Annotated in this window: 242 protein-coding genes and 3 tRNA genes (2 of these 245 running past the window's edge); 173 read left to right on the top strand and 72 right to left on the bottom strand. The window is 48.0% G+C overall.

The features are described from left to right. The 3 genes in view from smc to ligA are tightly spaced (at most 9 nt apart) and all read left to right on the top strand, a layout consistent with a single transcriptional unit that may run on beyond the window. Positions 1 to 1003, top strand: the 3' end of a protein-coding gene (smc, locus tag QUE60_RS02720) for a chromosome segregation protein SMC (RefSeq protein ID WP_286227158.1). Its footprint begins 2513 nt before the window's first position; 1003 of the gene's 3516 nt are visible here — the last part of the coding sequence; the start codon falls outside the window, past its left edge; the stop codon is at positions 1001 to 1003. Further along, a complete protein-coding gene (locus QUE60_RS02725) occupies positions 1003 to 2025 on the top strand; it encodes a cell division protein ZipA C-terminal FtsZ-binding domain-containing protein (protein WP_286227159.1) in 1023 nt (340 codons plus the stop codon). Before smc ends, QUE60_RS02725 begins: the two co-directional genes overlap by 1 nt. Positions 2026 to 2034: 9 nt before the next feature. Further along, the gene (gene ligA, locus QUE60_RS02730) at positions 2035 to 4050 is read left to right on the top strand and encodes an NAD-dependent DNA ligase LigA (RefSeq protein ID WP_286227160.1); all 2016 of its coding nucleotides are present in this window, start codon (positions 2035 to 2037) and stop codon (positions 4048 to 4050) included. Here the strand turns inward: ligA and QUE60_RS02735 are convergent. Beyond that, the gene (locus QUE60_RS02735; protein ID WP_286227161.1) at positions 4039 to 6612 is read right to left on the bottom strand and encodes a [protein-PII] uridylyltransferase; all 2574 of its coding nucleotides are present in this window, start codon (positions 6610 to 6612) and stop codon (positions 4039 to 4041) included. The two genes, ligA and QUE60_RS02735, sit on opposite strands and share 12 nt — an antisense overlap. A 26-nt stretch (positions 6613 to 6638) precedes the next feature. Further along, positions 6639 to 7475 carry a type I methionyl aminopeptidase gene (map, locus tag QUE60_RS02740; protein ID WP_286227162.1) on the bottom strand — a complete coding sequence of 279 codons (837 nt, stop codon included), beginning with the start codon at positions 7473 to 7475 and terminating at the stop codon, positions 6639 to 6641. A gap of 185 nt (positions 7476 to 7660) precedes the next feature. On the opposite strand from map, the gene rpsB reads away from it, so the two are divergent. Genes rpsB through QUE60_RS02820 form a run of 16 tightly spaced genes read left to right on the top strand, consistent with a single transcriptional unit; the run spans position 7661 to position 22378 of the window. Continuing rightward, complete coding sequence (rpsB, locus tag QUE60_RS02745; protein ID WP_286224327.1) at positions 7661 to 8410, top strand: 30S ribosomal protein S2; 750 nt, start codon at positions 7661 to 7663, stop codon at positions 8408 to 8410. Then, positions 8410 to 9291 carry a translation elongation factor Ts gene (gene tsf / locus QUE60_RS02750; protein ID WP_286224328.1) on the top strand — a complete coding sequence of 294 codons (882 nt, stop codon included), beginning with the start codon at positions 8410 to 8412 and terminating at the stop codon, positions 9289 to 9291. Before rpsB ends, tsf begins: the two co-directional genes overlap by 1 nt. A 5-nt stretch (positions 9292 to 9296) precedes the next feature. Further along, the gene (gene pyrH / locus QUE60_RS02755; RefSeq protein ID WP_286224330.1) at positions 9297 to 10007 is read left to right on the top strand and encodes a UMP kinase; all 711 of its coding nucleotides are present in this window, start codon (positions 9297 to 9299) and stop codon (positions 10005 to 10007) included. 12 nt (positions 10008 to 10019) lie between these two features. After that, complete coding sequence (frr, locus tag QUE60_RS02760) at positions 10020 to 10580, top strand: ribosome recycling factor (RefSeq protein WP_108508077.1); 561 nt, start codon at positions 10020 to 10022, stop codon at positions 10578 to 10580. 18 nt (positions 10581 to 10598) lie between these two features. Continuing rightward, positions 10599 to 11387: a polyprenyl diphosphate synthase gene (gene uppS / locus QUE60_RS02765; RefSeq protein WP_286227163.1), complete on the top strand. Its 789-nt coding sequence runs from the start codon at positions 10599 to 10601 to the stop codon at positions 11385 to 11387. 5 nt (positions 11388 to 11392) lie between these two features. Next, the gene (locus tag QUE60_RS02770) at positions 11393 to 12226 is read left to right on the top strand and encodes a phosphatidate cytidylyltransferase (RefSeq protein ID WP_286224332.1); all 834 of its coding nucleotides are present in this window, start codon (positions 11393 to 11395) and stop codon (positions 12224 to 12226) included. A gap of 15 nt (positions 12227 to 12241) precedes the next feature. Then, entirely contained in the window at positions 12242 to 13450 is a 1209-nt protein-coding gene (gene ispC, locus QUE60_RS02775; protein WP_286224333.1) for a 1-deoxy-D-xylulose-5-phosphate reductoisomerase, read from the top strand. Positions 13451 to 13452: 2 nt separating this feature from the next. Beyond that, positions 13453 to 14577 (top strand): M50 family metallopeptidase, encoded by a 1125-nt coding sequence (locus QUE60_RS02780; RefSeq protein WP_286224334.1) that lies wholly within the window; start codon positions 13453 to 13455, stop codon positions 14575 to 14577. A gap of 29 nt (positions 14578 to 14606) precedes the next feature. Further along, on the top strand, positions 14607 to 16919 hold the full coding sequence (gene bamA, locus QUE60_RS02785; protein ID WP_286227164.1) for an outer membrane protein assembly factor BamA: 2313 nt from the start codon (positions 14607 to 14609) through the stop codon (positions 16917 to 16919). 11 nt (positions 16920 to 16930) lie between these two features. After that, complete coding sequence (locus tag QUE60_RS02790) at positions 16931 to 17464, top strand: OmpH/Skp family outer membrane protein (protein WP_286224336.1); 534 nt, start codon at positions 16931 to 16933, stop codon at positions 17462 to 17464. Positions 17465 to 17469: 5 nt separating this feature from the next. Then, on the top strand, positions 17470 to 18543 hold the full coding sequence (gene lpxD, locus QUE60_RS02795; RefSeq protein WP_286224338.1) for a UDP-3-O-(3-hydroxymyristoyl)glucosamine N-acyltransferase: 1074 nt from the start codon (positions 17470 to 17472) through the stop codon (positions 18541 to 18543). Positions 18544 to 18562: 19 nt separating this feature from the next. Further along, entirely contained in the window at positions 18563 to 19009 is a 447-nt protein-coding gene (gene fabZ, locus QUE60_RS02800; RefSeq protein WP_286224339.1) for a 3-hydroxyacyl-ACP dehydratase FabZ, read from the top strand. Further along, a complete protein-coding gene (gene lpxA, locus QUE60_RS02805) occupies positions 19009 to 19803 on the top strand; it encodes an acyl-ACP--UDP-N-acetylglucosamine O-acyltransferase (protein WP_286225855.1) in 795 nt (264 codons plus the stop codon). The genes fabZ and lpxA overlap by 1 nt, the downstream gene beginning before the upstream one ends. 6 nt (positions 19804 to 19809) lie before the next feature. Beyond that, positions 19810 to 20970 carry a lipid-A-disaccharide synthase gene (lpxB, locus tag QUE60_RS02810; RefSeq protein ID WP_286227165.1) on the top strand — a complete coding sequence of 387 codons (1161 nt, stop codon included), beginning with the start codon at positions 19810 to 19812 and terminating at the stop codon, positions 20968 to 20970. Between the two features lie 6 nt (positions 20971 to 20976). Then, complete coding sequence (gene rnhB / locus QUE60_RS02815; RefSeq protein WP_286224342.1) at positions 20977 to 21558, top strand: ribonuclease HII; 582 nt, start codon at positions 20977 to 20979, stop codon at positions 21556 to 21558. Further along, a complete protein-coding gene (locus QUE60_RS02820; protein WP_286227166.1) occupies positions 21551 to 22378 on the top strand; it encodes a TrmH family RNA methyltransferase in 828 nt (275 codons plus the stop codon). Before rnhB ends, QUE60_RS02820 begins: the two co-directional genes overlap by 8 nt. A gap of 6 nt (positions 22379 to 22384) precedes the next feature. Here QUE60_RS02820 and ppsR read toward each other — a convergent pair whose 3' ends face one another. Next, positions 22385 to 23221, bottom strand: a complete 837-nt coding sequence (gene ppsR, locus QUE60_RS02825; RefSeq protein WP_286227167.1) for a posphoenolpyruvate synthetase regulatory kinase/phosphorylase PpsR — start codon at positions 23219 to 23221, stop codon at positions 22385 to 22387. A 131-nt stretch (positions 23222 to 23352) separates the two neighbouring features. Between ppsR and ppsA the strand changes: the two genes are divergently transcribed. Next, positions 23353 to 25740, top strand: coding sequence for a phosphoenolpyruvate synthase (gene ppsA / locus QUE60_RS02830; protein ID WP_286227168.1), 2388 nt, complete (start codon positions 23353 to 23355; stop codon positions 25738 to 25740). 40 nt (positions 25741 to 25780) lie between these two features. Here the strand turns inward: ppsA and QUE60_RS02835 are convergent, their stop codons facing one another. The 5 genes from QUE60_RS02835 to smpB form a co-directional block, all read right to left on the bottom strand. Further along, positions 25781 to 26632 carry a peptidase gene (locus QUE60_RS02835; RefSeq protein WP_286227169.1) on the bottom strand — a complete coding sequence of 284 codons (852 nt, stop codon included), beginning with the start codon at positions 26630 to 26632 and terminating at the stop codon, positions 25781 to 25783. Between the two features lie 2 nt (positions 26633 to 26634). After that, the gene (locus QUE60_RS02840; RefSeq protein ID WP_286227171.1) at positions 26635 to 27480 is read right to left on the bottom strand and encodes a transglutaminase family protein; all 846 of its coding nucleotides are present in this window, start codon (positions 27478 to 27480) and stop codon (positions 26635 to 26637) included. Further along, positions 27449 to 28426: an alpha-E domain-containing protein gene (locus QUE60_RS02845; RefSeq protein ID WP_286227172.1), complete on the bottom strand. Its 978-nt coding sequence runs from the start codon at positions 28424 to 28426 to the stop codon at positions 27449 to 27451. Before QUE60_RS02845 ends, QUE60_RS02840 begins: the two co-directional genes overlap by 32 nt. Positions 28427 to 28429: 3 nt before the next feature. Then, positions 28430 to 29842 (bottom strand): circularly permuted type 2 ATP-grasp protein, encoded by a 1413-nt coding sequence (locus QUE60_RS02850; protein WP_286227173.1) that lies wholly within the window; start codon positions 29840 to 29842, stop codon positions 28430 to 28432. Between the two features lie 91 nt (positions 29843 to 29933). Next, complete coding sequence (smpB, locus tag QUE60_RS02855) at positions 29934 to 30383, bottom strand: SsrA-binding protein SmpB (protein ID WP_286224350.1); 450 nt, start codon at positions 30381 to 30383, stop codon at positions 29934 to 29936. 34 nt (positions 30384 to 30417) lie between these two features. On the opposite strand from smpB, the gene QUE60_RS02860 reads away from it, so the two are divergent. From QUE60_RS02860 to QUE60_RS02910, 11 genes are read left to right on the top strand one after another with little or no spacing between them, the layout of a single operon-like run. Further along, positions 30418 to 30852: a type II toxin-antitoxin system RatA family toxin gene (locus QUE60_RS02860; protein WP_286224351.1), complete on the top strand. Its 435-nt coding sequence runs from the start codon at positions 30418 to 30420 to the stop codon at positions 30850 to 30852. Next, positions 30842 to 31204 carry an RnfH family protein gene (locus QUE60_RS02865; RefSeq protein ID WP_286227174.1) on the top strand — a complete coding sequence of 121 codons (363 nt, stop codon included), beginning with the start codon at positions 30842 to 30844 and terminating at the stop codon, positions 31202 to 31204. Before QUE60_RS02860 ends, QUE60_RS02865 begins: the two co-directional genes overlap by 11 nt. 54 nt (positions 31205 to 31258) lie before the next feature. Continuing rightward, a complete protein-coding gene (guaB, locus tag QUE60_RS02870; protein WP_286227175.1) occupies positions 31259 to 32725 on the top strand; it encodes an IMP dehydrogenase in 1467 nt (488 codons plus the stop codon). Between the two features lie 19 nt (positions 32726 to 32744). After that, a complete protein-coding gene (gene guaA / locus QUE60_RS02875) occupies positions 32745 to 34352 on the top strand; it encodes a glutamine-hydrolyzing GMP synthase (protein ID WP_286227476.1) in 1608 nt (535 codons plus the stop codon). Positions 34353 to 34374: 22 nt separating this feature from the next. Further along, on the top strand, positions 34375 to 35073 hold the full coding sequence (locus QUE60_RS02880; RefSeq protein ID WP_286225868.1) for a hypothetical protein: 699 nt from the start codon (positions 34375 to 34377) through the stop codon (positions 35071 to 35073). 46 nt (positions 35074 to 35119) lie between these two features. Continuing rightward, positions 35120 to 35800 (top strand): hypothetical protein, encoded by a 681-nt coding sequence (locus tag QUE60_RS02885; RefSeq protein WP_286224355.1) that lies wholly within the window; start codon positions 35120 to 35122, stop codon positions 35798 to 35800. 9 nt (positions 35801 to 35809) lie between these two features. Next, on the top strand, positions 35810 to 36463 hold the full coding sequence (gene queE / locus QUE60_RS02890; protein WP_286224356.1) for a 7-carboxy-7-deazaguanine synthase: 654 nt from the start codon (positions 35810 to 35812) through the stop codon (positions 36461 to 36463). Beyond that, positions 36463 to 36921, top strand: a complete 459-nt coding sequence (locus QUE60_RS02895) for a 6-pyruvoyl trahydropterin synthase family protein (RefSeq protein ID WP_286227176.1) — start codon at positions 36463 to 36465, stop codon at positions 36919 to 36921. Before queE ends, QUE60_RS02895 begins: the two co-directional genes overlap by 1 nt. Before the next feature lie 6 nt (positions 36922 to 36927). Further along, the gene (tadA, locus tag QUE60_RS02900) at positions 36928 to 37386 is read left to right on the top strand and encodes a tRNA adenosine(34) deaminase TadA (RefSeq protein WP_286227177.1); all 459 of its coding nucleotides are present in this window, start codon (positions 36928 to 36930) and stop codon (positions 37384 to 37386) included. Further along, positions 37383 to 38327, top strand: coding sequence for an LD-carboxypeptidase (locus QUE60_RS02905; RefSeq protein ID WP_286227178.1), 945 nt, complete (start codon positions 37383 to 37385; stop codon positions 38325 to 38327). The genes tadA and QUE60_RS02905 overlap by 4 nt, the downstream gene beginning before the upstream one ends. Further along, positions 38321 to 38971 carry an SOUL family heme-binding protein gene (locus QUE60_RS02910; protein WP_286227179.1) on the top strand — a complete coding sequence of 217 codons (651 nt, stop codon included), beginning with the start codon at positions 38321 to 38323 and terminating at the stop codon, positions 38969 to 38971. Before QUE60_RS02905 ends, QUE60_RS02910 begins: the two co-directional genes overlap by 7 nt. On the opposite strand, the gene QUE60_RS02915 is transcribed toward QUE60_RS02910, so the two are convergent. Genes QUE60_RS02915 through QUE60_RS02945 form a run of 7 tightly spaced genes read right to left on the bottom strand, consistent with a single transcriptional unit; the run spans position 38955 to position 46508 of the window. Continuing rightward, entirely contained in the window at positions 38955 to 39818 is an 864-nt protein-coding gene (locus QUE60_RS02915) for a 23S rRNA (adenine(2030)-N(6))-methyltransferase RlmJ (RefSeq protein ID WP_286227180.1), read from the bottom strand. The genes QUE60_RS02910 and QUE60_RS02915 overlap by 17 nt on opposite strands. Continuing rightward, positions 39811 to 40590 (bottom strand): phosphatase PAP2 family protein, encoded by a 780-nt coding sequence (locus QUE60_RS02920; RefSeq protein ID WP_286227181.1) that lies wholly within the window; start codon positions 40588 to 40590, stop codon positions 39811 to 39813. The genes QUE60_RS02915 and QUE60_RS02920 overlap by 8 nt, the downstream gene beginning before the upstream one ends. 2 nt (positions 40591 to 40592) lie before the next feature. Further along, the gene (locus QUE60_RS02925) at positions 40593 to 41849 is read right to left on the bottom strand and encodes a glycosyltransferase family 9 protein (RefSeq protein WP_286227182.1); all 1257 of its coding nucleotides are present in this window, start codon (positions 41847 to 41849) and stop codon (positions 40593 to 40595) included. 46 nt (positions 41850 to 41895) lie between these two features. Next, on the bottom strand, positions 41896 to 42909 hold the full coding sequence (locus QUE60_RS02930) for a lysylphosphatidylglycerol synthase transmembrane domain-containing protein (protein WP_286227184.1): 1014 nt from the start codon (positions 42907 to 42909) through the stop codon (positions 41896 to 41898). Further along, positions 42906 to 44423: an ArnT family glycosyltransferase gene (locus tag QUE60_RS02935; protein WP_286227185.1), complete on the bottom strand. Its 1518-nt coding sequence runs from the start codon at positions 44421 to 44423 to the stop codon at positions 42906 to 42908. Before QUE60_RS02935 ends, QUE60_RS02930 begins: the two co-directional genes overlap by 4 nt. Positions 44424 to 44429: 6 nt before the next feature. Next, positions 44430 to 45323, bottom strand: a complete 894-nt coding sequence (locus tag QUE60_RS02940; protein WP_286227186.1) for an NAD(P)-dependent oxidoreductase — start codon at positions 45321 to 45323, stop codon at positions 44430 to 44432. Between the two features lie 9 nt (positions 45324 to 45332). Next, positions 45333 to 46508 (bottom strand): MFS transporter, encoded by a 1176-nt coding sequence (locus QUE60_RS02945; protein WP_286227187.1) that lies wholly within the window; start codon positions 46506 to 46508, stop codon positions 45333 to 45335. Positions 46509 to 46617: 109 nt separating this feature from the next. On the opposite strand from QUE60_RS02945, the gene QUE60_RS02950 reads away from it, so the two are divergent. Next, complete coding sequence (locus QUE60_RS02950; RefSeq protein ID WP_286227188.1) at positions 46618 to 47355, top strand: DUF3047 domain-containing protein; 738 nt, start codon at positions 46618 to 46620, stop codon at positions 47353 to 47355. Here the strand turns inward: QUE60_RS02950 and QUE60_RS02955 are convergent. Further along, positions 47352 to 48326, bottom strand: a complete 975-nt coding sequence (locus QUE60_RS02955) for a Bug family tripartite tricarboxylate transporter substrate binding protein (RefSeq protein WP_286227189.1) — start codon at positions 48324 to 48326, stop codon at positions 47352 to 47354. The genes QUE60_RS02950 and QUE60_RS02955 overlap by 4 nt on opposite strands. 215 nt (positions 48327 to 48541) lie before the next feature. On the opposite strand from QUE60_RS02955, the gene apbC reads away from it, so the two are divergent. The 11 genes from apbC to QUE60_RS03010 all read left to right on the top strand — a co-directional run bounded on the left by apbC (position 48542) and on the right by QUE60_RS03010 (position 59319). After that, positions 48542 to 49630: an iron-sulfur cluster carrier protein ApbC gene (gene apbC, locus QUE60_RS02960; RefSeq protein ID WP_286227191.1), complete on the top strand. Its 1089-nt coding sequence runs from the start codon at positions 48542 to 48544 to the stop codon at positions 49628 to 49630. 12 nt (positions 49631 to 49642) lie between these two features. Next, positions 49643 to 50203, top strand: a complete 561-nt coding sequence (locus QUE60_RS02965) for a DUF3305 domain-containing protein (protein ID WP_286227192.1) — start codon at positions 49643 to 49645, stop codon at positions 50201 to 50203. Next, positions 50203 to 50883, top strand: a complete 681-nt coding sequence (locus QUE60_RS02970) for a DUF3306 domain-containing protein (RefSeq protein ID WP_286227193.1) — start codon at positions 50203 to 50205, stop codon at positions 50881 to 50883. Before QUE60_RS02965 ends, QUE60_RS02970 begins: the two co-directional genes overlap by 1 nt. A gap of 19 nt (positions 50884 to 50902) precedes the next feature. Continuing rightward, positions 50903 to 52996 (top strand): 4Fe-4S binding protein, encoded by a 2094-nt coding sequence (locus QUE60_RS02975; RefSeq protein WP_286227194.1) that lies wholly within the window; start codon positions 50903 to 50905, stop codon positions 52994 to 52996. A gap of 5 nt (positions 52997 to 53001) precedes the next feature. After that, a complete protein-coding gene (locus QUE60_RS02980; protein ID WP_286227195.1) occupies positions 53002 to 53637 on the top strand; it encodes a TorD/DmsD family molecular chaperone in 636 nt (211 codons plus the stop codon). A 142-nt stretch (positions 53638 to 53779) separates the two neighbouring features. Next, complete coding sequence (locus QUE60_RS02985; protein ID WP_108508114.1) at positions 53780 to 54001, top strand: formate dehydrogenase; 222 nt, start codon at positions 53780 to 53782, stop codon at positions 53999 to 54001. Positions 54002 to 54055: 54 nt separating this feature from the next. Then, positions 54056 to 57034: a formate dehydrogenase subunit alpha gene (locus QUE60_RS02990; protein WP_286227196.1), complete on the top strand. Its 2979-nt coding sequence runs from the start codon at positions 54056 to 54058 to the stop codon at positions 57032 to 57034. 28 nt (positions 57035 to 57062) lie between these two features. After that, positions 57063 to 57713: a formate dehydrogenase FDH3 subunit beta gene (gene fdh3B / locus QUE60_RS02995; protein ID WP_286227197.1), complete on the top strand. Its 651-nt coding sequence runs from the start codon at positions 57063 to 57065 to the stop codon at positions 57711 to 57713. Continuing rightward, the gene (locus QUE60_RS03000) at positions 57710 to 57934 is read left to right on the top strand and encodes a hypothetical protein (protein WP_286227198.1); all 225 of its coding nucleotides are present in this window, start codon (positions 57710 to 57712) and stop codon (positions 57932 to 57934) included. The genes fdh3B and QUE60_RS03000 overlap by 4 nt, the downstream gene beginning before the upstream one ends. A 48-nt stretch (positions 57935 to 57982) precedes the next feature. Continuing rightward, positions 57983 to 59020, top strand: a complete 1038-nt coding sequence (locus tag QUE60_RS03005; protein WP_286227199.1) for a formate dehydrogenase subunit gamma — start codon at positions 57983 to 57985, stop codon at positions 59018 to 59020. Positions 59021 to 59025: 5 nt separating this feature from the next. Continuing rightward, a complete protein-coding gene (locus tag QUE60_RS03010) occupies positions 59026 to 59319 on the top strand; it encodes a hypothetical protein (protein ID WP_286227200.1) in 294 nt (97 codons plus the stop codon). Between the two features lie 45 nt (positions 59320 to 59364). Here QUE60_RS03010 and QUE60_RS03015 read toward each other — a convergent pair whose 3' ends face one another. The 3 genes from QUE60_RS03015 to QUE60_RS03025 are packed head-to-tail and all read right to left on the bottom strand — an operon-like array spanning position 59365 to position 61396. Next, on the bottom strand, positions 59365 to 59991 hold the full coding sequence (locus QUE60_RS03015) for a YbhB/YbcL family Raf kinase inhibitor-like protein (RefSeq protein WP_286227201.1): 627 nt from the start codon (positions 59989 to 59991) through the stop codon (positions 59365 to 59367). Between the two features lie 27 nt (positions 59992 to 60018). Further along, a complete protein-coding gene (locus QUE60_RS03020; protein WP_286227202.1) occupies positions 60019 to 60708 on the bottom strand; it encodes an ATP-binding cassette domain-containing protein in 690 nt (229 codons plus the stop codon). Continuing rightward, on the bottom strand, positions 60701 to 61396 hold the full coding sequence (locus QUE60_RS03025) for an ABC transporter permease (protein WP_286227203.1): 696 nt from the start codon (positions 61394 to 61396) through the stop codon (positions 60701 to 60703). Before QUE60_RS03025 ends, QUE60_RS03020 begins: the two co-directional genes overlap by 8 nt. A 77-nt stretch (positions 61397 to 61473) precedes the next feature. Here QUE60_RS03025 and QUE60_RS03030 point away from each other — a divergent pair, with 77 nt between their 5' ends. From QUE60_RS03030 to cls, 4 genes are read left to right on the top strand one after another with little or no spacing between them, the layout of a single operon-like run. Beyond that, positions 61474 to 62022 carry an LOG family protein gene (locus tag QUE60_RS03030; RefSeq protein ID WP_286227204.1) on the top strand — a complete coding sequence of 183 codons (549 nt, stop codon included), beginning with the start codon at positions 61474 to 61476 and terminating at the stop codon, positions 62020 to 62022. 18 nt (positions 62023 to 62040) lie between these two features. Beyond that, positions 62041 to 62235, top strand: a complete 195-nt coding sequence (locus QUE60_RS03035) for a (2Fe-2S)-binding protein (protein WP_286227205.1) — start codon at positions 62041 to 62043, stop codon at positions 62233 to 62235. Next, entirely contained in the window at positions 62201 to 62980 is a 780-nt protein-coding gene (locus tag QUE60_RS03040) for an endonuclease/exonuclease/phosphatase family protein (protein ID WP_286227206.1), read from the top strand. Before QUE60_RS03035 ends, QUE60_RS03040 begins: the two co-directional genes overlap by 35 nt. A gap of 1 nt (position 62981) precedes the next feature. After that, positions 62982 to 64451, top strand: coding sequence for a cardiolipin synthase (gene cls, locus QUE60_RS03045; protein ID WP_286227207.1), 1470 nt, complete (start codon positions 62982 to 62984; stop codon positions 64449 to 64451). Here cls and QUE60_RS03050 read toward each other — a convergent pair. From QUE60_RS03050 to QUE60_RS03060, 3 genes are read right to left on the bottom strand one after another with little or no spacing between them, the layout of a single operon-like run. Next, positions 64448 to 65626 (bottom strand): CaiB/BaiF CoA transferase family protein, encoded by a 1179-nt coding sequence (locus tag QUE60_RS03050; protein WP_286227477.1) that lies wholly within the window; start codon positions 65624 to 65626, stop codon positions 64448 to 64450. The genes cls and QUE60_RS03050 overlap by 4 nt on opposite strands. A gap of 2 nt (positions 65627 to 65628) precedes the next feature. Continuing rightward, positions 65629 to 66798, bottom strand: a complete 1170-nt coding sequence (locus tag QUE60_RS03055) for an acyl-CoA dehydrogenase family protein (RefSeq protein ID WP_286227208.1) — start codon at positions 66796 to 66798, stop codon at positions 65629 to 65631. Positions 66799 to 66800: 2 nt separating this feature from the next. Then, positions 66801 to 67895: a choloylglycine hydrolase family protein gene (locus QUE60_RS03060; protein WP_286227209.1), complete on the bottom strand. Its 1095-nt coding sequence runs from the start codon at positions 67893 to 67895 to the stop codon at positions 66801 to 66803. A gap of 75 nt (positions 67896 to 67970) precedes the next feature. Between QUE60_RS03060 and QUE60_RS03065 the strand changes: the two genes are divergently transcribed. From QUE60_RS03065 to QUE60_RS03080, 4 genes are read left to right on the top strand one after another with little or no spacing between them, the layout of a single operon-like run. Then, positions 67971 to 69164, top strand: a complete 1194-nt coding sequence (locus QUE60_RS03065; RefSeq protein WP_286227210.1) for a CaiB/BaiF CoA transferase family protein — start codon at positions 67971 to 67973, stop codon at positions 69162 to 69164. Continuing rightward, complete coding sequence (locus QUE60_RS03070) at positions 69164 to 69664, top strand: YqaA family protein (RefSeq protein ID WP_286227211.1); 501 nt, start codon at positions 69164 to 69166, stop codon at positions 69662 to 69664. Before QUE60_RS03065 ends, QUE60_RS03070 begins: the two co-directional genes overlap by 1 nt. A gap of 39 nt (positions 69665 to 69703) precedes the next feature. Further along, entirely contained in the window at positions 69704 to 70477 is a 774-nt protein-coding gene (locus QUE60_RS03075) for a 3-hydroxybutyrate dehydrogenase (RefSeq protein WP_286227212.1), read from the top strand. Between the two features lie 35 nt (positions 70478 to 70512). Next, entirely contained in the window at positions 70513 to 71841 is a 1329-nt protein-coding gene (locus tag QUE60_RS03080; protein WP_286227213.1) for an NAD(P)/FAD-dependent oxidoreductase, read from the top strand. On the opposite strand, the gene QUE60_RS03085 is transcribed toward QUE60_RS03080, so the two are convergent. Beyond that, positions 71838 to 72464: a cysteine dioxygenase family protein gene (locus QUE60_RS03085; RefSeq protein WP_286227214.1), complete on the bottom strand. Its 627-nt coding sequence runs from the start codon at positions 72462 to 72464 to the stop codon at positions 71838 to 71840. The genes QUE60_RS03080 and QUE60_RS03085 overlap by 4 nt on opposite strands. Before the next feature lie 101 nt (positions 72465 to 72565). Here QUE60_RS03085 and QUE60_RS03090 point away from each other — a divergent pair, with 101 nt between their 5' ends. Genes QUE60_RS03090 through QUE60_RS03105 form a run of 4 tightly spaced genes read left to right on the top strand, consistent with a single transcriptional unit; the run spans position 72566 to position 76884 of the window. Continuing rightward, positions 72566 to 73921, top strand: a complete 1356-nt coding sequence (locus tag QUE60_RS03090; RefSeq protein ID WP_286227215.1) for a cytochrome ubiquinol oxidase subunit I — start codon at positions 72566 to 72568, stop codon at positions 73919 to 73921. Next, positions 73922 to 74938: a cytochrome d ubiquinol oxidase subunit II gene (locus QUE60_RS03095; protein WP_286227216.1), complete on the top strand. Its 1017-nt coding sequence runs from the start codon at positions 73922 to 73924 to the stop codon at positions 74936 to 74938. Positions 74939 to 74980: 42 nt separating this feature from the next. Next, positions 74981 to 76144: a CaiB/BaiF CoA transferase family protein gene (locus QUE60_RS03100; RefSeq protein WP_286227217.1), complete on the top strand. Its 1164-nt coding sequence runs from the start codon at positions 74981 to 74983 to the stop codon at positions 76142 to 76144. A gap of 2 nt (positions 76145 to 76146) precedes the next feature. Beyond that, positions 76147 to 76884, top strand: a complete 738-nt coding sequence (locus tag QUE60_RS03105; RefSeq protein ID WP_286227218.1) for an enoyl-CoA hydratase/isomerase family protein — start codon at positions 76147 to 76149, stop codon at positions 76882 to 76884. 11 nt (positions 76885 to 76895) lie between these two features. Here the strand turns inward: QUE60_RS03105 and QUE60_RS03110 are convergent, their stop codons facing one another. After that, complete coding sequence (locus tag QUE60_RS03110; protein WP_286227219.1) at positions 76896 to 77840, bottom strand: hydroxymethylglutaryl-CoA lyase; 945 nt, start codon at positions 77838 to 77840, stop codon at positions 76896 to 76898. A gap of 156 nt (positions 77841 to 77996) precedes the next feature. Between QUE60_RS03110 and sodB the strand changes: the two genes are divergently transcribed. Together sodB and QUE60_RS03120 are read left to right on the top strand one after the other, a co-directional pair. Further along, positions 77997 to 78578: a superoxide dismutase [Fe] gene (gene sodB / locus QUE60_RS03115; protein ID WP_286227220.1), complete on the top strand. Its 582-nt coding sequence runs from the start codon at positions 77997 to 77999 to the stop codon at positions 78576 to 78578. Between the two features lie 18 nt (positions 78579 to 78596). Next, positions 78597 to 79178, top strand: coding sequence for a urate hydroxylase PuuD (locus tag QUE60_RS03120; protein ID WP_286227221.1), 582 nt, complete (start codon positions 78597 to 78599; stop codon positions 79176 to 79178). Positions 79179 to 79186: 8 nt separating this feature from the next. On the opposite strand, the gene QUE60_RS03125 is transcribed toward QUE60_RS03120, so the two are convergent. From QUE60_RS03125 to QUE60_RS03140, 4 genes are read right to left on the bottom strand one after another with little or no spacing between them, the layout of a single operon-like run. After that, positions 79187 to 80080, bottom strand: a complete 894-nt coding sequence (locus QUE60_RS03125) for an amidohydrolase family protein (RefSeq protein WP_286227222.1) — start codon at positions 80078 to 80080, stop codon at positions 79187 to 79189. Next, the gene (locus QUE60_RS03130; protein ID WP_286227223.1) at positions 80067 to 81056 is read right to left on the bottom strand and encodes a Bug family tripartite tricarboxylate transporter substrate binding protein; all 990 of its coding nucleotides are present in this window, start codon (positions 81054 to 81056) and stop codon (positions 80067 to 80069) included. Before QUE60_RS03130 ends, QUE60_RS03125 begins: the two co-directional genes overlap by 14 nt. 32 nt (positions 81057 to 81088) lie before the next feature. Further along, positions 81089 to 81880: a 3-oxoadipate enol-lactonase gene (gene pcaD / locus QUE60_RS03135; protein ID WP_286227224.1), complete on the bottom strand. Its 792-nt coding sequence runs from the start codon at positions 81878 to 81880 to the stop codon at positions 81089 to 81091. 31 nt (positions 81881 to 81911) lie between these two features. After that, on the bottom strand, positions 81912 to 82796 hold the full coding sequence (locus QUE60_RS03140; RefSeq protein WP_286227225.1) for an LpxL/LpxP family acyltransferase: 885 nt from the start codon (positions 82794 to 82796) through the stop codon (positions 81912 to 81914). Between the two features lie 69 nt (positions 82797 to 82865). On the opposite strand from QUE60_RS03140, the gene QUE60_RS03145 reads away from it, so the two are divergent. After that, positions 82866 to 83378, top strand: a complete 513-nt coding sequence (locus QUE60_RS03145; protein ID WP_286227226.1) for an HPP family protein — start codon at positions 82866 to 82868, stop codon at positions 83376 to 83378. Here the strand turns inward: QUE60_RS03145 and QUE60_RS03150 are convergent. Together QUE60_RS03150 and QUE60_RS03155 are read right to left on the bottom strand one after the other, a co-directional pair. Next, positions 83375 to 84235, bottom strand: a complete 861-nt coding sequence (locus QUE60_RS03150) for an NAD(P)H-hydrate dehydratase (protein ID WP_286227227.1) — start codon at positions 84233 to 84235, stop codon at positions 83375 to 83377. The two genes, QUE60_RS03145 and QUE60_RS03150, sit on opposite strands and share 4 nt — an antisense overlap. Before the next feature lie 2 nt (positions 84236 to 84237). Beyond that, positions 84238 to 85653: an MBL fold metallo-hydrolase RNA specificity domain-containing protein gene (locus tag QUE60_RS03155; RefSeq protein WP_286227228.1), complete on the bottom strand. Its 1416-nt coding sequence runs from the start codon at positions 85651 to 85653 to the stop codon at positions 84238 to 84240. Positions 85654 to 85756: 103 nt separating this feature from the next. On the opposite strand from QUE60_RS03155, the gene QUE60_RS03160 reads away from it, so the two are divergent. The 9 genes from QUE60_RS03160 (at position 85757) to QUE60_RS03200 (ending at position 93810) form a co-directional block, all read left to right on the top strand. After that, positions 85757 to 86182 carry a universal stress protein gene (locus QUE60_RS03160; RefSeq protein WP_286227229.1) on the top strand — a complete coding sequence of 142 codons (426 nt, stop codon included), beginning with the start codon at positions 85757 to 85759 and terminating at the stop codon, positions 86180 to 86182. 58 nt (positions 86183 to 86240) lie between these two features. Beyond that, on the top strand, positions 86241 to 88676 hold the full coding sequence (locus QUE60_RS03165; protein WP_286227230.1) for a heavy metal translocating P-type ATPase: 2436 nt from the start codon (positions 86241 to 86243) through the stop codon (positions 88674 to 88676). Between the two features lie 14 nt (positions 88677 to 88690). Then, positions 88691 to 88861, top strand: a complete 171-nt coding sequence (ccoS, locus tag QUE60_RS03170; protein WP_108508150.1) for a cbb3-type cytochrome oxidase assembly protein CcoS — start codon at positions 88691 to 88693, stop codon at positions 88859 to 88861. Positions 88862 to 88942: 81 nt separating this feature from the next. Beyond that, a complete protein-coding gene (ccoN, locus tag QUE60_RS03175; RefSeq protein WP_286227231.1) occupies positions 88943 to 90388 on the top strand; it encodes a cytochrome-c oxidase, cbb3-type subunit I in 1446 nt (481 codons plus the stop codon). Between the two features lie 12 nt (positions 90389 to 90400). Next, positions 90401 to 91045 carry a cytochrome-c oxidase, cbb3-type subunit II gene (gene ccoO / locus QUE60_RS03180; RefSeq protein WP_286227232.1) on the top strand — a complete coding sequence of 215 codons (645 nt, stop codon included), beginning with the start codon at positions 90401 to 90403 and terminating at the stop codon, positions 91043 to 91045. Positions 91046 to 91056: 11 nt separating this feature from the next. Then, positions 91057 to 91224, top strand: coding sequence for a cbb3-type cytochrome oxidase subunit 3 (locus QUE60_RS03185; protein WP_108508153.1), 168 nt, complete (start codon positions 91057 to 91059; stop codon positions 91222 to 91224). Beyond that, positions 91221 to 92144, top strand: coding sequence for a cytochrome-c oxidase, cbb3-type subunit III (gene ccoP, locus QUE60_RS03190; protein WP_286227233.1), 924 nt, complete (start codon positions 91221 to 91223; stop codon positions 92142 to 92144). The genes QUE60_RS03185 and ccoP overlap by 4 nt, the downstream gene beginning before the upstream one ends. Positions 92145 to 92148: 4 nt before the next feature. After that, positions 92149 to 93606 carry a cytochrome c oxidase accessory protein CcoG gene (gene ccoG, locus QUE60_RS03195; RefSeq protein WP_286227234.1) on the top strand — a complete coding sequence of 486 codons (1458 nt, stop codon included), beginning with the start codon at positions 92149 to 92151 and terminating at the stop codon, positions 93604 to 93606. Between the two features lie 15 nt (positions 93607 to 93621). Beyond that, positions 93622 to 93810: a FixH family protein gene (locus QUE60_RS03200; protein ID WP_286227235.1), complete on the top strand. Its 189-nt coding sequence runs from the start codon at positions 93622 to 93624 to the stop codon at positions 93808 to 93810. A gap of 249 nt (positions 93811 to 94059) precedes the next feature. Here the strand turns inward: QUE60_RS03200 and QUE60_RS03205 are convergent, their stop codons facing one another. After that, positions 94060 to 94824, bottom strand: coding sequence for a cyclic nucleotide-binding domain-containing protein (locus tag QUE60_RS03205; RefSeq protein WP_286227236.1), 765 nt, complete (start codon positions 94822 to 94824; stop codon positions 94060 to 94062). Positions 94825 to 94874: 50 nt separating this feature from the next. On the opposite strand from QUE60_RS03205, the gene QUE60_RS03210 reads away from it, so the two are divergent. Next, entirely contained in the window at positions 94875 to 95597 is a 723-nt protein-coding gene (locus tag QUE60_RS03210; RefSeq protein WP_286227237.1) for a sulfite exporter TauE/SafE family protein, read from the top strand. On the opposite strand, the gene QUE60_RS03215 is transcribed toward QUE60_RS03210, so the two are convergent. Next, positions 95594 to 96418 (bottom strand): sulfite exporter TauE/SafE family protein, encoded by an 825-nt coding sequence (locus tag QUE60_RS03215; RefSeq protein WP_286227238.1) that lies wholly within the window; start codon positions 96416 to 96418, stop codon positions 95594 to 95596. The two genes, QUE60_RS03210 and QUE60_RS03215, sit on opposite strands and share 4 nt — an antisense overlap. Before the next feature lie 88 nt (positions 96419 to 96506). On the opposite strand from QUE60_RS03215, the gene QUE60_RS03220 reads away from it, so the two are divergent. The 9 genes from QUE60_RS03220 to QUE60_RS03260 all read left to right on the top strand — a co-directional run bounded on the left by QUE60_RS03220 (position 96507) and on the right by QUE60_RS03260 (position 103109). Continuing rightward, the gene (locus tag QUE60_RS03220) at positions 96507 to 97370 is read left to right on the top strand and encodes an MBL fold metallo-hydrolase (RefSeq protein WP_286227239.1); all 864 of its coding nucleotides are present in this window, start codon (positions 96507 to 96509) and stop codon (positions 97368 to 97370) included. A gap of 17 nt (positions 97371 to 97387) precedes the next feature. Continuing rightward, on the top strand, positions 97388 to 97687 hold the full coding sequence (locus QUE60_RS03225; RefSeq protein ID WP_286227240.1) for an ArsR/SmtB family transcription factor: 300 nt from the start codon (positions 97388 to 97390) through the stop codon (positions 97685 to 97687). 26 nt (positions 97688 to 97713) lie between these two features. After that, entirely contained in the window at positions 97714 to 97902 is a 189-nt protein-coding gene (locus tag QUE60_RS03230; protein ID WP_108509323.1) for a YgaP family membrane protein, read from the top strand. A gap of 10 nt (positions 97903 to 97912) precedes the next feature. Beyond that, a complete protein-coding gene (locus QUE60_RS03235; RefSeq protein WP_286227241.1) occupies positions 97913 to 99298 on the top strand; it encodes a TAXI family TRAP transporter solute-binding subunit in 1386 nt (461 codons plus the stop codon). Then, entirely contained in the window at positions 99295 to 100488 is a 1194-nt protein-coding gene (locus tag QUE60_RS03240; protein ID WP_286227242.1) for a BaiN/RdsA family NAD(P)/FAD-dependent oxidoreductase, read from the top strand. Before QUE60_RS03235 ends, QUE60_RS03240 begins: the two co-directional genes overlap by 4 nt. Positions 100489 to 100522: 34 nt before the next feature. Then, positions 100523 to 100921 carry a VOC family protein gene (locus QUE60_RS03245; RefSeq protein ID WP_286227243.1) on the top strand — a complete coding sequence of 133 codons (399 nt, stop codon included), beginning with the start codon at positions 100523 to 100525 and terminating at the stop codon, positions 100919 to 100921. A 268-nt stretch (positions 100922 to 101189) separates the two neighbouring features. Further along, positions 101190 to 101342: a light-harvesting antenna LH1, beta subunit gene (pufB, locus tag QUE60_RS03250; protein ID WP_108508170.1), complete on the top strand. Its 153-nt coding sequence runs from the start codon at positions 101190 to 101192 to the stop codon at positions 101340 to 101342. A gap of 10 nt (positions 101343 to 101352) precedes the next feature. Then, positions 101353 to 101565: a light-harvesting protein gene (locus tag QUE60_RS03255; RefSeq protein WP_286227244.1), complete on the top strand. Its 213-nt coding sequence runs from the start codon at positions 101353 to 101355 to the stop codon at positions 101563 to 101565. A 104-nt stretch (positions 101566 to 101669) separates the two neighbouring features. Next, on the top strand, positions 101670 to 103109 hold the full coding sequence (locus tag QUE60_RS03260) for a PucC family protein (protein WP_286227245.1): 1440 nt from the start codon (positions 101670 to 101672) through the stop codon (positions 103107 to 103109). Positions 103110 to 103214: 105 nt separating this feature from the next. On the opposite strand, the gene QUE60_RS03265 is transcribed toward QUE60_RS03260, so the two are convergent. Next, on the bottom strand, positions 103215 to 103409 hold the full coding sequence (locus QUE60_RS03265) for a hypothetical protein (protein WP_286227246.1): 195 nt from the start codon (positions 103407 to 103409) through the stop codon (positions 103215 to 103217). A gap of 83 nt (positions 103410 to 103492) precedes the next feature. Between QUE60_RS03265 and QUE60_RS03270 the strand changes: the two genes are divergently transcribed. From QUE60_RS03270 to ppc, 6 genes are all read left to right on the top strand, one after another. Next, the gene (locus tag QUE60_RS03270) at positions 103493 to 103960 is read left to right on the top strand and encodes a tetratricopeptide repeat protein (RefSeq protein WP_286227247.1); all 468 of its coding nucleotides are present in this window, start codon (positions 103493 to 103495) and stop codon (positions 103958 to 103960) included. Positions 103961 to 104040: 80 nt separating this feature from the next. Further along, positions 104041 to 105048 carry a class 1 fructose-bisphosphatase gene (locus QUE60_RS03275; protein WP_286227248.1) on the top strand — a complete coding sequence of 336 codons (1008 nt, stop codon included), beginning with the start codon at positions 104041 to 104043 and terminating at the stop codon, positions 105046 to 105048. A gap of 20 nt (positions 105049 to 105068) precedes the next feature. After that, positions 105069 to 107063, top strand: coding sequence for a transketolase (tkt, locus tag QUE60_RS03280; RefSeq protein WP_286227249.1), 1995 nt, complete (start codon positions 105069 to 105071; stop codon positions 107061 to 107063). Positions 107064 to 107071: 8 nt separating this feature from the next. Next, on the top strand, positions 107072 to 108136 hold the full coding sequence (gene fba / locus QUE60_RS03285; RefSeq protein ID WP_286227250.1) for a class II fructose-bisphosphate aldolase: 1065 nt from the start codon (positions 107072 to 107074) through the stop codon (positions 108134 to 108136). Positions 108137 to 108166: 30 nt separating this feature from the next. Next, positions 108167 to 109192, top strand: a complete 1026-nt coding sequence (gap, locus tag QUE60_RS03290) for a type I glyceraldehyde-3-phosphate dehydrogenase (RefSeq protein WP_286227251.1) — start codon at positions 108167 to 108169, stop codon at positions 109190 to 109192. Between the two features lie 4 nt (positions 109193 to 109196). Further along, positions 109197 to 112010, top strand: a complete 2814-nt coding sequence (gene ppc, locus QUE60_RS03295) for a phosphoenolpyruvate carboxylase (RefSeq protein ID WP_286227252.1) — start codon at positions 109197 to 109199, stop codon at positions 112008 to 112010. A gap of 9 nt (positions 112011 to 112019) precedes the next feature. On the opposite strand, the gene QUE60_RS03300 is transcribed toward ppc, so the two are convergent. Continuing rightward, positions 112020 to 112868, bottom strand: a complete 849-nt coding sequence (locus tag QUE60_RS03300) for an ion transporter (protein WP_286227253.1) — start codon at positions 112866 to 112868, stop codon at positions 112020 to 112022. 81 nt (positions 112869 to 112949) lie between these two features. Between QUE60_RS03300 and QUE60_RS03305 the strand changes: the two genes are divergently transcribed. Beyond that, positions 112950 to 114083, top strand: a complete 1134-nt coding sequence (locus QUE60_RS03305) for an alanine--glyoxylate aminotransferase family protein (protein WP_286227254.1) — start codon at positions 112950 to 112952, stop codon at positions 114081 to 114083. Here the strand turns inward: QUE60_RS03305 and QUE60_RS03310 are convergent, their stop codons facing one another. Beyond that, positions 114084 to 114992, bottom strand: coding sequence for a 3-hydroxyacyl-CoA dehydrogenase family protein (locus QUE60_RS03310; protein WP_286227255.1), 909 nt, complete (start codon positions 114990 to 114992; stop codon positions 114084 to 114086). Positions 114993 to 115197: 205 nt separating this feature from the next. Between QUE60_RS03310 and QUE60_RS03315 the strand changes: the two genes are divergently transcribed. After that, on the top strand, positions 115198 to 116382 hold the full coding sequence (locus QUE60_RS03315) for a pyridoxal-phosphate-dependent aminotransferase family protein (RefSeq protein WP_286227256.1): 1185 nt from the start codon (positions 115198 to 115200) through the stop codon (positions 116380 to 116382). On the opposite strand, the gene QUE60_RS03320 is transcribed toward QUE60_RS03315, so the two are convergent. Both QUE60_RS03320 and QUE60_RS03325 read right to left on the bottom strand, forming a co-directional pair. Further along, positions 116383 to 116691, bottom strand: a complete 309-nt coding sequence (locus tag QUE60_RS03320; RefSeq protein ID WP_286227257.1) for a chaperone modulator CbpM — start codon at positions 116689 to 116691, stop codon at positions 116383 to 116385. Positions 116692 to 116702: 11 nt separating this feature from the next. Then, positions 116703 to 117644 carry a DnaJ C-terminal domain-containing protein gene (locus tag QUE60_RS03325; protein WP_286227478.1) on the bottom strand — a complete coding sequence of 314 codons (942 nt, stop codon included), beginning with the start codon at positions 117642 to 117644 and terminating at the stop codon, positions 116703 to 116705. A 70-nt stretch (positions 117645 to 117714) separates the two neighbouring features. Between QUE60_RS03325 and yjgA the strand changes: the two genes are divergently transcribed. The 3 genes from yjgA to QUE60_RS03340 are packed head-to-tail and all read left to right on the top strand — an operon-like array spanning position 117715 to position 119563. Then, complete coding sequence (gene yjgA, locus QUE60_RS03330; protein ID WP_286227259.1) at positions 117715 to 118230, top strand: ribosome biogenesis factor YjgA; 516 nt, start codon at positions 117715 to 117717, stop codon at positions 118228 to 118230. Further along, the gene (locus QUE60_RS03335; protein ID WP_286227260.1) at positions 118231 to 118701 is read left to right on the top strand and encodes a methyltransferase family protein; all 471 of its coding nucleotides are present in this window, start codon (positions 118231 to 118233) and stop codon (positions 118699 to 118701) included. A 46-nt stretch (positions 118702 to 118747) separates the two neighbouring features. Further along, positions 118748 to 119563, top strand: coding sequence for an ABC transporter substrate-binding protein (locus tag QUE60_RS03340; protein ID WP_286227261.1), 816 nt, complete (start codon positions 118748 to 118750; stop codon positions 119561 to 119563). A 1-nt stretch (position 119564) separates the two neighbouring features. Here the strand turns inward: QUE60_RS03340 and QUE60_RS03345 are convergent, their stop codons facing one another. After that, entirely contained in the window at positions 119565 to 120710 is a 1146-nt protein-coding gene (locus QUE60_RS03345; RefSeq protein ID WP_286227262.1) for an alpha-hydroxy acid oxidase, read from the bottom strand. A gap of 100 nt (positions 120711 to 120810) precedes the next feature. Here QUE60_RS03345 and QUE60_RS03350 point away from each other — a divergent pair, with 100 nt between their 5' ends. The 6 genes from QUE60_RS03350 (at position 120811) to QUE60_RS03375 (ending at position 124912) form a co-directional block, all read left to right on the top strand. Next, entirely contained in the window at positions 120811 to 121512 is a 702-nt protein-coding gene (locus QUE60_RS03350) for a haloacid dehalogenase type II (protein ID WP_286227263.1), read from the top strand. Between the two features lie 80 nt (positions 121513 to 121592). Next, entirely contained in the window at positions 121593 to 121856 is a 264-nt protein-coding gene (locus QUE60_RS03355) for a heavy-metal-associated domain-containing protein (protein WP_286227264.1), read from the top strand. A 29-nt stretch (positions 121857 to 121885) separates the two neighbouring features. Next, positions 121886 to 122146, top strand: a complete 261-nt coding sequence (locus QUE60_RS03360; RefSeq protein WP_286227265.1) for a SemiSWEET transporter — start codon at positions 121886 to 121888, stop codon at positions 122144 to 122146. A 50-nt stretch (positions 122147 to 122196) separates the two neighbouring features. Beyond that, a complete protein-coding gene (locus QUE60_RS03365) occupies positions 122197 to 122970 on the top strand; it encodes a DUF748 domain-containing protein (protein ID WP_286227266.1) in 774 nt (257 codons plus the stop codon). Between the two features lie 13 nt (positions 122971 to 122983). Next, complete coding sequence (gene selD / locus QUE60_RS03370) at positions 122984 to 124033, top strand: selenide, water dikinase SelD (RefSeq protein WP_286227267.1); 1050 nt, start codon at positions 122984 to 122986, stop codon at positions 124031 to 124033. Between the two features lie 276 nt (positions 124034 to 124309). Beyond that, positions 124310 to 124912 carry a hypothetical protein gene (locus QUE60_RS03375; protein ID WP_286227268.1) on the top strand — a complete coding sequence of 201 codons (603 nt, stop codon included), beginning with the start codon at positions 124310 to 124312 and terminating at the stop codon, positions 124910 to 124912. A 3-nt stretch (positions 124913 to 124915) separates the two neighbouring features. Here QUE60_RS03375 and QUE60_RS03380 read toward each other — a convergent pair whose 3' ends face one another. Beyond that, positions 124916 to 125215 carry a hypothetical protein gene (locus tag QUE60_RS03380; protein ID WP_286227269.1) on the bottom strand — a complete coding sequence of 100 codons (300 nt, stop codon included), beginning with the start codon at positions 125213 to 125215 and terminating at the stop codon, positions 124916 to 124918. 35 nt (positions 125216 to 125250) lie between these two features. On the opposite strand from QUE60_RS03380, the gene QUE60_RS03385 reads away from it, so the two are divergent. Then, positions 125251 to 125658, top strand: a complete 408-nt coding sequence (locus QUE60_RS03385) for a thiol-disulfide oxidoreductase DCC family protein (RefSeq protein WP_286227270.1) — start codon at positions 125251 to 125253, stop codon at positions 125656 to 125658. On the opposite strand, the gene QUE60_RS03390 is transcribed toward QUE60_RS03385, so the two are convergent. Together QUE60_RS03390 and QUE60_RS03395 are read right to left on the bottom strand one after the other, a co-directional pair. After that, positions 125646 to 126245, bottom strand: a complete 600-nt coding sequence (locus tag QUE60_RS03390) for an MOSC domain-containing protein (protein ID WP_286227271.1) — start codon at positions 126243 to 126245, stop codon at positions 125646 to 125648. The two genes, QUE60_RS03385 and QUE60_RS03390, sit on opposite strands and share 13 nt — an antisense overlap. 55 nt (positions 126246 to 126300) lie before the next feature. Then, on the bottom strand, positions 126301 to 126438 hold the full coding sequence (locus tag QUE60_RS03395) for a hypothetical protein (RefSeq protein ID WP_286227272.1): 138 nt from the start codon (positions 126436 to 126438) through the stop codon (positions 126301 to 126303). Between the two features lie 102 nt (positions 126439 to 126540). Between QUE60_RS03395 and QUE60_RS03400 the strand changes: the two genes are divergently transcribed. Continuing rightward, a complete protein-coding gene (locus QUE60_RS03400) occupies positions 126541 to 126852 on the top strand; it encodes a hypothetical protein (RefSeq protein ID WP_286227273.1) in 312 nt (103 codons plus the stop codon). Here the strand turns inward: QUE60_RS03400 and QUE60_RS03405 are convergent. Together QUE60_RS03405 and QUE60_RS03410 are read right to left on the bottom strand one after the other, a co-directional pair. Continuing rightward, positions 126822 to 127685 carry a ChaN family lipoprotein gene (locus QUE60_RS03405; RefSeq protein WP_286227274.1) on the bottom strand — a complete coding sequence of 288 codons (864 nt, stop codon included), beginning with the start codon at positions 127683 to 127685 and terminating at the stop codon, positions 126822 to 126824. The two genes, QUE60_RS03400 and QUE60_RS03405, sit on opposite strands and share 31 nt — an antisense overlap. Next, positions 127685 to 127954 (bottom strand): GNAT family N-acetyltransferase, encoded by a 270-nt coding sequence (locus QUE60_RS03410; protein ID WP_286227275.1) that lies wholly within the window; start codon positions 127952 to 127954, stop codon positions 127685 to 127687. The genes QUE60_RS03405 and QUE60_RS03410 overlap by 1 nt, the downstream gene beginning before the upstream one ends. 92 nt (positions 127955 to 128046) lie before the next feature. Here QUE60_RS03410 and QUE60_RS03415 point away from each other — a divergent pair, with 92 nt between their 5' ends. After that, complete coding sequence (locus QUE60_RS03415; protein ID WP_286227276.1) at positions 128047 to 128229, top strand: hypothetical protein; 183 nt, start codon at positions 128047 to 128049, stop codon at positions 128227 to 128229. An 8-nt stretch (positions 128230 to 128237) separates the two neighbouring features. Continuing rightward, positions 128238 to 128720, top strand: a complete 483-nt coding sequence (locus QUE60_RS03420) for an MEKHLA domain-containing protein (protein WP_286227277.1) — start codon at positions 128238 to 128240, stop codon at positions 128718 to 128720. Here QUE60_RS03420 and QUE60_RS03425 read toward each other — a convergent pair. Next, complete coding sequence (locus tag QUE60_RS03425; protein ID WP_286227278.1) at positions 128717 to 130252, bottom strand: cryptochrome/photolyase family protein; 1536 nt, start codon at positions 130250 to 130252, stop codon at positions 128717 to 128719. The two genes, QUE60_RS03420 and QUE60_RS03425, sit on opposite strands and share 4 nt — an antisense overlap. An 82-nt stretch (positions 130253 to 130334) precedes the next feature. On the opposite strand from QUE60_RS03425, the gene QUE60_RS03430 reads away from it, so the two are divergent. Beyond that, complete coding sequence (locus QUE60_RS03430; protein ID WP_286227279.1) at positions 130335 to 130967, top strand: class I SAM-dependent methyltransferase; 633 nt, start codon at positions 130335 to 130337, stop codon at positions 130965 to 130967. A 4-nt stretch (positions 130968 to 130971) separates the two neighbouring features. Here the strand turns inward: QUE60_RS03430 and trxC are convergent, their stop codons facing one another. Further along, entirely contained in the window at positions 130972 to 131397 is a 426-nt protein-coding gene (gene trxC, locus QUE60_RS03435; protein WP_286227280.1) for a thioredoxin TrxC, read from the bottom strand. A 62-nt stretch (positions 131398 to 131459) separates the two neighbouring features. Between trxC and QUE60_RS03440 the strand changes: the two genes are divergently transcribed. The 5 genes from QUE60_RS03440 to QUE60_RS03460 are packed head-to-tail and all read left to right on the top strand — an operon-like array spanning position 131460 to position 133510. After that, positions 131460 to 131810, top strand: a complete 351-nt coding sequence (locus tag QUE60_RS03440) for a hypothetical protein (RefSeq protein ID WP_286227281.1) — start codon at positions 131460 to 131462, stop codon at positions 131808 to 131810. Between the two features lie 54 nt (positions 131811 to 131864). Beyond that, the gene (locus tag QUE60_RS03445) at positions 131865 to 132146 is read left to right on the top strand and encodes a copper-binding protein (protein ID WP_286227282.1); all 282 of its coding nucleotides are present in this window, start codon (positions 131865 to 131867) and stop codon (positions 132144 to 132146) included. Further along, complete coding sequence (locus tag QUE60_RS03450) at positions 132143 to 132787, top strand: hypothetical protein (protein ID WP_286227283.1); 645 nt, start codon at positions 132143 to 132145, stop codon at positions 132785 to 132787. Before QUE60_RS03445 ends, QUE60_RS03450 begins: the two co-directional genes overlap by 4 nt. Before the next feature lie 7 nt (positions 132788 to 132794). Next, the gene (locus QUE60_RS03455) at positions 132795 to 133124 is read left to right on the top strand and encodes a heavy-metal-associated domain-containing protein (RefSeq protein ID WP_286227284.1); all 330 of its coding nucleotides are present in this window, start codon (positions 132795 to 132797) and stop codon (positions 133122 to 133124) included. Continuing rightward, the gene (locus QUE60_RS03460; protein ID WP_286227285.1) at positions 133121 to 133510 is read left to right on the top strand and encodes a hypothetical protein; all 390 of its coding nucleotides are present in this window, start codon (positions 133121 to 133123) and stop codon (positions 133508 to 133510) included. Before QUE60_RS03455 ends, QUE60_RS03460 begins: the two co-directional genes overlap by 4 nt. Positions 133511 to 133642: 132 nt before the next feature. Here the strand turns inward: QUE60_RS03460 and senB are convergent, their stop codons facing one another. The 3 genes from senB to QUE60_RS03475 all read right to left on the bottom strand — a co-directional run bounded on the left by senB (position 133643) and on the right by QUE60_RS03475 (position 136210). Further along, positions 133643 to 134593, bottom strand: a complete 951-nt coding sequence (gene senB / locus QUE60_RS03465) for a selenoneine biosynthesis selenosugar synthase SenB (RefSeq protein ID WP_286227286.1) — start codon at positions 134591 to 134593, stop codon at positions 133643 to 133645. Positions 134594 to 134595: 2 nt separating this feature from the next. Next, positions 134596 to 135789 carry an MFS transporter gene (locus QUE60_RS03470; protein WP_286227287.1) on the bottom strand — a complete coding sequence of 398 codons (1194 nt, stop codon included), beginning with the start codon at positions 135787 to 135789 and terminating at the stop codon, positions 134596 to 134598. A gap of 85 nt (positions 135790 to 135874) precedes the next feature. Next, the gene (locus QUE60_RS03475; RefSeq protein ID WP_286227288.1) at positions 135875 to 136210 is read right to left on the bottom strand and encodes a hypothetical protein; all 336 of its coding nucleotides are present in this window, start codon (positions 136208 to 136210) and stop codon (positions 135875 to 135877) included. A gap of 120 nt (positions 136211 to 136330) precedes the next feature. On the opposite strand from QUE60_RS03475, the gene hemP reads away from it, so the two are divergent. From hemP to QUE60_RS03515, 8 genes are all read left to right on the top strand, one after another. Further along, entirely contained in the window at positions 136331 to 136537 is a 207-nt protein-coding gene (gene hemP, locus QUE60_RS03480; RefSeq protein ID WP_286227289.1) for a hemin uptake protein HemP, read from the top strand. A gap of 1 nt (position 136538) precedes the next feature. Beyond that, positions 136539 to 137126 (top strand): energy transducer TonB, encoded by a 588-nt coding sequence (locus tag QUE60_RS03485; RefSeq protein WP_286227290.1) that lies wholly within the window; start codon positions 136539 to 136541, stop codon positions 137124 to 137126. 141 nt (positions 137127 to 137267) lie between these two features. Continuing rightward, entirely contained in the window at positions 137268 to 139571 is a 2304-nt protein-coding gene (locus tag QUE60_RS03490; RefSeq protein WP_286227291.1) for a TonB-dependent hemoglobin/transferrin/lactoferrin family receptor, read from the top strand. 9 nt (positions 139572 to 139580) lie between these two features. Beyond that, positions 139581 to 140663 carry a hemin-degrading factor gene (locus QUE60_RS03495; protein WP_286227292.1) on the top strand — a complete coding sequence of 361 codons (1083 nt, stop codon included), beginning with the start codon at positions 139581 to 139583 and terminating at the stop codon, positions 140661 to 140663. Continuing rightward, entirely contained in the window at positions 140660 to 141562 is a 903-nt protein-coding gene (locus tag QUE60_RS03500; RefSeq protein WP_286227293.1) for a heme/hemin ABC transporter substrate-binding protein, read from the top strand. Before QUE60_RS03495 ends, QUE60_RS03500 begins: the two co-directional genes overlap by 4 nt. Continuing rightward, entirely contained in the window at positions 141559 to 142602 is a 1044-nt protein-coding gene (locus QUE60_RS03505) for a FecCD family ABC transporter permease (protein WP_286227294.1), read from the top strand. The genes QUE60_RS03500 and QUE60_RS03505 overlap by 4 nt, the downstream gene beginning before the upstream one ends. 1 nt (position 142603) lies before the next feature. Continuing rightward, positions 142604 to 143380 (top strand): ATP-binding cassette domain-containing protein, encoded by a 777-nt coding sequence (locus QUE60_RS03510; RefSeq protein WP_286227295.1) that lies wholly within the window; start codon positions 142604 to 142606, stop codon positions 143378 to 143380. Between the two features lie 67 nt (positions 143381 to 143447). Next, a complete protein-coding gene (locus QUE60_RS03515) occupies positions 143448 to 143840 on the top strand; it encodes a VOC family protein (protein ID WP_286227296.1) in 393 nt (130 codons plus the stop codon). 10 nt (positions 143841 to 143850) lie between these two features. Here the strand turns inward: QUE60_RS03515 and QUE60_RS03520 are convergent, their stop codons facing one another. Further along, positions 143851 to 144399: a GNAT family N-acetyltransferase gene (locus QUE60_RS03520; RefSeq protein WP_286227297.1), complete on the bottom strand. Its 549-nt coding sequence runs from the start codon at positions 144397 to 144399 to the stop codon at positions 143851 to 143853. 396 nt (positions 144400 to 144795) lie between these two features. Between QUE60_RS03520 and QUE60_RS03525 the strand changes: the two genes are divergently transcribed. The 12 genes from QUE60_RS03525 (at position 144796) to QUE60_RS03580 (ending at position 157610) form a co-directional block, all read left to right on the top strand. Continuing rightward, the gene (locus QUE60_RS03525; RefSeq protein ID WP_286227298.1) at positions 144796 to 146493 is read left to right on the top strand and encodes a cation:proton antiporter domain-containing protein; all 1698 of its coding nucleotides are present in this window, start codon (positions 144796 to 144798) and stop codon (positions 146491 to 146493) included. A 42-nt stretch (positions 146494 to 146535) separates the two neighbouring features. After that, positions 146536 to 147636: a DUF3300 domain-containing protein gene (locus QUE60_RS03530; RefSeq protein WP_286227299.1), complete on the top strand. Its 1101-nt coding sequence runs from the start codon at positions 146536 to 146538 to the stop codon at positions 147634 to 147636. A gap of 35 nt (positions 147637 to 147671) precedes the next feature. Then, positions 147672 to 148028, top strand: coding sequence for a Rap1a/Tai family immunity protein (locus QUE60_RS03535; protein WP_286227300.1), 357 nt, complete (start codon positions 147672 to 147674; stop codon positions 148026 to 148028). 97 nt (positions 148029 to 148125) lie between these two features. Next, positions 148126 to 148317 (top strand): hypothetical protein, encoded by a 192-nt coding sequence (locus QUE60_RS03540; protein WP_286224502.1) that lies wholly within the window; start codon positions 148126 to 148128, stop codon positions 148315 to 148317. Between the two features lie 61 nt (positions 148318 to 148378). Continuing rightward, positions 148379 to 149260, top strand: a complete 882-nt coding sequence (locus QUE60_RS03545) for a DMT family transporter (RefSeq protein WP_286227301.1) — start codon at positions 148379 to 148381, stop codon at positions 149258 to 149260. A gap of 270 nt (positions 149261 to 149530) precedes the next feature. After that, positions 149531 to 149812, top strand: coding sequence for an HU family DNA-binding protein (locus tag QUE60_RS03550; protein ID WP_108508243.1), 282 nt, complete (start codon positions 149531 to 149533; stop codon positions 149810 to 149812). A 114-nt stretch (positions 149813 to 149926) separates the two neighbouring features. Further along, positions 149927 to 150307, top strand: coding sequence for a hypothetical protein (locus tag QUE60_RS03555; RefSeq protein WP_286227302.1), 381 nt, complete (start codon positions 149927 to 149929; stop codon positions 150305 to 150307). A gap of 60 nt (positions 150308 to 150367) precedes the next feature. After that, on the top strand, positions 150368 to 151660 hold the full coding sequence (locus QUE60_RS03560) for a TolC family protein (RefSeq protein ID WP_286227303.1): 1293 nt from the start codon (positions 150368 to 150370) through the stop codon (positions 151658 to 151660). Between the two features lie 8 nt (positions 151661 to 151668). Beyond that, positions 151669 to 152904: an efflux RND transporter periplasmic adaptor subunit gene (locus tag QUE60_RS03565; RefSeq protein ID WP_286227304.1), complete on the top strand. Its 1236-nt coding sequence runs from the start codon at positions 151669 to 151671 to the stop codon at positions 152902 to 152904. 9 nt (positions 152905 to 152913) lie between these two features. Beyond that, the gene (locus QUE60_RS03570; RefSeq protein ID WP_286227479.1) at positions 152914 to 155985 is read left to right on the top strand and encodes an efflux RND transporter permease subunit; all 3072 of its coding nucleotides are present in this window, start codon (positions 152914 to 152916) and stop codon (positions 155983 to 155985) included. A gap of 22 nt (positions 155986 to 156007) precedes the next feature. Continuing rightward, a complete protein-coding gene (locus tag QUE60_RS03575; RefSeq protein WP_286227305.1) occupies positions 156008 to 157333 on the top strand; it encodes an FAD/NAD(P)-binding protein in 1326 nt (441 codons plus the stop codon). Positions 157334 to 157364: 31 nt separating this feature from the next. Continuing rightward, positions 157365 to 157610 (top strand): hypothetical protein, encoded by a 246-nt coding sequence (locus QUE60_RS03580; RefSeq protein WP_286227306.1) that lies wholly within the window; start codon positions 157365 to 157367, stop codon positions 157608 to 157610. 2 nt (positions 157611 to 157612) lie between these two features. Here QUE60_RS03580 and QUE60_RS03585 read toward each other — a convergent pair whose 3' ends face one another. From QUE60_RS03585 to QUE60_RS03610, 6 genes are all read right to left on the bottom strand, one after another. Further along, positions 157613 to 158866, bottom strand: a complete 1254-nt coding sequence (locus QUE60_RS03585; protein WP_286227307.1) for a patatin-like phospholipase family protein — start codon at positions 158864 to 158866, stop codon at positions 157613 to 157615. A gap of 57 nt (positions 158867 to 158923) precedes the next feature. Beyond that, complete coding sequence (locus QUE60_RS03590; protein ID WP_286227308.1) at positions 158924 to 160306, bottom strand: efflux transporter outer membrane subunit; 1383 nt, start codon at positions 160304 to 160306, stop codon at positions 158924 to 158926. A 15-nt stretch (positions 160307 to 160321) separates the two neighbouring features. Then, complete coding sequence (locus tag QUE60_RS03595; RefSeq protein WP_286227309.1) at positions 160322 to 161278, bottom strand: HlyD family secretion protein; 957 nt, start codon at positions 161276 to 161278, stop codon at positions 160322 to 160324. Next, positions 161278 to 161670 (bottom strand): DUF3302 domain-containing protein, encoded by a 393-nt coding sequence (locus QUE60_RS03600; protein ID WP_286227310.1) that lies wholly within the window; start codon positions 161668 to 161670, stop codon positions 161278 to 161280. Before QUE60_RS03600 ends, QUE60_RS03595 begins: the two co-directional genes overlap by 1 nt. A gap of 105 nt (positions 161671 to 161775) precedes the next feature. Beyond that, positions 161776 to 162783, bottom strand: a complete 1008-nt coding sequence (locus QUE60_RS03605) for an MBL fold metallo-hydrolase (RefSeq protein WP_286227311.1) — start codon at positions 162781 to 162783, stop codon at positions 161776 to 161778. 93 nt (positions 162784 to 162876) lie between these two features. After that, positions 162877 to 163836, bottom strand: coding sequence for a sodium-dependent bicarbonate transport family permease (locus QUE60_RS03610; protein WP_286227312.1), 960 nt, complete (start codon positions 163834 to 163836; stop codon positions 162877 to 162879). 279 nt (positions 163837 to 164115) lie between these two features. Here QUE60_RS03610 and QUE60_RS03615 point away from each other — a divergent pair, with 279 nt between their 5' ends. Genes QUE60_RS03615 through QUE60_RS03630 form a run of 4 tightly spaced genes read left to right on the top strand, consistent with a single transcriptional unit; the run spans position 164116 to position 170169 of the window. After that, the gene (locus QUE60_RS03615; RefSeq protein ID WP_286227313.1) at positions 164116 to 165384 is read left to right on the top strand and encodes a TolC family protein; all 1269 of its coding nucleotides are present in this window, start codon (positions 164116 to 164118) and stop codon (positions 165382 to 165384) included. After that, a complete protein-coding gene (locus tag QUE60_RS03620) occupies positions 165384 to 166730 on the top strand; it encodes an efflux RND transporter periplasmic adaptor subunit (RefSeq protein WP_286227314.1) in 1347 nt (448 codons plus the stop codon). The genes QUE60_RS03615 and QUE60_RS03620 overlap by 1 nt, the downstream gene beginning before the upstream one ends. An 11-nt stretch (positions 166731 to 166741) precedes the next feature. Next, positions 166742 to 169837: an efflux RND transporter permease subunit gene (locus QUE60_RS03625; protein ID WP_286227315.1), complete on the top strand. Its 3096-nt coding sequence runs from the start codon at positions 166742 to 166744 to the stop codon at positions 169835 to 169837. Continuing rightward, a complete protein-coding gene (locus QUE60_RS03630; RefSeq protein WP_286227316.1) occupies positions 169834 to 170169 on the top strand; it encodes a P-II family nitrogen regulator in 336 nt (111 codons plus the stop codon). Before QUE60_RS03625 ends, QUE60_RS03630 begins: the two co-directional genes overlap by 4 nt. On the opposite strand, the gene QUE60_RS03635 is transcribed toward QUE60_RS03630, so the two are convergent. From QUE60_RS03635 to wrbA, 4 genes are read right to left on the bottom strand one after another with little or no spacing between them, the layout of a single operon-like run. Then, a complete protein-coding gene (locus QUE60_RS03635; protein ID WP_286227317.1) occupies positions 170162 to 170716 on the bottom strand; it encodes a histidine phosphatase family protein in 555 nt (184 codons plus the stop codon). The genes QUE60_RS03630 and QUE60_RS03635 overlap by 8 nt on opposite strands. Continuing rightward, a complete protein-coding gene (locus QUE60_RS03640; RefSeq protein ID WP_286227318.1) occupies positions 170713 to 172131 on the bottom strand; it encodes an FAD-binding oxidoreductase in 1419 nt (472 codons plus the stop codon). The genes QUE60_RS03635 and QUE60_RS03640 overlap by 4 nt, the downstream gene beginning before the upstream one ends. Before the next feature lie 9 nt (positions 172132 to 172140). Continuing rightward, positions 172141 to 172527, bottom strand: a complete 387-nt coding sequence (locus QUE60_RS03645) for a DUF2069 domain-containing protein (RefSeq protein ID WP_286227319.1) — start codon at positions 172525 to 172527, stop codon at positions 172141 to 172143. A gap of 3 nt (positions 172528 to 172530) precedes the next feature. Beyond that, positions 172531 to 173136: an NAD(P)H:quinone oxidoreductase gene (gene wrbA / locus QUE60_RS03650; RefSeq protein ID WP_286227320.1), complete on the bottom strand. Its 606-nt coding sequence runs from the start codon at positions 173134 to 173136 to the stop codon at positions 172531 to 172533. Between the two features lie 47 nt (positions 173137 to 173183). On the opposite strand from wrbA, the gene QUE60_RS03655 reads away from it, so the two are divergent. The 3 genes from QUE60_RS03655 to QUE60_RS03665 are packed head-to-tail and all read left to right on the top strand — an operon-like array spanning position 173184 to position 176321. Continuing rightward, positions 173184 to 174035 (top strand): YihY family inner membrane protein, encoded by an 852-nt coding sequence (locus tag QUE60_RS03655; protein WP_286227321.1) that lies wholly within the window; start codon positions 173184 to 173186, stop codon positions 174033 to 174035. A 15-nt stretch (positions 174036 to 174050) separates the two neighbouring features. Then, positions 174051 to 175154 (top strand): chorismate synthase, encoded by a 1104-nt coding sequence (gene aroC / locus QUE60_RS03660; RefSeq protein ID WP_286227322.1) that lies wholly within the window; start codon positions 174051 to 174053, stop codon positions 175152 to 175154. Positions 175155 to 175160: 6 nt separating this feature from the next. Beyond that, positions 175161 to 176321 (top strand): MFS transporter, encoded by a 1161-nt coding sequence (locus tag QUE60_RS03665; RefSeq protein WP_286227323.1) that lies wholly within the window; start codon positions 175161 to 175163, stop codon positions 176319 to 176321. On the opposite strand, the gene QUE60_RS03670 is transcribed toward QUE60_RS03665, so the two are convergent. After that, complete coding sequence (locus QUE60_RS03670; protein WP_286227324.1) at positions 176310 to 177980, bottom strand: electron transfer flavoprotein-ubiquinone oxidoreductase; 1671 nt, start codon at positions 177978 to 177980, stop codon at positions 176310 to 176312. The genes QUE60_RS03665 and QUE60_RS03670 overlap by 12 nt on opposite strands. 103 nt (positions 177981 to 178083) lie before the next feature. On the opposite strand from QUE60_RS03670, the gene QUE60_RS03675 reads away from it, so the two are divergent. The 17 genes from QUE60_RS03675 (at position 178084) to QUE60_RS03755 (ending at position 192432) form a co-directional block, all read left to right on the top strand. Next, positions 178084 to 178779, top strand: coding sequence for a CoA transferase subunit A (locus QUE60_RS03675; RefSeq protein ID WP_286224528.1), 696 nt, complete (start codon positions 178084 to 178086; stop codon positions 178777 to 178779). 36 nt (positions 178780 to 178815) lie between these two features. Continuing rightward, positions 178816 to 179469 (top strand): CoA transferase subunit B, encoded by a 654-nt coding sequence (locus tag QUE60_RS03680; RefSeq protein ID WP_108508268.1) that lies wholly within the window; start codon positions 178816 to 178818, stop codon positions 179467 to 179469. Next, the gene (locus QUE60_RS03685; RefSeq protein ID WP_286227325.1) at positions 179466 to 181286 is read left to right on the top strand and encodes an alpha/beta fold hydrolase; all 1821 of its coding nucleotides are present in this window, start codon (positions 179466 to 179468) and stop codon (positions 181284 to 181286) included. The genes QUE60_RS03680 and QUE60_RS03685 overlap by 4 nt, the downstream gene beginning before the upstream one ends. 51 nt (positions 181287 to 181337) lie before the next feature. Further along, complete coding sequence (locus QUE60_RS03690; RefSeq protein WP_458574802.1) at positions 181338 to 183317, top strand: RelA/SpoT family protein; 1980 nt, start codon at positions 181338 to 181340, stop codon at positions 183315 to 183317. 18 nt (positions 183318 to 183335) lie between these two features. Beyond that, a tRNA-Val gene (locus QUE60_RS03695) sits at positions 183336 to 183412 on the top strand. Between the two features lie 77 nt (positions 183413 to 183489). Continuing rightward, positions 183490 to 185412 (top strand): threonine--tRNA ligase, encoded by a 1923-nt coding sequence (thrS, locus tag QUE60_RS03700; protein ID WP_286227327.1) that lies wholly within the window; start codon positions 183490 to 183492, stop codon positions 185410 to 185412. A 44-nt stretch (positions 185413 to 185456) separates the two neighbouring features. Then, complete coding sequence (gene infC, locus QUE60_RS03705; protein WP_286227480.1) at positions 185457 to 185978, top strand: translation initiation factor IF-3; 522 nt, start codon at positions 185457 to 185459, stop codon at positions 185976 to 185978. 104 nt (positions 185979 to 186082) lie between these two features. Beyond that, positions 186083 to 186280: a 50S ribosomal protein L35 gene (gene rpmI, locus QUE60_RS03710; RefSeq protein WP_108508271.1), complete on the top strand. Its 198-nt coding sequence runs from the start codon at positions 186083 to 186085 to the stop codon at positions 186278 to 186280. Positions 186281 to 186296: 16 nt separating this feature from the next. Further along, on the top strand, positions 186297 to 186659 hold the full coding sequence (rplT, locus tag QUE60_RS03715; protein WP_108508272.1) for a 50S ribosomal protein L20: 363 nt from the start codon (positions 186297 to 186299) through the stop codon (positions 186657 to 186659). 12 nt (positions 186660 to 186671) lie between these two features. After that, positions 186672 to 187715 carry a phenylalanine--tRNA ligase subunit alpha gene (gene pheS / locus QUE60_RS03720; RefSeq protein ID WP_286227328.1) on the top strand — a complete coding sequence of 348 codons (1044 nt, stop codon included), beginning with the start codon at positions 186672 to 186674 and terminating at the stop codon, positions 187713 to 187715. A gap of 8 nt (positions 187716 to 187723) precedes the next feature. Continuing rightward, entirely contained in the window at positions 187724 to 190165 is a 2442-nt protein-coding gene (gene pheT, locus QUE60_RS03725) for a phenylalanine--tRNA ligase subunit beta (RefSeq protein WP_286227329.1), read from the top strand. A gap of 67 nt (positions 190166 to 190232) precedes the next feature. Then, positions 190233 to 190553 carry an integration host factor subunit alpha gene (locus QUE60_RS03730; protein ID WP_108508274.1) on the top strand — a complete coding sequence of 107 codons (321 nt, stop codon included), beginning with the start codon at positions 190233 to 190235 and terminating at the stop codon, positions 190551 to 190553. Next, positions 190528 to 190878, top strand: coding sequence for a MerR family transcriptional regulator (locus tag QUE60_RS03735; RefSeq protein WP_108508275.1), 351 nt, complete (start codon positions 190528 to 190530; stop codon positions 190876 to 190878). Before QUE60_RS03730 ends, QUE60_RS03735 begins: the two co-directional genes overlap by 26 nt. A 19-nt stretch (positions 190879 to 190897) precedes the next feature. Next, positions 190898 to 190974: transfer RNA gene (locus QUE60_RS03740), tRNA-Pro, on the top strand. Positions 190975 to 190994: 20 nt separating this feature from the next. Then, positions 190995 to 191408, top strand: coding sequence for a VOC family protein (locus tag QUE60_RS03745; protein ID WP_286224534.1), 414 nt, complete (start codon positions 190995 to 190997; stop codon positions 191406 to 191408). Continuing rightward, on the top strand, positions 191408 to 191812 hold the full coding sequence (locus QUE60_RS03750) for a PaaI family thioesterase (RefSeq protein WP_286227330.1): 405 nt from the start codon (positions 191408 to 191410) through the stop codon (positions 191810 to 191812). The genes QUE60_RS03745 and QUE60_RS03750 overlap by 1 nt, the downstream gene beginning before the upstream one ends. Before the next feature lie 281 nt (positions 191813 to 192093). After that, positions 192094 to 192432 carry an H-NS histone family protein gene (locus tag QUE60_RS03755; RefSeq protein WP_286227331.1) on the top strand — a complete coding sequence of 113 codons (339 nt, stop codon included), beginning with the start codon at positions 192094 to 192096 and terminating at the stop codon, positions 192430 to 192432. 48 nt (positions 192433 to 192480) lie between these two features. Here the strand turns inward: QUE60_RS03755 and QUE60_RS03760 are convergent, their stop codons facing one another. Beyond that, a complete protein-coding gene (locus QUE60_RS03760; protein ID WP_286227332.1) occupies positions 192481 to 193161 on the bottom strand; it encodes a helix-turn-helix domain-containing protein in 681 nt (226 codons plus the stop codon). A 303-nt stretch (positions 193162 to 193464) separates the two neighbouring features. Here QUE60_RS03760 and QUE60_RS03765 point away from each other — a divergent pair, with 303 nt between their 5' ends. The 9 genes from QUE60_RS03765 to bamC are packed head-to-tail and all read left to right on the top strand — an operon-like array spanning position 193465 to position 204854. Beyond that, positions 193465 to 196320: a 2-oxoglutarate dehydrogenase E1 component gene (locus tag QUE60_RS03765; protein WP_286224538.1), complete on the top strand. Its 2856-nt coding sequence runs from the start codon at positions 193465 to 193467 to the stop codon at positions 196318 to 196320. Between the two features lie 50 nt (positions 196321 to 196370). Further along, on the top strand, positions 196371 to 197576 hold the full coding sequence (gene odhB, locus QUE60_RS03770) for a 2-oxoglutarate dehydrogenase complex dihydrolipoyllysine-residue succinyltransferase (protein WP_286227333.1): 1206 nt from the start codon (positions 196371 to 196373) through the stop codon (positions 197574 to 197576). Positions 197577 to 197586: 10 nt separating this feature from the next. Next, positions 197587 to 199023, top strand: a complete 1437-nt coding sequence (gene lpdA / locus QUE60_RS03775) for a dihydrolipoyl dehydrogenase (protein ID WP_286227334.1) — start codon at positions 197587 to 197589, stop codon at positions 199021 to 199023. 1 nt (position 199024) lies between these two features. After that, positions 199025 to 200128, top strand: a complete 1104-nt coding sequence (gene zapE / locus QUE60_RS03780) for a cell division protein ZapE (protein ID WP_286226015.1) — start codon at positions 199025 to 199027, stop codon at positions 200126 to 200128. A gap of 15 nt (positions 200129 to 200143) precedes the next feature. Next, positions 200144 to 200986 (top strand): 3',5'-nucleoside bisphosphate phosphatase, encoded by an 843-nt coding sequence (locus tag QUE60_RS03785; protein WP_286227481.1) that lies wholly within the window; start codon positions 200144 to 200146, stop codon positions 200984 to 200986. A 19-nt stretch (positions 200987 to 201005) separates the two neighbouring features. Continuing rightward, complete coding sequence (locus QUE60_RS03790) at positions 201006 to 202208, top strand: tryptophan--tRNA ligase (protein ID WP_108508285.1); 1203 nt, start codon at positions 201006 to 201008, stop codon at positions 202206 to 202208. Further along, entirely contained in the window at positions 202205 to 202792 is a 588-nt protein-coding gene (locus tag QUE60_RS03795; protein WP_286227335.1) for a class I SAM-dependent methyltransferase, read from the top strand. The genes QUE60_RS03790 and QUE60_RS03795 overlap by 4 nt, the downstream gene beginning before the upstream one ends. A 25-nt stretch (positions 202793 to 202817) precedes the next feature. Next, positions 202818 to 203705, top strand: a complete 888-nt coding sequence (dapA, locus tag QUE60_RS03800) for a 4-hydroxy-tetrahydrodipicolinate synthase (RefSeq protein WP_286227336.1) — start codon at positions 202818 to 202820, stop codon at positions 203703 to 203705. A gap of 15 nt (positions 203706 to 203720) precedes the next feature. Then, positions 203721 to 204854: an outer membrane protein assembly factor BamC gene (gene bamC, locus QUE60_RS03805; protein ID WP_286227337.1), complete on the top strand. Its 1134-nt coding sequence runs from the start codon at positions 203721 to 203723 to the stop codon at positions 204852 to 204854. A 63-nt stretch (positions 204855 to 204917) separates the two neighbouring features. Here the strand turns inward: bamC and QUE60_RS03810 are convergent, their stop codons facing one another. Together QUE60_RS03810 and QUE60_RS03815 are read right to left on the bottom strand one after the other, a co-directional pair. Then, positions 204918 to 205151, bottom strand: a complete 234-nt coding sequence (locus tag QUE60_RS03810; RefSeq protein WP_108508288.1) for a hypothetical protein — start codon at positions 205149 to 205151, stop codon at positions 204918 to 204920. A gap of 157 nt (positions 205152 to 205308) precedes the next feature. Then, positions 205309 to 206604 carry a cupin domain-containing protein gene (locus QUE60_RS03815; RefSeq protein WP_286227338.1) on the bottom strand — a complete coding sequence of 432 codons (1296 nt, stop codon included), beginning with the start codon at positions 206602 to 206604 and terminating at the stop codon, positions 205309 to 205311. 32 nt (positions 206605 to 206636) lie between these two features. Here QUE60_RS03815 and QUE60_RS03820 point away from each other — a divergent pair, with 32 nt between their 5' ends. Beyond that, entirely contained in the window at positions 206637 to 207257 is a 621-nt protein-coding gene (locus tag QUE60_RS03820; protein WP_286224546.1) for an FKBP-type peptidyl-prolyl cis-trans isomerase, read from the top strand. 24 nt (positions 207258 to 207281) lie between these two features. On the opposite strand, the gene cysE is transcribed toward QUE60_RS03820, so the two are convergent. Both cysE and QUE60_RS03830 read right to left on the bottom strand, forming a co-directional pair. Beyond that, complete coding sequence (gene cysE, locus QUE60_RS03825) at positions 207282 to 208040, bottom strand: serine O-acetyltransferase (RefSeq protein WP_286227339.1); 759 nt, start codon at positions 208038 to 208040, stop codon at positions 207282 to 207284. A gap of 23 nt (positions 208041 to 208063) precedes the next feature. Next, positions 208064 to 208819, bottom strand: coding sequence for an RNA methyltransferase (locus QUE60_RS03830; protein WP_286227340.1), 756 nt, complete (start codon positions 208817 to 208819; stop codon positions 208064 to 208066). An 80-nt stretch (positions 208820 to 208899) separates the two neighbouring features. Between QUE60_RS03830 and QUE60_RS03835 the strand changes: the two genes are divergently transcribed. Beyond that, entirely contained in the window at positions 208900 to 209694 is a 795-nt protein-coding gene (locus tag QUE60_RS03835) for an inositol monophosphatase family protein (RefSeq protein WP_286226024.1), read from the top strand. Here QUE60_RS03835 and QUE60_RS03840 read toward each other — a convergent pair. The 3 genes from QUE60_RS03840 to QUE60_RS03850 are packed head-to-tail and all read right to left on the bottom strand — an operon-like array spanning position 209687 to position 211797. Next, positions 209687 to 210475, bottom strand: coding sequence for a UDP-2,3-diacylglucosamine diphosphatase (locus QUE60_RS03840; RefSeq protein WP_286227341.1), 789 nt, complete (start codon positions 210473 to 210475; stop codon positions 209687 to 209689). The two genes, QUE60_RS03835 and QUE60_RS03840, sit on opposite strands and share 8 nt — an antisense overlap. 15 nt (positions 210476 to 210490) lie before the next feature. Then, on the bottom strand, positions 210491 to 210994 hold the full coding sequence (locus tag QUE60_RS03845) for a peptidylprolyl isomerase (RefSeq protein ID WP_286227342.1): 504 nt from the start codon (positions 210992 to 210994) through the stop codon (positions 210491 to 210493). Positions 210995 to 211005: 11 nt separating this feature from the next. Next, a complete protein-coding gene (locus tag QUE60_RS03850) occupies positions 211006 to 211797 on the bottom strand; it encodes a tetratricopeptide repeat protein (RefSeq protein ID WP_286227343.1) in 792 nt (263 codons plus the stop codon). An 80-nt stretch (positions 211798 to 211877) separates the two neighbouring features. Here QUE60_RS03850 and cysS point away from each other — a divergent pair, with 80 nt between their 5' ends. The 8 genes from cysS to QUE60_RS03890 all read left to right on the top strand — a co-directional run bounded on the left by cysS (position 211878) and on the right by QUE60_RS03890 (position 218567). Further along, on the top strand, positions 211878 to 213287 hold the full coding sequence (gene cysS / locus QUE60_RS03855; protein WP_286227344.1) for a cysteine--tRNA ligase: 1410 nt from the start codon (positions 211878 to 211880) through the stop codon (positions 213285 to 213287). Then, positions 213287 to 213925, top strand: a complete 639-nt coding sequence (locus QUE60_RS03860) for a DNA-3-methyladenine glycosylase family protein (RefSeq protein ID WP_286226028.1) — start codon at positions 213287 to 213289, stop codon at positions 213923 to 213925. Before cysS ends, QUE60_RS03860 begins: the two co-directional genes overlap by 1 nt. A 37-nt stretch (positions 213926 to 213962) precedes the next feature. Beyond that, positions 213963 to 214940: an acetyl-CoA carboxylase carboxyltransferase subunit alpha gene (locus QUE60_RS03865; RefSeq protein ID WP_286224555.1), complete on the top strand. Its 978-nt coding sequence runs from the start codon at positions 213963 to 213965 to the stop codon at positions 214938 to 214940. Further along, entirely contained in the window at positions 214900 to 216180 is a 1281-nt protein-coding gene (tilS, locus tag QUE60_RS03870; RefSeq protein WP_286227345.1) for a tRNA lysidine(34) synthetase TilS, read from the top strand. The genes QUE60_RS03865 and tilS overlap by 41 nt, the downstream gene beginning before the upstream one ends. 51 nt (positions 216181 to 216231) lie before the next feature. Next, the gene (locus QUE60_RS03875; RefSeq protein ID WP_286224557.1) at positions 216232 to 217482 is read left to right on the top strand and encodes an aspartate kinase; all 1251 of its coding nucleotides are present in this window, start codon (positions 216232 to 216234) and stop codon (positions 217480 to 217482) included. Between the two features lie 22 nt (positions 217483 to 217504). Next, positions 217505 to 217599, top strand: a tRNA-Ser gene (locus tag QUE60_RS03880). A 21-nt stretch (positions 217600 to 217620) separates the two neighbouring features. Continuing rightward, positions 217621 to 218421, top strand: a complete 801-nt coding sequence (locus QUE60_RS03885) for an alpha/beta hydrolase (RefSeq protein WP_286227346.1) — start codon at positions 217621 to 217623, stop codon at positions 218419 to 218421. Then, positions 218418 to 218567 carry a DUF2256 domain-containing protein gene (locus QUE60_RS03890; protein WP_286224577.1) on the top strand — a complete coding sequence of 50 codons (150 nt, stop codon included), beginning with the start codon at positions 218418 to 218420 and terminating at the stop codon, positions 218565 to 218567. Before QUE60_RS03885 ends, QUE60_RS03890 begins: the two co-directional genes overlap by 4 nt. On the opposite strand, the gene QUE60_RS03895 is transcribed toward QUE60_RS03890, so the two are convergent. Continuing rightward, positions 218568 to 219596, bottom strand: coding sequence for an isocitrate/isopropylmalate dehydrogenase family protein (locus QUE60_RS03895; protein WP_286224578.1), 1029 nt, complete (start codon positions 219594 to 219596; stop codon positions 218568 to 218570). It lies immediately after the preceding gene. Between the two features lie 64 nt (positions 219597 to 219660). Between QUE60_RS03895 and QUE60_RS03900 the strand changes: the two genes are divergently transcribed. Beyond that, positions 219661 to 220251, top strand: coding sequence for a malonic semialdehyde reductase (locus tag QUE60_RS03900; protein ID WP_286227347.1), 591 nt, complete (start codon positions 219661 to 219663; stop codon positions 220249 to 220251). A gap of 30 nt (positions 220252 to 220281) precedes the next feature. Then, positions 220282 to 220458, top strand: a complete 177-nt coding sequence (locus QUE60_RS03905; RefSeq protein ID WP_286226033.1) for a hypothetical protein — start codon at positions 220282 to 220284, stop codon at positions 220456 to 220458. A 2-nt stretch (positions 220459 to 220460) separates the two neighbouring features. Here QUE60_RS03905 and QUE60_RS03910 read toward each other — a convergent pair whose 3' ends face one another. Further along, positions 220461 to 220871 carry a PaaI family thioesterase gene (locus QUE60_RS03910; RefSeq protein WP_286227348.1) on the bottom strand — a complete coding sequence of 137 codons (411 nt, stop codon included), beginning with the start codon at positions 220869 to 220871 and terminating at the stop codon, positions 220461 to 220463. A gap of 66 nt (positions 220872 to 220937) precedes the next feature. On the opposite strand from QUE60_RS03910, the gene QUE60_RS03915 reads away from it, so the two are divergent. Next, positions 220938 to 221243, top strand: coding sequence for a hypothetical protein (locus QUE60_RS03915; RefSeq protein ID WP_286224582.1), 306 nt, complete (start codon positions 220938 to 220940; stop codon positions 221241 to 221243). A gap of 12 nt (positions 221244 to 221255) precedes the next feature. Beyond that, positions 221256 to 221822 carry an SRPBCC family protein gene (locus QUE60_RS03920; protein WP_286224583.1) on the top strand — a complete coding sequence of 189 codons (567 nt, stop codon included), beginning with the start codon at positions 221256 to 221258 and terminating at the stop codon, positions 221820 to 221822. 311 nt (positions 221823 to 222133) lie between these two features. On the opposite strand, the gene QUE60_RS03925 is transcribed toward QUE60_RS03920, so the two are convergent. Both QUE60_RS03925 and QUE60_RS03930 read right to left on the bottom strand, forming a co-directional pair. Next, positions 222134 to 222538 carry a PIN domain-containing protein gene (locus tag QUE60_RS03925; protein ID WP_286227349.1) on the bottom strand — a complete coding sequence of 135 codons (405 nt, stop codon included), beginning with the start codon at positions 222536 to 222538 and terminating at the stop codon, positions 222134 to 222136. Further along, entirely contained in the window at positions 222529 to 222783 is a 255-nt protein-coding gene (locus QUE60_RS03930; RefSeq protein ID WP_286227350.1) for a TIGR02450 family Trp-rich protein, read from the bottom strand. The genes QUE60_RS03925 and QUE60_RS03930 overlap by 10 nt, the downstream gene beginning before the upstream one ends. Positions 222784 to 222830: 47 nt before the next feature. Here QUE60_RS03930 and QUE60_RS03935 point away from each other — a divergent pair, with 47 nt between their 5' ends. Both QUE60_RS03935 and QUE60_RS03940 read left to right on the top strand, forming a co-directional pair. Beyond that, the gene (locus QUE60_RS03935) at positions 222831 to 223199 is read left to right on the top strand and encodes a phage holin family protein (protein ID WP_286226038.1); all 369 of its coding nucleotides are present in this window, start codon (positions 222831 to 222833) and stop codon (positions 223197 to 223199) included. Then, positions 223183 to 223509 carry the 5' end (the start) of a heme-dependent oxidative N-demethylase subunit alpha family protein gene (locus QUE60_RS03940; protein WP_286227351.1) on the top strand. It continues 453 nt past the right edge of the window, so only the first 327 of its 780 coding nucleotides appear in the window; it begins with the start codon at positions 223183 to 223185; its stop codon lies off the right edge, out of view. Before QUE60_RS03935 ends, QUE60_RS03940 begins: the two co-directional genes overlap by 17 nt.

Genomic DNA, 223509 nt, shown 5'->3' on the forward strand with positions numbered 1-223509 from the left:
GGACCGCTTTGATGCTAATCAAAACGAGCTAAAGACCTTGAGTGATGAGGCAGCACAAAACAAACTACAAAGCTTGTTGGTCACCCGTTCTGAGCGCGAGGCTTCGTTAGCAAAGGCTAGAACCGAGCAAGAGGCGATGCAGCACCAGTTACGTCAGGCGGATGAAGCGCGTTTAATGCTTGAGCAAACCCTACAGCCGATGCGCGACCGAGTGGTTGATCTGCAGTTGCGAGAGCAAGCAGCTCGCTTGAGTTATGAGCAGTTCACAACTTTATTGAATGACGATGAGGCGGATTACCAAGCACTTGCTGAGCGCTATAGCCCAGATCTGCGTGCGAGCAGTCTGCAAGGAGAGGTCACTCGCCTTAATAATGAGATTCAATCATTGGGACCCGTCAATATGGCTGCTCTTGATGAGCTATCGAGTAGCCGTGAGCGCAAGTCATTCTTAGATGCGCAATCAGCCGATTTAAATGAGGCGATCCAGACATTGACAGATGCGATTGCAAAGATTGATGCTGAGACACGTGATCTATTGCAAGGCACATTTGATCAGGTGAACACCCATTTTGGGCGATTGTTCCCTGAGCTCTTTGGTGGTGGTAATGCGCAGCTCGTTATGACAGGCGAAGAGATCTTAGATGCAGGTGTCCAAGTGATGGCGCAGCCGCCCGGTAAGAAAAATAGCACAATTCATTTACTCTCCGGTGGGGAGAAGGCTCTGACAGCTATCGCCTTAGTCTTCTCCTTATTCTTACTAAATCCAGCACCGTTCTGTTTGCTCGATGAGGTGGATGCACCCCTTGATGATGCGAATACAATGCGCTATTCTGAGATGGTCGCACGGATGTCGGATAAAACTCAGTTCGTCTTTATTTCACACAACAAGATCACCATGGAAATTGCCAGCCAATTAATTGGCGTTACGATGCAGGAACAAGGCGTATCGCGGATTGTTGCTGTTGATATTGCGTCGGCTGTTTCGATGGTGGAGGCGGCTTAATGCCGCTTGATCAGTTTGCATCTCAGTTGGGTTTATCAGAGCTTCAACTAGCGCTTGGAGCGGTTGGGGTTCTGTTCCTAACTTGGGTGGTGATCTATAACATTCGCAATGCTCGAGCAAAATCTAAAGTAACTGAAGAACGTGTTGAGCCAGATTCCAATGTCTCTAATGACGTTCCAATTGAGGCTTCCCCCGTTTCTGTCGATACAGTAAACCAAGGCCCAGCACCTCAAACGATTGATCCCCGGATCGATTGCGTGATCACTCTGCGTTTTAACCAAGCCATTTCTGGGTTGGAGATTTTGGAGGCTCTTAAATCGTGGAGCGATCTGCCAATTGCGTGGATGGCCGATGGGCTTCATGCAACCGGTGCAAATGAGGGTATTTGGGAGCCCCTAGAGGCAGATCATTCGTACTTAGAAATTCAGCTCGCGGTTCAACTCGCCAGTCGGCGTGGTCCCATTGGGGTTCTTGAGTTATCGGACTTTTGTTCCCGTGTTCAGGTATTGGCGGAGTCCTTGGATGCCCAAATTGATATGCCAGCTGTAAATACTATGCTAGAGAGTGCAAAAGAACTGGATGCCCTTGCTGCGCAAAGCGATATTTTGTTGGGAATGAACATTGTGTTTGATCAGCAAACATGGTCTTGGCCCCATATTGAGTCAGCCCTTACCCAAAGAGGCTACCGCATGAGCCCTCAGGGATATGCCTTTGAATATGCAGTAGATGGTAAGCCAGTATTTCGGACAGGGACATTTGATCGGCAAGCGCCAATTGGACAAATTACTTTCTTACTGGAAGTGCCTGTGGTTGCACAACATTTGCGACCCTTTGAGCTGATGCTCAATGAGGCTGCGGATGTGGCACAGACCTTGCAAGGACGCTTGGTTGATGACAACGGAGTTCACTTGACTGAGAACTCGGTGTATGTGATTCGCCAACAACTTGATTCTCTTTATGCTCAGCTTGACAAAGCAGGCATCCCTGCAGGGTCCGGCACTGCACTCCGTTTATTCTCTTAGGACAAGATCTTGAGTCAAGGTAGATCCTCGGCCGCGGATCGTTATCATTATTTACAGCAAGAACTTGCTCGTCTTGAGCATGCGTATTATGTTTTAGACCAGCCCTTGGTCCCCGATGCTGAGTATGACCGTTTGTATCGCGAGTTATTGGAACTTGAGGCCCAACACCCTGACTGGGTAACCCCTGACTCCTTATCACAGCGGGTAGGAGGCGCTCCCCTTAAAGAATTTATGGAGATCAAGCACTCGGTCCCCATGCTTTCTTTAAACAATGCCTTTGAGGAGTCTGAACTCATTGGGTTTGATCGACGTTGTCGTGAGGGTCTAGGTTTAGATCGCGTGGAGTACGCATGTGAACTGAAGTTTGATGGCTTGGCAATCTCATTGCGCTACGAGAACGGTGTCTTGGTCCAGGCAGCAACCCGCGGCGATGGGGCAAGTGGCGAGGATGTAACGAGTAATATCCGAACGATTCGGGCAATTCCATTGCGTTTGTTGGGACCCAATCTTCCAAAAGTGATCGAAGTTCGTGGCGAAGTATTTATGCATCGAACTGATTTTGAGAAGATGAACAAAATGGCTGCAGCCAATGGTGAGAAGGAATTTGCCAATCCTAGAAACGCGGCTGCAGGAAGTTTGCGTCAGCTAGATTCAAAGATCACTGCAAAACGTCCTTTAAGCTTTTTTGCCTATGGCCTGGGTACTTTAGAGCCAAGTCAATGGTTACCCTCAACCCATAGTGAGTTGCTAAATCAATATGAATCACTTGGTTTACCTGTATGCAGAGAGCGCAGGGTAGTGGATTCGCTCGAGGGCTTGATGACGTTCTACACTGAGATTGCTGCTAAGCGTCAACAGTTACCGTATGAGATTGATGGCGTGGTTTATAAGGTGAACTCCTTTGCTGAACAAGCGCAACTAGGTTATGTATCACGCGCGCCACGCTTTGCCATTGCGCATAAATATCCTGCGCAAGAAGAAATTACCACGGTCCTAGGAATTGATGTGCAAGTGGGTAGAACTGGAGCGATTACACCTGTGGCTCGCTTAGCACCTGTTTTAGTAGGCGGTGTTACTGTAACCAACGCCACCTTACATAATGAAGATGAGGTACGACGCAAAGATGTTCGCATTGGTGACACGGTGGTCGTTCGTCGGGCGGGTGATGTAATCCCTGAAGTGGTATCGGTCGTTTTGGATCGTAGGCCAGTCAATGCACAAGTATTTATCATGCCAACCCGCTGCCCAGTATGTGAGTCCAATATTGAGCGCTTATCGGATGAAGCAGTTGCCCGCTGTAGCGGCGGCCTATTTTGTGCAGCACAGCGCAAGCAGGCACTATTGCATTTTGCACAACGCCGCGCGATGGATATTGAAGGCTTGGGTGACAAAATTGTGGATCAATTGGTTGATCTCAATTTGGTCCGAACACCAGCAGATCTCTATCGCTTGGGATTTACCGCTTTAGTCAACATGGAGCGCATGGGAGAGAAGTCCGCTGACAACCTTCTGCAATCCATTGCTCAATCCAAGAAAACCACCTTAGCGCGATTTATTTTTGGATTGGGGATTCGTCATGTTGGCGAAAGTACTGCCAAAGATCTTGCGAAGCACTTTGGAGGCATCCACGCCTTAATGGATGCACAAATGAATGAATTATTAATGGTCAATGATGTTGGACCGGTGGTTGCTGATTCAATTGTTAGTTTTATGTCAGAACCGCATAACCGCGAGGTCATTGAGCAACTACTCGCATCTGGTATCGAATTTCAGAAAGAAGAACGAATCGCAGCCGTTGATTTAAGTGGTAAGACCTTTGTTCTGACCGGAACACTCCCAACACTCTCTCGAGATCAAGCAAAAGAACTACTCGAGGCAGCCGGAGCTAAAGTGGCAGGCTCAGTCTCTCAAAAAACCTCATTCGTAGTTGCTGGCTCCGAAGCGGGAAGTAAGCTTGATAAGGCGAATGAGCTTGGTATACCGATCTTGGATGAGCTTGGCTTACTGAAACTTCTAGGCCGCTAACACTTCCAACAACTCAGTCTCGAGCTGAATTTGCAGCTTTGGATTCTTACTAAGATTGCTACCATCAAGCAACATGATGTCTTCAACGCGCTCACCCAAGGTATTAATACGTGCGGTATGAAGTGAGATTTGGTGCTTAACAAGCGCTTTAGCGACTGCGTATAGAAGACCCGAGCGATCTGCTGCCGAGAGGGTGAGAGCAAAGTATTGATTGCGTTCATCTGGCTGCAAATTAACCCTAGCTTGGATTGGAAAGCTTTTCGATTGTCGAGATAAACGACCCATATTGGGTTCTGGTAGAGGGGCCGATTTTTTGATGGACTCCGCAAGTTCATACTCAACTAACTGAATCAAGTCGCGATAGCTACCACCTTCATCAACTAAATGACTGCCAGATATTTGGAAGGTATCTAAGGCATAGCCATGCTTTGTTGTATGAATCCGCGCATCCCAAATGGAAAAATGATGGCGCTCAAAATAGGCGCAGATGCGGGCGAATAAATCCAATTGATCTTTGACATAAACCGCGACTTGTAAACCATCGCCCGCTTGTGAGAGACGGGCACGGACAATTGGTTCATTCGTATGGACGTTTGCATAGAGGTGTCGTGTAAGCCACGCAATATCATTAGCCTCGTGGCGCAAGAAAAATGCCACATCTAATTTCTGCCATAAGGCTTGAGGTGCATCGTCATCAATTCCTGCTAGACGCAGTTGGGTTAACGCTTCCTCCTTATGCTGAATTAACTCCGACGATGGATCGGGTTTGGCGCCCCCTAGGACCCGAAGAGTTGCTCGATAGAGGTCCTCTAGTAACTTACCTTTCCAAGCGTTCCAGACCTTAGGGCTAGTACCCCGAATATCCGCAACGGTCAGCAAGTAGAGTGCAGTTAAATGCCGTTCATCGCGCATGCGTTTTGCAAAGGCAGTAATGACCGTAGGATCCGTAATATCCTGCTTTTGAGCAATTTGACTCATTGTCAGATGTTCGGCAACTAACCAAACTAATAGCTCGGTTTCATCGTTGGCTAAGCCGTGGTCTTTGGCAAAGGTACGGGCATCGCGTTTTCCGAGTTCGGAGTGATCGCCCCCGCGCCCCTTAGCAATGTCATGGAATAGGGCAGCCAAGACAATAATCCAGTTTTTATCAAAGCTTGCAATCAGGTTGCTACAGAATGGGAACTCATGGGTATGCTCAAGAATCATGAAGCGTCGGACGTTGCGCAAGACCATCAAGATGTGTTGATCAACGGTGTACACATGAAATAAATCGTGCTGCATTTGACCGACGATACGACGGAAGGATGGCAAGTAACGCCCCAGAACACTGGTCTGATTCATCAGGCGAAAGGCGGTGGTCACACCATCCGGTAATTTGAGTAATTCCATAAACACAGCACGATTTCGTGGGTCTTTGCGCCACGAGGCATTCATAAGCTGCCGTGCGTTATAGAGGGCCCGAAAGACGCTTGCTGACAAACCATTGATGGCTGGGTTTTGGGCAAACACTAAAAATGTCCGCAATATTTGTTCGGGATGTTTTTGGTAAAGCTGGGGATCAACAATATCTAATAAACCTTGGCGCTCGATAAACATTGTGTTATCGGGGCCTGGGATGGGATAGGTCGTACGTGATTCATTGGGAAATAAGATTGCTTCGATGTTTTGAAGCAGAATCATATTGAGCTGGCTCACGGCCTTGGCCGCCCAGTAATAACGTCGCATCAGCTCTTCGCTGGCCAGCCTGCCTGATTCTTGATCAATCCCGATCTGCTTAGCCAGACCGGCTTGAAGATCAAATACCAGAACGTCTTGACGACGTTTTGCAAGCAAATGCAAATTAGCTCGAATGTTTTGCAATAACTTCTGATTGCGATTGAGTTCTTTGAGCTCGCGCTCTGTGATTAACCCTTTTTTGAATAAATCAGTAAAGCTATTGCCAAGGGATGCAGCTTTACTGACCCATAGAATGATTTGTAGATCACGCAATCCCCCTGGACTCTCTTTGCAATTTGGCTCGAGTGCATAGGGTGTTTCTTGAAACTTATAGTGACGCTGCTGCTGCTCCAATAACTTCGCCTGGAAGAATGCCTTGGGATCCATCGCTTCATCAAGACTGCGCTTGAATAACTTAAATAAGCCGCGATGACCACCCAGTAAGCGCGCCTCTAAAACCGAGGTACGCACGGTAATATCTTGTTGGGCTTCTGATAAACACTCGGACAGCGTGCGAACCGCAGAGCCGATTTCTAGACCCGAGTCCCAACACAGCGCAATGAAGGATTCCAGGTTGGACTGCAGTTGCGGATCCTCACTGCGTGCATCATCAAGCAAAATTAAGATATCAATATCGGAGTGAGGAAATAATTCAGAGCGACCATAGCCACCAACGGCTAGCAAGGCAGCATCTGTACTAAGATTGCAGCGATTCCATAAATCCAGCAGCTGTTGATCGGTTGCTTGGGTTAAACGCTGCATTAACTTGCCAACATTCTGGTGAACTAAAAAATCAGAACACGCTAAGCTCCGTGCATCTTTGAGTGGATGGGATTCCGAACTCATGAGCGCGTTCTAAAGATGAGAAGAATCTAAGCAGCGACTACGCTGGGTCGGTAGTTTAGGCTGCCAACGCAAGCAGGAGCCTTTGGTGTATCTGCAGACCAAGTTAAGACCTCAACGCCATGGTGAGTGACTAAAACAGTGTGTTCCCACTGGGCTGAAAGACTACGATCTTTTGTTTTCACGGTCCACTGATCGGGCATGGTTCGGATCTCGCGTCGACCAGCATTAATCATTGGTTCAATCGTGAAGGTCATGCCTTCTTCTAATACTTCCCCGGTACCTGGTTTTCCATAATGAAGAATCTGAGGATCTTGATGGAATACTTTACCGATACCGTGGCCACAGTATTCGCGTACCACCGAGTAGCCAGCCTGCTCGGCATGCGACTGAATCGCAAAGCCAATATCGCCTAAACGCGCTCCAGGTTTTACCTGGGCGATGCCAAGCCACATGCATTCAAACGTGATTTGGTTCAATCGGGCAGCCAAGATCGAGATGTCGCCGACTGCAAACATCCGGCTGGTGTCGCCATAGTAGCCAGCTTGGGTAATGACCGTGATATCGAGATTAACCACGTCGCCATTTTTAAGTACTTTGTCACCTGGAATGCCATGGCAAATAACATCATTGACCGACGTGCAGATTGATGCCGGAAAAGGGGGGTAGCCTGGAGGTTGATAATTTAATGGGGCGGGAATAGTCTTTTGCACATCACGCATGTAGGCGTGACAAAGACGATCCAATTCCCCAGTACTCACGCCGGGTTTGACAAAGGGGCCAATGTAATCGAGAACCTCGCTTGCAAGGCGGCCAGCCTCTCGCATCCCATTTAGATCTTTTTCATCAGTAAATACGCTGTGCATAGCGCATATTATGGCCGAATCTGGTCGATTTCGAGTAACTGCTAAATCACTAGTGGATTGATATTTAAGGTATAATTCACAGATCGGTCTCATGGTGAGACTGAAATCCCAGATCAAGCCATCCAGGGTGGCGCTTTTGAGCGCAGTCAGGACTTGATCTTAGAACCAACCCTTAGGAGATTGTAATGTCAGTGACAATGCGTGAAATGCTGGAAGCTGGGTGCCATTTTGGCCACCAAACGCGCTTCTGGTCCCCCAAGATGGCCCCTTACATTTTTGGTCATCGCAACAAAATTCATATCATTAATTTAGAGAAGACCTTGCCCATGTTTCAGGATGCCCTGAAATTTGTGCGTCAGGTAGCTGCCAACCGCGGCACAATTCTCTTTGTTGGTACTAAGCGCCAGTCTCGCGAAATTATTGCCCAAGAGGCAACTCGTGCAGGTATGCCTTATGTTGATAGCCGTTGGCTTGGAGGCACCCTGACCAATTTCAAAACGGTAAAGGGTTCGATCAAGCGCTTAAAAGATATGGCCGCTGCAAAAGAGGCGGGCGATTGGGAGAAGCTCTCGAAAAAAGATGCCCTCACCAATGAGCGTGAGTTTGATAAGTTACAAAAATCACTTGGTGGTATTCAAGACCTCAACGGTGTACCGGATGCTATTTTTGTTGTGGATGTGGGCTATCACAAAATTGCAATTACCGAAGCCAACAAATTGGGTATTCCTGTGATTGCCGTAGTGGATACCAATCACTCACCAGAGGGCGTTGATTACATTATTCCGGGTAACGATGACTCGAGTAAAGCAGTCATTCTTTATGTTCGCGGTATTGCAGATGCCATCCTAGAAGGTAAAGCAAATGCGGTACAGCAAGTCCTCGAGTCTGTTAAAGAGGGCGAAGAAGAGTTTGTTGAAGAAGGGAAGGAAGACTGATGCCCGCGATTACCGCAGCAATGGTTGGCGAACTCCGCGCCAAAACCGACGCTCCCATGATGGAGTGCAAAAAAGCATTAACGGAAGCCGATGGTGATTTAGCTAAAGCCGAAGAGATCCTGCGTGTGAAGTTGGGAAGCAAGGCCAGTAAAGCTGCATCACGGATTGCGGCAGAGGGTGTAATTGTTTCCCATATTGATGGAACAACCGGAGCTTTATTGGAAGTGAACTGCGAGACTGATTTTGTATCCAAAAACGATGACTTCTTGGCATTTAGTAATGGCTGCGCCAAGCTGGTTGCCGAGAAAAATCCCGCAGATGTCGCCGCTTTGGCCGCCTTAGAACTCAATGGTAAGCCTGTCGAGGCTGTGCGCACCGAACTGATCGGAAAGATCGGTGAGAACATGAACCCCCGCCGCTTCAAACGTTTTGCTGGTGGTGGCCAACTGGTTTCTTATCTTCATGGCAACCGAATCGGTGTGATGGTGGAGTATGAGGGTGATGCAACAGCAGCGAAAGATGTTGCCATGCACATTGCCGCAATGAAGCCTGTTTCTCTATCGACTGCTGACGTTCCCGCAGAAAATATTGCAACCGAGCGTAAGATTGCTGAGCAAAAGGCTTTGGAGTCTGGCAAGCCAGCTGATATCGCTGCCAAAATGGTTGAGGGTTCGGTTCAAAAGTATTTAAAGGAAGTCTCTTTATTGAACCAAGCTTTTGTAAAGAACGACAAGCAAACCGTTGAGCAAATGCTAAAAGCAGCCAATACGACGATTAAATCCTTCACCCTTTACGTTGTCGGCGAAGGAATTGAAAAGCGTCAAGATGACTTTGCTGCAGAAGTGGCTGCTCAGGTTGCTGCTGCAAAGGCAACTGCCTAAGGTATATGCCGGGATATCAACGCGTTCTACTGAAGTTATCGGGCGAGGCCCTAATGGGTGATGATGCCTATGGAATCAATCCGAAAACGATTGATTCCATGGTCACCGAAATCGCTGAGGTGGTTCAATTGGGCGTTGAAATCGCCATCGTGATTGGTGGCGGAAATATCTTTCGTGGTGTAGCAGGCGGTGCAGCTGGGATGGATCGGGCCACGGCTGATTACATGGGGATGTTGGCCACCATGATGAACTCGTTGGCCTTACAAGATGCGCTAAGACAAAAAGGCGTTGAGGCAAGAGTGCAGTCTGCTTTGCGAATGGATCAAGTGGTCGAGCCTTATATTCGGCCGCGAGCCATTCGAGCCATGAAAGAGGGCAAGGTTGTGATCTTTGCTGCTGGTACCGGTAACCCATTCTTTACAACTGATACTGCTGCCGCATTGCGTGCCGCGGAAATGGGTGTCGAGGTGATGCTCAAAGCAACTAAGGTGGATGGTATCTACAGCAGCGATCCTAATAAAGATCCAAGTGCAACGTTGTATTCCACTATTACTTTTGATGAGTGCCTCATTAAAAATCTTCAGGTGATGGATGCAACTGCATTTGCTTTATGCCGCGATCGAAAATTACCTATCCGCGTGTTTTCGATCTTAAAACCAGGTGCATTATTAAGTGTTGTGCGGGGCGAGCCAGAAGGTACCCTAGTTCACGTTTAAAAGGAGAGTGGCATGTCGGCTGGACAAATAAAGACCAATGCAGATCAAAAAATGCAAAAGTCAATTGAGGCATTTAAAGCTAATCTCGCAAAAATCAGAACGGGTCGTGCCAACCCTGGTATTTTGGAGCACCTAATGGTGGATTATTACGGCAATCCCACGCCAATCTCGCAAGTGGCTAATCTAGGGCTAGCCGATGCGCGCACCATTAATGTGACCCCATGGGAAAAAAATATGGTCGCGGTGGTTGAGAAAGCGATTCGCGAATCGGACCTCGGTCTAAATCCAGCAACTCAGGGTACGGTGATTCGAGTGCCAATGCCCCCCTTAACTGAGGAGCGTCGCAAAGAGCTGACCAAAGTCGTGAAAGCAGAAGGCGAAGAGACTAAAGTAGCAATTCGGAATTTGCGACGTGATGCCAATGAGCATTTAAAACGTTTAACCAAAGATAAAGAGATCTCGGAAGATGATGAGCGTCGTGCTCAGGATGAGATCCAGAAACTGACCGATAAATTTGTGGCAGATGTGGATAAATTGGTCGTTGAGAAGGAAAAGGAAATCATGACGGTTTAACCGTCATGATTTGGTCACATGACCCAAGCAGCTACCAGCTCTACGCTTGCAGTTCCTGCCGTTGGTAGTGTTCCCAGGCATGTAGCCATCATCATGGATGGCAATGGTCGTTGGGCAACTAAACGATTTATGCCGCGCGTTGCTGGGCATTCAGAAGGGCTTGAGGCGGTACGTAAGGTGGTTGAGGAGTGCGTCAAGCAAAACGTTGAATATCTGACCTTATTTGCCTTCAGTTCAGAGAACTGGCGTAGACCCCCTGAGGAAGTGGGATTTTTAACAAAACTCTTTCTGAAATCCCTTCGTAAAGAGGTTGCTCGCCTTGCTGAAAATAATATTCGTCTGAAGATGATTGGTGACCTTAGCCGCTTTGGAAGTGCGATTACCGAAATGGTCGAGTTCTCGGAAGAAAAAACGAAAGATTGCAATCGCTTAACCCTGACGATTGCCGCTAATTACGGTGGGCGCTGGGATATCTTGCAAGCGATGCAAAAAGCACTAGCGCAAAACCTACATCTTGATCCAGATGGCATTTCTGAGGAGTGGTTGGCCCCCCATCTTTCGATGGCCTATGCACCCGAGCCTGATTTATTTATTCGTACGGGTGGTGAGCAGCGGGTTAGTAATTTCCTCTTGTGGCAATTGGCATATACCGAACTGTATTTCACAGATATTCTTTGGCCAGACTTTGATGCCGCTGAATTACAAAAAGCATTTCTTTGGTATGCCCAGCGGGAGCGTCGCTTTGGTCGCACCAGTGCCCAGCTGGCGGAAGGGTCCAACCCCATTTCCCTCTCCGATGCCGTCTAATTGGCATGCTTAAAACTCGGATCGTAACTGCCATCATCATGCTGGCCATTTTGTTGCCAGTATTGTTTTTGCTACCCCCAATCTATCTCTCTGGATTATTTTTATTAATCCTAGTGGCAGCGGCTTGGGAGTGGAGTCGCTTGATTGCCCCCCATGCATCGTATGCAGCCTATTTTTATGCACTGGTGTGCGCCATGGTTGTTCTTTTCCTATGGCTCTTTGCAATCCCTACGGTAGAAATCGCATTACTGAGTATCGCGCTTGCGTTTTGGATCATTGGTATGCCAATGATCTTGTCCCAAGGGATTCATCTTTCGCTGTCACGGTGGCGATTTATTTTTAGCGTTCTTGGTTTCATTATTTTGCCGAGCGCATGGCTATCTTTGGATTTGCTTCGTGAAATCGGCTTGGGGTGGTTATTAAGCGCATTGATATTAGTTTGGCTTGCTGATATTGGCGCCTATTTTGTTGGCAAGTCCTTTGGTCGACGAAAGCTTGCAAGCCAAATTAGTCCAGGTAAGTCTGTGGAAGGGGCTCTCGGTGGCTTAGCCATATGTTTGGGGTACGCCATTGGCTGCGCACACTATTTACCGGTGAACGATACCCTATTTGGATCGTATCAATCGAAATGGGGCTGGGGCTGGATGCTTCTCATGACTGCAGTTTTGGTGGCTTACAGCATCATGGGAGATCTATTTGAGTCGCAACTCAAGCGGATCGCAAAAGTAAAGGACAGCAGCCATTTATTACCAGGGCATGGTGGATTTTTGGATCGTGTCGATGCTTTACTGCCGGTCATGCCAATTGCTGCATTATTCTCGATAATAGTGAGAAGCTAAAAAAAGACTTTGCTTATGCACGACCCTATCGCCCGCAATCTCTGTATTTTAGGATCTACCGGATCAATCGGGATGAATACGCTTGATGTGGTTCGGGCTCATCGTGATCAATTTAGGGTAAGCGCACTCACTGCTGGTCGGCAAATTGAACGTTTGGCAGAGCAGTGCTTGGAGTTCAGACCCAAGATCGCAGTGGTTCACTCGGCCGCTGATGCCAACACCCTAAAAGAATTACTCGAAGGTAAAGGCCTAACGATTGCTGTGCATCATGGTGAGGCGGGTCTCATTGCCGCAGTCTCAGAGAGCGACTGCGATACCGTGATGGCGGCTATTGTTGGTGCTGCGGGTCTTTTGCCCACCTTACGCGCGGCTGAGCTCGGTAAGCGGGTACTGCTTGCGAATAAAGAATCTCTAGTGATGTCCGGAGATATTTTTATGAATGCCGCAATCCGAGGTGGCGCAGAGTTATTGCCAATCGATAGTGAACACAATGCAATTTTTCAGTGCTTGCCGCCGCACTTTACCAGTCCAAAAAATACTTCGAGCATGAAAGAACGTTTGGGGGTTGAGGAAATTTGGTTAACGGCTTCTGGTGGACCCTTTCGAAATACCCCAATTGATCAGTTGGCTAATATCACGCCAGATCAGGCATGCGCTCATCCAAATTGGGTAATGGGCCGCAAAATTTCAGTTGATTCTGCAACCATGATGAACAAGGGCCTTGAGGTAATCGAGGCGCATTGGTTATTTGGATTGCCCCTCGAGCAAATTAAGGTGCTCATTCATCCGGAGAGCGTAGTGCACTCCATGGTGCGCTATCGAGATGGTTCGGTCATGGCTCAGCTCGGACAGCCAGATATGCGCACACCCATCGCATTTGGCTTGGCTTGGCCTAATCGAATTGATGCTGGTGTTGCGCCTCTCAATTTGACTCAGTTATCTGGTTTGCACTTTACCGAACCTGATCTTTTGCGTTTTCCGTGCTTAGGTCTTGCCTTTGCTGCTGCGAGGCAAGGGGGGACAAGCCCCACGGTTCTAAATGCTGCGAATGAGATTGCCGTCGCTGCATTTTTAGAAGGCCGCTTGCCATACTTGAAAATTGCGCAGGCCGTTGAGTTCGCGCTTAATCAGTTTCCCGGCCAAAAGGCAGGATCCTTGGATGAGGTTTTAACGGTTGATCGAGAGGCTCGCCTTAGAACCAGTGACTGGATTGCACGCCATTAAGCATGGAAGCGATTTCAACACTTCTTTATTTTTTAATCACCATTGGGATCTTGGTGAGTTTTCATGAATTTGGCCATTACAGCGCCGCTCGGATGTGCGGGGTGAAGGTGCTGCGGTTTGCAGTTGGCTTTGGCAAGCCACTTCTAACTCTGAAATCAAAATCTGGAACCGAATGGGTCATTGCCGCGATTCCTTTGGGCGGCTATGTGAAGCTTTTGGATGGACGTGATTCGGAGCAGCAGATATCAGCTGAAGAGCAAGCCGTAGCCTTTGATAACCAGCCCTTATGGCAGCGTTCCTTCATTGTGGCTGCCGGTCCGCTAGCGAACTTCTTATTGGCAATCATTCTGCTGGCGTTCATCTATATCAATGGCGTACCCCAATTACCTGCACAAATACAGGCGCCTGCTGAGCAAACCATGGCAGCCCAGTTGGATATGGAAAAGGGTGATGAGATTTTGGCTTGGAAGACTGCAGGCGATGACGAATTTATACCAATTGTGAGCTGGAATGATTTACGCTGGCGTTTATTGGATGCAATCACTGCGGAGCGTGGCTTCTCATTGGAGCTGGAGGCGGAGTCTGGTAAGCGCCACATCGTGGAATTTAAGGCAGATGCTCTGCCTCGTCTGTCACCGGGTACAGATCCCTTTGCGCGTTTGGGCATCCTACCCATTCCAGGCAAAGATGCCGATGGAGGGTCTACGTGGTTTGAGCTCCAGCTCGGTCCAATCGATTCTCTGGTTTATGCCAGTGAACGGGTTTGGTTGATTACCAAAGTCTCGACCCGAATGATGATTGGCTTAATTACCGGGGAGACCTCCTTAAAACAGCTAAGTGGTCCGATTAGTATTGCCGATATGGCGGGCAAATCGGCCCAGTTTGGCTGGCAATCCTTCGTTTCTTTTCTAGCACTTCTCAGTATTAGTATTGGATTGCTAAACCTCATCCCTTTACCAATGCTGGACGGTGGTCAGCTCCTGTATGATGCATGGGAGTTGGTCTCTGGAAAGCGCTTATCCACTCAGTTGCAAGCGGTTTTCCAGCGTTTTGGCTTTATATTAATTATTGCGCTCACACTATTTGCTGTATTTAACGATCTACAACGCTTATTTCTGTCTTCATGATCCGTTTTTCGTCACTTCCTAACCGCCTGATGCAATATTTAGCCTCGTGCTTTTGCATCATTTTGTTGGCCAATGTAGGATTGACTCAGTCAGCATTGGCTGCGGACTCATTTATCGTCAAAGACATTCGGATTGAGGGTTTGCAGCGGGTTGAGCCTGGTACCGTATTTAGCTATCTCCCCGTCCAAGTGGGTGAGCGTTTTACCCCTGAAAAGGCAGCTGATTCAATTAAAGCCTTGTATGCCACTGGATTTTTTCGGGATGTACAGATTCAGGCGCAAGGTGATGTCTTAATTGTGATTGTGGACGAGCGCCCCACGATTTCTCGTATTGAGTTCACGGGTATGAAGGAGTTTGACCCTGAAGTGGTCCGCAAATCATTGCGAAGCGTCGGGGTAGCTGACGCACGTTTTTATGACAAGGCCTTAATTGATAAAGCAGAGCAGGAGCTCAAGCGTCAATATGTGAGTAAGGGATTGTTTGCTGCTGAGGTGGTTACAACGGTTACCCCAGGAGCTCGCAATCAAGTGGCGATCTTCTTCAATATTGATGAAGGACCAGTAGCCAAGATTAAGGAAATTAATTTCATCGGCAATAAGGTATTTAGTGAGAGTACTTTGCGCAGTCAGATGCAGCTTCAAACCGGTGGTTGGTTATCGTGGTACTCCAAAGATAATTTGTACTCAAAGCAAAAGCTAACCGCTGACCTCGAGACCATTCGTTCGTATTACCTCAATCGGGGCTATCTCGAGTTTGTGATTGAATCCACCCAGGTTTCTATTACCCCCGATAAGCGCGATATCTATCTAACCATCAGTATTCGTGAAGGCAATAAATTTACTGTCAAGAACATTAGTCTTGCTGGGGAATTACTTGGCAAGGAAAAAGAGTTCCAGTCTCTATTGAAGATCAAAGCTGGCGATACTTTCTCCTCTGCAAAACTAGCGGAAAGTACCAAGGCCATCGCTGAGAAGTTGGGTTCGTATGGCTATGCCTTTGCGGTGATTAATCCGCAGCCCGATATCCGACGTGATTTAAACGAGGTGGATATTACGCTGGTCATTGATGCCGGTCGGCGCGTGTATGTGCGCAAAGTCGAAATTACAGGGAACTCAAAGACACGGGATCTGGTAATTCGGCGAGAAATGCGACAGTTTGAGAGTGCCTGGTTTGATAGTGAAAAGATCCGAATTTCGAAGGAGCGGATTGGTCGAACCGGCTATGTGAAGGATAGTGAAATCACCACTTCCGATGTTCCCGGCTCCCCCGATCAAGTCGATGTGAACGTGAAGGTTGAGGAAAAGCCAACGGGTGCGATTTCGATTGGTGCTGGATTTTCTTCTACTGAAAAGTTAATTCTGAGTGCAGGTATTAACCAAGAGAATGCGTTTGGAACTGGAACCAGTATTGGTCTTAATTTCTCGCTCGGTAAAATTAATCAATCCTTGGCCCTATCACAATTTGACCCTTATTTTACTGAGGATGGTATTAGTCGTTACACCGACTTTTTCTATCGCTCCAATAAGCCGCTGTATTACGTGGGTGATCCTGACTATCAGATCAAGTCTTTTGGTACGAACTTGAAGTTTGGGGTGCCTTACACTGAGGTTGATCGGGTGTTCTATGGAACGGCGCTCGAGTTTTTTGATATTTACGTCACTCAAAATACCCCGCAACCCTACCAAACCTATGTACAGGATTGGGGTCAAACCATCCCCAGTCGTTTGCAAACCTACAATATTCCAGTGAATGTGGGCTGGGCGCGTGATGGTCGTGATAGCGCACTCATTCCATCAAAAGGTTCATTGCAACGCTTGTCTGCAGAGGTTGGAACACCATTGGGCAATCTTCTGTACTATCAGTTAAATGCCCAATATCAGCAATACCACTCATTTTCTAAAGGTAATATCTTGTCTTTTAATGGCGAGGTTGGTTATGGAGAAGCCTACGGTAATAAGCCATACCCCATTACCAAGAACTATTTCGTCGGCGGTATTGGATCAGTTAGGGGTTATGCCCCGGGTTCCTTGGGTCCAACTTATTTCAACACCACAACCGGTACCTTCTTGCCAACCGGCGGTCAATCGAAGATCGTTACCAATGTGGAATATACCTTCCCAGTCCCGGGTTCGGGGGCAGACAAAACCTTACGCCTCTTTACCTTTGCGGACGGCGGTAATGCCTTTCAGGACATCAATTTAGTCCTGAAATACTCTTACGGTGTTGGCTTGTCTTGGATTTCCCCATTGGGACCATTAAAATTTAGCTACGGCATACCGGTAAATGCACAGCCTACTGATAGAATCCAAAGATTGCAGTTCCAAGTGGGTACAGCGTTTTAATTGTAAGGAAAATGATGATGATTCAGGGATTAATGACCAAAGGGTCTAAATTAGTTATAACTGCATTCTTGACGGGTATTTGTTCTGTTGCTTTTGCCCAAGAGACTGCTCCTCGCATTGCGTTTGTGAACGCCGAGAAGATTTTTGTTGAGTCCAATATGGCAAAAGCCGCCCAATCGCGTTTGCAAAATGAGTTTGCGAAACGTCAGAATGAAATTCGGGATGGTGCTCAGAAAATTAAAGCTGCTGCTGAGAAATTAGATAAAGAGGCTGCCGTGATGCCTGAGGCTGAGAGAATTCGCAAGCAGAGGGAGTTGGCCGACTTTGACCGTGAGTTGCAACGCAAGAATCGCGAGTTAAACGATGATGCCAATCAACGTAATGCGGAAGAGCGAGCAAAAATTGCTGAAAAGGCTAATCTTGCCATTCGGCAGGTGGCTGAACAGCGTAAGATCGATGTGATTTTTCAAGAACCCCCAGCGTACCTCAATCCAAGACTTGATGTGACCGATGAGGTTATCAGGGTATTAAATAATCTGAAGTAATTCACATGCCAACTGCCATCGAGCTAGCCGAACAATTTCAAGTTAGCTTGGTGGGGGATGGTTCCCGATTATTGCGCGGGCTTGCTCCGCTTGAGCGAGCCCAATCTGACGAGCTCTCTTTTTTATCGAACCCTCTCTATCGCCAACAGGCACTTGATAGTAGTGCGGGTGCATTAATCGTCAGTGAAGCAGACCTAAAGTTCCTGCAAGGGCACTCTCAGACTACAAAGACAAGTTATCTGGTATCAAAAAATCCTTATGCCAGCTTCGCTAAGATGGCGCAGTGGTTTGCGAAGCAAAGTACTCCAATCTACCCCCCAGGAATTAGTCCCATGGCAGTCGTGGATAAAACGGCCACGATTCCTGCCTCATGCCATATTGGACCCTTTGTGCAAATTGGCCCCGGTGTTCGTTTAGGAGAGCGTGTGGTTCTTCTGGGTCAAATTAGTATTGGTGAGGGCGCCGCCTTGGGTGATGATTGCCTCATTTACCCCAACGTTACGATTTATCACGATTGCACAATTGGCGATCGTTGCATTATTCATAGCGGTGCCGTGATAGGGGCTGATGGTTTTGGTTTTGCTCCTGACTTTTCAGCACATGGCGGTCAATGGCTCAAAATCCCACAAACAGGTGGGGTAAGGATTGGTCAGGATGTTGAAGTGGGGGCCTGCACGACGATTGATCGTGGTGCAATGGCGAACACCACGATTGGGGATGGCTGTAAGATCGACAATCAAGTCCAAATTGCGCACAACGTAGTGATTGGTGTTCATACCGTGATTGCTGGTTGTGCTGCCATCGCTGGCAGTACCACGATTGGTAATTACTGTGTGATTGGTGGCAATGCGAACTTTGCCGGTCATCTTCAGATTGCAGACCGCACCACCGTATCGGGTGGCACCCCCGTGATTCGTTCTATAACGGAGCCCGGTACGCACATTACCGGTGTATTCCCATCAATGCCCCATTCTGCCTGGGAGCGAAATGCAGCGATTTTGCGCGGACTGGATAAAATACGGGAGCGGATTCGAAGCCTTGAAGGTAAAGCATCCGATTCGGTTAGTAAACCCGATTAGTAACTTTTATGGACATGCTATGAGTCAAGCAGTGATTGATATTCACAAGATTCTGAAACTACTCCCTCATCGATATCCCTTTTTGTTGGTCGATCGGGTTATTGAGTTAGATCCCGGAAAAACCATCAAGGCATTGAAAAATGTCACGATGAATGAGCCATTCTTTCAGGGTCATTTTCCAGATTTTCCGGTGATGCCAGGTGTCCTGATTATTGAAGCGCTAGCTCAAACCGCAGCACTCTTGACGTTTTCTGAAGAGCATGACCCGGAGGATGTGTATTACTTTGCTGGAATCGATGGCGCGCGTTTTAAACGGATCGTATTACCTGGTGATCAGCTCATCATGCACGCTACATTTGAGCGCGGTAAGGCTGGTATTTATAAGTTTCAGGTTAAAGCGACCGTCCAAGATGAATTAGCAGCTGAGGCATCCATTACCTGTGCGGTTCGAAAGAAGAGTGTGTAATGGCCACAATCCATGCAAGTGCCATCGTTGATTCCAAGGCGCAATTAGCCGATAACGTCGTTATTGGACCTTATGCTGTGATTGGGCCTCATGTCACCATGGGTTCAGGTTGCACGGTTGGTTCGCATTCCGTGATTGAAGGGCATACAAGCCTTGGACAAGATAATCGGATTGGTCACTTTGCAGCCATCGGCGGCGAACCGCAGGACATGAAATACCGTGGCGAGCCAACCCAATTGATCATTGGTGACCGCAATACGATTCGGGAGTTCACGACCATTCATACGGGTACTGCGCAAGATCAGGGCATCACTCGAATCGGCAATGACAATTGGATCATGGCTTATGTACATATTGCGCATGATTGCCAAATTGGTAATCACACCATCTTCTCAAGTAACGCCCAAATTGCCGGGCATGTTGAAGTAGGAGATTGGGCGATTCTGGGTGGAATGTCGGGTGTTCATCAGTTTGTTCGTATTGGGGCGCATGCGATGTTAGGTGGGGCCTCGGCACTTGTACAAGATATCCCCCCATTTGTGATGGCGGCGGGCGATAAAGCTGGACCCCATGGAATCAATGTCGAGGGCTTAAAGCGCCGCGGCTATTTACCGGAGGCGATTATGGAGCTCCGTAATGCCTATAAGGTTTTATACAAAGATGGGCTGAGTTTTGAAGAGGCAAAAGTTGCGATCGACGCCATGGCAAAGCAGCAAGCGGATGTCAAAACCCAAGAAGCCTTGCTTCAGTTTCATCAATTCTTAGCCGCCTCCAGTCGCGGCATTATCCGGTAACTGATTTTGCCGAGTCTGGCTTGTGTTGCAGGAGAGCCGTCTGGGGATTTAATCGCAGCCCCTGCGCTTTCAGCCCTAAAGCAAATACCGTACACCCGTGATCTCAGGATGTTTGGGATTGGCGGACCTGCTATGCAAGCAGAAGGTTTTATCTCCCGTTGGCCGATGGAGACCTTAAGTGTGCGTGGATACGTTGAAGCGCTTGCGCAACTACCTGCTATTTTGCGATTACGCTCCGAGTTGCTGCACTATCTTTTAAAGGTCGAACGGCCTGATATCTTTCTAGGCATTGATGCGCCTGACTTTAATCTCGGGGTCGAGACCCGCTTAAAGCAGCATGGAGTCCCAACGCTTCATTTAGTCTCCCCATCCATTTGGGCTTGGCGAGGTGGCCGCATTCATAAAATTGCTCGCGCGGTCGATCGGGTTCTGTGCCTGTTTCCATTTGAGCCAGAGATTTATGAGAGGGCTGGGATTGCTGCAAGCTATGTTGGCCACCCCTTAGCCAGCGAGATCCCAGAAATTGTGGATCAAGCTGCAGCAAAGAACGATTTAGGTATTGATGGCATCACTATTGCGGTGTTACCAGGCAGTCGTCAGTCGGAGATTGAGTTAATCGGCCCACTATTTTTTGAGACCATCGCCATTCTGGCAAAGCAATTGAAGGGCCAGAAGGTTCATTTTGTTCTTCCTATTGCCGCACCACATTTACGACCTGCTATTGAGCGTTTACAGCAGCAACTCCTGGCCAGTCATCCCGATGTCCAATTGATCCTATTGGACGGGGATGCCAACCTAGCATTAGCCGCTGCCGATGTGGTCTTGATCGCCAGCGGGACCGCAACCCTACAAGCGGCGCTTTGGAAAAAACCCATGGTGATTTCATATAAGGTGCCCTGGCTAACGGCCCAGATTATGAAACGACAAGGGTACTTGCCATACGTGGGTTTGCCTAATATTCTGTGTGGCGAGTTTGTGGTGCCCGAGCTTTTACAAAATGCAGCCAAACCCGAGGCCTTGGCTCGCGAAGTGATGAATTGGCTAAATCATCCGGCAGCCGTTCAAAAACTTCAAAAGCGTTTTGAAGAGCTGCATCGAATACTGAAGAGGCCAACTGGGCTTTTAGTGGCCCAAGCAGTTGAGCAAACCCTGCGTGAGAGAGCATAGTTCACCATGAGTATTTGGATTTGCGGAGTTGATGAAGCAGGGCGCGGTCCATTGGTTGGTGCAGTTGTCGCTGGAGCGGTCGTACTGGATCCCCGGCAACCCATTATTGGACTTAAAGACTCAAAAAAGTTAAGCCCTGCCAAGCGTGAAGTGCTTTATGCTGAAATTGTGTCAAAGGCAAGGGCTTGGGGTATTGGCGAAGCATCCCCCCAAGAGATTGATGAGCTCAATATCTTGCAAGCGACCATGTTAGCCATGCAACGAGCGATACAGTCCCTAGTTGATCGAATGGGTGAGTGGCCAAGCGAAGCGCTCATCGATGGTAATCGTTGCCCATCCCTACCTATACCAGCGCGTGCAATTATTCAGGGAGACGCAAAAGAGCCGGCCATTTCAGCTGCATCGATCTTGGCTAAAGTGCATCGCGATCAACAGATGCAAATCCTGCATGAACAATTTCCTCAATATGGCTTTAATCAGCATATGGGCTATCCCACCGAGGCCCATATTGCAGCCCTTAAACACTATGGCCCATGCGCGGATCATCGACGCTCCTTTGGGCCGGTTCGGGAGCTCATCAATGCATAACTCCAAGGGTGTTATTTCTTCTAAAGAAAATCATTTGCTCAAGCGCATTCGTCAACTTCAGCAAGCGGGTAGCAAGGGGCAGAAGGCTCGCCAGGAGTATCAGCTTGCGGTCATGGAAGGCATTCATTTACTCCAAGTCTGGCAAGGCGACCCGCGTTTACAGAGCATCCTGACTACTCCATCAGCACTCGCAAATACAGAGATTGCAGCGATTATTGATGTTCATTGTGAGCAATGCCCAGAAGTTGAGATCCAGCTGCTTGATGAGTCTTTATGGTCCTCTATCAGCGAGCTAGAGCATGCTCCGCAAATCATGGGCTTAGTTCGCCTTGAATCTCCAAAGTCTATTGCAAAGAATCTGCTCGGTGACACTGTAATTCTGGATGCTATTCAGGATGCTGGGAATGTCGGAACGATTTTGCGTACCGCTTTAGCTTGTCATTTCAATCAAATCGTGTGTACGGTTGGAACTGCCCATATTTGGTCGCCGAAGGTGCTTCGTGCGGCCATGGGAGCACATCGTTACCTGACTTTTTATGAGGCACAAAGCATCGATGCCGTGACCAGTAATATTGAGGCACCCTTATTGGCAACGACCATGGGCGCGGAGCACTCACTGTATTTCATCGAAGAGCGTCTACAAAAGCCAGTTGCTTGGGTATTTGGTAATGAGGGGCAAGGAGTCTCTCCAGGACTTTTAGGACAAGCTACTCTAATTCGGGTTCCCCAAAATCCACAGCTGGAGTCTTTAAATGTGGCGAGCACCGCCGCCATTTGTTTGTATGAAACCCTGCGGGCCCGAGGGCAATTTAATTCCTGAGCCTTGCTAGCCAAGGATGGTTTTATCAGAACGAATGGCCTGAAGGATGGTGGTTGCAATCTCTTCAATTGATTTGCTAGTGGTCGAGACCCACGGAATGGACTCGCGTCGCATCATGGCAGTGGCTTCATTAATCTCATATCGACAGTTTTCTAGCTTGGCATAGTTGCTTCCCGGCCGGCGTTCATTCCGGATCTCAGAGAGGCGTTCGGGGTCGATCGTTAAACCAAAAATCTTTTGTTTATGAGAGAGAAGATCTTTGGGCAGCTGGCCGCGCTCAAAATCTTCGGGGATTAAGGGATAGTTGGCTGCTTTTAATCCATATTGCATCGCCAGATAAAGGCTAGTTGGTGTTTTACCAACCCGAGACACGCCCACCAAAATTACATTCGCATCGACCAGATTTTGATTGGACTGGCCATCGTCATGGGCTAAAGAATAATTAATCGCTTCAATCCGATTTTTATAGGCATCGGTATCGGCATTGTGATGCAGGCGATTGATCGCATGGGTTGAGCGCATTCCTAGCGTTTGTTCAAGGGGCGCCACAAAGGTTTGGAACATATCAAGCACCAGGGCTTTGGCTTGCCCAACGATCTGATTTACCTCTGGATTGACAAGGGTGGTAAAAACAATCGCTTGGCCATACTTAGGATCGGTGCCATTAATTTGAGATATCGCGTCATGTGCTTTATCTACAGTATCGACAAAAGGAATACGAACCTGTCGAAAGCTAGCCTCGAACTGCGCTAGGATCGATTGACTAAAGTTTTCAGCGGTAATACCCGTTCCATCAGAGACGATGTAAACAATGCGAGGTAGGGTATTGGCCGGAAGAGTCATGGTGGTTATTGCGATAAAGATTGATTAAAAAATAGGCAAATTAAGGTCCAGTAATACAATATTGATCATTCAAGTATGCCCGATTTTAGGAGCAACGCTTTAGCCAGTTTTTTAACTTTACGAGAGTCTTTATGTCTATGCAAAATAAGCAAAACGCCTATGTTTTGCCTTTTGAGGAGCTGCGTGTCGGCGATGTTGAGTCGGTAGGCGGTAAAAATTCCTCACTGGGTGAAATGATTTCACAATTGGCATCTGCAGGGGTTCGTGTCCCAACCGGTTTTGCCACCACATCCATCGCATTTCGGGATTTCTTAAAACATAATCAACTGGATCAGAAGATTTCGGAGCGGCTTGCTAAGCTCAATGTTGATGACGTTCGTGCTTTGGCAGAAGCGGGTGCACAGATTCGTTCGTGGATCGAAGGAGCTGCCTTTCAACCTCAGTTAGAGGCCGAAATACGAGCAGCTTTTCAAAAACTCGATGCATCCGGCAAAGGATCGTTTGCGGTCCGCTCTTCGGCAACGGCTGAGGACCTACCTGACGCTTCATTTGCAGGTCAGCAAGAAACCTTTTTGAACGTATCGGGTATTGATGATGTATTAAAAAAGATCCGTGAGGTGTTTGCATCCCTGTATAACGATCGTGCGATTTCCTACCGTGTCCACAAAGGATTTGCCCATGCAGATGTGGCTCTTTCTGCGGGTGTGCAGCGTATGGTGCGCTCAGACCTTGGAGCGGCAGGCGTGATGTTCACTCTCGATACAGAGTCTGGCTTTCCAGGAGTGGTTTTTATTACCTCAAGCTATGGCTTGGGCGAGACCGTCGTGCAGGGTGCAGTTAATCCCGATGAGTTTTATGTTTTCAAAGAGACTCTTGCAAAAGGTAAAAAAGCGATTATCCGGAAGTCGTTAGGATCGAAATTAATTCAGATGCAATTTGCTCCCCAAGGTTCCACAGAGCGTGTACAAACTGTTGAGGTAGGTCCTGAAGAGCGCAATCGTTTCTCAATTAGCGATGAAGATGTTACTGAGCTTGCCAAGTATGCGGTCATTATCGAGAAGCACTATGGTCGACCCATGGATATCGAATGGGGCAAAGACGGTGTGGATGGCAAGATCTACATCCTTCAAGCCCGTCCAGAGACCGTGAAGAGCCAAGCGGCAGATCAAGTGGAACTTCGCTATCGCTTAAAGGGAAATTCAAAAGTCATTACAACCGGCCGAGCCATTGGTCAAAAAATTGGAGGCGGTCCGGTACGTGTGATTCGGGACGCCAGCGAAATGGATCGGGTTCAGCCTGGTGATGTTTTGGTGGCTGATATGACCGACCCAAATTGGGAGCCCGTCATGAAGCGGGCCTCAGCGATTGTTACCAATCGAGGTGGCAGAACCTGCCATGCCGCGATTATTGCGCGCGAGTTGGGGGTCCCTGCAGTTGTGGGCTGTAGTAATGCAACTGATGTCTTGCAAGATGGTGCGGTTGTTACTGTTTCGTGCGCCGAGGGTGATGAGGGGCGCATTTATGACGGCCTGATTGAAACCGAGGTTACTGAGGTAAAGCGCGGAGTTCTGCCAGACATACCAGTCAAGATCACCATGAACATCGGCAACCCTCAATTAGCGTTTGATTTCTGCCAACTGCCGAATGCAGGGGTTGGCCTAGCTCGTCTGGAATTCATTATCAACAATTACATTGGCGTGCATCCCCGCGCAGTGTTGGAATACCCCAATATTGACGCTGATCTAAAGCGAGCAGTGGAGAGTGTAGCGCGTGGCTATTCAAGTCCTCGAGCATTTTATGAGGATAAATTAGTTGAAGGTGTGGCAACGATTGCTGCGGCTTTCTATCCCAAGCCAGTGATTGTGCGCCTGTCAGACTTTAAGTCCAACGAGTATAAGAAGTTGATTGGTGGGTCTCGTTACGAGCCAGATGAAGAGAATCCCATGCTCGGTTTTCGGGGGGCATCGCGGTATGTGTCGGAGGATTTTGGCGAGGCCTTTGCTCTTGAATGCGCGGCGATGAAGCGGGTGCGCGAGGAAATGGGCTTAGATAATGTTGAGATCATGGTGCCATTTGTGCGCACGATTGCCCAGGCAAAGCGCGTGATTGACATGATGGCTAAGTTTGGTCTGCAACGTGGAGTGAATGGCCTGAAATTGATCATGATGTGCGAGATTCCATCGAATGCCATTCTGGCCGATCAATTCTTGGAGTATTTTGATGGCTTCTCGATTGGTTCAAACGATATGACCCAGTTAACCTTGGGGCTTGATCGCGACTCTGGCATGGAGCTCTTAGCGATTGATTTCGATGAGCGCGATCCTGCGGTGGAGTTCATGATCGAGCGCTCGATTGATGCCTGCGTCAAACAAGGCAAGTATGTCGGTATTTGTGGACAGGGCCCGTCTGATCATCCAGACTTTGCCAAGTGGCTGGTCAAAAAAGGAATCACCTCAATCTCACTCAACCCAGATAGTGTCGTACAAACCTGGGAGTTTTTGGCGAATAACGGATCCTAGGCTCGATCCAATGAGACCAATAAGGCGGCCGCTCCCCGCCTTATTTTTTTGATCCTAATACCTTTTTTGTTGGTTTAGAGCGACCTAATGGTTTAGTTTTAGGTTTATGGACAGGTACGCTGCCCAGCTTCTTTGACGGCGATAGAATCGAAATACTTTTCTTAGAGCCATTCCAACTGGGTTCTGGAATGCTGAGTGCCACTTCTTTTAGTTTCTCACCCCAAATTCGATGCATCATTTCGAAGTAGGGATTATCTTCATCAATCGTGATTAATCTATCTAAATTGAAAGAGTCTTTCTCATAGACCAAGAGATCGAGCGGTAAGCCAACGGAAATATTACTTTTAATAGTCGAGTCCATCGAGATCAGGACACATTTGGTCGCTAAATTAAGCGGGGTATTAAAACGAATCACCCGATCGAGAATGGGTTTACCGTATTTGGATTCTCCAATTTGAAAGTACGGAGTCTCCGGCGTAGTTTCAATGAAGTTACCGGCAGCGTAAATATTAAATAAACGAGGTTTCTCACCCTGGATTTGTCCACCAAAAATTAAGTTGCAATTAAACTCAATTCCTGACTTTTGCAGATCCTCAAAATCACGCTCCCGTACTTTTTTGACGGCCGAACCAACCACCGTCGCTGCTTCATGACAGCTTTTGGCATTCCAAAGATTGATGCCATCGAACATTTCACCTTGGAGGAGAATTTCTTTGACTGCTTGGGTAATGGCTAAGTTACCCGAGCTCATGAGAACAAAAAAACGCTCTCGGTCTTGATGAAAGAGGGCCATCTTACGAAAGGTGCCGATTTGGTCAACTCCCGCATTCGTTCGAGTATCGGCTAAGAACACTAGGCCTTCATCGAGGCAAAGGGCAACGCAATAGGTCATGGTTACAGCACTTTCACTTGTTGTATGGCAATGCGAGCCCGTAGCTCCTCTTGGCCACCACCGGAACGGATTCCTTTGATGGGTGCAGCTGAATAATAATCCCTTCCAATGGCCAAGCGAATATGCCGTTGATCCGTCAGGCAGGCATGGGTTACATCAATACTGATCCAGCGACCTTGATCTGCATCCAAACAAACATCTACCCAGGCATGACTTGCTAGGTTTGGAGATTCTTCGGCAAAGAAGTAGCCGCTAACATAGCGCGCTGGAATATTGGCAAACCGACATAGACTTAGCATGATGTGACTATGATCTTGGCAGACCCCAGTCTGCATCGCAAATGATTGAGCTGCTGTCGTTGCAAAGGTCGTGACACCTGCTTGATAACGAATGCCGGCACGAATCGCATCGGCTAGAGCCAAAACAGAATCAATGTCACGTTTTTTAGGAAGTGCCGATTCAAAATACGATTGCATTGGTTCTGATATTTGTGTGAGGGTGGTTGGCTGTAGCAGATAGTAAGGGGACACGGCATGGGTATCATCCTGGTACTCATAGCATCCATGGCTCTTGACTTCTCCTTTGGCAGTAATGCTCATTGATTTATAGGGCGTGTCGAGTACTAATGTTTGGCAGGTATTACCAAAAGTGTCTTGAGTGGACTTGGCTTTGACGGGCGACTGAATTTGCCACTTTACAATCGTTTGCCCTTTGTTATCTAGTGGGCTTAGTCTTAACTCCTGAATCGAATAGCGAACTGGATTGTCGTATTGGTATTCGGTATGGTGCTCAATTTGTAAGTGCATCGATTTCATCTTAGGCAACGGCAAGGGGGATGAGGTATGCATTACTGAGCTCGTCACCAATGTGATTAATTCGTTTTAAAAACTGCTTCGTGAACTCTTCAAGACCCATATGAAAGACTTCATTGATATCAGAATAATCAAGGTCTGCTTGGAGTTTGCCGATAAGGCGTTCAATCTCTTTGGAGTTCTGATTCCGAATTTCACCTAACAGCACAATTAAATCACCCACGCAATAGCGCAATGAACGGGGCATTTGTTGATTAAAGATTAGCAACTCTGCTGCCTTTTGCGGGGTAATTTGGTCTGAGTAAATTTGGCGGTAGATCTCAAAAGCAGATACAGATCGCAACAGGGCAGCCCAGTGATAGAAATCAAAGAATGCTGAATCCGCCTCCTCATGGATATCTTGAATGGGTTTTAATTGACGCAAGCTTGCTGGATCTTGGTACTTGGTTTCTAGGATGCGAGCAGTATTATCGGCGCGCTCTAGTAAGGTGCCAATGCGCATGAAGTAATAGGCCTCATTTTTCAGCATCGTGCCATGCATGACCCCCCGCGAGAGGTGGCAGCGATATTTAACCCAGTCTAGGAGGCTGCTGGGATCCGCATAATCCTGTTTAGCAAGTAATTGCGTTAACTCCAGCCAGGTCGTGTTTTGGGTTTCCCACAGCTCAGATGTAATCCGTCCACGAATCGCTCGTGCGTTTTCACGCGCGGCGCGCAAGCAAGACACGATACTCGATGGATTATTCGCATCAGCGATCATGAACCGCAAAATGGATTCCTGATTCATCTGCGAGTGGCTCGCGAGGAATGCCGGTTCTAATTTAGAGATGGTCAATAACTTACGCCAACTTTGGTCTCGGTATTCAGAGGGTTGCGGTAGCAAAGAGGTTTGATAGTTCACATCGAGCATGCGCGCGGTATTCTCAGCCCGCTCGGTATAGCGAGCCATCCAGTAGAGGCAATCGGCGGTGCGGCTTAACATGGATTAATCCTCCAGTACCCAAGTATCTTTGGTGCCACCACCTTGTGAAGAGTTCACCACCAAAGAACCCTCCTTGAGGGCAACGCGAGTTAAGCCTCCCGGAACCATCTTGATGGTTTTGCCAGAGAGCACAAAAGGTCGTAGATCAATATGGCGCGGGGCAATTCCAGACTCAACAAAGGTTGGACAGGTTGATAGAGATAGCGTCGGTTGAGCAATATATTGATCTGGATGTTGAATTAAGTTCGCTCGAAAGCGCTCAATTTCCTCTTTGGTGGATGCTGGACCTACCAGCATGCCATAGCCACCAGCGCCATGAGTTTCTTTGACGACCAGCTCATCAAGATGAGCCAAGGTGTAAGCCAGATCTTCGGCCTTGCGGCATTGATAAGTCGGTACATTGTTAAGAATCGGCTTTTCACCTAAGTAGAACTCAATCATTTGCGGCACATACGGATAAATGGATTTATCGTCCGCAATTCCAGTGCCAATCGCGTTGGCTAGAGTGATATTGCCCGCACGATAGGCATTGAGTAAGCCGGCTACGCCTAAAGCAGAATCGGATCGAAATGCTAAGGGATCTAAAAAGTCGTCATCAATACGTCGATAGATTACATCGACCCGCTGAGGCCCTTGGGTGGTTCGCATGAACACTTCTTCATCTTTGACATAAAGGTCCTTACCTTCGACTAGTTCGACACCCATTTGTTGAGCAAGGTAAGTATGTTCAAAGTAGGCCGAGTTAAACATGCCTGGGGTGAGAACAACCACATTTGGTTTTTTTACTCCCTCGGGCTTGACGGACTTCAGGCATTCCAACAGAAGGTCAGGGTAGTGCTCTACAGGAGCAACTCGATAGCGCTGGAATAGATCGGGAAAGAGGCGCATCATCATTTTGCGATCTTCGACCATATAGGACACGCCAGATGGTACGCGCAGATTGTCCTCTAGGACATAAAACTCACCTGCACCAGCGCGCACAATATCAATCCCAGCGATTTGGGCGTAAATATTCCGCGGTACATCGATATAGCGCATTTCCGGTCGATATTGAGCATTATTAAAAATCTGCTCCCCGGGAATAATCCCAGCTTTAATGATTGCTTCGTCGTGATAGACATCATGAATAAAGTGATTGAGTGCGGTCACGCGTTGTCGCAGACCTGCTTCAAGCGTCGACCATTCTTCTGCTGTGAATATCCGTGGGACTTGGTCAAATGGAATAGTGCGCTCAGTCCCCAAATCATCACCATAGACTGCAAAGGTGATGCCAACCCGACGAAAGATGAGGTCGGCCTCAGCCCGTTTAAGGGCCATCAGAGCATCACTTTGCTCAGTTAGCCATTGCTGAAAGATGGCGTAGTGGGGTCTAGCCGCACCATGCACATCAAACATTTCGTCATACGGGGTTTTCATAGTCTTTACGGTATTACGCTCGAATGACAAATCATCCGTAGATTGGCATGGCTTGGTGCAAATATGCACCTAAATGGTGCAAGAAACAGGATTATGAGAGTTGACCGCGCACGATTCTGGCTTTTTCTCGCTCCCAGTCGCGCTCTTTACTTGCCTCGCGCTTATCGTGTTGTTTCTTTCCGCGGGCAAGCCCAATTTCACATTTAACTCGACCCTTTGAGAAGTGCAAATTGAGCGGGACCAAGGTATAGCCTCGCTGCTCAACTTTGCCGATGAGTTTCCGAATCTCGCTCTCATTTAAGAGGAGCTTGCGGGTTCGGGTGGGGTCGGCATGAATATGAGTCGATGTCGAGGAGAGTGGACTGATGTGAGAACCAATCAAATAAATTTCAGCATTACGCACTACGACATACGCTTCCTTAATTTGCGCACGACCAGCACGAATTGCCTTAACCTCCCACCCTTCGAGGACAAGGCCCGCTTCATAGCGTTCTTCAATAAAATAATCAAAGAAGGCTTTTTTGTTATCGACGATACTCATGGTTTAGAGTTTTTATAGGTTCCACGGTTTCATTATGGCAGACGTCAATAAGACGGTTTTGATTGGTCAATCCGCTGACCGCATGTACAGCCTAGTAACGGATGTTGCGCGCTATCCAGAGTTTTTACCCTGGTGCGGCGGTGTGGATATTTATGAGCAAACCGAAACGGTTCTCGATGCCAAAATTAAGATCCACTTTAAAGGGATTGAGCAATTCTTTCATACGCGAAATGCCAACCATCGCCCTGATTCGATTGATATGCAATTTGTTGATGGTCCATTTAAAAAGTTCACTGGCCAGTGGCGCTTCATTCCCTTACGCGATGATGCATGCAAGATTGAGTTCAATTTGCACTGGGAGTTCAAAAGTGCCATCTTGGATAAGATTATTGGTCCGGTGTTCTCCTACATCGCCAGCACCTTTGTGGATTGCTTTGTAAAGCGTGCGGAGCAACTCTATGGCCACTAAAGCGCAGACCATGGAAATACTTTTATGCGATGCGCGCCAGGATCCGCCATTACTTCAAATTCATCATCTTCCGTTAAATGGTGTTACAAAGCCCACGGTGGGTTGGGCGCTTCAAAGCTTGGGCATTGCCAAAGATCAAGATGATCCAGTGATTAGCCGTAAGGGCTGCTATGGGGTATTTGGTAAGCGCAAGGATTGGAGTAGCCCGCTATATGCCGGCGACCGTTTAGAGCTCTATGCACCATTACGCATTGACCCTAAATTAGCCAGACGAAAGAAGGCCAATCGCGATAAAGATAGCCTTTTAAAGGCCAAAGCCATGCGCCGGCAAGCTGCGAAACCGAGACCTTAAAGGAGTCCTCGACCCAGAACCTTTATAATCGGATTTTGCGACTAGGGGTTTTGCATGCGACTCATACAAAAAGCACTGACCTTTGATGACGTGCTCCTTGTGCCGGCCTACTCGGCCGTCCTTCCTCGTGACACCAGTTTGGTCACCCAGTTAACTCGCGATATTACGATCAATATTCCCTTGGTATCGGCCGCGATGGATACGGTCACTGAGGGTAGGCTCGCGATTGCCATGGCAAGTGAGGGTGGTATCGGAATCATCCACAAAAATCTCAAGCCTGCCGAGCAGGCCAAAGAAGTAGCTAAAGTAAAACGTTTTGAGTCGGGAGTCCTGCGCGACCCCATCACGATTACTCCAGAAATGACCGTCCGTCAGGTGATTGCTCTATCGAGGGAGCATGGCTTTTCAGGATTCCCCGTGCTGCAAGGAAAAACCGTAGTTGGCATCATCACCAACCGCGATCTTCGGTTCGAAGAGGATTTAGATGCAAGCGTGAAGACCAAGATGACCCCACGTGATCGTCTTATCACCGTGAAGGAGGGCGCAAGCCTTGAGGAGGCCAAGCGCTTAATGAGTAAGCATCGCTTAGAGCGCGTACTCGTTGTGAACGATGCCTTCGAGTTACGCGGCTTAGTGACCGTTAAGGATATTTTGAAGGCGACCGAGCATCCCAATGCTGCTAAAGATGGTGAGGGTAAGTTGCGCGTTGGCGCTGCCGTCGGTGTGGGCCCGGATAACGATGAACGTGTTGAGCTGCTGGTGAAGGCCGGTGTTGATGTGATTGTGGTCGATACCGCACATGGCCATAGCCAAGGCGTTCTTGATCGTGTGAAATGGGTCAAGAAGCACTACCCTCAGGTTCAAGTGATTGGCGGCAATATAGCGACTGGCGAGGCTGCGAAAGCACTCGCAGACCATGGTGCTGATGGTGTAAAAGTCGGCATTGGTCCGGGCTCGATTTGCACCACCCGCATCGTGGCGGGCGTCGGGGTTCCACAAATTACGGCCGTGGTGAATGTTGCCAATGCGCTTAAGGGAAGCGGTATTCCATTAATTGCAGACGGCGGTGTGCGCTACTCAGGAGATGTTGCAAAAGCCCTTGCTGCGGGTGCCAATAGCGTCATGATGGGTGGCATGTTTGCTGGGACGGAAGAAGCCCCTGGTGAGGTCTTTTTATATCAAGGACGATCCTATAAGAGTTATCGTGGCATGGGTTCATTAGGCGCCATGGCCGATGGTGCTGCCGATCGCTACTTCCAAGAAGATATCAGCGCAGCCAATGCCGAGAAATTAGTCCCCGAGGGGATTGAGGGGCAGGTACCTTACAAAGGAAGTGTCCTAAGTATCTTGCATCAACTGAGTGGTGGTATTCGTTCGTCGATGGGTTATTGTGGTTGCAAAACCATTGCGGAATTACATGAGAAGGCCAGTTTTGTGGAGATTACTTCTGCAGGCGTACGAGAGTCGCACGTCCATGATGTGAAGATCACGAAGGAAGCCCCTAACTATCACATTGACTAAGAGTCGCTTGGGCAAAACTGTGCACGATACGATTCTGATTCTGGATTTTGGTTCGCAAGTTACCCAATTGATTGCCCGCCGTGTGCGGGAGTCAAAAGTCTATTCTGAGATCTGGCCGTATGACTCGGATCCGGAACGAATCAAAACATTTGTTCAAGAGCGTCGCTGCAAAGGAATCATTCTTTCGGGTGGACCAAGTTCAGTGACGGAGCCCAATAGTCCCAGGACCCCCGAAATTGTTTTCCAACTTAATGTTCCAGTTCTAGGTATTTGTTACGGCATGCAAACGATGGCCACCCAATTGGGCGGTCGGGTTGCTTCAGCCGAGTCTTTGGGAAAAGCACGTGAGTTTGGGTATGCCGAGGTGCGTGCCCGGGGCCATACGGATTTGCTAAATGGCATTGAGGACCATCGCACCGCCGAGGGACATGGAATTCTCAAAGTATGGATGAGTCATGGCGACTCAGTTACTGAGCTACCTCCAGGGTTTAAGTTAATGGCCTCGACGCCATCCTGCCCGATTGCAGGAATGGCCAATGAAGAAAAACATTTCTACGGCCTGCAATTTCATCCTGAGGTAACTCACACCTTAAAGGGCAAAGAGATCTTAAATCGTTTTGTACATGACATTTGCCAATGCCGAGCTGATTGGGTGATGGGTGACTACATTGCTGAAGCAGTAGCGAAGATCAAGGAGCAGGTCGGTAGTGATGAAGTTATTTTGGGTTTGTCGGGCGGCGTGGACTCCAGCGTGGCTGCAGCCCTGATTCATCGAGCCATTGGACCTCAACTAACGTGCGTATTTGTCGATCATGGCTTGCTGCGCCTTCATGAAGGCAAGATGGTGATGGATATGTTTGCCCGGAACTTAGGGGTCAAGGTGATTCATGTGGACGCCTCGCATGAGTTCCTGTCCCAGTTAAAGGGTGTGACCGATCCGGAGCAAAAGCGCAAAATCATCGGTAAAGAGTTTGTGGAGGTATTTCAGCGCGAGTCTGGCAAGATCAAAAATGCCAAGTGGCTTGCCCAGGGTACGATTTATCCGGATGTCATTGAGTCAGCAGGTCAGGGTAAAAATAGTGCCCACACCATTAAGAGCCATCACAATGTTGGTGGATTGCCTGAGGATATGCACCTCAAACTTCTTGAGCCATTACGAGAGTTATTTAAAGATGAAGTGCGAGCCTTGGGCGTTGAGCTAGGTTTGCCAAAAGAGATGGTCGATCGCCATCCCTTCCCAGGCCCAGGACTGGGCGTCCGAATTTTAGGGGAGGTTAAACCTGAGTTTGCCGATCTTTTGCGCAGAGCGGATGCCATCTTTATCGAAGAACTTCGTAATACGATTGATCCAAGCACCAAGCAATCTTGGTACGCATTGACGAGTCAGGCATTTGCAGTCTTTTTACCTGTGAAATCGGTTGGCGTGATGGGCGATGGACGTACCTATGAATACGTCGTTGCACTGCGCGCAGTCCAAACCCAAGACTTCATGACTGCGCATTGGGCGCATCTGCCACATGAACTGCTAGGTAAGGTATCAAATCGCATCATTAATGAAGTGCGCGGTATTAATCGTGTGGTCTTTGACATCAGTGGGAAGCCACCCTCCACAATCGAGTGGGAATAGCTATTTGTCTTTAGGAGTTTGTATGAACCCCCTACGTCGTCTGGTCATTAGTTCAGCTGCTTTAGCTCCCTTAGGTTGCGCAACCGCTACCTTTGACCGCGGAATTCCGGTAGCCGCTCCCAAAAAAATCCCCAGTGTGCGCTCACCCCAATTGGGCCAGGAGTGGACTTATCTGCAGTTCGATACATTCTCAAGTAAGTTACTCGATGTGGTGACCGAGCGTGTTGAAATTGTCGGGCCAGGAGTCACGATCTCCCGTAGCAATCAAGATGGTGCAACGCTTCCAAGTGAGATTCAATCGTCATGGGGAATGATTGCAACGGATCCGCATTGGGGCCGAATCTTGAACTATGGCCCCCCGATTCCTCTTTGGCCAGAGCAAATGCAGGCTAACTGGAGTAAACAATTTACAACGCGCTACTCGATTGCAGGTTATTCAGATAACTCATTTGGTTGGCAGCAGTATATGTATTGCGCTGGCTGGGAAAAGCTCAAGGTCCCGGCAGGAGAGTTCACCTGTTTGCGCTATCAGAACCTGATTAATTTTCAGAGTGATGATGCTAATAAACTGGATTGCATTCGCCATGAAATCATTTGGTTTGCTCCAGAGATTGGTCGCTGGGTCGCACGCGAATCCTCTGGTTCCTATCAAATCCAGGGCCAAATTGGTGCGGTATTACTCGAGAACAGCACAGCCTGGCAATTGCGATCCTGGAAATAGTCTAGTGTTATTCAGATACCTTTCTTGGCGAAGTGCGGCCACTGTGATGGCTAGTTTGTTATTGACCGCCTGTCTGGGTTCGGTGTCTCACATCCCCAAGAGTGAGATTACCCCTCCTAAGCCCACCCCAGTCATTCGAGTACCTGCAGTGGGGCAGCAGTGGGTCTATGAAGTTCGCAATATTTTTAATGGCGAGTTGGTTGATATTTTGACCGAGACCGTGGTCTCAGTGAGCCCAAAAGTACAAATTGCCAGAGAGGGTAAAAAACTGGGTAAGTTACCCGATGAGATTCAAGAGCCTTGGGGAATGATTTTGCAAGATCCCCACTGGACCCCACCGCAACGATTTACTAAAGCTGTTCCACTCTGGCCACAAGAAATGAAGCCTGGCTGGTCTGGGTTTTATCGGACCCGCTATCAGGTAGTTGGATTTCCAGATAATGATTTTTATTGGGGCTTAACCATTCAAGCAAATGCTTGGAATCGAATTAAAACTCAGGCTGGTGAGTTTGATGCTCTCTATTATGTGAACACCGCAGATTATTTTGAGAGCGACGACTTCATGCGCTACGTCAATAATCGACGTGATCAAGTTTGGTTTGTCCCACAAATTGGACGCTGGGTGGTGCGTGAGAGTTTTGGTGAGTATCTCTGGCTGGGGATGGTCGGCTGGTCCCAGTCTATCAAGGAGGACTATCTACGCTGGGAACTAATTTCTTGGAAGTAAGTCCGGTTTATGTATTCCGTTAAAGAAATTTTTGCAACTTTGCAAGGTGAGGGAGCTCAGGCTGGGCGGGCCGCTGTATTTTGCCGATTTGCAGGTTGCAATCTATGGTCTGGGCGTGAGGAAGATCGTTCATCTGCTATTTGCCAGTTCTGTGACACAGATTTTGTCGGAACCGACGGTATTGGGGGCGGTAAGTTCGTAAGCCCGGAGGAGCTTGCGCAGGCGATTGAAAATGCTTGGATTGACTCCATGGGAACGCGACTTTATCGCTTTGTAGTGATGACCGGTGGAGAGCCTTTATTACAGCTCGATGAACCTTTAATTAAAGCCTTGCATGCCAAGCAGTTTGAGATCGCAATTGAAACGAATGGAACGATTGCGGTTCCCAAAGGGATTGACTGGGTTTGCTTAAGCCCTAAGGCTGGGGCTGATCTCATTGTGAAGCAGGCTCATGAAATTAAGTTGGTCGTTCCGCAAGCAGGGCATCAACCAATTGAATCCGTTTTGCATCGCTTTGAGGCAATGGACTTTCGCCACCGTTATATCCAGGCGATGGATGGACCAAATCTAAGCGACAATATGGCCTTTGCGATCCAACTGTGCCAAAAGTATCCACTATGGCGCTTAAGTGTGCAAACCCACAAGATGATTGGAATTCGGTAATGCAGCAACTCACGGTAACTCGCCGCCTCGAATTTGATGCGGGCCATCGCATTCCCAATCATGGTGGGCAATGCCGCCACTTGCACGGCCATCGCTATGCAATCGAGTTAACCGTTCAAGGTCCTGTTCATGAAAGTCGCGGGCAGGCAGATGACGGTATGGTGATTGACTTTGGTGATATCAAACGCATTGCATTGACCCATTTGGTGGAGCCCTGGGATCATGCATTTTTGGTTGCCAAGCAGGACACCTTACTACTGAACTTCCTCAAAAGCCTGCCCAACCATAAAACCGTCGTATTGGATGATGTGCCTACAGTTGAGAACCTGGTTAAGTTTGCTTTTGATTGTTTAGCACCAATTTTTGCAGCCGAGACCCAAGGAAAACTTTCCCTTTCTAGTGTGCGGCTCTATGAGACCCCCAATTGCTGGGCTGATTATCCTGTTCGAATGGCTTAAGGACTAATGGTATCGCCACAAGACGAATCGTTTATGCGTCTTGCCATCCTGCAAGCTCAAAAGGCTGCGGCGTGTAATGAGGTTCCGGTGGGTGCAGTCCTCGTGTTTGATGATCAAGTGATTGGTCATGGTTATAACCAGCCAATTGGCTTACATGATCCCAGTGCCCATGCTGAGATGATGGCAATTCGGGAGGCGGCAAAATCCCTTGAAAACTACCGAATTCCGCAATCAACCCTGTACGTGACGTTGGAACCCTGTGCAATGTGCTGTGGAGCCATTCTTCATGCTAGAGTCAAACGTGTGGTGTTTGGTGCGGCCGATCCTAAAACAGGAATGGCCGGTAGTGTTGCCAACCTCTTTGACCTGAAAGCGATTAATCATCAAACAGATATTGAGGGCGGTGTTCTGGCAGAAGAGTGCGGCAATTTATTAAGAGAGTTTTTTAAACAACGACGTTCATGAAGATTCATTTAATTGCTCCGTCTGGCGCAAGTCCTGATATGCGTAGTCCAGAAGCCGGTTTACGCTGGCTCAAAGAGCAGGGCGTTGTGGTGCATAACGCGGCCTGCACTGAGCGTGTGCATGAGCGTTTTGCAGGTACCGATCACGAGCGCTTAGCGGAGATGAATGCGATTCCTACAGTTGATCCCAACGAGGTCGTCATGGCGGTTCGGGGTGGTTATGGACTTCATCGCTTGCTTGATGCAATTGCCTGGAAAGAGATAGCAATTTCAGTAAAGCAGGGGTTGCAAATTTGTGGACATAGTGATTTCACGGGATTTCATTTGGGGTTGCTTGCTAAAACCGGGGCGATAAGTCTAGCTGGGCCGATGCTGAATTATGACTTTGGGCCGCTGAACGAGTACGGTGAGCCTCAGACCCCAAGCGCCTTCACCTGGCATCACTTTCAAACTGCGATTCAGTCGCGCCGCATGAGTGTGGCAGTGCCCGATCTTCAGCACTTTGCTGGCGAAGTTGATCTCTCCCAAAATATCCAGGGGATGCTTTGGGGCGGTAATCTCAGTATTCTCACAACCCTGTTAGGAACCGCCTATTTTCCGAATGCGAAGCAGATTCAGGGCGGGATCTTATTCCTTGAAGACGTGAATGAGCATCCCTATCGCATTGAACGAATGCTCCTGCAGCTTCATGAGGCTGGTGTACTTGCCAGCCAACAAGCCATTCTTTTGGGACACTTTAATCAATACCGCTTGTACGAAGTAGATCGTGGCTATCAATTAGATAGTGCGATTCGATACATTCGAGAGCGTTTGACCAAGAAGATCCCAATTCTTACCGGGCTACCATTTGGTCATGTAACCGATAAATTAACCCTACCTGTTGGTGCCCACGTGAATTTGCAAGCGAGCTTAAAAGGATTTGTATTGGAAGGAAAATGGTAAAACGTGCACTACAAGCAATTATCTCCAGCCTGATTTTTTTGGTATCCACACCACTCATGGCGCTTGAAGAACCGAAATACACTGTGATTGAAAGCACTGCTCCATTTGAGTTGCGCCAATATGCGCCCATGATCATCGCTGAGGTCACTGTGGATGGGGATATGAGCGATGCGGGAAGCAAGGGATTTCGCTTAATCGCTGGATATATTTTTGGTAAGAATCAAACCAAAGCAAATCTATCGAACGACTCAAAATCAAATGAAAAGATTGCGATGACCGTTCCAGTGACCATGGAGCCAGCAAGCGAGAAGATTGCGATGACCGCACCAGTCACCATGGAGAATCAAGCAAGCCCTAATCAATGGCGTATGTTCTTTGTCATGCCTAGTCAGTACACCTTAGCTACTTTGCCAACACCGCTGAGCCCAGAGGTCAAGTTAAGGGAGATACCAGCACAGCGGAAGGCCGTTATTACTTTTACTGGGTTTAATTCAGAAGAAAAGACGCAAGAAAAGACTGCGGAACTCAGGGCTTGGATGAAATCGAAGAACATAACCCCATTAGGTGAGCCTCAATTGGCGCGTTACAACCCGCCTTGGAGTATTCCCTTTCTGCGTCGTAATGAAGTTATGCTGGACTACTAGTCTCTAAGTCAAACGTCGCGCCCGCTTCCTCACCCAAGACCCTTTGTAAGATCGGCAAGGTTCTCTCTAAAAAGGGCGCCAAGGTCCAAACCGGATTAATCACCCATACCCCGCTGGACTGGAGCCGCTTCTCACCAACCGAATGAGCAATACGAAGCTCGGCTCTTAGCCATGGTCGTTGGAATTGCTCAGATAAAGCACGTAAGCGTTTGATGAGTTGCTTGGACTCTGGACGTTGTAAGACGGGATACCAAATCAGATAAGAACCGGTTGCAAATCGGTCTAAGGCCTCATGTAAGCTGGATTCGACCCCCCGGTAATCAGATTTGAGCTCATACGATGGATCCATTAGGATCAAACCCCGACGACTTGGTGGTGGTAGTAAAGACTTTAGGAATGTAAAACCATCGTGTTGGCGTATGTCAATCTGGGAGCGCTTATCAAGGCTTGCAATATTGGTTTCCAAAATACCAATATCACTTGGGTGAAGCTCAAATAATCTAAGGCGATCTTGAGAGCGCAGAAGATGCGCCATGATAAACGGAGAGCCGGGATACAAATCCAACGCCCCTTTGGGATTGAAATGGACAATCGCTTCTCGATAAGGCTTAAAGTCGGGTTCATCAAACTCAGGGTTTACCCATAGGCGATCGATTCCGCCTTGAGATTCTTGGCTAATTGCCGCATAGCCATCTCGCAGTGAATAGATACCGGCGCCCGCATGGGTATCAATCAACATTAGCGCCCCATCTTTTTCTTGTAGGTATTGAATACTATGTATCAGTACCAAGTGTTTTAAAACATCGGCATGATTACCCGCATGAAATGCGTGGCGGTAACTAAACATTGGCCTGCGGCTTATTTTGGCGCATCACAAACGCCAGCAGTGTGATGAGAACAAGAGCGCTACCGAGGTATTGCAAAAGTTGGTTGTGCGGAAAATCCAAAACCGTAGTTTGCAAAATATAGAGCTCCAAGATCCCCGCTACTGCAATGATCCGAGGAATGAGGCTGGTTGGGGTGAGGTGTTGATACTTCACATGATTCATGAGGCGACTTGCAATTAGCCCACACCAGATACCGAGTGCGGACCCCACCAAAATATCCCCAGGCCAATGGGCGCCAACGGCGCTGCGTGAGATACCGGTCAGAGAGGCAATCACAAATAACACCAGCAATAAATTACGACGTGCTGGACTGGTGGCAAAAAATAAGGCGCTTGCTACCGAGAACACCGTGAGAGTGTGACCAGAGGGCAGCGCATGTTGAATTAAGGGGTTGCCCAAAATCGTAAAACTGTTCTCTGCTAATACGCCTGCAGGTCTAGGTAAATTAATCAAGGGTTTTAAGATGAGACTAAGGATGGCAGCAAAGCCGCCAGCGAGCAGAGCAGCACAAAGCTGCCGAGGAGCAATTAAGAGCAGGGGAAAGCATAAGGCAAATACTCCCCAACCATTACCCAAGAATGTAAACCACGCCCATACCCAGTTTGGTAGGACTTGCGCAGCTTGATTCATCCATAAAAATAGTTCAACTTCGTGGCCACTCAATACCAAGATGATCCAAAGGATGAGTGGCAAAAGTGGAACTGCCCAGGCACGACCCAGCGATATGGGCATCTTTATGACGCGCGGGCGCGATCGGCCGCAGTAATTTGCACAGCTAGCTGATCCATCACCTGAGACACTGAAATGGATTTCATGCACACATTATCCTGACACGGCGTCTTGCGATGGTTGGCGGCACTGACGCACGGTGAGCATGCGAGATTGGCAGTGATCGGAATGGAGTTACCGAGCGAACCGTATAGAGCAGGAGTCTCTGGTCCAAATAACACAACGGTATATAACGCGGTAACAGATGAGAAATGCCCAGGACCCGAATCATTGGTGACCATCGCATGGGCAAGCGTATAGAGGGCGGGGAGTTCAGAGAAGCGAACATGGCCTGCAAAATTAAGAGCGCGCTTGACGTTGGCCGCCAAGCGCACACCCTCAACATAGGTATGCTCTGCAGGTGACCCGGTGATTAGGATTAAGTCTTCGGGATAGCGCTGATGAACAGCCATGATTAATTCGGAGAAGCGTTCAGGAGCCCAACGCCGTTGGGGTAATAAATCACTAGCATTTGGATTAATCAAAATGATGCGCTGCTGGCCCACTTTGAATGGAATGAGGGCTTGCTGAGCTAAATTCTCAATCCGGATCTGCAAGTTTTGTTTGACACTGGGATCGATGACCGCCTGGGCAAGACGGATCTCATCATCCCCAATCGCAATTTTGCTAAATGGCAACTCCTCCTGCTCAGCAAAGGCAGCGTATACCAAGGAAATAAAATTCTTGGCAATATGAATATGGGGGTTGTAGTGCACCTTGCGTGTGAGCATAGTGCCACGCCATAAACCTTCACCATGAAAAATGTCGTACCCCACCCGCCGTCTTGCGCCGCATAAACCAGTTAATAGAGCAGTAAAGCGTGAGAAAAGCTCTAAATCGATCACGGTGTCAATACGATGGACGCGGGCTTTGATTAAAAATCCCAAGGTATCAACTGCTAACTTCCAAAGACTTGATGAGTCAATTGTAAAAATATGCTTTGGGTTCACAGTATTGAGCAAACTCAAGCTTGCCGCATTGCTCTTAAAGATCAAGAAGTAAATCTCAGCACCGTTTGCCTGCGCTTTGCGCATAGCGGGATCCACCAAAATCGCACTACCCATCTCAGAGAGTTCAATAAACAGCAGTCGCTTGGGTGGGCCTGGTTTTCTGAATGGTTTTACAATCAAATCGAATAAAGCCACGATCGGACTGGCAAGGGCACAAAGCGGGACGCCCACCCAGTGATCAATGGTTCGCATTGCGTTAACGCTGATTGCCATTCTATTTTCCTAACAGTCGAAGACTGTATTTTATGCTGAGCGGGGCCTACTTCCGTTTAAGTAGTTGATAAGCACCTGGAAGAACGCATAACAGGGTGATGGCCCCATAACTAATTGACCCTAAAACAGTTAACGATGGGCTAACACCCCATAAGGCCAATACCGATGCCAAAGTTGCTTCTCGTAAGCCCCAGCCAGAAATACTAATTGGAAGCATTAACAGCAAACTCAAGGCTGGTAACCCGATCATGAGAGCTTCGGTAGGAACATCCGCCCCATAGGCTTTTAAACAGAATCCAAGCGCCAGAATATTAAAACAATGAACGCCGACAGCAAAAATAGCTTGCCCAATATTGGTTGGCCAAGCAAAGGCAAACCGAATTCCCGGGAGCGCATGGTCTAGGGCAAAGCGCGCTAAGAGCGAACGAATCATGGTCATCAGCGGTTGATAACTTAAGGCAAAGGCCAATACAACACCGCCACCCATCATGAGTGCCAAAACCCAATACCCTAACTCGGTTCCCCAGGAGGCAAGGGTGGTCCCACCCAATACCAAACCAATGCCGCCCAAGATGTTATTCCCCATAAGCCCGACCATGCGATCCAAAAGGGTCATGGAAAATCCTAATCGTAATTTTGGGTTCTGCTTTGCAAGGTCCTCGACATGAGAGAGCTCTTTTGTAAGCTCATGTTGTTGACCGAGCTGGCCGCCACGGGTTAAATGCGTACCAGCAATTGCTCGATAGCTATCGCCCCCTAAAGTGCTCGGTAAGCCTTGATTAATTAAGCCCCCCGAGAAATACAGTCCAATATATCCCATCAGACTCCCCTGGAAACCTGCTCGTCGCATAAATAATCCCCAACGCAGGCCGCCGCATACAAAGGCGGCAGTGATGCACAGGGCACCAGCAACCAGCCATTGAGCTTCTAGTTGCAACTCGGATTCAAAGAGAGTTTTCCAATCAATGCCGCTCGTTGCTTTCCATAACAAAGCAATCGATAGAATGATCCGAATGGTGGGCCAACTCTTCTTTAGTACGGTTTTCCATGAGGCACTCATGGGCGTAAGGATAATGCCTCTCGTTGTGGGTTAGCCTTTCCACCCCAACCCTGGCAGTAACTAAGTTCAAATTGGCTAAGTGCTTCACCCATATGGCTGATGCTCAGTCGATCCAAGGGGCGGCAGGTCCGAAATTGACCTTCGCCCACCGGAGGCTTAAAGGACATTTGCGACCAATTGAGCAAAATGACATTCGATCCCTCGGGCAGTGACCCAAACCATAGATCAAATTGATCAAATCGATCATCCAATACAAAAACAGATGTAGGTCTCGCATACCAAGCGACTCGGCTTGCTAAGGTCCAGTTTTGGACAGCAATACCACTTGCCTTGAGTTCTTTAACCAAGAGATTGGCAAGTGTGGATGCCGAGCGCCAGCCATATAAATCAGCTAGCGGATTTGATTTCATCTGATTGGCAATCGGATAGCCAGCAGTCATTACGAGCGTTAGTCCGACGACAACCAGCGTCCCTTGTATGGCTAAAAATAAACTAATCAGCCAACGCTTCCCTTGCTCCCACCAAAGTGCAAGCCCAACGCCCGCTAAAGGGGCTAAGCAAAACCATGCGGGTGTAGTCCAGTGCGGCAAGCCGCCACCTCCGGATAAAGCGGCAAACACTGCAAAGGGTAGGGCAAAGAAAATAAATAACACCGCCGGCTTCTTGGAAGGCTGGGCTAATGACGAGCGCAGCATACTCCATGAGCCCAGTAAGGGCAGAAATCCAAAGGCGCCGATTTGGATTCCAATAAAGGCAGCCACTCGCCGCCATTGCCAAGTACCCCCGGCACCATGATCAATCTGATATCGAAATGAGATCCAATCATGGGCGGCATTCCACAGAAGTACAGGACTAATAAGGACAAGTGCAACCAGAATAGCAATATAAAACCCCGGCTCCCGCAAGGCGCTCCACCGCGGGACGGCCAAGCAAGCAATACTAAATGCCAGTGCGTATAAAACGGCTGTGTATTTACTCAGTCCAGCCAATCCAAACAACACCCCCAATAGAATCCATTGGCTAAAACGATATTGACCATCCTGGGCAATCCACCGCAGAGCCATCCACACAATACCCAGGGCAAGAGGCGTTAATAGGGAGTCAGGCACCAATCCAACTGCCAGTACATGCGGTAGCGGTGCAAAAACAATCGCAGCAATTGAAAATAATCCCGCACCTGAGAATGATTGTGGCTCAGATTGCGGATGATAGAGATTCCAGATTTGCTCGGCAATCTGATAGACCATCACGCACGAGATGATCCACAGCACAATCGGAATGAGACGCAAAATACCATCAGGCGCATTGATCGCTACCAGTGGCCACTGTATCCACCCCACTAGTGGCGGGTGATCAAAATAACTCCATGCGAGATGATCTGCATAGAGGGCGTAATGCGCTTCATCAACCGATAGCTCGGTTGTAAAGCCCAATGCCAAATGAATAATTGTGCCGAGCGCCACCAGAATAAATGCCCAAGCATAGGGTGTTTGCTTGGTAATTAGCGTCGACATAAAACGTCAGACTTTGTTAGCTATGTAAAGTTGGTAAAGAGCGTGATAGCCATCTCGTGCCATCCCATCATCGAGCATTAGTTGGTAGAGACGCTTTGCTTGCTCCAAGCCTGGTAAACGAAGCCCCATCTGCTCCGCAGATTCAACTGCAAGACCAATATCTTTCATAAAGTGCTCAGCCATAAATCCTGGGACAAAGTCGCCTTTAATCATGCGCGGCCCTTGCACATTGAGCTGGGTGCCGCCTGCCGCACCACTACCAATGACTTTGAGGACCGCCGAGGCATCAAGCCCCGCCGCTTGGGCATAGCGAATGCCCTCACAAACCCCCATGATCGTCGAGGCAATCACAATTTGATTGCAGAGTTTGGCATGTTGACCAGATCCAGCTGGACCTAGTAGTGCAATGTTATTGCCCATGCATTGCAAGATAGGTAAAACACATTCATATGCACTTGGCTCGCCCCCAACCATAATCGAAAGACGCGCATCCCGTGCGCCAATATCACCGCCGGATACTGGCGCGTCCAAAACAAAGACTTGGCGCTCAAGAGCAAGTTTTGCAATGCGCACAGCCAATGCTGGACTTGAGGTGGTCATATCGATGGCAATGCAGTTGGGCTTTGCGCCAGCCAAAATACCATTTGTGCCCAAATAAACTTCTTCAACGTCTTTGGGATAGCCAATAATGGTGATGACCACATCGCACTGACTAGCCAGTTCTTTTGGAGAAGAATGCCAAATCGCCCCTTGCTCAAGTAATGCAGCTGCCTTCTCAGGAGAGCGGTTAAAAAGATGCAATGGATAGCCTGCCTTTAGTAAGTGCGAAGCCATGCTCTTGCCCATGATGCCAGTGCCAATAAAACCAATGGCTGGCAAGGATGCTGTTCTAGAGTTCATAGTCTTATTTTAAAGGGGCTGGGCTCGCACAGGTTTGCGCTGAACTCCAAGCCAGATCAGGGCAAGGGCAATGATCGTGAGCGGAACAATCGATCCAAAATTAAGGAGGGTCCAGCCTTGCGTCGTAATTAGAACGCCGGAGCTCAATGCAGACAAAGCGGTGGCTAAGAATACAAAGAAATTAATGGCACCCTGGGCCTTATCACGCTCCGAAGGGCGATAAGCCTCTAAGGCCAGAGTGGTACTGCTCGTAAATAAGAAGTTCCAACCCACCCCTAATAAAAAGAGTGCGGTCAAAAAATGGAAAAAAGAAATGCCTGATAACGCAATCATGACGCAGGCGATGTTGAGTACCACTCCCATTCGCAGCACCCACATCACGCCGATACGCTTAATGAGGGCGCCAGTAAAAAATCCAGGAGCAAACATACCAATGACATGCCACTCAAGAACCCATGCGGTTTTATCAAAACTAAATTGACAGGCCTCCATCGCTAAGGGTGTAGCCGCCATGAGCAAGTTCATTACACCGTAGGCGAGTGCAGCAGTTAGAGTGCAAACAATGAATAAAGGCTGGCGCATGATTTCAGAGAGAGGGCGACCGGGCTCTTGGTTGGGATCCACGCGTTTTTCAGGAAACTGAATCTGACTAATCACTGCGAATGCGATCACAGCAACACCAGCTAAGGTGATATAAGCGCCCGCAAAGGGTTGCATAAACCAATCACGCGTCCAGCTTGCCATATTGGGCCCTAAAACAGCACCCAAGATCCCCCCAGCTAGCACCCATGAGATCGCTTTCTCTTTAGCCGTTTTATCTGCAAGTTCAGCAGCAGCAAACCGATAGAGTTGAGCATTGGCGTTATAGAAACCAGCAATGATTGTGCCAAGGTTTAGCAGCCAAAATTGTTTCTCTAAGGTCGCAAAGGCACACAAGAGCGACGAGAACAAGGCTACGAGTAAGGCAATCTGGAAGGAGCGCTTTCGACCCAAGCGCTGTTGCACTCTAGCCACGAGAGTGGTTGCCATGGCGCTACCCACCACATAGGCCATGACTGGCAGTGTTGCCAACCAAGGCTCGGGCGCCAGAGCAAAGCCCACTAAGCCATTAATGGCAATAAAGGTAACGTTATTGGTGAGATAGAGCCCTTGTGCCAGGGTCAGAAACCATAGATTTTTATTCATTCTGCACGGTCATAAAAGCTCTACGATAATGCATTGCATCATGGTCAAATCACTTCCTAAATTGGTTCTTTATTTTCTTCTGAGCATCTTGATGCTGGGATGCACAAGTATGGGACACGATTCCAGTCAGTCTAGCGCAGAAAAATTAGACCCTTTAGTGCCACGTGAGGATATTAAGAAATTTTCAGCACAGCCTGCCAATGAGCCCCTCAGAGGTTGGAGTTTTTATCGTTTGGCACCCTATAAGAAAAACACTGCTTATCGCCTCGAAAACTATCAGGGTCGCACGGTACTCAGTGCGAATGCCAAAAAATCAGCCTCAGGGTTAGCGGTAAAACTCAAACCCCGGCCATCGCAACATCTTTGGCTAGAGTGGGAATGGAAAGCCACCGGTACTTTGGATAAAGCGAATAATTTAGATCGATATGCAGATGATGCACCACTCCGAATCCTGGTTGCATTTGATGGTGATCGATCAAAGTTAACTTTGAAAGACAAAATGGTCGGTGAGCTTGCGCAGATCATGAGTGGTCAAGAAATGCCATACGCCACATTAATGTACATCTGGTCACCCAATGGTCAGCTCAATCAAATCAAGCCAAATTCACATACGAATCGGATCAAGATGATTGCAGTCGATGCCGGCAAAGAAAATCTCGGGCAATGGCGCAAGCACAGTAGAGACTTAACCGCTGACTATGAAGCAGCTTATGGTTACGCACCAGGGAATTTGATTGGTATTGCGCTGTTGACTGATACGGATAACACTAACTCAGAGACCAAGGCTTATTATGGGGATATTGAGCTGAAATACAAACCATTCTTAAAGCCTAATTTAAAAAACTAATCGATTTTTGCTCCTGCTTGTTTAACAACAACAGCCCACTTTGGTATTTCCTTTTTTAAGAAGGCAGAGAAGTCCTCAGAATTCAAAAAAGCAGGATCAGCACCTTGAGAAACCATCTTTTGTTGTATTTCTTTTGATTCCAGCGTTTGTTTAAAGGCATTCGAAAGTTTCAAAACAACGTCAGGTGGTGTGTTCTTTGGCGCCAAAACTCCATAAAACCCCACAACCTCCAATTTGGCAACCCCAGTTTCATTTACGGTAGGAACATCAGGAAGCGCTGGGTTGCGTTTACTACTAGTTACTGCCAGCGCCCGCAGCTTGCCTTGCTTTGCATAATTCGCAGCCTGGGGAATGGATTCAGCCATGAATTGAACTTGCCCAGCCATTAAATCCATAAAAGCCGGCGCACTCCCACGATACGGAATATGAACCATAAATGTCTTGGTTTCTTGCTTGAGCATTTCGGGGACTAAATGTGAAATACCCCCATTGCCAGCGGATCCGTAATTCACCTTTCCAGGATTGCGTCGAATATAGTCTATAAATTCACGAAGCGATTGCGCAGGTACATCATTATTAACAATGAGAGCCAACGGCTGTTGTGCAGTCCGAGCAATTGGCTGAAAATCTTTGAGAATGTTATAGGGTAGTTGGTTGTAAATGGCTGGATTAATCACCATGGTTCCAGTATTCGCTAACAAGAGGGTATATCCATCTGCAGGGGCCTGAGCTACAAATTGCGCCCCGACGGTACCGCCAGCTCCAGCTTTGTAATCAATAATGACCGATTGACCTAATGCTGTTTGAAGGCGATCTGTCAAGAGGCGAATGTGGGCATCAAGGGGCCCTCCAGCAGGAAAACCGATAATGATTTTGATTGGTTTATTGGGAAAAGAGGGATTAGCTACCGAGTGCGTTGCTAGGCTGAGCAACGAAATCAGTACGAAAAGCCCATTGCGTAAGAATTTCATATGGCAAGCTTATCAAAACTACCGAATTCAAGGAGACTTTAGAAGTGAAAAAATCAACGATCCATCCAAACTCTATTTGGGTGCTCTATAGGGCTTAATGATTAATCAGGCCTCAGAAACAGCTCCTCTGCTTGAATATCAATTGAGGTCTATCATTATGGGATTAGAGTTTATTAGTCCTCAAAAGTGGTTAAAAAGTAAGCAAGGAGACACAATTGTCGGTTAGTACGGAACAGGTTCAACAAGCCCTAAAAGGGGTAAAAGATCCAAATACACAAATTGATTTTGTGAGCTCAAAATCAGTTCGTAATCTCAAAGTGAATGATGGAGATGTCTCTCTTGATATTGTCTTGGGTTATCCAGCCAAAAGTCAAATAGATCTGATTCGTCAATTGGTAGTCAGTACCATTCGAGAGATTCCTGGGGTAAAGAATGTCAGTGTGGCTATCACTACTGATATCGTTGCACACGCAGTGCAACGCGGCGTGAAGTTGCTCCCAGGGGTAAAAAATATTATTGCGGTTGCTAGCGGCAAGGGTGGCGTCGGTAAATCAACCACCGCAGTGAATCTAGCCTTGGCATTAGCTGCTGAGGGTGCTCAAGTCGGAATCCTGGATGCCGATATCTATGGCCCCAGTCAACCGATGATGCTGGGCATTACTGGTCGTCCCGAGTCACTTGCCGAGAACACGATTGAACCAATGGAAGGATACGGCTTGCAGGCTAGTTCAATTGGATTTCTGATTGAGCCCGATAACCCCATGGTGTGGCGAGGCCCCATGGTGACCTCGGCCTTGGAGCAACTGTTGCGTCAAACGCGTTGGCGTGATCTTGATTATCTAATTGTGGATATGCCGCCAGGCACTGGTGATATTCAGTTAACACTTTCACAAAAGGTTCCGGTCACCGGATCAGTGATTGTCACCACACCTCAAGATATTGCCCTGCTAGATGCTCGTAAAGGGCTCAAGATGTTTGAGAAAGTGGGGATTCCCATCATCGGCATTATTGAAAACATGAGTACCTATGTGTGTCCGAAATGCAATCACGAGGAGCATATCTTTGGTGAGGGCGGTGGCAAGAAAATGTGCCAAGACTATGGCATCGACTTTCTTGGTGCTCTCCCACTCAATCTCTCCATTCGTGAGCAGGCAGACTCCGGAAGACCCACGGTGGTTGCTGATCCTGATGGCGCAATCAGCGCGATCTACAAAGGGATTGCGCGTCAAGTCGCGATTCGGATAGCAAACCTTAGCAAAGATATGACCAGCAAGTTCCCAAGTATTGTGGTGCAAAAGACCTAACGGATCACTGGTATGCGTTTTGCCATCGTCATTCGAAAGCAAAAAATTGATAATCCATGGCAGAACTATCGTTGGCGACCAGTTGAGGTGATACCCGATATTGGTCAGTTTGGGAAGGTTCTGGAGCAAGCAGGAACCGAGCAAAACCGTAAGGTTGTTGGACGACTTCTAGAGCGGGATCGTGATGGCGAATCTTGGGTCTTTGCAGGATTTGACTTCCAGTTCTTTCGGGATGAAGCTGAAGGCTACTATTTAAATTCCACCTCACCCAATCCGTGTTGGTTTGTAATGTGGCGTCTTGAAACCGATTTCGAGATTTATATAGAGCCAAATTCAATGCCGATGGTAAGTAATGATGATGGGGCGGGGCTTGCGATACCCCATCGATTAATGTTGAGCTACAACGAGGCAGCCCGATTGATTGATGGCGGGGAGCAGGTCGATACAAGCCCGCTGCAAGAGGAGATGAAAGTATTCTTAGCCCAATACGTTGCAGAGAATTACAAACCTGAGCCCAAAAAACGTGCGAAGCCGGTCTCGTTTAAAGGCGCCAACCGCCCAGCGGAGCCTTAATGGCTGACAATAATTTTTTATCTCGCTGGTCCCGAAAAAAAGCTGGGCTTGTGGAAGAGTCCGCTCCAGTGCCATCGACTGCTCCCATTACTAAAGCACCTGATGCGCTATTAAAAGAAGTAAATAATGAAGTAAGTAATGAAGTAAGTAATGAAGTAAAAAAAGAAATTTCTGCCCCAGACCAGGCGCAGCAGCCCCCAGCCCCAACCATCGAGGATGTTGAAAAAATCGATGTGAAATCACCTGATTTCTCGGCCTTCATGCGTCCCGATGTCGATCCTGTCGTCCAGCAAGCTGCTCTTAAGAAAATGTTCAGCGATCCGCACTTCAATGTGATGGATGGTTTGGATATTTATATTGACGATTACTCAAAACCCGATCCAATTCCATTAGATATGCTAAAGCGCATGCAGCAATCAGAGCTTTTAGGCATCTTCAAGTCTACCGAGGAGCTCTATCCCGATAGCAAGCAAGATGCCTTGGATCAAGCGGATGCGATTCAGACATCGGCCGAGGGAGGTGTGCAAATTGAGGAATCATCACAAGCGGCTCCCATGGTCACCCAAGACGGCGCCCAGCCAATCGATATAGAATCAGAGTCATTAAACCAAAAAGTGGTTGATGAGAAACCGAGTGGAGAGAGACAGGCAAAACGCGATTCCGATTCTTCAGGGTCTTAGCGTAAAGCTTTAAAACAAAATGAGTAAAAAATTAGTCTGCGATTGCAATCGCAGCATGCCGCTTGACCCAAAAGAAATGGGTATGCCCATTCATACATCCTTATGTCGCCAAGAGGTGGGACATTTTCTAAATGCTCTAAATGAGTCTGAGCCGATTGTGGTCGCTTGTACCCAAGAGCGTGCTCTGTTTTCTGAGCTTGCTGGTCAGGCAGAAAAGCCATTGATTGCGCCCCTTAAGTTTGTCAATATTCGCGAGATGGCCGGTTGGTCAAGAGATGCGAAGGAGTCACACCCAAAGATCAAAGCTTTACTTTCAGCAACCGATTTGCCCGAGCCCGATGCGGTACCAATTGTTGACTATCACAGTGATGGACGTGTACTGATCATTGGGCCAGGAGATCAAGCCATCTATTGGGCGCAGCGGCTTGGCCAGTCATTAGAAGTGAGTGTCCTGTCAACCGAGGCCGGCACCTTGCCCACTGGGCGTAGCTACCCAATATTTACCGGAAACATCACGAGTCTTGAAGGCTATCTAGGGCGTTTTATTGCCAAATGGGAGCTCACTAATCCAATTGATCCCGAGATGTGTACACGGTGTGGAGCATGCGTTGCCGTATGCCCTGAAAATGCGATCGATTTATCGTTTCAGATTGATTTGGATAAATGCAAATCTCATCGTGCTTGCGTCACTGCGTGTGCTGGCATCGGCGCAATAAATTTTGAGCGAGCCGAGCGATCACGAGAGGGCGAGTTTGATTTAATTCTTGATCTACAGGCCACCCCTAGCATCCAAATCAGTCAAAAACCTCAGGGATATTTTGCTCCCGGCCCCGATCGATTTGAGCAATCCTTGGCAGCCAGTCAATTACTCGGAATGATTGGTGAGTTTGAGAAGCCAAAGTATTTTGTCTACACCGAAAAAATTTGTGCGCATGGGCGTAATGGCAAAGTAGGTTGCTCCGCATGCATTGATGTGTGTTCAACGCAGGCAATTCAGTCAGTGTTTAAGGATGGACAGGGCAAAGTAGAGGTCAATCCAAACCTCTGTATGGGATGTGGTGCTTGTGCGACGGTTTGTCCATCAGGCGCGATGCGTTATAACTTTCCAAGCGTCGCGTATCAGGGACGGCAGATCAAAACACTGGCACAAACCTATTTAAACGGTATTGGTAGTTCGAAGCCTGGTCAGAATGCGCCAACCTTATTGATACATAGCCAACAGGCTGGCACCACTCTTTTGGAGAATCTCGGGCGTGCTGCCCGCACGAAACCAAAAGAGATTGTTGGACTGCCTGCATTTGTGATTCCATTTGCTGTTGAACATATCGCTTCAACTGGGATTGATTTATGGTTCGGTGCACTGTCGTATGGTTTCGGTGAAGTTGTTTTACTGCTGAGTGGTGATGAAGATCCTGGATACCGAAGCGCGCTTACCGAGCAGGCCGATCTAGCGAATTCCATTTCTCAGGCATTAGGCTTTGGCGAGAGAGTACGCTGCATCATGGCCTCCTCAAGTTCGGATATTGATGCAGTCAATCAGGTCATGACTGAGTTACTCACCCGTAAAGCCCAAAAGTTGATGGCACCTCCAGCCAGCTTTGCGTTGGCAATGCAAAAGCGCGAGACCCTTGAAATGAGTCTGGAGCATTTATTGCAATTTGCTCCACAGGTGCTTCCCGCTGAGGGTATTCCATTGCCAGCTCACTCACCCTTAGGGGCAATCGCGGTCAATAAAGATGCATGTACGCTTTGCATGTCCTGTGTGGGGGCATGCCCTGAGGGTGCTTTATTAGATAACCCTGATGAGCCACAGCTCTCATTTATTGAGAAACAGTGCGTGCAATGCGGACTTTGTGAACAAACCTGTCCAGAGAGCGCAATCACTTTAAGCCCCCGTTTAAGTTCGATTGAGCAACGAAAGCAAAAAGTCTTGCTTAATAAAACCGAGCCGTTTCATTGCATCAGTTGTGGCAAGGCATTTGGAACCCTGAAGATGGTCGAGTTGATGCTTGGCCGAATTGGTACCCATCACGCCTTCTCAGGCGAGGCTTTAAATCGCCTGAAAATGTGTAGCGATTGCCGTGTCGTGGATATGATGAAAAAAGAACTGTGAAAATCATGAGCGAAGCAAATACCCCCCAGACACCAGAACTTAGCCAAAAGGGTCTCGCTGAAGACTTGGCGCGTGCCGATTTGTATGGCTTACTAGCGAACTTATTTTTTCAGCCGCCAGATCAAGTATTGCTCGATCAAATTAGCGCATCCGACAATACAGATTCCCCAGATCATCAAGCGCCCTTAGCCAGCGTTTGGGCAAACTTGGTTGAAGCAGCCAAGCATAGTAAGGCATCAGATTGGAAAGCAGAATACGACAGTAGTTTTTTGGGGGTAGGGAAACCCAATGTTTTTTTATACGGCTCCTACTATCTCGCTGGGCATTTACATGAAAAGCCGCTCCTAGACATTAGGCGCTCACTTTTGCAATTTGGACTGGAGGCCTCTGATTCAGTTGCCGAAACCGAGGATCATATTGCAGCTTTATTTGAGGTCATGCGTTACCTCATCGCGGGGGAGGATGTGGAGGTAGCGAATTTGACCAATCAGCGAATATTTTTCAACGATCATATTCGCCCTTGGTATGACGAATTGTGCGATGCAATCGACGCTGATCCGGAAACCCATTTGTACAAAGCCGTCTCGGCGCTGACCCGAGAGTTTTTGGCGATTGAGGGTCAAAGTTTTGATATGGTTTAGTCAAATTTAATTGACACCATAGTTTTTGCATTTAAGGGTAAATCCTAGCGTCTAAAACATGCAAAAACTTACATAAATATTTCAATTCTTCTACACTGAAAGTGTTGATATGCATCAACTATATTCGTGTAAAGGAATATTTATGGATAGCAAAAAAGTTGTAGACGCTCAAGAAAAATCCAAACCATCTCGTCGTAAATTTTTCATTGGTGCGGGAGTCACAGTTGGGGCGGCTGCTGTTGCTTCTCAAACACCGCTTGGTCAGGCAATTGTTCAGGATGTTGCTGAGGCAGTCACCAGTAAGCCTGATGGCTATCACCTAACTGCTCATATCAAGAAGTATTACCAAACAACGCTCGTTTAATTGAGCGTTTTTTATTGAACGAAACTATTTATTGCTTATCGCAGGAGTCTCACCATGAGCCTAACTCGCAAATCAACCTCAACCTCCAGCCGGGTTCCGTCCCAACTGATTGGCAGTCTATCCCGCGGATTGCGTTCAGCCGTTCCGACCATGGACCGCCGTACGTTCTTAAAACGTTCCGGTATTGGTGTTGGTGCTGGTATTGCCGCTACTCAATTAAACATGCTTCAAAAAGCGAATGCGGCTGAGACTAAGGCGATGCTTGATGGCAAAGGCAAGATTGAAGTGAAGCGTACGGTCTGTACTCACTGCTCGGTCGGGTGCTCGTTTGATGCAACCGTTGAAAATGGGGTATGGGTTCGTCAAGACCCCGTGTTCGAATCGCCTATCAATATGGGTGGCGCATGCGCAAAGGGCGCTGCGTTACGTGAGCATGGGCATGGTGACTATCGTTTGCGTACTCCCATGAAGTTAGTGGATGGTAAGTACCAGAAAATTTCTTGGGACCAGGCGCTTGATGAAATTACCGCCAAGATGAAAGATCTGCGTTCAAAGTACACGCCAGACTCCATCTTCTTTATCGGCTCATCCAAGTACAACAACGAGCAAGCCTATTTGCTCCGTAAGTTTGTATCGTTCTACGGTACGAACAATACCGATCACCAAGCGCGTATTTGCCACTCGACTACCGTTGCAGGTGTAGCAAATACCTGGGGTTATGGTGCAATGACCAATAGCTATAACGACATGATGAATTCGAAGGCTGCGTTGTACATCGGGTCGAATGCCGCTGAAGCGCACCCCGTATCCATGTTGCATATGTTGCATGCGAAAGAGAATGGCTGCAAAGTGATCGTTGTTGATCCACGCTATACGCGAACCGCTGCAAAATCAGATCAGTACGTACGGATTCGTTCTGGCACTGACATCCCATTCCTCTTTGGTGTGCTGTATCACATCTTCCAAAACGGTTGGGAAGATAAGAAATATATCAACGATCGCGTCTTTGGGATGGATGACATTCGTAAGGAGGTGATGGAGAAATGGACTCCAGCAAATGTCGAAGCAGCTTGCGGAGTTCCAGAGGCGCAAGTGAAGAAGGTTGCAGAAACCATGGCCAAAAATCGTCCAGGAACGATTGTTTGGTGCATGGGGCAAACACAGCACACGATTGGTAATGCCATGGTTCGTGCATCTTGTATCTTGCAATTAGCACTCGGCAATATTGGTGTATCCGGTGGTGGCGCAAATATTTTCCGTGGCCACGATAACGTTCAGGGCGCGACTGATGTTGGTCCAAACCCAGATTCTTTGCCTGGTTACTACGGTCTCGCTGCCGGCTCGTGGAAACACTACGCTGCAGTGTGGGGCGTTGACTATGAGTGGATCAAAGGTCGCTATGCCCCCGATATGATGGAGAAGTCAGGCACTACCGTTTCTCGCTGGATTGATGCTGTTCTTGAAAAAGATGACATGGTTGATCAGGCCACAGCAGTGAAGGGCGTATTCTTCTGGGGTCATGCACCAAACTCCCAAACGCGTGGTTTGGATATGAAGCGCGCCATGGATAAATTAGATCTGCTGGTAGTGGTGGATCCTTATCCAAGTGCTACGGCTGCAATGGCCGCAATGCCACCCGCTCCCGGAGGTACGGTGAATAAAAACCGCGCTGTTTACTTACTGCCAACTACCACTCAATTTGAGTGCAGCGGTTCAGTGACTGCGTCAAATCGTTCAATTCAGTGGCGCGAAAAGGTCATTGACCCGCTCTTCGAGTCGGTTCCTGATCATGTTCTGATGCAAGCTTTTGCTGATCGCTTAGGTTTTGGCAAAGAACTATCCAAGAACTATAAGATGCTGGATTCGAAGTTTGCAGGCAAGAGCTGGAAAGAGCCTGAAATTGAATCTATCTTGCGCGAGATTAATCAGGCTGTTTGGACGATTGGGTACACCGGTCACTCACCTGAGCGCCTTAAGGCCCATATGCGCATGATGAGTGTCTTCGATCCGAAGACACTGCGCTCCCGTGGGGGTAAGGATCCGGTATCTGGATACGACACTGCTGGCGATTACTTTGGGTTGCCATGGCCTGCTTACGGAAATCCCGCACTTAAGCACCCTGGTTCACCCAACCTTTATGACACGAGTAAGCATGTGATGGATGGTGGTGGTAATTTCCGTGCCAACTTTGGTGTTGAGAAGGATGGTAAGTCACTCTTAGCTGCTGATGGTTCATTCTCGAAGGGTGCTGATATCAAGACCGGCTACCCAGAAGTGGATCATGTATTCTTGAAAAAATTAGGTTGGTGGAATGAGTTAACCGAGGATGAGAAAAAAGCCGCTGAAGGAAAGAACTGGAAGACAGATCTTTCGGGTGGAATCATCCGTGTCACCATGAAAAACCATGGCTGTCATCCATTCGGAAATGCCAAAGCCCGTGCTGTGGTTTGGAACTTCCCTGATGCAGTTCCAATTCACCGCGAAGCGCTCTATAGCACTCGCCCGGACATGGTCGCTAAGTATCCAACCCACGATGACGTGAAGACCTTCTGGCGCTTGCCGACTTTGTTTAAGACAGTTCAAAACAAAGCAATCGAAGACAAGCTCTATGAAAAGTTCCCCATCATTCTGACCTCTGGTCGATTGGTGGAGTACGAAGGCGGTGGCGAGGAAACACGCTCGAACCCATGGCTTGCTGAGTTGCAGCAAGAGAACTTCGTGGAGATTAATCCAAGTGCAGCCGCTCGGCGTGGCATCAAAAACTGGGATTTTGTTTGGGTGAAATCGCCAACCGGTGCCAAGATCAAGGTACGCGCATTGGTAACTGAACGCGTTGCACCAGATACTGCCTTCGTACCCTTCCACTTCTCAGGATGGTGGGAAGGAAAAGATCTGCTCGATTTTTATCCAAAAGGAGCCCATCCAATCGTACGTGGTGAAGCTGTCAATACCGGGACTACCTACGGATACGACCGTGTCACCATGATGCAAGAAACCAAGACCACGATCTGTCAGATCGAAAAGGCTGCTTAACTAACACCGCAAAGTCAGGAGATTAACTATGGCAAGAATGAAATTTATCTGCGACGCAGAACGGTGTATTGAATGCAACGGTTGCGTTACGGCTTGTAAGAACGAGAATGAGGTACCTTGGGGCGTTAATCGCCGACGGGTTGTGACCATTAATGACGGTATCGTTGGTGCCGAGAAATCCATATCGGTCGCCTGTATGCATTGTGCAGACGCGCCATGTATGGCTGTTTGCCCAGTGGATTGCTTCTATCGCACCGATGAGGGTGTTGTATTGCATAACAAGGACACCTGCATTGGATGCGGCTATTGCTCGTATGCCTGCCCATTCGGCGCTCCTCAGTTCCCAAGCTCTGGTGTATTTGGCTTACGCGGAAAGATGGACAAGTGCACCTTCTGTAGCGGTGGTCCTGAGAAGAACGGCAGCGTGGCTGAGTTTGAGAAATATGGTCGCAATCGTCTAGCTGAAGGTAAGTTGCCTTTATGCGCAGAGCTTTGCTCAACTAAAGCACTGATTGGTGGCGATGGCGATGTGATTGCCGATGTATTCCGAACCCGTGTGGTGAAGCGGATGGCTGCTGGCAAGAATGCTGGAGCGGATGTATTTGGTTGGGCAACGGCCTACGGCAAACCCAATGCCCCTACACCCGATGCCAAGCCAGCGGCTGGAGGTAAATCATGAAATTCGCAATAACAAGCGCATTGGTTGCTACCGCCTTGCTGGTTGGCTGTAGCGAGGCAAATGTGGGTACCTCAGCGTCTAAACGACCTGATATCGCACCTTACATGGGTGCTGATAATGGATTCATGGCGAAAGGTTGGAAACCAGGCGATCAAGCGAGCTGGAATGCCGAGATTACCAAGCGCAATCAGCTCCAGTCTGAATACAGCAGAATCAAATAAGAATTAAAACAATTTGGGGATAAACCAATGAATGTATCGTTTGGCTCTATGCTTCGAACCATCCTTGTCGTTTCAAGCCTTGCAGTTAGTTCTTTAAGTTTTGCTCAGCAAGGAACTGCCCAATCACCAACACCTCAGAAGGTTGAGTCGGTCAATATTATGGATGTTGGCCGAGCCTCAAATGCAACTTCTCAAGCTGCAATCGAGGCGGGCAAAAATCAGCCAGGTAACAATGCGCCCATTTGGAGAGCTGTAAATAGCGAGACGGTGAACTATGTTTCAATTCCGAATAAGGAAGCTGGAGTATTAATTCAAAAGACTGGCCAAGAATGGCGTTTGATTCGTAATGGAGTGATTACTGTTTACGGGGCTTGGTTGCTGACAATCGCTTTTTGCGGGATTGTTGCCATGTACGTCTTTAAGGGCACGATTAAATTGCATGAGCCGATGTCTGGACGTAAAATTCAGCGCTTCACTTTGCTAGAGCGCATCACTCATTGGACGATGGCCTTTACCTTTGTTGCTCTGGCGTTTACCGGCATCATGATCTTGTGGGGTAAGTACTTCTTATTGCCCCTAACAGGACCAGCATTCTACGGAGCCTTCTTACTGGTATGCAAAAACGTGCATAACTTTGTGGGTCCCGCATTCACTGTCAGTATCGTAGTGTTCTTTATCCTCTTTGTCCGCAGAAACCTTCCTGAGAAGGGCGATATGGCATGGGCGCTTGGATTTGGTGGTTTAATCTCAGGCAAGCATATCCCTGCTGGATTTTTTAACTTCGGTGAGAAGTTCTGGTTTTGGGTTGGAATGGTGATTTTAGGCTCTGCAGTATCCGCATCTGGTTGGGTACTCGATATGATCGTCCCATTTATTCAGATTGAATACTGGCGCGGTACCATGCAGATTGCCAACATCATTCATGGTGTAGGAGCGATTTTGATGACCGCGCTTGCTCTAGGGCACATATACATCGGTACGATTGGTATGCAAGGTTCAATCGATGCCATGAAAACAGGATATTGCGATGAGACCTGGGCTAAAGAGCATCATGAGCTTTGGTATAAAAAATTAGGAAAGGGGTAATTCACATGAAACGTTTGCTTGTTGGCTCTGTCTGTGTCATCGGATCAACCGTTGCTCTAGCTGCATTACCACCCCCAACTCCACAGCAAGCTGAGGCAGCTGCTCTTGCTAAAGCAAAAACTGCCTATGCAGGAACGGTTGCTAACTATCAGTTGTGCCAGTCGATTAATGCAGTGGCCATGAAATACAAAACGGCAGGCACTCCCAATCCTGCTCCATGTGTCGCGCCACCCCCATTTGTACCGCCTCCAACAGCAGCAGTTGCACCTGCGCCTGAAGCGGCTCCTGCCAAAAAATAGCCGGATAACTCTCTAAACTAATCCCCAAGTATGCTTGGGGATTTTTTATTTGACGGCGGGATTGAGTGTGTATCGACCGGTGATCTGTGCGCTCGCCAAAATATGACGCTGTAGGGCTGCCAGTGCGGTTTTGCCATCAAAGGTAGAGCCTAAACCAAGTGATGGCGTATCGAGGGCATAGACCGTAAAAATATAGTGGTGCCAAATGCTGTCATTCCATGGGGGGCAAGGGCCATCGTAACCAAAATAATTGCCCTTCATTTCAGTATCACCTGAGAACCAGGCGGTGTAATCATTAATCCCGTGTAAGGCGCCATGGTGGGTTCCAGGGCCGGGCTTACCTCGGGGCACCACTTCGGTTGAGTAGTGACCTGCTGGGATCTCGGTAATGGTTTTAGGAATATCGACCATGACCCAGTGAAAGAAATCAATGCGGGGAAGGGATGCGGGTACCGTTTTACCCTCTTGATTGACGTCATCGGGCTTTGATGGAACGTCTGGATCATGGCAAATCAAAGCAAATGATTGCGTGCCAGCAGGAATATCCTCCCACCGCAGATGAGGATTGTGATTTGACCCAAGGCAAACATGCCCACGATCATTGGGAATGCAAAACGCATACTGTCCTGGAATCACTCCACCATCTTGAAAACTTGAACTGGTGAGTCGCATAGGGTCTCCTAATATTGAATAATTGACTTATTGTGCAATAAATTCGCGAGCAAGAAACTGGGAACCCTCTTTGGTCTGAGGGTTTTTAAAGAAGGCATCGGGATGGGTAATTTCTAGGATTTTGCCGTCTTGCATGAAGACGAGATTGGATGCTAGGCGCTTCACCTGGGCCATATTATGAGATGCCAATAAAACCGCCTTTCCATCATTGGCCAACTTAGTAATCATCTGTTCTACATCATCACTGGCATTGGGATCAAGATTGGCGGTGGGCTCATCGAGAAGGACTAATTTGGGGTTTTGTAAGCGAGCTTGGGCAAAGCAAAGTTTTTGACGCTCCCCGGCGGAGAGGCCTTGGGCAGGATTATTGGCTAAATGAGCAATTCCAATGGATTGCAAGGCCTCATCGATTGCTTGATCGCTAATACTTCGATGGGTATCTCTTAATAGAGTGAGATGCTCTCGAACGGTAGCTTTGAGCATGGGGGTGTAATGAAACACCAGTGCGCTTTCTTCCGGCGTGAAGGGACGTTGGCATTGACCCTTTGATGGCTCAATTAGGCCATGGATTAAGCGTAATAAGGTTGTTTTCCCAGCGCCATTGGGACCAATTAGAGCAGTAACACCTATTAGGGGAATTTCAACATCGCCTGATTGCAAAATGGTACGCCCATCACGGATGACCTCAACGTTGCGCAGGCTAAGCAATTTATCCATAGCGCCGCTCCGCAATTTGTCGAACCACAAATATGAATATATTTGCCACTATCACAATGCCGAGAAGGACAATTCCTAAAGATAAGGCAAACGCAAGATCACCCTTGCTGGTCTCAAGCGCAATCGCGGTGGTCATGGTGCGCGTTACTCGATCAATATTGCCGCCCACAATCATTACTGCTCCGACTTCTGAGATCGCCCGGGCAAAACCAGCCAGAATTGCGATCGTGAGTGAGAAACGACAATCCCAAATGAGCCACTTAAGTCGTGCAAAGTAGGGTAGACGCAGGGCCATGAAGGTATCGCGATGGATCTTCCAGGAATCTTCTAGTAATTGGCGGCTAAGTGCGGCAATTAAAGGGGTGGTGATAAAAAACTGAGCCACGATCATTCCCTTGACCGTAAATAACCAGCCCCATTCGCCGAAAGGACCGCTTCTTGACAGAATCAAGTACACCAAGACACCCACAATCACCGTTGGAATGCCCATCATGCTATTGAGAATCACAATCGCCACGCGTTTACCTACAAACTCCTCAGTGGCCAGCCAGGCCCCCAGAGGCAGACCAACCAAGGTTCCCAATATCAGGGCCGTGATACTCACCTGTAAAGAGGTGATGACAATGCGCACAATTGCCGCATCGAGATGGGCTAGCAGTGTAAAGGCATCAAGAAAGGTGGAGCTCATCAGTAAGAATTTACGTTAAGAGGATCATTGGATTCTAACAATCAATGCTCCCCAAGTCTCGGTGGCACAATGATGTAATGTCAATTACTGTTTGTGTATTTTGCGGATCACGCCCTGGCTCTAATCCTGGCTGGTCGACTGCTAGCAGCCAATTGGGCTCTGAAATTGCTAAGCATGGCTGGCGACTTGTCTTTGGGGGTGGCGGGGGAGGCCTAATGGGCGAGCTCGCCCGAGGTGCTTTGGCATCCCATGGCAATGTAATTGGCATTATCCCCAGTTTTTTGACTGAGGCAGAGGCTGTGATTGAAAATTTGGCGGAGCTTTACGTCGTAGAAAGTATGGTTGCCCGCAAAGAGATGATGATTGAGCTCTCCGATGTATTTGTGGTTCTACCAGGCGGTATTGGTACGATCGAGGAATTGTTTGAGGTGTGGACTGGTAATCATGTCAAGGCGTATAGCAAGCCAATCCTGATTGTGAACCTAAATGGTTTTTATGACTTGTTGCTTCAATTTACTCAACAACAGTTTGATGATGGCTTTTTAATCGAGCGTCATTTCAGCTACATCAAGGTTGTAAATACAATCCCTGAGGCAATTGCATTTCTCCAATTGAAAGCGCAGTAATTCGGTATCATGAATGCCATGGCGGATGTCATTTGTTTATGCAACCAAATTTGGGACGAGGATTTGCGAGAGTACTTGGCAACTCATGAAATTAACTCCATCGAGGAGTTGCGCCAAGAGGCATCAATTTGTAATAAGTGCATGCAATGCGAAGAGCTCGTTCAAACTGAAATTTATCATGCGCGCATTCGACGCCAGCAACATTCATCCTAGTGCAATCCAACCTGCCCCTGGCTTGCGGGTAGTCACGATTAATATGCATAAAGGGATGTCACCATTAAAAATTGACTCGACCGTTTATCGCTTGCGACAGCGTTTAAGATCACAGCATCCAGATTTAATCTTTATTCAAGAACTACAACAAGAGAATATTCGTCGACAGAAGCGTATATCCACCTGGCCGAAACAGGAGATCACCCATTTTCTGGCTGATGGATTTTATGCGGATTGGCATTATGGAAAAAATGCCGAATATCGACATGGTCATCATGGCAATGCCATTCTTTCCAAGTTTCCATTGCACAAAGGAAATAATTACGATATCTCAGCCTACCGGTTTGAACGTCGCGGTCTCTTGCATTCCACCATTCAATTAGCAGAGGGTCCGCCCATTCATTGTTTTTGTGTACACCTTGCCTTATTGCAACGTGGACGCGAGCGTCAAGTGGATGCGATCTTGCAGCAAATCGAGGTTCTATCAAAGCACGAGCCTAGCATCATTGCTGGTGACTTTAATGACTGGCGTAATTCTGCAAGTGAGCCGATGAGTGAGGCTGGCTTTGTGGATGCGTTTGAGAGTTTGTATGGTGCCCCTGCTAAAACCTTCCCAAGTGCGAAGCCGATGTTAGCGATGGATCGTATCTACGTACGCGGCCTAAAGATTCAGAAGGCACAGGTATTAACCGAATGGTCAAAATTATCGGATCATTTGGCTGTATATGCGGAGTTAAGTCACTAATATGATGCACCTCTTCACCGGCACCATTTTTGGCTATCACGTCCCATGGTTTGTGATCCTGCACGTTGTGATTGCAATCTTATTTTTCCTGCGGATTATCTGGGTTCGCCGCCCGGTGGGTGTGGCAGTCTCTTGGCTACTGATTATTGTTTCCTTCCCAATCATCGGCCTGATTCTATATTTGACAATTGGTGAGCGGCCCGTTGGCCGAACACTCACAAGCAAGATCATTCGTATGGAAAAGGAGTACGCCAAAATTAGTAAGGCAATGCGCCTATTGCATGAGCCCGATCGCGCTCTTTTGCATCCGGATGCGCATGCGATCAGCTTACTTGCGCAGGCTAAGAACGGCACGCCAGTAGCAGCTGGTAACCAGATCGAACTGTTTACCAACTCGCTGGAGATCCTGCAGCACTTTATCGATGAGATCAATCGCGCCCAACAATCAATCCACATGGAGTTTTACATTTGGTCATTAGGTGGTGATGCTGACCGAGTGGGGGAGGCCCTGATTGCTGCATCCAAGCGCGGAGTGAAGTGCCGTGTTTTGCTTGATTCATTAGGAAGTTCTAGCTGGTTTAAATCAGCTTGGCCTAAGCATTTTGCAAAAGCCAAGATTGAGGTGACCGAAGCTTTACCGATTCAGTTTGGTCGTTTTCAGTTTCGGCGCGCTGATCTGCGCTTGCATCGTAAGATATTCATCATTGATGGTGAGACAGCATGGACTGGCAGCATGAATTTAGTTGATCCCCGAACCTTTAAGCAGGACTCTGGGGTTGGGGAGTGGGTCGATGCCATGGTTCGTATTCAGGGGCCGGTTGTTTCTCAGTTTGAGCTCACCTTTTCATACGATTGGAGCGTTGATAACCCAAGGGTGATGCACTTTAGCGATCGCGACGGTCTCAATAAAAAGCCTGCTGGTAAGGCTTTAGCTCAGGAGTTTTCATCGGGACCAGTCTATCGAGACGATATCCTGTATCAAGTTTTGCTATCTGCCGTATTAGACGCACGTCAAGAGCTGGTGATCACTACCCCATACTTTGTGCCGGATGAGGGTCTAGTACAAGCATTAATGGCTGCTGTTCACCGTGGAGTGAAAGTTAAGCTAATCGTGCCGCGCTTAAATGATTCAACCTTGGTTGCCTGGAGTAGTCGGAGTTTTTATAGCACCCTACTCGGTGCGGGTGTCGAGATCGCCGAGTTTAAGGGAGGCTTATTACACACGAAGAGCCTATTAATTGATGAACGGATTGCTATTTTTGGATCGGTGAACTTTGATCAGCGCAGCTTACGCCTTAATTTCGAGATCAGCCTCATTGTGTATGACCAAACCTTCTGCGCTCAACTCAAAGAGTTAACCAACAGTTATCTAAAGCGCTCACAGATCATTACTCGGATCGGCTGGGAGCGACGCCCACGGTGGCGAAGACTGCTAGAGAACACAGCACACCTGGCCTCACCATTGCTTTAAATCGCTCCAGATTTTTTTAGCTGCTGGATCGATTCCTCAGGGCGCCCTAGTTCTTTTAGGATTGCCTCGGTATGTTCACCAACCGCCGGTATTTTGTCCATGCGATATTCATAAGCAGTATTGATGCCTGGGGGTAATAGGGCGGGTATTGGACCATTGGGGGACTCCACCGACTGCCAACGTCCGCGTGCATGCAATTGTGGATGATCCCAAAACTGATGCATATCATTTAGAGAGGCATTGGCAATCTGAGCCTCCTCGAGTTTGGCCAAAACCTGTTCGCTGGTCATTGCAGAGAAGATCTTCAAGATAATCGCATTGAGTTCCATACGGTTCTCATTGCGTTTGAAGTTCTTGTCAAAACGTGGATCAGTCGCCAGTTCGGGTTGCAAGAGTACTTTCTCGCAAAATAAAGCCCACTCCCGCTCATTTTGAAGACCTAACATAATCGTTTTGCCATCGCCAGCCAAATAAGGACCGTAGGGAAAGATCGTAGCGTGGGAGGCACCAGTGCGCGGTGGAGGAGCGGCGCCATCCATGCTGTAATACATTGGGTAGCCCATCCACTCTCCAAGCGCTTCTAGCATGGAAACGTCGATCACTGATCCTTTGCCCGTCTTTTGTCGCTGGAGTAGCGCTGCCAAAATATTGGTATAGGTATACATACCTGCCGCAATATCTGCAATCGAAATACCAACCTTGCTAGGAGTATCAGGTGTGCCCGTAATGGATAAGAGTCCCGCTTCACTCTGAATCAATAGGTCATAGGCTTTTTTATCCCGATACGGCCCATTCTCACCATAGCCCGAGAGATTGCAATAAATTAATTTAGGATTGTTTGCTTGGAGTGCTTGTGCGGTGAGGCCCATCCGGGCCGCTGCGCCCGGTGCGAGGTTTTGGACAAACACATCGGCGGTCTCTAGTAATTGATGCAGGATAGCAAGCGCAGAGTCCTGTTTGAGATCAAGGGTCAAACTTTCTTTGGAGCGATTCACCCATGTGAAATGGGAGGACATCCCTTTGGCGCGTTGATCGTAGTTACGAGCAAAGTCACCTGCGCCGGGACGTTCAATCTTGATGACGCGCGCACCAAGATCGGCTAATTGACGCGTAGCAAAAGGTGCCGCAATGACGTGCTCGAGCGCAACGACCGTAATTCCGTCTAGGGGCCGCATCACTAGAAAGAGCGTGGTAAGCCAAGCAAATGCTCGGCCACATAGGAGTAGATTAGGTTGGTCGAGATTGGGGCGACTTGATAGAGTCTCGTCTCTCTGAACTTACGTTCGACATCATATTCGCAAGCAAAGCCAAAGCCCCCATGCGTTTGTAAGCAAACATTGGCAGCTTCCCAGGATGCCTTAGCTGCTAAATACTTAGCCATATTGGACTCAGCCCCACAGGGTTCTTGACGATCAAATAGCTCGCAGGCCTTAAAGCGCATTAAGTTGGCTGCCTCGGTCTCGATGTAACTATCCGCAATCGGAAATTGAATACCTTGGTTCATGCCAATGGGGCGATCAAAGACCACGCGCTCAGTAGCGTAGCGACGCGCGCGCTCAATAAACCAATAAGCATCTCCAATGCATTCGGCTGCGATTAGGGTGCGTTCGGCGTTTAAGCCATCCAAAATGTATTTAAAGCCTAGACCCTCAGCGCCAATTAAGTTCTCCGCAGGAATCTCTAACTGGTCAAAGAAGACCTCATTGGTTTCGTGATTGACCATGTTTGCGATGGGACGCACTTCCATCCCTTTACCTAAGGCCTCATGGAGATTCACAATGAAGATCGACATGCCCTCAGACTTTTTCTTGACCTCCGAAAGTGACGTGGTGCGCGCTAACAAAATCATTAAATCTGAATGCTGAATACGCGAGATCCAGACTTTTTGGCCATTAATGATGTAGCGATCACCCTTTTTGGTGGCTGTGGTCTTTAATTTGGTCGTATCGGTTCCAGTGGTGGGCTCAGTCACTGCCATGCTTTGCAGTCGCCATTCACCCGAGGCAATCTTCGGCAAATACTGTTGCTTCTGTTGCTCAGAGCCGTGACGTAGCAGGGTGCCCATGTTGTACATCTGACCATGGCACGAGCCAGCATTGCCCCCAGAGAGATTGATTTCTTCCATGATGACGGAGGCCTCAGCAAGTCCAAGGCCCGAGCCGCCATATTCTTCTGGGATTAACGCTGCTAACCAACCTGCATCGGTCATCGCTTTAACAAATGCTTCAGGATAGCCGCGTTCATGATCAACTTTTTGCCAATAGGCAGAGTCATAACGCGAGCAAAGATCGCGAAGCGCTTCGCGCATCTCCTGATATTGGTCTGGCTTTGGAATGCTAAATGTCATGATTAATTCAGTAGTTTGTTGGTGATGTCGATGGTTTGATAGGGGAGCTGATCTACTGGCCAGGCTCCAGATTTATTGCTATCAAAAATCTTTTTGAGATCCAAGGTGACATAACTGGTGCGATTTGCATAATTTGAAATGTGCCATTGTTGGTTATTAAGATCTTTGATGTTGACCCACTGGGTGTAATCCGAGACAACTTTTTCACCATCTTTGGATGCAGCTACCCCAATCGGAATATCCACATTGTTCAAAATATGACCAGTGAGCTGTACGCTCTCAGCCCGATTATTTGGAGGTGTAGCGAGTTGGCGCAAGTACGCTGCCCGAATAAATCGGGAGGGTGGGGTGTAATCTGCAGGCAAGCCCATTAGTCCACCACCTTGACCAAGCTCCGTAACATTTTGGCCATTCACGGTGACTGCGCTGCGAGCGAAATTGGTCAAGTTAATGTAATTTCGAGCATTCGTGATGTGCCAATCGTAGGTTGGGGAGTTGGTTAATACGTTTGCGACATTTTCGTGGATGCGCATTTGACCTTTAACGAACTCGATTACGATGCTGGCGCCAGTGCGATCGGTGAATACAAAATGTAACCAGGGGGGTGTTGGGCCTGAAGGTAGGCTTGAGTCATACCAAACTTTGAAGCGTGGAATCTCTTTACGTAATTCGGCGACATTGGCAAACATACCCAAAGCAAGCGTCCCAAAATCCAGAATCGAGACATAGTCCAAATCTTTAGCAGTAACAGTTTGGTACTCCGTAAATCCTGGCAAGAAGTTGCCACTCATACCTAAGCCCGCACTATTTTGACCCTCGAGCAGGGCAGGTGCGCCTGGCAAGATTCCAGGGGAGATTCCGATAACAGCATATTTGGTAATGAACTGGATCGGGGGTAACTTGAGATTCTCGGGGGCCGTGGTGCGAAATTTAGTTCCTTGCGGGATGCTATTGATGGTCCATTTCATATCAAAGGCCCACTCCATAGTGCGACCAGCGATCACAGTACCGTCTTTAGCCTGAATATTCACAGCAGTGCAAGCAAACGAACTATGGAAAAAACTAAGTAGCGTGAGACCAGCCAACCATTTTTTCATGCACATTCTCCAACTCAAATTTAGTAATCTTGTAGTTTAATCTAGATACTTTCTTAAATAGTGGGGCCGATTGCCATGCAACAAATCCTCTCCGGTATTCGTGTTCTAGAGCTTGGCCAATTAATTGCGGGCCCCTTTGCAGCCAAGACTTTGGCGGACTTTGGGGCAGAGATTATTAAAGTCGAGTCGCCAGAAGAGGGTGACCCATTACGCAAGTGGCGCATGCTACATGAGGGAACCTCAGTCTGGTGGCAAGCCCAGTCGCGCAACAAGCAATCGATTTGCATTGATCTGCGCCAAGCAGAGGGTCAGGATATTGTGCGACGTTTAGCGCAAGACGCTGATGTTCTGATTGAAAACTTTCGACCCGGTACCATGGAGAAATGGGGCATGGGTTGGGATGCGCTACATGCGCTTAATCCGAAATTGATCATGTTGCGTGTTTCTGGCTACGGACAAGACGGACCGCGTCGGGATGAGCCTGGCTTTGCCGCCATTGCGGAAGCAACCGCTGGATTGCGATATTTAACTGGACATCCCGGGCAGGTGCCGGCCCGCGCGGGCTTATCGCTCGGTGACACGATTGCTGGCTTGCATGGCGCCCTTGGTGTTTTGCTGGCACTCTATGAACGCGATGCCAGGGGTGGTCAAGGGCAGATGATCGATGTGGCACTCTACGAAGCGGTTTTTAATTTGACCGAGAGCCTCTTGCCGGAATACAGCGTCTTTGGTGCAATCCGTCAACCAGCAGGAGGGGCTTTGCCAGGCATTGCTCCATCGAATGCCTATCCTTGCCTTGATGGCCAATACGTACTAATTGCTGCGAATGGGGATTCATTATTTAAGCGCTTAATGGATTTGATGGGGCGTAATGATTTGGGTAATGATCCTGAACTCGCGCGTAACGATGGAAGGGCTAAACATGCCGACGCCATTGATCAGGCGATCGGGCAATGGACGTGCCAACGAACCCTTGAGGAGATTCTGGCTGCTCTGCAGAGTATTTCTGTTCCCGCTGGGCGTATCTATAGTGCGAAAGATATTGCGGAGGATCCCCACTACCGTGCGCGCGGTGTGATTGAAACTATTGAGAGTGCAGACGGTTTAAAAGTGGAGATGCCGGGCATCATTCCGAAGCTCTCCCAAAATCCTGGGGAAATTCGGCATCGCGCACCGACACTTGGCGAGCATACTGAATCGGTTCTCATGAAGCACGGATTTACTGCCGAGCAGATTCAGACCTTGAAGGACGCTGGCGTACTACAGTAATGGAAGCGCTTATTCATTCGGTAATGGATTGGTTTGGTATGCCCACCGTGGGTCTACCAGCGGTATTCATTGTGGCAGCAGTATCCGCCACGCTAATCCCGATGGGCTCAGAACCCGTTTTGTTTGCATACGTCAGCTTAAATCCTGGGGATTATTGGTTGGCAATTGGTGTGGCAACCCTGGGCAATACCCTGGGCGGCATGATTAATTGGTGGCTGGGTTTACTCGCACGAAATACCTATGAATCATTGCGAGGAAAAACCCATTCACGTGCGCAGGCATGGCTTGAGAAACGTGGCCCCCCGATGCTGCTCCTTTCGTGGTTACCAATCATTGGTGATCCTTTGTGTGTCGTGGCTGGCTGGTTGCGTCTGAAATGGCTACCATGTTTAATCTACATGGCAATTGGTAAATTACTTCGTTACATGACCTTAACGTGGTTGCTGACTTCCATACCCAAGTCCTTTTGGCAAGAATTGGGCCGACTCATAGGTCTATGAGAAGATAGTTGTTTTAATGGTTTAAACGAGGGCCTCAGGATGCATTTAAAAGGAAAAACCGCTTTAGTAACAGGTTCAACCAGCGGTATTGGACTGGCGATGGCGAAGGCCATGGCTGCCCAAGGCGCCAATGTGATGATGAATGGCTTTGGTGAGAAAGATGCTGCGATTGCCGAGGTCAAGGCTTATGGCGTTGAGGTGGATTATCACGGTGCCGACATGAGTAAGCCCGATGAGATTACACAGATGATTGCTGCTACCGAAAAACGCTTTGGGGCGATTGATGTGCTCATTAATAATGCGGGGATTCAGCATGTCGCAAGTGTGGAAGATTTTCCAGCAGAGCGTTGGGATGCGGTGATTGCAATTAACTTGAGTTCCGCGTTTCATGCCACGCGCTTAGCGCTTCCAGGAATGAAAGAGCGTAATTGGGGTCGCATTATTAACATTGCCTCAGTTCATGGTCTTGTGGCTTCAATTCAAAAAGCAGCATATGTAGCAGCAAAGCACGGCATCGTAGGCTTAACTAAGGTGGTTGCACTAGAGACTGCGCGTACGGGAGTGACTTGTAACGCAATTTGCCCGGGCTGGGTGTTAACCCCCCTTGTTCAAAAGCAAGTCGATGCACGCGCTGAGCGCGAGAAGATTTCCAATGACGCAGCCAAATTAGCACTGGTTTCTGAGAAGCAACCATCTGGTGAGTTTGTGAAACCAGAGCAACTGGCTGCCCTGGCAGTATTTCTATGCGGACCGGATGCGTCAGAGGTTCGTGGCGTCGCATGGAATATGGATGGCGGTTGGACGGCACAATAATTAATCACTCTAATCAAAATAAGAAGAACTTCGTCATGCAACGAATTGTCATTGTAGGTGGTGGGGCAGGAGGGCTAGAGCTAGCCACTCGTCTGGGTGATCGATTTGGCCCCCGCAAAGGAAAGCCCGGTCGTTATTCCATTACCTTGATTGATAAGAATCGTACGCATATTTGGAAACCAAAACTCCATGAGATTGCGGCTGGCAGTATGGATTTGGGCGACCATGAAGTTGATTATATTGCTCAAGCTCACTGGCATCACTTTACCTATCGGATTGGTGAGATGATTGGTTTGGATCGCGAGCGTAAAGAGGTGATTGTTGCGCCATATAAGGATCATCTGGGAACTGAAATTACCCCGCAACGCTCAATTCCTTATGATGTTCTCGTCATGAGCATTGGAAGTCTCAGCAATGACTTTGCCACACCTGGTGTCGAAGAATATGCCTTGCGCCTAGAATCTCAAGACGATGCCAAAAACTTTCATCATCAAATGCTTAATGCGATTATTCGGGCGCAGGCACAAAGTAATCCACTATCGCCCGATCAATTACACGTGGCCATTATTGGAGCGGGGGCAACAGGCGTCGAGCTCGCTGCCGAGCTGCATCGCACTACTCGCGAAGTTGTTTCCTACGGTCTTGATCGGGTAGATCCTAATAAGGATTTAAAGGTAAGCGTAATCGAGGCGGCCCCCCGAATCTTACCGGCCTTACCGGCGCGCCTATCAAATGCAACTCAAGCCTTATTGCAAAAGATGGGTGTTGAGGTCATTACGAATAAGAAAGTAGCGCGGGTGTTTCCAAAAGAGGTGCAGTTTAGTGATAACACGAGTTTGCCCGCTGAATTGATTGTTTGGGCAGCCGGCGTCAAGGCGCCTGATTTCTTAAAAGACATTGCCGGTTTGGAAACAAACCGGATTAATCAGCTCGTGGTGTTGCCTACGCTTCAAACTACGCGCGATCCTGATATCTTCGCCATGGGCGATTGTGCGGCATGCCCTTGGCCGGAAGCAAATGAGGGACAGGGCGGCTTTGTGCCGCCGCGAGCCCAAGCAGCCCATCAACAAGCTTCACATTTATTTAAGCAAATCCAATTGCGTCTTGAAAATAAGCCCCTGAAACCATACCGCTACCGTGATTTTGGATCCTTAGTGTCTTTAGGAAAGTACAGCACCGTTGGCAACATGATGGGCGGCCTTATTGGTGGCAACCTCATGATCGAAGGTGTCTTCGCCAAGCTGATGTATTTGTCCTTGTACAAAATGCATGAGCTAGCATTGCATGGCTGGGCCAAAGTGAGTCTCGATACCTTAGCACGTATGATCACGCGCCGCACCGAGCCCCACGTTAAATTACATTAATTGAGTTCGGAGCGAACTTGAGCGGATCGATCCCACAGATTAGGGATCTGCGACGATGAGTAACCTGAAACAAAGTTTTTGACAGATCCTGTTTGTAGGTCGTAAACATGGCGCTTCACAGCCCCAATGTTGCCACCATAAACATGGATGCTGATTGAGGGTTTGTCGTCAAAGGCATTCTTCACAATATGAATATCGCCAATGCTGGGACTGACTTCATCGACATCACCAGGTAAAAGCATCTCTTCGTGACCGATAGCCTCTAATTGGCCAGAAGCATTACGGGCATAGCGTTGACCTTTTTCACAGCCCCGCAACATGCCAATTAGACCCCAGACCATGTGATCATGAATTGGAGTGGCTTGGCCTGGGCCCCAAACAAAACTGACGACCGAGAATCGCTCCAGTGGGTCTGCGTGTAGCAAGTATTGCTGATAATACTGGGGATGAGGAACGGCACAAAAATCCGGCAGCCAATCATCAGTCTTAATTAACTCTTGTAATAGTGCTTTGGCTCTGGGGCGAACAATATCTTCAGCTTGACTCTGGTCGACTAATTGGGTCATTTGAGCCACAAAATGCCGTAAGGGGGCGATTTGATCGGTCAGAGCAGGATTTGTCATATGTCCATTATATGAATACTTTGGGGGTTTCCCCAGCAAGCAGTAATCGGCAAAGACCCTTAAAATATCAATATTCTATTCTTAAGCTTTAGGGGAAATTTATGTTTGACCCCATCATGTTGAGCCGGATCCAGTTTGCCGCCAACATCACTTTTCATATCTTATTTCCCACCATCACGATTGCTTTAGGCTGGGTCCTGTTTTATTTCAAGATCAAGTTCAATCGTACCGGTGAAGTCTATTGGCAAGAGGCGTATCAATTTTGGGTCAAAGTATTTGCGCTCACCTTCGCTTTGGGGGTTGTCAGCGGTATCACGATGAGTTTTCAGTTTGGCACCAATTGGCCCGGGTATATGGAGACCGTCGGCAATATTGCTGGACCGCTACTTGCTTATGAAGTACTGACCGCTTTCTTTCTTGAGGCCACGTTTCTTGGCATCATGTTATTTGGTGCAAAGCGCGTTTCACAACGGGTGCATACCTTAGCAACCTTCTTAGTCGCTTTTGGAACCACCTTGTCTGCATTCTGGATCATTGTTCTTAACTCCTGGATGCAAACTCCACAAGGCTTTGAGATGATCGACGGCCAGGCCCATGCGGTGAGTTGGATGGAAATCGTGTTTAACCCATCCATGCCATACCGCTTTGCCCACATGATGACTGCTTCATTTCTAACCGTGTTCTTTCTGTTAGCAGGTTTATCAGCCTATCGCTATTTACAGGGTAGTCGTACCCAAGCGAATAAGGCCATCCTCAAATTTGGCATCGTAGCAGCTGCAATTGTCACCCCCATCCAGATTTTCTTGGGGGATATGCACGGACTCAATACCCTCAAATACCAACCAGCCAAATTGGCAGCGATGGAAGGAATCTGGGAGACAGGTAATGGCGTTCCTGCTGTTTTATTTGCCATCCCCGATGAAAAAACTAAATCCAATAAGTTTGAGATTGCGATTCCAAAATTAGCTTCTTTTTATTTAACCCACGATTGGAACGGTGAGGTCAAGGGCCTAAACGATTTTGATAAAACACCGCCAGTCAAACCTGTTTTCTTTGCCTTTCGCATCATGGTTGGCATTGGTGTGTTGATGCTGGTTTTGTCTTGGTATGGATGGTGGCGGATGCGTCGCGGACAGGACTTACCCAATTGGTTAGCCCGCATTTTTGTCTGGATGACCTTTTCAGGATGGGTAGCAGTGGTTGCTGGTTGGTATGTCACTGAAATTGGGCGTCAGCCTTATTTAGTACATGGCGTTCTGACCACGGCGCAAGCGGCTACAAAATTGCCGGGCGGCATGGTATTTAGTACTCTGATGATGTATTTGTTTCTCTACCTTACCTTAATCATTGCTTACATCTGGGCAATCTTCTACATGGCACGACAAGCGGACAAGAAGAGTGCGGAGGTAGAGGCACCCATTTCAATCCAGCCCTCATCTGCTTCAGTGCAAGCCTAAATGATCCCAGCTGACTGGTCCCAAGCTTCCGTCTGGCTCCCCCTGTTTTTCTTGGGAGCGATGGGCTTTGCCATGTTGTCGTATGTTGTGTTGGATGGCTACGATTTAGGAGTTGGTATTTTGCTCAATCGTGCTGGAGATGCTGACAAAGATGTGATGATCTCCTCGATCGGACCTTTTTGGGATGCCAATGAGACCTGGCTGGTGCTTGGAGTGGGTATTTTGCTGGTTGCATTTCCGTTTGCACACGGTATTGTCCTCACTGAACTTTATTTACCTGTGGCAATTATGTTGGCTGGTTTGATTCTGCGCGGGGTGTCATTTGATTTTCGGGCTAAAGTGAACTTGGCGCAGAAACCGCTTTGGAACTTCTTATTTTATTTCGGTAGCTTAGTAACAGCGGTATCTCAAGGCGTAATGATCGGGCGTCATATTATTGGCTATGAGTCTGGCTTATTAGGCTGGATTTTTGCTGCCCTAGTCGGTATTTGCTTGCCAGCAGGATATGCCTTGCTGGGTTCAACCTGGCTCATCATGAAAACGGAGGGAGCGTTGCAGTTGCGAGCGACTTCATGGGCGCGGGCAAGTTTGTGGTTAACTGGATTGGGCATTGCCTTGATCTCGGCAGCAACGCCGTATTTCAGTCCAGAAATCATGAGTCGTTGGTTTAGCTATCCCAACATTGTTTGGTTGGCGCCCATTCCGATTGCGACCGCGCTTTTATTTCTAATCACGGATCGAGCGCTGCATCGGCTTAAAGCCAACCCAAGCCAGCGGGAATGGTTACCATTCACAACAACGGTTGCAATCTTTTGGTTATCGTTCTTTGGAATTGCCTATAGTTTGTTTCCTTATCTAGTCGTCGATCGCATGACGGTGTGGCAAGCGGCCGCATCCACTCAATCGTTGTGGGTCATTTTCTGGGGCGCGATTGTGGTGTTGCCAACGATCCTGGCATACACCTTGTTCTCCTACCGCATCTTCAAGGGCAAAACTCAGCCACTAAGCTACTACTAAAGAGATCGTTAGAATAGGGTATTCCATTTAAAAGAGTGCCCTATGAACACCTCTGATCTTTCTGCCTTAAAACCACTTGCCGGAATTCGTGTTCTTGAGATTTGCAATGTCGCCGCAGGACCATTTTGCGCTTTGCTACTCGCTGATCTCGGAGCAGATGTCATCAAATTAGAGAACCCCGGGGCTGGGGATACATTACGTGCCTGGCCTCCCCATACCGGTCCTGAGAACGATCGCTTGAGTGAGAACTTCGCCTCTCTAAATCGCAATAAACGATCGATTACCTTAGACTTAAAAAATCCAGGTGATAACGCGAAAGCTAAAGCTTTGATTGCGAATGCGGATGTGCTGATCGAGAACAATCGCCCTGGTGTGATGAAGCGCCTGGGCCTGGATTTTGACTCAGCTCTTACCATTAATCCCAAACTAATTTACTGCTCGATCTCGGCCTACGGTCAAACTGGACCGCGTGCTAATGAGGGCGGATTTGATGTCACGATTCAGGCGATGAGCGGCATCATGAGTGTGACTGGAGAACCCGATGGAGCACCTGTCAAATGCGGTGTACCAGTTGCGGATTTCACGGCTGGTTTGTATGGTGCAATGAGTATTTGTGCGCAATTACGAGCCGTGGCGCAAACGGGTAAGGGTGTTCATATTGATGTACCAATGATGGGAACTTCATTAGCAATAGCCGCCTTGCAAACCTCGGAGTACTTTGGAGTAGGCAAAGATCCAGTTAAATTAGGCTCAGCCCATCCTCGCAATGCCCCGTATCAAGCATTTAAAGCCAAAGACGACTATTTGGTGATGGCAGCTGGTACGCAAGCTCTTTGGGAAACCGTTTGTCAGATCTTGAAGAGCCCAGAGCTTTTAAATGACGAGCGCTTTACTAGCACGGCACTGAGGGCAAAAAATCAAATCGCTTTGAAAGAGTTGATCGAGGCGATCTTAAAACAGGATACGGCCGCCAATTGGATTGCACAATTTAGTCAAGCGGGTGTGCCATGTTGTCCAATCAATCAGTATTCCGATGTTTTAAATGATCCACAAACCCTTGCGATGGGTTGGGTACAACCCATGGTGATGGCGAATGGCCAAGCAACCAAAACGGTGATTAATCCCATTAAATTTAATGGTGCAACGGCTCCCATCGAGCGTAGACCGCCGCGCTTAGGTGAGCATAATTCTGAGATCGTGGGGTAAATATGAACACCATACGGGTAGAGCATTCGGGTCACATCAAACGAGTCACTCTCAATCGTCCAGAGAAGCGCAATGCGATCAGTTACGAGTTGGCTTCTGAGTTACTCGCTGTCACCAAGGAGGCAGAGTCCGATGGTACTCGTTTGCTGATATTGCGCGGCGAGGGCCAGGGTTTCTGTGCCGGCTTTGATTTCTCAAACTTTGATGATGCAAGCCCTGGCGATCTGCTGTTGCATTTTGTTCGCATTGAGCAAATGCTTCAAGCGATTGCGCATGCACCATATGACACGATGGCATTGGCCCATGGACAAACGATTGGAGCAGGAGCAGATTTGCTCTTGGCATGTCGTCATCGGGCGGGTTCGGAGGATATGCGCATGATGTTTCCTGGGGCCCGTTTTGGTTTGATTTTGGGATCGAGGCGACTGGCAGAGTGCGTCGGACCCGATCGCGCGCAGCAGCTGATTGGTAATCCACGTCGTATTGATGCACACCAAGCTAAAGATTTTGGGATCCTCACTGCTGTCTTAGAGGCGACCGATTGGCATGCGTATGAAGCACAAGTTCTTGAGCATATTTTGGAGATCCCGCCTGATGCTCGTGCGATGGCGTTGCATGCTTGCAAACGCGATACCCGAGCCGTTGATTTATATGATTTGGTGCAATCGGGCTCGGTGCCTGATATTAAGCACCGTGTTGCTGAGTATCTCGCAAAGGTGAAAGCCGCTTCGAAGAAGTAAGGAGGAAGTATCTAGCTCTGACAGATCTTGTCATAGAGGCGATCTACTTTGCCTGCAAGCAGAACCTGACTTGGCAAGGGGCGATCTACTAAAGTGCGCAACTCCGCTGCGTACTCGAGTAATAAATCAAGGTTCATATTGGTGTGAAAGCCCATCAGATCCAACATATGAACCAATTCCTCGGTGCAAATATTGCCAGTCGCTCCCGGAGCATAAGGGCAGCCGCCTAATCCACCTAAAGACGAATCAAAGCGCACAATTCCCGCCTGAACGGCAGCTAAGGCATTGGCTAAACCCATGCCACGCGTATTATGAAAATGCAGAGTCCACTGCGTACTGGGATGCTTGGATTGAGCCTTCTCGCAAATCTCAGTGACTTGCCGAGGATTGGCCATACCGGTAGTGTCACAAATACTAATACCCCGAACACCTTGAGCAACAAAATGATCAATCCAATGCATTAGTTCATCGACGGGGGTCATGCCACTCATCGGACACCCAAAGCTGGTGGAAAGGGAGACATTGACAGCTACCTTAGATTGGTGTGCCAAAGAAATTACCTCACCAAGAGCTTTGGCTGAATCGGCACGGGACATACGCAGATTGGATTGATTATGCGTCTCGCTAACTGACATCACCAGGTTGAATTCATCAACGCCAACTGCAAGCGCGCGCTCAGCACCGCGTAGATTTGGGATTAAGACTGTGTATTCGACCCCAGGAACGCGTTCAATGCCACGCATCACGACCTCAGCATCAGCCAGCATCGGAATGGCTTTAGGGCTTGTAAAAGAGGTCACCTCAATCTTGGCATAGCCAGCGTGACTTAAGCGATTGATTAAGCGAATCTTCTTTTCTGTGGGGATGAAGTGCGACTCTGCCTGAAAGCCATCGCGGGTAACCACCTCTTGGATGTAAATCCGACTTGACGGATTGACGCGAGTTTGACTGAGCATACGTCCTCGTTGATTGGACTATTGGTTATGCAAACCCTTATTTTAATTCAGAAAACCCCATTTCAGGATAGATAAAACAAAAATTCCAGAATGGTCTATAGTTACAGCACTGAGTTTTTATCAACGTGTTCGCTTTGTTACTAAAAAAGGAAAAAAATGGAACATACATTGCCCCAGTTGCCTTATGCGCTTGATGCGCTTGCACCTCACATTTCAAAGGAGACCTTGGAGTATCACTATGGCAAGCATCATCAAACCTATGTGACCAATCTCAATAATCTCATCAAAGGAACCGAGTTTGAGAACTCCAGCCTCGAAGAGATCGTTAAAAAATCATCCGGCGGTATCTTTAATAACGCAGCTCAGGTCTGGAACCATACGTTTTACTGGTTTGGTTTAAAGCCAAACGGCGGCGGTGCTCCAACCGGTGCCTTGGCTGATGCGATCAATGCGAAGTGGGGCTCATTTGATAAGTTCAAAGAAGAGTTCACCAAGTGCGCTGTTGGTACTTTTGGATCGGGCTGGGCCTGGTTGGTCAAGAAAGCGGATGGTAGTCTCGATTTAGTATCGACTAGTAATGCTGCGACACCGTTAACAACTGACGCTAAGCCACTGTTGACTTGTGACGTATGGGAACATGCGTATTACATTGACACTCGTAATGCTCGTCCTAAGTATGTCGAAAACTTCTGGAATCTAGTGAATTGGGATTTTGTGAGTAAAAACTTTGCAGCGTAATTTCAGCAAGAAATCCATATGACATCCATTCTGAGCTCTTTAGGCAAGACCGTTCTGGTCGGATTTATTGTGCTTGCTCTCATTGTGATCACCCTAGGGGGATCTAATGTGGGGAGCTCAGCATGGGTGACTTTTGTATTTCGCTTCCTACACGTGATTTCAGGAGTAATGTGGGTGGGCCTGTTGTGGTATTTCAATTTTGTGCAGATTCCATCCATGCCAAAGATTCCGGATGAACAAAAGCCTGCGGTGGCCAAGGTGATTGCACCATTGGCCTTAAAGTGGTTTCGGTTTGCGGCAATGGCAACGGTATTAACTGGATTTATCCTAGCCGTACTGAATGGCTATGCTCATCAAGCTTTCACGCTTCAGCAGCCTTTCTTGGCAATTGGCCTAGGTATGTGGATTGCTTTAGTGATGGCGTTTAATGTTTGGTTTGTGATTTGGCCGAATCAAAAACGTGCCCTCGGAATTGTAGAGGTCGATGCAGCAACGAAGGCAAAGTCCGCACGCGTTGCAATGCTGACTTCACGAGTTAACACGATTCTATCGATCCCCATGCTGTATTTGATGGTGGCTCAGCAGAATGGCGGCTTGTAGGAAAGCCTTCAGTCGATAAACTGATAAAGACGCTTTGGGTTCTCGCTGAGAACCTGCTTTCGAATTGCTGGATCCGGGATCCACACTTGTAGTAAATCTAGAAGATCTGCATCGTTTGGCATCACCCCTTTAACCATCACATGGGGCCAGTCGGTGCCCCATACCACCTGCCTTGAATTAGCAGCAATCAAGGCATACGCAAATGGATTGGTATCGGAGTAGGGGATTCTTTCTTCGGTTGTAATTCGATAGGGGCCAGTGAGTTTCACCCAGGCACGCTCCTCGCGCACGAGGGACAAGAGGTTTTGAAAGCCAGGGTCTTTGATACCCAGATTTGTTTTTAAATACCCAAGATGCCCCAGCACAATCGGGACCGGGAAATTCGATAGTAGTTTCGAGAGATTTGGGAACTCATTGACATGCATGAGAAACTCCAAATGCCAGCCAAGCGGTGCAATCTGGTTTGCTAATTTAGTTAATTGCTTGATTGGTAAAACGCCCTTAGCCTCGGCAAGGTCGACAATATTGCAGCGTACTCCACGAATTCCAGCACGATGCAGATCGTCTAATTCTGTATCGCCAATATCCCAATCCACCACTGCGACTCCCCGAAAGCGCAATGGATTGGTTTTAATCGCTGCCAGCAATGCACGATTATCCGTTCCATAAATACTAGGCTGAACTAATACCGATCGTTGAACGCCCAGACTATCGAGTAGCGCCTCATATTGAGAAAGTAAGGCATCCGGTGGGGTATAGATACGATTTGGGATATATGGATATAAGGACTGAGGACCGCAGATGTGCGCATGGCAATCCGTTGCGTTCTCACAAAGAACGAGACCAGGCTTTTTGAGGGCCTGGTCTGGCGCTTGGCAAGGGGGAGCGTTATTGTGGTTCAATCCCAGCGTCTTTGGCAATCTTGGTGTACTTGCTGATTTCGCTACGGACAAACTTTTCGGTTTCAGCAAGATTCATGGGCTTAATCGTGATGCCTGCTTTGGCATAGGCTGATTTCACCTCAGGATCCTGTAGAGCCCGGTTGATATCGGTATTGAGTTTTTGCAAAATCGCTTGAGGTGTTGCCGATGGGGCCCAAACGCCAACCCACAAACCAATCTCAAAGCCAGAAAAACCTTGCTCAGCAATCGTTGGAATATTAGGAGCTGCCTCGGCCCGGGTTGTACCCGTTACACCCAATGCACGCACCTTACCTCCCTGAATTTGCGAAATTGCAGTTTGTAAAGGAGCCATGTAGTAAGCGGTACGCCCAGCAATCGTTTCTTGAATCGCCTCGGGGGATCCTTTAAATGGAACATGCAACATCTTGATGCCAGCGGTTTGATTGAAATACTCGGCTGCCAAATGGGTTGAGCTACCGACGCCAGCGCTAGCAAATGGAATATCACCTGGCTTTGCTTTGGCAGCATTAATCAAGTCTTTGAGAGTCTTATAAGGGCTCTCGGCTGAGACAATGAGAGCATATGGACTGCTACCTAAGATATTGACATCGGCGAGACTCTTGAGGTCATACGGAAGTTTTTTGTAAATGGCAGGGTTTGCGGCATAGGATGCGGATTGAACCAAAAGGGTGTAACCATCGGGTTCAGAGTTCACCACTACTCCAGTGCCTAGTAAGCCACCTGCACCGGGCCGGTTTTCAATAATGACGGGCTGCTTCCAGGTTTCTGCAAGGCTTTTGGCAACAATGCGCCCGGCAATATCGGCACCCGAGCCAGGCGTGAGGGGCACGACCATTTTGACGGTTTTATTGGGGTAATTGGCCGCTGCACTTTGCGCTTGAATTGGCAGACTAAATGCCCCAGCAAATGCGAGCATGGTTGCGCCAATGAGATATTTTTTGATACTAAATTGCATGACGTCTCCTTTTTATTATGACTGCTTATCTACTATGCCACAGAATCTAAAAATCCCCGCAGTGCATGGTTGAACTCAGACGGTTTTTCGATATTAGATAGATGAGCTGCTTGATCAATCGCGATCAGCGAAGAATGGGGAATAAGCCGATGCAAGACGGTGGATTGCTCGTATGTACACGCTGGATCTTGTCTGCCTAACAAAATCAGGGTTGGCGCCTTAATTTTTAAGAGCATCGTCGATTGCGCCATATCCCGAACTGCACTGGCGCAGCCTAGATAGCCATCTACCGGTGTGGCCAAGATCATCTTTCGTACTTGTTCAATTTGCTCAGGCTCGCTCTCAATAAAATCGGTTAAGAACCAGCGTTTGATGGTTCCATCGACAAGACCAGTGATTCCTTGAGATCTCGCGATCGCAAAACGTTCCTCCCACATACTGCGGGGTGGCATCTCACTAGCGGTATCACATAGACTAAGTGACAAAACATTGTCCGGGTAATTGGCGCCAATGTATTGGCAAATCATACCGCCCATGGATAGCCCAGCAAAGTGGGCCTTCGTGATTCCGAGAGCGTTCATCAGAGCAACTAAGTCTTCTGCTAAAAGAGCAATGCTGTAGGGACCTGGCGTTACTTCACTTTGACCATGGCCACGTGTGTCATAGCGTATTACACGATACCGATCAGTCAATGCGGGTAAGGTTCGATCCCACATTTCTAAACTGGACATCAGGCTATTACTTAAGAAAACGGGGGGACCATTCTCCGGACCATCGATTTGATAAGCGATCTTAATTTGATTAGCGTTTATAAACTGTCTCATGGTTTTATCTCCTTGAGATACTATTTTTACACTAATAAATCTTGGCCTCTCCAGCAGGTCGATTCTTAAAACGCTTATGGACCCAATAGTATTCGGCTGGGCGTAGCCGGATCTCATCTTCAAAGTATTGATTCAGTCGGGCTGTATCGGCTTTCTCATCATCACTTGGAAATGACTCGAGCGGTTTACTGATATGGCAAATGTAACCAGAGCAATCTGATTTAAGTGTGGTCTGCATCATGCACACTTCAGCGCCACTTAATTTGGCTAAACGGGAAATCGCACTAATGGTATTCGTTTGAACACCAAAGAAGGGTACAAATACAGAGTCCTTAGTGCCGAGATCAATATCAGGTGCGATAAAAACAAAGTTTCCATTTTTAATCTCTCGAAGCGTTTCGATGAGATGACCTTGTCTTGGAATGGATCGTCCACCAAAGCGACCACGCCACTCAATAATTTTCTGATCAAAATATGGATTTTTCATCTTTTGGTAAAGAGTGACTCCGCGTGGCCAATCCATTTTTTCAGCCAAAGCGCATAAAGCAATACCACCTTCAATGCCAACAAAATGGGGGTTTACCAAAATGCGCGGTTTTCGATCCCCCAACTCAATTTCAGAATGAATCTGAATCATTTCATTGATCTGGGCAGGGGTGCCTAGCCAAATGCGACTGCGCTCCAAAATGCTGCGCCCAAATAGCTGCCAGTGATGTAAAGCCAGAGTCTCAATTTCTTTTGTCGATAGTTGTGGAAAACACAGGCGTAGGTTAATCAAGACCACTCGTTGACGATCGCTTGGTATATGGGCGACGATCCATCCTAAACCACGACCCAGTTGAATAATCCATCTATATGGAAGAATTAGGACAAAGCGTAACAGTGATACTGAGAGGAGATTAAAAAAGGTTTGCAAATAGGTCCTTGTAACGTATCACTATATACCTGAATAAAGACCCTAGGAACAATAGCGTAAACTGCTTTAATGAAACAAACCATATTACGGATCCTCTGGGTATTGAGCGGGGCAAGTGTGGCGTTGTTTTTGGCACTCCATGTGGTTCGTCCACAAGACTCCACCTTATTACTTGCCTCTTTGGGCGGTTCAACACTATTCTTATTTGGTCTTACGACACTACCGCCGACGCAACCTCGAGCCCTATTTGGCGGCCATTTACTATCGGCCTTGATTGGCGTGATCTGTTACCAAACTTTGGGTAATGCAACGTGGGTGCTGGTCTTATCAGTGCTCATCACAATCGCAGTATTGTTGATGACCAAGACTGTTCATCCCCCTGCAGGTGCTAATCCTTTGATCATGATTCATGGGCATGCAGGATTTATGGATATCTGGACCCATGTTTTCCTGGGCGTGATCGTGTTGGCTGTCACGGCATTTGTCTGGTCACGACTCGGACCCGGAAAGGTTAAATATCCCGTGAAATGGAACCAAGAGTCTCCACCCGGACCCCATTGGGGCCCATGGGGATCAATCTAAGTCTGATTGATTAATTCACGAACCGCCTTGGCCAACTCAAGTGCGGTCATGCCATTGGGCCCAATTCCGGATTGAACTAGTTGATCAGCGGCACGCGCATGAAGCTCAACTGCAAGACAAGTTGCCTCCCATAAATTGAGATGATGACAAATTCCTTGGGCTGCTAGTGAGGCGATAAGGCCCGTTAAGACATCTCCCATGCCACCAGTTGCCATGCCAGGATTGCCTGCTTGGCAGGTATAGATTGCATCATTTGGCGAACCAACTAATGTGTGATGGCCTTTGAGAACCACATGGCATTGAAATCGATTAATCAGTAACTGAATTGCCCCCAATCGATTAGCCTGAACTTGCTCCACTGATGTACCCAATAGACGAGCTGCTTCGCCGGGATGAGGTGTGATTGTGCAGGGGTCTTTGCGCCTGCTTAATAATTGCCCTAACTGTGGGTGGTCAGTAATTAAATTTAAGGCATCTGCATCCAAGATCAATGGGCCACGAAATTGAATACCTGCCTTCAAGAATTGCAAAGCCTGATCACTTAAACCTAAGCCAGGACCAATCGCCAAACAGTCAGGCGCAATACCATTGATGAAATGATCAGTATCAACAACGCGAGAGAGATCCTGAACCATGAGTTCTGGTTGATCAATCTGAACATGAGCTGATTTAGAGTCTAAGACGCCAACAATTGTCCAGCCAGCTCCACTATAAAGCGATCCATACGCAGATAAAAAAATAGCACCTGCCATGCCAGGCGCACCGCCTACGAGTAACACCTTCCCCATATCGCCTTTATGCTCATGGGGCTTACGAATCAAGTGGGCGCGCAGCGCAAAGGCATTTAGGTTTGGCATGATTAGAGAGGGTAGGTGCTATGAGGCTGAGGCAGATGAATGTGCTCCCAGCCCAGTTGTGAATGGATGGCTGCCTTTAGTTGTTCTGCAGCGTAGGGCTCGCCATGCGTAATGTAAACGTGCGATGGGGCTTGTTGAAATCCCTTTAACCAACGAATTAATCCAGCCTGATCAGCATGGGCTGATAAGCCGCCAATGGTATGTATGGAAGCTTTGACAGGAATTTCTTTCCCAAATAGATGAACGATTTTTGCTTGATCCACAAGCCGCCGTCCCAAAGTACCTTGCGCCTGAAAACCGGTGATGATGATCGCATTATTGCGGTGAGGTAGATTCCATTTGAGGTGGTGCACAATCCGACCGGCCTCACACATGCCACTCGCAGAAATTACAATAGCGCCACCCTTGATGCGATTGAGCGCCTTGGACTCTTCAACGTCAGCAATAAAACGTAAATCTAGGCGATTAGGGTTAGCTTGATACCAATCGTAGATAGCCTGAGCTGCTTCATCGAGTGAGGAACGATATTCTTCGGTTAATCGAGTCACAGATGTAGCCATTGGCGAGTCAACCCAGATATTGAGATAGGGCAGGCGTTTGCGTCGAATTAAATCCATTAATACAAAAATAATTTCTTGGGTACGACCGACTGCAAATGCGGGGATGATGATATTGCCATTGTGTTTGAGGGTATTCGTAATGACCTCGACAAGCTCATCCTCTGTGTCCTGAAGCGATCGATGTAAGCGATCACCATAGGTCGATTCCATAATTAAGGTGTCAGCATGCTCAATTAGCTCCGGGTCATTCATCAAGGGCCGTTCAAACATTCCTAGGTCACCCGAAAATACAGTGCGATGGCGTTGTTGATTCTCTCTTTGAATGTCGATCACGGTAATCGCAGCCCCCAAGATATGGCCAGCATCTTTAAACTCGATATCAATCCCTTGGCCGGGACTAAAGCGCCGGTGATAGGGAACGGTCTTTAGTTGCGCCAAGCAATCGATGGCCTCGAGGATGCTATAGAGAGGAACTGGAAGATCACCTTTCCAGCGGCCCTGAGCTTGTTTGCGTTGAGCGCGTTCATAGTCAGCTTCTTGCAGATGAGCGCTATCCAAAAGCATGATTTTGAGTAAAGAGGCTGTCGCAGGAGTGCAATAGATGGCCCCACGAAATCCTTGGGCGCATAAGCGTGGCAATAATCCACTGTGGTCAATATGTGCATGGGTCAGAACCACAAAATCGAGCTCACGGGGAGAAATTGGGAGTTCAGCCAAATTTTTATTGTCTGCCTCTCGACCGCCTTGAAACATCCCATAATCCACCATGAAGCAGTGGTTAACCCCGCATGCTTTACCACGGATGAGGTATTTGGAGCCGGTGACCTCTTGGCCCGCGCCAAGGAATTGAATATGCATAAAAAAATTAGGGATATAGGCGACTGAATTTGATATGGATCAAGGGAAAACCCAATAATATTGCTACACTGCTAGCACTGATTACATTGTGGAGGGAGATCATATGAAAATACTACTACCAATTGACGGTTCAAAGACTTCATTGAGTGCAGCCAAATACGTTGCTCAATTAGTTGGCAATATGCGCAGTAAGTGTTCCGTTACTCTGATTAATGTACACGATGACTTTGGTCTCAATCACGTCAAGCAATTTGTCAGTAAAAGCGTGGTGGATGACTACTTGCGTGAAATTAGCGAGAAAGAGTTAAAGCCAGCCCAGAAGGTTTTGGATGCCGCAGGCGTTAAGCACAATATGGTCATTAAGCGTGGCCATGTATCAAAAGAAATTTTGGCTACTGCCACCAAAGAAAAGTTTGACATGATTGTGATGGGCGCCAAGGGTCGCGGCGGCGTACTTGATCTTTTGATTGGATCGGTTGCTCAACGCGTCGTATCTTCAGCTAAGCAGCCTGTTCTCTTGGTGAAATAATTTGCCATCAACTCGATAGAAGGGCTGCCTTGGCAGCCCTTTGTTTTTGTAAGCCCGCATGACCATTTCATCGACACCGTGTTATCACTGCGGTAGTGATACCCAGGTAGCATATGCCTTGCATGCTGATTTAGGTGGGATCCAGCGCCCATTTTGCTGTGCTGGCTGCATGGCAGTCGCGCAAACGATCTATGGGGAAGGGCTTGAAAGTTTTTATCAGCGCCAGATCCCTTCTGGGGAACGTCCAGACTATTTAGTCAATGGTGATGAACTTCCTGAAGCGCTCGAAGTCTATAACGATCCGACCTTGCAAGCACGCTTTGTAAAGGTGTTGGATTCCGGCTTAGCTGAGTCGATTCTGTCGCTCGAAAAAATTCGCTGTGCGGCGTGTGTTTGGCTTTGTGATCATCATCTGCAGCGTGTCTTAGGAATTGATGACGTACAAATTAATTACGTCACCCTAAAAGCGATTGTGCGCTTTGATCCTCAAAAAATTACCTTACCCAAAATATTGTATGAGGTGCAACGGATTGGCTATCTAGCCTGGCCTTACGAGCCCTCGGAGTTAGCGCTACGCAGTAAACGCGAGCGCAGAAATTTAATATTCCGTTTAGGGGTTGCTCTATTGGGCATGATGCAGGTCATGATGTATGCCTGGCCGATTTATACCGACTCGGTTGACCTATCTCCTGAAAATAATCTCTTACTGAACTGGACCAGTTGGCTATTAACCGTTCCCGTTGTTCTCTATTCTGCGGCCCCAATCTTTGGCTCCGCATGGCGGAGTGTGCGTTCATTTGCGCAAACACGATCTTTGGGAATGGATGTGCCCATTGCCTTGGCGTTGGGGATGGCCTTTACTGTAGGAACTGTCAACTTATTGGTGGGGGATGGCCCGAGTTATTTTGATTCGATTACGATGTTTGTGGCCTTTACCCTCGGGGCGCGTTATATCGAATTGATTGCCAGGCAGGATGCTCAAAGTGGATCGGAGGCATTGGCTAAACAGCTTCCGGCTAGCTGTGAACGCTACCTTGATTACCCTAAGAGTACTACGGTTGAGCGCATACCCGTTGTGCGTTGCCTCGTTGGCGATCGAGTTCGGGTGGGTCCTGGTGAGATTATCCCAGCGGATGGCGTGCTAATCGATTCGTATACCAGTGTGAATGAAGCGTTATTAACTGGTGAATCAAGGCCAGTGCAGAAGTCTCCTGGTGATCGCTTGTTTGCGGGTACGCATAATATTCAAAATAGTATTGCGCTGGAAATTACAGCAGTTGGTCAAACTACGCGCTTAGCCGGTATTGCAATCTTATTAGATCGTGCTCTCCAAGCGAAGCCACCCATGTTGGGATTGGCTGAAGTGTGGGCCGGTCGATTCGTGATTCTTCTAATCATTGCAGCGATCATCAGTAGTGCCACTTGGTTACTGGTGGATCCAAGCCGAGCCTGGCCCGTGATGCTCGGTGTGTTGGTGGCAAGTTGTCCGTGCGCATTATCATTGGCGATCCCCACAGCACTAGCGGCCGCTCAGGGTGCGCTAACAAAGATTGGTTTATTTGTGATTCGAGGTCGAGCACTTGAAGGTTTGAGTAAAGCAAACACCTTGGTCATGGATAAAACTGGCACGCTAACGATCGGCGAACCTCGTTTACAAAGCATCACTGTATTTCGAAATGGCATGAGCGAACATGATGCATTAGCCTTAGCGGTCGGCATGGAGGATGGTCAAAATCATCCTTTAGGTCTAGCGCTTGGCGATGCACTACGAGAGCGTGACCTTGCACCTCATCATTTTTTGACGCGAAGTGACAACCACTTAGGCAAGGGGCTGTCCAATGGCAACTACCGCCTTGGTAATGCCGACTGGGTGGGTGTGCAAGCGTTAGCCAGTCCATTGGATGCGCTCTATAGTCATGTTTACTTAGGCGATGATCAAGGACTGATCGCCCAATTTAGCTTCTTAGATCGCCCCAGAGAGGGTGTTGAGGCTTTATTGCAATATGCACGAACCCATGGGATGACTGTCTATTTATTATCGGGTGATGCACAGGCTACCGTCGAGGCCTGGGCACGCTATCACGGAATTACGCTGTACCGTGGTGGCGCCAGTCCCGAAGAAAAATATGAGTTTATTCGGGAACTACAGGCGGGTGGCGCTAAAGTATGTGCGATTGGCGATGGGGTTAATGATGCACCGTTCTTGGCAAAAGCGGATGTATCAATTGCAATGGGAAGTGGCGCCCCTTTAGCAGCGGCTGGGGCAGATGCCATATTGGTTAGCCCCAATTTTGAGACCTTGGTTAAGGCATTTTCCTTGGCGCATCGTACCCAAGGAATCATTCGGCAAAACCTTCTATGGGCATTCCTATACAACATCACGATTATTCCGGTGGCAATGATGGCCTGGATTAATCCATGGGTTGCTGGAATTGGGATGGCATCTTCATCGCTTCTAGTAACGCTCAATGCATGGCGTTTGCGTAAGGTCTAGATTAGACTACTTACATGGAAAGCTTGTATCTTCTAATACCCTTATCGCTGCTTCTAGTAGCTGGCCTTGCCTACTTGCTCTATTGGTCGATTCAGGGCGGTCAGTTTGATGATCTACAGGGACCTGGCGAGTCGATCTTGCTCGATGATGACAGCCCACAGCGTAAAGACCCCCCTAATATTTGATCTACATCAAAATACCGAAATTACGCTAACTCGATAATTTCCCAAAGCTTTTAGCCCATTCATTTTGCTTAGGGAGGTTGTATGGCGTTAGCCATCAGTGGGTCGCAAGACGCGAACTTTAACTATAAGGTCGTTAGCCAATTTGCCATCGTTACGGTGTTGTGGGGCATTGTTGGCATGTTTGTGGGGGTGGTTCTGGCAGCTCAGCTGATTTGGCCAGAAATCACGATGAACATTCCTTGGTTAAGCTACGGCCGCTTACGACCTTTGCATACCAACGCAGTGATCTTTGCCTTTGGGGGCAGTGCTTTATTTGCAACCTCGTATTACATTGTCCAGCGCACCTGTCAGGTCCGGCTATTTAGCGACAAATTAGCTGCATTTACCTTCTGGGGTTGGCAGCTCGTGATTGTGGCAGCTGCCATTACCTTGCCACTTGGGATTACTACCTCGAAAGAGTATGCCGAATTGGAGTGGCCCATCGATATTTTGATTACGATTGTTTGGGTAGCTTATGCAATTGTGTTTTTTGGCACCATCATGAAGCGCAAGACCAAGCATATTTATGTATCGAACTGGTTCTTTGGTGCCTACATTCTGACAATTGCGCTTTTGCATATTGTGAACAATATTGAGATGCCAGCGAGTTTATGGAAGTCATACTCGGCATACTCCGGGGCACAAGATGCCATGATTCAATGGTGGTATGGTCACAATGCAGTTGGCTTTTTCTTGACCACGAGCTTCTTGGGCATGATGTATTACTTCATTCCTAAGCAGGCCGATCGCCCAATTTATTCCTATCGTTTATCGATTGTGCATTTCTGGGCTCTTAACTTCACATATATGTGGGCAGGACCCCATCATCTACAGTACACCTCATTACCAGATTGGACTCAATCCTTGGGTATGGTGTTCTCATTGATTCTGTTGGCACCTTCGTGGGGCGGCATGATCAATGGCATCATGACCCTGTCAGGAGCTTGGTACAAGTTACGGAGTGACCCCATCCTCAAATTCTTAATCGTGGCGCTGTCGTTCTACGGCATGTCAACTTTTGAGGGTTCGATGATGTCGATTAAGACCGTCAATGGCTTATCGCACTACACCGACTGGACCATTGGCCACGTTCATTCTGGTGCTCTAGGCTGGGTTGCCATGATCACAATCGGTTCTTTGTACTACCTGATTCCTCGCTTGGTGGGTAAGAAAGAGATGTATAGCACCCGACTGATTGAATTGCATTTCTGGATTGCTACTATTGGCGTCGTTCTTTATATCGCCGCAATGTGGATTGCCGGTGTGATGCAGGGTTTAATGTGGAGAGCCTTTGAGGCCGATGGCACATTGACCTATAGCTTTGTTGAGTCGGTTAAAGCCAGTTATCCCTTCTACGTGATTCGACTCTTGGGTGGTATTTGTTACTTGGGCGGTATGTTCTTAATGGCGTACAACGTATTCAAGACCTTGTATGGTGAGCGTTTTGTGGATGCACCGATTCCCGCAAACGTTCAAGTTGCTCATTAATCGGGAGGAAAAATGTCAGATCAGAATAAATTTTTCTCTCACGCCACTCTCGAAAAGAACGTCGGTTGGCTCATCATCACCACCATTTTGGTTGTGAGTGTGGCTGGCTTGGTACAGATTGTGCCGCTCTTTTTCCAGCACTCGACCACCGAGCCAAGCCCGGGAATCAAGCCATTTACAGCATTGCAATTGGCTGGACGCGATATTTACCAGCGTGAGGGTTGTGTTGGTTGTCATTCTCAGCAGATTCGTACATTGCGTTCAGAGACCGAGCGCTATGGTCCGTATTCAGTTGCTGGCGAATCGGTGTTTGATCACCCATTCTTATGGGGAAGTAAGCGGACAGGGCCGGATCTTGCTCGTGTAGGTGGACGCTATTCAGACGACTGGCAGCGCATCCATTTACGCAATCCTCGTGATGTCGTCCCGGAATCCAATATGCCGGCTTACCCGTATTTGCAAAATGCGCCAGCGGATGTGTCGAGTATTCAAAAACACATGCATGCATTAAAGCGTTTAGGGGTTCCATATACCGATGAAGAAATTGTGAATGCCCCGAAAGAGCTTGAAGGCAAAACGGAAGAGGATGCCTTAGTTGCCTATCTGCAGGGCTTGGGCACTAATCGCCGCGCCACCACTAAAACTGCCAGCCAATAAAGGAGATCAGCATGCAAGCATTTACCGCTTATCTATCGGCTATATCGAGCACCTTTGGTTTATTTGTTTTTTTGGGAATCATTTGGTGGGCATGGTCTAAGCATCGCAAGGCTGCTAATGAGGAGTCAGCAAATTTACCATTTGCACTCCCGGATGAGTTTCAGAAGGATCAATCATGAGTGATTTTTTTAGTCCCGGTTGGAGTATTTTTATCGCGATCATAACGATTGTCGGCATTATTTGGTGCTTGTGGCTATTGATGTCGCAACGTAAAACCAAGGTACCAACAGATTCTGCGGGAAATGTAACCGATACGGGCCATGTTTGGGATGATGACTTGCGTGAACTGAACAATCCACTGCCACGCTGGTGGATGTGGATGTTCATCATCTCATGTATCTTCGGAGCCATTTATCTAGTTCTTTACCCAGGTTTAGGTGCCTATCAAGGTGTCTTGGGATACAGCACTCAAGCGGAGCATGATCAATCCGTACAGACTGCAAATAAAGATCTGCAACCGGTTTATGCGAAATACATGCAAATGAGTATTGAGCAGGTTGCGGCCGATCCTAAAGCCAAAGAAATGGGACAGCGCTTATTTTTGAACTACTGCGCACAATGCCATGGATCAGATGCTGGAGGATCTAAGGGATTCCCAAATCTGCATGACAAAGATTATTTGTATGGTGGCGAACCAGAGATGATTCGAGCATCGATTGTACAAGGACGGGCAGGTGTTATGCCCGCCTTTGGCCACCTCAGCTCTGCCCAAATTAGTGAGGTGGTTGCATATGTCCGTAGCCTCTCGAACTTACCCGCTGATGATCTTCGTATTGCTCAGGGTGAGGCTGTTTATAAAACCAACTGTGCTGCTTGTCATGGACCAGACGGCAAAGGAAATATTGTTCTAGGGGCACCTAACTTGACCGATAAAGTTTGGCTCTACGGTAGTTCAGAGAAAGCGATTACTGAGACTGTGCAAAAGGGTCGTAACGGCATCATGCCGGGTCATGAGGCAATCCTAACCCCAGAAAAGATTCAGATTCTGACGGCGTATGTTTGGGGTTTGTCGCATCAACCGATGAGTACGAAGAAGTAAAGCCATGAATCAATCGTCATCGACACAGACTGCTGGCAACAGCAAGCCTGTGATCGAGATCGTAGAGCAGTCGCTTTACGAAGTTCGTAAACATATCTATCCGCGTTCAGTCAGCGGACCGTTTGCGAGCTGGCGGTTGGTCTTTGTGGTGCTAACCCAGTTGTTGTACTACGGATTGCCATGGTTAAGTTGGAATGATCGTCAGGCTATTTTATTTGATTTGGTACAGCGTAAGTTTTACATATTTGGTTTGGTGTTGTGGCCGCAGGATGTGATTTATCTCACCCTACTGCTGATTTTATCGGCGCTTAGCCTATTTCTATTTACCGCTGTCGCAGGCCGACTATTTTGTGGCTACGCGTGCCCGCAAACGGTCTATACCGAAATCTTCATGTGGATTGAGCGCAAAGTGGAGGGCGATCGGTTTGCCCGTATTCGCCTAGATGGAGAAGAGTGGCCGTGGAGTTTTAAAAAGTGGCGACTCAAAATTACCAAACATGCATTGTGGCTTGTCATTGCCCTGTGGACTGGATTTACTTTCATTGGGTATTTCACACCCATTAAAGAACTAAGCGCCAATATCTTGGCTTTTTCTTTAGGGCCATGGCAAACTTTTTGGTTACTCTTTTATAGTTTTGCAACATGGGGTAACGCTGGCTTTATGCGTGAGCAGGTTTGTAAATATATGTGCCCGTATGCCCGTTTTCAAAGTGTGATGGTCGACAAAGACACCTTTGTGGTGACTTACGACAAGATGCGCGGCGAGCCTCGTGGTAGCCGCAATAAATCAGAAAACCAAGTCCAAAAGGGTTTAGGGGATTGTGTTGATTGCAGTATCTGTGTGCAGGTATGCCCCACAGGGATTGATATTCGTGACGGTTTGCAATACATGTGTATTGGCTGTGGGGCCTGCATCGATGCCTGCAATCAAGTCATGGATAAGATGAGCTATCCCAAGGGCTTAGTGCGCTATACCACTGAGCGTGCCATGCTCAATCGTGAGTCGAATCAATCAGCGCGGAGTCACTTATTTCGCCCGCGCATCTTGATTTACACCTCAATTATTTTGATGTTAACCTCGGTGTTCTTGTTTTCGCTCTTCACACGAAATCCCTTACGAGTGGATGTTATGCGTGATCGCGGTGCTCTGGCTCGTGAAGTGGATGGTCGCTATATTGAGAATGTCTATCGCGTCCAATTGATGAACTCTTCCGAGTCGCCAATGCAGGTCGATATCAAAGCAACCGGTTTGCCAGACATTGCAGTGCTCGATTCCAGCGGCAAGGTGATCCATAGCGTAGTGATTGCACCTGCGAGTAATTTATTGATTCCGGTAAAGGTGAGTGTGGCAATGAATGAAGTGATATCGGGATCGCATCCGATTCTGTTCCAGTTTCGAGGGCAAGAGGGCGAACACATTCGCTCACGCGATGAGAAATCAAGCTTTATCGTGCCACGCTAATAAAGGGAGTTCGTTATGAAAGTCGAATCACAAATTTCAAAACCATGGTGGAAACAGCTCTGGCCCTGGTTATTAATACTCGGGCCTGCCTTGGCAGCAATTGGTTGTGCGATTACTATTTATTTGGCATTCACCATGCATGCCGATGAACCCGTGCGAGATGGCATTAAGCGGGGCCTTAAGGTTGAACAGGTGCAGCCGTGAAACTCAGGACGGCGATTTGGATTCTTTGGCCATCCTTTTTGGCAGCCATTATTGCCGAAGGTTTGGTATTTAGCTTATTTAGGCCCGAGGATTTGCTCCTGTTTGGCCAGCCGCATCAATTATCGAATGAGGCAATTTACTCAATTGGTTTTTTTGCCTTTTGGTCCATTTGCGCAATTTCAAGTGCGATCTCGTTATTTATCGTACGCGACTGTTTCATAAACTCGAAGTCAGCAGATGATGATCTGCTTAACTGAGTCGTACAGGTGATGAGCAGTCGCTTTTCTCGTTCACGTTCGGCACCCCAGCGAGTTGATAGAGTCCTTCAATGTCAATCAGCTTAACGTGGCGTTGCTTAATTTGTAATAAGCCAGACTCGGTAAAGCGTGACAACATCCGACTTACCGTCTCAATCTGAATCCCAAGATAGCTGCCTATGTCCTCGCGACTCATCTTTAAATCAAATTCAGTAAATTCATATCCGCGTGCGGCATATCGTTGGGATAAATTAATTAAAAATCCTGCGAGTCGTTCTTCGGCTCTGAGAGTTCCCAATGACAGTAAATGACGTTGATCCTGAGTTAGTTCACGACTTAAGATGCGATGGAATTGATGTTGCAAACTGGGAATTTGTGATGCCAAGTTTTCAAATTCGGAGAAGCGAATGATGCAAACCTCGCTCTCCTCGAGTGCAATCGCATTGGCTTGGTATTGGTGCTCGCCAATGCCGTCTAAGCCCAAAATCTCACCAGGCATATGAAAGCCAATGATTTGTGCGCGACCATCCGGTAATGAGTGCTCTGTTTTTAGGGTACCAAAACGAACGCTGTATATGGCGTTGAGCGGTTCACCGTGTCGGTATAAGGTATCGCCCTTGTGGAGATGGACTCGATCTTTGACGAGAGTATCCACTTGGGTCACTTCGTTGGCAGAAAGACCAAGCGGCAGGCAAAATTGCCCCAAGACGCAGGTGGAACATTTGTTCAGAATTTCTTTACTGGAAGAAACATTCATGATGATGCATATTCTAGTCGAGAGTCCAAAAAACTTCTATTTCACACCTCATGCTCAGTAGCACATTATTTATCGGAATTCTCCTAGCCACAATGGCCAGTAGTTGGCATTGTGCCCTGATGTGTGGGGGAATTGCAGCCTCGATTGATCAATCGGCGGCAAAAATTAAGGTTTACCCCAATCGGTCAACGGTCGTTTGGGATCTAATAGTGCTTCATTTGGCGAGGATTGCCAGTTACATGACTTTGGGGGCGGGGGCTGCCTGGCTGGGAATTGCTTTTTGGAGGCAGGAAGTCATTCCAATTCAGCGTGGATTATTTGGGATTACTGCGGCGATTCTCTTCTACCAAGCTTATCGATTGATTTATCCAAGTGGTAAAAAAATCACCCATCTTTTTGGGCAAGAGATTACACAGTCCTTATCGCAATGGTGGGCAAAACACTTCGCAAAATCTCGCACAGGTCTGGCGCGCTGGATGACGGGGATGCTGTGGGGCTTGGTGCCGTGTAGTTTGGTGTATGGGGTCCTGGCCCTTGCATTTTTGTCGGGCGATCCAATCGTAGGCGCATTACTAATGCTGGCAATGGGATTGGGTACCTTACCCAGCCTATTGGTGTTTACGAAGGTCAGTGGTGCCTTGATGCAATTTGGACAAAGGGTCTGGGTTCGATACTTTGCAGCATTCTTATTGATAGCAACTGCTGTGTATGGGTTTTATCGTGGCATGACCTTGCCAGCAGAGTTATTAAAGGGTGGCTTTTGTTTGACCTAGAGTGCTTTGAGTGCCAAACCAATTGCAACGAGTCCTGAGAATCCAGCAAAAATGAGCTGAGTCGATTGACCACTGATGCTTGGGGCAATTAGGCGACCCGCCATCATTCCAAGAATGGCGCCAATTGCGAATGGAATTGCGATCAACCAGTTCATGGTTCCAGCCAACCCCGAGCCCACAACACCTCCCAGTGAAATTAAAGACAGAACGCCCAAGGAGGTGGCAACAATTGATTGCATCGGTAAATCACTAATACTTTTGAGTGCCGGAACAATCACAAATCCACCCCCAACACCCAAAAGTCCCGATAAAAATCCAGCCAGGGCACCAGAGCCAATCAGGGCGCGTGCGCAAGGGACGGTCCAAATTAAGCGACCAATCGATAAATCGAGAGAGCAGGGTACCGCTTTGGGTTCTCTGTATATTCCCTTTGATTGTTGGTAGGCCTCTATAAAAATTCGGACAGCGACGTAGAAGAGAACCAAAGAGAAGATCAGCATTAAGGGTTGATTGGGAATTTGGTGAGCCAACCAAAGTCCTGCGGGTGATGGTAGCAAGCCTGCAAAGGCCAACAGCATGGCAGCGCGGTAACGTAATAACCCAGTTCGTAAAGCCATGATGGCACCTAGCGTAGAAGATACGGCGACTGCAAGCAGCCCAATGGGGCTCGCTTCCACCATGGGTAAATGGAGCGCAAAGACCAGCAAAGGAACCGATAAGATGCCGCCGCCGGCACCCGTTAACGCCATGATGAGGCCAACGAATATGCCAAGCCCCGCAGGAATAAGGTGAGGTTGTAAAAAACCGATTAAATCTATCAAGATAGTATCAACGACTTGCTATTAATTAAATCATAATATATTATATATTTATATATATTGTAATTCACCTTGAATAAAGGAGTAAAGCATGCAAAAGCCAATCGTCAAAGCCTTTTTTGATCAAGGAACATGGACCTTTACCTATGTCGTTTATGAGAAACCGCATACACCATGCGTGGTGATTGATACAGTCCTCAACTATGACCCAAAATCTGGCCGTACTAAGACAAAGTCAGCGGATGAGGTGATTGCCTTTGTCAAAGAGCAGGGGCTCACAGTCGATTGGATTTTGGAGACCCATGCTCATGCGGATCACCTGAGTGCTGCACCGTATATTCAAAAGCATCTTGGTGGCAAGATTGCGATTGGTTCGCATATTCAGGATGTGCAAAAAGTATTTAAAAGAATATTCAATCTTGAGAGTGAGTTTCCAACCAATGGCTCCCAATTTGATTACTTGATCGAAGAGGGTGAGGATTTGCATGCGGGTAACTTAATCATCCACCCCTTATTTGTTCCCGGACATACACCGGCATGCATGGCTTATGTGATTGGCGATGCTATTTTTGTTGGCGATACGATCTTCATGCCCGATGTTGGGACGGCGCGCTGTGATTTCCCGGGTGGTAACGCCAATAAACTTTACCAGTCGATGCAAAAGATTTTGTCCTACCCAGATGACACGCGTTTATTTATGTGCCACGACTATCCACCCACCGATCGCCCGATCGCCTATGAAACTACGGTAGGTGAGGAGAAACGAAAAAATATCCATGTGCATCAGGGGGTGACCGAAGCCCAGTTTGTAGAGATGCGTAATCAGCGTGACAAGACCTTGGAGATGCCGGTTTTGATCCTGCCCTCAATTCAAGTCAATATTCGTGCTGGTCATCCGCCGCCTGCCGAGGCAAATGGTAATACCTATCTCAAAATTCCGTTCAATGTTCTCTAATTGGTAGCTCAGTGCCTATGAATATCAATTTAAAGAAAATGCGTCAATCGGCGGATAAAGCGGTTGACTTAATGAAGGTTTTGGGAAATCGAGACCGAATGATGTTGTTGTGTGAAATTAACCAAGGGGAAAAATGCGTTGGCGAGTTGGAGGATTCTTTGGGCATTCATCAGCCAACCCTCTCACAGCAACTAACGGTATTGCGTAAGAAAAAGCTGGTGAAAACCCGTCGCGAGGGTAAGCAGATTTATTACTCCGGCGCTAATCCTGTAGCAATGTCGGTGATGAACTTGCTCTACCAAAATTACTGTAAATAACCAATTGATTTCAAAGGAGGTTTATGATGCAATGTAACGTCGGCCATACAGATCGGGTTCTGCGCATTACGGCAGGAAGTTTATTAATTCTTTTATCTTTAAGTGGAGTGATTGGAGCATGGGGCTGGATCGGGGTTGTGCCATTAGCAACCGGCATCTTTCGTTTCTGTCCTGCGTATCCGCTCTTAGGGATGAATACCGCAAAGAAAAAGTAGCGCATTAATCATGGGCAGTTTCAAGGAAGACTTCAAAGATACTGTTGTTGCGCTTCTTGAAACCGCTCAAGATCAGTATCGAGATGCCGTCAGTTTCGTTAAAGAAACTTGGCCTTTGCTTGTACTTTTGGCCGCTATCTTCATTGGCCTCATTGCCTACTGGAATCCGCCTCCCCCACGTACCATCATGATGGCCTCCGGAATTCAAGGGGGATCATATGAACAATTAGCTGCAAAGTATGTCGAGTTCTTTGCAAAAAAGGGCGTGACCATTGAGCTGGTTCGCACTGAGGGCTCCCAAGAAAACATTAATCGTCTTGCTGACCGCAAAGATCCCGTCCAGGCTGCTTTTGTTCAGGGTGGTTCCTTGCATGCTAAACAAGTTCCCGGTGTTGAGTCTCTCGGTAGTATCGACTATGAGCCGATTTGGGTTTTCTATAAAGGGTCATTTGTAAAAAATGGCTTATTGGACCTTGATAAATTTGCCAAGGCACGTGTCGCGATCGGGCCCGAGGGCAGCGGCACCCATGTGCAAGCCATGAATATTTTGCGAGTTAGTGAACTCGATCGCTTGCCCAAGCTATTACCAATCAAAAATGATGAAGCCGTAACCGCATTAAAAAACGGTGAGGTTGATATTGTCTTGATGGTTGATGGCTTACGCGCTAAGAATGTTCAGACTCTGCTAAACGATCCAACGGTTAATTTATTGAACTTTAATAGAGCTGCAGCATATACCAAAAACATCCATTATCTTGAGGAGCTAGAGGTGCCTATGGGTAGTTTTAATATTGCGCGCAATTTCCCACCCAATGACACCAAAATGCTTTCTACCGTCACTAATTTACTGATTGACGATCGGATGCACCCAGCGATTCAGTTTCTGTTTCTCATGGCAGCGCAAGAAATCAACGGCAAGGAATCTTTTTTTTCCAAGCGCGGTGAGTTCCCTGCATTTATGAACTCGGAGTTTCCAGAAAGTCCCATTGCTCAACAGTTTCATCAGCGAGGTTTGCCGGTCTTAATGGATTTCTTACCATTTTGGGTCGCTGAGTTTATCCATCGCATGTTTTTTACATTACTACCATTCTTTGCGATTGCCTACCCCATCGTTCTTTCATTGCCCAGCTATCGCTTAAGGCGTGTACAAGCAAAACTCAATCGTATTTATGGGGAGCTAAAGTTTTTTGAGAATGATCTCTTAGTAAGCTACGATCCCAAGAGGTTGCCGGAGTATTTGGAAACGTTAGCCGGTATGGAAAGACGCGCCCTCGCGCTGAAAGTGCCTAAGCGCGCCTCAAGTGATTTTTATACCCTAAGAAGTAGTATTGATTATGTGCGCAACGCACTTAATCGGGGCGATCACCAAATTCTGGGTCGCGAGAGTTCCATTTGATTTGGGATGCCATCATTATCGGTGGCGGAGCTGCCGGACTCTTTTGCGCTGGAATTGCAGGTCAACTTGGAAAAAAGGTTTTAGTACTCGATCATGCTCCAGTATTGGGGGAGAAGATCCGCATTAGCGGGGGTGGGCGATGTAATTTCACAAATCTGAACTCAGCGCCCGAGCATTTTTTATCCCTCAATCCGCACTTTGTAAAAAGCCCCCTGGCCCGGTATTCATCAAAGGACTTCATTAATCTCGTACGTGATTACCGCATTCCGTTTCATGAGAAACATCGTGGCCAATTATTTTGTGACGACTCTGCAAAAGACATTATTCAGATGCTGCTGACTGAGTGTCACAAGGGTGGCGTCACGATTCAACACCCAGTATCCGTTACCCAAATCATCAAATCGCAATCGAACTGGACTTTGGAAACAACAGATGGAATCAAGAAAGCTACTCATCTAATCATTGCAACCGGAGGTTTACCGGTACCAGCGATTGGCGCGAGTGATTTTGGGTTGCGGATTGCCAATCAGTTTGAAATCCCAACCACGTTGGTACGCCCTGCATTAGTACCGCTCGCATTCACCTCTGGCGAGTTTTCGGTATTCACCAGCTTGGCTGGGATCAGCCTTGAAGCAAGCGTCCAGGCAGGACAGCGTAACCACGGTTATGGAAGCTATCGTTTTGATGAAGATCTTTTGATAACCCACAAAGGGCTCTCGGGACCTGCTATTTTGCAAGCCAGTAGCTATTGGCAAGAGGGTGAAGTGATCCATATCAATTGGCTAGGAAAAGCTGACTTTGATGCGATCTTTTCTGAGGCTCACCAGAAAACGGTCGATGCCGCCCTTGCAGAGGTATTGCCGCAACGCGTTGCGCAATTATTTGCCGAGCAACTCAAGCTCACCAAGCGCAAATGGGCGGAGGTATCCAAGAAAGATCGAGAAACTTTGCGAACCCATTTAACTAGTGCACAAATGAAGCCTGCCAGTACCCTGGGGTGGAAAAAAGCGGAGGTCATGTTGGGCGGGGTTGATACCAAAGCATTGGATGGTAAAACTATGATGGCTAAACAGCATCAGAATCTTTACTTTATTGGCGAGTGCGTGGATGTCACGGGTCATCTTGGAGGACATAATTTTCAGTGGGCTTGGTCATCTGCTTTTGTTTGTGCAAATGCACTGGTTGACTAGAATACAAATTCAATTTATTGCATAAGGAATTGTGATGGACTTACTAATTGATCGCGTTGATCACCTTGTATTGACGGTGACTGATATTGAGAAAACCACTCAGTTTTATGAAAAGGCACTCGGTTTTGAGCGAGAATTTTTTAAGGGACCCGAAGGACAGCCACGGTATGCCTTGTTATTTGGGCAATACAAGATCAATCTGCAAGATAAAAATACCGAGACCCCGACCAAAGCAAAAGTACCAACCATTGGGGCAGGTGATTTTTGCTTGATCTCTAAGGTGCCACTCGATGACTTCATTGTTCACCTTCAAAAGGTTGGTGTAACTATTGATACCGGTCCGGTACAGCGTCGGGGTGCTTTGGGGCCGATTCGTTCGGTCTATTTCAGGGATCCTGATGGAAACCTGGTTGAAGTGGCCGAATACATTTAAATTTCACTTCTGTCCAACAAAAAAGCCCCAAATTGGGGCTTTTTGTCTTTTTTGCAACTAATTGATTTTAATGGAATAATTTTATGGTTATTCCTAAATAAAGGTATTTTGACACCTAAATATGTATATTTTTATTGACAAAGATATATGTAAACTTAGAATTACACTTAATAAAAGTAGGTTATTACAATTTTGTGGCAGAGGGTGTCATAAAACCCGCGTGCGGGTAGAGCACGAGCAGTAGGGTGTCTTTCAAAGGGAGAAAACTATGTCAGACCCAAATAAGGTATGGCCCACCGGCTTAACGGAGGCTGAATCTGAAGAGTTACACCGTAATCTGATTCAAGGCACGCAGTTCTTTGGCATGATCGCAGCTCTTGCCCATTTGCTTGCGTACATTTATTCGCCTTGGCTGAAATAAGGAGAAAAAAATGATTTACGGAAAAATGTGGTGTGTCGTAAAACCATCCGTCGGGATCCCATTATTCTTGGGTGCCTGCGCAGTTGGTTCATTTGCTGTTCATACAATGATCCTCAACAATACAACGTGGGTTAAAGCATTTTTGAATGGTAATGCTGATAAAGTAGCTAGCACTTCGGCATCGGCAGCAGCAGCACCTGCAGCACCTGCAGTGAAGAAGTAAAGTACTTTAATTTTTCACTAGTCCGAGGTCGGCGGGCCTCGGACTTTTTGCATTTTGATAGTGAGTCTTGACGCCGGTTGATCCTGATGGTGAGATAGCTATACATGAAACGCTTGAGCGAGAAATTAGTGCAATCCTGGGCCAGTCTTGGGCCTAAGTTTCTGCCATTTGCAGACGCCGCAACCCCCGATTTGCCCCTCTCGCGACTTCTGCGACTCTCCTTATTTCAAGTTTCAGTTGGCATGGCCTTGGTCTTATTGATTGGCACGCTTAATCGCGTGATGATCGTCGAGCTTGGGGTGCCAGCTTCCTTGGTCGCGATGATGGTTTCTTTGCCGCTCGTGTTTGCACCATTTCGAGCATTGATTGGTTTTCGCTCCGACACCCATCGCTCTGAGCTTGGTTGGCGACGCGTCCCATACATTTGGATGGGAACTTTAGTTCAGTTTGGCGGACTTGCCATCATGCCATTTGCCTTGCTGGTTCTATCTGGCGGTGGTCAGTCGGCCAATGCTCCAGCTTGGATTGGTCAGGCCTCTGCGGCATTGGCGTTTTTGCTGGTCGGCGCTGGCATTCACATTACTCAGACCGTTGGATTGGCACTCGCGACCGACTTAGCGCCACAAGAATCCCAGCCCAAAGTGGTTGGGCTCATGTATGTGATGTTGCTCCTTGGAATGATTGTGAGCGCATTTGTATTTGCAGCAGTCTTAGAGGATTTTTCACCGGGTCGCTTGATTCAGGTGATTCAAGGCTGCGCAATCACCACCATGATTTTGAATGTGATTGCCCTGTGGAAGCAGGAGACCCGCGATCGAAACCGACGCTTTAAGAATCCCGATCAGCCAACGTTTAAGCAATCCTGGGAACTCTTTTGTAGAGGTGATCATGCGATTCGTCGCTTAACCGCAGTTGGTTTGGGAACGATGGCATTCACCATGGAGGACGTTCTGTTAGAGCCCTATGGTGGCGAGATTCTAAAACTCAGTGTTAGTTCAACGACCTTCTTGACCGCAACCTTGGCAATGGGGGGCTTAATCGGATTTGGAATTGCATCGCGCGTGCTCAGTCGTGGAGCAGATCCATTTCGGATGGCGAGTATGGGCGCACTGCTTGGTTTACCCGCTTTTGTGGCGGTTATTCTTGCGGCACCTTTAGCCTCCGCATCATTATTTAGCTTTGGGGTCTTTTTGATCGGATTTGGAGGCGGCTTATTTGTTCACGGCACATTGACAGCCACCATGAATCTAGCGCCGCCGGAGCAGCGCGGATTGGCTTTGGGTGCCTGGGGTGCCGTGCAAGCCACGGGAGCGGGGATTGCAATGGCTCTGGGTGGTGTGATTCGTGATCTTGTCAATTACTTTGCAATGAACAGTTTCTTCGGAGCTGATCTAGCCAATCCAAGCACGGGATATATTGCTGTTTATGCCATTGAGATCGCGCTCTTAATAGCAACGATCGTTGCGATGGCCCCATTAATGAAGCAACGGGTAATGTCGCAACCCTTGCAAACGAGTTCAGGCGGTATGAGTCGTAGTTCTTAATCAAGGAGAAAGCGATGGAAGCAGGTTACGTTATTGCAATTTTGATCGTTGCCATTGGCGCCATGGTCACCATTCGGAATATGAATCGTCGTAAGTAAGTGCTGCTTAGGAATCGCCTTTGCGTTTTTTACCCAAAAACGATTCCACGATGATCGAGCAAAATACCGCTCCTAGAAGGGCGGTAATCACTGCCATGATCGGCCCACTAATTTGCATGCCGAAATCGTAGCCAAATTTCAGGCCGATACCCACTGCAATGAGGTAAGGGATCAAAAAGAGGTAGTTGCGAAGCTTCTTCATAGGTACCATCTTAGCGGGAGAAGTTCCACTCAGCAATTTTGATAGGGTTGGATCATAATGAACCTTCAATCGGAGAGTTCATCATGTCGATCAAACGGTTTGCGATTAGTGCCTTCTCAATTTTCTCGATCATGTTTGCATTGGGAGCGTTCGCTGCCGATACTGGACCAAGTGAGTCAGCCCCTTCTTGGCAAGCGGATGCCCAAAAAGAGATTAAGGCGAGTAAATACGATGCTGCTATCAAAATACTGCTGGCAGCCAATCAGCCCAACTCAGCAGATTGGAATAACTTACTCGGTTATGCACAACGCAAAAAGACTCCGCCTGACTTAACTGCGGCTGAGCGCTATTATCAGGCCGCCCTCAAAATTGATCCAAAACATCGTGGCGCCTTGGAGTATTACGGGGAGTTATTTTTAATGAAAAATGATCTAGCCGGAGCCGAACAGATGCTTGCTCGACTCAATAAGGCCTGCTTCTTGCCATGCGAGGAGTATCGCGAGCTAAAAGATGAAATTGCAAAGTACAAGGCCCAAAAAGGCATAAAGTAGGTCTCAGCTAAAAATCGGGGCTTGGGTCTCAATATCTGAGAAAATAGAGTTTTGATTAATGAGTTTAAAGACCCGCCATCATGCCAGCAGGGAGAACCACGCTTTCAGAGTATTTAAGCCAGCAATCGGCTCAGCACCCATCGCTCCACCCTGATCTTGGTTCGCTTGTATTAGAAATTGCCAAAGCTGTTCAAGAAATTGCTTTATTAACCTCCCAGGGGGCGCTTGCTGGAATCCTGGGCAGTTTGGAAAGTCAAAATGTTCAGGGTGAAACCCAAAAGAAACTAGATGTTCTCTCCGATGAGATTTTGATTCAGACCTTTCGATCTGGCAATCTCGTCGCAGGAATTGCATCCGAAGAGAACGATGAGCCACTGAGTAATCCCAAGGGTGGATCCTTCCTATGTTTATTTGACCCACTCGATGGCTCATCCAATATTGACGTCAACGTCTCAGTCGGAACCATCTTCTCAGTACTAACCTCAAGCCCGAACGCTACGCTTAAGGTGAGCGATTACCTGCGAACGGGTCGCCAGCAGATTGCAGCAGGGTATGCAATTTATGGACCCGCAACCATGTTGGTCTTTAGTTTGGGACACGGTACACATGGCTTTACTTTTGATGCAGCATCTGGCGAATTCATACTGACACATCCAGATATTCAAGTTCCTGAGGACACGAGCGAATTTGCCATAAACGCCAGTAATGAGCGCTTCTGGGAACTGCCTGTCAGTCGCTATATCAGCGAATGTAAGCAAGGTAAAACTAGCGTGCGAGGGCGTGACTTTAATATGCGTTGGATTGCGAGTATGGTGGCGGATGTTCACCGAATCTTGATGCGCGGTGGAGTCTTTATGTATCCCAAAGATACAAAGGATCCAAGTAAACCAGGGCGCTTGCGTCTGATGTACGAAGCCAATCCGATGACATTTGTGGTGGAGCAGGCCGGCGGCTTAGGTTCCACCGGACGTCAACGTATCTTGGATGTTCAACCGGAGAGTATTCATCAACGAATCCCCGTGATTTTGGGATCTAAAAATGAAGTAGAGCGTATCGAGGAATACCACCGCGAACATGATCGTGCGTAACACCAATAACAAGAATGGATATGAGTACAACATCACTTAATCGTCGCGAACTGGCTAATGCCATTCGCTTTTTGGCCATCGATGCCGTTGAAAAATCGAAGTCAGGTCATCCGGGTGCGCCCATGGGCATGGCCGATATTGCCGAGGTCTTATGGCGCGATCATCTCCACCATAATCCTGCCGACCCAGCATGGATTAATCGGGATCGCTTCGTTCTTTCCAATGGCCACGGATCGATGTTGATCTATGCTTTATTGCATCTTACCGGCTATGCCGTCAGTATTGACGATATTCAGAAGTTCCGGCAGTTGCATAGCATCACGGCCGGTCACCCCGAAGTCGGTATTACTCCCGGTGTAGAAACCACCACCGGCCCACTTGGTCAGGGGCTTGCGAATGCGGTTGGCATGGCCTTAGCCGAATCGCTTCTTGCAAAGCGCTTTAATCGTCCTGGCCACTCCATCATTAATCACCACACCTATACCTTCTTGGGAGATGGTTGCCTAATGGAGGGCGTGAGTCATGAGGCCTGCTCCTTAGCAGGAGTGTGGGGCTTAAATAAACTCATTTGCTTTTATGACGACAACGGCATCTCAATTGACGGGCATGTCGACGGTTGGTTTCGAGACGATACTGCCAAGCGATTTGAGGCCTACGGTTGGAATGTGATTGGTCCTATTGATGGTCACGATAGCAATGCAATCTCACAAGCTATTCAGACAGCAAAGAATGAGTCTAAGCGCCCAAGCTTAATTATTTGTAAGACCACCATTGGTTGGGGAGCCCCGAATATGGCCGGCACCCATGATGTGCATGGCGCACCCTTGGGCGAGAAAGAAGCCCAAGCGACTCGCCAAGCATTGGGCTGGACCCACGCATCGTTTGTAATTCCGGCATCGATTAAAGATGCATGGAGCGCGATCGCGGCAGGTAAGGCCAAACAGGCTGCTTGGGATGCAGCCTTTGCTAACTATCAACGTGAGTACCCTGAGCTTGCCAAAGAGTTGTTGCGGCGCGTTGATGAACACTTCCCTGAGGGTTGGGCCAATACTAAGTCCCAACTCTTTACGAGCATGAAAGCAATTGAGGCACCGACAGCGAGTCGTAAGTCATCGCAACAGGTTTTGGAGGTTTTGGTCCCAGCGCTACCTGAGCTATTAGGTGGTTCTGCTGATCTCACCGGTTCCAACTTAACTGCTACAAAAGCCAGCATCACCTGGCATCAAAAGCCTGATCAAGTGGCGAACTATTTATCCTATGGAGTGCGCGAGTTTGGTATGAGCGCCATCATGAATGGTATTGCATTACATAAAGGCTTCATTCCTTATGGCGGCACCTTCGCGGTGTTCTCTGACTACGCTCGAAATGCCATACGTATGAGCGCCCTCATGCATCAGCGTGTCATTTATGTGCTCACGCACGACTCGATTGGTCTGGGTGAGGATGGACCAACCCACCAACCGATTGAACATGCGGCTAGCTTGCGATTGATCCCAAACCTCGATCTCTGGCGCCCTTGCGACGGATTTGAAACCGCCGTCGCTTGGACTGCAGCGATTGAGCGTACCGATGGACCCAGCGCACTCTTTTTATCTCGCCAAAATTTACCCCAGCTTACCCAGGCGATCACGGAATCCCAGGTATTAAAGGGTGCTTATGTCTTATCAGATTCTCCTAATCCTGAGGCAGTTCTGATCGCAACCGGCTCCGAGGTAAGTCTAGCGATGCAGGCCCAAGCGCTCTTACGCACCAAAGGTAAGTCGGTACGCGTGGTATCCATGCCATGCACATCAGCCTTTGATCGTCAGTCTCGAGAGTGGCAAGACGCGGTCTTGCTCAAGGGTGTTCGCCGGATTGCGATTGAAGCTGGGCAGGGCGATCTCTGGTGGAAGTATGTCGGTTTAGATGGCGCCGTCGTTGGTATCAACCGGTTTGGGGAATCAGCACCTGCACCAGCAGTTTATCAAGCCCTAGGTGTTACCGTTGACCGTATTGTTGAACTTGTTTTGTCCTAGAGGGAAATATGGCATTAATTTCATTAAGACAGCTTTTAGATCACGCCGCTGAGCATCATTACGGACTGCCAGCATTCAATGTCAACAACATGGAGCAGATCCATGCCATCATGCAGGCCGCCGATCAGGTCGATAGCCCCGTCATTTTGCAGGCCTCAGCAGGTGCGCGTAAATATGCTGGTGAGCCATTCCTTCGGATGTTAGTGCTCGCAGCGGTTGAGCAGTACCCTCATATTCCAATTTGCATGCATCAGGATCACGGCGCCTCACCGGCAGTCTGCCAAGCATCGATTCGTAGTGGCTTTTCTAGTGTGATGATGGATGGCTCACTAAAAGAAGATGCCAAGACCCCGGCTGACTTTGCCTACAACGTGGATGTCACCCGTCGGGTTGTGGATATGGCGCATGCGGTTGGTGTCTCGGTGGAAGGCGAGTTAGGTTGCTTAGGTTCCTTAGAAACCGGACAAGCCGGCGATGAGGATGGTAGCGGTGCAGAGGGCGTACTTGATCATTCTCAGCTACTCACAGATCCAGACGAGGCAGCCGAGTTTGTTGCCAAGACGCAAGTGGATGCCCTAGCCATTGCGATTGGAACAAGTCATGGTGCATATAAGTTCACCAGACCACCAACTGGTGATATTTTGGCAATCGACCGCATTAAGGCCATCAATCAGCGGATTCCGAATACGCATTTAGTGATGCATGGATCATCGAGTGTGCCGCAAGAGTGGTTAGCAATTATTCGTGAACATGGCGGCACTATTAAGGAGACCTACGGTGTGCCAGTAGAAGAAATCGTTGAAGGAATTAAGCACGGCGTGCGCAAAATTAATATCGATACCGATATTCGTTTGGCCATGACCGGAGCAATCCGGAAGTTTTTCTCGGAACACCCAGAAGAATTTGATCCTCGCGCTTTTCTCAAGGTTGCTACAGCAGCCGCCAAGGGAATTTGCGAGGCGCGCTTCCAATCCTTTGGATGCGCTGGGCAAGCGAGCAAGATTAAAGTGATTCCCTTGGAGAAGATGGCAGCGCGCTACGCCAAGGGAGAGTTAAAAGCCGTTGTGCAGTAATGATTGAGCAAAAGGAATAAAGAGGAAATCATGACGATCCGAGTTGCAATTAATGGATATGGCCGGATTGGCCGGATGGTATTGCGCGCTCTCTACGAAGAGGCGATGTTGCAGAATAAAAAACGCGATATCCAAATCGTCGCCATTAATGCGATGGGCGATATTGATATCAACGCGCATCTCACCCAATATGACTCCGCCCACGGTCGTTTTCCCGGTACGGTTAGTGTGGACGGCGATTACATGGTGGTCAATGGCGATTGGATTCGGATGTACTCGACCCGAAATCCCCTCGAAACCCCATGGGGTAAAGAGGGCGTTGATTTGGTACTCGAGTGCTCTGGTAAGTTCACCTCCAAAGAAAAAGCCATGGTTCATATTCAGCAGGGTGCCAAGAAAGTATTGATTTCTGCCCCCGGTGAGAAGGATGTGGATGCCACGATTGTGTATGGCGTTAATGAGAAGGTCTTAAAACCCACTGATGTGGTGGTCTCCAATGCGAGCTGCACCACCAATTGCTTGGCGCCACTGGTCAAGCCCTTACTTGAGAAGATTGGAATTGAATCTGGCCTCATGACGACGATTCATGCGTTTACCAACGATCAAGTGCTCACTGATGTCTATCACAAGGATAAGCGTCGAGCGCGTTCAGCCGTGAGCAGCATGATCCCTACTAAAACTGGTGCTGCAAAAGCAGTTGGTTTGGTGCTACCAGAGCTTGCTGGCCGCTTTGATGGTTTTGCGATGCGCGTACCTACCATCAATGTCTCGGTCGTTGACCTCACCTTTATTGCCAAGCGTCCTACCTCGGTGGATGAAGTTCATCAAATACTGAAGGCGGCTAGTGAGCATGAGCTCAAAGGCATTTTGGGCTTTAATACCTTGCCTTTGGTATCCATCGACTTTAATCACGATCCACGACCCAGTATTTATGATGCTTCACAAACTCGCGTCTCGAGCGATGGCAAGTTAGTCAAGGTCCTGGCGTGGTACGACAACGAATGGGGCTACTCCGTGCAAATGCTCAATGCAGCAGAAGCGCTGATGGCGGTATAAGGCATTGGCCAGCCGACCCTCCTCTACCCGAAAGCAAGACCCCGACTCGGCCTTGGTTGACGATATTCGTCTGCTTGGGCGGATTCTAGGGGATGTAATTCGTGAACAAGAGGGCCTTGCAATATTCAATTTGATTGAGCAGATTCGGGTCTTATCGGTCCGCTTTCATCGCCATGGTGATGAAAATGCCAATAAAGAGCTCAAGAAACTCTTAAAGGGACTAAGTGCTGATGATTCAGTCAAGGTCATTCGAGCCTTTACCTACTTTAGTCACTTGGCAAATTTGGCAGAGGATCGTCATCAATTGCGACGTCAAGCCGCCCAAGAACGTATCGCCAGCCAACAGCCGGGTAGTATTGATTTAGCCTTAGAACGAATACATGGGGCGGGCATCAGTAAAGCTACTATTATTAAGACCCTTGCCGATAGTTATTTATCGCCTGTATTGACCGCGCACCCAACTGAGGTACAACGCAAAAGTATTTTGGATGCAGAGCGTAATATTGCGCAATTATTGCTAACTCGTGATCAGATCAAAGATCGGGCGAAAGCATATCAGCTCAAAAAGGATCTGTTATGTGAGCGTGAGCTTACGGACAATGAATTACAAATTAAAGCACGCGTGATTCAGCTATGGCAAACCCGTTTATTACGCTATACCAAACTGAAGGTTGCTGACGAAATTGAAAATGCCTTGAGTTATTACGAGGCGACTTTCTTACGGGAGATCCCTAAGCTCTATGCTGAACTGGAAGACCGGCTGGGGCAGCCGCACATCGCATCCTTTTTACGGATGGGTCAATGGACCGGGGGCGATCGGGACGGTAATCCGAATGTTACTGCCCAAACCTTGGAATATGCCCTAAAACGGCAGGCCGAGATGATATTACGGCATTACCTAACCGAAGTGCATTATCTGGGCACGGAGCTCTCTCTGTCCGCATTCTTGGTAGGCTTTCCAAAGGCCATGCAAGACTTAGCGAATCGTTCCCCCGATGAGAACGAGCATCGCATGGATGAGCCCTATCGGAGAGCCTTAACCGGGATTTACTCGCGACTCGCTGCCACACTCAAAGACTTAACTGGGGGGGATGCGGCGCGACACGCGGTACCACCCCAAAATCCGTATCAAAGCGCAAAAGAATTTTTGGACGATTTGCAAGTGATTGAAGAATCCTTACGCTCCCATTCTGCAGAGGCGCTCATTAATCAGCGTTTACGGGCTCTCATCCGCGCTGTCGAAGTCTTTGGATTTCATTTGGCGACTGTGGACTTGCGCCAGAGCTCGGATCAGCATGAGGCGGTATTGCAAGAGCTGCTAGCTGTTGCCAGAATTGAGGACAACTACCAAGGTTTAGATGAAGCTGCAAAACAAGCCTTATTAATTCGCTTACTCAATGAAGCAAGACCGCTGCAGGTGGTAGGGGCAGAGTATTCCCCGCACACGATGAGTGAGCTCGCCATTTTTGCCCTTGCTAAACGCCTACGTGAGCGTTTTGGTGTGGATGCGATACGCCACTACATCATTAGCCATACCGAGACCGTCAGCGATTTGCTAGAAGTGATGCTACTGCAAAAGGAGCTCGGTCTAATGCATGGCACCTTGGATTCGAAGGCGCGTATTGATCTCATTACCGTGCCCTTATTTGAAACCATTGAAGATCTTCGCAACGCAGCACCCATCATGCGTGACTTCTATGCTTTGCCAGGCATTGCCAATTTAGTGAAACGGTCGGGTGCCGAGCAAGACATTATGTTGGGCTATTCCGATAGTAATAAAGATGGCGGGATCTTCACCAGCAACTGGGAGCTGTATTGCGCCGAGATTGCCCTGGTGGAGCTCTTTGAGCGCTTAGCCAATAGTCACAATATTCAGCTACGCTTATTTCATGGGCGCGGTGGAACAGTAGGGCGTGGTGGTGGCCCTAGTTATGAAGCCATTCTGGCACAGCCACCAGGGACTGTTCGAGGTCAAATTCGCTTGACGGAGCAGGGTGAGGTGATTGGTTCTAAATACGCCAACCCAGCAATCGGTCGACAAAATTTAGAGGCATTAATTGCGGCCACTCTTGAGGCAACACTTTTACAGCCAACCAAGCCCGCAACACCCTTATTCCTAAAAACTGCTGCCCAGATTTCAGAGTCCAGTATGCGGGCCTACCGCCGTTTGATCTATGAGACCGAGGGATTTGCTGAATACTTTTTCCAAGCCACGCCGATTCGTGAGATCGCCGAGCTCAATATTGGTTCACGACCTGCATCGCGGAAAGCGACTCAGCGCATCGAGGATCTTCGAGCTATTCCATGGGGATTTAGTTGGGGCCAATGCCGTCTAACATTGCCCGGTTGGTTTGGTTTTGGATCTGCCATTTACGAGTTATTGCATGACGCCAAACCAAAAGAGCGCGTTGCTAACTTGGCCCTATTAAAACGGATGTATCGTCAGTGGCCATTCTTTCGAACTCTCTTATCGAATATGGATATGGCTTTATCCAAAGCAGACCTTGATCTAGCCGCTCTTTACAGTGAGCTGGTCACTGATACCCGCTTACGCAAAAAGATCTTTGCGGCCATGTGTGAGGAGTGGGATAAGACCATCGATGCACTTGTGCAAATTACTGGGGAGAAGCAGCGCCTTGCCAATAACCCAATCTTAGCCCGGTCAATTCGCCATCGCTTTCCTTACATCGACCCCTTGCACCACATTCAGGTTGAGTTGGTTAGACGCTATCGTGCTGGGCAAAGTGATGAGCGGGTCAAGCGCGGTATCCACTTATCCATCAATGGGATTGCATCGGGCTTACGAAATACGGGATAAAGCCATCAATCACTTATGGTGATTGGCGGGAAGTTCAACACCGCATGCGCGACAGTATTTATCTGTGGCATTGAGATCATCGGCTAAGCAGTTTGGGCAGGTTCTTGGATCTAAATCAGGCCGATGGCGCCGCAGTGCCATTTCACTTGTCACAATTCCAGTGGGAACTGCTAAGGTACCCCAGCCCATGAGCATCATGGTTGATGCAATCAATTTACCAAGGTCGGTTTTGGGTGTGATGTCACCAAAACCAACGGTCGTCATGGTCGTAATCGCCCAATAAATGCTTATTGGAATACTTGTGAACCCATGTTCTGGACCCTCAACTACGTACATGAGTGTGCCCATTACCATCACAACCATCAGAACGACCGACAAAAACACCATAATTTTGCGCCGACTAGCTGCTAGAGCATTCGCAAGATGGTTGTATTCCACCAAGAAACTGGTGAGCTTGAAGATCCGGAATATGCGTAAAAGACGCAGAACCCGAACATCAATCAGTGAATGTAACTCCGGGAAGAAGAGTGCCAGGTAGGTCGGTAAAAATGCGATGAGATCAATGATTCCAAAAAAGCTCAGCGCATACTTGCGTCGATCGGGAGCACAGTAGAGTCGCGCAAGGTATTCAACGGTGAAGATGAAAGTAAAAAACCACTCTAAGGCAAAGAGGATCGAGTGAAACTTGGCTGATATGCTTTGCACACTATCGAGTACCACTACCAAAATTGAGACTAGGATGATAAAAATCAAGATCCGGTCAAAGAGTCGGCCGGCATGGGTATCGGACTCAAAAATAACCCGATACAAGGTCTCTTTCAGAGTCTGTTCTTCATGGATCTGAGGCTTGGCGGTCATATCGGCCTTGGGTGTTCAAAACAATTAGAATAATGGTTTACCAAGTAATCATTAATTTAGCCTAAATACGAAGGAATTTGCATGCCAGGCCTTTTGCCCAATGTAGACCCGGATGGTCTTTTGGAATTCTCGGTAGTCTATACCGATCGTTCTTTGAATCACATGTCAGCGGAATTTAAGAAAGTTATTACTGATATTTCCGCAATTCTCAAGGATGTTTACAAAGCGCATTCCACCGTCGTGGTACCTGGAAGTGGGACCTATGGCATGGAGGCAGTGGCACGGCAGTTTGCTCCTGGCAAAAAATGTTTAATTATTCGTAACGGCTGGTTTAGTTATCGGTGGACGCAAATTTTTGATCTTGAACAGTTCACTCAAGATGTTCATGTCATTAAGGGCCGCCAAGTCGAACAGACTGCGCAAGGCGCGTATGCACCCCCTCCAATTGAAGAGGTTGTCGCCTTTATTCAGAAAGAAAAGCCAGACGTCGTATTTGCTCCGCATGTCGAAACGTCCGCTGGAATTATTTTGCCACCCGAGTATTTGAGAGCGATTGGTGATGCGGTGGAATCCGTTGATGGATTATTTGTCTTGGATTGCATCGCTTCTGGTGCAATGTGGGTTGACATGAGGGCTAGCAAAGTGGACGTCTTGATTAGCGCTCCGCAAAAAGGGTGGAGTAGCTCTCCATGCTGTGCATTGATTGGTCTCTCCGAGCGTGCACGGCAAAAAATTGAGCAAACTCAAAGCAATAGCTTCTCAATCGATCTTAAAAAGTGGTTACAGATTATGGAGACCTACGAGAAGGGTGCGCATGTGTATCACACCACCATGCCAACCGATGCACTGAAGATTCTGCGTAACGCCATGAAAGAGACTCAATCGCACGGATTTGATTACCTCAAGCAGCAGCAGATTGAGTTGGGTACTAGAGTTCGAGCATTAATGGTTGCCAAAGGTTTCCCAAGCGTAGCCGCAATAGGTTATCAAGCTCCGTGTGTTGTAGTGAGTTACACCACTGATCCGGATATGCAGTCTGGTAAGAAGTTTATGGAGGTGGGTCTGCAAACTGCAGCTGGTGTGCCATTGCAGGTGGGCGAGGGCCCTGAGTTTAGGACCTTCCGTATCGGATTATTTGGTCTCGAGAAATTACTTCATATTGAGCGCGCCATCACGCATCTTGAAGCTGCGATGGATAAGATTACGGCGAAGTAATTACTTTTCGATTTTTAAGACGGCAAAGGCAGCCTGGAGGCGCTTGGAGTAAATCTCCTTTAGAGCCTTTACTTTTTCAGGGGTCCACGACCAAAAGCCATGCAAAGCCTTGGTGCCTGTTTTGCCACTCTTAACCATATTCAGGATCGATTCCGGCATCGCAGTGTCATTGCAAAGCGCTGGATAGATCTCCTTGGCGGCATTGCAATTGACATCCCAACCCGATAATTCTTTCTGAGTGATGGGTCCAACTGCAGCATACCGAAATCCAAAGCTGTAACGGACCGCATCATCCACATCCTCCGGCGTTGCAACACCGCGATCAATTAAGTGGAGCGCTTCCCGCATTAAGGCATGCTGAATACGATTAGCCAAAAATCCTGGAATATCTTGTTTGACCAGAACGGGCTTTTTATCAATGGATTGATAAAAGGCATACACTGTATCCGCAATCCTTGGATCGGTTTTCTCGCCCAATACGATTTCGACCAGAGGGACTAGTTCTGCAGGCATAAAGTAATGGGCCCCCATCATACGATGGGCTGTTTTTAAACCCTGTGCAATTTTGCTAATTGGGTAGGCGGAGCTATTACTCCCAATCGGTATCTCTTTCGGAACACGTTGGTCTAAAAAACGAAATAAGGCTTGCTTGGTTTGCAAATCCTCAATAATTGTTTCCACAATCCAGCAGCAGTCAGTCCAGTCGCACCATGTATCAATTTCGCCAGCGCGAGATGAACCTGCAGCATCATGTTTGTCCGATGAGCATAAGGCGATGGCACCCTCTAAGCATTGTTGCGCCTTTTCTTTAGTACGACCCAAAACTACAACGGGGACGTCTGCTCCCAAGAAGCCGGCCGCAATCCCAGTTGCCATGGTGCCAGTTCCAATTACCGTCACATAAGCCATTAAAAGCCCCTATTAAGCATCATGAAATAAATGAGAGTCTAATTCCTTTTGGCAACTGTCAGCCTGGCTTGACAGGCTATTGCATCCAATTGGTCGAGTAGAGAATATCCCATGCAGGTCAAGGCAAGTGAGCTCTGAAACTGGTATAAATGGAACTTCGCTTTTTTAAGCCATTGCCATTGATAACGATAACGACAGACAAACTATGCTGAAACTTGATCAACATCCATCCGGTAGACATTTTTTACATATTCCAGGACCCAGTCCAGTTCCATCCAGAATCTTGCGTGCGATTAGCTATCAAACTATTGATCATCGCGGTCCAGAGTTCGGTGAGTTAGGACTCCAATTATTGGCTGGTATGCAAACCATCTTCAAGACCAAGCATCCAGTGATCATTTATCCAAGTTCGGGAACTGGTGCGTGGGAAGGCGCTCTCGTAAATACCCTGTCAGCTGGTGATCTTGTCCTAATGTACGAGACCGGTCATTTTGCAACCCTTTGGAATAAGTTAGCTCAACGTTTGGGCATTAAAACAGAGTTCATTGGCTTACCCGGTGCCGAAGGTTGGCGTCATGGGGTTGATGCGGCCAAAATTGAAGAGCGCCTCAAGGCGGATACTGGCCATCAAATTAAGGCAGTCTGTGTGGTTCATAACGAGACCTCAACGGGTGTTACTTCCAATATCGCTGCAGTGCGTAAAGCCATTGATGCGGCAAAGCATCCTGCGCTTTTAATGGTTGATACGATCTCGGGTTTGGCATCTGCTGATTTTCGTCATGATGAGTGGGGCGTTGATGTAACCGTGAGCGGTTCACAAAAGGGCTTGATGCTCCCCCCGGGTATCGGATTTAATGCGATTTCACCAAAAGCGCTGGAAGCCAGCAAGCGTGCCACCTTGCCAAAAGCCTATTGGGCTTGGGATGAAATTCTAGAGTCCAATAAGACGGGTTATTGGCCTTCAACGCCCGCAACTAATTTGCTCTATGGCTTGCACGAGGCGATTGATATGATTTTGAACGAAGGCATGGACAATGTATTTGCTCGCCATCAACGCCTTGCCAAGGCTTGCCGTGCTGCGGTTGAGGCATGGGGCTTGGAAGTGCAGTGCAAAGATCCTGCGGTTTACTCGCCAGTATTGACTGGTGTGCGCACCCCAGAGGGTGTGGATGCCGATGCCTTGCGTAAATTAATCTTTGAACGCTACAACTTGTCCCTTGGTACAGGCTTGGGTAAGGTAAAAGGTCAGCTATTCCGCATCGGGCATTTGGGCGACTGCAATGAACTATCGTTGCTGGCCGCTATCAGCGGATGCGAAATGGGTATGAACCGTTTTGGCATCAAACTCAAAGGTAGCGGTATTCTTGCAGCCCAAGAGGCCCTGCAGTAACTACGATTGATTAAGCTGTTTGCGTAGCGCTTCGATCTCCTCTAGGAGGTCAAGCGCCAAAGCAACCCCTGGAGTATTTACCTCCAGGTCTCGCACCAAACGGCTAGCAATCTTGGCGCGGCGCAAGGAGTGGCCCGTAAAGCGCCATTCATTTTGGTTCGACCCTTGCGGTTGAAGAACCCCCTCGGCGACCCACTCTTCAACATGCGTATGGCTGATCGAGCAAGCTTGGCATATTTCAGTAACAGTCAAATGCAGTTGCTCTTCAACCACCACACCTTCAAGCAATACAGAACGATTTGCATTCATATGATTTACTCCTATCCGTTTGCACGAGGATTAAATACAGCAAATGACTTTGCCATTGTTTGATAAGCCTCTTTATCTAAATCAGTGCTCGCTGGTGGGGTAACCAGTCGAACACTTGCATAAAGATCGCCTGGCTCTTGACTCGGAATACCCTTGCCTTTGAGGCGGAGTTTCTTGCCCGCCATGGTGTTGGCCGGGACGTTCAACTCAACTTTGCCTGTGGGAGTAGGTAGGTCTACAGACGCTCCCAAGGCCGCCTCCCAGGGAGTAAGGTTTAACTCAACCGTAACATCTTTGCCATCGACTTTAAAGAGGGCGTTTGGCTTAATCACAATCTCTAAATAGAGATCACCCGCTTTGCCATTTCCAAAGCCTGGACTTCCCTGACCGGCGAGGCGTAAATGTTGACCGCTTCGAATACCCTTGGGTATTTTGACCTCTAAGGTGCGCTCTTGCATGCGCAGATGGCCTTGATTATCTAGTGTGGGCATTTTGAGTCCAATGCTTCGTTGTGCACCCAGATACGAATCAATTAAATCAATCTCGATCTTAGCGTGGTGATCTTCACCCGGAATATTGAACTGTGCACTTTGCTGATTCGCCTGTTGAGCGCGACGCCCAAAAATGGATTCAAAAAACTCACTATGGTCGGGATTAGCACTATCACCCCAACCATTGCCCCGAAACTCATACCCAGAGTCCCAGTTGGGCGGAGGATTAAAGCCTTGACCACCCGACCAGTTGCTGCCCATCTGATCATAGGCTGCTTTTTTCTCAGGATCCTTCAAAACGGCATAGGCCTCACCAATTTCTTTAAAGCGCTTTTCAGCATCAGGCTCTTTGCTGACGTCGGGATGGTATTTGCGAGCCAGCTTACGGTAGGCCTGTTTAATTTGATCAGGCGTTGCATCCCGCTCAAGGCCGAGTATTTTGTAATAGTCTTGGTATTCCATCAATGCACAAAGGAAGTCAATCAATAATCCCTTATTTTAATCGGATCAATCCATTCAGTAGAATGGGCGCATGCCTAAAATTGATCCTTTAACCGCTCCCGATGATTTGCCGCCGAGTAAATCAGAGCTCAAACGCCAAATGGCTGATCGCCAAAAATTGGCTGAGGCTTTAAGCGCGCTCGCAAGCGATGCCTTAAAGTCGATTCCAATTGATGAAGACTTGCGCGATGCAATTGCAGAAACATCCCGCGTTCGATCTTTTGAAGGAATCCGGCGTCACAAGCAATATCTTGGTAAGCGGATGCGGGCGTTATCGGATGAGGATATTACTGCCATTAAAAAGCAGCTTGAGGTGATTGAGGGACCTGGTCGAGTCGAAACTGCAAAGTTACATCGCTTAGAGCGCCTGCGTGAGCGCTTATTACAAAGTGATGAGGCACTGCAAGAACTCATTACTCAGTATCCCACTCTGGATATTCAGAATATTCGTACACTAATCCGAAATGCGAGGAGGGAGCGGGAGTCTAATAAGCCCCCAAAGGCCTATCGCGAGATTTTTCAATACCTAAGAGAGCTTGAGGCCTAAATGACTAAGTCTAAACAAGATCGTGGCGAAATCTACGTATTCATTCAAGCGATTTTATTGATTGCCTTATTTTTTGGTCCCGCTGATCTTTTCGGCAAGCCAGAAGCTATTTATTACCCCTTGTGGTTAGCTGGAAGAGCCCTTTTTTATCTAGGCTTAGGTATTGCGCTTTGGGCCGCCATTGCCTTGGGGCCCAATCTCACTCCAATGCCAAAACCAAAGCGCAATGGTGAGCTGATCCAGACAGGGATTTATAAGTTGGTTCGCCATCCAATCTATTTTGGGGTAATTATCTTAGGCTTTGGCTGGGCAGCTACTTTACAAAGTTGGTATACCCTTGCCGTTGCAATTGCTCTACTCATCTTTTTTGATCTGAAGTCCCGCAAAGAAGAGGAGTGGCTACTAGAAAAATTTCCGAACTATCAAGACTATCAACATAGTACCAAGAAGCTAATTCCCTTCGTTTATTAACGTAGTAAGACAATATGGGCGCGTGCGTGATAAAAGACTCTAATTTATGCTCACATTAAGACAACACATTATTACTGCCGCGTTTTGTTTTCTATCTTTGGATCTAGTTCATGCCCAAAAGAGCATCGTCGTTTCTTCGACAACCTCGACGGAGCAATCGGGTTTATTTGGTCATATCCTTCCCCCTTTTGAGAAGAAGACAGGGATTCAGGTGAGAGTCGTTGCAGTTGGAACAGGACAGGCTTTGGACATTGGGCGCCGAGGGGACGCCGATGTTGTATTTGTACACGACAAGGCCGCTGAAGAGAAATTTGTTGCCGATGGATTTGCGGATCAGCGGATTGAAGTCATGTACAACGACTTTGTCTTAATTGGTCCGAAGAGCGATCCTGCTAAAGTCGCCGGTGGTAAGGATATTCAAGCAGCGCTTAAGAAAATCGCGGATAGTAAGTCAACCTTTGTATCGCGTGGTGATAAAAGTGGCACTCATGCAGCGGAACTGCGTTACTGGAAGGACGCAGATATTGCAGTTTCTCCCAATCTGCCTTGGTATAAAGAAACTGGCTCCGGGATGGGTCCTGCATTAAATACCGCATCCGGTATGAATGCTTATATCTTGTCGGACCGGGCAACCTGGCTCACCTTTAAGAACCGCGGTGATCTGGTTATTTTGGTGCAAGGTGACCCCAAGCTCTTTAATCAGTATGGCGTGATGCTGGTGAGTTCTATTAAACATCCCAATGTCAAAAAAGCTGAAGGCCAGGCATTTGTAGACTGGATTACTTCAAAAGAAGGTCAAGATGCCATCGCCTCCTATAAAGTAGGTGGCGAGCAACTATTTTTTCCAAACGCCAAGAAGTGAATTAGTAGGTACCTGGCACCAAAATATCGTTGGTGACATTATGAATATCACGATGGCCAGTAAACGCCATCGTGAGATCCAGTTCCTTATGAATAATCTCTAAACATTTTGTTACACCCGGGCCACCCATGGCGCCAAGGCCATAGAGAAATGAGCGGCCAATCATCGTACCGCGTGCACCCAAAGCCCAGGCTTTAAGAACATCCTGACCCGAACGAATACCGCCATCCATCCAGACCTCGATGTTCTTGCCAACCGCATCTACAATTGGAGGCAGCGCCTGAATACTAGACATCGCTCCATCAAGCTGTCGACCTCCATGATTCGATACCACGATGGCATCGGCGCCTGATCCGACGGCCGCACGGGCGTCCTCGGGATCCAAGATACCCTTAATAATCAGTTTGCCGTCCCAGTGTTTCTTAATCCACTCGACATCTCCCCAATTGAGACCTGGGTCAAATTGTTCGGCAGTCCATGAAGATAGCGACGACATATTTCCTACGCCAGTCGCATGACCCACAATGTTTCGAAAGGTGCGACGTGGTGTTTGTAGCATGCCCATGCACCAACGTGGTTTGGTCATCATATTGATGATGTTTGGAATGGTGAGTTTTGGCGGCGCGCTCAAGCCATTTTTAATGTCTTTATGACGCTGACCCAAGATTTGTAAGTCCAAGGTGAGCACGAGGGCTGAACATTTTGCTGCCTTGGCTCGTTCAATCAGGCGCTCAATAAAACCTCGATCTTTCATGACGTAGAGCTGGAACCAAAATGGTTTAGTGGTTCGCTCAGCCACATCTTCGATGGAGCAAATACTCATGGTCGATAAACAGAAGGGGACCCCAAATTTCTCAGCAGCTTGTGCAGCCAAAATTTCCCCGTCGGGGTATTGCATTCCTGTTAAGCCGGTAGGCGCTAGCGCAACCGGCATTGCAACCTCTTGGCCGACCATGGTTGTCTTGGTGGTGCGATTTTGCATATTCACAGCCACCCGTTGGCGTAACTTAATCTTCTGAAAATCCGATTCGTTGGCTCGGTAAGTAGACTCGGTCCAGGAGCCTGAATCCGCATAGTCATAGAACATTTTTGGAGTGCGTTTTTGATGGAGAACGCGCAAGTCTTCAATATTGGTAATAATTGGCATGATAAGTTTTATAGAGTAAATACGGCTCAATGTATCAGACAGACATATGATTTGTCTATTATGAATGATCCTAACTGAACCCTAAACCCGAAACCCAAAAATGAAACCAAGCGTATTAGCCTTTGATGTATTTGGAACCGTGGTCGATTGGCATGGCTCAATTGCAGCTGAGGTTGCCCAACTGATTCCCCAGGTGGACCCCATCGCGTTTGCAAGTGCTTGGCGATCGGGTTATAAGCCCGCTATGGCTAGAGTACGCAGCGGGGAATTGGGGTGGACTCGGATAGACGATCTGCACCGGATGATTTTGGATCAAGTCCTTACGGATCAAAAAATCGATCATTTGACCGAAGCCCAAAAGAAACATCTCAATCTCGCATGGCACAGGTTAAAACCATGGCCAGATACGGTGCGCGGTTTAACGCTGTTAAAACAAGACTATACGATCGTTACCCTGTCAAACGGTAATTTAGGTTTGCTTGCCAATATGGCAAAAAATGGCGGTTTACCATGGGATCTGATTCTCTCCGCCGAGGTATTTCGGCACTACAAGCCCGATCCACAAACCTATCTGGGTGTTTGCAAAACCTTTGATCTAGAGCCCCAGGACGTGATGCTAGTTGCTGCCCACAAAGACGATTTGGAGGCCGCGCATGCTTGTGGCTTGCAGACGGCCTTCATTGAGCGGCCTGCTGAATTTGGACCGAGGGCAGTACGAGCAGACCTTGGGCGCGAGCCCTGGACCACCTACCATGCCAAAGACTTTATTGACCTGGCAGCCCAACTTAAGGTCAGCTCATAAAATAATGATCTAGATCAAACCTAAACCTAAAGAAAAGATCATACTGAGAGAATTAACGGGAGGATCCTATGGGAAATCTAATGATTGAAATTGAGAACCTAAAATGCGGGGGCTGTGAGAACACCATCGTGAAGGGTTTAAAAGCGATTACGGGTGTTCAGGCCGTAACGGTCGATCATGCTAATAGAGCAGTTATTCTGGATGCCGATGAAAGTTTACGCCAGCAAATTGTTGATAAGTTACTCAGTATGGGCTACCCAGAAAAGGGGTCTGTTGCGGGTCTTGATAAAGGAATTGCGACCGCTAAATCATTTGTGAGTTGCGCGATCGGCCGCATCGGCTAAGTGATCTATTAATCGGCTAAGATGCCAGGATGTTTCATATTGACATCATTGGCTACTTAGCCGCTTTGCTGACCACCTTCTCTTTTCTGGTTCAGGCCATTCAATCATGGCGAACTAGAGACCTCTCGGGCATCTCTGTGGGTATGTACAGTATGTTTACCCTGGGAGTGGCATTATGGTTAATTTACGGGATTGTGATTGAGAGTTGGCCCTTAATTGTGACCAATGCTTTAACTTTCTTATTTGCTCTGAGTATCTTGCTGATGAAACTAAAACAAATGTCAAAATAACTCGGTACTCACTGTATTCTGACTAAATTCTGATAATGAAAATCCTGAAGATGCTTTCACTCTTGATCGTATTGGCAATAGCGACCGCAATTGGTGTCGCGTACTACACCGCCAATAAATTGGATGGGTATGTCAAGCGCTCGATTGAGAACTATGCTTCGCAATCCCTTGGCACCAAAGTAACGGTGGGCGAGGTTAATCTTAGTCTGCGTCAAACCCAAGCAACGATTCGTGATCTTGAGGTTGCTAACCCTCCCGGTTTTGAGGGGGCTCATGCTTTTAAAGCGGGAACCATTGAGATTGTGCTTAATCCCAAGGAATCCAAATTAGATTCTGTGGTGATTGATCGCGTGCTCTTAAACCAGCCGAGTGTTCGCTATGTCAAAACGAAGGATTCTGACAATTTGTCGGTTCTACAAAATAATGCTAAGCAATATAGCGCAGCCAACCAAAAGGAAGATGCTCAAGGTAAAGCTAATAAGACTGCAAATGATTCAAAGCAGCCACGCATTCTGATTAAGCAATTTGATATTCAAGGGGCGGATCTGGTGTATCAGGATATGCGAATCTTAGGCACAACCGTTAACCTCAAATTAGATAATATCCAGATCGCAAATATCGATACTGGTAAAGATGGTGCAGGAACCAAAGAAGCCGTCGGAAAAATTATCGATGCCATTATTCCAGTGATCAAGAGCGCAGCCCTTAAAAGTGTCAATACCTATTTAAACATCGCCACTGATACCTTGCGCGACGTGACTGGTAGTGCTCAGCAACTTGGTAAGGATGCTGTCACCACCATCAAGAAGCTTTTTCAAAAATAAGCAACATAAACCCATGACCCCTAATGCATATAACGAACGCCTGACCTCACTCTCGCACGGAGGTGGATGCGGCTGCAAAATTGCGCCTGGTGTCTTGAGTGATATCTTGCGAGCCTCACCTCTCAAAATGATCCCATCTGCTTTATTAGCGGGCTCGGAAAATAATGAGGATGCAGCGGTTTATCAAATTAATGATCATCAGGCGATTGTGGCCACCACGGATTTCTTCATGCCGATCGTCGATGATCCCTTTGACTTTGGTCGAATCGCTGCCACCAATGCAATCTCAGACATTTATGCGATGGGTGCTCAGCCCATATTTGCACTGGCATTACTCGGTATGCCAATTAATGTACTCCCACTCGAGGTAATTCAGAAAATCATCGCGGGTGGAGAGTCAGTATGTCAAACAGCAGGTATCCCCATTGCTGGTGGTCATTCGATTGATACAGTTGAGCCTATCTACGGCTTGGTTGCGATTGGCATTGTTGATCCGGTCAACTTGAAGCGCAACAGCGGTGCACAAGAAGGGGATACGATTATTTTGAGTAAACCTTTGGGGGTTGGTATTTTGAGTGCCGCCCTAAAGAAAGAGCGTTTGTCAGCAAAGGGATATGAGTCAATGATTGCGTATACCACTCAGCTGAATCAGCCTGGCATTGCGCTCTCGAAGATGCCAGAAGTTCATGCCTTGACGGATGTTACGGGCTTTGGCTTGGCAGGACATCTTTTGGAGATGAGTCGCGGGGCAAACCTGAGAGCCAATTTGAGCTGGCGAGATATCCCAGTAATTGCCGAGGCAGTGGAGTTTGTTAAAGAAGATATCTATACGGGCGCCTCCACCCGAAATTGGCAGGCCTATGGCGGGGAGGTTTCGTTTAGTTCAGATACTCAACCATGGCAACAGCATTTATTGACCGATCCTCAAACCAGTGGTGGGTTACTGATTGCCTGCGCACCGAAAGCTAAGGACCAGGTTCTGGATTTACTTCATCGCTCGGGGTTTCATGAGGCGAGAGCAATTGGCTACTTTGGAAGCGGTCAAGGCCTCGCGATGACCTAAGAGGCTGGCTGGGTCTGGCTCGTACTAATTGCCCCAAAACTAGCTACAATCAAATTGTTATTGATCAAGAGTAAAGGTCCCACCATGAAAAACCAAAGTTTTGCAACATGTTTTCAGTCCTTCATACAAAGTATGATGGGTTCCCCGATGAAGCGTGGCGAGTGGTTTTTGCAGCTGATGATCGATAAGCGTGATGAGCGCTTGCGTAAAAAGATCTATTAATTGTGGCTTGATCGAATGCGATCAACCTTGACTCGATGGGGCACACACTTTGCGGTGTGCCTTTTCATTTTCCCAATCAGTGTGACCGCCGCCGGTCTTGCGGATGTGGTTGGTGAGGGGCAGATTCGGTTTCTCAAAACTAAGCCTGATCCGAATTCATACACCTATGAATCGAAGGTAACCATCTTAGAAGCTAGTCTTGACTCTGGCTTGGTACAAATACAAACTTGTCACAAAAAATTGGATCCGATTCGAAAAGTAGTTATTTTGTTTAATAAAGATCGAATCCGGGATATTCAAGTTCGGACCATGGATGGTATTGCGATGGCTGAAGTCAAGGATAATCGAGTAACCCTCAGTGAAGTGCAAAAAGGCGGATCAATTTGCATTGATTTGCAATCAAAGGCCCTAGACTCACTTGGTAACGGCCTCTACCAACTCAATGCCGGTCCTTTGATGCGTCGACTCTTTGATGGCTATTTGCCCATGACCGCGAACATGAAGTTTTCTTGGCCAGACAAGCTGCTCGCCGTTCAAGAAACTAAACCAGTCAGTCAAGATGGTGTTGATATTAAGTCCTCTAATGATGGTCTGGAGATGGATTTGGTGTTTGCCGGAAAAATGACTGCACAGATCTTGCTTAAGCGCCCTGATTAAGACCTAGAGCTTTTCGCAGCGGTACTGCTCTCTACCAATAGCTAAGCGTGATTCACTTTGAATCAATTGCGCAATTGATGCCTTGACATCGCCAACCTTGCAGCTTTCATCAAAGTAGCTGACTAGCCCAAGACTGCCACAAAAGCGTAACTGTCGATCGCCAAATTTCATGGTTGATTGCTGCAGGACCATGACCACCTTTTTGCTGGAGTCATTCTCGGGAATGCAGTTCCAGGTGGTGTAGTCAGCTTGGCCGCATGCCGAAAGTAAAAGAACTAGGGGAAGAAAGTAAAAAATGCGCATTTACAGGACAATAGAAATTACATTCAATCTATTGTATGAGCCAAACCCTATTACCGTTGACCTTGTTCTATGATGGTGCCTGTCCCCTCTGTCAGGCTGAAATTCTTTATTTACAAACGCGCAACCAACAGCAATTGCTTCAATTTGTTGACGTCAATAGCAGCGCATTCGACCCAGACCGTGTCGGAGTTTCCTGCCAGGCTGCGCTTGATCAGATGCTTGGGCAAATTGAGGGGCAGGCCCCGATTCGCGGAGTCCCTGTCTTTGCAGAGGCCTATCGGCGTGCTAATTTACCCGTCCTAGCTTGGCTATTTTCAAGAAAAACTCTAAGACCCATCTTGAATCTAGCGTATCGGATCTTTGCAAAGAATCGCCATGCAATATCAGGCGCTATCGGACCCTTCGCATTAAAACTCGTTAAACGGATTACTCAATCACCCTGATGAAGCAGTGCATGGTTTTGTTGGGCGATTGAGCATTGGCGAGGCCCAGGAATGATTGTGATGGCATCACCCGCCTGAATCTGTCCTCCCTGCAGGACGCGTAGATACCAGCCGCTACGAGCACCTTGGATCATTGCTTTAGCCGCAGCCGCAACTCCCGTCTTCGCTGTGAACTTATAGCAGGGCTCACGTAATTTGGTAACCGCGCATTCAATAGCCCCAATACGAAGGCGATCGCCAACGTAGACATCGTATTCATTAAGCCCACTAATGGTTAGGTTTTCACCAAGGTAACCATGCTCTAGATGGAGGGATTGACCTTTGGCTTCAGAGAGTAGCGAGGACCAAAAGGGGTAATGCTCCTGTGGATACATGTAGAGGGCTTTTTCTGTCCCACCATGAACTTGAGGGTCGGCTTGCTCATCACCAATGATGCCGGTTGCTGTGACTGCAACCGCCCGGGGTTGAATGATGGTGCTAACGGGAGTTTTGTTAATGGCCGATGTAACCGTACGGAGGTCCTCTCCGTCACGAATCCACAGGGGTTTTGCCGGCCCAGCACTAATGGTTTCTAGACGAATTGCCATAACCCATTATGCCGAAGAAAGCCCCAAGGTCAAACTTGGGGCTATTGGGTTTAATTTACTTCTTCTCAGCGCGAATCGATTGATCGCACTCGCGAATACTATGGTTATAGCGCTTATGGTGATTATTTTTATCCAGCGATGCTTTGCAATCGGCGATGGAGTAGCGTACGTTTGCTTGGTTAGAATTTGACATAGAGACTCCTTTATTGATCATTTAAAAGTCAGGAAAAATCCTGCACAAGAAATATAGAGCCCCGTGCGTGAAAATTCAAGGGTAATCGATTAAGATCAAACGATGAATTGGTTAAAAAGGCTTCCCTCAACTCGTCGAGAGCCGCCTGGTTTTGAGTGGGGCATCTTACGCTACACGCCAAGGCTGATGGTTTATGGCACCAGTACATTTGTGATTCCGCTTGCTATTTTGCAATACGGAATAGAGCCCAGCGGCTCATCCAGATTTTGGGAGCTCTATTTGATTGCTGGACTTATTTTCTTCTGGACCATACTCTTCACAGCTGCTTTATGTGCCTTCATTGTGTATTTAATGAAAGGCCCGGCATTTGTTGCTGATGCCTACTACTTAGAGGATTCTGATTTACCAAAATGAAGTGTAGCGCAGGGGTCAGCGCGCTCGATGCTGGGTGTAATCCAGACATAATCATAGAGTTTGGCTAGCTCCGCCAGTGCTTTAGGGTTGCGCCGATCCTCTTCAACAAAACCAACACTCACGCGTTTCTTAGAGGGGTCAAGGGATCTTAAAACTTGAGGAACTCCATAATCATTGCGAACATGGCCATTCCCTGCAAACAGAATCGCAGGTGAGTGGCGCATCATGACTTGCGCCATGGAGATGTCCGTTAGGCGTTGTACCCGAAACATGGGTTCTAAATATTGGGCGGGAAGCTTGCCGCAATGCCCGTCAATCAGATCGTTCTCAAGACTGCGTTTTGCATCATTTGCCAAAGCGCTTTTTTGGTAATCCGACCCCATCGCAGCTGGGATGGGCCCACCAGAGAAGATGGTTTTTGAGATAGAGCGATCTAAATTAGAGCCATAGAGCGCGAATCCAGATACCCGAATCGCTTCAAATAGCGGTTGATAGAGCTTCCAAGGCCATGCTTTTGGAGAGAATCCTGCTTGCTCTAGGGACTGAAGAGTCGATCCAGTTAATCGGACTGCTGGACCAGTGGGTAGATATTCAACAACCGCAGTATATTTTTTACTGGCAATTGCAACAATCAATCGACCGCGTGCTTCATGGTGATGGGGGTTATCGTGTAGCTCACCTAGCAAAATATAGTCAGCGTTCATTAGCTCGGCAATCAGCAGCTCCTGATTAACGGTGGCCTGACTACGAAGATCAATAATTGGACTTGCCGTCGCAGTAATGCTAGCCAAAAGAAGGTAGCAGCCTAGATAAATATTCTTAATAGTATTCATTAAGAATATTTTTCGAGTGCGGCAAAAAAACGTTGGCCCATCGGAGATACAGGTTCATGCGGGACGCCGACTTTCCCAGTAATGCGTTGGACCTCTTGGACCAGCTTACGACCAAACCCCATTAGCCGGTACATGGGTTGAACATAGATGTACTCAATATCGCCGTTATTGGAATACCGGCAGTAAGCGATCGTGGTGTTTTGGTTCTTCATCCAGATCGTTTGCTGCTCGACTTCGATTGAGTAATCCATGGGATTGACTGATTGCATTATTTCCTAAATCGCTTGTAGAATGAATCTGGATATTTTATGTTTAGTTTTGAATTCTAGTATTGCAAGCATGTCTGTATTGCCTAGCATTTATGTACCGAATAATAAAAATCGATCCTGTCAAAGAGCTAGTCTACGTTGCGGACGAACCGAAAGGGAAGTCCTTTGAGTTTTATTTCCCAAAACTAAGTGATGCTGTTTTCGTTGAGGAATACACCTTAAAAGTGATGAGTAGCGACGGTCGCTACAAAATTATTTCACTGCTGGGCCGATAACGACCGGCATGCCGTTCTCACGCATTGAACCAGGTGCTGATAATCAATTTATGCCGTCAGAGGCTAAATTGATATTGGATAGCTATCAGCATTTTCTAGGTAAGCCTTGTATTGAATTAACCATTTCAAATAATGCAGCGCAAATGCTCTATGGAGCTCCTTTTGCGGTGGTAGCGCACGATACACAAGTCGATCCAATCTTTGGTTACGCAAATCGCATGGCCCAGAATATATTTGAAATGAATTGGGCTGAAATTACCTCAATCCCATCGCGTCAATCAGCGGAGCCAGTTTTGCAAGATGAGCGCCAATCCTTGCTGCAGCGTGTCCATCAATTCGGTTTTATCGATGATTACTCGGGGATTCGGATATCAAAGACTGGTAAACGGTTTTGGATTCGAAATGCAACTGTCTGGAACTTAATTGATATGAATGGAGCGAGGGTGGGTCAAGCTGCCCGATTTGATCGCTGGGATTATTTACCAGCTTAACCCTCGCGAAGCTCAGATGCTTTATCTTGAATTGCCTGCTTGGCTTGATCAGTCATGCGTCCGAGATTGCGAACCTGCATGAGCATGCGCGGATTCTTACTCATCGCGCTTTCATGACGAATCAGAAAATCCCAATATAGGGTGGTAAATGGACAGGCATTAGGACCGGTGGATTGATCGGGCTTAAATGCACAGTGCTTGCAATAATTACTCATGCGATCAATGTATTTACCAGTCGCAATATAAGGCTTACTAGCCATTAATCCGCCATCGGCGAATTGGCTCATACCAATCACATTGGGGAGCTCTACCCACTCGACAGCATCCACATACATACTCAAATACCAGGCATGAATTTCCTTTGGTTTGACGCCAAGGAGAAGGGCGTAGAGACCGGTAACCATGAGTCGTTGAATATGGTGTGCGTAGCCCGTACGTAAACTCTGAGTAATGGTTTGTGACAAACAGTGCATTTGGGTATTACCGTCCCAGAAGAAGGCCGGTAGAGGTTGGTTCGCTTTCAATGCATTGAGTTCAAGATACTTTGGCATATTCATCCAATAGATGCCGCGGACATATTCGCGCCAACCCAAGATTTGACGAATAAATCCCTCAACTGCAGCAATCGGTGCTCGACCCTGACGATAGGCTTTCTCTGCGGCCATCACCACTTCTTGAGCCGATAGCAACTTGAGATTAAGGGCGCTCGCGATATGTGAATGAAATAACCATGGTTCATCGGTCCACATGGCGTCTTGATAGACGCCAAATTGGGGAAGGCGATTGAGAATAAAGTCATCTAAGGCACGCAAAGCTTCTTGCCGATCGACTGGCCACCCAAAACCAGAAGCGCTTGCAGTTACTGAACCAGGATGAGATGCAAACCGACTCTCAACCAGTTGGATGACTTCTTGGGTTATGTGATCAGGCTTTAGGCGTAATGGTGGGGGGATGGGTGGAGGGCCATCTTTGCCAAAGGAGGAGCGATTCTCGGAATCAAAGTTCCATTCTCCTCCAACAGGTGCATCACCATCCATGAGCACGCTATGCTTTTTCCGAAGCTCGCGATACCAATACTCCAACCGTAGTTGCTTACGACCTTTGGTATGTTCAAAAAACTCGCGCACGGTCGAGAAAAAATACCGATCTTCACGGATATCTAGTTCAATGCCGGTTTGCAATGCCAGTTGTTTGATTTTCTCAAGAACCCGCCAATCCCCCGGGGCAGTCATGAGCAAACGGCTTGGCTTGGATTGGACAATGACCTTTAAAAGCTCACCCTCAAGCGTATGGGTATTGCTAGGGTCATCCAGCTTGCTGTAATGCAAGGTAATCTTTTCCTTGCGAAGTGAATTTGCGAAATGACGCATCGCACTAATAAACAAAGCAATCCGTTGCTTTGAAGACCAAATGTGGGTAGATTCTTCATCTACTTCTGCCATCCACACCGCATCCTGCTTAGGATCAAATCCATCAAATGCACTCGCATCCCGATTGAGTTGGTCGCCGAGAACGAGGATTAGGTTTCGCATGACTTATGAACTACAGACATTGAGGTGCGGTTGATCATGAGATCAATTATCCTTGAAAGATCGATAACTTATTGTTAATGCCATGACGAGTATTGATTTCAGTAAAGACGCAGCCCAATTCTGGGATAAACGTTTTTCGGGGGCCGAGTATGTTTTTGGCAAAGAGCCAAATGCGTATTTAAAGAATCAAGTAGCAAAGTGCATGAAGTCTGGCGCCAATGCCCTATGCGTCGCTGATGGTGAAGGACGCAATAGTGTTTGGCTAGCAAAGCAAGAAATGACGGTAGAGGCCTTTGATATATCCCCAGTAGCCGTAGAAAAGGCAAAACAGTTAGCAAAAGAAGAGCAGGCATCGGTTACCTTCAGTGTTGCCAGCACCCACTCGTGGGTTTGGAAATCCAATCACTACGATCTGATCGCAGCCATTTTTATTCAATTTGCAACCCCCAATATGCGTGTCGACCTATTTGCCCAAATGCGCGATTCTCTAAAACCCGGCGGATATTTAATCCTTCAAGGCTATACGCCCAAGCAATTGGAATACAAGACTGGTGGCCCACCAAGCATTGATCATCTTTACACCGCTGAGTTAATTCAGGACCTCTTAAGAGGCATGGAAATCTGCGATTGGCAAGAATACGAAGCAGAGATTCACGAGGGCGAAGGGCATCGTGGCATGTCTGCCCTCATGGGCGTGGTTGCTCGCAAACTCTAGGGTCTCAGATAGATAACTGCTGTTGGATGTAGCGATCTAGATCCCCGGGCCCCAATGCACCGCTGACTCGATTCGTTTCTTTTCCACCCTTAAAGAATGCGAGGGTGGGGATAGATCGAATCTCAAACTGAGCGGCAATCCTTTGCTCGTCCTCGGTGTTGAGCTTCACAAATAAAACCCGATTGGTGTATTGCTTGGCAAGCTGGTTGAAGGTGGGCGCAAACATTTTGCAAGGCCCACACCACGGCGCCCAGAAATCGACGATAACGGGTATCTGAGTTTGTTGAATTAGCTCACCAAAATCGCCGGCATTCGCTTCGATCGGTGCAGAGAGGAGGTCATGATGGCAACTGCCGCAAATAGGCTTGCTAGCCACTTTTTCAGGGGATAAGCGGTTTAATTTGTTACACGACGGGCATTTAATTAGCATCTAGTTATCTCCCCAATCAGAAAAAATCAGCAAACTTTTCTAAAGAGTGCTAGGATTGTTCAATGGTAAAGCAACTCCTCTTAACTCTGTTGGTCGCCGTTCTGCCCATTCAGTCTTGGGCGGTGGTGGATATGAGTTTGCAAAAAGAGGCTTTACAGTTTGGTAGTGGATCGATTTCCTCCAAAGATAGCCATCACCCTTGCCACCAAGAGGCGGCGCTGAATTCTGATGATCAGAATGCTGAAAGTAATCAAGCTAATTGCTATTCTTGCAGTTTATGCATGGCTTTCGGTGCCACCCTGATCACTAATCCTATTGTGCGCTTTGAATCACCAACGCAAAGTTTATTTACCGATCTTCAAAGATTTAGTAGCGAAGATCTTGTATTAGGAAATAAGCCCCCGATTCTTTAACTCCCTAGGATAAGTCCGCCCAAATTTTGGGTTCCTTTTACTTTGGAGAGTTAAATGAAATACCTTTTATTACTAATCGTTAGCCTTTTTTCCCTATCGGCTTCCGCGGGCTCAGAGTGGGTGAGGGCAGAAGTTGTTCGTATAGACACTGCAAAACAGCGGATTGTTCTTAAGCATGAGCCGATTCCAAGCATCAAAATGCCAGCTATGACTATGCGCTTTGATGTGGCTAAAGAGGTTCCACTGGATTCGTATCGGCCAGGAGATCGCGTGCAATTTCAGTTTAAGGAGGCCGGCGGCAGTCTAGATGTCACTGCGTTGGAGAAGTTGAAATGAATCGACTCCCCCAATTTCTATTACTTGGGATGTCTATGTTGGCTAATCAGGTAAATGCTGCCCCCATGGGGTTTAAAAACAGCTGGATGATTATGGGGGACTTCTCTAAGACCTACCAAGAGTTTGCTGTGAACTATGCAACGACAGCGAACGATGCATTTGGGTTTTCAACCAGCGCAATGCAGACAGATAACTCGGTATCTAAACAGCAAAATGCTGAGGCAGTCTATACACGCAAGCTCGTGCGTTGGAATATGCCCGAAGCACAAGCCAATATCTGGTTTATTGGTGGGTTAGGCGCTACAACGGGTAACACCTTTGTGGGAACTAAGGCTATGGCCTCTCCAGGTATTCAGGTGGATTATGAAACCACTCGGTTTTATTCCATGGCCTCGGCCCGAGTGTATGCCGCAGAGGGGGCAACCAGCAATATCACGACTGCACGATTGGGCGCGTCATTCTATGAAGTTGATTATGACGAGCCACAGCCCTGGTTGGTGATTGAGGCGAGGCGAATGACCTTTGTCTCTAAGCAGTATGAATTCACTCCGATGTTACGGGTAATTCATAACCGTTATTTCGTGGAAGCGGGTGCCACTTTATCTGGACAGTGGCGCTTTAACTTTATGTACAACTATTAGGAGAATCATGATGAAATCACTTTATTCCATTCTATTTATTGCGCTCATGGGTTTGGGGTCTGCAGCACATGCCAGTATGAAGGTAACGGTAAACGGTATGGTGTGCTCGTTTTGTGCCCAAGGAATTGAGAAAAGTATTTCGAAGATGGGTGAAACTAAAGCAGTGTTTGTAGACCTAAAGAATAAGGTCGTCGTGATTGAGCCTAAAGAAGGAAAAACACTCAACGAGAAAGAAATCTCTGCCGAGATTAAAGATGCAGGCTACGATGTGGTGAAGATTGAGACGATTCCACAGACCGTTGCCCAATTTAGAGCCCAGCAGAAAGAGAAGAAATGACCACCGATGGCTTACAGGAGTCAAAATCCGGATTTATCAGCTCGGTGATAACCTTACTGGCAAGCTCCAGTACACTAATCTGCTGCGCGATTCCTGCGCTACTGGTTAGTTTAGGTGCTGGGGCCGCGCTCGCTTCATTGGTTGCCGTTTTTCCTCAAATCGTATGGATTAGTGAGCATAAAGAAGTCATCTTTGCGATCAGCACCTTCTTAATGGTCCTTGGCGGCATTTTGCAATGGCGTAATCGCAATGCACCCTGTCCCATTGACCCGGCACTCCGTGATACTTGCCTGAAAACCCGAAAAAATTCCTTACGGATTTATTGGTTCAGCCTAGTTTTGTTGTTAGTCGGGGCTTGGTTTGCATTCATTCAGCCAGTTTTGTAGATTGGGCGCGTTGTATCGGTGGTATGCGCTTCCAAAGATAGATGACCCAGATACCGCAGAGTAGGATTGACCAACCTTTGTCATCGATTCGATATAAAGTGAACTGACACCCATTTGACTTATTTCACAAGATTAGAGTAAGCGGGTTACTAGTTTTCCTATAGAAGATCGTTCATGTTTGGGTTGGATAAGCTTTTGTAATTTCTTAACTTGATCTTGAAGCTTTTTGTAGAACAATTGATCGGTTTCCGCGCGGTACAGAAGTCTGGCCAAGGCTTTTTCATCGCCAACCGGAAAAAATCCCAAATAATCTTTTCCTAGCAGACCACAATTGCCTGGTATTTTTGAGGCAAGCATCGGAACACCTGCCGCAATCGCCTCGGAAACCACATGAGCACCACCCTCCATGCGACTGGAGATAACCATGATATGACTCTGCGCCAGAGTCCTTAGTGTTATCCGATGGCTTACCATACTATGCCAGATATAGCGACCATATTGTTTGGTGGCTTGCAGTGCGGTTTTTTCCATTTCCCTACTCATGGCCATCCCCAAGTGTTGAATGGTGATTTGACTATTGCTATGTAAGTGGGGCAGTGCGCGCACGATACAAAAGGGATCTTTCTCGGGGCGAAGATGCCCAATCACACTCACGCTGAATTGACCTGTGGGTTTCTGCTGTTTAGGTACCTGAGGTACCGACTGATGAATAACCGTAGCCTTATGACGCCATTTTGCGGGAACGATTCGCAACGCCTCTGTTTGTAAAACCACCAATACATCAGCCAATGCCATCGATTCATGAACTTCAGGGTGGTTGGCCATATCTCGGTACAGGTCTGTACCGGTAAGAATGATAATTAAAGGACGATTTGGGTGAGCTATCTTAAATGCATCAATTGACGCATAACTTCGGTAAGCGTGAAGGGCAATCAAGAGGTCGGCATCTTTACCGGACCAGGATTCAGTGATGGGTGCTCGATAGCCAAGTTGTCTTAAAAACCCTTGCCATCGTTTGGCGGTTAGACGATTTCCATGAAGGCTCCCAGGGGGAGCCGGGGTAACAATTTCGATGCGGCGCATATTCAAGAGCTATTCTTTGAAATGCGATTCAGAAAAATAAGCCCCAATACAGGGCCCGGTAGCAATAGCCACGTAATATAGTGATCGATGATGGGTAAAGCAAGAGTGCTGATTTGAATGGAGATCATCGTAATGGTGAAGCCAATTGCATTTTGAATTGTCAGTGCTGTACCGACAATTTCGGGTGGGCAAGCTTGGGCCGATAGGGCCGAGAACTGTGGTGAGTCAGCTACGACACTCATGCCCCAAATAAGCCAAAACAGAATTTGTGCCCATAGCGGTAATCCAGTAACCCATGGATACAGTAGACAGCAAAGACCGGACAGCGCTAGTGCGGTTGAGGCAACCTTTATGCCGCCCATCGATTTGCTAAGTTGCCCTCCAAGAAAGCAGCCAAGTGCTCCAACCCCGATTACCGAAAATGCCAGCCCGGATAAATCCAAAGAATTTTGAATGGGATACGTACTAGCAATTAGAAATGGGACTAGTGCCCAGAACGCATAGAGTTCCCACATATGACCAAAATAACCAAAGGCGGAGCGACGATATTCGGGGATTGCAAAGAGCCGACGAAAGCCACTTAGCTTCACCCGTGAAGCGGCGCCTAATTTGAGGTGTGGGCCGTCGCCAAGCCAAAAAATAATTCCCATCGCAATGACGGCCAGGAAGGAGGAAAATAAAATAACCTCTTGCCAAGGCCAATCCACACCCAAGTACCGTGTGGCATGCGGGATGGCTGTTCCTAGTGTTAGCATGCCAACTAGCTGAGCAATGCGCGATGATGCCTTTTGGGGATCCCAGGTCATGATCAGTTTCATGCCGATGGGATAGATGCCGGCTAGACAAATTCCAACCAAGAAACGCAGTACAGAGCCCATCCAGATACCATCAGCCCATACGGCAAATGCGGTGTTGAACAGTGCCCCAAGTAGGGCGCATCCAGCAAAAAGATGACTCGGCCTAAACCGATCCGCGAAGCCACTTAGGGCGAATACTAGGGTGCCAGCTACAAATCCAAATTGCACGGCATTGGTTAGTATGCCGATGCCTGCAAGATTCATATTCCATGAATCAATCAAATTATCAGCCACTCCATTGATGGAGAACCACAAAGAAGTCCCCATTAACTCGGCAATCACAATTAATAGTGAGGCTAAATTGGGGTTAATCGATCGAGCAGGTTTTGAAATATTCAATTGGGTTAAAAAATTAGGGGTAGCTAAAGCGACCCCTCTTATGTTACTTGGAAAATCCTAATACAAAATATCCAGTTCATACAAATCACACTAGACTAGCATCGGCATAAAGCGGGGCTTTGCGCGTTTGCATTGTATGAATACAGAATAAATTAAGCGATTGTGAACCTGAATCACTATCTTTTTGTGCATGATCCAGTTGATACTGCTCCTCTAGGGTATCGAGCATTTCCTCAATCTGGACTTTTAAGCTTTCAGGCAATTCCGGACATCGATTGAGAGCGCGTAAGGAAATAACGGTTTGCTCGGCAAGCACTGAACAATGTGTTCTAGAAAGTTCCATGATTTTTGCAAGTGCGCCCATGAGTAAAACAGTATGCTGGGTATTCATCATCTTATCCTTATTGATAATCATTCTCATTTATAGTATCATACGAATAGACAGAAAGGGGTACAAGAGTGATTGAAAAAATAGTATTCAGCCAAAAGATCGGACAATTTTGGCCATGGGCCTGCTGACGATTGCCGAAAGCATTCTTTTATGGATTGCAATCTAGGCAAAATCGATCTTGATATGACTCAAAAAGAAGAAACATTAAAACCATCGGCACCGATATCAAGCAATGATATGTGGGTATACCGCAGCGAAGAGCTATTTGGTTCGAAAAGCGCGATTCAGATTAACCATCATGGTGTGATTTATACCTTACGAATTACCCAATTAGGTAAATTGATCTTAACCAAGTGATATGAATTCAGGGAAGTTGCTGCGTTCGCCTTCATTCAAAATTACTCTATCGGTATGCATGGGACATGCCATGCTAATTGGATGGATGATGACTGCCATAACTAATCATCGGCCTGAGTCGCCTGCTATCCTCTATGGCCAATTGATTGAGCGCGAGTCGAATGCGATTCAAAGAACAGTAACTTCGCCAATTCATGCAAAGCAAGATCCAATTAATCAACCGAATACACCAACTATTGAGAGTAGCGAGGGGCTCACAACCGATCAACAGCCAGACAGCAGAAGTTCGAATGTGTCATCTGCACCCATATCCTTGCCATCCGCTGCTGACCCTAGGTTCAATAACCCAAAGCCGCCGTATCCGATCGCTAGTCGAGAAAACGGGGAGGAGGGTAGAGTATGGCTTTCATTATGCGTATCTGAGCATGGCGCTATTAGCCGCTTGCAATTAGCTCAATCGTCTGGTCATCCAGCGCTTGATCGTTCGGCCTTGAATACGGTGACGCACTGGAAATTTCATCCGGCGCGCCAAAATGGTTCTGCTATCCCGTACTGCTATCGATTGCCTATCGTCTTTGTATTGGCTTGATTTCCATGCAGGTAATATTGTCAATATCACTTGACAATGAGAATCATTCTCATTAAAGTAGAGATTCGTTTAAACCAAAAAACGATTACGTAAACGTCACAGCCCGCCGTCGCTAGCTAGTGTCACCAAATTCTAGCGAGCATGAATCTAAGAAAACACGGATTTGCGGCTATTACAGCCATCACCATGGCGAATATTGCCATAAGTGCCCATAGTCAGACAGTGACCACCGAAGATGGAAGACCTATTGAACAATCCCGTGGTGAGCGGGGCGAGGTGGATGTCATTCTGAAAGAGATTATCGTGACATCGACTCGATCCCCTCGTAAGGTGGATAACGTACCCAATGTTGTCACCGTAACAACGTCTGAAGAGATCCAAGAAAAGGGCGACCGGAATATTAAAGACCTATTTAATAACTCGGTCGATGTCACGGTTCCCCAGCAAACACAACGTTTCAGTTTGGCTGTGGGATCCCAGGGCCGGGCAGGAAATGAAAGTATCAATATCCGTGGTCTGCAGGGCAATAATGTTTTACTACTTGTAGATGGTATTCGGGTACCAAATGCGTTCTCGTTTGGGGCACTATCGGTCGGGCGAGGAAACTTTCTGGATGTTGATGGGTTTCGTCGAGTCGAGGTAGTGCGCGGCCCATCGTCAACTCAGTATGGCAGCGATGGCCTCGCTGGGATCGTGAATTTTCAGACCTTTAATCCAAGTGATCTCATTAAAAAGGGTGAGACTCATGGCGGATTGGCTCGTACCGGCTACTCGAGCATCGATACATCTTCGAATACGACCTTTGGCTATGCTGGTATTCAGGACCATTTGCAAGGGATGGTGCTTGGAAACTTTCAAGCCGGCCGCCAATATCAAAATCAAGGATTCAATGACTCAACCGGCATCACCAGAACAGCGCCCAATTCAGCAGATTACAGCAATTGGTATGTTCTGACTAAGGGATTTGCCCAAATCGATCGCAACCAAAAACTGGGCATTACCTATGAGTCTCAAAACGTCACGCAAAACGTCAATAACTTATCGGATTTGGGGACTGGCGGAGGCTGGATTTCCTTTGGAGGGCCTGGCGGATTTACCTATAACAATGTCGTGACATCCACCACGCAAGATAAAACAACTCGTAATCGTGTCTCGGGTGAGTACGACTTTAAGGACAGTGGGGCGCTGTATGTTCAAAAAGCCAATGTCATGGTGTATTACCAAGATGCAGATGTCACTCAAAATGCCTACCAGCAGCAAGTTGGCAATTCACGTCTCTCATCATGGCGCAGCCGCAACAACACCTATAGCCAAGACACCTACGGCATCAATACGACCCTAGAAAGTAATACTACCAGTATCGTCAATCAGCGACTGACCTATGGATTTGATTGGAGTTCTTCACGCATCTCGAGTCAACTCAATGCGGCGGGTAATGGAAGCTCAATTACACCCGCACCCAAATCAACTTACAACTTAGGCGGCGCGTTTTTGCAAAGTGAAATGGAGTTCAATCAAGTGAGTGTGATTCCAGCACTTCGCTATGATAGTTACTCGATTACACCAGTCACTGGTTCATTGCCATCGAACTCCGGATCAGCAGTATCCCCTCGAATCGGAGCAATTTGGAATATAGCTCGCGAGTTTCGTCCGTTTGCAAACTGGGGAACTGGATTTACTGCACCCACACCGGATCAAACGCTATCTTATTTTGCGGGTAGCGGATATACCAACATCCCAAATCCCAATCTAAAACCGCAAACTGGCAATGGCTTTGAGGTCGGTGCTCGCGGTCAGCTTCATCAGTTTCGTTATCAGGCATCGGGGTACGCAAACTATTACAAAGACTTTATCTCTCAGGTTAATTACTTAGGTTCGTATAACGGTAGTGCACCTCAGACCTTGTATCAATTTCAGAACTTATCTAACGTCAATATTTGGGGATGGGATGTTCGAACGGATTGGGCGCTTGCTGAGGGTTGGCAGGCGAATGCAGCAATGGCCTATAGCTATGGTGAGCAAACCCAAAATGGGATTTCAGCACCGCTAAATACGATTCAACCTTTGCGCGCCATTGTAGGATTACGGTATGACGCTAGTAGCTGGGGAGCATTTGCCAATGTTATTTGGAATCAGGGAAAATCCGCCGATCGTGTGAACTTTAATGATGCTACCGGTGGTACGGCAAATCAATTCTTGTCGCCCGCATCCACCGTTCTTAATCTGACGGGCTACTGGAAGCCCCTTAAAAAACTCACGATCAATGCCAATCTCAATAATGTGTTTAACACCACCTATTGGAACTGGTCGGATGTCCAGGGTTCTGTTTTAACTCAAAACCGAGCGGCGGCTGGCGGATTTTCAGGGTACAACGCCCAAGCTGCTCAGCAATCAGCCACAGCAGCGCCGCGGAACTGGCAAATCTCAGCTCGTTATGACTTTTAAGGAGGCCTTATGAAACCGACAATTCATCGTATTCGTCAATCGTTTATCACCTTGCGTAAAGAGAGGCGCTTACGGCATCGAGAAATTGCTGCGATGCTTACTATTTCTGAGGGAGAGTTGATTGCCGCTCACGTTGGACTTGGTGCTACGGTAGCTAAAGGCTTAAGAGCAATTCGTCTGGATGCCAATTGGCCTGCGCTGATAGCCTCGATTGAGTCGATTGGGGAGATCATGGCTCTCACCCGTAACGAAGCCTGCGTCCATGAAAAAACTGGTAAATACCATCAGGTGAGTCAAGAGGGGTCGGTAGGTCTGGTCGTGGGTGAGATTGACTTGCGGATCTTTTATCAACATTGGTTTGCTGGATTTGCAGTTACTGAAAGTAGTTCTCATGGAGAGCAGCGTAGCTTGCAATTCTTTGATGCCCAGGGACAGGCGATTCATAAGGTGCATCTGAAGCCACAGAGCGATGTATCGGCTTTTGATGGAATCGTTTCATTATTTGCAGTCGCCCAACAAGAGCCTGGTCTTGAGGTATCAAAGCTCAAGGTAAAGCCAACCCCCATCCCCGATGCAGAGATCGATCGTCCCGGATTTTGGCAGGCATGGAGAGATCTTAAGGATACCCATGATTTTTATCCGCTCTTAAGAAAATACACACTCACACGTACTCAGGCACTTCGTTTAGCAGAGCCTGAGTTTGTTCGGGAGCTTTCTAAGGACTGCCTGCGATCGATGTTACAGCTCGCAGCTCAGACCCAAACCCCCATCATGGTTTTTGTCGGCAATCCCGGAATGATTCAGATACATTCGGGACCCATTGATCAGATTATTGAACAAGGGTCTTGGATCAATGTGATGGATCCCCGTTTTAACTTGCATGTTCGTCAGGATCTGATTGAGCATGCCTGGATTGTTCGAAAACCAACTGTTGACGGCACTGTTACTTCTATTGAGTTTTTTGATCAGAGCGGCGAGGCCATTGCAATGTTTTTCGGAGAGCGTAAGCCTGGTAAAGCTGAACTTACATCCTGGCGAGATCTGGTAACCGAGATTGAGGGTGAATATAGATTGGTGGAGGTTTGTCAATGAGTGATCTTAGTCATACTGGACGTCGTCGTGTACTGTGCGCAATGGCAGCCATCCCCATGGTATGGCTTGGGAAGCGAGCTTTGGCAGAGCGAGCTCAAGCAACCCCAAGTCGTCAACGTCTGATTTGTATTGGATCAGCAGTTACAGAAATTGTGTATGCATTAAATGCTAGTAATTTGATTGTGGGAGTTGATACGACCTCGATTTATCCGGATGCCGCACGCACGTTACCTAGTGTTGGCTATTCAAGAACCTTATCGGCAGAGGGTGTTTTATCGTTATCCCCAACCCAAATCTTATGCACCGAGGATGCTGGACCTGCAGTGGTACTCCGACAGATTCAAGATGCCGGGATTCAGATACGGCGCTTGCCTGCCCATCACACATTTACCGGAATCTGCGATCGGGTGATTGCGATTGGTCAAGTGATTCATCAACAAACTCGAGCCGATCAATTGAAGCTACAGTTGCAGCAGGGGTGGGCTCGTATCGAAGATGAGATGAAATCTCAACCCTTTCCAAGCGCAGCCCCTCGTGTGCTCTACATTCATTCAATGAACCCATCCCAAGTAATGGTCTCTGGCCAAGAAACCAATGCCAATGCCATGATTCGTTACGCTGGTCTACGAAATGCGCTCGATGGTTTTAAAGGGTACAAACCGCTAACTCCAGAAGCCGTGATTGTGGCTAATCCTGATTTGATCCTGGTCACAGATCAAGGACTGCAAGCGATTGGCGGGCGAGCTCAGCTTGCGCGCCTACCCGGTATGGAAAGAACGAAAGCGATTCTTAGTCAGAAGATTATTTCAATGGATGCTGTTTATTTACTAGGGTTTGGTCCACGAATGCCTGAGGCAGTCTTAGCGCTGCATCGTCATGCACGCACCTTATTAGGATGAGACAGGTCGTCAGTCCTCTTGAGTTCTCAGCCTGGGGCGTAAGGCTTGGGTTAATTCTTGTTGGGTTAATTGCTTTTCTTATCGCAGTGAACTTCGGTGCCGTGGATATTCAAAGCGCTGATTGGTTACACCTATTTAGTCAGCAGAATGGTTATGAGGGTCCCAGTTATGTACTTTGGACCATTCGGATCCCACGTGTCTTATTAGCCATTACGGTTGGTGCTGCTCTAGGCATTGCAGGCGCTCTCGCACAAAGCTTATTTCGTAATCCCTTAGCTGAACCTGGTTTATTGGGAGTTTCTGCGGGTGCCAGTTGCAGTGTGGCAATTGGGATTGTGATGTTGGATGGCTATCGCTTTATCCCCACAGAAGAGTTACGGATCTGGGTCATCCCGTTTTTTGCATTCTTGGGTGCTATAGCGGTTTGTTTCTGCCTTGATTACGTCGCCCGTGTTGTATCTCCGGGATCGATTGCTGGTCTCCTATTAACCGGCATTGCATTGAATGCCTTAGCAGGCGCAGTGATTGGTTTGTGTACCTATTTAGCCAACGATGAGCAATTACGTAGCTTTACCTTTTGGACCCTTGGGTCTCTTGCAAGCGCACGCTGGATGATGATAGGGGTGCTGGTTGGAGCGCTATTTATTGGATGGATCTGGATTCGAACACTTTTACAAGATCTCAATGGCTTGACATTAGGTGAGAACATTGCCAATCATCTCGGCATAAACGTTTCACTCCTACGAACCAAGGTCATCGTTTTGGTTGCTACTCTTTCTGGATTAGCTGTTGCATGGTGCGGAATGATTGGCTTTATTGGTTTAATGGCACCCAACCTTGTGCGTATTTGCTTGGGGTCTGATCAAAAGAGGGTAGTTCCCTATTCTGCAGGAGTGGGTGCCATTCTTCTCTTGATTGCCGACACGATTGCCAGAACCGTTGCAATCCCCGTAGAGGTGCCTGTCGGTATTTTTACTGCCCTGTTAGGCGGCCCATTATTTTTGCTCTTATTGCGGCAATACCGATCAAGGCTTGATTAACATGGAATTGCAATTACAGCACGCTTGCCTACAGCTTGGAAAAAAACTCTTTGGGCCATTTGATTTCACAATCAAGCCAGGTGAGCGGATTGCGATCCTGGGTAAAAGCGGTGCCGGTAAGTCAACGATTATTCGACTGATTGCGCGAGAGTATCAAATCAAAAGCGGCTCAATTTTGTTGAATGGCACTTCGATTGATCAGTATTCATCGGCGCAACTAAGTCGGATACGAGGGGTCTTGCCTCAGAACACTCAGATTGCCTTTGGGCTGATGACTGATCTTGTGATTGAGCTAGGGCGAGTGAGCGCCATTAATAAGATCAACCAAGAAACGATCGTTATGCATGCAGCCAAGATGGCCTGCGCAGAGCATCTTTTGGGGCGTGCATTTAATACTCTGTCTGGCGGTGAGCAAGCACGAATTCATCTGGCACGCGTTTTTGCTCAGCTATGGGATGTACGCGATGGTCTGATTTTGGTCGATGAGCCAGTGGCAGCACTAGACCCGGGGCTGCAGTATCAATTGCTGGATACGATTGACCGTTTTGCGAGAGAAAGAAACCACGCGGTGCTAGCAGTTTTGCATGATATTAATCATGCCCTTGATTTTGATCGATTGCTTCTAGTAGAGCAGGGGTGCATTATTTTGGATTATCTAGCTGATCATCATGCTCTAGGTGATCTAGAGCGTTTATATGAAATTCAGTTAGAGCACCTACGCGATAGTCAGAGTAGGAGTGTGCTGATTCAGGTTCGCACATCCGGTATTTACTCATAATCAAACACTTTAATTTATTTGTTGAATGTCATATGATCCATTCATTAGCAACTGTCATGGAGGGGACATGATTGATCATCTGGATCATTTGGTTTTGACTACAGCACACGAGAAACAGTGCATTGATTTCTATACCCGTGTTCTTGGTATGACACTCGAGTCATTTATTGGGGGAACGCCACCGGTTGAGCGCAAAGCATTCAAGTTCGGCCAACAAAAGATCAATCTTCACATCAAGGGTAAAGAATTTGAGCCTAAGGCGGATCTTCCAACACCCGGCTCGTTAGATTTATGTTTTATTGCCGACCGTCCCTTGAAAGAGGTGATTGAGCAATTGGATGCTAAAAATTGGCCCATTATCGAGGGACCTGTGGTTCGCACTGGCGCAACGAAAAAAATCAATTCAGTCTATGTGCGCGATCCTGACCAAAATCTAATCGAGATTAGCGAGCTACTTTAGGGGCCTGCTTTCAGATCGCTTTTGGGTTCTTAAGTCGATCTTGAACAAAGTAATACCAATTGGCTTGACGCTGCCAATACTCTTTTAATAATGAACGCCAGTTTGCTTTGGGTAGACGCATTTGTCCCTCGACATCGCCATAGATATTCCTCGATTGCAAGCCATGCTTGTCGCATAAATGTCGGATCGCTTGATTTTCCATCACGCAATGCATGTAGAGAGTGCGATATCCACGGTTTTGGGCCCAAGTGATTGCTTCACTAAGTAGCTGATCGGCAATTCCTTGTCGACGAAACTCTTTTTTCACAATCACCCCAAATTCAACTGCCTCATTGAGACAGGCAATATGAATCACGCCTGCCCAATGACCATCATGATGAGCAACCAGAAAATGATGATTCGCTTTGTCTTGTTTAAATTTACGGATGAGGCGATTGATGCCCTCAGCGCTTAAGCTAATCCCAAAGTAACTTCTCAGTGTCTGTGGATCTAAAGTTTTCAGCCACGATCCATACCGACTGATTTGGGTATCCGGCAGAAAGTGGGTAAAGATCGTCATGTTAGGACCCCATGGGGTAACTTTTTCGGTTTCTTGCGATGTAAGCTAAGCGAGCCTCAGACCAAGCTTCAACGATACTTTTCAGGTATTTCATTAGGTTTTTCATACTCTATCCTCTTGTAAAGGTTTGATTTAAATGGGAATTAACTCTTTTTAAGGGTTAACCCTTAGTAAACTATACGCTCTTTTTAAGATTGCTGCATGACAGCAAAAAAGAGGAATCCAAGCCCATTTCCTAAGAAGCCAAAGGTTTGGCCATGGTTCATTAGATAAGTTCATCACTTGGTCTGTAAATGCAGAACAAATCACAATTTGGGTTTTTTAGTGCGGGGCAGCGCAAAATCAAAACTGATACCATCGAATGGTTCAATTCATTGCAAATAACAAGACCGATCTATGCCGCATGACGTTACCCTAATTGCTATCCTGGCTGGAGGATTCGGACTCGCTCTTATTTTTGGGCTTGCGGTTTCTTATCTGAAGATGCCACCGTTATTAGGCTATCTAATTGCAGGCGTGGTCATTGGTCCGGCAACACCAGGCTTTGTTGCGGACATTGGCTTGTCGACTCAGCTTGCAGAAATTGGTGTGATGTTGCTGATGTTTGGGGTCGGACTTCACTTCTCAATTAATGATCTGCTGGCTGTCAAAAAAATTGCGGTTCCTGGTGCGCTATTCCAAATGGCAGTCGCCACTGCGCTTGGCTACTTAGTAGCGCATTACTGGGGCTGGTCATTCATTGGTTCCATCATTTTTGGCTTAAGTCTATCGGTTGCTAGTACCGTTGTTTTGCTACGAGCCCTCGAGTCAAAAGGTCTTTTAGAAACCGTCAATGGGCAGATTGCAGTTGGGTGGTTGGTGGTTGAGGACTTGATGATGGTTCTAGCCCTGGTGTTAGTGCCAGTGATGGCTGAGATTTATGGCAATGATGGATCGGCTGCACACTCGACTAGCCCCAGTGAATTGCTAAGCTTAGTCGGAATAACTTTGGCGAAGGTCACTGCATTTATTGTTTTGATGTTGGTCGTGGGTAAACGCTTGCTTCCTAGAATGTTGTGGATCGTAGCCAAGAGTGGTTCACGTGAACTCTTCACGCTAGCGGTGATTGCTGCAGCAATCGGGATTGCTTTCCTAGCAGCAGAACTATTTGATGTCTCATTTGCTCTGGGCGCCTTCTTTGCCGGCATGATGCTCGGTGAGTCTGAGCTCAGTAAGCGAGCAGCCGATGAGTCATTGCCACTTCGCGATGCTTTTGCAGTCTTGTTCTTTGTATCCGTCGGCATGCTTTTTAACCCCGAGATCATCTGGCAAGAGCCCATCAAATTACTGATTGTGATTGCCATCATCATGGTTGGTAAAACATTAGCCGCAATTTTGTTGGTATTGCTATTCAAGTACCCCTTGGGTACCGCCTTGACGGTTGGCGTAAGTTTGGCGCAGATTGGGGAGTTCTCATTCATTCTCGCTGGCATGGGCCTTGCCATGAATCTAATTCCGAATGAGGCATACAGCTTGATCTTGGCAGGGGCAATTTTGTCGATTGCCTTTAACTCCTTCTTATTTAATGGGATCGAACCAGCCTTGGTATGGGCTCGAAAGCGCTCACACCTGGCGCGTAAGCTGGATGAGCGATTAGATCCACTGTCGTTATTGCCAACCACCGTTAATGAATCGCTCTTGCATAAGCAAGTGGTAATTGTTGGTTACGGTCGCGTTGGCAAGAAAGTCTTTGAGAACCTCAAAGCGCAAAACATTAATTGTGTGATTGCTGAGAAGGAGCGTGGCACCGTTGAGGAGTTACGTAAGCAAAATATTCCGGCGGTGACTGGTGATGCGTCCGATCCCTTTGTTTTGATCCAGGCACATATTGCTCGTGCGGCAATCTTGGTCATTGCAACGAAAGATTCGATTGATATTAGCAAGATGGTGGAGACTGCCCGAACCCTTAATCCCGAAGTCAGAATCTTTATACGAGCGCGAAGCTCTGAAGAGATCGAGCTCTATGAGAAAGAGGGCTGGGGCAAATCCTTTACTCCTGAGGATGAATTAGCAGCCCGCTTAGCCAGTGAGGTCATCGCGGAGATGGCAAAATAATCTATTTGCTTTGTACTGTAAATAATGGACCACAAAACCATGATGGCTAAATCCAAAAAGCCCATTTGCATTGCAGTAAGCATTGCGGCGACTTTATTGCTCGGTGCTTGTGCTGGAGGTCAGTCCAGTAACGATTTTGGCAACTCAGCGACAGTAAGCGCGAGCCCTCAAATGCTTTCGAATGCGCAGTTAGAGTCTTTAGTTTCTCCGATTGCCTTGTATCCTGATTCATTGCTATCCATTATGTTGTTGGCTTCAACCTACCCGCTTGAAGTTGCTGAAGCCTATAACTGGCGCTCGAGTAATGCGAGTTTGCAGGGTAGTGCGCTTACGAATGCACTCAATGCCCAATCGTGGAACGATAGCGTCAAATCATTGATTTCATTTCCTCAGGCGTTAACCATGATGGGTAAGCAGTTGCAGTGGACACAGAATCTTGGAAATGCATACAAGTTACAGCCGGCAGATACGATGAAAGCCGTACAAACACTGCGTAAGAAAGCACAAACCGCCGGTACATTAAAAAGTAATGCCCAAATGACTGTGAGCACTGATGCCAGCGGGAACATTATTATTGCTCCGCCCAACACGCAAATTGTGTATGTGCCGACCTATAACCCAACCCAGGTTTATGGTCCATGGCCTTATCCCGACTACCCGCCATATCCCGCTTACGACCCAGCCTGGGGTGCAATGTCATTTGGTGTAGGTTTAGCGGTCGGGGGAGCCTTATGGGCAACGCCGGCTTGGTCAAGTGGCACGATTAATGTGAACAATAATGAGCAGCGTCCGAACCGAGGTTTAATTGGCCCAAGCAGTATTGCTAATCAGCAACGTCTCTTGAACGATTGGAAAAATAACGCCACTCCACAAGAGCGACAAGATGTGCGCAATGCCGCGCAGCGCGCCGATAGTGCATTTGAGAAAAATGCTACAGCCCAAGAGAAGGCTCAAGCCAGCCGTCTTGATCAAGAAGGGCGCTCTGCGATTGCAGCGGATCGAGCAAACCCTAATGCAACTCGGGAAGCCGCCCAAGAAAATGCAATGCGAGAACAGGCGCGCTTTGATGAAAATCGGGATCGCTTCGGAGGCTTCCGTGGTGGGGGCTTTGGGGGCGGTCGCATGGGTGGATTTAGACGCTAATCATGCTAACAATCAAAATACGATCAATGAAAACAATGAAAATACTTTTTGGATTGGCATTTAGTTATTTGGCAATCATTCCGACGATCGGTTATGGGCAAGCAAAACCGTATGATGCGTCGACTGCTGCCATGGTAGAACTCTGCAAAGCGCGAAACGATATTGACGCTGAGAACTTTTGCTTTGGATTTGGTGAGGGGGTTTATCAGGCTTATTTAGTGAGTCGCCCAGCGGGCTCAAAGCCCAATATCTGTTTTGCATCTAGCAAGCATACGCGCGAGCAAGTACTAGAGGATTTTCTGAGATGGAATCAGCAAAATCCTCAATTTAATCAAGAGCAGGCTGCCAAAACCCTGGTCCGCTTTTTTAAACAACGCTACCCTTGTAAATAGTAGCTAATTTAGGCAATCGTTATACAATCGTTTTGAGTTGCGCCGACTCTCTTTGCTGAAAGGAAAAAACATGCTCCAGATACTTATTAATGATTCAATGAGTACCACAGACAAGATTATGAAAATCGCCGGTTTTATTGGTATGGTGGTCAGTATTACCGTTGCGTTTTACTTGATTTTCTCCGCTAGCGCGCCAGACTCTAAAACCGCTGTTTTTATTTTCTCCCTGGGCTCAGGTCTTGCCCTTGGTTATTTGTCATTTGCGATTAAACAAAAATCCCGAAATTAATTAAATAGATTCATTTCTTCATGGCTCCATTGCGGAGCCATTTTATTTTCAAGAGCGCTCTATGAAAAATGAAACCAAAGGCATGTTGATTGGTTTCATTGGTATTTTTATATTTAGCCTGACCCTACCAGTTACCAAAATAACCGTTGAGGTTCTCAATCCCTATTTTTTGTGCTTTGCGCGCGCATTACTGGCTGGAACTTTGGCGGGAGCCTATCTTGTCTACACCAAAGCCCCCATCCCAGATGCTAAACAAATTCGGCAATTCGCGATTGTGGCGCTTGGCGTAGTCTTTATTTTCCCCTTATTTATTAATATCGCGATGACCGCGGGTGAAGCCTCTCATGCCGGGGTTATTTTGGGGATCATGCCACTGGCTACGGTTGTTGCGGGAGTATTACTTTTTCAAGAACGACCGTCCTTGGGCTTTTGGATTAGCGCTTTAACAGGCTGCTTATTAGTCTGCACCTACGCATATTTAAATAGTGAAGGGGGGTTTCGGTATACCGATCTCTTGCTATTCATTGCTTGTGCGGCCAATGGGATTGCTTATGCGATTGGTGGTAACTTATCGCGCACGATGAATGCTAAACAAGTGATTTCATGGACCTTGGTTCTCTCATTGCCGATCAACTTAATTGGAAGTATCTTCACTTTCCAAGAGTCTTACTTGATAGCTAGTCCCAGTATTTGGATTGGTTTTTTTTACCTAGGGATCTTTTCAATGTTTATTGGATTCTTCTTTTGGTATGGCGGTATGGCGATTGGCGGCATCTCACGCGTGAGCCAGGTGCAATTGTTGCAACCTTTTTGTACATTATTGGCGTCTGCTATTCTGGTCTCCGAGCCCATTACATTCATCAACATCATATTCGCCGGTCTGGTAATTATGACAGTTATTATCGGGCGCAAGATGTTGGTGCGTCGAGGGCCGGCTGTCTAATTGAATTGACGGTTAGATGGATTCAGATTGTGAAATTAACCGCAGAATCAAGCCAGTAAAGGGTCTGATGGTGGTCAAGATCCCAAAAAAATGCGGGATTATCCCTAGAGTAATCCCCTTGTGTTCACTGAATCTGTGTAGCAAACTCTAATCGTTATCAGTTGCAAATAACTCGGTAATTGGTAATGCATATTTAGGAGACTTCTATTTTGGGCTGCTGATGCAGTCCATTTTTGTAAAGTTTATTAATTGTTTGTTTAAAGGAAGAATATGAATAAAGCTGAACTCGTAGAAAAAATTGCTGATGATGCTGAACTTTCAAAAGCTAGCGCAGAGCGTGCTCTGAACTCTGCGATTGAAAATATTATCAAAGCAGTAACAAAAGGTGACTCCGTTCAGTTAGTTGGTTTTGGAACTTTTAGTCAAGGTAAGCGCTCAGCACGCACTGGCCGCAATCCAAAGACTGGTGAAGCAATTAAGATTGCTGCATCAAAGACCGCAAAGTTCTCTGCTGGTAAGGCGTTCAAAGACGCTGTCAACAAGCGTAAGTAATTCCCACTCGGGTATTGCCAAAACGCCGCCCACAAGGCGGCTTTTTTGTTGCCCTGCAACATGAATACCACGGTAAATTTTTGTAATTTAAGCCCAATGAGCTAGAATCCACCCATGCTTGAGCTCATCAGCAAAAAATTGATTCACTGCTTTGTAATTGCATCCATTGTCTTTGGATGCTCCGTCCAGGCAGCGACTCCTTCCTTTCAGGAAGATCTCGATGATTTTGAAGAGATTCACCATGTAGCTGACGGCAATTCCATAGCACCCATTTTTGAGCCGCTTGTAATACTTTGGCAAAACGAAGATCTTGCACAAACAGTTACCTCAGCGCATGGGGTAACTGATGATTTTGAAAAACATACTGTTCAAGTAAATGCAGTTACTTGCATCGATTTTTTAAAATATGCACTCTATGCTGTTCAAGCAGAATTTTTTGAGCAACACCTTTTAGGATTTCATCAAGCCCGAGCACCGCCGCCCCTGATTGGATGATGTTTTTCAGGGGTAGAGCTTATCTCTACATCAACTTAACCCTTGCTCGGGGATCATTACTTGTTTTTTGTTAGATCGTTTTTTTATTTACTCATCGTATGCTCGTCGATTGGGCAGGCTGTTGCGCAAACTCCTCCCAGAGAAATGGATTTGCGGCAGTTGTGGTCGGAGTTAAAGTTAAATAACCCACAGTTAACTGCTCTACGAGAGAGCTATTTATCAGCGAAGGCAACTGTTCCACAAATCGCAGCGCCTGCTAATCCACAATTAGGACTTGTGTGGTCGGGTATGCCACCAAACTCGCCCCTTGGACTTGGTGGGGCTAATGCAAATGGAATAAGTAGTAATAATTCAATATCTTTTGCGCAACCATTTCAGTTTCCTGGCAAGAAAAGCCTTGCATCGGAGATCGCGGATACCTCAGCAGAGTCTCTATTGGCACAGAGCGAATCGAACTATCTTCAGCTTGGCGCTCAACTTTCCACCTTGTATTACAACGCCCTATCTGCTCAAAAGCAGTTACAGGTATCCAGAGAAACAGTGACGCGCTTTGAGTTAATCAAAAATGTGTCACGTTCTCGATATGCAAATAATTCTGCGGCTTATGTTGAATTTCTAAATGCTCAAGTTGCTCAGAGCGCTGCATTAGTGGAGCAATTTAATTTAGAGAAACAGTTGCAACTGTCCTATCGAAGTATCAATCAGCTAATTGGCCGTGACCCCAGAGAAAAAATTGCTCTATCCGGTAATGTTCAGCAGGCAATTCGCTCAGTACCAACCTTAATTGAGTTGGAAAACTATGCAGAAACAAGCCATCCACTATTACGCAGTTCACAACTCGATGTAGATGCGGCCCGCAAGGGTGTAAGCCTCGCTAAGAAAGCATATTTACCTGATTTCCAGATAATCGGCTCTTCGTATACCCCACGAGGACCCTTTGCTTCCAATAATGGCGCACTTTTTTATCAATTTGAATTCGATATCGTCATCCCCCTGTACTTTTTTATGAAAGAGAAGTATGGGGTAGAGCAAGCTGTCCGCAAACAGGCTGCAGTAGAGGCTACTAATGTTGCCAATCGTCAACAAATTATCTTGGGTGTTGCAAATGCCTACACAGTATTTGACCAAACCAAGAATCGAGTGCAATTTATACGAGATAGCCAATTACCCCAAGCGGATGCAGCCTATAAAGTAGCCTTGACTCAGTATTCGAATAATGGACAGGGGTTTAATGATTTACTAACCGCTCAAAATCAGCTCCGAGTGATCCAAAATCAACTCACGATTGCTGAAAGTGATCTTTTGCAAGCCCATGCCGTATTGATGGTTGCTGCAGGGCGGGAGCCATTTTAGGAATTCTCATGAAACATCATTTCAATCCAAAATTGATTCAATTGATCGAGGGGTTCAGCCATCATCTCCGGTCGCGACTAAAAGTCTTATCCGATGCGTATTGGCAACTTTCTCCAGAAAAGCGTTATCGAATTCGATTAACTGCATTTGCATTTGGTATTTTGATGCTCGGTTTTATAGCCGGTCGATTAACGACCGTACATCGAGTGATTAAAACCGAGCGCCAAGAGAAGGAGATTGTGATTGATAAATCGGGGATGATTTCCCTGTCGATGCCCGGAGTGAGTCTAAATCCTGAAATTTATCAGTTTGAAAAAGTAAATTCTCAAACCGTTCCTCAGGAAATTAAAGTACCTGGGCGACTGGTATTTAATGCAGAGAGAGGTAAAGTGCTAAGTGCGCGTGTACCTGGTAGGGTTGAGCGCATTTTTACTTTTGAGGGCGCTGCAATTGATGTTGGAAGTCCGATTATTGAACTTTATAGCCCAGAGTTTAATTCTGCTCAGCAAGAGTTTTTGTTGACTTATCAAACCGTCAAAATTCTCAGTGAATCTAATTCACTCACAAATTTACTCGCTGATGCAAAGATTACCCAAGAGGCTGCAGCTAATCGATTACGTAATTTAGGGTACGCGGAGGCGGATATTAAGTCCTTGGAAAAATTCGGTAAATCGACTCCGAATCTGCTCATGCGCTCCCCGCTCAAAGGGGTAGTTGTGCGACGCAATGTTGAGCCAGGCGCTATTGTTAGTGGCGGGGACCCCTTGATGTTTCTAGCGGATCCCAAGGCTCTATGGTTCACTGGAAATATTTTTGAACAGGATGCGCGCTTGATCGAGCGTGGCCAGCGTATACGAATTCACTTGGAATCCTATCCAGACCGCGAAATTATCGCTAAAGTGAATTACGTATCGCCTACCGTAGACTCTCAGTCACGCGGAATTCTAATTCGAGCTAATATTGAAAATGCGGACGGTAGTCTGCGTCCTGATATGTATGCCAATGGCAAATTACAGACTGGCACAACGCAAGCGATTGTAGTACCCCAAACTGCCATCGTTCGAGACAAAGAGGCTTTGTACGCATTTGTTCGAACATCCTCTGAGAACTATCGTCGCATTATGGTCAAAGGCTTTGATTTTGATGGTAAGCGTTTTGCAATTACAGAGGGTATTGAGCCGAACACAGAGGTGTTGGTAAAGGGCGCAGTACTCCTAAATGAACGATTTACGAAGCAGGAGTAGCGCGTGAGTTTGATCAGTTCATTTGTGCGCGGCGTTATTCACAAGCGCATTATCGTTTTAGCGTGTTGCGGACTGTTGCTAATCCTTGGAGTGCTGGCTTTGCGAGCGTTACCAATTCAGCCATATCCTGGAGTGGCCCCATTAACCATTCAGGCCATCTCTCAATGGCCTGGACGTGGCACTACCGAAGTGGAGCAGCAAATTACTATTCCGGTCGAAAATGCCTTAGCCGGAATCCCTGGTGTTCAAACTTTTCGCTCGGTATCCCTTTTTGGTTTATCCGTAGTGACGCTCAAGTTCAATAATCAAGCTGATCCTTTTAAGGCTCGACAAACATTTATTGCGAATCTATCGAAGGTTGATTTCCCCCAGGGTGTTATATCGAGCATTAGTCCTGATTCTGATGCAACGGGCGAAATTATGCGTTATCAAGTCGTTTCCGAGCATGCTGATTCAACGCGACGAAAAACACTGCAAAACTATGAGATTTATAAGGAGTTAAAACAAACTTCGGGTGTTGCAGAGGTTACTTCGTTTGGCGGCAAGGTTAGACAATATCAAGTTGTTATCCTTCCAGAAAAAATGCAGGCAAAGGGGGTGACACTTTCTCAACTAATTAGTGCGTTATCAACCTCTAATGCCAATACAGGTGGGGGTCTTTTGCCCAGCGGTGAGCAACAATTTGTTGTTCGCGGTGTTGGATTACTAAAGAACATCCAGGATATAAAGCAGGTTGTTGTTGCCACCAATAATGGTATTCCAATTCGGATTGGCGATATTGCTGAAGTGAAAATCAGCCATGCGCCACGCCTGGGAGTCTTTCAGTTTGATGACAAACCCGACGAGGTGGAGGGAATCATCTTTTTGCGACGTGGAGAAAATGCGACTGAAGTATTAGCCCGAGTGCGCGAGAAAATTCATCATATTAATAGTCACGTGCTGCCTCCAGGAATCGAAATCAAACCATTTTATGATCGGCAAAATCTTCTAGATATTACGGTTGGAACCGTTAAGCACACGTTATTTTTCGGCATTTCCCTGGTTTTGGTTGTGCTCTATGTATTTCTTGGTAATTTTCGTGCAGCAGCTGTTGTAGCCGCCGTTATCCCACTCGCTTTATGTTTTTCATTCATCCAGATGGATCTCTTTAATGTTCCTGCAAACCTCATTTCCCTTGGTGCGATTGACTTCGGCGTAATTGTGGATGCGGCAGTGATTGTTACTGAAAATGTCATGAGGCATCTGGAGGATGGAAAAAAGCGCTTAAATCAAAGTATTGTTGTGGCTATCAGTGAAGTGCAGCGCGCCATGATTTATTCTGTATGTATCATTATTGTGGCGTACTCACCATTGTTTTTAATGGGCGGCGTAGAAGGAATTATTTTTAAGCCGATGGCATTCACGATGGGCTTTGCCTTAATTGCTGCCATGATTTTGAGCCTAACCTTCTTGCCTGCGATCATGTCGCTCATTTTTGGTGAGAACTTTCATCATCAGCCGCCACGATTTATTACATCGTTATTAACCTGGTATAGGCCTCTATTACGACGTTGGATGGATAAGCCTCGAACCATCGCAGCTGTATCGGTATTTATTCTTGGACTTGCATTATTAAGTACGACGCGCTTGGGTACTGCATTTTTACCAACGCTTGAAGAAAACAATATATGGTTACGGGTAACACTTCCGAATACAGTCGATTTGGATTATTCGGTAAAAATTAGTAATGAGCTTAGAGAGCTTTTCCGTAAGCAGCCAGAAATTGAGAAAGTTGCCGTTCAAATTGGTCGTCCAGATGACGGAACGGACCCAACCGGTGTATTCAATCAAGAGTATGGCTTGTATCTGAAGTCGCCCGATAAGATGCCGAGTGGTAGCAGTAAAAAACTATTAATTGCCAATCTTGAGGAAGAGCTTAAGAGAATTCCAGGATTAACCTATAGCTTTTCTCAATATATTCAAGACAACGTTAATGAGGCGCTCTCAGGCGTTAAGGGCGAAAATTCGATTAAGATTTACGGCCCCGATCTTGAAGTTTTGGACGAAAAAGCACAGGAGGTTTTAAAGCTTCTCAAAAAAGTTCGTGGAATTGCAGATGAAGGCATTTTGAAAGAACTTGGTCAGCCCACTCTGAACATCGAAATTGATCGTGAGCGAGCAGCACGCTACAACATTGAGATGGATGAGATACAAACATTGGTGGCCAACGCAATTGGCGGAACTCCAATTACTCAACTTTTAGAAGATGAGAAAAGTTTTGGAATTGCTATTCGTCTTCAGGAGGATCATCGTAATGACATTTCTGATATTGCAGCTCTTTTAATTGATGTCCCCGGAGGCGGTCGAATTCCCTTATCGATGGTTGCTAAGGTGAAAGTAGGCGATGGACCATTCTTTATCTATCGTGAGTACGGCAAACGTTATATCGCAATTAAATTCAGTGTTCGTGATCGGGATTTAGGTAGTGCGGTAGAGGATGCAAAATTTCTAGTTGAAAAATCATTAAATTTGCCACCAAATTATTCGATTGCGTGGGATGGGCAATTTAATCAAATGAAGGAAGCGCAACGTCGCTTATTAATTATTGTTCCTCTTGCGTTACTCGCAATTTTCTTTCTGTTACTCAGTGTTTTTGGTAATCTTCGTGATGCAGGGATCGTCCTCATTAATGTTCCATTCGCGGCAATCGGCGGCATTATTGCCTTGCATCTAGCGGGTGAGACCTTAAGTATTTCGGCCTTATTTGGTTTTTTATCATTATTTGGAATTTCTGTATTGGATGGCGTTATTTTGATCTCCTTTATTAATAAGGTTAGCGCCGAGGATGAATCTCAAATGAAGGATGCGATGGTGGAGGGTGCAAGTCTACGAGTACGCCCGGTTCTAATGACTGCCTTACTATCTGGATTGGGCTTGTTACCAGCAGCCTTGTCGCATGCAATTGGTTCAGAAGCTCAAAGACCATTAGCACTCGTGATTGTCGGTGGCATGATTACTGCCACGATCTTGACTTTGTTTGTTTTACCAGTCTTTTATGCATGGTTACGGTCCCGGAAAGCAAGTAATCTCTATACTGTATAAAACAATTGATAGAGTATAGAAAGTGGCAATTAGGGATTTACTGATCATCGGCGATGGTTTCGCTGCAGCCATCGCCTTGATTCATTTACTGCGTCAAGGATTTGATGCGCAATCGATTAAGATTCTTGGTAAGCATTTTCCTGGACGGGGTAATGCATATGGTTGTACAAGCCCAGCGTTTCGGTTAAATGTCCGAGAAGATCTCCCAATCATTTTTTCCGAAGACCCGCTACATTTTGCTAGGTGGGCAAAAGAGCACATCAAGGACCCCCAAGCCAAAACAAGCGCAGGTTACTTCTATCGCCGAAGTGATTTCGGCACTTACATGAATCAATTGGTTAATGACCAACTTAACGGTAGAGCCCTCAATCATATCGAGGGTGAGGCAGAGCGCATTATTGGATCCGATGGTCAGTGGCGGGTGGAGCTCAAGGCTGATGAGTATATCGATGCAAAGGCAATTATTCTGGCAACTGGTAATGCCACGCCGATTTGGCCATGTCCAGTTCAGATTGAGCAAAGCTCAAGTCAGATCACTCTTACTGAGAACCCATGGCCAGGTGATTACCTTCATCATATACCCGCAAACGATCATGTCCTTTTACTCGGGGGCGGTTTAACAGCGCTTGATGCAATTAACGGCCTCGTAGAGCAGGGCCATCGAGGAAAAGTTTCAGTGATTTCTCCTCGAGCACTTTTTCCCCCATCTCAGGCACCATGGACCCGAATCAAGCAACCGCAATGGCCTAATCCGATGACTCCGGCCCGCTTAGTACGCTTTATGCGCCACTATCTTCCCAATACGCCAACCGATCAATCGGAATGGCAATGTGCTTGGGAAGAATTACGACCCGATCTCAATCGTATTTGGCAGAAATTCAATGCCCATCAGCGCAGAATCTTGATGAAACGTTTTGGTTGGCTCTGGAATCTTTATCGCTTTCGGGCTTCACCGCAAACCATTGCAGCTTACCAACAATTGCGTGATCAGCAACAAATTGAGTTTCGATGTGGACGCGCCAAGGAGATTGCTGTTCGCAATGGGGTGATTCGTGTGACACTTCACCATGGCGAATTGGTATACGGCCACCATTTAATTAATTGCACTGGAATAGCACGCGACCGATTACTTGATCAACTCATTCGTGACGACATTGCATGCCCTGATGCACTCAGGAGTTCGATCGCAATCGATCCACTACTCGCCGTTCTTGATCCAAAAGGCAAGGCCCATCAAAGCCTTTGGATGATTGGACCAGCAACTATGGGCAGTTTAGGGGACGTGATTGCGGCAAGCGCAATTGCCAAGCAAGCCGAGCAACTTGCTAAAGCAATCCGATTAAACTAGATGTCAAGTTCATCTGTTCGATAACACGATTATGAAACGATTCCCTAAACACTCCCAGTGGAAACTTATCATTTTGGCCTCCTTCATAACGTTACAGGGTTGCGCTGCCGTCTTTACGGATGCATCGGACTCTAATCACGTCACCTTTTTGAATAGCGCAGATGAGTCGCTCCCACAGCTCACCGAGAAAGCGAATGCCTACTGCCAACAGTACGGCAAGAAAGCGGTATATCGCAAGGGCGACAATTTGCTAGTCGCCGTATTTGACTGCCGCTAAGCTTACTTTGTTTTCTTGGGAGTCGGTTTAGTATTCAAAAGCTCAGGCTGCATCGTCGTGTCTTCCTCGATTGATTTACGATAGCCCGGCGGGTACTTGCTCCAGTCATAGCCTTTACGGGCTCTCTGGTAACCATAGTCATAAAGCGCCTGCATGTATTTGGTATCAAATTCATCAACATGCGGGAAAGTAAAGTCTGAGCCGATATAAGCCAAATTAAACCCTACCCGATCATCCTGAGTAATGTTGTAAATCCGATACAAGTCACCGATCCCTTGCGACTGAATCAATTGTGAAATCGCACGTCCTGCAATGCTCAGGGTGCGGCGTTCCGTTTGTTGCCAATCAACATCCAAACGAGCGTTCCGAATGATGTAGGCCTGACGGTTAGTTATGCGTTTTACACCAATTTCCTTCGCACGGTTTGCTGCTGCCCCTGGATAGAGAAAAACCTGAGTGGTTGCACCACCATCGACATGCATTTCTTGAAACTCTTTTCCGTCGATCATGAAATCGAACATGACAGGAGGAAAGGCTGCCGGAATCGAGGCCGATGCTAACAAGATCTTGCGAAAGAGCTCTAGAGATTCAGGGGTGCCGATGCTCGCGATTTGTCCCATATTCCAAATCACCGGTGTGCCAGCATCAATATTGGTGGTACCGATTAAAAGCCAGCGACCGCGGTTGTTGTACTCGTGCGCCACTTTTTTCAAAAAGTCAGCAGTGACATGCTTGGATATCAACTGAAACAAAGGGGAGGTATCGGCTAAACCATCACCAAAGAACCCAGATAAAAAGCCGCGCGACTTAAAAATATCACTGGGCTTAACCTTGGTATAGACCTCGGTGAGAACAGGATCATAGTCTTTGCCTAAGTAGGCAAAAGGTGCAATGAGTGCCCCAGTACTAATTCCAGTTACCAGATTGAACTCAGGACGCGTGCCTTGCTCAGTCCAACCAACTAAAAGGCCCGCACCAAATGCTCCATTATCACCACCACCCGATAACGATAAATAGTTACTTTTGCCATCTAGAGCCTTTTTGTTCAAGCGCTGATTGAGTCGATTGACATCGTCAACAAAGCTGTTAATTCCGGCAGATGTAGCGATTAAATAGCGTGAGCTTTGCATGCCGGCAATTTGTGCGCGGGTCAAATCTGAGGCCGGTACAGCGGCTTTGCGCTCTAAGGTACTGCAGGCGCTAAGCGCTAAGGTGCTAAGAATGAAAACGGTGTAACGGATGAGTAGTGTGCGCATGGTTGGTTTGATCTATAAAAAATGAATAAGGAATTCAGAGGAAAAGGGGCTTAGAACTTAAGGAGTAGGGGAGCCACCCAAAGCAAGGTATAGATTGACTCGCTGGGTTAGGGCATCGACTTGCCCCTGACGGAAATTGATTTCAGTGGTGTTCGTTTTGATCTTCTGCTGCTGAATCTGACGTTGATCAATTCGACCGATCACAAACTCTTGTTCGGTATTTCGTAGGATTTGTTTTTGCTGCTTTAATTGAGTTTGAAGAGCAATGGTACGCTCGCGCCAAGTCATTTCACCATTAAGGGCATTTTCAACATCCCCAAACGCATTCAGAACGACTTTTCCATAGTTGGCTAATGCTGCTTGTGCCTCAGCATTCTGATAGGCAATTTGCGCTTCAATCGCACCGCCCTGAAAGAGGGGCATCATGACATTTGCCCCAACACCCAAACTGCTACTTGGACCACTGACTAAACTAAAAACTTGGCTATTGATGTAGCCAAATCCAGCTGTCAAGCTAATCTTGGGAAGACGCGCCATACGTTTCTCAGCAGCGGCATAGAAGGCGCTATTGACGCGCGCTTCGGCGGCCACAATATCGGGGCGGCGCTCCAAAATATCGGCTGGAATACCCGGCGCAACTGGGGGCGGTAAGGCAGGAAGCTCGGTGCTCTTGAGTAGTTTGGCATGGGGATAACGCCCCACCAAAATTTCAACAGCACGCAGAGCCTGGTCGCGTGCCTGTTTGGCAATAAGCTCTGCCTCTTTACTTTGAGCAGCGCTTGCTTTTGCTATTGCTACCTCAGACTTCGATGAGGCGCCAATGTCCTCCCGTATGGCAGTGAGCTCGGCATAGCGTGCCGCAGCACCAGCATTCTCCTCGGCAAGGCGTGCTTGATCTTGTAATCCTCTGGCAAGCCAAACCGTTTTAGTCAAAGTTCCCACCAGCGAGAGTTGGGCCGCCTCTTGTTCTGCATTCAGAGCACGCGCATTCTCACGCGCTCCGGCGACTTGATTGCGTACTCGACCCCAGAGGTCTAGTTCCCAATTGGCACCAATGTAATAGCCGGTTAAGCCAGTGCCACTTGATCCAACGCGACCACCCGTATTACCTACCACCCCTAAGCTTGGGTATTGCGCACCACCTGCCGCATCAATCAAAGCCTGAGCCTGCAAGCGCCGTGCAGCCATCACCCGAATGTCGGGATGATTTTGCAGTGCCTCGGCTACTAACTCATTAAGCTCTGGATCATTAAATTGTGCTAGCCATGCCTTATCGAGCGCTGGCCCACTTACGCTTGGGGTGCTAAATTGATTAGGGATGGCGACCTTGGGTAAGGACTGCTCACGTAGCGCCTGACCTGTTAATGGATCCTGAATTGCGCATGCGCTGAGGCCTAACACTAGAGCACTGCTAATGCTTGTAATAACTCGAGTGCGCATCGGACCAACTATCATTTAGTGCAACTTTGGAATGATGTAATTGAGTTTAGTTCCAACCCTCAACATCACCTTACGAATAATATGTAAGAAGGCCAAATGATTGGTATAGACCGCACCTTCGCCAACTGCGCCAGCAGGAAGTAGGGGATAGTTCTTAGCCTCATCTAGAGATAACTTAACGGCAAAGCGATTGGCTGTAATGTCTCTCAGGCCAATCGTAGGCAGATTGCCGCTCACATTCAGCTGACCTTGACCCTCGGCATAAATGATGGACTCCACTTTGGCCTTGAGGATTTCCCCAGGAAGACTCGGAATAAAAAACTCTGCTTCATTTCCAGGCTCGATCTGATGCAACTCATTTTGTTTAAAGAGGGCATAAATTTGTGGGGTGTCCTCCATAAAGGTCATTACTGAAGAGATCGGGAAGGCTGCTACATAAGCGCCTGGTCGCAGTTGCACGTTCACAATGATGCCATCAGAAGGAGCACGCATCACCGTTTGCTCAAGATCATATTGAGCATGCTTAAACTGCTCTTGAAGATCGAGTAAATCTGCCTCTGCCTTCTCGAGATCAAAACGATTGCCGGCACCCGCCGCAACCAAGCGCTGGTTTTCTGAGACCCGAAGTTTGGCTAGATCTAGTTTTGCTTTGGTTGAATTCACCTGGGCTTGGTATTGGGTTGCATCAATCTTAAACAGCACATCCCCCTGTTTGACACGTTGATTAATATGCACAGGAACTTCGATTACGCGGCCTTTCACCTGACTCACAATCCCTACGCTATTACGAACAACGATCACATCCCCAGAGGATGGGGCAAAGACGTTGAGCAACAAAATCATCGTAATCATGCCAACTACTGGAATGGTCACCACAATGACCTTGGCCGATGTGGTCCAAGGTAAGAGTTTGAACTTAAAAAAGATTAGCCAAACAATCGTGGCATAAATGGCAAGTAGTAATGCTTCCATTATGAGTTACTCGACTCAGGCTTGGATTTGGTATCAGTCTCGTTAATCGGCGAGTACCGATCGGTACCATAAGCGAGCTTATACATGGTCGGACGCGTGTAGGCCCATAAGTATGCGAAGGGCCAGAGAAGACCTCCAAAGAATAAGGAAAGAACACATAGCGCATGAATGGCATCGCGTTGCGGATGCTGACGTCGCTTTGCAACTGTATCGGGCCAGATATGAACAAACCAAAAGAGCGCGATTAGCGCAATTGGCAACACAATAATCACAACCCAGGAAACAATATTCGCAAACCCATCAATTAAATGAGCCGGCATAAATGAAGCGTGGGCGGGTAGGGGTAGGAGTAATGCAACCATCATCGCAAAAAGGAGGGCACGACTATTCATTGGCAATTCCTTAAGTTGGCATGAATTGGGCATGGCAAATCATACATTCCCAATAGTATTCTCGGTAGTTTGGGGTATGGCTATTAGCTATAAAGCTAATATTAATTAGAACGCCTCTTTCTCAGCTTCTAAATAGGCAAGACTAGTGTACTTACCAATATTTCCATCAAATCCTTGCATCGTTTTGGCTCGCTTACTAACGCGTGGATCTTTCAAAACCAACGACTTGGCCACACTTAAGTCCTGACCGTCTTTGACGGCTTTGACGCAGGTGTCGTAAATTCCGGCTAAGAATTCACCGTATTCGTTGAGGAGCTGTTTGCTAGGCTCGCCGTGCCCTGGTACCCAGAGCTGATCACCCTCGGTTGCTTGTAAATTCTTATAGGTCTTAAATGTGCCGACATACGAGCCGTCATCAATATTGGCAATGCGATTACCCATCGCGATATCGCCCACGTAGGTCACCTTATCCTCAATCACCTGCATGCATATATCACCAGGGGTGTGTGCAGTGCCATGGTGATGCACCTTGATGCGCACATCGCCAAAGTTAAAAATATCGCCTTGATTGGCGTCGTGAGTCGGTGGAATCACTTTAGTTCCCGCGGTCGCTTGATTGGTCCAGCGTTCCATTAAATTACGCCAGGCATTGCCTTCGATACCTTTGATCTGTTTAGTGGAGTAGGGATGCGCATAAATCGGCATATCCTTACTGTAGGTTTCCACAAAGGCTTGATTACCTAAAAAATGATCGCCATGGTAATGCGAATTAAAAATTGCAATCACCGGTTTATCCGTCACTTTCTTAATCATCCGGATTGCCATCTCACCAATTTGCAAGGAGGCTCCGGAATCCAATATGACTACCCCTTTGCTGGTAACCACGAAGGTCACGTTGGCCATCATGCCGCGGTTCTCGGGTGTTGGGAAACCGTCCGGCGAGTAGATTAACCAAACATGCTTACTAATTTGCTTGGCAGGAATATCTTTAACTGGCGGTCCCTTGAAAAAATCCTCCGCCGCACTGGCAAATTGCATCGCTTGCGGGGCAAACATGATTCCTCCAGCTCCCGCGATCCATTTGAGTGCTTGACGGCGTTTATCAGCAACCATTGAATACTCCTATTGATATATTCAGTTTAGCGAATATTTGCCCAGCCAATCAATTTCAATGATTACTTGAGTAATTTATTTATTAATTGGGAGCTAACCCACGACTAATTTGGCAATCTGGGTATAGAGGGGGATGCCAAGTATCAAATTGAGCGGGAATGTGATACCCAACGACATGCCCATGTACAAAGCAGGGCTCACCTCCGGTAAGGCGTGTCGCAATACCGCCGGCACGGCAATGTAAGATGCGCTAGCAGCCAGCACCATTAATAGAATCGTATTACCTAATTCCACCTTAAAGATGTAGCAGAGTAAAAGCGCAAAGAGGGAGTGGCAAAGAGGTGCCACAAAGGCATACACAATTAAACGTCGGGGCTTGCCTTTGAGATCAACAAAACTCTTAGCGCTCATTAAGCCCATATCTAATAAGAAAAACGCCAACATCCCTTTAAATAAATCGACGGAGAATGGCGCCATCACCTTTTGCCCATCGGGTCCCGAGATAATGCCAATTAACATCGCACCAAGCAGCAATAGTTGCGCCCCGTCCGTAAATGACTCATGCAGTAGTTTGCCAACCTTCATCGGTTGTTTAGTTTGCGATACGGAGGATTTCGCACGATTGGCGAGGAAGATCGCCAAAATAATTGCCGGGGATTCCATCAGCGCCATTGCAGCGGCCATGTGACCACCATATTCAATCTGAACATGGTTTAGGTATTGAGTAGCAGTGATGAAGGTCACTGCGCTCACCGACCCATACGTCGCTGCTATCGCTGCAGAATCAAGAGCATTGAGTTTGGTCTTCAGAAAGTAATAACTAACCAGCGGAATAATGCAGGCAAGGGTAATTGCAATCCCCAAACTGGTGGTAATTGCAAAGGTAAGTCCAGATTGGTGTAAAGCGAACCCACCCTTGAGGCCCAAAGCCATTAAAAGGTAAAGAGATAGAAACCGGGTGATGGGTTGCGGGATCTCGAGGTTGGAGCGAACCAATCCCGCAAACACGCCAAAGATAAAAAACAGGATGGCGGGATCAATAATGGTGCTCATGAGTTCCTATTTTCTCATTTTTATAAAACACCCAGCAAAAAGGCTACTAAACCCTCAAAAAGTGCTTCAGTAGAATAGACCCATATTTATTAGGGAAATCACTAATTCTGGATCTATGGTCAAATTCATTTATCGATTTTGGGGAGTAGCCTGCCTAGCAATGGGTCTTGCGCATCGACATTCCGGAAAGCCATTAAGAGCCAACCCGGTGCGTGAGGGGAATAAGTCCTTGGCCAGACCAGTTTTAAGTATTGGAAAACTGTGGACCCCTATTTAAGCGTGATTCGCCGAGTAGTTCATGTTGCCCTAATTTGGGTATGTCTTTGCACATCTACATGGGCGCAAACGCAACCTACCAAAACGGTTTTTACCCTTGATCAGCTCATTCAGCTCGCCTTAGAAAGTAATCCACAGGTGATGGCTGCTCGTGATCAGACCCGGGCGGTTAGTGGTCAATTGCGAAGCGCGAGAGCGATTCCAAACCCGGAGTTTGAGGTCAATACCGGTCAGCAACGTGGTACCTCGGGCGGATTAAACACTGGCAACCTCTCGCAATGGGTTGTGACCCAGCCTCTCGACATGCCTTATACCCGTTTCCCAAGGGTGAATGCTGCTGAGGCCAGTTTGCGAGCAGCTGAAGCAAATCGGGTTGCATTTGAGGTTGAGACCATTGCACGTGTGCGCCAAAGTTTTTATGAGCTCGTACGTCGCGAAGCCGAATCACGCGCTGCGGATGAGGACTTGGATCTCACCAAACAAATCCGCGATCGCATGCAATTGCGCTACGACGTTGGTGAGACCGCTCGCTTTGAGTTGATTCGGGCGCAAACCGAGTTTCTAAACGCGGAGATCGTATCTCAAGGAAGTAAGTTACGGATTGAGCAAGCCCGTAGTCAATTGCGCAAGGTCGTGGGCTTTAATCTTCCTGCAAACTTTGAGATTGCGGCCAAAGTAGAGTCCATCTCCAAATTACCTGATCTCAAAGTCTTATTGGATAACCTACGCAATCAGAGCCCTGAGCTAAAGCGCGCCAAGGCCGAGGTTGAAGCCAGCGAGTCACGCCTAAGTTTTGAACAGAACTCGCGCTTACCCCAGCTCGCCATTAAGGCGCAGCAGTACAACGACCCAAACTTCACCGATCGTCTTTACGGTTTAGTGGTGAGTATCCCGATTTGGGATTTCCGCCAAGGCCAAATTACAGAAGCCGAGGCCAATGCCTCGAGAGCCCGTAATCAATTGAATGCCCAGATGCAAAGCCTTGAGACCCAGTTGGAGTCTGCCTACAAGCTCTATGAAATTACGAGCTTTCAGGTCAAAACATTGGATGAGCGGGTCGTACAACTTGCTGCCAGTGCTCGTAAGATCGCCGAGACCTCCTATCGCTTTGGTGAGCGTGGCATGTTGGAGTTCTTAGATGCGCAACGTACGTTTCGGGCTGCTCGTAATGATTTAATTCGAGCCCGCTTTGAGTTGGCATCGATTGTGAATGAGATTGAACGTTTGAGTGCCTCGCCGGAATGGGTGGCCATGATTGAAGGTAAAAAATAATGAGTGCCGAACAAAAACTCAGTAAAAAAATAGCTGATCAAATTCAGAAGGGGCGCGCCCTAATTCTGGAGCAAATCACCGCCGCAATTCATGCAATACGGGATTGGCAAAAGCAAGGCTACGGCCAAATTCGCGAGTTTGCAAATCAAAAAGCTCCAGCAGTTTTGCAAAAGTATGACGCCAGCCCAGATTGGGTCAAGTCGGGATTCTTTGTTTTGCCTTGGGTAGTCGTTATTTTATTAACTCTTTATTACTTTGATGTATTTGATTCCAAACCGACCCCTCGCTTAGTTCAAGACCCAAGCATTGTGTATGTCAATGATGATCTGAGCAAATTAATTAAGAATGGGCAGGTCAAATTAGCCCCGTTTGTCGAGGAGCTAAGAGTCTCTGGCCGAATTGATTTTAATGAGCGCTTCTTGGCACGGATTGGCGCCAATGTAACGGGGCGTGTCTCTGAAATCATAGGCGTACCTGGTCAAGAAGTTCAGCAGGGAGAAATCTTGGCGAAGATCACCTCGACCGAGCTCACTCAGTCGCAACTTGCCTACTTAAAAGCCCAAACCGCTAGCAAGTTGGCTGAGCAAGCTGCTAATCGCGCACGCATTCTCTACAAAGAAGATGTGATTGCTCTGGCTGAATTGCAGCGCCGTGAAGCCGAGGCAATGAGTGCAAAAGCTGAGTTGCGTGCCGCAAACGATCAATTGCGAGTCCAGGGTATGGATCAGAAGAGTATTGATCGACTTGCCAAATCGGGCGTCATTGAATCGATCAATAATGTAATTGCAACCATTCCAGGACAAATCGTTGAGCGCAAAATCAATCGTGGACAAGTGGTTCAGCCCGCCGAATCTCTATTTACCATTGCTGATTTGAGTACTCTGTGGGCCGTTGCCGAAGTACCCGAAGGCAACTCTTCATTGCTTCAAAAAGGTCAAAAGTCCTCGGTGATTATTCCCGCCTTACGTAATCGTGTCATCGAAGGCGTAATTTCGCATGTGGATGCAATTGTTAATCCTCAAACCCGTACGGTGGTAGTTCGGATGGATATCGCTAATTCAACGGGGCAAATTCGACCAGGGATGTTAGCTACGATGTTGATTGATAGTGAGCCGGTCGAGCGCTTAGTGGTTCCAAACTCTGCGGTGATTCGGGAAGATAACCAAGATTATGTGTTTATTCGAAGTGATGATGATCGCTACCGAATGGTTGCCGTCAAGGCGGGTCCGGAGGGTAAAGGCATGCGTGCGATCCTGTCTGGACTCAAAGAGGGCGAAGAGATTGCCATTGAGGGTGCATTTCATTTAAATGCTGAGCGCAAACGTCAGCTTAGTGGTGGCGGCTAAGACCATTTGACATGATTGAGCGCATTGTCCGTTTTGCTCTTCAACAACGCCTCTTGGTGTTGGTGATCTCTGTTTGCTTATTCTTCGTAGGCTTATTTGCTACGAAGCGCTTATCAGTTGATGCCTTCCCAGATGTCACGAATATCCAGGTGCAAATCGCGACTGAGGCCCCTGGTAAATCACCCGAAGAAGTCGAGCGTTTTGTCACGATCCCAATTGAGTTAGGCATGACCGGCTTGCCAGGCCTCGTAGAGATGCGCTCACTGAATCGAAATGGTATTTCGATTGTGACCTTGGTGTTTACAGATAAGACCAGTATCTACTTTGCGCGCCAGCTTGTTTTGGAGCGTTTGATTGAAGTTGCTTCTCGAATGCCCGATGGGGTGACTCCTGTCTTGGCGCCACCAACCACTGGACTAGGGGAGGTTTATCAATACACCCTCGAGCATCCGTCAGATCGAGATCGCCTCCTAACTGAGGATGAGCTTCAAGAGCGACGCACGATTCAGGATTGGGTGGTGCGCCCGATGTTACGCTCGATTCCAGGTGTGGCCGAGATCAACACCATGGGTGGTTTCGCCAAAGAATATCAAGTGCTGGTCAATCCTGAGCGCTTGCGACACTACGGGATTACCTTACAAGACGTGTATGTGGCACTTGCTCGAAACAACGCCAACTCTGGAGGCGGCCAATTACCGACCTATGCAGAGCGGTATTTGATTCGTGGGGTTGGTCTCGTGGCTAAGCCGGAGGACATTGGCAAGATTATTCTCAAAGAGGTAAAGGGAACCCCAGTTTATGTGCGCAATGTGGCTGAGGTCATGATTGGTAATGAGATTCGGCAGGGCGCCATTATTAAAAATGGTGTCACCGAGGGCGTGGCCGGCATTATTCAGATGAACCGCGGCGCGAATGCTCGGGAGGTAGTCAATCGCATCAAAGACAAAGTCGCCGATATCAACGAGCGTAAGTTATTGCCTGAAGGTTTGCAGATTGTTCCGTTCTATGATCGAACCGATCTGGTTAATGCAGCGATGTTCAACGTTGCCAAGGTTTTGGTTGAAGGCATCATCTTGGTGATCGTGTTGCTCTTCTTATTTTTAGGTGATGTTCGGTCATCGATCATTGTGGTGGCTACCCTAATCTTGACCCCGCTACTCACATTTTTTGTCATGAACCGCTATGGCATCTCAGCGAACTTGATGTCATTGGGTGGTCTCGCAATCGCAATCGGCATCATGGTTGATGGTTCGGTGGTGGTAGTTGAAAATACTTTCGCTAAATTAGGCGCTCGCCTAAAAATGGGTGAGTCCCGCAACCGAATTATCTTAGAAGCAGCCACCGAAGTTGGTAAACCCGTGCTTTTTGGTGTGGGCATCATCATCTTGGTATTTATGCCCTTACTTGCTCTCGAGGGGATGGAGGGTAAGATGTTTGCTCCGATGGCGATCACGATTGCGATTGCGCTCACTATCTCACTGATCCTATCGTTTGTTCTATCTCCCGTCCTATGCTCTTACATCTTAAAAGGTGGCAGTGAGGACGATACGAAGATTGTGGCAAAGCTGCGTAAACCCTATAACTTCATGCTCGATTGGAGTTTGAAGAATCCGCGTTTAGTCGTAAAACGCGCTCTGATTGCGCTGGGTGCCAGCGTTGTTCTATTCATCTTCTTGGGTAAATCATTTATCCCGGTGATGCAAGAGGGTTCAATCACTCCCGTGATTGTGCGTTCGGCCAATATTGCGCTCGATGAGTCGATTAAGTTGGAGTTTGAAGCTCTCAAACGAATCATGACCATCCCTGGTGTGGAAATGGCGGTATCCCGTTTAGGACGCGGTGAGTCCCCAGCCGACCCTGGTCAACCATTCGAGTCCGATCCGATTGTGACCTTGAAACCCTTGGGTGATCGTGACTTGAGTCAAGAGGAGATTGCCAATCAAATCCGTGAGAAATTGAAGACCTTGCCCGGTGTGGAGTTGGTGATTTCTCAACCGATTGCCGCACGGGTTGATGAAATGGTTTCAGGTGTACGTTCACAAGTCGCGATCAAGATCTTCGGTGATGATATTCAAACCTTAATTAAATTAGGTACGCAGATCAGTCAGATTCTGTCACGTATGAAAGGCAGTACCGATCTACGAATTGAGCAAGCCTCAGGGCAAAATTACCTCAATATCAAGATTGACCGTGATGCGATTGCACGCTACGGTATCAATGTGGCCGATGTCAACGACGTAATCGAAACCGCAATCGGAGGTAAGCAGGCCTCGACGGTCTATGAGGGTGAGCGCCGTTTCCCCATGGTTTTGCGCTACCCAGCTCCTTATCGTGACAAGATCGATGCCATCGAGAACATCATCTTACTATCGCCTAACGGCGCCCAAGTATTGATGAAAGATTTGGCGAAGATCGAGTTACTCGATGGACCACCGCAAATCTCACGCGAGTCGGGTAAGCGTCGCCTAGTGATTGGTGTCAACGTGCAGGGACGTGATTTGGGCGGGTTTGTGGATGAAGCCCAAAAGAAAATTGCGCAGGATGTGAAATTACCCGAGGGCTACACCTTGGTGTGGGGTGGTCAGTTTGAGAACATGGAGCGTGCTATGGCGCGCCTCATGATCATTATTCCGCTCACCATTGCCGCGATTTTCTTCTTACTCTTTATGCTATTCCAATCGATTCGTTTGGCTGGGTTGATTATTTTGGTCCTACCGTTTGCATCGATTGGAGGTATTTTTGGTCTATTTATCACGGGCGAGTATTTATCGGTACCCGCCGCAGTCGGATTCATTAATCTTTGGGGTATTGCGGTACTAAACGGCGTGGTATTGATCTCATTTATCAAGCAATTGCGGGATGATGGCATGCCTTTGCATGAGGCTCTAATTGATGGATGTGCACATCGCTTTAGACCTGTGATGATGACCGCCTCCGTCGCGATGTTGGCTTTAATTCCGATGCTGTTTTCGGGCGGCCCGGGATCGGAGGTCACAAGACCTCTTGCTATTGTGGTTATTTCAGGTTTAATAACCTCAACAGGCTTAACATTATTGGTATTGCCGGTCTTATACGGTTGGTTTGAAGAAAAAAAGGTTGAAGCGTGATTGAAATTAAGGCAGTGATTCGTCCGAATAAGTTACCCATGGTGCGGGCCGCGCTGATGGATACCCCTGGTTTTCCTGGAATGACAGTAACAAAAGTCGAAGGTTGCAGCGCACCGAACCGAGTCGAAAAAACCACTATCAAGGATGAGCTCACCGATTACTCGGCAAAAGTTCGGATTGAGATTGTTTGCAACGATGAAGTGGCTGATACGATCATGGATCGCTTAGTCCAAGCATGCCAGACCGGACAAGTGGGGGATGGCATTGTCTGGAAGGTGAATGTCGACCGTGCCTTCTTTATTGCGAAGAATTATCCAAGCCCAATTAGTTAAGTGCGCGGCTACTGATGGCCTTGCCTTGGGCATTCACTTTCACAAGCAACATTTGGCCTACGCCAACCGACATGCCAGTATAGGCATACGTATTGACCTGATGGGTCACCAAAATCAGCGGTAACTTATTCGATTTAGATAATTGCTGCCGCACAAATGCTTCTAACTCTCTGGTCTGTTTACCGCTCTCGCTCATTTCATTAAAGAATGAACCGAGCGAACGCTCCGTGGTAACTGGACCTTTATTAAGCAAAACAGCCGTATCGAGGCAGCGGCACCAGGGGCTACTGAATACACGCGCCTCACTAATACCGTGCTTACTTAACCAGGTACCTATGTCTTTGGCTTGCTGGCGGCCATACTCACCCAGATTGCGTTGGGTTGAGCAATCACCAATCCGATAGCCTGGAGGATCTCCAATCCCTGGGGCATCCGCATGACGCATGATGATAAGACTCGAGCCTGATTGAAGCTCAGAAAGCAAGTTGGCATTTGCCAATGGTGCGAACACCAGCCACGCCCAGAGCGCGACAAGAATGCGGATCAAGGTAATACCTTACCTGGGTTCATGATGTTCTTCGGGTCTAGTGCGGTTTTAATGGAGCGCATCAGCTGGTGGGCTACCGATCCGCGATGCGCCTGCAAATCAGGGAGTTTGAGTTGCCCAATACCATGTTCAGCAGAGATAGAGCCATGGTGTTTCTCGACCTGAGAATAGACCACATCATGAATGGTCGCTTCATGAGCACGATTGAACTCGCTAGGATTTATCCCAAGTGGTGGCGCAATGTTGTAATGCAAATTACCGTCACCCAAATGCCCAAAATTGATAATACGCACCCCAGTAAATTGATCCCGAATCAATCGATCGGTCTCGGTAATAAAAGCATCAAGCTCTGAGATTGGTAGCGAGATATCATGTTTTAGATTGGCACCTTCTTGCGCTTGTGCCATGGTGATGTGCTCACGCATGGTCCAAAACGATTGGGCTTGCGAGAGATTGCTCGCAATCACCGCATCACTTGCAATACCTGCTTCAAACGCAGATTCGAGCACCTGTTCCATTAGATTGCGAGCATGCTCCTCGCCCTCGTGATCTGATAGCTCGACTAAGACCGTATAAAGAGGGTCATTGGCCAAGGGGTTTTTCATGTGGGGAAATTGCTTGGCGGTGAGGTCTAGGGAGTCCTTTGACATCATCTCAAAGCCGGTGAGTAGGGCGGCAGTGCGTTTCTGAAAAAGACTCAGTAGCTCAATCGTTGCCGGGATATTTGGGACGGCCACTAAGGCAGTCCATTGGGTCACCGGTAAGGGATATAACTTCATCACCGCGGCGGTAATGATGCCAAGACATCCCTCAGAACCAATATACAAATCACGCAGATCAAACCCGGTGTTGTCCTTGCGTAAGCTCCGCAGCCCATGCAGGATCTCGCCTTGAGCAGTGACCACTTCGAGGCCCAAACACAGTTCGCGGGCATTACCATAGCGCAGCACATTGGTACCGCCCGCATTGGTAGCTAGATTGCCACCAATCTGACAACTTCCCTGAGCGCCAAGACTGAGCGGAAATAAGAACCCCTGTGCTTTAGCAGCCTCTTGTAGGGTTTGCAAAATACAACCTGACTCGACCACCATGGTTTGGTTACTCGGATTAATTTCGCGGATCGCATTCATCCGCTTGAGATTCAAAACAATTTGCCGGCCCGAGTCATTGGGGGTTGCCGCTCCGCACATACTGGTATTACCGCCTTGCGGAACAATGGAAATCGATGCTTGATCACATGCTTTGACAATCTTGGCAACCTCTTCGGTCGTTTTGGGAAGTAAAACGGCGAGCGCCTTGCCGTGATAGCGATTGCGCCAGTCGCTCAGGTATGGCGCTTGATCATTGGGGTCCACCAATGCATAAGTATTTCCAACGATCGTCTGACAGTGTGAAATAAATTCAGAGTGATTCATGGGGTGATTCTAGTGCTTTGATTCGTCCGCCGCTTTTGCCTTAGCCGCCGCCTTAATGGGTTTGAGATGCATCAGTAAAGCAACAAAAACAGTTACTGATAGGATGAGTTCCAGTATGGCCATCCACATATTCCAACCAGGTTCGGTAATGCGAGTTAAGGCTTCGGTGGTGTAAATCAGGATCGCCATGCTGCTCCATTGCATGGTGTACACGTTCGCGCGCCACACCCCTGGCAACATGATGATCAAAGGTACCGCCTTTAACACCAACCATGAGCCCCCGGGACGCAGCGGAGAAATGACCCATTCCCAGGCTACACACAACACAATTAAATCAACGATTGCAGCACTCGCAATCAGCACATACTTATCTTTTTTTAGTAATCCGCTCAGCATGGCTTATTTAGAACCGTAAAGACGTAAAGCGACTTCAGCCAAACGCTTACCTTGGGCAATGGCTAAGCGAGATTCTTCTGAACTAATTGGGGCACTGCCATCGGCGTGCGCAAGGTGCGAAACACCATATGGTGTTCCACCACTCGAGGTGCTCATGAGTTCGGGATTGCTATAGGGCAGACCAAGCAACACCATGCCATGATGAAAAAGAGGGATCATCATGGAAAGGAGGGTGGTCTCCTGACCGCCATGCAAACTACCAGTGCTGGTAAATACACAGGCGGGCTTGCCTTGCAGCGCACCGCTTAGCCAATGTGAGGTACTGCCGTCCAAAAAATACTTGAGCGGTGCAGCCATATTGCCAAAGCGGGTCGGTGAACCCAGTGCTAGACCAATGCATTCTTCCAAATCCGAGTACTCGACATACGGAGGCCCATCCTTAGGTACGGGCGGCTCACTGGCCTCACAAACGGTTGATACCGCGGGTACCGTTCGTAGGCGCATGCTAACTCCGGGCACACTCTCAATTCCTTGGCCAATCAGTCGAGCAAGCTTCTCGGTCGCGCCATAGCGGGAGTAGTACAACACTAGGATCTCGGATGAACGCATAACGGCACTTTCTTTGGAATTTCAGACAGATCCCCTATGATACGGTCATGCCATTATCTTTTCCGATCGAGCGTTGGTTGCCCCTAGGCAAGGAGCTCTGGGATCGTAATCAACATTTACGCCTAAGCCAGGTATCGGCCAGTTTGTCATTCACCACCATTTTGTCTTTGGTGCCAATGCTCACCATTGGGTCGATCTTGCTAAGTCAATTCCCAGCAGTGATTAATCTACGCAATGCCTTTCAGACCTGGCTATTAAAGAACTATTTCCCCGGCGGAATTAGTCAACAGGTATTTGGTTACCTCAATCAGTTCTCTGCCAAAGCCAAGGGGTTAACCATCGTGGGCTCGCTTGGGCTGGTCATTACAACGATTTTGACCATGGTGGTAATTGAGCGCGCTTTTAATGAGATCTGGAAGGTCAAAGAGCGTCGACCCTTTCTAAAAAAGCTCATCATCTATTTAGCGGCAACCGTGATCGGCCCCATCCTCTTAGGTCTGGGGATTTACCTCAGCGGCATATTGTTGGGTTCTGCTAGCGGTTGGTTCCCGGCCTTATCAGCTGGATTTAAATTCATCAGCACGATTATTCCCAGCGTATTGGCACTCATCGTTTTTGCTCTGGCCTACCGAATTCTGCCCTATGCCCCAGTGACTTGGCGTGATGCATTTGTGGGGGCTGCTTTTGTGGCGGTCGCTTACGAGATCACCAAGTTTGGATTTGCCTATTTCATGACCCAGGCGGCCTTTTATAAAACCGTTTATGGTACCTTTGCGATCGTGCCCCTGATGTTGATTTGGATCTATATCACCTGGTGGCTCACCCTTGCCGGTGCGGTGATTGTGGCAAACTTGCCAGCGATTCGGCAAAACCGCCTACGGGAGCGGTCCTCTGCCTAGTGCCATAATGTTGGTATGTCTGGAAATACTTTAGGTCTTCTATTTGCTGTGACCACCTTTGGTGAGTCGCATGGTCCTGCGATAGGTGCGGTGGTGGATGGTTGTCCACCAGGAATGGAACTATCGGTCGATGATATTCAGGTTGATCTAGATCGTCGCAAACCCGGAACATCGCGCCATGTGACCCAACGCAAAGAAGAGGACAAGGTTGAGATTTTGTCTGGCGTGTTTGAGGGCAAAACCACGGGCACCCCCATTTGTTTATTGATTCGTAATACCGATCAACGCAGCCAAGATTACAGCGAGATCTTGCAGACCTTTCGTCCAGGTCACGCTGATTACACCTATCACCATAAATATGGCTTTCGAGATCCACGCGGCGGCGGGCGCTCCTCGGCGCGTTTAACTGCCCCCGTAGTTGCTGCCGCAGCAATCGCTAAAAAATGGTTGCGGGAACACTACGGTACCCAAATCGTGGCACATATGAGCCAACTGGGTGAGATTGCCATTCCATTTGAAGATGCAAAAGAAATTGCTCGCAATCCATTCTTTGCCGCGAATGCCAGCATCATTCCGAAGCTCGAAGAGTACATGGATCGGCTCCGTAAAGCCGGCGATTCGTGTGGAGCCAAAATTGAGGTTGTGGCTCACCATGTACCCATTGGTTTGGGCGAGCCTCTCTTTGATAAGTTAGACGCCGATATTGCCCATGTGATGATGGGTATTAATGCCGTTAAGGGCGTTGAGATTGGCGAAGGATTTGGGGTGGTTACCCAAAAGGGAAGTGCGCACGGTGATGAGATGCATCCAGATGGCTTTGCAAGTAACAATGCCGGCGGTGTTCTAGGCGGTATTAGCACTGGGCAAGATATTCGTGTATCGATTGCGATCAAGCCAACTTCAAGCATCATGAGCCCCAAAGAGACCATTGACTTGCAGGGTAAGTCTGCAACGATTCAGACCAAAGGGCGTCATGATCCCTGCGTCGGAATTCGTGCTGCGCCAATTGCTGAAGCGATGTTGGCATTGGTGCTAATGGATCATGCTTTGCGTCATCGTGCTCAATGCGGCGATGTCGCGGTGAGCCCTCCCGCAATTGCTGCCTCTCGTAGCACCTAAGAATTCATGACAGCGTCTTCGCGTTGGGCCTTCGGGGCCTTTTTCTTTTTGTACTTCGCCTACATTGGCCTCATGTCGCCGTATGCAAGCTTGTACTTCTCGGAACTGGGGTTTGGGGCAATCGAAATTGCTGCTTTGATGTCGATGTTGCAGGTAACCCGCATCTTGGGGCCGTTCTCTTGGGGATGGCTCTCGGATTATTTATCCAACCGGGTAGGCATCATGCGCTTTTGCGGAGTCCTGGCGGTTCTGTGTTTCTTGGTCATTTTCTATTTGGAACAGTACATCCCATTTTTAATATGGATGTTTATTCTGCACACCATTTTGAGCAGTATGGTTCCTCTTGGAGAGGCAGCCACCGTCCATGCCTTATTTAAAGATAACTCGTTTGACCATCGCTATGGACGTCTACGCCTTTGGGGATCGATTGGCTTTATTGCCATGGTCTTGCTCGCTGGTGAAGTATTTCAATGGTGGGGTATCGAAATCTTCCCTTGGTTAGGCTTAGGCGTATTAATTGCACTGGCGATCGACACCTTTTTAATTCGAGAGCCTAAGATTGAGCGTCAACCCTTGGTGCGTGGTGAGCTCCGTACGGTATTGCGGCGCGTGGAGGTGCGCTGGTTTTTAGTCTCCGCATTTGCCATGATCTTTGGCCATGCTGCACTCTATGTGTTTTATTCCCTTTACCTTGCAGATCTAGGTTACAGCAAATCCGAGATCGGGTTTTTCTGGACATTGGGAGTGACCGCAGAAGTCATCTTCTTTTATTTTCAAAGTAAGGTCATGTCGCGATACTCACCAACGAGTGTGTTGCAAGCAACATTCATGATTGCGGTGATCCGCTTTGTATTAATCGGCTACTTTGCCAGTACTAGTCTATTAATCTTAGCGCAGCTAATGCACGCCGCGACCTTTGCAGCACACCATAGCGCAAGTACCAAATTAATTCAGGGTTGGTTCAGCGGTCCCTTGCAAGCGCGCGGTCAGGCACTCTTTACGACGGTTGCTTATGGTTTTGGAGGAACCTTGGGTGGCTTATGCGCAGGCTGGATTTGGGATCATTGGGGCCCCAATCAAGTGTTTGGTATGGCAGCGGTGGCGTGCGCCTTGGCCGGTGTTGCGATTGCGCAGGTTAAAACCAAACAAACTGCTTTACATTCCTGAGTAATTCGGACCACCGCCTCCTTCAGGGGTGACCCATACAATATTCTGGGTAGGATCTTTGATGTCACAGGTTTTGCAATGCACGCAGTTTTGGGCATTGATTTGGAGCTTGGGCTTACCTTCCACCTCGATGTATTCGTAAACACCGGCTGGGCAGTAGCGTTGCTCAGGGCCCGCATAGATATCTAAGTTAATGGCCACCGGCACACTTTCATCCTTGAGGGTTAAGTGAGCTGGTTGATTCTCCTCATGATTGGTATTGGAGATAAATACCGAGGAGAGTCGATCAAAAGTAATTTTGCCATCGGGTTTTGGATATTCAATAACCTGATGAAGGCGCGCCGGTTCAAGATATTCGTAGTCAGCTTTTTTCTGATGAATGGTCCATGGCACATTTCCACCAAACACTTTTTGTTCAATACCAACCATGAGGGTGCCGAGATATAAACCTTTAGACATCCATGCTTTAAAGTTACGCGCCTGCTTGAGTTCGGTATACAGCCAACTATTTTTAAAGGCACTGGGGTAAGCGCTCAAAATATCATTGGCCCGATTTTCAGAGAGCGCAGACATGGCTGCTTGGGCCGCTAACATACCGGATTTAATCGCTGCATGACTGCCTTTGATGCGGGATGCGTTGAGGTAGCCCGCATCGCAGCCAATCAGGGCGCCGCCAGGGAACACCGTTTGCGGCAAACTATTTAAGCCGCCAGCGGTAATGGCACGTGCACCATAGGCCAAGCGCTTACCACCCTCGAACGTCGGACGAATCGCAGGATGCAATTTATAGCGTTGGAACTCATCAAAGGGACTGAGATAAGGGTTGCGGTAGGAGAGGCCAACCACCATGCCGACGGCCACCTTGTTTTCACCAAAGTGATACAAAAAAGATCCGCCATAGGTCTGACGATCTAAGGGCCATCCTGCCGTATGAATCACTAAACCCGGGCGATGGTTCTCAGGCGTTACTTCCCAGAGTTCTTTAATGCCAATACCGTAACTCTGTGGATCGGATTGGCGATCGAGTTGGTATTTAGTGATCAGTTGTCTGCCGAGATGACCGCGTGAGCCTTCAGCAAATAAGGTGTACTTGGCTCGCAATTCCATGCCAAGCTGAAACTGTTCTGAGATCTGCCCATCTTTATGAATTCCTAAATTACCGGTAGCGACTCCGCAAACCGCACCCTGGGAATTAAACAAAATTTCTGCCGCAGCAAACCCTGGAAAAATATCAACGCCCAGTTGCTCCGCTTGGCCACCGAGCCAGCGCGTGAAATTACTTAAACTCAAAATGTAATTACCGTAGTTGTTAAAGCACTCTGGTAGCAAAAGATGGGGTACCGTGAACGAGCTCGATTCGGTCAAAAAGATGAATTCATCTTTACTAACCGGTGTCTCGAGCGGAGCCCCCAGTGCTTGCCAATCAGGAAATAATTCTGTGAGGGCGCGTGGATCCATGATGGCGCCCGACAAAATATGAGCGCCGACCTCAGAACCCTTTTCTAATACGCAAACGGAGATCTCACGACCCTCGCGCTGGGCAATTTGTTTGGCGTGGATTGCTGCCGATAGCCCAGCGGGGCCACCCCCGACGATCACGAGGTCATAGTCCATGGCCTCGCGCGGGCCGTATTGAGCAAGTAATTCCTCGGTATTCATCACTCTAGTTTAGTGCTTTTAAGCCATGAATCGGTCATTCAGAGCGGTTATCATTTAGGTGATATCCGGTATTGATTAAAGAACGTGAAAGAAAGTTAGGCGAATGAACAAGATATTTCCCAATGCCCGCGCTGCTCTTGAGGACATTATGAAAGATGGGCAAACCATCGCGGTTGGCGGTTTTGGTTTGTGTGGCATTCCAGAGGCACTGATTGCTGCGGTTAAAGACTTGGGTACCAAAAATCTCACAGCAATATCTAATAATGCTGGAGTAGATGATTTTGGCTTGGGGATTTTGCTGGCGACTCGGCAGATCAAAAAAATGATTGCCTCTTATGTTGGAGAAAACAAAGAGTTTGAGCGTCAATATTTAGCTGGTGAACTCGAATTGGAATTTACCCCTCAAGGTACGTTAGCAGAGAAGTTGCGTGCAGGCGGCTGCGGTATCCCAGCGTTTTATACCAAGACCGGCGTTGGAACGATTGTGGCTGAAGGTAAGGATGAGCGTGAATTTGATGGAGAAAAGTACATCCTAGAGCGCTCATTGGTTGCCGATGTCTCGCTCGTTAAAGCATGGAAAGCGGATAAAGCAGGTAACTTGCTTTATCGCTTAACAGCACGCAACTTTAATCCAGTTGTCGCGATGGCAGGAAAGATCACTGTGGTGGAAGTCGAAGAGATCGTGGAAAACGGAGATCTCATTCCAGATCAAATTCATACCCCTGGTATTTATGCCCATCGGATTGTGCTCAACCCTCAACCGGAAAAACGGATTGAGCAACGCACGCTATCTAAATAAGCATTTATTTGAAAAGATTACACAGAGGAAATTGCAATGCCTTGGAATCGTGATGAAATGGCAGCCCGTGCTGCAAAAGAGTTAAAAGATGGTTACTACGTCAATTTAGGTATTGGCATGCCCACCTTGGTGGCAAACCATGTTCCCGCTGGGATGGAGGTTTGGTTGCAGTCTGAGAATGGCTTGTTGGGGATTGGACCATTTCCCACCGAAGCACAAGTGGATGCAGACATGATTAATGCCGGAAAGCAAACCGTGACAACCCTACCGGGGTCAGCTATTTTTTCATCGGCTGACTCCTTTGGGATGATACGGGGCGGTAAGATCAATATCGCGATCTTGGGCGCAATGCAGGTTAGTGAGCATGGCGATTTAGCCAACTGGATGATTCCTGGAAAAATGGTGAAGGGCATGGGTGGGGCGATGGACTTGGTTGCTGGCGTGAAACACGTCGTGGTGCTGATGGAGCACGTGGCGAAGAAAAAAGACGGTACCGAAGAAATCAAAATTCTGCCCAAGTGCACTTTGCCATTAACTGGATTAGGTGTGATTGATCGCATCATCACCGATTTGGGTGTACTCGATATCACCCCCAAAGGATTGAAGTTGGTAGAACTAGCGCCCGGTGTGACCAAAGAAGAGATTCAGGCGAAGACCGGCGCCCCCATTGACACTAGTGCGGTTCATTGAATAGCGAGCCATTACATGCCCATAAACGCGGGGATGCGCGTCACACCCACGCGGTAGCTGATCGCAAGCAATCCTTTTTATGGATTGCCATATTCTTCACACTTGGATTTGCATGCGTTGAGTTCTTTGCAGGTCTAATTTCAGGTTCCCTAGCATTGATGTCCGACGCTGGACATATGGTGACTGACTCTGCGGCATTGGGACTTGCCATTCTGGCGCAATACATTGCCAAACGTCCGCCATCCGCCAAACATTCTTTTGGATTTGGTCGCGCCGAAGCACTTGCTGCTTTTGTAAACAGCTTGGTGATGGTTGGTCTTGTCATTTGGATTGCGATTGAAGCCATAAGCCGTATTCAGGACCCGCACCCCGTGGCAGGAATGACCGTGACTATTGTTGCCGCTATTGGTCTTGCCGTAAATCTGATCGTTGCTTGGGTACTGTCACGCGATCAAAAGAGTGTCAATACCCGAGCTGCACTGGTACATGTGATGGGTGACCTTCTGGGATCGATTGCCGCCTTGGTATCGGGAGTGGTGATTCAGCTCACAGGGTGGATGCCGATCGACCCCATCTTATCGATCTTTGTAGCGCTCTTGATCCTAAAATCCACCGTTGCCATTCTCAAAGAGTCCTATCACTTCTTAATGGAAGGTGTGCCGCTGCATATTGACTATGTGAAGGTGGGGGAAGATTTAACCCGTATTGAAGGGGTTATGGCGATTCACGATCTACATGTTTGGGAAATGAGCCCTGGCCATCCCGCATTAATCGCTCATGTGGAGATCAAACAATTTAAGCAGTGGCCGCGGATCCTTGCAAACTTGACCACCATGCTGCGAGAGTCATACGGTATTGACCACATTACGCTACAGCCTGAGGAAGCTGGCAAACAAGAACTTGAATCGCCGCCAGCCAGTGTTGAGCAGGCGCGTCATACCGCCTTACTCAATAGAGACCATCATGGTCATACCGATTATGTGCAATGCACTAGTCCAGCCGGTACCCATCGGATGGCGTTTCATACTTGGGGAGATCCACAGAATCCGAGTGTGCTGTACTGCGTGCACGGCCTATCTCGACGGGGTAGTGATTTTCGGGCAATGGCTGAGGTCTTGTGCGATCGTCATTTTGTGGTTTGTCCAGACATCGTCGGCCGAGGAAATTCTGATTACTTAAGTAATCCCATGTTTTACACGGTTCCTCAATACGTAAGTGATATGACGGCCTTAAGCGCTAAATTGAAAGTCCATACAGTCAATTGGTTTGGAACCTCGATGGGCGGCTTAATTGGTATGGTGTACGCGGCTATTCCAGGTAACGGTGTTAAGAGACTATTGCTAAATGATGTCGGACCACGAATCGAGCCCGCCGCATTGATTCGGTTGGCGAGCTATGTTGGCAAACCGTTTTCCTATGTCAATCGCGATGAAGCGATGGATAAACTGAAATCGATTTGTACTCCCTTCGGAAAACACACGGATGCCGAATGGGAGCTTCTCAATGGACCCATGCTGATTCAAAAAGATCAGCAGTGGATTTTGCACTATGACCCAGCTATTTCTGTTCCCTTTGCTTCGGTGACGCCGGCCCTAGCTCAAGCGGGTGAGCTAGCGATGTGGCAAAGTTTTCAGCAAATTAAATGCCCCATTTTGATTGTGCGTGGTGCGGACTCGGACTTGCTGTCGAGACAAACGGTTGACGAGATGTGTCAATTAAATCCGCATGCAAAGAGTATTGAGATCCCCCATACCGGTCATGCCCCGGCCTTTATCAAAAAAGAGCAAATTGACATTGCGCGCCAATTCTTTCTATAGTGGCTTATCTGCTTATAACGATTGATCGCTGTGAGTACAAACGAGTCAGTATTGCCGTTATCGACAAATCCCATACAGGCGCTTGAGGGCGACGCCTGGTTTGGTGAGCCTGAAGAGGCTCATTCCCATGCTGTCGCAGAAATTTTGCAAACGCTACGTTTGGATGAGGCAAGCATCATTGCTGCACATCATTTACACAGCACGCTGAGCAAAGAAGCTTTAATTAAGCAACTCGGGCAGGATACCGCTACCTTATTGATTGGTTACCGCGGTCTGCGTCAGGCGCAAGCAAAGCTCACTAAGCACGACGGACAGTCGCGGGTAGCAGGTCAAGAAGAGATCTTGCGCAAAATGCTGTTGGCATTCGGTAATGATCTACGCGTTGTGCTTATTTATCTAGCGTCGCGCTTACAGACCCTACGCTGGATTTCAAAGCATCGGATTGCAACACAGGCTTCGTGGGCTCAGGAGATTTTAGATATCGATGCAAGCTTAGCTAATCGCCTGGGTATCTGGCAAATGAAATGGGAAATGGAGGATCTGGCATTTCGGGTTGTCGCGCCTGATACCTATAAAGAAATTGCGGGACTATTGGATGCCAAACGCGTAGAGCGTGAGCAATTCATTGCGGATGTCATCAAGCGCCTCAATCACGAGCTATCGCTTGCTAATATCACGGCTGATGTCCAAGGAAGACCGAAGCACATCTACAGCATCTGGAAAAAGATGCAGGGCAAATCCTTAGAGTTTGCCAATCTCTATGATGTGAGGGCATTTCGGGTTCTAGTCGATGATGTTAAATCGTGCTATGCGACTCTGGGCTTAGTGCACAACATCTGGCAACCGGTACCGAAAGAGTTTGATGACTATATTGCCAGGCCCAAACCAAACGGTTATCAATCTCTACATACCGTTGTGATCGATGAGGACGGGATTGCATTTGAGATTCAGATTCGTACTCAAGAAATGCATCGCCAGGCGGAGTATGGCTTAGCAGCACACTGGCGCTATAAAGAGGGCGCGTATGCGGCGCAAGCAAAAGATCTCGGAACCCATAGTGCTGCGGTAGCCTATGAGCGCCAAATTGCCTGGGCGCGGCAATTAATCTCATGGAAAGAAGATGCCTGGGAACAGCTCAAGCATCACGAGATTGATGATCATATTTATGTTCTAACCCCTTTGGGAAAAGTAATCGCTTTGGAGAAGGGTTCATCGCCGATCGACTTTGCCTATGCAGTGCATACCGATCTTGGCCATCGCTGTCGCGGTGCCCGGATTGATGGAGCCATGGTGCCGCTCGATACTCCCTTACATAATGGCCAGACCGTAGAAATTATTTCTGTTAAGCAAGGTGGGCCCTCAAGGGATTGGCTCAACCCCGAGCGTGGCTATTTGCGTTCACAACGGGCACGTGCAAGGGTTCGGGCTTGGTTCAACGCCCTTGACGATGAGGCGAGTCAAGCGCCCAGCAAAGCAAGTGATGGCAAGCTCGATAAGGGCCCGGATAAGGTATTTGATAAGAAGGAAGAAATTCAGATACGCACCCGCGCAACTGCGGCCAATCAGCGCGGTGATGTATTGGTCGTGGGGGTAGATTCCTTGCTGACGCAATTGGCTAAATGCTGTCGACCCGTTCCTCCAGATCCAATCGCTGGTTTTGTCACGCAAGGCCGTGGCGTATCGATTCATCGGCGCAGTTGTAAAACCTTTCGAGGACTCTTGGAGCGTGCCCCAGAGCGTGTCATCCAAACCGCGTGGAGTGCCAAATTAAATCCAGAGCAGGGCAGCAACAAAGAACGCGTTTTTCCTGCCGATTTATCCATCATTGGACTTGATCGACCCGAGCTCATGCGGGAACTTTTTGAGATTACTTCCAAGATTGGTATCCATGTGATTGATCTCAAAAAATCGGTTCGTAAAGGCATAGCGCATATTCAATTAACCGTTGAAATCTCCAATGCGGAGGCCCTCCGTTTAGTGCAAACGGGGCTTGAGGGATTGCGCGGCGTCACCGAAGTGCGTCGGCGGTGATAAACTCCTGATAAATATAGGCTCGTAGCTCAGCTGGTTAGAGCACCACCTTGACATGGTGGGGGTCGTTGGTTCGAGTCCAATCGAGCCTACCAACGAAACAAATCGTAATGCGCGTTGTGTTCATAGTGTTAAGGACGAACGCGCATTCTCTTTTATGCATGGAGTGTGTATGGTTGCGGTTACTCTTCCGGATGGCTCAAAGCGCGAGTTTGCTGCGCCAGTGACCATTGCTGAAGTTGCCCAATCGATTGGTAGCGGCTTAGCCAAAGCTGCACTCGCGGGTTCCGTGGATGGTCGCTTAGTGGATCTAAGTCACACAATTGATCGCGATGTGCAATTGGCCATCATTACCGATAAAAATCCCGAGGGTCTGGACATCATTCGTCATTCCACTGCCCATCTACTTGCATATGCTGTTAAAGAATTGTTCCCCGATGCGCAGGTCACGATTGGCCCTGTGATTGAGAACGGCTTCTATTACGACTTCTCGTATCACCGACCTTTCACTCCAGACGATTTAGCTGCGCTTGAGAAAAAAATGCTGGAGCTGGCAAAGAAGGATGAGCCTGTTGTTCGTCAAGTGATGCCTCGTGATCAAGCGGTTGAGTTCTTTAAAAAGCAAGGCGAAATCTATAAAGCTGAGATCATTGCAAGCATTCCGCAAAATGAAGAGGTCTCGCTTTACACCGAGGGCAAATTTACCGACCTCTGCCGTGGCCCTCACGTACCATCGACTGGAAAGCTCAAGGTATTTAAGCTCATGAAACTCGCCGGCGCGTATTGGCGCGGTGATAGCAAGAATGAGATGTTGCAGCGGATTTACGGTACTGCTTGGACCAAGAAGGAAGATCAAGACGCCTACTTGCATATGCTGGAGGAGGCTGAGAAGCGCGATCATCGGCGCTTAGGCAAACAATTGGATCTATTCCATTTTCAGGATGAGGCGCCAGGTCTGGTGTTCTGGCACCCCAAAGGTTGGGCCATTTGGCAAGAGGTGGAGCAGTACATGCGCCGCGTGTATCAGCAAGAGGGCTATCAGGAGGTCAAGGCTCCGCAAATCCTCGATCGTGGTCTTTGGGAAAAATCCGGCCACTGGGACAACTACAAAGAGAATATGTTCACGACCGAGTCGGAGAACCGAGCCTATGCATTAAAGCCCATGAACTGCCCAGGCCATGTACAAATCTTTAATTCAGGCTTGCATAGTTATCGTGAGTTACCGCTGCGCTTTGGTGAGTTTGGGCAATGCCATCGCAATGAACCCTCGGGCGCACTTCATGGATTGATGCGTGTGCGTGGATTCACCCAAGACGATGGCCACATCTTTTGTACCGAGGATCAGATTCAGGCGGAGGTCGCCGCATTTGACCAAGCAGTCCGAGCGGTCTATCGTGATTTTGGTTTTACAGAAGTCGCTGTGAAATTAGCCCTGCGTCCTACCAAGCGGGTGGGGGATGATGTCATTTGGGATAAAGCCGAGGCATCACTGCGGGGAGCACTCAAAGCATCTGGGCAAACTTGGGAAGAGCTGCCTGGTGAGGGCGCTTTCTACGGGCCCAAGATTGAGTACCACCTCAAGGATTCGATTGGGCGATCCTGGCAGTGCGGCACGATGCAGGTCGACTTTTCCATGCCAGCTCGCTTAGGGGCTGAGTACGTAGCCGAAGATAACAGCCGTAAAGTACCCGTGATGCTGCACCGTGCGATTGTGGGCTCCTTGGAGCGATTTATCGGGATTCTGATTGAAAATCACGCTGGCGCGATGCCGGTTTGGCTGGCGCCAACCCAGGCGATCGTCCTCAATATCTCTGAAAATTCGGCCGAATATGCCCAAAAAATCCAGCAAATGCTGAAAAAACAAGGGTTTAGAGTGGAATCCGATTTGCGAAACGAGAAAATTACGTATAAAATACGCGAGCACGCGTTACAAAAACTGCCTTATTTGCTTGTTGTTGGCGATAAAGAGCGTGAAAGTAATACGGTGGCCGTTCGTGCCCGTGGCGGAATTGATCTTGGGGTAATGCCCATAGATGCCTTCGTCACCCGACTCCAGCAGGATATTGCCCAGAAAGTCGGACCCGAGCATAGCTAGGGGGTGTGATGGCTTTTGATTGTTTTTGAGAGAGGAATTAGAAGATCGCTACTGAAAAATTGCAACGCATCAATCAGGAAATTACTGCCCCTGTAGTGCGTTTGATCGGATCCGACGGTAATGTGGTCGGTGTAGTTAAGTTGAACGAAGCCTTACGGTTAGCTGAGGAAGAAGATACCGACTTAGTCGAGATTGCTCCAAATGCTGATCCACCCGTGGTCCGAGTGATGGATTTCGGTAAGTTCAAATACCAGGAAGCCAAGCGTCAGCACGAAGCCAAGCTGAAGCAGAAGGTGATTCAGGTGAAGGAAGTGAAATTCCGGCCTGGTACCGATGATGGTGATTATGGTGTGAAGCTACGTAATTTGATTCGCTTTTTAGAAGACGGCGATAAAACAAAAATTACGCTTCGGTTTCGGGGTCGCGAAATGGCCCATCAAGAAATCGGTGCAAAGATGTTGGATCGACTAAAGGCGGATTTAGAGCCTTATGGTCAAGTCGAGCAGTTTCCCAAGATGGAAGGCCGACAAATGGTGATGGTCTTAGCGCCCGCCAAGAAGAAGTAAGAGTTTGTTGTTGCAGTAGGTAGTACTAAGTAGCGAATGATCGGTACAGGAAGAGCAGCCGTCGGTTGCCACCGTAGTCGCACAGAGAAGAAAAGGGAGCAGTCATGCCCAAAATGAAGACCAAAAGTGGCGCAGCCAAGCGCTTCAAGGTCCGCGCGAGCGGATCGATTAAGCGAGGACAGGCGTTTAAGCGTCACATCCTCACTAAGAAAACCACCAAAAACAAGCGTCAGTTGCGGGGTTCCGCTCCGGTCGCGAAATCGGACGTTAAGTCGATTCGCGCCATGATGCCTTACGCATAAATCTTAGGAGAGCACAATGCCAAGAGTAAAACGTGGGGTTACAGCGAGAGCCCGTCATAAGAAAGTCACCGATGCTGCAACTGGCTATCGTGGACGTCGTAAAAACGTATTCCGGATCGCTAAAGAAGCGGTCATGCGCGCTGGGCAATATGCCTATCGCGACCGTCGTAATAAGAAGCGCGTATTCCGTGCTTTATGGATTGCCAGGATCAACGCTGCTGTGCGTGAACACGATATGACCTATAGCGTATTCATGAATGGCATGAAGAAAGCGTCGATCGAACTCGATCGCAAAGTTCTCTCGGATATGGCTGTGTTTGACAAAGACGCATTTGCTGCTTTGGTCACACGCGTCAAATCTGCTGTAGCACACGCTTAAGTTCCTGCAGCCATGGTTTCTCTCGACCAACTTGTCGAGGATGCCAAACGCGATTTCTCCAAAGCTAGCGACCCCGCTGCTTTGGAGGATGCAAAAGCTCGGTATCTCGGTAAATCAGGACTTTTAACTGAGCGCTTAAAGGCGCTTGGCGGGATGTCGCCCGATGAACGCAAAAGCGCGGGTGCGGAGATCAACCAAGCCAAAACAGCCGTTGAGGACGCCTTAAACGCCCGCCGTCAAGCCTTAGCAGATCAAGTATTACAAGCCCGACTTGCCGCCGAAGCAATTGATGTCTCATTGCCGGGTCGTGGGCAGGCATTTGGTAGTTTGCACCCTGTGATGCGAACCTGGGAGCGGGTTGAAACCATCTTTCATTCGATTGGTTTTGATGTCGCCGATGGTCCAGAGATTGAAACCGACTGGTTTAATTTCACTGCCCTTAATAGCCCTGAGAATCATCCCGCACGTTCGATGCAGGATACCTTTTATGTTGACGGCAAGGATACGCACGGTAAACCGCTTTTACTCAGAACGCACACCAGTCCGATTCAGGTGCGTTATGCGAGTGAGCACGTAAAACGTTATGGTCAAGACAATATGCCGCCGATCAAAGTAATTGCGCCGGGTCGGACCTACCGCGTCGATAGTGACGCAACGCATTCGCCCATGTTTCATCAAGTGGAGGGTTTATGGATTGCGAAGGATGTGTCCTTTGCTGATCTCAAGGGCGTTTATACGGACTTCTTGCGGACCTTTTTTGAGACCGATGCCTTACAAGTACGCTTTCGTCCATCGTATTTTCCATTTACTGAGCCCTCAGCCGAGATTGACATGGCCTTTGCGAGCGGTAAATTAGCCGGTCGATGGTTGGAGATCTCGGGGGCAGGTCAAGTTCATCCCAATGTGTTGCGTAATATGGGGATTGATCCTGAGCGGTATATGGGATTTGCCTTTGGATCGGGGCTCGAGCGTCTAACTATGCTGCGTTATGGCATCGACGACCTACGCCTTTTCTTTGATAACGATCTGCGCTTTCTTGCGCAATTTCCGGCCTAGTTCCCATCATGCAATTTTCTGAATCCTGGTTACGCCAGTTCGTTAATCCACCCATTGATAGTGAGGCATTGTCGCATGCTCTGACCATGGCCGGTCTTGAGGTTGAGGAGCGACGCTCACTAGCACCGCCATTCACTAAGATCGTGGTTGCTGAAATTATTTCAGCAGAGCAGCACCCCGATGCTGATCGCTTACGGGTATGCCGCGTGAATGCAGGACCCGATCATCCCAACTTACAAATTGTGTGTGGCGCACCGAATGCACGTGCTGGCATCAAAATTCCCTGCGCCTTGGTTGGGGCTGAGTTGCCGCCGAGTGAAGTTGGTGGAAAACCATTTCAGATCAAGGTTGGCAAGTTACGTGGTGTGGAAAGTAATGGCATGTTATGTTCGGGACGCGAGTTGGGTCTCGGCGAAGATCATGCCGGGATTTTGGAGCTGCCCAGTGATGCGCCGATCGGGCAAGATCTGCGAACCTATTTGCACCTAGACGATCAACTTTTTACGATCAAATTAACTCCCAATAAGGCCGACTGTTTATCCATCATCGGGATTGCGAGAGAAGTTGCTGCGATTACAGGCGCTGCTCTTTGTGTTCCAAAGCGCGAGTCACTTGCGTCAACAATTAACGACCGTGTGTCGGTCAAAATAATGGATTCAGATCTATGCGGTCGCTTTGCCGGTCGCGTGATCCGTGGAGTGAACGTCAGGGTAGAGACGCCAGCTTGGATTAAAGACCGCCTAGCGAGCGCGGGTCAGCGTAGTATTTCGCCATTGGTAGATATCTCCAATTATGTGATGCTCGAGATCGGTCAGCCTAATCACATATTCGATCTTGATCAACTCAAGGATCCGATTGAAGTCCGCTGGGGTAAGCCCGGCGAGTCATTGAAGTTGCTCAATGATCAAACCGTGGAAGCGCATTTAGAAGGACTACGCGTTGGAGTGGTTGCGGATCAAGAAGGCCCCATCAGTCTTGCTGGCATCATGGGCGGGGATCGTACCGCAGTGAGTGATGCAACTCAGAACATTTATGTTGAGGCAGCCTTTTGGTGGCCTGCTGCAATAGCAGGTCGCGCCCGACGCTATCACTTTACAACCGATGCGGGGCACCGCTTTGAGCGGGGTGTTGATCCACAATTAACCATTTCTGCATTGGACTACCTTAGTCAGCTCATTGTGGAGATCTGTGGCGGTCAATTGGGGCCGATCGATGATCAAATTACACAATTGCCAGAACGCAAAGCAGTAGCGATGCGCCTCGAGCGAGCTCAACGTGTGATTGGTATTCCATTAAGCATCGAGCAAGTGAGTGATGTATTCAAACGCTTGGGTCTCGAGTTCACTGTTTCAGGGCAGGGCGAGGCTAGTGTATTTACTGTTAAGGCCCCAAGTTATCGCTTTGATCTCGATATCGAGGAAGATCTCATCGAAGAAGTAGCGCGTTTATATGGATTCGAGAACATTCCCGATTCTCCACCAAAAGCCGAGCTGAAGATGAGTGCCCCGCAGGAGCGCCAACGACCGGTGCACGCGTTGCGCCATCGCTTAGCACATGAGGGTTATCAAGAGGTCTTGAACTTTGGATTTATTGATCCCCAATCCGAACTGCAGATGGGACAGAACAGTCCTATCACCGTACTCAATCCGATAGCGAGCCAGTATGGTGTGATGCGCAGCAATTTATGGGGCGGCCTCTTACAGAACCTGCGCAGCAATCTGAATCGCGGTGCCGGACGGGTTCGTATTTTTGAGATCGGTCGAGTATTTACTAGGGATGCGAGTCAACCAGAGGCTCCTGGCATCGTCGCAGGTTTTATCCAAACCAAACAAGTGGGCGGCTTGGCCTATGGTTATGTCAACCCTGAGCAATGGGCATCGCCCAATCGTTTGGTGGATTTCTTTGACGTGAAGGGCGATCTCCAGCGCTTACTAAGCCCATTACAGATCGAGACCAAAGCTGACAAAGAAACCCATCCCGCTTTGCATCCGGGCCGCAGCGCCCATATTTATTTGGGCGATCATGTAATTGGTTGGATTGGTGAGTTGCATCCAGCTTTACAGCAAACCTATGAGCTGAGTTCGGCCCCAGTATTGTTTTCTCTTAATTGGGATTCAATTTGTGATGTGGGCTTACCAGCACCGACGGAGATTAGTAAGTTTCCTGCAGTGCAACGTGATCTGGCTGTTGTGGTGGACCAATCAGTTCCAGCGCAGTCCTTACTGGATGTGATGCTGGCACAACGCCAACCATTCGTTCGCAAAATCGAGCTCTTTGATGAGTTTCGTCCTCAAAAAGAGAGCAGCTCGATGGCGCTTCATGAGAAAAGCCTTGCGTTTCGGGTCACCCTAGTGAATGATCAAGATACACTGCAAGATAAAGAAGTGGAAACCTGCATGACCGCCTTATTGGACGCCTTAAAGAATCACTGCAAAGCGCGATTGCGCTAGCGGCAATCCGGATTTGCTATATTAGTTACTGAAAACCAATTTATTAGAATCAGAAAAGAGTGTCGCTATGACTGCAAATAATCAAACCGTGACCAAAAATGAACTCTCGGAAGCCTTATTTGATCAAGTTGGTCTCAATAAGCGCGAAGCAAAAGACATGATTGACGCCTTTTTTAATCGAATTGGCGAGACTCTGGAATCTGGGGTTGAGGTCAAGATCTCAGGGTTTGGTAATTTTCAGTTGCGCAATAAAACTGCGCGCCCAGGGCGTAATCCAAAGACGGGTGAGATGATCCCGATTGCGGCGCGACGTGTCGTCACTTTTCATGCCAGTCAGAAGCTAAAGGACGCGGTCGAGTCCCATGCTCAGAACCAAAACAGAGCTTGATTCCAAAGCGAATACGGTTTCGCTGCTTCCCCCAATCCCGAGTAAGCGGTATTTCACGATTGGCGAAGTGGGGGAGTTGTGCGGGGTAAAGCCCCATGTATTGCGTTATTGGGAGCAAGAATTCGTTCAACTGCGACCGCAAAAGCGTCGTGGTAATCGCCGCTACTACCAGCATCATGAGGTGGTCTTAATCCGTCAAATTCGTACGCTATTGTACGAAGAGGGATTTACGATCAGCGGTGCAAAAAACCGTTTAGACGAGAGTAAATCGACCTTGCGATTACGCGAGGAGCTCCAAGAGGTCCTTCAGGTCTTAAGCCGCTGAGATACAATATTCGTTTCGTCGGGGCGTAGCGCAGCCTGGTAGCGTACTTGCATGGGGTGCAAGTGGTCGGAGGTTCAAATCCTCTCGCCCCGACCATCTGCGTTGAGGAAAAAACCATGCATCCATTTCACTTAGCTTTCCCGGTTGATAACTTACAAGATGCTCGTGCATTTTATGGCGGCTTACTCGGTTGTCCTGAAGGGCGAAGTTCGGATGAATGGATTGACTTCAATTTATTTGGGCATCAAATTGTGGCGCACTTGGCTAACGGTGAAGCAAAAAACGATGCGCACTCGGATGTGGATGGTAAAAAAGTACCTGTTCGCCATTTTGGTATTGTGCTGTCCATGCCAGAGTGGGAAGCGATGGCCGATAAATTAAAAAAGGCTGGTATTGAGTTTGTGATTGAGCCTTATATTCGGTTTAAGGGTGAAGTCGGTGAGCAGGCCACCATGTTTTTCCTAGACCCCTCAGGGAATGCGATTGAGTTTAAGGCGATGGCGCATCCTGATCGCTTGTTTGCTAAATAATGAGTAAAGATTATTTTGGTTTAACCATCCCATTCTTGGATGTCTTAGGCGTCGAGCCAAAGTTTGCCAAGGATGGTCATTCCCGGATTCGCTTAAATCTTCGACCCGAGCTATTAAATAGTTTTCATGTGGCCCATGGCGGGGTGGTGATGAGCATCTTGGATTTTGCAATGGCCGCTGCCGCACGTAGTTCGCATGAGCACATTCTTGGCGTCATCACGATTGATATGACCACCAGTTTCTTGAGACCCTCAAAAGGCATGCTCATTGCAGAAGGCAAAGTCTTAAAAGTTGGTAGCACCGTCAACTATTGTGAGGGCAGTATTTTTAATGAAGCCGGCCAATTGACCGCTAAATCCACAGGCAGTTTCATGCTGCGCCGAGCTAAAAATCAAGCCAGTTAAATCAATTTAGTTAAATTAATTATTCAATTAATTATTATATTTTTTAGTAATTAATAATCATAAGTAACTGATTATTATAATAAATAGTCAATTTAAATCACGAATTTATTATTCACTCTAGGGTGAATAATCCAAAATGAATTATTTCTTGATTCATATATAATCGATTCGTAGTAATAATGAATAATTAAAAAAGACTAATCAATAAATGATTTATTCCTTCTAAATTTTTTATTTATTACCCCTCACCATTATTTTAAAATTCAAGGGAATTATTTAATATGTCATCGTATAAAGAGTTACTTGCGCAGCGTGAGAAGTTGGACAGTCAGATCCAGAGCCTGATGCAGCGTGAAAAGTCTGAAGGAATTGCAAAGGCCAAAAAGATCATTGATGAATTTGGCTTAACTGTGAGTGACTTATTTGGTCGCAAGGCTGCCGGTGCCGGCAAGCGTGGACGTCTAGCCAAAAAAGCAGCCGCTAAAAAGCGGGTAGGTAAAAAGCGCGGTAAGGTCGCCCCCAAGTATAAAAATCCAGCAACTGGAGAAACTTGGACCGGACGCGGTAAGGCCCCTAAATGGATCGCAGGGAAGGATCGCAGTAAATTTGCGATTAAGTAATCCTGATCATTTGCACTAAAAAGCCAGTTCATTGAACTGGCTTTTTCTTTACTCAAACACGGTATTGACTGCTTCGATAAATAATTTCTCTAATTCCTGATAGGGCTGTTTATCGCTACTCGCACTATAGGTCATGACATTCGTCTTTTCAGGTAAGGCATTGAGTTCCTGGCTAAGTGCTTCCGTATCGCTCGTTTGCGGTTTTAAATGAACTCCATTCTCTTTGGCCATTTCTAATACGCCAGGATGAAGTTGTACAAAGGCTTCGTCCACCAATAGGGGAATGCGACGTGTCTGAATATTCTTACTCAGATAATGAATTAAATGCAATTGTTCGACTGGCGGGATTAAAGAATCTAAATAAATTACATCGGGATAATGCGACACGGCCTGCATCAGGCCCTCAAGACTATCGAGGGAATGGATTAATTGAAAGGGGATGCCCCACTTTTGAATCGCTTTTTGCATTTCATCAAGATTCTCTTGACGCTTAAAGACCCCCAGGGCGATATGTTGATGATGTTTAGCGCGCTGCTGCATTCCTACTTTTCGGCGGCGTAGCTGCTGATTGAGTGAGCTCGTGAGAATACGGCGGTGCCCACCCCGAGTTTTCCAGGCTGTTAATTCACCAAGCTCCACCATTTTTTGAACGGTTCCTAACGAGACCTGTAGAACCTTGGCACTCTGTCGAGTGCTCAAGTAGGGCTGATTCAGATTAATGGGTTTCATGCTTTCTCCTTTTGTAAATTGGGATAGAAAGAGCATAAAAATCAATTCGATAGAGATCTGTCAGGCAGGGATGAAATGTGGGTAGGAAATTTCCTATAAAGGGGTAGGGATAGGTAAGTTACCTAGTGAGTAATCCCCTAGGACTTTCACTAATTCATTGATCTTGGGGTGTTTTTTCCTCTAAGCCATGCTATCCTTACGAAACATAAGGCATTTGCTTTGCGTTCTGCTAATCGGTCAAGCCGTGTCGCGGATGGTTAAAACCACAGTTTTTTTCGGGTTACCCGATGAAAGGTGAGCATCATGATGCAGTCCTATAGAGGTTCCTCATACCTCTTCGGGGGTAATGCCCCCTACGTAGAAGAACTCTACGAGTCATATTTATTAGATCCCACATCCGTAGCGCAGCATTGGCGCGATTACTTTGATAATGTCGTTCAAGTTCCAGCCGTTGATGGTTCCAATGGACGCGATATTGCGCACGCCCCAATCGTGGCGTCATTTGCCGAACGCGCTAAGCAGGGCCCCATCAAAACCATTCAGGATTCAGCCGATTCCGAGATGGGTCGTAAACGGGTGGCAGTTCAGCAGCTCATTGCTGCTTATCGTAACGTCGGTAATCGCTGGGCAAATTTAGATCCCCTAAAGCGCACCGAGCGCCCCGATATTCCGGAACTCAATCCATCGTTTTATGGATTTACCGATGGCGATATGGATATCGTCTTCAATACCAGCAATACCTTCTTTGGTAAAAACCAAATGACCTTGCGCGATTTGCTGCAAGCCTTGCGTGAGACCTATTGCGGCACTTTGGGTGCTGAGTTTATGTACATCGCGGATCAAAAGATCAAAAAATGGTGGCAAGAGAAATTAGAGTCGATCCGCTCAACGCCAAAGTTCACCAATGAGCAACGTCGTCAGATCTTGGATCGCTTAACTGCTGCTGAGGGACTGGAGCGTTATCTACAAGCAAAGTATGTAGGTCAAAAGCGTTTCTCACTCGAGGGTGGTGACAGTTTTATTCCCTCCATGGATGAGTTGATTCAAGGGGCAGGTAAACGAGGTGTGCAAGAGATAGTGATCGGTATGGCCCATCGTGGCCGCTTAAATGTGCTGGTCAACGTTCTAGGTAAATCTCCCAAAGATCTCTTCGCTGAATTCGATCACACGGCTCCGGAGGATTTGCCAGCAGGTGATGTGAAGTATCACCAAGGATTCTCAAGCGATATCTCGACCCCTGGCGGTCCAGTGCATCTATCGCTCGCCTTTAATCCATCCCACTTAGAAATTGTGAACCCTGTGGTAGAGGGTTCAGCCCGTGCACGAATGGAGCGCCGCAATGATCTCTCCGGCAGTCAAGTTTTGCCGGTCCTGGTTCATGGCGACGCTGCGATTGCAGGTCAGGGTGTGATGCAAGAGACTTTAGCCCTATCGGAAGTGCGCGGTTATTCCACGGGCGGCACGGTGCATATCGTGATTAATAACCAAATTGGTTTTACAACCTCCGACCCGCGTGATTTACGCTCGAGTCTGTATTGCACCGACATCATGAAAACAATTGACGCACCGGTGTTGCATGTCAATGGTGATGATCCGGAGGCGGTGGTATTGGCGACTCAACTTGCGCTTGAGTTCAGAACCCAGTTTAAGAAAGATGTTGCTGTCGACATTATTTGCTTCCGTAAATTAGGCCACAATGAGCAAGATACGCCAGCGATGACCCAGCCCCTGATGTACAGCATTATTGCGAAGCATCCTGGAACGCGTAAGTTGTATGCAGACCGGCTTGAAGCGCAAGGTGTGATTGCTCCTGGAGCTGGTGACGAGATGGTGAAAGCCTATCGTGCCGCAATGGATGCGGGCAAGCAAACGCTTGATCCAGTATTGAGCAATTTCAAAGGAAAGTTTGCGGTTGATTGGTCGCCGTTCTTAAATAAGAAATGGACTGATCAAGCCGATACCGCTATTCCACTCACCGAGTGGAAGCGCTTAGCTGAAAAACTCTCCACCATTCCTGAAGACTTTAAGGCGCACCCCTTGGTTCAAAAGGTCTATGCAGACCGAGCTGCGATGGGTCGCGGTGAAATCAATGTGGACTGGGGGATGGGCGAGGCGATGGCCTTTGCTTCTTTGCTTGCGAGTGGTTATCCAATTCGTTTATCGGGTGAAGACAGCGGTCGCGGTACCTTTAGCCATCGTCATTCCGTATTGCATGATCAAAATCGCGAGAAGTGGGATACCGGCACGTATATCCCCTTGCAACATGTCAGTAAGGACCAGGCACCCTTTACAGTCATTGATTCCATCCTCTCTGAAGAGGCGGTGTTAGGCTTTGAGTACGGTTATGCAGCAGCTGAGCCCAATACACTCACGATCTGGGAAGCCCAGTTCGGTGACTTTGTGAATGGCGCCCAGGTGGTTATCGATCAGTTCATTGCTTCTGGTGAGGTGAAATGGGGTCGAGTGAACGGCTTGGTGATGATGTTGCCACATGGTTACGAAGGTCAGGGCCCAGAGCACTCCTCGGCGCGTCTGGAGCGCTTTATGCAGTTGTGCGCTGATACCAATATGCAAGTGGTTCAACCCACGACCGCATCGCAAATCTTCCACCTCTTGCGTCGTCAGATGATTCGGCAATTTAGAAAGCCACTGATCATCATGACGCCTAAATCCTTACTGCGTCATAAAGATGCTGCCTCACCGCTCATTGAGTTCACCAAAGGTGAGTTTCAGACAGTGATTCCAGAGCAAGACGATTCGCTCGATCCCAAAAAGGTGGAGCGTTTGATCGTTTGTTCGGGTAAGGTTTATTACGACTTGGTCAAGCAGCGCACCGATAAGAAGATTGATAACGTGGCGATTGTTCGCATTGAGCAGCTGTATCCATTCCCCCATAAGGCGGTTGCAAATATCATCAAGTCTTACCCCAATCTTACTGAGCTGGTGTGGTGTCAAGACGAGCCACAAAATCAGGGAGCCTGGTTCTTTGTGCAACACAACTTGCTCGAGAACATGGGTGAGGGTATGCGCCTTGGTTACGCCGGTCGACCCGCATCGGCCTCTCCAGCGGTTGGTTATGCCCATTTACACCAGAGTCAGCAAAAGGCATTACTCACTGCAGCGTTTGCCAAGCTCAAAGGGTTTGTGGCCACCAAATAGGTGGTACGTACAGAACAGCGATTTAATCTAACTTATTCATAGGACATATCATGGCTTTATTTGACGTAAAGGTTCCACAACTCTCTGAATCTGTTGCTGAAGCAACTCTCTTGCAGTGGAAGAAAAAACCGGGCGATGCCGTAGCCCAAGACGAGATCTTGATTGAGATCGAAACTGACAAGGTGGTGCTCGAAGTCCCTGCCCCATCCGCAGGCGTGATGGCTGAGATTTTGGTTGCCGATGGTGGAACCGTGGTGGCAGATCAGGTGATCGCCAAGATTGATAGCGAAGGCAGGGCGACTGCAGCACCCGCACCAGCCACAGCAGCAGCTCCCGCTAAAGCCCCAGCCGCTGCAGCTTCTGCAGACAAGGGCTCAATCGCGGCACCCTCTGCAGCCAAACTCATGGCTGAAAATAATCTAACGGCCAATCAAGTTGCTGGTACCGGTCGTGATGGTCGTGTAACGAAGGGTGATGTACAACATGTGATCGCAGGCGGTGCTAAGCCCGCAACGAGTGCTGCACCATTGCCGATGTCGAGTGTCTCATTAGGCGAGCGGACTGAAGAGCGAGTGCCGATGACTCGTCTGCGTGCGCGCATTGCCGAGCGCCTCCTCGAATCGCAAGCCAATAATGCGATCTTGACCACCTTCAATGAGGTCAATATGGCTCCTGTGATTGCCATGCGCTCCCGCTACAAAGACGTCTTTGAAAAAACTCATGGTGTGAAGTTAGGGTTTATGTCTTTCTTTGTGAAAGCTGCTACCTATGCGTTGAAGAAGTATCCCATTCTGAACGCATCAGTTGATGGTAACGACATCGTCTACCACGGTTACTTTGATATTGGGATTGCGGTAAGCTCGCCACGAGGTCTCGTGGTGCCCATCTTGCGTAACGTCGATCAAATGACCTTAGCTGAGATTGAAAAGCAAATTGCGGAGTATGGCAATAAAGCGCGCGAGGGTAAGTTAAGCATTGAAGAGCTTACCGGTGGAACTTTCTCCATCTCCAATGGCGGCGTATTTGGTTCGATGCTCTCAACCCCCATTATTAATCCACCACAATCGGCTATTCTCGGAATCCACGCTACCAAGGAGCGCGCTGTCGTGGAGGACGGACAAATCGTGATTCGTCCGATTAACTATCTGGCCCTCTCGTATGACCATCGGATTATTGATGGTCGCGAGGCAGTACTCGGTCTAGTGGCAATGAAGGAGCTATTAGAAGATCCAGCTCGTTTACTACTTGATCTGTAAGGAGTAAACCATGAGCCAAGTATTTGATGTGCTAGTAATTGGAGCTGGCCCCGGTGGTTACATCGCGGCGATTCGGGCTGCGCAGTTGGGATTTAAGGTGGCGTGTGCAGAGTCGAATCCATACGCAGATCCCAAAGGGGAGCCTCGACTGGGCGGCACTTGTTTGAACGTAGGCTGTATTCCTTCGAAAGCCTTGTTAGCATCCTCTGAAGAGTTTGAGAAGATTGGCCATCATGTGGCTAATCACGGTATCCAAGTGGGTAGCGTGAGCATTGATATCAAAAAAATGCTGGCCCGCAAGGATGAGATCGTCAACAAAATGACCGGCGGCATTAGTTTTCTGTTTCGCAAAAATAAAGTCACCAGTATCAAAGGGCACGCTTCCTTTGTTGGTAAAACCGCAGATGGTTATCAAATCAAGATTACCGGTAAAGACGCCGGAACCATTAGCGCTAAGAATGTCATTATTGCGACGGGCTCAAAGGCCAGACATCTTCCCAACATCCCAGTGGATAACGTACTGGTTTGCGATAACGAGGGTGCGCTTAAATTTGACTCTCTACCCAAACGCTTGGGCGTGATTGGCGCTGGTGTGATTGGTCTTGAGCTTGGTTCAGTGTGGCGCCGCGTTGGCTCCCAGGTCACGGTCCTCGAAGCCTTGCCAAGCTTCTTGGGCGCTTGTGATGACGGAATTGCAAAAGAAGCTAAAAAGATTTTCACTAAGCAAGGTCTTGATATTCATATGGGCGTCAAGATTGATGGTGTGAAGGCCGACAAGAAGGGCGTGGTGGTTTCCTATCAGGACAGCACAGGTAAACCCCAAAAGCTGGAATGCGATCGCTTGATTGTTTCAGTCGGCCGTGTGCCCAATACTGAAGGACTCAATCTAGAGGCCATCCAGGTCAAAACTGATGAGCGGGGATTTATCCCCATCAATGACCATACCTGTGCTACTACAGCACCTGGGGTCTATGCGATTGGTGACGTGGTCCGTGGACCAATGCTTGCTCATAAGGCCGAGGATGAAGGGGTGCTTGTGGCCGAGTTACTGGCTGGTCAAAAACCACATATTGATTACAACTGTATTCCATGGGTGATTTACACCGACCCAGAGATTGCATGGGTTGGTAAAACTGAGCAACAACTCAAAGCCGAAGGACGTGCCTATAAGGCGGGCCAGTTCCCGTTCATGGCTAATGGCCGTGCACTTGGGATGGATCGTGCTGATGGCTTCGTCAAAATCCTAGCGGATGCCAAAACGGATGAGGTTCTGGGGGTACATATTATTGGCCCCAATGCTTCGGATCTAATTGCGGAAGCCGCGCTCGCGATGGAGTTCAAAGCAGCTGCTGAAGACATTGCTCGTGTTTGCCATCCACATCCTAGCTTATCGGAGGTTATGCGCGAAGCAGCTTTAGCAACGGATCAACGCGCACTCAATATGTAAGTTGAAAGTCGCTGACTTTTACTACCAAGAGTGTAAAGCGCGCGGTTATCAGCCAGATCCTGCGCAGGAGCGAGCCATTGCTCGGTTGCAGCAATGCGAAGATCAGTGGGTCGCTTATAAAGAGATTCGGAGTAACGCGCTCACCAAAAAACTCTTTCACCCCGAGTTACCTCGTGGGGTTTACTTATGGGGCGGGGTGGGCCGCGGTAAATCCTTTTTGATGGATTGTTTCTACGAGGCATCTCCCGTTCAAAAGAAAATCCGGATTCATTTTCATGAGTTCATGCGCGAAGTGCACCGTGAACTTCATGAGCTTTCAGGATTAGCCGATCCTCTCGATGAGTTAGCCAAACGCATCTCCGATCGATATCGCTTAATTTGCTTTGATGAGTTTCATATTAACGATATTGCCGATGCCATGATCATGTATCGCCTCTTAAAGGCTTTATTCATTGATCGAGTGCAGTTCATCATGACCTCCAACTATCGACCGGATCAGCTCTATCCCAATGGTCTGCACCGTGATCGACTATTACCCGCCATTAAGCTTTTGGAGGAAAAACTGGATATCTTGAATGTCGATGCAGGCAGTGATTACCGACAAATTCAGATGACGCGGATTCAGGCTTACTTAACCCCTTTAAATGAAACAACCCATCGGCAGATGGAAGATTATTTTCATGAGCTAATCGGCAAACAAATCGAGGCCACGAACCGCACCCTCAAAATTGAGTCCCGCGAGATCCGAGCTTTGCATTTGGCTGAAGGCGTCGTTTGGTTTGACTTCCAAACCCTCTGCGTGGGCCCGCGGTCTCAAAATGATTATCTGGAGATTGCCAATACGTTTCACACGGTGATGGTCTCTGAGGTGCCGTACATGCCCCCGCGTTTAACCAATGAGGCCAGACGCTTTATTTGGCTGATTGATGTTCTGTATGACCATCGGGTGAAATTAATTATGTCTGCTGAGGTGCCCCCCGATCAGCTCTACACCGAGGGGCAGGTTGCCAGTGAATTTGCTCGAACCGTATCGCGTTTAATGGAGATGCAGTCTCGGGAATACATTGAGGCACCGCGTCGGCTGATTAATGCTCAACTGACCTAAAATAGGGTCATGAGTATGCCAATTCCTATTAATGCCGATTTGCATTGCCACTCGGTGGTCTCCGATGGCACCTTAACGCCAGAGGAATTGGCCTTGCGTGCCCATCAAAATGGGGTTCACCTTTGGTCATTGACCGATCATGATGTCCTGGGTGGTCAGGAGCGTGCGCGTCAATCCGCTCTTAATTTGGGCATGGACTATTTATCGGGAGTCGAGATCTCCATTAGTTGGATGGGGCAAACCGTCCATATTGTTGGTTTGGGATTTGATGCCAGTAATTCAATCTTGCAGGAGGGCTTGCGTGCTACGCGCGATGGTCGAGAAGAGCGAGCTCGTCAAATGGCAGCCCAACTTGCGCAAATTGGGATTGAAAATAGCTATGAGGGCGCCCTCAAGTTTGCAGGCAACCCAGAGCTTATTGCCCGCACCCACTTTGCACGCTTTTTGGTGGAGCAAAATGTCTGTCGTGATATGGATGAGGTATTCAGAAAATACCTAGTCGCCGGTAAACCCGGTTATGTCTCGCATCGTTGGGCAAGCTTGGATCAGGCGGTCGAGTGGATTAGGGGTGCTGGTGGCGAAGCGGTTATTGCACACCCCGGTCGCTATCGCCTAAATGCGATGCAAATGGATGAGCTCTATGCCCGCTTTAAGGATCTTGGGGGCGCTGGTATTGAAGTGGTGACCGGTAGCCATAGCCCCAATCAATACCAAACCTATGCGAAGGTTGCCGAGCGCTATGGCTTTATGGCCTCACGTGGCTCTGATTTTCATGATCCGCAGGAGAGCGATATTGATTTGGGGAATCTTCCTCATCTTCCTGAGCACCTCAAGCCCATTTGGTCGGCCTTTCATTAAATAAGCGACAATCCACTTTATGTTTGCAGAACGCGTTTTATCCGGCATGCGTCCCACGGGCGCCTTGCATTTAGGTCATTACCATGGCGTCCTTAAAAATTGGGTTCGCCTTCAGGCTGAATACCCCTGTTTCTTCTTTGTCGCTGATTGGCACGCATTGACAACCCATTATGAGACCCCCGAGGTGATTCAGGAGTCGGTCTGGGAGATGGTGATCGATTGGTTAGCAGCAGGAGTGGACCCCAATCAAGCCACATTATTTATTCAGAGTCGGGTCCCAGAGCATTCAGAGTTATTTCTACTGCTAGCGATGGGCACACCCTTGGGCTGGTTAGAACGGGTGCCCACCTACAAAGACCAGATCGAGAAACTCAAAGAAAAAGATTTACAGACCTATGGCTTTCTGGGCTATCCCTTGCTGCAAGCAGCTGATATCTTGATCTATCGAGCACTCTACGTTCCAGTGGGCGAGGATCAAGTTCCTCATGTGGAGATGACCCGTGAAGTCGCGCGGCGCTTTAACCATTTGTATGGTCGAGAACCAGGCTTTGAAGAGAAAGCCCTTGAGGCGGTCAAGAAATTAGGCAGCAAGCGCGCCAAACTCTACCTAGAGCTGCGTAATGCCTATCAGGAGCGAGGTGAAGATGAGGCACTCATGCAAGCCCAAGCGCTCTTGCAAGAGGCGCAAAGTCTTTCGATGGGTGACCGTGAGCGTTTATTTGGATACCTCGAGGGTGCGCGCAAGATCATTTTGGTCGAGCCCCAGGCTTTGTTAACGGAGGCGGCGCGGATGCCAGGTCTTGATGGGCAAAAGATGTCGAAGTCCTACGCCAATACGATTGCCATTCGGGAGGCGCCTGAGGAGGTGATCCGCTTGGTGCGGACCATGCCAACTGATCCTGCTAGGGTACGACGCACTGACCCCGGTAACCCAGCCAATTGCCCCCTATGGCAGTTTCATCAGGTGTATTCGGACCAAACGACGAAAGACTGGGCTCAGAAGGGCTGTCAATCCGCAAGCATTGGCTGCCTAGACTGTAAACAACCCGTGATTGATGCCATTTTGCGAGAGCAACAACCCATGTTTGAACGAGCACAGCAATATCTAGACGATCCTAGCCTATTGCGCTCCATCATTGCCGATGGTTCGGACAAGGCGCGTAAGGTTGCCCAAGAAACCATGCGGGATGTGCGTGAGGCCATGGGACTAGACGTTGATTGATCACGAATCACGTGCACGCCACTCTAGAAACTGCTTCCCCTTGGATTGCTCAGTACGCTGACCTGATTGTTCCTGGGGGTAAGGTCTTGGATCTTGCCTGTGGTGGCGGACGTCATGCGATCTTCCTCGCCAATCGTGGCTTCATGGTGTTCGCAGTTGATCGTGATCAGGAGTCTCTAGCGCGTATTCGACATGATTTTGTAATGACCCAGCCAATGGATCTTGAAGGGGAGGCATGGCCTTTGCCCGAATCCGAGTTTGGTAAATGGAATGCCATCGTGGTAAGTAACTATCTCTTCCGTCCTTACTTGGATCAATTGCCACATCTTTTGGAAGAGGGCGGCATCTTGCTTTATGAGACCTTTGCAATTGGTAATGAAGAATTTGGCAAACCCTCAAACCCAAACTTTTTACTCCAGCATGGCGAATTATTGGATCTCGCCAGGCGACATGATCTGCATGTGGTCGCCTATCAGGATGGCTATCGTGAGATGCCCAAGCCAGCCATGGTTCAAAGCCTATGCGCTAGTCGGGGACTGCCCAAAATACGCCATCCGTTACAATTCAATGCGACAGTCGCTTAATCCATAAAGCCCTATGAAATCAGCCATGATGACCGGAAGTATGGTTGCAATTGCAACCCCAATGCACGAAGACGGTAGTCTTGATTACCCCGCATTGCGCTCCTTGCTCGACTGGCATGTGAGCGAGGGTACCGATGCGATTGTGATCGTTGGCACCAGTGGTGAGTCACCTACGGTCTCGGTTGAAGAACACTGTGAGTTGATCCGGATTACTGTTGAACATATCAATGGGCGTATCGCAGTCATTGCTGGAACTGGCGGCAATTCCACCCGAGAAGCGATTGAATTAACCGAATTCGCAAAGAAGGTGGGTGCGGATGCTAGCTTGCAAGTGGTGCCGTATTACAACAAGCCTACGCAAGAGGGAATGTACGCCCACTTTAAAACGATCGCCGAGCGCGTCGATCTGCCGGTCATTTTGTATAACGTTCCTGGACGCACGGTCGCTGATCTTGCCAACGAGACCACCGTACGGTTGGCACAAGTGCCGGGCGTGATTGGGATTAAAGATGCGACAGGTAATCTAGAGCGCGGCTCCCTCCTACTGGCCGAGCTTAAAAGTAAACAACTGAACCAGTTTGCGGTTTATTCTGGGGATGATCTAACCGCGATATTCTTAATGCTGATGGGTGGGCATGGCAATATCTCGGTCACTGCCAATGTGGCACCTCGTTTGATGAGCGAACTCTGCAAAGCAGCGATCGCAGGGGATGCCAAGCGCGCGCGAGAGATTCAGTATCAATTGTTGGCAGTTCACAAGATGATGTTTATCGAGGCTAATCCCATACCCGTGAAATGGGCCTTGCATCAGATGGGTAAGATTCCAGCCGGAATTCGGTTACCATTGACGCCACTTAGCGAGCCATTGCGTGAGCCATTGCGTCAGGCACTAGGCCAAGCCGGCTTGCTGTAATTTCTTTAGGATCGAATGCGTTCAGTTCTTCACACCATCTCGTTGACCTGTGCAATTGTTACGCTTACTGCATGCAGTAGCTTTAGCAGTATGACCGCCAGTGATAAGGTGGACTACAAAAAATCCGGAGATGTACGCGGCCCCAATCTGGCATTACCCCCGGATTTAATCACGGCTCAAGCGGATCGTCGCTATGTAGTACAGGATGGCACGGCGACCATGTCGGAGTACAACCAGGCGGTCAAGAAGTCCTCTCAAACGCGCTCGAATGTGTTGACCGGCATTCCGGGGATGAAGATTGAGCGTGACGGGGATCGGCGTTGGTTGGTGGTCGATAAGTCTGCAACTGAGCTTTACCCTCAAGTAAAAGATTTTTGGCAAGAGAATGGTTTCTTACTAGTAATTGATTCACCATCAACTGGGATTATGGAAACCGACTGGGCAGAAAATCGTGCCAAGATTCCGCAAGATATTATTCGAAGAACCTTAGGGCGTGTGTTGGATTCTGCTTATGATTCTGGGGAGCGGGATAAATACAGAACTCGTCTTGAGGTGCAAAAACCCGATGTCACTGAGATCTACATTACTCACAAAGGGGCAATCGAGACTCCAGTAAAAGATAGCTCAGGCGCCATGATTACCACCCAATGGACTGTGCGACCAACCGACCCTGAGTTGGAAGCCATTTTCTTGACACGCTTGATGGAGCGTCTTGGTATGACCCAAGACCAGGCGAGGGCCCAAGTTGCGGCAACTGCGACGGCTCCCAAGACCCCAAGAGCAAAGTTGGTGGAAGAGGGGCCCGCTACCCGTATCGAAATGAGCTCCAGCTTTGATCGTGCTTGGCGCGATGTTGGCCTTGCCTTAGATCGCTCTAACTTTACGGTGGAAGACCGCGATCGCTCACGGGGGATTTACTTTGTACGTTACGTCAATCCAAAAGATTTGGGTGATGGACGCAGTTGGTTTGGCCGTACCTTTGGTAGAAGCAATGATTCAGATAAGAAAGCAAAACTCTATCGCGTCGTGGTTCAAGCACGAGGCGAGAATCAAGTCGTGATTTTGGTGCAAGACTCCGAAGGTAAGCCTGAGAACACCGCCACTGGCAATCAGTTACTCACCACGCTAGATCGACAGCTCATTAAATAATCACAGCACTCTTCCAAAGAAAAAAGGCGCTCAATGAGCGCCTTTTTTCATACAGCTTCAGAATTACTTCTTGGCTGGAGCAGCAGGTGCAGCTGGAGCAGCAGGAGCAGCAGCAGGAGCGGCTGGAGCAGCGCCGGCAGGTGCAGCAGCTGGAGCAGCGCCGTCAGCTGGTTTTGCATCAGCGGCAGGAGCAGCAGCAGGAGCGGCTGGAGCAGCAGCTGGCTTAGCTTCTTCTTTCTTACCGCAAGCAGACAAAGCAACGGCCAACATTGCGGCCAAGAGGAGTGACTTCTTCATTGATTTATTTCCTTTAAATTTAAGACGATTTACATCAATTACCGGTAATTGTTGTAAGACCTTGAGTGCATATTGCGGATGCAATACAACTCAGATCCACTAATAATTATAGCAATTGCACCATCATTTGCTCAACGCCATTGGGCTAAATTGCTGCCTACTCAAGCAAGAGCCAACCGTCAGAATAGGCTTCATACAGCGAGTTATTTTTCGTTAAAGACGGGAGACTCAATTCCCGATCGATCTTCTTCGAATTCGCTCTTGATAAACCCTTATTTTTACTGGATTTTTGTATTCGCCCTTGGGTGAGGAAATGCTGCTGCGCTAGTATTTGCCATGCTTTGATGGTGGCAAGATCCTGCCCATCAGTCACTGCATCCCCATTGCAAAAAACGGTCTCACCTCGGATCAATAGGCGGGTTTGGGGGTGAGGTACCAAGGCCATTTTCTGAAGACCGGCTCGAAGTGCGCTGGGACTCAAGACGGGGTCGGGTGAAGTAAAGATCGCTTGCGGTTTTGGCTCGCTCAGGTAAGCAGTAATGCCATTAATCAACACTGGGGACTGATTTAGGTCCAGGGCTGCGATGTGTTGGCGGATTTCATCTTCGAGTTGTGCGGGTAGACGCGCAGGATCAGAGGAAGCTTTCTGCTTAGGATCTGCATAAATCGCCCCAAGGGAAGGATCGGACTCTAGGGATTCAGCAAGACGCCATAAACCTTCACTAATGAGCTCACGGTACGAAGGTGACCGAAAGCCCACCGACCAGGTTTGGCAGCCCGCATCGAGCGCCACTCCCTCGTGGGCAATATTGGGCGGCAGATAGAGTAAATCACCGGGTTCTAAGACCCATTCTTGCTCCGGCTTAAAACGTGCAAGGATCTTGAGTGGTAAATCAGGGCGCAAGCTCAGATCAGTCTGCCCAGAAATCCTCCAGCGGCGTCGACCTTCCATCTGGATTAAAAATACATCGTAGGAGTCGACATGCGGCCCTACGCCACCCCCAATACCCGCGATGCTAATCATTAGGTCATCGAGGCGTGCATCTGGGATAAAACCGAAACCAGGATAGAACATGGGCAGCAGTCGGATGCCGTGCCTCCATCCTTGGATCAATAGCGTCCAATCTCGAGCGCTGCTTGAAGGAATCTCTTTTTTCCGAAAAGGGCCATGTTGCAGTCGCCAAGGTTTGGCTTCAACCAAACGCGCCTCGCTAAGGCCATCGCATGCGTATCCAAACAGGGTTTTATCTGGGATTGGGCTTAATAGAGGCAAGCCAGCCTCTTTGCTCAGTGCAAAGGCGGGAATGGCTTGGCGGACCAGGAGTGGGCATTTATGCCAATACCGCTGCATAAATGTTTGGGGGCTCAGATTGCCCAAAAGCGGCCACGGCCGATCAAGCGGCAGTGTGGCTGGGGCTTTGGGGGGTTCGTAGCGAGCGCGAGTCTTAGTCAAGTAAAATGGCCTCATTAAGGAAACACATCGCTATGAAGATTGAAAAAAATACCATCGTATCTCTTCGTTACAAACTTAGCGATGCTCAAAACAATATTATCGAAGAACCCGATACCCCGATGGTTTATCTGCACGGGGGATACGCAGGAACCTTCCCAAAAATTGAGAGTGTATTGGATGGCAAGGATATTGGCTTTGAGACCACGGTTCAACTTGAACCTCATGATGCCTTTGGAGAATACGATCCCAATCTTCTCAAAATAGAACCGCGTGAGCGCTTTCCCGAGCCGCTAGAGATCGGTATGCAGTTTGAGGGCGTACCTGAAGAGCAAAGTCCTGAAGAGATCGAGGCTGCCGATGTGGACGAGATCGACGATGATGAGGATGATCAAGAATCAGATACGTTGATCTATACCGTGACCGACCTGGCTGATCAACAAGTCGTACTCGATGGTAATCATCCACTTGCTGGAATGGCGCTGCGGTTCTGGTTGCAGGTTGAGGATGTTCGTCAGGCTACGGAAGATGAGATTGCCAATCAGCATCCACAAAGTGAAGACGGCTTTGGGATGGACCTAGCAGATGATGATCTGGATGATCTTGATTTATCAGCAACGGGGCAACGCGACCAAGGTCCACGAACCCTGCATTAATGGGTACACCCCCAAAGAAGCGCTTTATTCTCTTAGAAGATTTTTGATGGCATCGAGCTCACGCTGAGTTTCCTCATGCGCTTGCGTGTCGCTAGCTTTTCCACCTAACTTCGCCAGAGCCTCTTCAAGGGCTTTGATCTTATGTTCTTGTTCGATGGTAGCGTCGATCAAACTTTTCAATGCCAACGAAACAGGGTCATCTGCATTCGGTGTAATGCCATAGGCCGAGAAACTCGCTTTACTGGCATCGCTTGCATGTTTGGGTAGATCGGGATGCAGGATGCGGGCTGGCACACCGACTGCCGTTGCGCCCGCAGGAATCTCTTTGAGGACCACTGCATTGGATCCAATTCGAGCACCATCACCCACAGTAAATCCACCCAAGACCTTGGCGCCCGCACTCACAACCACGCCTTTGCCAAGTGTGGGATGGCGTTTGACCCCTTTGTAGAGCGAGGTACCTCCCAAGGTCACCCCTTGATAAATCGTGGTGTCATCACCAATCTCTGCGGTCTCGCCAATCACAATCCCAAGGCCATGATCTAAAAATACCCGACGCCCGATCTGTGCGCCCGGATGAATCTCAATATTGGTCAAAAAACGCGCGAGCGACGCCAGAAAGCGGGCAGGCCATTTAAGACCGAGATTCCATAGGGCATGATTGAGACGATGCAGCCAAATCGCATGTAAACCTGGATAGCAGGTAATTACCTCTAACCGGTGTCGGGCAGCAGGATCGCGCGCAATAATGGCGTCTACATCTTCCAATAGAGAACTCAACATAGAGATAGTGTAATCCGTGCGCCTTATTTTCTCAGGAGCATCTGTTTGGCAATGCCACGCAAGAGATCAATCTCCTCTTTGCGTAAGCGAGTTCTAGCAAACAGCGCTTGCAGACGCGGCATGAGTTTCTTGGGATTTTTGGGGTCCAAATAACCAATCGCCTCTAAGCCCGCTTGCCAATGGTCGAGCATGGCAGCAACTGCTGCTGGATCTGCAAGTTCTGAGAGCTCCTCATTTACCACCGATGGCGATGGATCTTTCAGAAGGGCTTGGCGTAAGCCAAACGCACAGACCATGATGGCCTGGGCCAGGTTTAATGAGGGATAGGCGGGATTGGCGGGTAAAAAGACCCGATGCGTGCAATAGGCAAGATCTTCGTTCTCGAGCCCAGTCCGCTCAGGACCAAATACCAATGCAACCGAGCGGTTCGATTGCAATGCATCGGTGAGCAAATGCAGACCATCTGCCCAAGATAGTGGAGGCGGACCAAACTCTCGATCGCGACTGGTTAGGCCCAGTACCACAGCACACCCTTGAATACTGGAAGAGAGCATATCGTGAGTATTCGACTGAGCCAATACATCACTAGCACCACTGGCTAATGCCATCGCATCGGGGTGGGTATGCATGGCCAGTTCGCGGGGCCGCACCAGATGAAGCGCATCAAACCCCATGGTTTTAAGGGCGCGCGCTGCTGAACCAATATTACCCGCATGACTGGTTTCCACCATGATCCAGCGGACCTGGTCGCTGTATTGAGTAAAGGGAGTCTGAGCCATGAATGAATTCGTTTAGAATATTGCTATTGCGCTAGAGACCTTGTCGACTAGTTTGTTCTTATTTAATTTGTCCACTCATTATGCACCCCATGTTAAACGTGGCTGTGAAAGCCGCTCGCCGTGCCGCAACGATTATTAATCGTGCATCACTCAATTTAGAGCGTTTGCAAATCGATCGCAAGCAACATAATGATTATGTAACCGAAGTGGACAAAGCTGCCGAAGAGGCGATTATCGAGACCCTAAGCGAAGCCTATCCGGGCCATGGTTTTTTGGCAGAGGAAACGGGCGAGGCCACGAATGGCTCCGATCACATTTGGATCATTGACCCATTGGATGGGACCACCAACTTTATTCATGGATTTCCACAATACGCGGTATCGATTGCTCTGTCGGTCAACGGTGTTGTAACTCAAGGCGTGGTCTATGACCCCAATCGTGATGAGCTGTTCACTGCCACCAAGGGCGGTGGAGCCTACGTGGATCGCCGTCGCCTTCGAGTGGCCGAGCAAACCAAATTAGAGAATGCATTGCTGGGTACGGGATTTCCGTATCGACACGATCAAGATGTGGATCTCTACCTGAAAATCTTTGCTGACATGACTCGCCAATGCGCGGGTCTACGACGTCCTGGTGCAGCCTCCCTAGATCTTGTCTATGTAGCAGCGGGCCGCTATGACGGATTCTTTGAGAGTGAACTCAAGCCATGGGATATGGCAGCAGGGGCTTTGATTGTGACCGAGGCCGGTGGCCTAGTCGGAAACTACCGCGGCGAAGAAGGCTTTATGGACAGCGGTGAGATTATGGCTGCGAACCCAAGGATTTTTGCCCAAATGGCAAATATTCTTAGTAAGTACTCCAGAACGGCTACGTAGACTTCACTAAATCAATGTAGCGCACGCCATTGAGGTCAATGCGCAAGGCACTTGCTTTTGGTAACACGGTCTCAGGATGATCTAGATCCCAGTCGGAGAGTACATAGCGTTGCCATTCTTTATTACCCATACTTTCATGGTGCCGTGCCGGTAAGTGGGTATGCCCATGAATCAAGCGTTCGGACCCGAAGGCTCCCATCAGGTTGGCGCACGCCACCAAAGTGACATCGCTCTTGTAGCGAGCGACATCCGGGGTATAACGCGCTGCTTGCTCATACTTTGCGGTGCTGTTGCTACGCAAGGTTCGAGCAATCCCACGTCGCCACTCCAGAGGGAGTCGCAAAAATAATTTCTGGAGCCAGGGCTTACGAACCCATCTACGAAACACCTGATAACTCAGATCATTGGTGCACAGTGCATCACCATGACTAATAACCCATTCATCTCCAGCAATCATGACCTTCGATGGATCGGGCAGCAAATGCATCCCAGATTTCTTAAGAAAGTCTGGGCCGATTAAAAAGTCACGGTTGCCATGGATGTAATAGGTTTTGGTCTTGCTGGATAAAGCAAAGAGCGCGCGCAGGACCTCTTGCTGAAATGGTGAACGCGCGCCAGCATCATCGCCTACCCAGTATTCGAAGAGATCACCCAAAATAAATACCGACTCGACATCGTTCGCTTCTTTTTCAATAAAGTCAAAGAAACGCTGCGCCGTTAAGGGCATCGACGGCGTAAGATGAAGATCGGAAATCAGCAGGGCGCTGGCGTGCTCTTGCATGCTTAAATCAAGGGATTAATCAGCAATGACCGAGGCTTTCTCAATCACCACATCTTCAGTCGGAACATCCTGGTGGTACCCAGCATTGCCAGTCTTAACTTTCTTGATCTTATCAACCACATCCATGCCGTTGGTCACTTTGCCAAACACGGCATAGCCCCAACCCTGTGGAGTGGGAGCTGTGTGATTGAGAAAATCATTGTCATTGACGTTAATAAAAAACTGGGCGGTAGCTGAATGGGGATCGCTAGTACGTGCCATCGCAATCGTGCCCCGATCATTCTTTAAGCCGTTATTGGCCTCATTCTCAATTTGATCCATGGTTGACTTCTGCTTCATGCCCGCGGTCATGCCGCCACCTTGAATCATGAAGTTATCAATCACCCGATGAAAAATCGTGCCATCGTAATGACCACTTTTTACATAGGCCAAAAAGTTTGCAACGGATTTTGGTGCTTTGGCAGCATCAAGCTCGAGGGTGATATCACCGTGATTGGTTTTTAGAAGAACGCTTGGCATAAATAACTCTCTTATGGTTTAGAAATCGGGGGATTGGGTCGGTTACTGGGTTTGGGCGGCGGTGGGTTCAAGATCTCTTTAATGGCCCGAGCGCGTTGCCCATACTCACGTTGACTGGGTTGCAGTTTACTCGCACTGGAGTAATAGCGATCGGCTAGGCGCAAGTACACATCCGCTAGATTGCCCTGGGCTAAGGCATAGTCAGGCCTTAATTTAAGGGCGAGCTCTAAATAATCGCGGGCCTCAATCCATTGCCCTTGATTGGCTGCTAATGCGGCTAGATTGTTATAAGGTTCAGGTAACTCCGGAAATTGCTGAGTAATCTCGATCCAGGTGGCACGGGCTGCATTGACATCACGTAATTCCACTTGTAGTCGAGCCTTGATAAAGCGCAGTTGTACATTGCGAGGGGTTTTCACTAAGGCATCGTCAATCGCTTTGATCGCCTCTGGATATTTACGTTCCTTGATCAGTTTCTCAATATGCGTAGGAATCGCATTTTTCATGACCGGATCGGGCTCGATAATCAAAAAAGAGAGAAACGGCACCGCAATGGACTCCGAGAGTTGGTTATTGCCGGTTTCTGGATTGGGGTTGGTACTCATGCGTGGTGGGTCTGTTGGACCATAGCCACCAAGGTAGGGCGCAGGCGCATTACCCGAAGTAGTGGGTGGCGGGGTGGTGCTGCAGCCAATTACAAGAGCGCAAAATGACATCCCAAAAAATCGTGAGATCCAAGCAATGGAACTGTGGTTTGGGTGCTGGGCTGTCATGGCAAGAAGATCACTCAGAAGGCGCGTCATTCGATATACTCATCAGTCTAACAAATTCGTGTGCCGTTCACTCAACACCATTTAAGCCCCATCATCCCCAACTACTAATCATGCTGTCGATTTACAACACCCTATCGAGAACCAAAGAGGTCTTTAAGCCCATTGAGCCCGGTAAGGTAAAGATGTATGTATGCGGCATGACCGTATATGACTTTTGTCATTTAGGCCATGCACGGGTGATGATTGTGTTTGACATGGTAGTACGCTGGTTGCGGGCCAGCGGCTATGAAGTGAACTACGTTCGCAACATCACCGATATTGATGACAAGATCATTACGCGAGCGCTTGAGAACCAAGAGCCGATTGCGGTGCTCACTCAGCGTTTCATTAATGCAATGCATGCGGATGCTAAAACCCTCAATCTACTATCACCCGATCATGAGCCCCGGGCTACTCACTACATTACTCAGATGCAAGGATTAATTGGTCGTTTAATTGAGCGTGAGATGGCTTATCAAGGTGATGATGGTGATGTCAACTATGCCGTTCGCCAGTTCCCCAGCTATGGCAAGTTATCCGGCAAATCGATTGACGAACTCCAGGCTGGTGAACGGGTTGCCATTGGCGGTGGTAAGCGCGACCCCCTGGATTTTGTGCTCTGGAAATCCGCCAAGCTTGAGGAGCCTGCTGATACCCGCTGGGCTTCTCCATGGGGCGAGGGACGCCCAGGTTGGCATATTGAGTGCTCGGCGATGTCCTGTGAGTTATTGGGACAGCATTTTGATATTCATGGTGGTGGGGCCGATTTGCAGTTTCCTCATCATGAGAACGAGATCGCGCAAAGTGAAGGCGCGATCTACGGATCTGGCAGTGTTGATCAACCCTTTGTGCGTTACTGGATGCACAACGGCCATATCCGTGTGAACCACGAGAAGATGTCAAAATCCTTGGGTAATTTTTTCTTGATCAAAGATGTGTTGGCCCAGTTTGATCCTGAGGTAGTGCGCTTCTTTATGCTCAAGGCTCACTATCGCAGCCCCATTAATTACTCGGATCATCAGCTTGAAGAAGCGCGCACTGGATTAACCCGTTTGTATACCGCCCTCAGTGAACAAGCAGCTATTCCAAGCAGCAAGCTTGATCCGATCTGGAGAGACCGCTTTGCGCAAGCAATGGACGATGATTTCAACACCCCTGAGGCCATAGCAGTGTTATTTGAGTTGGTGACTGAGAGTCATAAAACCCAGGATGTCGAGCGCAAGCAAGAACTTCTCAACACACTTCATCACTTAGGAAACACGATCGGACTTTTGTATCAGTCACCGCAACAGTTCTTGCAAAGCGGTACGCCTAAAGCTGGCTTAAGCCAGAAGCAGATTGAAGAGCGGATTGCGGCCCGCCAAGCGGCCAAGCAGGCGAAGGACTTTGCCAGCGCGGATGCGATTCGCCAGCAGTTGCTGGACGAGGGAGTCATTTTGGAAGATAAGCCTGGTGGCCAAACCATCTGGCGACGAGCCTAATGCCAAAACCACGCACCAAAAAGCCAAGCTATTGGCAAGACGCCTGTGCGGACCTGATGAAGCAAGATCGGATCCTGCGCAAACTGATTCCCAAGTACGGTGATGGAATGCTGGGAAGTCGGGGCGATGCATTCACGACTCTGGCACGCTCGATCGTTGGCCAGCAAATTTCAGTGGCTGCTGCACAATCGGTGTGGAACCGAACTTTGGAGACCTTAAGTCACGAGGTAACACCGAAGCGCGTACTCGATACCAAACATGATGCCTTACGAGCTTCCGGTTTATCCATGCGCAAGGTGGAGTACATCCGCGATCTAGCCGATCACTTTCATCATGGGCGACTCCAAACCGAGCGCTGGCCCAAAATGGATGATGAAGAGCTCATTAAGGAGTTGAGTGCGATTCGGGGGATTGGACGCTGGACCGCCGAAATGTTTCTGATCTTCAATTTGATGCGTCCCAATGTATTGCCGCTTGACGATATTGGGCTGATTCGGGCAATCTCGATCAATTATTTCAGTGGCGAGCCCGTCACCCGTCATGAGGCCCGCGAGGTGGCAGCCAATTGGGCGCCGTGGCGCACCGTAGCCACTTGGTATATGTGGCGTAGCATTGACCCCATTCCTGTCGAGTACTAATTTTGGGGTAAACCCAAAAAGCACATAAAATTAGGCCATGAAGACCACCTTCCTAGACTTTGAGCAAGCGGTAGCCGAGCTTGAGACCAAAATCGAAGAACTCCGCTATGTGCAAGACGAGTCTTCGGTGGATATCTCAAGCGAGATCAAGACACTTTCAGAAAAAAGCCAACAGCTCACCAAAGAGATCTACGAAAAATTAACGCCTTGGCAGGTCTCTCAAGTCGCCCGTCATCCACAGCGTCCTTACACGCTCGATTACATTCAAGCCTTGTTCACCGATTTTCATGAGTTGCATGGCGATCGAGTCTTTGCCGATGATCAATCGATTATTGGCGGCCTTGCGCGCTTCAATGGCAAGCCTTGCATGGTGATCGGTCACCAAAAGGGTCGGGACACGAAAGAGCGTGCCATGCGTAATTTTGGAATGAGTCGCCCCGAGGGGTATCGCAAGGCGATGCGTCTCATGCGCTTAGCTGAGAAGTTTGGCTTGCCGGTTTTTACCTTCGTGGATACCCCTGGCGCATTCCCAGGGATTGATGCCGAGGAGCGTAACCAATCTGAAGCGATTGGTCATAATCTCTATACCCAGGCCGAACTTAAAGTGCCCATCATCACCACCATTATTGGTGAGGGTGGTTCGGGCGGCGCGCTCGCCATTGCCATGGGTGATGTGGTGATGATGTTGCAATTCTCAACGTATTCCGTTATCTCGCCGGAAGGCTGTGCTTCGATCTTATGGAAGACTGCTGAGAAGGCCCCTGATGCAGCCGAGCAATTAGCGCTTACTGCACAGCGTTTAAAAGACCTTCAATTGATTGATACGATCGTGCCAGAACCTGTCGGTGCCGCTCATCGAGATTACGAAGCCATGATGGCCAATATGAATAAAGCACTTGCCCGCGCTCTTTCGGAGGTTGAAGGTCTCTCTGAGAAAGAACTGCTCGAGCGCCGGCATCAACGGTTTATGAGTTATGGCCAGTTCAAAGAAGTCAAAGCCAAAGACCCAAGCTAAACGAATTGGTGTGGCCTTCAGTGGGGGCCTCGATTCAGTCGTATTGCTCGATGCTGTCAGTAAGGCCTATCCCAACGATGTGGTGTATGCGCTCCATGTGCATCATGGACTCCAAGCGCAGGCAGATGAGTGGTTGCTGTTCTGTGAGCGCCTAGCTAAACACTACAAGATTGCCTTTGACTTCCGACTACTGCATTTGCCAATCACTGCAAACATTGAAGCCCATGCCCGCCAAGCGCGCTATGAGGCATTACTGCAGCTTTGTGATCAACATCAACTCGATCATTTATTGTTTGCTCACCATCAGCACGATCAAGCCGAGACCGTGCTCTTGCAACTCTTGCGCGGTGCAGGACCCGCAGGCCTTGCAGGAATGCCCGCCCACAAAGAGCTGCAAAGCCCTAATGGCAGAACGGTGCAATTATGGCGACCATTACTAGAGCAAGACCGCACCCAATTACAAACCTATGCTAAGCAACACAAATTGTCTTGGGTGGAGGATCCCAGTAATCAAAACACGCGCTATCGCCGCAATGCGATCCGTAAAAAAATTCTGCCAGAGTTAGAGCAGATTCAGGGTGGGGCAATTGCCAATCTAGCGCGTAGTGCGCAATGGCTTGCCCAGTCGCAAGTCCTCATGGACCAACTGGCGCAGCACGATGCGCATACCTGGATCGATCGCAATCAACTCAGCATTGCGCGATTGATGACGCTCCATCGCCAAGACCCTGCGCGTGCGACCAATGTGATGCGTTATTGGCTCAAGCGTAATCAACTATCGATGCCCTCAGCAGAGCGTTTGCAATCCTGGTGGCGTGATCTACAGTCCTTGCGCACCGGTGCTAAGTTGGAGTGGTTGCATGATCGGCATTCCATCCGAGCATGGCGCAATACCTTGCGGATTGAATCTGCGCAAAGATCCAAGCGTGGCCAATGGATTTTTGTGCCAATCCCCGAACGCTCCACTCAAGCGGGCCTATCATGGGAATACTGTCAACAAGCCAAATTGATTGAGAGTAGACCTCGTATGGGAGGTGAGCGCTTAAAGATCAAGCCCAATACTCCCAGCAAAAGCCTGAAAAACTTGTATCAAGAAGCTGGGGTTCCCCCTTGGCAGCGCCAAATCCCGCTCTTATTTATCGATGGCACCCTCATTGCGGCCGAGGGCTTAGGGGTCAGCATTACCCACTTAACGACTAAGGGCCCGCGCGTTTGGCCCGAGTGGTCCTATTTGGATTAAGAAAAACAAAACCCTGTAAAATCATCGATTTTGCAATTCAGTTAAACGGATATGTCTTTAATAGTTCATAAGTACGGCGGCACTTCGATGGGATCCATCGAGCGCATCCAAAATGTGGCCAAACGGGTTGCGAAATGGATGCGGGCTGGTCACCAGGTGGTGGTGGTGCCATCGGCCATGTCAGGTGAGACCAATCGTCTTTTGGGGCTCGCAAAAGAACTAAGCACTTCCCCAAACCCTAGAGAACTCGATCAAATTGCCGCAACCGGTGAGCAGGTCAGCTCCGGTCTGCTTGCGATCGCTCTCCAAGAGCAAGGAATTGATGCGATTAGTTACTCAGGTTGGCAGGTCACGGTTCATACCGATTCGGCCTACACCAAGGCTCGCATCATGGGCATTGATGATGCCAAGATCAAAAAAGATTTAGATGCTGGCAGGGCCGTGGTCATTACCGGATTTCAAGGGGTTGATCCTCAAGGTAACGTGACCACACTAGGTCGTGGCGGTTCAGACACCTCAGCAGTTGCTGTTGCCGCTGCTCTAAAAGCTGATGAGTGCTTAATCTATACCGATGTGGATGGCGTATATACCACTGACCCTCGTGTTTGTGAGGACGCGCGTCGCCTCGATCAGATTACCTTTGAAGAGATGCTGGAAATGGCAAGCCTTGGCTCCAAGGTCTTGCAAATACGCTCAGTGGAGTTTGCTGGTAAGTACAAAGTGAAGACCCGTGTGTTGTCATCGCTGACTGATCCACTAATTCCCCTTGATCAAGAAATGAAGTCGGGTACTTTAATTACCTTTGAAGAGGATACCACCATGGAAGCCGCTGTTATCTCAGGAATCGCATTTGCACGCGATGAGGCCAAGATCACTGTGATTGATGTACCAGATCGCCCTGGTATCGCCTATCAAATCTTGGGCCCCATTGCTGAAGCCAATATTGATGTGGACATGATTATTCAGAACCAATCGGTTGAGGGTAAGACCGATTTCACTTTTACAGTGCCGCGTGCTGATTATCAAAAAGCCCTCGATTTGCTGAAAAAGAGTGTGCAAGCGCATATTGGCGCCAAAGACATTATTGGCGATCCCAAGGTGTCGAAAGTATCCGTGGTTGGCGTTGGAATGCGTTCCCACGTTGGTGTAGCTAGTAAGATGTTTAGAACCTTATCGGAGGAGGGCATCAATATTTTGATGATCTCAACCAGTGAGATTAAGATCTCAGTCGTGATTGATGAGAAATACATGGAACTCGCAGTCAGAGCTCTCCATAAAGCCTTTGAATTGGATCAGAAGTAAACTAGTGGTATTGAAGTAATACGGAGACGTGGCCGAGCTGGTCGAAGGCACTCCCCTGCTAAGGGAGCATCTGTGCTAAAACACGGATCGGAGGTTCGAATCCTCTCGTCTCCGCCAATCACTGGAAGGAAGAACTCAATGCAACTTCCTCTTATTTGTCGGCTCGCTTTAGCCTCGATTCTTCTTTGCTTCACAAGCTTTGCTCAGTCCGCCACTAAGGACTGTGTATTTGTTTTGATGCATGGCAAGTGGGGCGGCCCGCAATCTCCCTATCTTAAGGAATTAGCCAAGCAAGTAAGTACAGTATGCGAGGTTGAGCTTCGCGAAATGCCATGGTCTCGAAACCGTAACTACGATGAAACCTACGAGAGTGCCCTCAATCAATTAGCAGGAAGTGTTAAAGGGTATCGAACAAAAGGTTATCGCCTAGTTTTTATCGGCGGACAGAGTTTTGGGGCAAATGCTGCCATGGCATATCAGGCCTATATTGGTGATGCCGATGCCATTATTGCTTTAGCGCCTGGACACTCCCCAAGTTTGATGTATGAGCGTGGCATGACCGGATCCGACTTGGAGCGTGCTCAAAAGGCTATTGCCGATGGAAAACCAGATGCCTTAATTTCATTTACGGATCTGAATCAAGGTCGACAGAGAGATTTTAAAATTCGGGCTGATGTATTTTGGAGTTACTTTAATCCTAATGGACTTGGTAACATGACCTTAACCGCTTCACAATTCAAGAAAAGCACGCCTTTTATGTGGGTCATCGGGCGTTTAGACCCTCTGTATCCATCAGGATCTGCCTATGCATTTGATCGTGTGCCACCAAACCCCAATAATACCTATGTGGTAGTTAGCGCTGACCACGCCACAACCCCAGAGGAAGCTGCTCCGCAAGTGTTGAATTGGGTTAAAAAAGTAAGTACTACGAAGCCGTGAAGCAATCTTTTAAAGGCAATAAAAGCTATTTACCCAGTAAGCCTTGTGCTGTATGTGGTCGCACTATGACTTGGCGTAAGTCTTGGGCCAAAAACTGGGAGAGTGTGTTGTACTGCTCTGAGGCCTGTCGTAAAAAAGGCAAATAACTAATTAACGAGACGCTTACAGACTGCGTCGGTAAACTCCTTAGTCGTTGCCTTACCCTTGAGATCCCCAGTGCGGATCTGGTCAACATTGAGTGTATCGATAATGGCAGTACGCAAACGCGTTGCTAAATCCTGTTTGCCCACATGATCAAGCATCATGGCCGATGCCAACAGAATGGAGATCGGATTAGCAATCCCTTTGCCCGCAATATCGGGAGCTGAGCCGTGCACGGCTTCAAAGATTGCTGTGTTGGTTCCAATATTCCCACCGGGTGCCATTCCAAGACCGCCCACTAAGCCTGCAATTTGATCGGACAAAATGTCGCCAAAGAGATTGGTACATAACAACATATCAAAGCGCCAGGGATTCATGACCAGCTGCATGGCGCATGCGTCCACAATCATGTCGTCCATCTCAACTCGACCTTCATACTCTTTAGATACATCTCGTGCAGCATCCAGAAAGATACCAGTAAGGAGCTTCAGAATATTGGCTTTATGCACGACGGTAATCTTCTTACGACCATTCTTGAGGGCATACTCAAAAGCAAAGCGTGCAATCCGTTTACTACCTTCATAGGTGTTCATGCCGGTTGATACAGCTACGGCTTTAGGATTGTCACCAACTGGTATTAAGTATTCATGGGCTACATAAAAGCCGCCCAAGTTCTCTCGAATTAGAACGATATCGATGTCTTCATAGCGACCCGGGATCATTGTTTTAGCTGGGCGCACGTTGGCATACAACTCAAACTCCTCACGCAAGCGCACATTGGAGGAGCGAAAGCCGCCACCAACTGGCGTAGTCAGGGGACCCTTTAAGGCCAGATGATTCTTACGAATACTCTCGAGGGTTTGGGCAGGCAAAGGATCACCCAGCGCCTCAACGCCCGCAACCCCAGCTTGCTGAACATCCCAGGCAAACGGGCTGCCTAGAGTTTCAAAGATCTGGATGGTGGACTCGACGATCTCGGGGCCGATTCCATCTCCGGGGATGAGGGTGGCGGTCAAGGGTTTGGATGAGCTCATGGCGGATGCTTGGATTATGATCAGAATTCTCCATTTTAGATCCTTTGAGTGATACCAAAACAAAATGACCAAGCCCATACCGACTTCTGTCCAAGAGCAGCTCTTTACTGAGGCAAGAACCGTGCACGCCTTTGAATCACACCCCATCAGTGACGAACAAATTGGCCGGTTGTATGAGTTGATGAAATGGGGGCCGACCGCGTTTAATGCGCAGCCCGGACGCTATGTCTTTTTGCGAAGTGAAGCGGCAAAAGAGCGCTTATTGCCAGCGTTAAGCCCGGGAAACGTTGCTCAAGTGAAAAGTGCATCGGCAACTGTCATCATTGCCTACGACACACAATTTTATGAACACTTACCAAGCCTATATCCGGCCATGGACGCTAAATCCTTCTTTGAGGGAAAGCCAGCGGTAACCGAAGTAGCTGCTCTGCGTAATAGCTCCTTGCAAGGCGCTTACTTGCTATTCGCTGCGCGTAGCTTAGGTTGGGATTGTGGGCCGATGTCGGGATTTGATCCGGCTAAAGTCAATCAAGCATTTTTTCCGGATGGGCGCTATCACGCTAATTTCTTAATGAACATTGGTGTCGCCAATCCGAGCGGAATTTACCCACGAGGGCCTCGTTTAGCCTTTGGGGACGTTGCCCAAATCCTCTAAACTGAGAACTATTTAACAAAAGGAAGAACCATGGGCTATTTCCCCACCGATACGCTGCGCCGCGTGATGATGGCAATCTTTGTGGTCCTCGCGATCATTGAGCTAAGCCGGGGATCATGGTTCTTTATTGTGGATGTCCTCTTTGCATTGTCACTTTCACCAAAAATCTTGGCTACCGTGATCGGTATCTTTAAACGCAAAGAATAAGTTCAGGATTGCGGGGGTATCGAGTAGGTTGCAGTCGCATGGGCAATTGGATCGGGATCGGATCCTGAGTAAATGAAGACCTCCCCAACCACCAGGCTCTTACCCAATTTTAGAAGTCGAGACTGAGCACGAATTTCAGGGCTGGCTTGGGGTCGTCTTAAGAAATTGATATTCAAGCTAGTAGTGACAGTAAGTGGCACGATACCAATTTCACCCAGAATCGCCACATAAAGTGCAACATCAGCGAGCGCCATCATGGTGGGTCCTGAAACCGTTCCTCCTGGGCGTAGCTCACCGTGACCTACCGGATGAGTAACTAATGCCGCACGGTTACCCACTTCCAGAATCTGACACTTAGTTTGTGGAAAATCCTTCTTAAAGAAGGCAGCAATTTCATCTCGGGTAGCTGGCATACAAATGAATCCTAATTAATTTAATCAATCATTTTAGGTGAGCCCAAAGAGTGGTTTAATACGGGGATGCGCCTATCTATTTCCCTCTCCAGTTTTCTGATATCAGCCGCCACCGCTAATCTAGCGCTTGCGCAAGTATCACCGCTACAGCCCAACGAGCTAAAAGCTATTAACGAGCAACCTTTAGTGCCCCCACAAGGGGTCATGGGCAAACCTAAGCCATTACCACCAGAGACTCCTCCGCAAGGCATCATTATTGGCCCCAATTATCAAAGCGACACGCGTGGTGAAGCGGAAGCGAAGTCCTTAGAAGATAATTCAGCGCAGCCCATGAACCCACGCGAGGGATTAATCACCATCCCATTTAATTAATCCGCGTTACCAATGTTGTTTAGAACGCTTTGCAGTATTTTGCTTTGGGCATCTTGTTCCCTGGCATGGCCCTCATCTAATTCCTATGATCTCAATCTTCAGGTCTACCCCAAAGGAGATCGGTTTCAGATCATTGCCAATTACAAAGTTGCCTTGACCCCATGCCAGGCCTTGCTATACCTGAAGGACTACGAGGGTGCGAAGTCGATACCAGGAATTAAAGAATCCAAGATTGTGAAGCGCAGTGGAAACCAAGTCATCGTAGAGCGCGTGGTGGAGGACCGCATCCTCTTAATCCCAATTGAGTTACGCTCCACGGTTCAGTACAAAGAGCTCTCAGATCAAATCATCGACTTTGAACAAATTAGTGGTGACGCCAAGTTATATCAAGGAACGTGGCGCATCGAGCCCGAAGGCAATGCAACCCGTTTCCAGTTTCGAGCCAATGTCGAGCTCGATTCCATAGTACCAAATTTCATTATTGAGTACTTTATTAAGAACCAAATGAGTAAGCGTTTTGAGATGATGGCAGAGAGCGCCAATCAGCGCGCCTCAACGCTGAAACTGAATTGCCCTTAGCAAAAAGCCCGACGGGTATGCCGCCGGGCCGTACCACTCTTCTGAGTGGTTATCGTCGCTACGGGAGTTTGCTGTCCCGTATTGAGAAGGGCACAAGAATGTACCCATTAAAGCTGGTATTGCTACCAGGCGGGTCACACAATGACTGCGACACCACGATTTCATCTTAGGGGCGTCACCAAGTGCTGTCAAGGAAACCAATCATGAAATTTATTTATCAATAATCGATTTAAGCAAATCGGTATAAGCCAATGTTTTTACTCTTTTATTGCAACGAAGCAAATGATGAGGAGCGCGATCAATATCCTCAACTAAGCAGGGTAACTTTGAACCCAAACATCGTGCGTACTCAAGACCCGTTGCATCTGCAAAATCTTTCGATCCTTAGTCATTAATTGACTAGGGCGGTAGTGATATGCCAAATCAATAAAGGGTTGATCATCTGGATCATCGCAGCGATACGAGCAGCGCGGTGGCGTGGGTTTATGAATCGCCATCTGAGTCCAGGAGCCCAGCAAAGTCGATTGATCATTTGAGTTCTGAGCAAATTGTGGACGGGCGATGACGTCGGTGAGCTCAAGGAGCATCTCGGAGCTGTAAATAAGCTCAAACTGTCCCCGAGCAATGCCATCACGAATCCAATCGGCACGTGGATCTTGAAACACCAACAGATCAAGCACGATATTGGTGTCAAGAACCAGAGTTGTTATTGCCATCCGTGCAGCCAACGATCTAAATCCTTCAGTTCAGTCCAGAGCAGAAGATAGCGCCGCTTCGTTAGAACTGCCTCGAGCTCGACATAGTTTTTCGGAATCGTTTGGTCGCTCGGCAATTGCGGATCATGGACCCTGCTCACCAGAAAATGCTTCTCTCGATGTTGAGGGATGACCGCCGTCCATTTCGTAAGTAATAATTTTTTATGCGAAAGAGGGCGTTTTTGCGACTTGTCGGGTGGGGCCATGATTATTCCTTATACTCGATTCTAATCATTCCTATGAAGAGAAAACCATGACCTTATTCATGCTGACCTGGGCAATTACGTCCTTATCCCTATGGGCGGCAACCTATGTATTTGATGGCTTGCAATTTAATGATTCTGGAGCATTAATTATTTCTGCTCTTGTCTTGGGCCTTGCTAACGCCATCGTCCGTCCTTTATTGATCCTGTTTACCTTACCGCTTACCATCCTTAGTCTTGGATTCTTCTTACTGGTGATTAATGCCTTGGTACTGATGCTGGTTGCTCAGGTGGTCAACGGTTTTATCCTCTCCGGATTTTGGACCGCCTTCTTTGCCAGCATCTTTATTGCCATTCTGAACGCCATCATCGGTTCCTTATTTAGCATCAATCGCATCAAAATTGAGCGCATCCGCTAAGCATCCTGCCTTCGTAGTTGAGGTGCCCTATACCACCTCGCCAAAGATGAGCCGGTATGCAGGCCCATTAATGGATGCTCATCCGGACCCTCGTTATTTAGAAGCTAAGAACCATGAGCTTGCTCTTCTTGGGTCTGAGTTATGTGCCCAGCAGGACGCCGAGCAAACGCGGGAACTGATTACTAAAGCGGCACATGCTCTCAATTTGCCAGAAGCCAGAACTATTCGGAAGATTGATGATTTGGCGCTATGCCTCAATGAGGATGTTGCGCTGTTGGAGAACGATACCCTCACGGCCATTTGCTTTTGC

It is taken from the genome of Polynucleobacter sp. HIN11 (assembly GCF_030297675.1).
GTDB lineage: Bacteria > Pseudomonadota > Gammaproteobacteria > Burkholderiales > Burkholderiaceae > Polynucleobacter.

Excerpts from the sequence above, each read along its gene's own strand:
- QUE60_RS02930 (WP_286227184.1), bottom strand. The coding sequence starts at position 42,909 with ATGAGTGCCTCATGGAAAACCGTACTAAAGAAGAGTTGGCCCACCATT.
- QUE60_RS03270 (WP_286227247.1), top strand. The coding sequence starts at position 103,493 with ATGTCGATCAAACGGTTTGCGATTAGTGCCTTCTCAATTTTCTCGATC.
- QUE60_RS02945 (WP_286227187.1), bottom strand. The coding sequence starts at position 46,508 with ATGAATAAAAATCTATGGTTTCTGACCCTGGCACAAGGGCTCTATCTC.
- QUE60_RS03050 (WP_286227477.1), bottom strand. The coding sequence starts at position 65,626 with ATGCGGCCCCTAGACGGAATTACGGTCGTTGCGCTCGAGCACGTCATT.
- QUE60_RS03235 (WP_286227241.1), top strand. The coding sequence starts at position 97,913 with ATGGGCAGTTTCAAGGAAGACTTCAAAGATACTGTTGTTGCGCTTCTT.
- aroC (WP_286227322.1), top strand. The coding sequence starts at position 174,051 with ATGTCTGGAAATACTTTAGGTCTTCTATTTGCTGTGACCACCTTTGGT.
- QUE60_RS02925 (WP_286227182.1), bottom strand. The coding sequence starts at position 41,849 with ATGGCAATCAGCGTTAACGCAATGCGAACCATTGATCACTGGGTGGGC.
- QUE60_RS03675 (WP_286224528.1), top strand. The coding sequence starts at position 178,084 with ATGAACAAGATATTTCCCAATGCCCGCGCTGCTCTTGAGGACATTATG.
- QUE60_RS03200 (WP_286227235.1), top strand. The coding sequence starts at position 93,622 with ATGAAAGTCGAATCACAAATTTCAAAACCATGGTGGAAACAGCTCTGG.
- QUE60_RS03445 (WP_286227282.1), top strand. The coding sequence starts at position 131,865 with ATGAAATACCTTTTATTACTAATCGTTAGCCTTTTTTCCCTATCGGCT.
- QUE60_RS02935 (WP_286227185.1), bottom strand. The coding sequence starts at position 44,423 with ATGTCGACGCTAATTACCAAGCAAACACCCTATGCTTGGGCATTTATT.
- QUE60_RS03035 (WP_286227205.1), top strand. The coding sequence starts at position 62,041 with ATGGCGGATGTCATTTGTTTATGCAACCAAATTTGGGACGAGGATTTG.
- rplT (WP_108508272.1), top strand. The coding sequence starts at position 186,297 with ATGCCAAGAGTAAAACGTGGGGTTACAGCGAGAGCCCGTCATAAGAAA.
- QUE60_RS03300 (WP_286227253.1), bottom strand. The coding sequence starts at position 112,868 with ATGACCGCCAAGCCTCAGATCCATGAAGAACAGACTCTGAAAGAGACC.
- QUE60_RS03380 (WP_286227269.1), bottom strand. The coding sequence starts at position 125,215 with ATGCGCATTTTTTACTTTCTTCCCCTAGTTCTTTTACTTTCGGCATGC.
- ppsR (WP_286227167.1), bottom strand. The coding sequence starts at position 23,221 with ATGACTCTTCCGGCCAATACCCTACCTCGCATTGTTTACATCGTCTCT.
- QUE60_RS03495 (WP_286227292.1), top strand. The coding sequence starts at position 139,581 with ATGAAACCGACAATTCATCGTATTCGTCAATCGTTTATCACCTTGCGT.
- QUE60_RS03895 (WP_286224578.1), bottom strand. The coding sequence starts at position 219,596 with ATGAGCTCATCCAAACCCTTGACCGCCACCCTCATCCCCGGAGATGGA.
- pheS (WP_286227328.1), top strand. The coding sequence starts at position 186,672 with ATGGTTTCTCTCGACCAACTTGTCGAGGATGCCAAACGCGATTTCTCC.
- QUE60_RS03760 (WP_286227332.1), bottom strand. The coding sequence starts at position 193,161 with ATGAAACCCATTAATCTGAATCAGCCCTACTTGAGCACTCGACAGAGT.
- QUE60_RS03340 (WP_286227261.1), top strand. The coding sequence starts at position 118,748 with ATGCTCACATTAAGACAACACATTATTACTGCCGCGTTTTGTTTTCTA.
- QUE60_RS03875 (WP_286224557.1), top strand. The coding sequence starts at position 216,232 with ATGTCTTTAATAGTTCATAAGTACGGCGGCACTTCGATGGGATCCATC.
- QUE60_RS03155 (WP_286227228.1), bottom strand. The coding sequence starts at position 85,653 with ATGCATATTCAATTCCTTGGCGCGGGCCAAGAGGTCACCGGCTCCAAA.
- QUE60_RS03410 (WP_286227275.1), bottom strand. The coding sequence starts at position 127,954 with ATGCAATCAGTCAATCCCATGGATTACTCAATCGAAGTCGAGCAGCAA.
- QUE60_RS03040 (WP_286227206.1), top strand. The coding sequence starts at position 62,201 with ATGCGCGCATTCGACGCCAGCAACATTCATCCTAGTGCAATCCAACCT.
- selD (WP_286227267.1), top strand. The coding sequence starts at position 122,984 with ATGACCCCTAATGCATATAACGAACGCCTGACCTCACTCTCGCACGGA.
- QUE60_RS03120 (WP_286227221.1), top strand. The coding sequence starts at position 78,597 with ATGACATCCATTCTGAGCTCTTTAGGCAAGACCGTTCTGGTCGGATTT.
- QUE60_RS03555 (WP_286227302.1), top strand. The coding sequence starts at position 149,927 with ATGCTTGAGCTCATCAGCAAAAAATTGATTCACTGCTTTGTAATTGCA.
- QUE60_RS02915 (WP_286227180.1), bottom strand. The coding sequence starts at position 39,818 with ATGTTTAGTTACCGCCACGCATTTCATGCGGGTAATCATGCCGATGTT.
- QUE60_RS03405 (WP_286227274.1), bottom strand. The coding sequence starts at position 127,685 with ATGAATACTATTAAGAATATTTATCTAGGCTGCTACCTTCTTTTGGCT.
- wrbA (WP_286227320.1), bottom strand. The coding sequence starts at position 173,136 with ATGCGTTCATCCGAGATCCTAGTGTTGTACTACTCCCGCTATGGCGCG.
- QUE60_RS02950 (WP_286227188.1), top strand. The coding sequence starts at position 46,618 with ATGGGACACGATTCCAGTCAGTCTAGCGCAGAAAAATTAGACCCTTTA.
- QUE60_RS03605 (WP_286227311.1), bottom strand. The coding sequence starts at position 162,783 with ATGGTTGCTGATAAACGCCGTCAAGCACTCAAATGGATCGCGGGAGCT.
- QUE60_RS03735 (WP_108508275.1), top strand. The coding sequence starts at position 190,528 with ATGCTCAGAACCAAAACAGAGCTTGATTCCAAAGCGAATACGGTTTCG.
- QUE60_RS03500 (WP_286227293.1), top strand. The coding sequence starts at position 140,660 with ATGAGTGATCTTAGTCATACTGGACGTCGTCGTGTACTGTGCGCAATG.
- QUE60_RS03145 (WP_286227226.1), top strand. The coding sequence starts at position 82,866 with ATGAAACAAACCATATTACGGATCCTCTGGGTATTGAGCGGGGCAAGT.
- QUE60_RS02725 (WP_286227159.1), top strand. The coding sequence starts at position 1,003 with ATGCCGCTTGATCAGTTTGCATCTCAGTTGGGTTTATCAGAGCTTCAA.
- QUE60_RS03205 (WP_286227236.1), bottom strand. The coding sequence starts at position 94,824 with ATGAATGTTTCTTCCAGTAAAGAAATTCTGAACAAATGTTCCACCTGC.
- QUE60_RS02780 (WP_286224334.1), top strand. The coding sequence starts at position 13,453 with ATGGAAGCGATTTCAACACTTCTTTATTTTTTAATCACCATTGGGATC.
- QUE60_RS03265 (WP_286227246.1), bottom strand. The coding sequence starts at position 103,409 with ATGAAGAAGCTTCGCAACTACCTCTTTTTGATCCCTTACCTCATTGCA.
- QUE60_RS03485 (WP_286227290.1), top strand. The coding sequence starts at position 136,539 with ATGAATTCAGGGAAGTTGCTGCGTTCGCCTTCATTCAAAATTACTCTA.
- QUE60_RS02735 (WP_286227161.1), bottom strand. The coding sequence starts at position 6,612 with ATGAGTTCGGAATCCCATCCACTCAAAGATGCACGGAGCTTAGCGTGT.
- QUE60_RS03755 (WP_286227331.1), top strand. The coding sequence starts at position 192,094 with ATGTCATCGTATAAAGAGTTACTTGCGCAGCGTGAGAAGTTGGACAGT.
- QUE60_RS03060 (WP_286227209.1), bottom strand. The coding sequence starts at position 67,895 with ATGAAAAAATGGTTGGCTGGTCTCACGCTACTTAGTTTTTTCCATAGT.
- QUE60_RS03335 (WP_286227260.1), top strand. The coding sequence starts at position 118,231 with ATGACTAAGTCTAAACAAGATCGTGGCGAAATCTACGTATTCATTCAA.
- pheT (WP_286227329.1), top strand. The coding sequence starts at position 187,724 with ATGCAATTTTCTGAATCCTGGTTACGCCAGTTCGTTAATCCACCCATT.
- ppsA (WP_286227168.1), top strand. The coding sequence starts at position 23,353 with ATGTCTATGCAAAATAAGCAAAACGCCTATGTTTTGCCTTTTGAGGAG.
- ccoO (WP_286227232.1), top strand. The coding sequence starts at position 90,401 with ATGTCAGATCAGAATAAATTTTTCTCTCACGCCACTCTCGAAAAGAAC.
- QUE60_RS03520 (WP_286227297.1), bottom strand. The coding sequence starts at position 144,399 with ATGACGATCTTTACCCACTTTCTGCCGGATACCCAAATCAGTCGGTAT.
- QUE60_RS03540 (WP_286224502.1), top strand. The coding sequence starts at position 148,126 with ATGAGTACCACAGACAAGATTATGAAAATCGCCGGTTTTATTGGTATG.
- QUE60_RS03365 (WP_286227266.1), top strand. The coding sequence starts at position 122,197 with ATGCTTTCACTCTTGATCGTATTGGCAATAGCGACCGCAATTGGTGTC.
- QUE60_RS03005 (WP_286227199.1), top strand. The coding sequence starts at position 57,983 with ATGCTTCGAACCATCCTTGTCGTTTCAAGCCTTGCAGTTAGTTCTTTA.
- thrS (WP_286227327.1), top strand. The coding sequence starts at position 183,490 with ATGGTTGCGGTTACTCTTCCGGATGGCTCAAAGCGCGAGTTTGCTGCG.
- QUE60_RS03765 (WP_286224538.1), top strand. The coding sequence starts at position 193,465 with ATGATGCAGTCCTATAGAGGTTCCTCATACCTCTTCGGGGGTAATGCC.
- QUE60_RS03225 (WP_286227240.1), top strand. The coding sequence starts at position 97,388 with ATGAATATCAATTTAAAGAAAATGCGTCAATCGGCGGATAAAGCGGTT.
- QUE60_RS03580 (WP_286227306.1), top strand. The coding sequence starts at position 157,365 with ATGAAACGATTCCCTAAACACTCCCAGTGGAAACTTATCATTTTGGCC.
- QUE60_RS03430 (WP_286227279.1), top strand. The coding sequence starts at position 130,335 with ATGACGAGTATTGATTTCAGTAAAGACGCAGCCCAATTCTGGGATAAA.
- QUE60_RS02840 (WP_286227171.1), bottom strand. The coding sequence starts at position 27,480 with ATGCATACCTCATCCCCCTTGCCGTTGCCTAAGATGAAATCGATGCAC.
- odhB (WP_286227333.1), top strand. The coding sequence starts at position 196,371 with ATGGCTTTATTTGACGTAAAGGTTCCACAACTCTCTGAATCTGTTGCT.
- QUE60_RS03030 (WP_286227204.1), top strand. The coding sequence starts at position 61,474 with ATGTCAATTACTGTTTGTGTATTTTGCGGATCACGCCCTGGCTCTAAT.
- frr (WP_108508077.1), top strand. The coding sequence starts at position 10,020 with ATGTCGGCTGGACAAATAAAGACCAATGCAGATCAAAAAATGCAAAAG.
- ccoG (WP_286227234.1), top strand. The coding sequence starts at position 92,149 with ATGAATCAATCGTCATCGACACAGACTGCTGGCAACAGCAAGCCTGTG.
- QUE60_RS02850 (WP_286227173.1), bottom strand. The coding sequence starts at position 29,842 with ATGAAAACCCCGTATGACGAAATGTTTGATGTGCATGGTGCGGCTAGA.
- QUE60_RS03355 (WP_286227264.1), top strand. The coding sequence starts at position 121,593 with ATGATTGAAATTGAGAACCTAAAATGCGGGGGCTGTGAGAACACCATC.
- QUE60_RS03785 (WP_286227481.1), top strand. The coding sequence starts at position 200,144 with ATGCCAATTCCTATTAATGCCGATTTGCATTGCCACTCGGTGGTCTCC.
- tilS (WP_286227345.1), top strand. The coding sequence starts at position 214,900 with ATGGCCAGTTCAAAGAAGTCAAAGCCAAAGACCCAAGCTAAACGAATT.
- QUE60_RS03820 (WP_286224546.1), top strand. The coding sequence starts at position 206,637 with ATGAAGATTGAAAAAAATACCATCGTATCTCTTCGTTACAAACTTAGC.
- QUE60_RS03790 (WP_108508285.1), top strand. The coding sequence starts at position 201,006 with ATGTTTGCAGAACGCGTTTTATCCGGCATGCGTCCCACGGGCGCCTTG.
- QUE60_RS02985 (WP_108508114.1), top strand. The coding sequence starts at position 53,780 with ATGGATAGCAAAAAAGTTGTAGACGCTCAAGAAAAATCCAAACCATCT.
- QUE60_RS02920 (WP_286227181.1), bottom strand. The coding sequence starts at position 40,590 with ATGCCCATATCGCTGGGTCGTGCCTGGGCAGTTCCACTTTTGCCACTC.
- fba (WP_286227250.1), top strand. The coding sequence starts at position 107,072 with ATGGCATTAATTTCATTAAGACAGCTTTTAGATCACGCCGCTGAGCAT.
- bamC (WP_286227337.1), top strand. The coding sequence starts at position 203,721 with ATGCGTTCAGTTCTTCACACCATCTCGTTGACCTGTGCAATTGTTACG.
- QUE60_RS03245 (WP_286227243.1), top strand. The coding sequence starts at position 100,523 with ATGGACTTACTAATTGATCGCGTTGATCACCTTGTATTGACGGTGACT.
- QUE60_RS03160 (WP_286227229.1), top strand. The coding sequence starts at position 85,757 with ATGAAAATACTACTACCAATTGACGGTTCAAAGACTTCATTGAGTGCA.
- QUE60_RS03655 (WP_286227321.1), top strand. The coding sequence starts at position 173,184 with ATGCCATTATCTTTTCCGATCGAGCGTTGGTTGCCCCTAGGCAAGGAG.
- QUE60_RS03730 (WP_108508274.1), top strand. The coding sequence starts at position 190,233 with ATGACTGCAAATAATCAAACCGTGACCAAAAATGAACTCTCGGAAGCC.
- uppS (WP_286227163.1), top strand. The coding sequence starts at position 10,599 with ATGACCCAAGCAGCTACCAGCTCTACGCTTGCAGTTCCTGCCGTTGGT.
- QUE60_RS03390 (WP_286227271.1), bottom strand. The coding sequence starts at position 126,245 with ATGGCAATTCGTCTAGAAACCATTAGTGCTGGGCCGGCAAAACCCCTG.
- ccoS (WP_108508150.1), top strand. The coding sequence starts at position 88,691 with ATGGAAAGCTTGTATCTTCTAATACCCTTATCGCTGCTTCTAGTAGCT.
- QUE60_RS03055 (WP_286227208.1), bottom strand. The coding sequence starts at position 66,798 with ATGACATTTAGCATTCCAAAGCCAGACCAATATCAGGAGATGCGCGAA.
- QUE60_RS03665 (WP_286227323.1), top strand. The coding sequence starts at position 175,161 with ATGACAGCGTCTTCGCGTTGGGCCTTCGGGGCCTTTTTCTTTTTGTAC.
- QUE60_RS03230 (WP_108509323.1), top strand. The coding sequence starts at position 97,714 with ATGCAATGTAACGTCGGCCATACAGATCGGGTTCTGCGCATTACGGCA.
- ispC (WP_286224333.1), top strand. The coding sequence starts at position 12,242 with ATGCACGACCCTATCGCCCGCAATCTCTGTATTTTAGGATCTACCGGA.
- hemP (WP_286227289.1), top strand. The coding sequence starts at position 136,331 with ATGGATTGCAATCTAGGCAAAATCGATCTTGATATGACTCAAAAAGAA.
- lpdA (WP_286227334.1), top strand. The coding sequence starts at position 197,587 with ATGAGCCAAGTATTTGATGTGCTAGTAATTGGAGCTGGCCCCGGTGGT.
- cysS (WP_286227344.1), top strand. The coding sequence starts at position 211,878 with ATGCTGTCGATTTACAACACCCTATCGAGAACCAAAGAGGTCTTTAAG.
- QUE60_RS03620 (WP_286227314.1), top strand. The coding sequence starts at position 165,384 with ATGAGTGCCGAACAAAAACTCAGTAAAAAAATAGCTGATCAAATTCAG.
- QUE60_RS03315 (WP_286227256.1), top strand. The coding sequence starts at position 115,198 with ATGCTGAAACTTGATCAACATCCATCCGGTAGACATTTTTTACATATT.
- QUE60_RS03475 (WP_286227288.1), bottom strand. The coding sequence starts at position 136,210 with ATGAGAATGATTATCAATAAGGATAAGATGATGAATACCCAGCATACT.
- QUE60_RS03425 (WP_286227278.1), bottom strand. The coding sequence starts at position 130,252 with ATGCGAAACCTAATCCTCGTTCTCGGCGACCAACTCAATCGGGATGCG.
- QUE60_RS02790 (WP_286224336.1), top strand. The coding sequence starts at position 16,931 with ATGATGATGATTCAGGGATTAATGACCAAAGGGTCTAAATTAGTTATA.
- map (WP_286227162.1), bottom strand. The coding sequence starts at position 7,475 with ATGCACAGCGTATTTACTGATGAAAAAGATCTAAATGGGATGCGAGAG.
- QUE60_RS03415 (WP_286227276.1), top strand. The coding sequence starts at position 128,047 with ATGTACCGAATAATAAAAATCGATCCTGTCAAAGAGCTAGTCTACGTT.
- tkt (WP_286227249.1), top strand. The coding sequence starts at position 105,069 with ATGAGTACAACATCACTTAATCGTCGCGAACTGGCTAATGCCATTCGC.
- QUE60_RS02965 (WP_286227192.1), top strand. The coding sequence starts at position 49,643 with ATGCGTTTTGCCATCGTCATTCGAAAGCAAAAAATTGATAATCCATGG.
- QUE60_RS03865 (WP_286224555.1), top strand. The coding sequence starts at position 213,963 with ATGAAGACCACCTTCCTAGACTTTGAGCAAGCGGTAGCCGAGCTTGAG.
- QUE60_RS03550 (WP_108508243.1), top strand. The coding sequence starts at position 149,531 with ATGAATAAAGCTGAACTCGTAGAAAAAATTGCTGATGATGCTGAACTT.
- smpB (WP_286224350.1), bottom strand. The coding sequence starts at position 30,383 with ATGAGTATCGTCGATAACAAAAAAGCCTTCTTTGATTATTTTATTGAA.
- QUE60_RS03360 (WP_286227265.1), top strand. The coding sequence starts at position 121,886 with ATGTTTCATATTGACATCATTGGCTACTTAGCCGCTTTGCTGACCACC.
- QUE60_RS02990 (WP_286227196.1), top strand. The coding sequence starts at position 54,056 with ATGAGCCTAACTCGCAAATCAACCTCAACCTCCAGCCGGGTTCCGTCC.
- cls (WP_286227207.1), top strand. The coding sequence starts at position 62,982 with ATGATGCACCTCTTCACCGGCACCATTTTTGGCTATCACGTCCCATGG.
- QUE60_RS03080 (WP_286227213.1), top strand. The coding sequence starts at position 70,513 with ATGCAACGAATTGTCATTGTAGGTGGTGGGGCAGGAGGGCTAGAGCTA.
- QUE60_RS03025 (WP_286227203.1), bottom strand. The coding sequence starts at position 61,396 with ATGAGCTCCACCTTTCTTGATGCCTTTACACTGCTAGCCCATCTCGAT.
- QUE60_RS03595 (WP_286227309.1), bottom strand. The coding sequence starts at position 161,278 with ATGGAAGCATTACTACTTGCCATTTATGCCACGATTGTTTGGCTAATC.
- QUE60_RS03835 (WP_286226024.1), top strand. The coding sequence starts at position 208,900 with ATGCACCCCATGTTAAACGTGGCTGTGAAAGCCGCTCGCCGTGCCGCA.
- QUE60_RS03750 (WP_286227330.1), top strand. The coding sequence starts at position 191,408 with ATGAGTAAAGATTATTTTGGTTTAACCATCCCATTCTTGGATGTCTTA.
- senB (WP_286227286.1), bottom strand. The coding sequence starts at position 134,593 with ATGCGCCGCATCGAAATTGTTACCCCGGCTCCCCCTGGGAGCCTTCAT.
- QUE60_RS03925 (WP_286227349.1), bottom strand. The coding sequence starts at position 222,538 with ATGGCAATAACAACTCTGGTTCTTGACACCAATATCGTGCTTGATCTG.
- cysE (WP_286227339.1), bottom strand. The coding sequence starts at position 208,040 with ATGTTGAGTTCTCTATTGGAAGATGTAGACGCCATTATTGCGCGCGAT.
- sodB (WP_286227220.1), top strand. The coding sequence starts at position 77,997 with ATGGAACATACATTGCCCCAGTTGCCTTATGCGCTTGATGCGCTTGCA.
- fdh3B (WP_286227197.1), top strand. The coding sequence starts at position 57,063 with ATGGCAAGAATGAAATTTATCTGCGACGCAGAACGGTGTATTGAATGC.
- QUE60_RS03670 (WP_286227324.1), bottom strand. The coding sequence starts at position 177,980 with ATGAATACCGAGGAATTACTTGCTCAATACGGCCCGCGCGAGGCCATG.
- QUE60_RS03395 (WP_286227272.1), bottom strand. The coding sequence starts at position 126,438 with ATGTCAAATTCTAACCAAGCAAACGTACGCTACTCCATCGCCGATTGC.
- QUE60_RS03460 (WP_286227285.1), top strand. The coding sequence starts at position 133,121 with ATGACCACCGATGGCTTACAGGAGTCAAAATCCGGATTTATCAGCTCG.
- QUE60_RS02770 (WP_286224332.1), top strand. The coding sequence starts at position 11,393 with ATGCTTAAAACTCGGATCGTAACTGCCATCATCATGCTGGCCATTTTG.
- QUE60_RS03915 (WP_286224582.1), top strand. The coding sequence starts at position 220,938 with ATGCGCCTATCTATTTCCCTCTCCAGTTTTCTGATATCAGCCGCCACC.
- QUE60_RS02910 (WP_286227179.1), top strand. The coding sequence starts at position 38,321 with ATGGTAAAACGTGCACTACAAGCAATTATCTCCAGCCTGATTTTTTTG.
- QUE60_RS03015 (WP_286227201.1), bottom strand. The coding sequence starts at position 59,991 with ATGCGACTCACCAGTTCAAGTTTTCAAGATGGTGGAGTGATTCCAGGA.
- QUE60_RS03085 (WP_286227214.1), bottom strand. The coding sequence starts at position 72,464 with ATGACAAATCCTGCTCTGACCGATCAAATCGCCCCCTTACGGCATTTT.
- QUE60_RS03515 (WP_286227296.1), top strand. The coding sequence starts at position 143,448 with ATGATTGATCATCTGGATCATTTGGTTTTGACTACAGCACACGAGAAA.
- QUE60_RS03320 (WP_286227257.1), bottom strand. The coding sequence starts at position 116,691 with ATGAATGCAAATCGTTCTGTATTGCTTGAAGGTGTGGTGGTTGAAGAG.
- QUE60_RS03530 (WP_286227299.1), top strand. The coding sequence starts at position 146,536 with ATGGCTAAATCCAAAAAGCCCATTTGCATTGCAGTAAGCATTGCGGCG.
- QUE60_RS03325 (WP_286227478.1), bottom strand. The coding sequence starts at position 117,644 with ATGGAATACCAAGACTATTACAAAATACTCGGCCTTGAGCGGGATGCA.
- gap (WP_286227251.1), top strand. The coding sequence starts at position 108,167 with ATGACGATCCGAGTTGCAATTAATGGATATGGCCGGATTGGCCGGATG.
- QUE60_RS03450 (WP_286227283.1), top strand. The coding sequence starts at position 132,143 with ATGAATCGACTCCCCCAATTTCTATTACTTGGGATGTCTATGTTGGCT.
- QUE60_RS03930 (WP_286227350.1), bottom strand. The coding sequence starts at position 222,783 with ATGGCCCCACCCGACAAGTCGCAAAAACGCCCTCTTTCGCATAAAAAA.
- pyrH (WP_286224330.1), top strand. The coding sequence starts at position 9,297 with ATGCCGGGATATCAACGCGTTCTACTGAAGTTATCGGGCGAGGCCCTA.
- QUE60_RS03420 (WP_286227277.1), top strand. The coding sequence starts at position 128,238 with ATGCCGTTCTCACGCATTGAACCAGGTGCTGATAATCAATTTATGCCG.
- QUE60_RS03565 (WP_286227304.1), top strand. The coding sequence starts at position 151,669 with ATGAAACATCATTTCAATCCAAAATTGATTCAATTGATCGAGGGGTTC.
- QUE60_RS02860 (WP_286224351.1), top strand. The coding sequence starts at position 30,418 with ATGGCAGACGTCAATAAGACGGTTTTGATTGGTCAATCCGCTGACCGC.
- QUE60_RS03070 (WP_286227211.1), top strand. The coding sequence starts at position 69,164 with ATGGAAGCGCTTATTCATTCGGTAATGGATTGGTTTGGTATGCCCACC.
- QUE60_RS03810 (WP_108508288.1), bottom strand. The coding sequence starts at position 205,151 with ATGAAGAAGTCACTCCTCTTGGCCGCAATGTTGGCCGTTGCTTTGTCT.
- QUE60_RS03345 (WP_286227262.1), bottom strand. The coding sequence starts at position 120,710 with ATGCCAATTATTACCAATATTGAAGACTTGCGCGTTCTCCATCAAAAA.
- QUE60_RS03110 (WP_286227219.1), bottom strand. The coding sequence starts at position 77,840 with ATGCTCAGTCAAACTCGCGTCAATCCGTCAAGTCGGATTTACATCCAA.
- QUE60_RS03455 (WP_286227284.1), top strand. The coding sequence starts at position 132,795 with ATGATGAAATCACTTTATTCCATTCTATTTATTGCGCTCATGGGTTTG.
- QUE60_RS03220 (WP_286227239.1), top strand. The coding sequence starts at position 96,507 with ATGCAAAAGCCAATCGTCAAAGCCTTTTTTGATCAAGGAACATGGACC.
- QUE60_RS03610 (WP_286227312.1), bottom strand. The coding sequence starts at position 163,836 with ATGAGCACCATTATTGATCCCGCCATCCTGTTTTTTATCTTTGGCGTG.
- QUE60_RS03150 (WP_286227227.1), bottom strand. The coding sequence starts at position 84,235 with ATGCCAAACCTAAATGCCTTTGCGCTGCGCGCCCACTTGATTCGTAAG.
- QUE60_RS02955 (WP_286227189.1), bottom strand. The coding sequence starts at position 48,326 with ATGAAATTCTTACGCAATGGGCTTTTCGTACTGATTTCGTTGCTCAGC.
- QUE60_RS03090 (WP_286227215.1), top strand. The coding sequence starts at position 72,566 with ATGTTTGACCCCATCATGTTGAGCCGGATCCAGTTTGCCGCCAACATC.
- QUE60_RS03350 (WP_286227263.1), top strand. The coding sequence starts at position 120,811 with ATGAAACCAAGCGTATTAGCCTTTGATGTATTTGGAACCGTGGTCGAT.
- QUE60_RS03845 (WP_286227342.1), bottom strand. The coding sequence starts at position 210,994 with ATGCCAAGCGTTCTTCTAAAAACCAATCACGGTGATATCACCCTCGAG.
- tadA (WP_286227177.1), top strand. The coding sequence starts at position 36,928 with ATGGTATCGCCACAAGACGAATCGTTTATGCGTCTTGCCATCCTGCAA.
- QUE60_RS03905 (WP_286226033.1), top strand. The coding sequence starts at position 220,282 with ATGGGCTATTTCCCCACCGATACGCTGCGCCGCGTGATGATGGCAATC.
- QUE60_RS03745 (WP_286224534.1), top strand. The coding sequence starts at position 190,995 with ATGCATCCATTTCACTTAGCTTTCCCGGTTGATAACTTACAAGATGCT.
- QUE60_RS02940 (WP_286227186.1), bottom strand. The coding sequence starts at position 45,323 with ATGAACTCTAGAACAGCATCCTTGCCAGCCATTGGTTTTATTGGCACT.
- QUE60_RS03840 (WP_286227341.1), bottom strand. The coding sequence starts at position 210,475 with ATGCAAGAGCACGCCAGCGCCCTGCTGATTTCCGATCTTCATCTTACG.
- QUE60_RS02845 (WP_286227172.1), bottom strand. The coding sequence starts at position 28,426 with ATGTTAAGCCGCACCGCCGATTGCCTCTACTGGATGGCTCGCTATACC.
- QUE60_RS03600 (WP_286227310.1), bottom strand. The coding sequence starts at position 161,670 with ATGAATAGTCGTGCCCTCCTTTTTGCGATGATGGTTGCATTACTCCTA.
- trxC (WP_286227280.1), bottom strand. The coding sequence starts at position 131,397 with ATGCTAATTAAATGCCCGTCGTGTAACAAATTAAACCGCTTATCCCCT.
- QUE60_RS03920 (WP_286224583.1), top strand. The coding sequence starts at position 221,256 with ATGTTGTTTAGAACGCTTTGCAGTATTTTGCTTTGGGCATCTTGTTCC.
- pcaD (WP_286227224.1), bottom strand. The coding sequence starts at position 81,880 with ATGAGACAGTTTATAAACGCTAATCAAATTAAGATCGCTTATCAAATC.
- QUE60_RS03020 (WP_286227202.1), bottom strand. The coding sequence starts at position 60,708 with ATGGATAAATTGCTTAGCCTGCGCAACGTTGAGGTCATCCGTGATGGG.
- QUE60_RS03645 (WP_286227319.1), bottom strand. The coding sequence starts at position 172,527 with ATGCTGAGCGGATTACTAAAAAAAGATAAGTATGTGCTGATTGCGAGT.
- QUE60_RS03305 (WP_286227254.1), top strand. The coding sequence starts at position 112,950 with ATGCCAGGCCTTTTGCCCAATGTAGACCCGGATGGTCTTTTGGAATTC.
- QUE60_RS03510 (WP_286227295.1), top strand. The coding sequence starts at position 142,604 with ATGGAATTGCAATTACAGCACGCTTGCCTACAGCTTGGAAAAAAACTC.
- QUE60_RS03165 (WP_286227230.1), top strand. The coding sequence starts at position 86,241 with ATGACCATTTCATCGACACCGTGTTATCACTGCGGTAGTGATACCCAG.
- QUE60_RS03545 (WP_286227301.1), top strand. The coding sequence starts at position 148,379 with ATGAAAAATGAAACCAAAGGCATGTTGATTGGTTTCATTGGTATTTTT.
- QUE60_RS03105 (WP_286227218.1), top strand. The coding sequence starts at position 76,147 with ATGAACACCATACGGGTAGAGCATTCGGGTCACATCAAACGAGTCACT.
- QUE60_RS02885 (WP_286224355.1), top strand. The coding sequence starts at position 35,120 with ATGGCTAGTTTGTTATTGACCGCCTGTCTGGGTTCGGTGTCTCACATC.
- QUE60_RS02835 (WP_286227169.1), bottom strand. The coding sequence starts at position 26,632 with ATGACCTATTGCGTTGCCCTTTGCCTCGATGAAGGCCTAGTGTTCTTA.
- QUE60_RS03535 (WP_286227300.1), top strand. The coding sequence starts at position 147,672 with ATGAAAATACTTTTTGGATTGGCATTTAGTTATTTGGCAATCATTCCG.
- QUE60_RS03490 (WP_286227291.1), top strand. The coding sequence starts at position 137,268 with ATGAATCTAAGAAAACACGGATTTGCGGCTATTACAGCCATCACCATG.
- dapA (WP_286227336.1), top strand. The coding sequence starts at position 202,818 with ATGATGACCGGAAGTATGGTTGCAATTGCAACCCCAATGCACGAAGAC.
- QUE60_RS03310 (WP_286227255.1), bottom strand. The coding sequence starts at position 114,992 with ATGGCTTATGTGACGGTAATTGGAACTGGCACCATGGCAACTGGGATT.
- QUE60_RS02980 (WP_286227195.1), top strand. The coding sequence starts at position 53,002 with ATGAGCGAAGCAAATACCCCCCAGACACCAGAACTTAGCCAAAAGGGT.
- QUE60_RS03505 (WP_286227294.1), top strand. The coding sequence starts at position 141,559 with ATGAGACAGGTCGTCAGTCCTCTTGAGTTCTCAGCCTGGGGCGTAAGG.
- QUE60_RS03260 (WP_286227245.1), top strand. The coding sequence starts at position 101,670 with ATGAAACGCTTGAGCGAGAAATTAGTGCAATCCTGGGCCAGTCTTGGG.
- QUE60_RS03255 (WP_286227244.1), top strand. The coding sequence starts at position 101,353 with ATGATTTACGGAAAAATGTGGTGTGTCGTAAAACCATCCGTCGGGATC.
- QUE60_RS03210 (WP_286227237.1), top strand. The coding sequence starts at position 94,875 with ATGCTCAGTAGCACATTATTTATCGGAATTCTCCTAGCCACAATGGCC.
- QUE60_RS03440 (WP_286227281.1), top strand. The coding sequence starts at position 131,460 with ATGGTAAAGCAACTCCTCTTAACTCTGTTGGTCGCCGTTCTGCCCATT.
- QUE60_RS03640 (WP_286227318.1), bottom strand. The coding sequence starts at position 172,131 with ATGAATCACTCTGAATTTATTTCACACTGTCAGACGATCGTTGGAAAT.
- rpsB (WP_286224327.1), top strand. The coding sequence starts at position 7,661 with ATGTCAGTGACAATGCGTGAAATGCTGGAAGCTGGGTGCCATTTTGGC.
- QUE60_RS03010 (WP_286227200.1), top strand. The coding sequence starts at position 59,026 with ATGAAACGTTTGCTTGTTGGCTCTGTCTGTGTCATCGGATCAACCGTT.
- QUE60_RS03095 (WP_286227216.1), top strand. The coding sequence starts at position 73,922 with ATGATCCCAGCTGACTGGTCCCAAGCTTCCGTCTGGCTCCCCCTGTTT.
- QUE60_RS03885 (WP_286227346.1), top strand. The coding sequence starts at position 217,621 with ATGCAACTTCCTCTTATTTGTCGGCTCGCTTTAGCCTCGATTCTTCTT.
- rnhB (WP_286224342.1), top strand. The coding sequence starts at position 20,977 with ATGAGTATTTGGATTTGCGGAGTTGATGAAGCAGGGCGCGGTCCATTG.
- pufB (WP_108508170.1), top strand. The coding sequence starts at position 101,190 with ATGTCAGACCCAAATAAGGTATGGCCCACCGGCTTAACGGAGGCTGAA.
- fabZ (WP_286224339.1), top strand. The coding sequence starts at position 18,563 with ATGAGTCAAGCAGTGATTGATATTCACAAGATTCTGAAACTACTCCCT.
- QUE60_RS03585 (WP_286227307.1), bottom strand. The coding sequence starts at position 158,866 with ATGCGCACACTACTCATCCGTTACACCGTTTTCATTCTTAGCACCTTA.
- QUE60_RS02820 (WP_286227166.1), top strand. The coding sequence starts at position 21,551 with ATGCATAACTCCAAGGGTGTTATTTCTTCTAAAGAAAATCATTTGCTC.
- QUE60_RS03525 (WP_286227298.1), top strand. The coding sequence starts at position 144,796 with ATGCCGCATGACGTTACCCTAATTGCTATCCTGGCTGGAGGATTCGGA.
- QUE60_RS03185 (WP_108508153.1), top strand. The coding sequence starts at position 91,057 with ATGCAAGCATTTACCGCTTATCTATCGGCTATATCGAGCACCTTTGGT.
- QUE60_RS03900 (WP_286227347.1), top strand. The coding sequence starts at position 219,661 with ATGACCAAGCCCATACCGACTTCTGTCCAAGAGCAGCTCTTTACTGAG.
- QUE60_RS03385 (WP_286227270.1), top strand. The coding sequence starts at position 125,251 with ATGAGCCAAACCCTATTACCGTTGACCTTGTTCTATGATGGTGCCTGT.
- QUE60_RS02880 (WP_286225868.1), top strand. The coding sequence starts at position 34,375 with ATGAACCCCCTACGTCGTCTGGTCATTAGTTCAGCTGCTTTAGCTCCC.
- yjgA (WP_286227259.1), top strand. The coding sequence starts at position 117,715 with ATGCCTAAAATTGATCCTTTAACCGCTCCCGATGATTTGCCGCCGAGT.
- lpxA (WP_286225855.1), top strand. The coding sequence starts at position 19,009 with ATGGCCACAATCCATGCAAGTGCCATCGTTGATTCCAAGGCGCAATTA.
- lpxD (WP_286224338.1), top strand. The coding sequence starts at position 17,470 with ATGCCAACTGCCATCGAGCTAGCCGAACAATTTCAAGTTAGCTTGGTG.
- QUE60_RS02905 (WP_286227178.1), top strand. The coding sequence starts at position 37,383 with ATGAAGATTCATTTAATTGCTCCGTCTGGCGCAAGTCCTGATATGCGT.
- QUE60_RS02895 (WP_286227176.1), top strand. The coding sequence starts at position 36,463 with ATGCAGCAACTCACGGTAACTCGCCGCCTCGAATTTGATGCGGGCCAT.
- QUE60_RS03935 (WP_286226038.1), top strand. The coding sequence starts at position 222,831 with ATGACCTTATTCATGCTGACCTGGGCAATTACGTCCTTATCCCTATGG.
- QUE60_RS03065 (WP_286227210.1), top strand. The coding sequence starts at position 67,971 with ATGCAACAAATCCTCTCCGGTATTCGTGTTCTAGAGCTTGGCCAATTA.
- QUE60_RS03910 (WP_286227348.1), bottom strand. The coding sequence starts at position 220,871 with ATGCCAGCTACCCGAGATGAAATTGCTGCCTTCTTTAAGAAGGATTTT.
- QUE60_RS03400 (WP_286227273.1), top strand. The coding sequence starts at position 126,541 with ATGAATTGGTTAAAAAGGCTTCCCTCAACTCGTCGAGAGCCGCCTGGT.
- QUE60_RS02970 (WP_286227193.1), top strand. The coding sequence starts at position 50,203 with ATGGCTGACAATAATTTTTTATCTCGCTGGTCCCGAAAAAAAGCTGGG.
- QUE60_RS03000 (WP_286227198.1), top strand. The coding sequence starts at position 57,710 with ATGAAATTCGCAATAACAAGCGCATTGGTTGCTACCGCCTTGCTGGTT.
- QUE60_RS03590 (WP_286227308.1), bottom strand. The coding sequence starts at position 160,306 with ATGCGCACTCGAGTTATTACAAGCATTAGCAGTGCTCTAGTGTTAGGC.
- QUE60_RS03625 (WP_286227315.1), top strand. The coding sequence starts at position 166,742 with ATGATTGAGCGCATTGTCCGTTTTGCTCTTCAACAACGCCTCTTGGTG.
- ccoP (WP_286227233.1), top strand. The coding sequence starts at position 91,221 with ATGAGTGATTTTTTTAGTCCCGGTTGGAGTATTTTTATCGCGATCATA.
- queE (WP_286224356.1), top strand. The coding sequence starts at position 35,810 with ATGTATTCCGTTAAAGAAATTTTTGCAACTTTGCAAGGTGAGGGAGCT.
- QUE60_RS03860 (WP_286226028.1), top strand. The coding sequence starts at position 213,287 with ATGCCAAAACCACGCACCAAAAAGCCAAGCTATTGGCAAGACGCCTGT.
- QUE60_RS03850 (WP_286227343.1), bottom strand. The coding sequence starts at position 211,797 with ATGACGCGCCTTCTGAGTGATCTTCTTGCCATGACAGCCCAGCACCCA.
- guaB (WP_286227175.1), top strand. The coding sequence starts at position 31,259 with ATGCGACTCATACAAAAAGCACTGACCTTTGATGACGTGCTCCTTGTG.
- QUE60_RS02975 (WP_286227194.1), top strand. The coding sequence starts at position 50,903 with ATGAGTAAAAAATTAGTCTGCGATTGCAATCGCAGCATGCCGCTTGAC.
- QUE60_RS03830 (WP_286227340.1), bottom strand. The coding sequence starts at position 208,819 with ATGGCTCAGACTCCCTTTACTCAATACAGCGACCAGGTCCGCTGGATC.
- QUE60_RS03130 (WP_286227223.1), bottom strand. The coding sequence starts at position 81,056 with ATGCAATTTAGTATCAAAAAATATCTCATTGGCGCAACCATGCTCGCA.
- QUE60_RS03100 (WP_286227217.1), top strand. The coding sequence starts at position 74,981 with ATGAACACCTCTGATCTTTCTGCCTTAAAACCACTTGCCGGAATTCGT.
- rpmI (WP_108508271.1), top strand. The coding sequence starts at position 186,083 with ATGCCCAAAATGAAGACCAAAAGTGGCGCAGCCAAGCGCTTCAAGGTC.
- QUE60_RS02865 (WP_286227174.1), top strand. The coding sequence starts at position 30,842 with ATGGCCACTAAAGCGCAGACCATGGAAATACTTTTATGCGATGCGCGC.
- QUE60_RS03680 (WP_108508268.1), top strand. The coding sequence starts at position 178,816 with ATGCCTTGGAATCGTGATGAAATGGCAGCCCGTGCTGCAAAAGAGTTA.
- ccoN (WP_286227231.1), top strand. The coding sequence starts at position 88,943 with ATGGCGTTAGCCATCAGTGGGTCGCAAGACGCGAACTTTAACTATAAG.
- QUE60_RS03075 (WP_286227212.1), top strand. The coding sequence starts at position 69,704 with ATGCATTTAAAAGGAAAAACCGCTTTAGTAACAGGTTCAACCAGCGGT.
- QUE60_RS03275 (WP_286227248.1), top strand. The coding sequence starts at position 104,041 with ATGCCAGCAGGGAGAACCACGCTTTCAGAGTATTTAAGCCAGCAATCG.
- bamA (WP_286227164.1), top strand. The coding sequence starts at position 14,607 with ATGCAATATTTAGCCTCGTGCTTTTGCATCATTTTGTTGGCCAATGTA.
- tsf (WP_286224328.1), top strand. The coding sequence starts at position 8,410 with ATGCCCGCGATTACCGCAGCAATGGTTGGCGAACTCCGCGCCAAAACC.